This is a genomic window from Acidiphilium sp. C61 (assembly GCF_905116885.1).
In the GTDB taxonomy this organism is placed as follows: domain Bacteria; phylum Pseudomonadota; class Alphaproteobacteria; order Acetobacterales; family Acetobacteraceae; genus Acidiphilium.
In genome coordinates, this window is sequence record NZ_CAJHNI010000005.1 from 1,450,001 (window position 1) to 1,680,686 (window position 230,686).

The 230,686-nt window shown below is 68.1% G+C and carries 205 protein-coding genes, 5 pseudogenes and 1 riboswitch (2 of these 211 cut by a window edge); of the genes and pseudogenes, 111 read left to right on the plus strand and 99 right to left on the minus strand.

Annotated features, from left to right (window positions below):
- The 6 genes from HUW10_RS09650 to HUW10_RS09675 all read right to left on the minus strand — a co-directional run.
- Positions 1-621: the 5' portion of an NAD-dependent epimerase/dehydratase family protein gene (locus HUW10_RS09650; RefSeq protein ID WP_174503296.1), read on the minus strand. 348 nt of this gene lie to the left of the window's left edge; the window shows 621 of its 969 coding nt (coding positions 1-621); its start codon is at positions 619-621; its stop codon lies off the left edge, out of view.
- Entirely contained in the window at positions 618-1,217 is a 600-nt protein-coding gene (locus HUW10_RS09655) for an SIS domain-containing protein (protein ID WP_174503297.1), read from the minus strand. The genes HUW10_RS09650 and HUW10_RS09655 overlap by 4 nt, the downstream gene beginning before the upstream one ends.
- A complete protein-coding gene (locus HUW10_RS09660) occupies positions 1,207-1,992 on the minus strand; it encodes a 3-hydroxybutyrate dehydrogenase (RefSeq protein ID WP_174503298.1) in 786 nt (261 codons plus the stop codon). The genes HUW10_RS09655 and HUW10_RS09660 overlap by 11 nt, the downstream gene beginning before the upstream one ends.
- 183 nt (positions 1,993-2,175) lie before the next feature.
- Entirely contained in the window at positions 2,176-2,739 is a 564-nt protein-coding gene (locus tag HUW10_RS09665) for a fasciclin domain-containing protein (protein ID WP_174503299.1), read from the minus strand.
- 250 nt (positions 2,740-2,989) lie between these two features.
- Positions 2,990-4,219 carry a bifunctional glutamate N-acetyltransferase/amino-acid acetyltransferase ArgJ gene (argJ, locus tag HUW10_RS09670; RefSeq protein ID WP_174503300.1) on the minus strand — a complete coding sequence of 410 codons (1,230 nt, stop codon included), beginning with the start codon at positions 4,217-4,219 and terminating at the stop codon, positions 2,990-2,992.
- A gap of 10 nt (positions 4,220-4,229) precedes the next feature.
- On the minus strand, positions 4,230-5,147 hold the full coding sequence (locus tag HUW10_RS09675; RefSeq protein WP_174503301.1) for a peptidylprolyl isomerase: 918 nt from the start codon (positions 5,145-5,147) through the stop codon (positions 4,230-4,232).
- Positions 5,148-5,437: 290 nt separating this feature from the next.
- Here HUW10_RS09675 and secA point away from each other — a divergent pair, with 290 nt between their 5' ends.
- A complete protein-coding gene (secA, locus tag HUW10_RS09680) occupies positions 5,438-8,170 on the plus strand; it encodes a preprotein translocase subunit SecA (protein ID WP_174503302.1) in 2,733 nt (910 codons plus the stop codon).
- A 4-nt stretch (positions 8,171-8,174) separates the two neighbouring features.
- Positions 8,175-8,702, plus strand: coding sequence for a DUF2380 domain-containing protein (locus HUW10_RS09685; protein WP_236656326.1), 528 nt, complete (start codon positions 8,175-8,177; stop codon positions 8,700-8,702).
- A 20-nt stretch (positions 8,703-8,722) separates the two neighbouring features.
- Here the strand turns inward: HUW10_RS09685 and HUW10_RS09690 are convergent, their stop codons facing one another.
- The 6 genes from HUW10_RS09690 to HUW10_RS09715 form a co-directional block, all read right to left on the minus strand.
- Positions 8,723-9,187: a MarR family winged helix-turn-helix transcriptional regulator gene (locus HUW10_RS09690; protein ID WP_174503303.1), complete on the minus strand. Its 465-nt coding sequence runs from the start codon at positions 9,185-9,187 to the stop codon at positions 8,723-8,725.
- A gap of 139 nt (positions 9,188-9,326) precedes the next feature.
- The gene (gene rpsI / locus HUW10_RS09695) at positions 9,327-9,818 is read right to left on the minus strand and encodes a 30S ribosomal protein S9 (RefSeq protein ID WP_174503304.1); all 492 of its coding nucleotides are present in this window, start codon (positions 9,816-9,818) and stop codon (positions 9,327-9,329) included.
- A 2-nt stretch (positions 9,819-9,820) separates the two neighbouring features.
- Complete coding sequence (gene rplM / locus HUW10_RS09700) at positions 9,821-10,297, minus strand: 50S ribosomal protein L13 (protein WP_174503305.1); 477 nt, start codon at positions 10,295-10,297, stop codon at positions 9,821-9,823.
- Between the two features lie 90 nt (positions 10,298-10,387).
- Positions 10,388-11,320: an NAD-dependent epimerase/dehydratase family protein gene (locus HUW10_RS09705; protein WP_174503306.1), complete on the minus strand. Its 933-nt coding sequence runs from the start codon at positions 11,318-11,320 to the stop codon at positions 10,388-10,390.
- A 25-nt stretch (positions 11,321-11,345) separates the two neighbouring features.
- Positions 11,346-11,939: a polyhydroxyalkanoate synthesis repressor PhaR gene (gene phaR / locus HUW10_RS09710; RefSeq protein ID WP_174503307.1), complete on the minus strand. Its 594-nt coding sequence runs from the start codon at positions 11,937-11,939 to the stop codon at positions 11,346-11,348.
- Positions 11,940-12,048: 109 nt separating this feature from the next.
- A complete protein-coding gene (locus HUW10_RS09715) occupies positions 12,049-12,816 on the minus strand; it encodes a sulfite exporter TauE/SafE family protein (RefSeq protein ID WP_174503308.1) in 768 nt (255 codons plus the stop codon).
- 87 nt (positions 12,817-12,903) lie between these two features.
- Between HUW10_RS09715 and HUW10_RS18320 the strand changes: the two genes are divergently transcribed.
- Genes HUW10_RS18320 through gabT form a run of 6 tightly spaced genes read left to right on the plus strand, consistent with a single transcriptional unit; the run spans position 12,904 to position 18,221 of the window.
- Positions 12,904-13,287, plus strand: coding sequence for a hypothetical protein (locus HUW10_RS18320; protein ID WP_236656327.1), 384 nt, complete (start codon positions 12,904-12,906; stop codon positions 13,285-13,287).
- Positions 13,288-13,300: 13 nt separating this feature from the next.
- Entirely contained in the window at positions 13,301-14,296 is a 996-nt protein-coding gene (locus tag HUW10_RS09720; RefSeq protein ID WP_236656513.1) for an alpha/beta fold hydrolase, read from the plus strand.
- Between the two features lie 58 nt (positions 14,297-14,354).
- A complete protein-coding gene (locus HUW10_RS09725; protein WP_174503310.1) occupies positions 14,355-15,527 on the plus strand; it encodes an acetyl-CoA C-acetyltransferase in 1,173 nt (390 codons plus the stop codon).
- A 24-nt stretch (positions 15,528-15,551) separates the two neighbouring features.
- A complete protein-coding gene (locus HUW10_RS09730) occupies positions 15,552-16,253 on the plus strand; it encodes a CoA transferase subunit A (protein WP_174503311.1) in 702 nt (233 codons plus the stop codon).
- A gap of 10 nt (positions 16,254-16,263) precedes the next feature.
- A complete protein-coding gene (locus HUW10_RS09735; protein ID WP_174503312.1) occupies positions 16,264-16,944 on the plus strand; it encodes a CoA transferase subunit B in 681 nt (226 codons plus the stop codon).
- The gene (gene gabT, locus HUW10_RS09740) at positions 16,941-18,221 is read left to right on the plus strand and encodes a 4-aminobutyrate--2-oxoglutarate transaminase (RefSeq protein WP_174503313.1); all 1,281 of its coding nucleotides are present in this window, start codon (positions 16,941-16,943) and stop codon (positions 18,219-18,221) included. Before HUW10_RS09735 ends, gabT begins: the two co-directional genes overlap by 4 nt.
- Before the next feature lie 65 nt (positions 18,222-18,286).
- Here gabT and HUW10_RS09745 read toward each other — a convergent pair whose 3' ends face one another.
- Complete coding sequence (locus HUW10_RS09745) at positions 18,287-20,326, minus strand: hypothetical protein (protein WP_174503314.1); 2,040 nt, start codon at positions 20,324-20,326, stop codon at positions 18,287-18,289.
- Between the two features lie 41 nt (positions 20,327-20,367).
- Positions 20,368-20,772: a YraN family protein gene (locus HUW10_RS09750; protein ID WP_174503315.1), complete on the minus strand. Its 405-nt coding sequence runs from the start codon at positions 20,770-20,772 to the stop codon at positions 20,368-20,370.
- Between the two features lie 204 nt (positions 20,773-20,976).
- Here HUW10_RS09750 and HUW10_RS09755 point away from each other — a divergent pair, with 204 nt between their 5' ends.
- The 4 genes from HUW10_RS09755 to hisI are packed head-to-tail and all read left to right on the plus strand — an operon-like array spanning position 20,977 to position 24,362.
- Entirely contained in the window at positions 20,977-21,855 is an 879-nt protein-coding gene (locus HUW10_RS09755; RefSeq protein WP_174503316.1) for a helix-turn-helix domain-containing protein, read from the plus strand.
- A 52-nt stretch (positions 21,856-21,907) separates the two neighbouring features.
- Positions 21,908-22,762, plus strand: a complete 855-nt coding sequence (locus HUW10_RS09760) for a sulfurtransferase (RefSeq protein ID WP_174503317.1) — start codon at positions 21,908-21,910, stop codon at positions 22,760-22,762.
- Positions 22,759-24,015: a cystathionine beta-lyase gene (gene metC, locus HUW10_RS09765; RefSeq protein WP_174503318.1), complete on the plus strand. Its 1,257-nt coding sequence runs from the start codon at positions 22,759-22,761 to the stop codon at positions 24,013-24,015. The genes HUW10_RS09760 and metC overlap by 4 nt, the downstream gene beginning before the upstream one ends.
- Positions 24,012-24,362, plus strand: coding sequence for a phosphoribosyl-AMP cyclohydrolase (gene hisI / locus HUW10_RS09770; protein ID WP_174503319.1), 351 nt, complete (start codon positions 24,012-24,014; stop codon positions 24,360-24,362). Before metC ends, hisI begins: the two co-directional genes overlap by 4 nt.
- A gap of 40 nt (positions 24,363-24,402) precedes the next feature.
- Here the strand turns inward: hisI and HUW10_RS09775 are convergent, their stop codons facing one another.
- From HUW10_RS09775 to gph, 9 genes are all read right to left on the minus strand, one after another.
- On the minus strand, positions 24,403-24,774 hold the full coding sequence (locus HUW10_RS09775; RefSeq protein WP_174503320.1) for an iron-sulfur cluster assembly accessory protein: 372 nt from the start codon (positions 24,772-24,774) through the stop codon (positions 24,403-24,405).
- 10 nt (positions 24,775-24,784) lie between these two features.
- Positions 24,785-25,150, minus strand: coding sequence for a DUF59 domain-containing protein (locus HUW10_RS09780; RefSeq protein WP_174503321.1), 366 nt, complete (start codon positions 25,148-25,150; stop codon positions 24,785-24,787).
- The gene (sufU, locus tag HUW10_RS09785; protein ID WP_174503322.1) at positions 25,140-25,595 is read right to left on the minus strand and encodes a Fe-S cluster assembly sulfur transfer protein SufU; all 456 of its coding nucleotides are present in this window, start codon (positions 25,593-25,595) and stop codon (positions 25,140-25,142) included. Before sufU ends, HUW10_RS09780 begins: the two co-directional genes overlap by 11 nt.
- On the minus strand, positions 25,592-26,836 hold the full coding sequence (locus HUW10_RS09790) for an aminotransferase class V-fold PLP-dependent enzyme (protein ID WP_174503323.1): 1,245 nt from the start codon (positions 26,834-26,836) through the stop codon (positions 25,592-25,594). The genes sufU and HUW10_RS09790 overlap by 4 nt, the downstream gene beginning before the upstream one ends.
- The gene (gene sufD, locus HUW10_RS09795; RefSeq protein ID WP_174503324.1) at positions 26,833-28,050 is read right to left on the minus strand and encodes a Fe-S cluster assembly protein SufD; all 1,218 of its coding nucleotides are present in this window, start codon (positions 28,048-28,050) and stop codon (positions 26,833-26,835) included. Before sufD ends, HUW10_RS09790 begins: the two co-directional genes overlap by 4 nt.
- Complete coding sequence (gene sufC / locus HUW10_RS09800; protein ID WP_174503325.1) at positions 28,047-28,790, minus strand: Fe-S cluster assembly ATPase SufC; 744 nt, start codon at positions 28,788-28,790, stop codon at positions 28,047-28,049. The genes sufD and sufC overlap by 4 nt, the downstream gene beginning before the upstream one ends.
- Positions 28,791-28,799: 9 nt before the next feature.
- Entirely contained in the window at positions 28,800-30,251 is a 1,452-nt protein-coding gene (gene sufB / locus HUW10_RS09805) for a Fe-S cluster assembly protein SufB (RefSeq protein ID WP_174503326.1), read from the minus strand.
- Between the two features lie 8 nt (positions 30,252-30,259).
- Positions 30,260-30,727 (minus strand): SUF system Fe-S cluster assembly regulator, encoded by a 468-nt coding sequence (locus tag HUW10_RS09810; protein WP_174503327.1) that lies wholly within the window; start codon positions 30,725-30,727, stop codon positions 30,260-30,262.
- Positions 30,728-30,839: 112 nt separating this feature from the next.
- Positions 30,840-31,490, minus strand: coding sequence for a phosphoglycolate phosphatase (gene gph, locus HUW10_RS09815; protein WP_174503328.1), 651 nt, complete (start codon positions 31,488-31,490; stop codon positions 30,840-30,842).
- Between the two features lie 72 nt (positions 31,491-31,562).
- Here gph and glmU point away from each other — a divergent pair, with 72 nt between their 5' ends.
- Together glmU and glmS are read left to right on the plus strand one after the other, a co-directional pair.
- Entirely contained in the window at positions 31,563-32,876 is a 1,314-nt protein-coding gene (glmU, locus tag HUW10_RS09820; RefSeq protein WP_174503329.1) for a bifunctional UDP-N-acetylglucosamine diphosphorylase/glucosamine-1-phosphate N-acetyltransferase GlmU, read from the plus strand.
- Complete coding sequence (gene glmS, locus HUW10_RS09825) at positions 32,876-34,699, plus strand: glutamine--fructose-6-phosphate transaminase (isomerizing) (protein ID WP_174503330.1); 1,824 nt, start codon at positions 32,876-32,878, stop codon at positions 34,697-34,699. The genes glmU and glmS overlap by 1 nt, the downstream gene beginning before the upstream one ends.
- 477 nt (positions 34,700-35,176) lie before the next feature.
- On the opposite strand, the pseudogene HUW10_RS09830 reads toward glmS, so the two are convergent.
- Positions 35,177-35,524, minus strand: a pseudogene (locus tag HUW10_RS09830) (integrase core domain-containing protein); the annotation flags it as partial.
- A gap of 165 nt (positions 35,525-35,689) precedes the next feature.
- Complete coding sequence (locus HUW10_RS09835; protein WP_174503331.1) at positions 35,690-36,310, minus strand: hypothetical protein; 621 nt, start codon at positions 36,308-36,310, stop codon at positions 35,690-35,692.
- A gap of 745 nt (positions 36,311-37,055) precedes the next feature.
- Here HUW10_RS09835 and HUW10_RS09840 point away from each other — a divergent pair.
- The 7 genes and pseudogenes from HUW10_RS09840 to HUW10_RS09870 all read left to right on the plus strand — a co-directional run.
- Positions 37,056-37,895, plus strand: coding sequence for a TnsA endonuclease N-terminal domain-containing protein (locus HUW10_RS09840; RefSeq protein WP_174503332.1), 840 nt, complete (start codon positions 37,056-37,058; stop codon positions 37,893-37,895).
- Positions 37,892-40,099: a Mu transposase C-terminal domain-containing protein gene (locus HUW10_RS09845; protein ID WP_174503333.1), complete on the plus strand. Its 2,208-nt coding sequence runs from the start codon at positions 37,892-37,894 to the stop codon at positions 40,097-40,099. Before HUW10_RS09840 ends, HUW10_RS09845 begins: the two co-directional genes overlap by 4 nt.
- Positions 40,083-41,705: an ATP-binding protein gene (locus tag HUW10_RS09850; protein WP_201712606.1), complete on the plus strand. Its 1,623-nt coding sequence runs from the start codon at positions 40,083-40,085 to the stop codon at positions 41,703-41,705. Before HUW10_RS09845 ends, HUW10_RS09850 begins: the two co-directional genes overlap by 17 nt.
- A 2-nt stretch (positions 41,706-41,707) precedes the next feature.
- Entirely contained in the window at positions 41,708-43,447 is a 1,740-nt protein-coding gene (locus tag HUW10_RS09855) for a TnsD family Tn7-like transposition protein (protein ID WP_174503334.1), read from the plus strand.
- Positions 43,444-45,066: a hypothetical protein gene (locus HUW10_RS09860; RefSeq protein ID WP_174503335.1), complete on the plus strand. Its 1,623-nt coding sequence runs from the start codon at positions 43,444-43,446 to the stop codon at positions 45,064-45,066. Before HUW10_RS09855 ends, HUW10_RS09860 begins: the two co-directional genes overlap by 4 nt.
- A 155-nt stretch (positions 45,067-45,221) precedes the next feature.
- Positions 45,222-45,362 (plus strand): annotated as a pseudogene (locus tag HUW10_RS09865) (IS110 family transposase); the annotation flags it as partial.
- Between the two features lie 89 nt (positions 45,363-45,451).
- A pseudogene (locus HUW10_RS09870) lies at positions 45,452-45,577 on the plus strand (transposase); the annotation flags it as partial.
- Between the two features lie 120 nt (positions 45,578-45,697).
- On the opposite strand, the pseudogene HUW10_RS09875 reads toward HUW10_RS09870, so the two are convergent.
- The 3 genes and pseudogenes from HUW10_RS09875 to HUW10_RS09885 form a co-directional block, all read right to left on the minus strand.
- A pseudogene (locus HUW10_RS09875) lies at positions 45,698-46,417 on the minus strand (IS256 family transposase); the annotation flags it as partial.
- Between the two features lie 171 nt (positions 46,418-46,588).
- A complete protein-coding gene (locus tag HUW10_RS09880; protein WP_174503337.1) occupies positions 46,589-46,879 on the minus strand; it encodes a hypothetical protein in 291 nt (96 codons plus the stop codon).
- 304 nt (positions 46,880-47,183) lie between these two features.
- Positions 47,184-47,654 carry a hypothetical protein gene (locus HUW10_RS09885; RefSeq protein WP_217425395.1) on the minus strand — a complete coding sequence of 157 codons (471 nt, stop codon included), beginning with the start codon at positions 47,652-47,654 and terminating at the stop codon, positions 47,184-47,186.
- 463 nt (positions 47,655-48,117) lie between these two features.
- Here HUW10_RS09885 and HUW10_RS09890 point away from each other — a divergent pair, with 463 nt between their 5' ends.
- The 4 genes from HUW10_RS09890 to istB all read left to right on the plus strand — a co-directional run bounded on the left by HUW10_RS09890 (position 48,118) and on the right by istB (position 53,524).
- The gene (locus HUW10_RS09890; protein WP_174503339.1) at positions 48,118-50,415 is read left to right on the plus strand and encodes a hypothetical protein; all 2,298 of its coding nucleotides are present in this window, start codon (positions 48,118-48,120) and stop codon (positions 50,413-50,415) included.
- A complete protein-coding gene (locus HUW10_RS09895) occupies positions 50,412-51,104 on the plus strand; it encodes an AAA domain-containing protein (RefSeq protein WP_174503340.1) in 693 nt (230 codons plus the stop codon). Before HUW10_RS09890 ends, HUW10_RS09895 begins: the two co-directional genes overlap by 4 nt.
- 96 nt (positions 51,105-51,200) lie before the next feature.
- Positions 51,201-52,700: an IS21 family transposase gene (gene istA / locus HUW10_RS09900; protein WP_174503341.1), complete on the plus strand. Its 1,500-nt coding sequence runs from the start codon at positions 51,201-51,203 to the stop codon at positions 52,698-52,700.
- On the plus strand, positions 52,697-53,524 hold the full coding sequence (gene istB, locus HUW10_RS09905; protein ID WP_174503342.1) for an IS21-like element helper ATPase IstB: 828 nt from the start codon (positions 52,697-52,699) through the stop codon (positions 53,522-53,524). Before istA ends, istB begins: the two co-directional genes overlap by 4 nt.
- 89 nt (positions 53,525-53,613) lie before the next feature.
- On the opposite strand, the gene HUW10_RS09910 is transcribed toward istB, so the two are convergent.
- Positions 53,614-54,708 (minus strand): PAS domain-containing methyl-accepting chemotaxis protein, encoded by a 1,095-nt coding sequence (locus tag HUW10_RS09910; RefSeq protein ID WP_174503343.1) that lies wholly within the window; start codon positions 54,706-54,708, stop codon positions 53,614-53,616.
- A gap of 706 nt (positions 54,709-55,414) precedes the next feature.
- Here HUW10_RS09910 and HUW10_RS09915 point away from each other — a divergent pair.
- Genes HUW10_RS09915 through HUW10_RS09925 form a run of 3 tightly spaced genes read left to right on the plus strand, consistent with a single transcriptional unit; the run spans position 55,415 to position 57,774 of the window.
- Entirely contained in the window at positions 55,415-56,239 is an 825-nt protein-coding gene (locus HUW10_RS09915; RefSeq protein ID WP_174503344.1) for an ABC transporter substrate-binding protein, read from the plus strand.
- Positions 56,240-56,254: 15 nt separating this feature from the next.
- A complete protein-coding gene (locus HUW10_RS09920) occupies positions 56,255-57,007 on the plus strand; it encodes an amino acid ABC transporter permease (protein WP_174503345.1) in 753 nt (250 codons plus the stop codon).
- A complete protein-coding gene (locus HUW10_RS09925; protein ID WP_174503346.1) occupies positions 57,007-57,774 on the plus strand; it encodes an amino acid ABC transporter ATP-binding protein in 768 nt (255 codons plus the stop codon). Before HUW10_RS09920 ends, HUW10_RS09925 begins: the two co-directional genes overlap by 1 nt.
- Before the next feature lie 150 nt (positions 57,775-57,924).
- Here HUW10_RS09925 and HUW10_RS09930 read toward each other — a convergent pair whose 3' ends face one another.
- The gene (locus HUW10_RS09930) at positions 57,925-59,148 is read right to left on the minus strand and encodes a DUF2235 domain-containing protein (protein WP_174503347.1); all 1,224 of its coding nucleotides are present in this window, start codon (positions 59,146-59,148) and stop codon (positions 57,925-57,927) included.
- A gap of 324 nt (positions 59,149-59,472) precedes the next feature.
- Here HUW10_RS09930 and HUW10_RS09935 point away from each other — a divergent pair, with 324 nt between their 5' ends.
- Entirely contained in the window at positions 59,473-62,361 is a 2,889-nt protein-coding gene (locus HUW10_RS09935) for a S8 family serine peptidase (RefSeq protein WP_174503348.1), read from the plus strand.
- A 25-nt stretch (positions 62,362-62,386) separates the two neighbouring features.
- On the opposite strand, the gene HUW10_RS09940 is transcribed toward HUW10_RS09935, so the two are convergent.
- Entirely contained in the window at positions 62,387-63,163 is a 777-nt protein-coding gene (locus tag HUW10_RS09940) for a hypothetical protein (RefSeq protein ID WP_174503349.1), read from the minus strand.
- Between the two features lie 492 nt (positions 63,164-63,655).
- Here HUW10_RS09940 and HUW10_RS09945 point away from each other — a divergent pair, with 492 nt between their 5' ends.
- Complete coding sequence (locus HUW10_RS09945; RefSeq protein ID WP_174503350.1) at positions 63,656-66,943, plus strand: EAL domain-containing protein; 3,288 nt, start codon at positions 63,656-63,658, stop codon at positions 66,941-66,943.
- Between the two features lie 126 nt (positions 66,944-67,069).
- Here the strand turns inward: HUW10_RS09945 and HUW10_RS09950 are convergent, their stop codons facing one another.
- From HUW10_RS09950 to HUW10_RS09960, 3 genes are read right to left on the minus strand one after another with little or no spacing between them, the layout of a single operon-like run.
- A complete protein-coding gene (locus tag HUW10_RS09950; protein ID WP_236656329.1) occupies positions 67,070-68,044 on the minus strand; it encodes an HlyD family secretion protein in 975 nt (324 codons plus the stop codon).
- A gap of 14 nt (positions 68,045-68,058) precedes the next feature.
- Entirely contained in the window at positions 68,059-68,271 is a 213-nt protein-coding gene (locus tag HUW10_RS09955) for a DUF1656 domain-containing protein (RefSeq protein WP_174503351.1), read from the minus strand.
- A gap of 1 nt (position 68,272) precedes the next feature.
- Positions 68,273-69,343, minus strand: coding sequence for an FUSC family protein (locus HUW10_RS09960; RefSeq protein ID WP_174503352.1), 1,071 nt, complete (start codon positions 69,341-69,343; stop codon positions 68,273-68,275).
- Positions 69,344-69,567: 224 nt separating this feature from the next.
- Between HUW10_RS09960 and HUW10_RS09965 the strand changes: the two genes are divergently transcribed.
- Positions 69,568-70,725, plus strand: a complete 1,158-nt coding sequence (locus HUW10_RS09965; RefSeq protein ID WP_174503353.1) for a patatin-like phospholipase family protein — start codon at positions 69,568-69,570, stop codon at positions 70,723-70,725.
- A 219-nt stretch (positions 70,726-70,944) separates the two neighbouring features.
- Positions 70,945-71,232 (plus strand): DUF427 domain-containing protein, encoded by a 288-nt coding sequence (locus HUW10_RS09970; protein ID WP_174503354.1) that lies wholly within the window; start codon positions 70,945-70,947, stop codon positions 71,230-71,232.
- Between the two features lie 34 nt (positions 71,233-71,266).
- Here the strand turns inward: HUW10_RS09970 and HUW10_RS09975 are convergent, their stop codons facing one another.
- The 3 genes from HUW10_RS09975 to HUW10_RS09985 form a co-directional block, all read right to left on the minus strand.
- Positions 71,267-72,670, minus strand: coding sequence for an L-serine ammonia-lyase (locus HUW10_RS09975; RefSeq protein WP_174503355.1), 1,404 nt, complete (start codon positions 72,668-72,670; stop codon positions 71,267-71,269).
- A gap of 58 nt (positions 72,671-72,728) precedes the next feature.
- Complete coding sequence (gene gcvP / locus HUW10_RS09980) at positions 72,729-75,578, minus strand: aminomethyl-transferring glycine dehydrogenase (RefSeq protein WP_174503356.1); 2,850 nt, start codon at positions 75,576-75,578, stop codon at positions 72,729-72,731.
- Positions 75,579-75,832: 254 nt separating this feature from the next.
- Positions 75,833-77,125 (minus strand): MFS transporter, encoded by a 1,293-nt coding sequence (locus HUW10_RS09985; RefSeq protein ID WP_174503357.1) that lies wholly within the window; start codon positions 77,123-77,125, stop codon positions 75,833-75,835.
- A gap of 246 nt (positions 77,126-77,371) precedes the next feature.
- On the opposite strand from HUW10_RS09985, the gene HUW10_RS09990 reads away from it, so the two are divergent.
- A complete protein-coding gene (locus HUW10_RS09990; protein WP_174503358.1) occupies positions 77,372-78,529 on the plus strand; it encodes a M20 aminoacylase family protein in 1,158 nt (385 codons plus the stop codon).
- A gap of 117 nt (positions 78,530-78,646) precedes the next feature.
- Positions 78,647-79,150 carry a MarR family winged helix-turn-helix transcriptional regulator gene (locus tag HUW10_RS09995; protein WP_174503359.1) on the plus strand — a complete coding sequence of 168 codons (504 nt, stop codon included), beginning with the start codon at positions 78,647-78,649 and terminating at the stop codon, positions 79,148-79,150.
- A 40-nt stretch (positions 79,151-79,190) separates the two neighbouring features.
- On the opposite strand, the gene catC is transcribed toward HUW10_RS09995, so the two are convergent.
- The 7 genes from catC to benA all read right to left on the minus strand — a co-directional run bounded on the left by catC (position 79,191) and on the right by benA (position 85,386).
- Positions 79,191-79,469, minus strand: a complete 279-nt coding sequence (gene catC, locus HUW10_RS10000) for a muconolactone Delta-isomerase (RefSeq protein WP_174503360.1) — start codon at positions 79,467-79,469, stop codon at positions 79,191-79,193.
- Between the two features lie 15 nt (positions 79,470-79,484).
- Positions 79,485-80,639, minus strand: coding sequence for a muconate/chloromuconate family cycloisomerase (locus HUW10_RS10005; protein WP_174503361.1), 1,155 nt, complete (start codon positions 80,637-80,639; stop codon positions 79,485-79,487).
- A gap of 52 nt (positions 80,640-80,691) precedes the next feature.
- Positions 80,692-81,621 (minus strand): catechol 1,2-dioxygenase, encoded by a 930-nt coding sequence (gene catA / locus HUW10_RS10010; protein WP_174503362.1) that lies wholly within the window; start codon positions 81,619-81,621, stop codon positions 80,692-80,694.
- Positions 81,622-81,687: 66 nt separating this feature from the next.
- A complete protein-coding gene (locus tag HUW10_RS10015; RefSeq protein WP_174503363.1) occupies positions 81,688-82,488 on the minus strand; it encodes a 1,6-dihydroxycyclohexa-2,4-diene-1-carboxylate dehydrogenase in 801 nt (266 codons plus the stop codon).
- 1 nt (position 82,489) lies between these two features.
- Positions 82,490-83,506 (minus strand): benzoate 1,2-dioxygenase electron transfer component BenC, encoded by a 1,017-nt coding sequence (benC, locus tag HUW10_RS10020; protein ID WP_174503364.1) that lies wholly within the window; start codon positions 83,504-83,506, stop codon positions 82,490-82,492.
- 15 nt (positions 83,507-83,521) lie between these two features.
- Positions 83,522-84,034, minus strand: coding sequence for a benzoate 1,2-dioxygenase small subunit (gene benB / locus HUW10_RS10025; RefSeq protein ID WP_174503365.1), 513 nt, complete (start codon positions 84,032-84,034; stop codon positions 83,522-83,524).
- Complete coding sequence (gene benA, locus HUW10_RS10030) at positions 84,031-85,386, minus strand: benzoate 1,2-dioxygenase large subunit (protein WP_174503366.1); 1,356 nt, start codon at positions 85,384-85,386, stop codon at positions 84,031-84,033. Before benA ends, benB begins: the two co-directional genes overlap by 4 nt.
- A 141-nt stretch (positions 85,387-85,527) precedes the next feature.
- On the opposite strand from benA, the gene HUW10_RS10035 reads away from it, so the two are divergent.
- The 5 genes from HUW10_RS10035 (at position 85,528) to HUW10_RS10055 (ending at position 91,072) form a co-directional block, all read left to right on the plus strand.
- Positions 85,528-86,436 (plus strand): LysR family transcriptional regulator, encoded by a 909-nt coding sequence (locus tag HUW10_RS10035; RefSeq protein ID WP_174503367.1) that lies wholly within the window; start codon positions 85,528-85,530, stop codon positions 86,434-86,436.
- Positions 86,437-86,485: 49 nt separating this feature from the next.
- Positions 86,486-87,469 (plus strand): AraC family transcriptional regulator, encoded by a 984-nt coding sequence (locus tag HUW10_RS10040; RefSeq protein ID WP_174503368.1) that lies wholly within the window; start codon positions 86,486-86,488, stop codon positions 87,467-87,469.
- Between the two features lie 122 nt (positions 87,470-87,591).
- Entirely contained in the window at positions 87,592-88,170 is a 579-nt protein-coding gene (locus HUW10_RS10045) for a flavodoxin family protein (RefSeq protein ID WP_174503369.1), read from the plus strand.
- Positions 88,167-88,994, plus strand: coding sequence for an MBL fold metallo-hydrolase (locus tag HUW10_RS10050; RefSeq protein WP_174503370.1), 828 nt, complete (start codon positions 88,167-88,169; stop codon positions 88,992-88,994). The genes HUW10_RS10045 and HUW10_RS10050 overlap by 4 nt, the downstream gene beginning before the upstream one ends.
- 326 nt (positions 88,995-89,320) lie before the next feature.
- The gene (locus tag HUW10_RS10055; RefSeq protein WP_174503371.1) at positions 89,321-91,072 is read left to right on the plus strand and encodes a methyl-accepting chemotaxis protein; all 1,752 of its coding nucleotides are present in this window, start codon (positions 89,321-89,323) and stop codon (positions 91,070-91,072) included.
- On the opposite strand, the gene atzF is transcribed toward HUW10_RS10055, so the two are convergent.
- From atzF to HUW10_RS10090, 7 genes are read right to left on the minus strand one after another with little or no spacing between them, the layout of a single operon-like run.
- Positions 91,054-92,820, minus strand: coding sequence for an allophanate hydrolase (gene atzF, locus HUW10_RS10060; protein ID WP_174503372.1), 1,767 nt, complete (start codon positions 92,818-92,820; stop codon positions 91,054-91,056). The two genes, HUW10_RS10055 and atzF, sit on opposite strands and share 19 nt — an antisense overlap.
- Entirely contained in the window at positions 92,817-96,305 is a 3,489-nt protein-coding gene (locus HUW10_RS10065) for a 5-oxoprolinase/urea amidolyase family protein (RefSeq protein ID WP_174503373.1), read from the minus strand. The genes atzF and HUW10_RS10065 overlap by 4 nt, the downstream gene beginning before the upstream one ends.
- Positions 96,302-96,934: an urea amidolyase associated protein UAAP2 gene (locus HUW10_RS10070; protein ID WP_174504830.1), complete on the minus strand. Its 633-nt coding sequence runs from the start codon at positions 96,932-96,934 to the stop codon at positions 96,302-96,304. The genes HUW10_RS10065 and HUW10_RS10070 overlap by 4 nt, the downstream gene beginning before the upstream one ends.
- Before the next feature lie 7 nt (positions 96,935-96,941).
- Positions 96,942-97,724, minus strand: coding sequence for a DUF1989 domain-containing protein (locus HUW10_RS10075; protein WP_174504831.1), 783 nt, complete (start codon positions 97,722-97,724; stop codon positions 96,942-96,944).
- A gap of 7 nt (positions 97,725-97,731) precedes the next feature.
- Positions 97,732-98,529, minus strand: a complete 798-nt coding sequence (locus tag HUW10_RS10080; protein WP_174503374.1) for an ABC transporter ATP-binding protein — start codon at positions 98,527-98,529, stop codon at positions 97,732-97,734.
- Positions 98,526-99,344, minus strand: a complete 819-nt coding sequence (locus HUW10_RS10085; protein WP_174503375.1) for an ABC transporter permease — start codon at positions 99,342-99,344, stop codon at positions 98,526-98,528. Before HUW10_RS10085 ends, HUW10_RS10080 begins: the two co-directional genes overlap by 4 nt.
- Before the next feature lie 8 nt (positions 99,345-99,352).
- Positions 99,353-100,441 (minus strand): putative urea ABC transporter substrate-binding protein, encoded by a 1,089-nt coding sequence (locus HUW10_RS10090; RefSeq protein ID WP_174503376.1) that lies wholly within the window; start codon positions 100,439-100,441, stop codon positions 99,353-99,355.
- Positions 100,442-100,522: 81 nt separating this feature from the next.
- Positions 100,523-100,633, minus strand: a riboswitch (guanidine-I (ykkC/yxkD leader).
- A gap of 259 nt (positions 100,634-100,892) precedes the next feature.
- Here HUW10_RS10090 and HUW10_RS10095 point away from each other — a divergent pair.
- The 19 genes from HUW10_RS10095 to phnN all read left to right on the plus strand — a co-directional run bounded on the left by HUW10_RS10095 (position 100,893) and on the right by phnN (position 117,030).
- Positions 100,893-101,897, plus strand: coding sequence for a fatty acid desaturase (locus tag HUW10_RS10095; protein WP_174503377.1), 1,005 nt, complete (start codon positions 100,893-100,895; stop codon positions 101,895-101,897).
- Positions 101,894-102,535, plus strand: a complete 642-nt coding sequence (locus tag HUW10_RS10100; protein WP_174503378.1) for a cysteine hydrolase family protein — start codon at positions 101,894-101,896, stop codon at positions 102,533-102,535. Before HUW10_RS10095 ends, HUW10_RS10100 begins: the two co-directional genes overlap by 4 nt.
- The gene (locus HUW10_RS10105) at positions 102,532-103,308 is read left to right on the plus strand and encodes an N-acyl homoserine lactonase family protein (protein WP_174503379.1); all 777 of its coding nucleotides are present in this window, start codon (positions 102,532-102,534) and stop codon (positions 103,306-103,308) included. The genes HUW10_RS10100 and HUW10_RS10105 overlap by 4 nt, the downstream gene beginning before the upstream one ends.
- On the plus strand, positions 103,305-104,150 hold the full coding sequence (locus HUW10_RS10110; protein ID WP_201712607.1) for an ABC transporter permease: 846 nt from the start codon (positions 103,305-103,307) through the stop codon (positions 104,148-104,150). The genes HUW10_RS10105 and HUW10_RS10110 overlap by 4 nt, the downstream gene beginning before the upstream one ends.
- Positions 104,147-104,968 carry an ABC transporter ATP-binding protein gene (locus tag HUW10_RS10115; RefSeq protein ID WP_174503380.1) on the plus strand — a complete coding sequence of 274 codons (822 nt, stop codon included), beginning with the start codon at positions 104,147-104,149 and terminating at the stop codon, positions 104,966-104,968. Before HUW10_RS10110 ends, HUW10_RS10115 begins: the two co-directional genes overlap by 4 nt.
- 32 nt (positions 104,969-105,000) lie before the next feature.
- Positions 105,001-105,987, plus strand: a complete 987-nt coding sequence (locus HUW10_RS10120; protein WP_174503381.1) for an ABC transporter substrate-binding protein — start codon at positions 105,001-105,003, stop codon at positions 105,985-105,987.
- 352 nt (positions 105,988-106,339) lie between these two features.
- A complete protein-coding gene (locus tag HUW10_RS10125; RefSeq protein ID WP_174503382.1) occupies positions 106,340-107,080 on the plus strand; it encodes a hypothetical protein in 741 nt (246 codons plus the stop codon).
- 64 nt (positions 107,081-107,144) lie between these two features.
- Positions 107,145-107,462 carry a hypothetical protein gene (locus HUW10_RS10130; protein WP_174503383.1) on the plus strand — a complete coding sequence of 106 codons (318 nt, stop codon included), beginning with the start codon at positions 107,145-107,147 and terminating at the stop codon, positions 107,460-107,462.
- A gap of 436 nt (positions 107,463-107,898) precedes the next feature.
- On the plus strand, positions 107,899-108,711 hold the full coding sequence (locus tag HUW10_RS10135; RefSeq protein ID WP_174503384.1) for a winged helix-turn-helix domain-containing protein: 813 nt from the start codon (positions 107,899-107,901) through the stop codon (positions 108,709-108,711).
- Positions 108,712-108,834: 123 nt separating this feature from the next.
- A complete protein-coding gene (locus HUW10_RS10140; RefSeq protein WP_236656331.1) occupies positions 108,835-110,211 on the plus strand; it encodes an MFS transporter in 1,377 nt (458 codons plus the stop codon).
- A 72-nt stretch (positions 110,212-110,283) separates the two neighbouring features.
- The gene (gene phnG, locus HUW10_RS10145) at positions 110,284-110,730 is read left to right on the plus strand and encodes a phosphonate C-P lyase system protein PhnG (RefSeq protein ID WP_174503385.1); all 447 of its coding nucleotides are present in this window, start codon (positions 110,284-110,286) and stop codon (positions 110,728-110,730) included.
- Between the two features lie 7 nt (positions 110,731-110,737).
- Positions 110,738-111,301 (plus strand): phosphonate C-P lyase system protein PhnH, encoded by a 564-nt coding sequence (phnH, locus tag HUW10_RS10150; RefSeq protein WP_174503386.1) that lies wholly within the window; start codon positions 110,738-110,740, stop codon positions 111,299-111,301.
- Between the two features lies 1 nt (position 111,302).
- Entirely contained in the window at positions 111,303-112,433 is a 1,131-nt protein-coding gene (locus HUW10_RS10155; RefSeq protein WP_174503387.1) for a carbon-phosphorus lyase complex subunit PhnI, read from the plus strand.
- Positions 112,420-113,256, plus strand: a complete 837-nt coding sequence (locus HUW10_RS10160; RefSeq protein WP_174503388.1) for an alpha-D-ribose 1-methylphosphonate 5-phosphate C-P-lyase PhnJ — start codon at positions 112,420-112,422, stop codon at positions 113,254-113,256. Before HUW10_RS10155 ends, HUW10_RS10160 begins: the two co-directional genes overlap by 14 nt.
- Entirely contained in the window at positions 113,253-114,017 is a 765-nt protein-coding gene (locus HUW10_RS10165) for an ATP-binding cassette domain-containing protein (protein ID WP_174503389.1), read from the plus strand. The genes HUW10_RS10160 and HUW10_RS10165 overlap by 4 nt, the downstream gene beginning before the upstream one ends.
- Positions 114,014-114,709: a phosphonate C-P lyase system protein PhnL gene (phnL, locus tag HUW10_RS10170; RefSeq protein WP_174503390.1), complete on the plus strand. Its 696-nt coding sequence runs from the start codon at positions 114,014-114,016 to the stop codon at positions 114,707-114,709. The genes HUW10_RS10165 and phnL overlap by 4 nt, the downstream gene beginning before the upstream one ends.
- Entirely contained in the window at positions 114,706-115,836 is a 1,131-nt protein-coding gene (locus tag HUW10_RS10175; RefSeq protein WP_174503391.1) for an alpha-D-ribose 1-methylphosphonate 5-triphosphate diphosphatase, read from the plus strand. The genes phnL and HUW10_RS10175 overlap by 4 nt, the downstream gene beginning before the upstream one ends.
- Positions 115,829-116,494, plus strand: coding sequence for a DUF1045 domain-containing protein (locus tag HUW10_RS10180; protein WP_174503392.1), 666 nt, complete (start codon positions 115,829-115,831; stop codon positions 116,492-116,494). The genes HUW10_RS10175 and HUW10_RS10180 overlap by 8 nt, the downstream gene beginning before the upstream one ends.
- Entirely contained in the window at positions 116,491-117,030 is a 540-nt protein-coding gene (phnN, locus tag HUW10_RS10185; protein ID WP_174503393.1) for a phosphonate metabolism protein/1,5-bisphosphokinase (PRPP-forming) PhnN, read from the plus strand. Before HUW10_RS10180 ends, phnN begins: the two co-directional genes overlap by 4 nt.
- A 22-nt stretch (positions 117,031-117,052) precedes the next feature.
- Here the strand turns inward: phnN and phnF are convergent, their stop codons facing one another.
- Positions 117,053-117,790 carry a phosphonate metabolism transcriptional regulator PhnF gene (gene phnF / locus HUW10_RS10190; RefSeq protein WP_174503394.1) on the minus strand — a complete coding sequence of 246 codons (738 nt, stop codon included), beginning with the start codon at positions 117,788-117,790 and terminating at the stop codon, positions 117,053-117,055.
- A gap of 155 nt (positions 117,791-117,945) precedes the next feature.
- Here phnF and HUW10_RS10195 point away from each other — a divergent pair, with 155 nt between their 5' ends.
- A complete protein-coding gene (locus HUW10_RS10195) occupies positions 117,946-118,599 on the plus strand; it encodes a DapH/DapD/GlmU-related protein (RefSeq protein WP_174503395.1) in 654 nt (217 codons plus the stop codon).
- Here the strand turns inward: HUW10_RS10195 and HUW10_RS10200 are convergent.
- Positions 118,583-119,521 (minus strand): AEC family transporter, encoded by a 939-nt coding sequence (locus HUW10_RS10200; RefSeq protein ID WP_174503396.1) that lies wholly within the window; start codon positions 119,519-119,521, stop codon positions 118,583-118,585. The two genes, HUW10_RS10195 and HUW10_RS10200, sit on opposite strands and share 17 nt — an antisense overlap.
- Before the next feature lie 74 nt (positions 119,522-119,595).
- On the opposite strand from HUW10_RS10200, the gene HUW10_RS10205 reads away from it, so the two are divergent.
- The gene (locus HUW10_RS10205; protein ID WP_174503397.1) at positions 119,596-120,480 is read left to right on the plus strand and encodes a LysR family transcriptional regulator; all 885 of its coding nucleotides are present in this window, start codon (positions 119,596-119,598) and stop codon (positions 120,478-120,480) included.
- 115 nt (positions 120,481-120,595) lie between these two features.
- On the opposite strand, the gene HUW10_RS10210 is transcribed toward HUW10_RS10205, so the two are convergent.
- Genes HUW10_RS10210 through HUW10_RS10220 form a run of 3 tightly spaced genes read right to left on the minus strand, consistent with a single transcriptional unit; the run spans position 120,596 to position 123,749 of the window.
- Positions 120,596-121,726 (minus strand): acetoin dehydrogenase dihydrolipoyllysine-residue acetyltransferase subunit, encoded by a 1,131-nt coding sequence (locus HUW10_RS10210; RefSeq protein ID WP_174503398.1) that lies wholly within the window; start codon positions 121,724-121,726, stop codon positions 120,596-120,598.
- Positions 121,727-121,751: 25 nt separating this feature from the next.
- On the minus strand, positions 121,752-122,759 hold the full coding sequence (locus HUW10_RS10215) for an alpha-ketoacid dehydrogenase subunit beta (RefSeq protein WP_174503399.1): 1,008 nt from the start codon (positions 122,757-122,759) through the stop codon (positions 121,752-121,754).
- Positions 122,760-122,783: 24 nt separating this feature from the next.
- Positions 122,784-123,749: a thiamine pyrophosphate-dependent dehydrogenase E1 component subunit alpha gene (locus HUW10_RS10220; protein ID WP_291342348.1), complete on the minus strand. Its 966-nt coding sequence runs from the start codon at positions 123,747-123,749 to the stop codon at positions 122,784-122,786.
- 448 nt (positions 123,750-124,197) lie between these two features.
- On the opposite strand from HUW10_RS10220, the gene HUW10_RS10225 reads away from it, so the two are divergent.
- Entirely contained in the window at positions 124,198-126,573 is a 2,376-nt protein-coding gene (locus HUW10_RS10225; RefSeq protein ID WP_174503400.1) for a TonB-dependent receptor, read from the plus strand.
- A gap of 233 nt (positions 126,574-126,806) precedes the next feature.
- Here the strand turns inward: HUW10_RS10225 and HUW10_RS10230 are convergent, their stop codons facing one another.
- Positions 126,807-129,647 (minus strand): beta-propeller fold lactonase family protein, encoded by a 2,841-nt coding sequence (locus tag HUW10_RS10230; RefSeq protein ID WP_236656333.1) that lies wholly within the window; start codon positions 129,645-129,647, stop codon positions 126,807-126,809.
- A gap of 129 nt (positions 129,648-129,776) precedes the next feature.
- Entirely contained in the window at positions 129,777-130,544 is a 768-nt protein-coding gene (locus HUW10_RS10235) for an A24 family peptidase (RefSeq protein WP_174503401.1), read from the minus strand.
- A 70-nt stretch (positions 130,545-130,614) separates the two neighbouring features.
- Here HUW10_RS10235 and HUW10_RS10240 point away from each other — a divergent pair, with 70 nt between their 5' ends.
- From HUW10_RS10240 to HUW10_RS10285, 10 genes are all read left to right on the plus strand, one after another.
- Complete coding sequence (locus tag HUW10_RS10240) at positions 130,615-132,288, plus strand: GspE/PulE family protein (RefSeq protein ID WP_174503402.1); 1,674 nt, start codon at positions 130,615-130,617, stop codon at positions 132,286-132,288.
- Between the two features lie 12 nt (positions 132,289-132,300).
- On the plus strand, positions 132,301-133,521 hold the full coding sequence (locus HUW10_RS10245) for a type II secretion system F family protein (RefSeq protein WP_174503403.1): 1,221 nt from the start codon (positions 132,301-132,303) through the stop codon (positions 133,519-133,521).
- On the plus strand, positions 133,505-133,972 hold the full coding sequence (locus HUW10_RS10250; protein WP_174503404.1) for a GspH/FimT family pseudopilin: 468 nt from the start codon (positions 133,505-133,507) through the stop codon (positions 133,970-133,972). The genes HUW10_RS10245 and HUW10_RS10250 overlap by 17 nt, the downstream gene beginning before the upstream one ends.
- Positions 133,956-134,324, plus strand: coding sequence for a type II secretion system protein (locus HUW10_RS10255; RefSeq protein WP_174503405.1), 369 nt, complete (start codon positions 133,956-133,958; stop codon positions 134,322-134,324). The genes HUW10_RS10250 and HUW10_RS10255 overlap by 17 nt, the downstream gene beginning before the upstream one ends.
- Complete coding sequence (locus HUW10_RS10260; RefSeq protein WP_174503406.1) at positions 134,321-134,917, plus strand: prepilin-type N-terminal cleavage/methylation domain-containing protein; 597 nt, start codon at positions 134,321-134,323, stop codon at positions 134,915-134,917. The genes HUW10_RS10255 and HUW10_RS10260 overlap by 4 nt, the downstream gene beginning before the upstream one ends.
- Before the next feature lie 69 nt (positions 134,918-134,986).
- Positions 134,987-135,985, plus strand: a complete 999-nt coding sequence (locus tag HUW10_RS10265) for a PilN domain-containing protein (protein ID WP_174503407.1) — start codon at positions 134,987-134,989, stop codon at positions 135,983-135,985.
- Positions 135,972-136,571 carry a type II secretion system protein GspM gene (gene gspM, locus HUW10_RS10270; protein ID WP_174503408.1) on the plus strand — a complete coding sequence of 200 codons (600 nt, stop codon included), beginning with the start codon at positions 135,972-135,974 and terminating at the stop codon, positions 136,569-136,571. The genes HUW10_RS10265 and gspM overlap by 14 nt, the downstream gene beginning before the upstream one ends.
- Positions 136,568-137,083: a hypothetical protein gene (locus tag HUW10_RS10275; protein WP_174503409.1), complete on the plus strand. Its 516-nt coding sequence runs from the start codon at positions 136,568-136,570 to the stop codon at positions 137,081-137,083. The genes gspM and HUW10_RS10275 overlap by 4 nt, the downstream gene beginning before the upstream one ends.
- Positions 137,084-137,106: 23 nt before the next feature.
- Positions 137,107-139,380, plus strand: coding sequence for a type II secretion system secretin GspD (gene gspD / locus HUW10_RS10280; RefSeq protein ID WP_174503410.1), 2,274 nt, complete (start codon positions 137,107-137,109; stop codon positions 139,378-139,380).
- Positions 139,381-139,382: 2 nt separating this feature from the next.
- Positions 139,383-140,180: a type II secretion system protein GspK gene (locus HUW10_RS10285; protein ID WP_174503411.1), complete on the plus strand. Its 798-nt coding sequence runs from the start codon at positions 139,383-139,385 to the stop codon at positions 140,178-140,180.
- A 7-nt stretch (positions 140,181-140,187) separates the two neighbouring features.
- Here the strand turns inward: HUW10_RS10285 and gspG are convergent, their stop codons facing one another.
- A complete protein-coding gene (gene gspG, locus HUW10_RS10290; RefSeq protein ID WP_174503412.1) occupies positions 140,188-140,625 on the minus strand; it encodes a type II secretion system major pseudopilin GspG in 438 nt (145 codons plus the stop codon).
- Between the two features lie 80 nt (positions 140,626-140,705).
- On the opposite strand from gspG, the gene HUW10_RS10295 reads away from it, so the two are divergent.
- Together HUW10_RS10295 and HUW10_RS10300 are read left to right on the plus strand one after the other, a co-directional pair.
- Positions 140,706-141,104 (plus strand): lytic transglycosylase domain-containing protein, encoded by a 399-nt coding sequence (locus HUW10_RS10295; RefSeq protein ID WP_174503413.1) that lies wholly within the window; start codon positions 140,706-140,708, stop codon positions 141,102-141,104.
- Positions 141,105-141,213: 109 nt separating this feature from the next.
- Positions 141,214-143,265: a phospholipase C gene (locus tag HUW10_RS10300; RefSeq protein ID WP_236656334.1), complete on the plus strand. Its 2,052-nt coding sequence runs from the start codon at positions 141,214-141,216 to the stop codon at positions 143,263-143,265.
- Between the two features lie 169 nt (positions 143,266-143,434).
- Here HUW10_RS10300 and HUW10_RS10305 read toward each other — a convergent pair whose 3' ends face one another.
- Genes HUW10_RS10305 through HUW10_RS10320 form a run of 4 tightly spaced genes read right to left on the minus strand, consistent with a single transcriptional unit; the run spans position 143,435 to position 149,844 of the window.
- Complete coding sequence (locus HUW10_RS10305; RefSeq protein ID WP_174503415.1) at positions 143,435-146,536, minus strand: efflux RND transporter permease subunit; 3,102 nt, start codon at positions 146,534-146,536, stop codon at positions 143,435-143,437.
- A gap of 10 nt (positions 146,537-146,546) precedes the next feature.
- A complete protein-coding gene (locus HUW10_RS10310; RefSeq protein ID WP_236656336.1) occupies positions 146,547-147,524 on the minus strand; it encodes a hypothetical protein in 978 nt (325 codons plus the stop codon).
- Positions 147,521-148,918 (minus strand): TolC family protein, encoded by a 1,398-nt coding sequence (locus tag HUW10_RS10315; protein WP_174504837.1) that lies wholly within the window; start codon positions 148,916-148,918, stop codon positions 147,521-147,523. Before HUW10_RS10315 ends, HUW10_RS10310 begins: the two co-directional genes overlap by 4 nt.
- Positions 148,915-149,844, minus strand: coding sequence for a dihydrodipicolinate synthase family protein (locus HUW10_RS10320; RefSeq protein WP_174503416.1), 930 nt, complete (start codon positions 149,842-149,844; stop codon positions 148,915-148,917). Before HUW10_RS10320 ends, HUW10_RS10315 begins: the two co-directional genes overlap by 4 nt.
- 171 nt (positions 149,845-150,015) lie before the next feature.
- Between HUW10_RS10320 and uppS the strand changes: the two genes are divergently transcribed.
- Positions 150,016-150,867 (plus strand): polyprenyl diphosphate synthase, encoded by an 852-nt coding sequence (gene uppS / locus HUW10_RS10325; protein WP_174503417.1) that lies wholly within the window; start codon positions 150,016-150,018, stop codon positions 150,865-150,867.
- A 112-nt stretch (positions 150,868-150,979) separates the two neighbouring features.
- On the opposite strand, the gene HUW10_RS10330 is transcribed toward uppS, so the two are convergent.
- Both HUW10_RS10330 and HUW10_RS10335 read right to left on the minus strand, forming a co-directional pair.
- Positions 150,980-152,155, minus strand: coding sequence for a fumarylacetoacetate hydrolase family protein (locus tag HUW10_RS10330; protein ID WP_174503418.1), 1,176 nt, complete (start codon positions 152,153-152,155; stop codon positions 150,980-150,982).
- A 38-nt stretch (positions 152,156-152,193) separates the two neighbouring features.
- Positions 152,194-153,576 (minus strand): amidase, encoded by a 1,383-nt coding sequence (locus HUW10_RS10335; protein WP_174503419.1) that lies wholly within the window; start codon positions 153,574-153,576, stop codon positions 152,194-152,196.
- A gap of 270 nt (positions 153,577-153,846) precedes the next feature.
- Here HUW10_RS10335 and HUW10_RS10340 point away from each other — a divergent pair, with 270 nt between their 5' ends.
- The gene (locus tag HUW10_RS10340) at positions 153,847-154,698 is read left to right on the plus strand and encodes a tetratricopeptide repeat protein (RefSeq protein WP_174503420.1); all 852 of its coding nucleotides are present in this window, start codon (positions 153,847-153,849) and stop codon (positions 154,696-154,698) included.
- A 150-nt stretch (positions 154,699-154,848) separates the two neighbouring features.
- On the opposite strand, the gene speB is transcribed toward HUW10_RS10340, so the two are convergent.
- The gene (gene speB / locus HUW10_RS10345) at positions 154,849-155,763 is read right to left on the minus strand and encodes an agmatinase (protein ID WP_174503421.1); all 915 of its coding nucleotides are present in this window, start codon (positions 155,761-155,763) and stop codon (positions 154,849-154,851) included.
- A 76-nt stretch (positions 155,764-155,839) separates the two neighbouring features.
- Positions 155,840-156,274, minus strand: a complete 435-nt coding sequence (locus HUW10_RS10350; RefSeq protein ID WP_174503422.1) for a hypothetical protein — start codon at positions 156,272-156,274, stop codon at positions 155,840-155,842.
- A 117-nt stretch (positions 156,275-156,391) separates the two neighbouring features.
- On the opposite strand from HUW10_RS10350, the gene HUW10_RS10355 reads away from it, so the two are divergent.
- Positions 156,392-158,065: a formate--tetrahydrofolate ligase gene (locus HUW10_RS10355; RefSeq protein WP_174503423.1), complete on the plus strand. Its 1,674-nt coding sequence runs from the start codon at positions 156,392-156,394 to the stop codon at positions 158,063-158,065.
- A gap of 69 nt (positions 158,066-158,134) precedes the next feature.
- Positions 158,135-160,249, plus strand: a complete 2,115-nt coding sequence (locus tag HUW10_RS10360) for a S9 family peptidase (protein ID WP_174503424.1) — start codon at positions 158,135-158,137, stop codon at positions 160,247-160,249.
- A 97-nt stretch (positions 160,250-160,346) separates the two neighbouring features.
- Here the strand turns inward: HUW10_RS10360 and dnaQ are convergent, their stop codons facing one another.
- Together dnaQ and purU are read right to left on the minus strand one after the other, a co-directional pair.
- On the minus strand, positions 160,347-161,024 hold the full coding sequence (dnaQ, locus tag HUW10_RS10365) for a DNA polymerase III subunit epsilon (protein ID WP_174503425.1): 678 nt from the start codon (positions 161,022-161,024) through the stop codon (positions 160,347-160,349).
- 123 nt (positions 161,025-161,147) lie between these two features.
- Entirely contained in the window at positions 161,148-161,999 is an 852-nt protein-coding gene (purU, locus tag HUW10_RS10370; RefSeq protein ID WP_174503426.1) for a formyltetrahydrofolate deformylase, read from the minus strand.
- Positions 162,000-162,112: 113 nt separating this feature from the next.
- Here purU and HUW10_RS10375 point away from each other — a divergent pair, with 113 nt between their 5' ends.
- Positions 162,113-162,727 (plus strand): 2-hydroxychromene-2-carboxylate isomerase, encoded by a 615-nt coding sequence (locus tag HUW10_RS10375; RefSeq protein WP_174503427.1) that lies wholly within the window; start codon positions 162,113-162,115, stop codon positions 162,725-162,727.
- Between the two features lie 53 nt (positions 162,728-162,780).
- Here the strand turns inward: HUW10_RS10375 and HUW10_RS10380 are convergent, their stop codons facing one another.
- On the minus strand, positions 162,781-163,482 hold the full coding sequence (locus tag HUW10_RS10380; protein WP_174503428.1) for an SDR family NAD(P)-dependent oxidoreductase: 702 nt from the start codon (positions 163,480-163,482) through the stop codon (positions 162,781-162,783).
- Positions 163,483-163,574: 92 nt separating this feature from the next.
- Between HUW10_RS10380 and HUW10_RS10385 the strand changes: the two genes are divergently transcribed.
- Both HUW10_RS10385 and coaE read left to right on the plus strand, forming a co-directional pair.
- The gene (locus HUW10_RS10385; protein ID WP_174503429.1) at positions 163,575-164,405 is read left to right on the plus strand and encodes a shikimate dehydrogenase; all 831 of its coding nucleotides are present in this window, start codon (positions 163,575-163,577) and stop codon (positions 164,403-164,405) included.
- Entirely contained in the window at positions 164,402-165,061 is a 660-nt protein-coding gene (coaE, locus tag HUW10_RS10390; protein ID WP_174503430.1) for a dephospho-CoA kinase, read from the plus strand. Before HUW10_RS10385 ends, coaE begins: the two co-directional genes overlap by 4 nt.
- Here the strand turns inward: coaE and HUW10_RS10395 are convergent.
- On the minus strand, positions 165,042-166,259 hold the full coding sequence (locus HUW10_RS10395; protein ID WP_174503431.1) for a polyhydroxyalkanoate depolymerase: 1,218 nt from the start codon (positions 166,257-166,259) through the stop codon (positions 165,042-165,044). The genes coaE and HUW10_RS10395 overlap by 20 nt on opposite strands.
- A gap of 222 nt (positions 166,260-166,481) precedes the next feature.
- Positions 166,482-167,363, minus strand: coding sequence for a hypothetical protein (locus HUW10_RS10400; RefSeq protein WP_236656337.1), 882 nt, complete (start codon positions 167,361-167,363; stop codon positions 166,482-166,484).
- A gap of 128 nt (positions 167,364-167,491) precedes the next feature.
- Here HUW10_RS10400 and queE point away from each other — a divergent pair, with 128 nt between their 5' ends.
- The 4 genes from queE (at position 167,492) to phbB (ending at position 170,054) form a co-directional block, all read left to right on the plus strand.
- On the plus strand, positions 167,492-168,127 hold the full coding sequence (queE, locus tag HUW10_RS10405) for a 7-carboxy-7-deazaguanine synthase (protein ID WP_174503433.1): 636 nt from the start codon (positions 167,492-167,494) through the stop codon (positions 168,125-168,127).
- Positions 168,128-168,129: 2 nt separating this feature from the next.
- Positions 168,130-168,486 (plus strand): 6-carboxytetrahydropterin synthase, encoded by a 357-nt coding sequence (locus tag HUW10_RS10410; RefSeq protein ID WP_174503434.1) that lies wholly within the window; start codon positions 168,130-168,132, stop codon positions 168,484-168,486.
- 33 nt (positions 168,487-168,519) lie between these two features.
- On the plus strand, positions 168,520-169,224 hold the full coding sequence (locus HUW10_RS10415; protein ID WP_174503435.1) for a GNAT family N-acetyltransferase: 705 nt from the start codon (positions 168,520-168,522) through the stop codon (positions 169,222-169,224).
- Positions 169,225-169,331: 107 nt separating this feature from the next.
- A complete protein-coding gene (gene phbB / locus HUW10_RS10420) occupies positions 169,332-170,054 on the plus strand; it encodes an acetoacetyl-CoA reductase (protein ID WP_174503436.1) in 723 nt (240 codons plus the stop codon).
- Positions 170,055-170,355: 301 nt separating this feature from the next.
- Here the strand turns inward: phbB and HUW10_RS10425 are convergent, their stop codons facing one another.
- From HUW10_RS10425 to HUW10_RS10435, 3 genes are all read right to left on the minus strand, one after another.
- The gene (locus tag HUW10_RS10425; protein WP_174503437.1) at positions 170,356-171,147 is read right to left on the minus strand and encodes an enoyl-CoA hydratase; all 792 of its coding nucleotides are present in this window, start codon (positions 171,145-171,147) and stop codon (positions 170,356-170,358) included.
- Positions 171,148-171,272: 125 nt separating this feature from the next.
- Positions 171,273-173,252, minus strand: coding sequence for an elongation factor G (locus HUW10_RS10430; protein ID WP_174503438.1), 1,980 nt, complete (start codon positions 173,250-173,252; stop codon positions 171,273-171,275).
- A 188-nt stretch (positions 173,253-173,440) separates the two neighbouring features.
- Positions 173,441-175,051 carry a gamma-glutamyltransferase family protein gene (locus tag HUW10_RS10435; protein ID WP_174503439.1) on the minus strand — a complete coding sequence of 537 codons (1,611 nt, stop codon included), beginning with the start codon at positions 175,049-175,051 and terminating at the stop codon, positions 173,441-173,443.
- Between the two features lie 87 nt (positions 175,052-175,138).
- On the opposite strand from HUW10_RS10435, the gene HUW10_RS10440 reads away from it, so the two are divergent.
- A complete protein-coding gene (locus tag HUW10_RS10440; RefSeq protein ID WP_174503440.1) occupies positions 175,139-175,492 on the plus strand; it encodes a tRNA-binding protein in 354 nt (117 codons plus the stop codon).
- Positions 175,492-175,980 carry a xanthine phosphoribosyltransferase gene (gene gpt / locus HUW10_RS10445; RefSeq protein ID WP_174503441.1) on the plus strand — a complete coding sequence of 163 codons (489 nt, stop codon included), beginning with the start codon at positions 175,492-175,494 and terminating at the stop codon, positions 175,978-175,980. Before HUW10_RS10440 ends, gpt begins: the two co-directional genes overlap by 1 nt.
- Positions 175,981-176,081: 101 nt before the next feature.
- On the opposite strand, the gene HUW10_RS10450 is transcribed toward gpt, so the two are convergent.
- Positions 176,082-176,552 carry a Fur family transcriptional regulator gene (locus HUW10_RS10450; RefSeq protein ID WP_174503442.1) on the minus strand — a complete coding sequence of 157 codons (471 nt, stop codon included), beginning with the start codon at positions 176,550-176,552 and terminating at the stop codon, positions 176,082-176,084.
- 121 nt (positions 176,553-176,673) lie between these two features.
- On the opposite strand from HUW10_RS10450, the gene HUW10_RS10455 reads away from it, so the two are divergent.
- Together HUW10_RS10455 and HUW10_RS10460 are read left to right on the plus strand one after the other, a co-directional pair.
- Positions 176,674-178,371 (plus strand): AMP-binding protein, encoded by a 1,698-nt coding sequence (locus tag HUW10_RS10455; RefSeq protein ID WP_174503443.1) that lies wholly within the window; start codon positions 176,674-176,676, stop codon positions 178,369-178,371.
- 116 nt (positions 178,372-178,487) lie between these two features.
- Positions 178,488-179,657, plus strand: a complete 1,170-nt coding sequence (locus HUW10_RS10460; protein ID WP_174503444.1) for an MFS transporter — start codon at positions 178,488-178,490, stop codon at positions 179,655-179,657.
- A gap of 67 nt (positions 179,658-179,724) precedes the next feature.
- Here HUW10_RS10460 and HUW10_RS10465 read toward each other — a convergent pair whose 3' ends face one another.
- Both HUW10_RS10465 and aspS read right to left on the minus strand, forming a co-directional pair.
- A complete protein-coding gene (locus tag HUW10_RS10465) occupies positions 179,725-180,714 on the minus strand; it encodes an MDR family oxidoreductase (RefSeq protein WP_174503445.1) in 990 nt (329 codons plus the stop codon).
- Between the two features lie 240 nt (positions 180,715-180,954).
- Positions 180,955-182,742 (minus strand): aspartate--tRNA ligase, encoded by a 1,788-nt coding sequence (gene aspS / locus HUW10_RS10470; protein WP_174503446.1) that lies wholly within the window; start codon positions 182,740-182,742, stop codon positions 180,955-180,957.
- An 84-nt stretch (positions 182,743-182,826) separates the two neighbouring features.
- On the opposite strand from aspS, the gene rnd reads away from it, so the two are divergent.
- Positions 182,827-184,005, plus strand: coding sequence for a ribonuclease D (gene rnd / locus HUW10_RS10475; protein WP_174503447.1), 1,179 nt, complete (start codon positions 182,827-182,829; stop codon positions 184,003-184,005).
- A gap of 2 nt (positions 184,006-184,007) precedes the next feature.
- Positions 184,008-184,208: a hypothetical protein gene (locus HUW10_RS10480; protein WP_174503448.1), complete on the plus strand. Its 201-nt coding sequence runs from the start codon at positions 184,008-184,010 to the stop codon at positions 184,206-184,208.
- A 113-nt stretch (positions 184,209-184,321) separates the two neighbouring features.
- Here the strand turns inward: HUW10_RS10480 and HUW10_RS10485 are convergent, their stop codons facing one another.
- From HUW10_RS10485 to HUW10_RS10500, 4 genes are read right to left on the minus strand one after another with little or no spacing between them, the layout of a single operon-like run.
- A complete protein-coding gene (locus tag HUW10_RS10485; RefSeq protein ID WP_174503449.1) occupies positions 184,322-185,095 on the minus strand; it encodes a metal ABC transporter permease in 774 nt (257 codons plus the stop codon).
- A gap of 1 nt (position 185,096) precedes the next feature.
- Complete coding sequence (locus HUW10_RS10490; protein WP_174503450.1) at positions 185,097-185,951, minus strand: metal ABC transporter permease; 855 nt, start codon at positions 185,949-185,951, stop codon at positions 185,097-185,099.
- Between the two features lie 9 nt (positions 185,952-185,960).
- On the minus strand, positions 185,961-186,776 hold the full coding sequence (locus HUW10_RS10495) for a metal ABC transporter ATP-binding protein (RefSeq protein ID WP_174503451.1): 816 nt from the start codon (positions 186,774-186,776) through the stop codon (positions 185,961-185,963).
- Complete coding sequence (locus HUW10_RS10500; protein ID WP_174503452.1) at positions 186,773-187,696, minus strand: metal ABC transporter solute-binding protein, Zn/Mn family; 924 nt, start codon at positions 187,694-187,696, stop codon at positions 186,773-186,775. Before HUW10_RS10500 ends, HUW10_RS10495 begins: the two co-directional genes overlap by 4 nt.
- A gap of 140 nt (positions 187,697-187,836) precedes the next feature.
- Between HUW10_RS10500 and HUW10_RS10505 the strand changes: the two genes are divergently transcribed.
- Together HUW10_RS10505 and HUW10_RS10510 are read left to right on the plus strand one after the other, a co-directional pair.
- Complete coding sequence (locus HUW10_RS10505) at positions 187,837-188,067, plus strand: tautomerase family protein (RefSeq protein WP_174503453.1); 231 nt, start codon at positions 187,837-187,839, stop codon at positions 188,065-188,067.
- Positions 188,064-188,606, plus strand: coding sequence for a DUF4232 domain-containing protein (locus tag HUW10_RS10510; RefSeq protein ID WP_174503454.1), 543 nt, complete (start codon positions 188,064-188,066; stop codon positions 188,604-188,606). The genes HUW10_RS10505 and HUW10_RS10510 overlap by 4 nt, the downstream gene beginning before the upstream one ends.
- On the opposite strand, the gene HUW10_RS10515 is transcribed toward HUW10_RS10510, so the two are convergent.
- The 4 genes from HUW10_RS10515 to epmA all read right to left on the minus strand — a co-directional run bounded on the left by HUW10_RS10515 (position 188,575) and on the right by epmA (position 192,383).
- Complete coding sequence (locus HUW10_RS10515; protein ID WP_174503455.1) at positions 188,575-189,849, minus strand: glycerate kinase; 1,275 nt, start codon at positions 189,847-189,849, stop codon at positions 188,575-188,577. The two genes, HUW10_RS10510 and HUW10_RS10515, sit on opposite strands and share 32 nt — an antisense overlap.
- A 147-nt stretch (positions 189,850-189,996) precedes the next feature.
- Positions 189,997-190,908 carry a DUF3445 domain-containing protein gene (locus HUW10_RS10520; RefSeq protein WP_174503456.1) on the minus strand — a complete coding sequence of 304 codons (912 nt, stop codon included), beginning with the start codon at positions 190,906-190,908 and terminating at the stop codon, positions 189,997-189,999.
- A complete protein-coding gene (locus HUW10_RS10525) occupies positions 190,902-191,270 on the minus strand; it encodes a hypothetical protein (protein WP_174503457.1) in 369 nt (122 codons plus the stop codon). Before HUW10_RS10525 ends, HUW10_RS10520 begins: the two co-directional genes overlap by 7 nt.
- A 123-nt stretch (positions 191,271-191,393) precedes the next feature.
- Entirely contained in the window at positions 191,394-192,383 is a 990-nt protein-coding gene (epmA, locus tag HUW10_RS10530; protein ID WP_174503458.1) for an EF-P lysine aminoacylase EpmA, read from the minus strand.
- 23 nt (positions 192,384-192,406) lie between these two features.
- On the opposite strand from epmA, the gene HUW10_RS10535 reads away from it, so the two are divergent.
- The 6 genes from HUW10_RS10535 (at position 192,407) to HUW10_RS18325 (ending at position 198,341) form a co-directional block, all read left to right on the plus strand.
- A complete protein-coding gene (locus tag HUW10_RS10535; RefSeq protein WP_174503459.1) occupies positions 192,407-193,384 on the plus strand; it encodes a lysine-2,3-aminomutase-like protein in 978 nt (325 codons plus the stop codon).
- Positions 193,385-193,396: 12 nt separating this feature from the next.
- A complete protein-coding gene (aroQ, locus tag HUW10_RS10540) occupies positions 193,397-193,846 on the plus strand; it encodes a type II 3-dehydroquinate dehydratase (protein WP_174503460.1) in 450 nt (149 codons plus the stop codon).
- Entirely contained in the window at positions 193,843-194,346 is a 504-nt protein-coding gene (accB, locus tag HUW10_RS10545) for an acetyl-CoA carboxylase biotin carboxyl carrier protein (RefSeq protein ID WP_174503461.1), read from the plus strand. Before aroQ ends, accB begins: the two co-directional genes overlap by 4 nt.
- A gap of 13 nt (positions 194,347-194,359) precedes the next feature.
- On the plus strand, positions 194,360-195,700 hold the full coding sequence (gene accC, locus HUW10_RS10550) for an acetyl-CoA carboxylase biotin carboxylase subunit (protein WP_174503462.1): 1,341 nt from the start codon (positions 194,360-194,362) through the stop codon (positions 195,698-195,700).
- Positions 195,701-196,029: 329 nt separating this feature from the next.
- Complete coding sequence (locus HUW10_RS18470; RefSeq protein ID WP_254592122.1) at positions 196,030-197,346, plus strand: sensor domain-containing diguanylate cyclase; 1,317 nt, start codon at positions 196,030-196,032, stop codon at positions 197,344-197,346.
- Entirely contained in the window at positions 197,343-198,341 is a 999-nt protein-coding gene (locus HUW10_RS18325) for a bifunctional diguanylate cyclase/phosphodiesterase (RefSeq protein ID WP_254592123.1), read from the plus strand. The genes HUW10_RS18470 and HUW10_RS18325 overlap by 4 nt, the downstream gene beginning before the upstream one ends.
- A 79-nt stretch (positions 198,342-198,420) precedes the next feature.
- On the opposite strand, the gene yghU is transcribed toward HUW10_RS18325, so the two are convergent.
- Both yghU and HUW10_RS10565 read right to left on the minus strand, forming a co-directional pair.
- Positions 198,421-199,296 (minus strand): glutathione-dependent disulfide-bond oxidoreductase, encoded by an 876-nt coding sequence (gene yghU, locus HUW10_RS10560; RefSeq protein WP_174503463.1) that lies wholly within the window; start codon positions 199,294-199,296, stop codon positions 198,421-198,423.
- A 777-nt stretch (positions 199,297-200,073) separates the two neighbouring features.
- Positions 200,074-201,618: a globin-coupled sensor protein gene (locus tag HUW10_RS10565; RefSeq protein ID WP_174503464.1), complete on the minus strand. Its 1,545-nt coding sequence runs from the start codon at positions 201,616-201,618 to the stop codon at positions 200,074-200,076.
- A gap of 245 nt (positions 201,619-201,863) precedes the next feature.
- Between HUW10_RS10565 and HUW10_RS10570 the strand changes: the two genes are divergently transcribed.
- The 8 genes from HUW10_RS10570 to HUW10_RS10605 all read left to right on the plus strand — a co-directional run bounded on the left by HUW10_RS10570 (position 201,864) and on the right by HUW10_RS10605 (position 213,545).
- The gene (locus tag HUW10_RS10570) at positions 201,864-202,673 is read left to right on the plus strand and encodes a DeoR/GlpR family DNA-binding transcription regulator (protein WP_174504838.1); all 810 of its coding nucleotides are present in this window, start codon (positions 201,864-201,866) and stop codon (positions 202,671-202,673) included.
- Positions 202,674-202,831: 158 nt separating this feature from the next.
- Positions 202,832-204,373, plus strand: a complete 1,542-nt coding sequence (gene glpD, locus HUW10_RS10575; RefSeq protein WP_174503465.1) for a glycerol-3-phosphate dehydrogenase — start codon at positions 202,832-202,834, stop codon at positions 204,371-204,373.
- Between the two features lie 235 nt (positions 204,374-204,608).
- Positions 204,609-206,108, plus strand: coding sequence for a glycerol kinase GlpK (gene glpK / locus HUW10_RS10580; protein WP_174503466.1), 1,500 nt, complete (start codon positions 204,609-204,611; stop codon positions 206,106-206,108).
- 34 nt (positions 206,109-206,142) lie between these two features.
- A complete protein-coding gene (locus HUW10_RS10585; protein WP_174503467.1) occupies positions 206,143-206,868 on the plus strand; it encodes an MIP/aquaporin family protein in 726 nt (241 codons plus the stop codon).
- Between the two features lie 279 nt (positions 206,869-207,147).
- Positions 207,148-208,233 (plus strand): diguanylate cyclase, encoded by a 1,086-nt coding sequence (locus tag HUW10_RS10590; RefSeq protein WP_174503468.1) that lies wholly within the window; start codon positions 207,148-207,150, stop codon positions 208,231-208,233.
- Between the two features lie 32 nt (positions 208,234-208,265).
- Positions 208,266-211,685 carry a DNA polymerase III subunit alpha gene (dnaE, locus tag HUW10_RS10595; protein ID WP_174503469.1) on the plus strand — a complete coding sequence of 1,140 codons (3,420 nt, stop codon included), beginning with the start codon at positions 208,266-208,268 and terminating at the stop codon, positions 211,683-211,685.
- 116 nt (positions 211,686-211,801) lie between these two features.
- Positions 211,802-212,971: an acetyl-CoA acetyltransferase gene (locus HUW10_RS10600; protein ID WP_174503470.1), complete on the plus strand. Its 1,170-nt coding sequence runs from the start codon at positions 211,802-211,804 to the stop codon at positions 212,969-212,971.
- A gap of 169 nt (positions 212,972-213,140) precedes the next feature.
- Positions 213,141-213,545 (plus strand): VOC family protein, encoded by a 405-nt coding sequence (locus HUW10_RS10605; RefSeq protein ID WP_174503471.1) that lies wholly within the window; start codon positions 213,141-213,143, stop codon positions 213,543-213,545.
- Between the two features lie 62 nt (positions 213,546-213,607).
- Here HUW10_RS10605 and HUW10_RS10610 read toward each other — a convergent pair whose 3' ends face one another.
- From HUW10_RS10610 to HUW10_RS10620, 3 genes are all read right to left on the minus strand, one after another.
- Positions 213,608-214,375, minus strand: a complete 768-nt coding sequence (locus tag HUW10_RS10610; RefSeq protein WP_174503472.1) for an SDR family oxidoreductase — start codon at positions 214,373-214,375, stop codon at positions 213,608-213,610.
- 171 nt (positions 214,376-214,546) lie between these two features.
- Positions 214,547-215,536, minus strand: a complete 990-nt coding sequence (gene denD / locus HUW10_RS10615; RefSeq protein ID WP_174503473.1) for a D-erythronate dehydrogenase — start codon at positions 215,534-215,536, stop codon at positions 214,547-214,549.
- 230 nt (positions 215,537-215,766) lie between these two features.
- Positions 215,767-216,162: a cupin domain-containing protein gene (locus HUW10_RS10620; RefSeq protein WP_174503474.1), complete on the minus strand. Its 396-nt coding sequence runs from the start codon at positions 216,160-216,162 to the stop codon at positions 215,767-215,769.
- A gap of 158 nt (positions 216,163-216,320) precedes the next feature.
- Here HUW10_RS10620 and HUW10_RS10625 point away from each other — a divergent pair, with 158 nt between their 5' ends.
- Positions 216,321-217,799: an amidase gene (locus HUW10_RS10625; protein ID WP_174503475.1), complete on the plus strand. Its 1,479-nt coding sequence runs from the start codon at positions 216,321-216,323 to the stop codon at positions 217,797-217,799.
- Between the two features lie 107 nt (positions 217,800-217,906).
- Here the strand turns inward: HUW10_RS10625 and HUW10_RS10630 are convergent.
- From HUW10_RS10630 to HUW10_RS10660, 7 genes and pseudogenes are all read right to left on the minus strand, one after another.
- Positions 217,907-218,661: pseudogene (locus tag HUW10_RS10630) on the minus strand (IS5 family transposase).
- A 167-nt stretch (positions 218,662-218,828) separates the two neighbouring features.
- Entirely contained in the window at positions 218,829-219,710 is an 882-nt protein-coding gene (locus HUW10_RS10635) for a ParB/RepB/Spo0J family partition protein (protein ID WP_174503477.1), read from the minus strand.
- Positions 219,707-220,498 carry a ParA family protein gene (locus tag HUW10_RS10640; RefSeq protein WP_174503478.1) on the minus strand — a complete coding sequence of 264 codons (792 nt, stop codon included), beginning with the start codon at positions 220,496-220,498 and terminating at the stop codon, positions 219,707-219,709. Before HUW10_RS10640 ends, HUW10_RS10635 begins: the two co-directional genes overlap by 4 nt.
- Complete coding sequence (rsmG, locus tag HUW10_RS10645) at positions 220,488-221,057, minus strand: 16S rRNA (guanine(527)-N(7))-methyltransferase RsmG (protein ID WP_371808625.1); 570 nt, start codon at positions 221,055-221,057, stop codon at positions 220,488-220,490. Before rsmG ends, HUW10_RS10640 begins: the two co-directional genes overlap by 11 nt.
- A gap of 83 nt (positions 221,058-221,140) precedes the next feature.
- Complete coding sequence (gene mnmG / locus HUW10_RS10650) at positions 221,141-222,871, minus strand: tRNA uridine-5-carboxymethylaminomethyl(34) synthesis enzyme MnmG (RefSeq protein WP_174503480.1); 1,731 nt, start codon at positions 222,869-222,871, stop codon at positions 221,141-221,143.
- Positions 222,872-222,906: 35 nt separating this feature from the next.
- Positions 222,907-224,208 (minus strand): tRNA uridine-5-carboxymethylaminomethyl(34) synthesis GTPase MnmE, encoded by a 1,302-nt coding sequence (mnmE, locus tag HUW10_RS10655; RefSeq protein ID WP_174503481.1) that lies wholly within the window; start codon positions 224,206-224,208, stop codon positions 222,907-222,909.
- Positions 224,205-224,555: a ferredoxin gene (locus tag HUW10_RS10660; RefSeq protein ID WP_174503482.1), complete on the minus strand. Its 351-nt coding sequence runs from the start codon at positions 224,553-224,555 to the stop codon at positions 224,205-224,207. The genes mnmE and HUW10_RS10660 overlap by 4 nt, the downstream gene beginning before the upstream one ends.
- A gap of 99 nt (positions 224,556-224,654) precedes the next feature.
- On the opposite strand from HUW10_RS10660, the gene HUW10_RS10665 reads away from it, so the two are divergent.
- From HUW10_RS10665 to HUW10_RS10680, 4 genes are all read left to right on the plus strand, one after another.
- Positions 224,655-226,709, plus strand: coding sequence for a thioredoxin domain-containing protein (locus tag HUW10_RS10665; protein WP_174503483.1), 2,055 nt, complete (start codon positions 224,655-224,657; stop codon positions 226,707-226,709).
- 71 nt (positions 226,710-226,780) lie between these two features.
- Positions 226,781-227,887, plus strand: coding sequence for an Mrp/NBP35 family ATP-binding protein (locus HUW10_RS10670; RefSeq protein WP_174503484.1), 1,107 nt, complete (start codon positions 226,781-226,783; stop codon positions 227,885-227,887).
- A 4-nt stretch (positions 227,888-227,891) separates the two neighbouring features.
- Positions 227,892-228,359 (plus strand): DNA polymerase III subunit chi, encoded by a 468-nt coding sequence (locus HUW10_RS10675; RefSeq protein WP_174503485.1) that lies wholly within the window; start codon positions 227,892-227,894, stop codon positions 228,357-228,359.
- A 49-nt stretch (positions 228,360-228,408) separates the two neighbouring features.
- Entirely contained in the window at positions 228,409-230,067 is a 1,659-nt protein-coding gene (locus tag HUW10_RS10680; RefSeq protein WP_174503486.1) for a tetratricopeptide repeat protein, read from the plus strand.
- 66 nt (positions 230,068-230,133) lie between these two features.
- On the opposite strand, the gene HUW10_RS10685 is transcribed toward HUW10_RS10680, so the two are convergent.
- A protein-coding gene (locus tag HUW10_RS10685; protein ID WP_174503487.1) for an aminoacetone oxidase family FAD-binding enzyme crosses the window boundary here: on the minus strand, positions 230,134-230,686 show its end. Its footprint extends 620 nt past the window's final position; the window shows 553 of its 1,173 coding nt (coding positions 621-1,173); its start codon lies off the right edge, out of view; it ends in the stop codon at positions 230,134-230,136.

Below are 230,686 nucleotides of genomic sequence, written 5' to 3' on the forward strand. Positions count from 1 at the left end.
AAGCGTGATGGGCCGGCCGCCCATGATCGCCTCGGCGAACCCGAAATAGGCCATGTCCGGGCGCCCCCACGGTCCGTAAACCGTAAAGAACCGTAGTCCGGTCTGGCGCAGGCCATAGAGATGGGCATAGGCGGCGCTCATCATTTCGTCGGCCCGCTTGGTTGCCGCATAGAGCGATTGCGGGCGGTCCGCCCTCGCCGTCTCGGCGTAGGGCAGCGGAGTTCCGGCGCCATAGACCGACGAAGAGCTCGCGTAGACGAGATGCCGCAGGCCAGGGCTGTGCCGGGCAAGTTCGAGCACCGACAGATGCCCCGTCATGTTTGCCACGGCATAGGCGAACGGATTGTCGATCGAGTAGCGAACCCCCGCCTGTGCCGCAAGGTGGACGATCACGTCCCACCACTCCCCGGCCGCCCGCAATGCGGCGTGATCCGCGATATCCGCCCGGTGAAACCGGAACCTCTCATGCGCGGCGAGCCGCGCCAGACGGGCGTGTTTCAGCCGGATGTCGTAATACGGGTTGACATCATCCACCCCAACCACCTGCGCACCGCGCGCGAGCAGGGCCTCGGCGACATGATAACCGATGAACCCGGCCGCGCCGGTGAGAAGGATCTTCACCCGTGGCGCTCCGTCAGCCGGTCTTCCAGCAATTCGAGGATGATGTGACCGAGGGTAATGTGACACTCCTGGATCCGCGCGGTGGTGCTATCCGGCACGACGAGCGCGTGGTCGCAGAGCGCCAGTGCCTGCCCGCCATCGCCCCCGAGCAGCCCGATCGTGACAATCCCCATGCCGCGCGCCACTTCCAGCGCCCGAAGCACAGAGGGCGACCGCCCGGATGTGGTGATCCCGAACAGCACATCGCCGGTGCGACCGAGGCCGGAAAGCGGCCGCGCGAACACCTCGTCGAACCCGAAATCGTTTCCTGCTGCGGTGAGCGCGGCAGGATCGAGCGTCAGCGCCAGGGCCGGCCAGGACTCGCGGGCGACGCTGCCCCGCAAGCGGATCAGCAGTTCCGTCGCGAGATGCTGGGAATCCGCCGCCGACCCGCCATTGCCGCAGAACATCAGCTTGTTGCCGGCACGAATTGCAGCCTCACAAACCCCGACGACATCGATAACCGGCTGGGGTGACGCCGCCAGCGCCAGCTTCAGCTCCGCGCCGCGCCGCAGCAATGCGGCGATATGCGATGCCTCGTCGTGCTTACTGGGCAACCCAGCCCCCGTCGATGGACAGCGCTGCGCCGGTGATCGTCGATGCGCCATCGGAGCAGAGGAACACGACGAATGCGCCGATCTTCGCCGGGGTGGTGAATTCCAGCATCGGCTGCTTCTCGGCCAGCAGGGTTTTGGACTCGTCCTGCACGGTGGTGTGGTTCGAAGCGGCGCGGGCCTCGATCTGCGCCTCGACCAGCGGCGTCAGCACCCAGCCCGGACAGATGGCGTTCACGGTGATCCCGTCATTCGCGCACTCGATCGCGACCGTCTTGGTGGCGCCGACGACGCCGTGCTTCGCGGCGACATAGGCAATCTTCTGCCCGCTTGCCACCAGCCCGTGCGCGGAGGCGATGTTCACGATGCGCCCCCAGCCCCGGCGGCGCATCGGCGGCACGGCGGCTTTCATCCCGTGGAACACGGCGGAGAGATTGAGCGCGATCACCGCGTCCCATTTCTCGTCGGGGAAATCCTCCACCGGTGCGACGTGCTGGATCCCGGCATTGTTCACCAGAATGTCGATCGAACCAAGATCAGCCTCGGTCCGCTCGACCAGCCGGCGGATCTCCGCAGCCTTTGTCAGGTCGGCACCATCGAATGCCACCCGCACGCCGAACTCGTCGGCGAGGGCGGCACGCAGCGCCTCGATCTTCACCGTATCGCCAAACCCGTTGAGCATGATATCGGCACCCTGCGCCGCCAGCGCGCGGGCAATCCCGAGACCGATGCCGCTGGTCGAACCGGTTACCAGCGCAACCTTGCCCCTGAGACTCACGGTCACCCCCTATTTTCAGTGCGATATCGTTCTGCGCCATGGCAGGCGACGCATCAAGAGGACGTCGGAGCAGGGCCCCGATCACGGCAAAGCCAGCGGCCGAGGCCGCTGGCTTCCCGATTCGGTCGCGAGAGCATCCTTATCCGATCGGATGACTCCATCTGATCGGATGGTGCGCCAGGATCAGGGCATCAGCACCCGGTCGATCACCTGGATGACACCGTTCGACTGGTTCACGTCATAGGTCTCGATCTGGGCGACGTTACCCTTCTCGTCGACAACCTCGATATTGTGCGGCCCGTTCATCCGCAGCGTCAGGTCGTGCCCCTTGTCGAGGGTCGGCAGCTTGACCATTCCGCCATGCCCCTGGATATCGGCGCGCAGCGTCGCGAAGGTGAAATCGCCGGGCACGACGTGATAGAGCAGGATCGAGGTGAGCATCGCCTTGTTTTTCGGCTCGAGAAGGGTCGGCACCGTTCCCTTGGGCAGCATGTCGAACGCCTCGTTGGTCGGCGCGAACACGGTGAACGGCCCCTTGCCCTCCAGCGCCTTGACCAGACCGGCGGCCTTCACCGCGGCCACCAGGGTCGTGTTGTCCTTGGAATTCACCGCGTTCTGCACGATGTTCCGGCTCGGATACATCGGCGCGCCCCCGACCATCACGGAATGGTCCATCATGGCGGCCATGGCGGTTCCGCAGGCGGCGACGGCAAGAGCGGCGCCGAGGGCGATATGGCTGAGTTTCATGGTCCGTAGTCTCCTCTGCTCGGTCGCCGGCGGCGACCTCATGCCCCAACTACGCGGCAGAGCGGGAAACGGATGACCCCGTAGGGTTTTCTCATGATCACGAGACCGTGATATCAGGCGGCGACATACCGCGCGGTGCCTCCAGCGCCGCCTTGCGCCGCGACCATCAGCCGATCGGAATGTGCTTTTTCTTGTTGATAATTTGAGCATCTTAATCCGATCAGATGGAGCCATCTGATCGGATGATGCTCTAGCTGCGATAGCTGCCGTTGATGTCGATATAGCCGTGAGTCAGATCGCAGGTCCAAACCCGCGCGCGGCCGCGCCCCATGCCGAGATCGACATCGATGCGGATCTCCGCGCCGCGCATGTGCGCGACGACCGGCGCCTCGTCATATCCCTCGACAACCCTGCCCTCGCGCGCCATCCACACGCCGCCGACGGCCACGGCCAGCCGGTCCCGCTCGGCCGGCTCGCCGGCCTTGCCCACCGCCATGACGATCCGCCCCCAATTCGCGTCCTCGCCGGCGATCGCGGTCTTGACCAGCGGCGAATTCGCGATGGCAAGCCCGACCCGCCGTGCCGACAGGGCGGAAACCGCGCCGGCGACATTGATCTCGATCAGCTTCCGCGCGCCCTCGCCGTCGCGCACCACCATCAGGGCGAGGTCGTGCAGAACCTCATTCAGCGCCTGGCGGAAGGCTGCAAGACCCCGCGCGTCGCTCAGCGGCGCATTGCCGGCGGCGCCGGTTGCGAACAGCAGCACCGTGTCGGAGGTCGAGGTATCCGAATCCACGGTGATCGAATTGAAGCTGGGCCCGACGCCGCGGCCGAGCATCGCCTGCAGCGTCGCCGCCGGCAGGGCGGCGTCGGTGACGATGAAGGCCAGCATCGTCGCCATGTCGGGCGCGATCATGCCGCTGCCCTTGGCGATGCCGGAAATCCGCACCTCAACACCGCCGAGACGCGCCTTCCGCGTTGCTGCCTTCGGAAACGTATCGGTGGTCATGATCGCGCGGGCCGATTCCGCCCAGCGATCCGGCGCAAGACCGGCCGCGAGCGCATCCATGACCGCAACGATCCGCTCGGCCGGCATCGGCTCGCCGATCACCCCGGTCGAGGCCAGGAATACCTCCTCGGCTGGGCAACCGAGCGCGCGCGCCGCCGATTCGGCACTCAGCCGCGCCGCCGCCGCCCCGGCCGCCCCGTTGAACACGTTGGCATTGCCGGCATTGACCACGAGGCCGCGCGCCATCCCACCGGGCAGGATCTCGCGACACCAGCTCACCGGCGCGCCGGGACACTTGTTGCGGGTAAACACACCCGCAACGGTCGTGCCGGGGTCGAAGGAGGCGAGCAGGACATCGTCCCGCCCGCGATAGCGGATGCCGGCGGCGGCAGTGGCAAACCGCACCCCGGCCACTGCCGGAAGGTCCGGCAGGCTCACCGCCAGCGGCGATACCGGCAGATCCTTCGCCACGGCGTCGCGCTCAGTTCTTCGCGGGCGCGGCGCCGCCGTCCTGCGCCGGGGTGCCGTCGGGGTTGAAGAGCTTGATGTTCAGCCCCTTGCGCGCGTCCTGCAGCACCTTGGTCACCGCCGCGTTGGTGATCCGCTGCCGGATCTGGTCCTTCACGTCGTCAAGCGCGGGTACCGGCTTTTCCCGCTGCCCCTCGCTCTCGATCACATGCCAGCCGAACTGCGACTGCACCGGCGTCTTGGTATAGGTACCGGGCTTGAGCGCGAAGGCGGCATCGGCGAAGGGCTTGACCATTTCCTGCTTGGTGAACCAGCCAAGCTCGCCGCCATTCTTGGCACCGGGATCGATGCTGTATTTCTTGGCGAGATCGGCGAACTTCGCCCCCTTGCCCAGTTCGGCGATCACCTTTTCCGCCTCAGCCTGGGTCTTGACGAGGATCTGCCGTGCCTTGACCTCCTCGGGCTGCTTCGCCTTGACGTAATGGGCCTCGTAATAGGCCTTCACCGCGGCGTCGGTCAGTTTCGGCTCGACCAGCGTGCGCAGATAGCCGCGCTCCAGCGCCTGGTCCGCCGCCGCCTTCATCTCCGCCGCCACTTTCGGATCCTTCGCCGTCCCGGCCTTGCGGGCCCGGATCAGCAGGGCGCGCTCATCGACCAGCCGGTTGAGCAGGACCGGGAAAAGCTCCTGCGGCGGCGCGTTCTGCAGTTGCGGCGGCAGGCTCTGCGCCGCCTTGGCGACGTCGGAGAGGTGGATATCGTGGCCGTTGACGATCGCGACGACCGTATCCTTCTGCGTCTTGGCGGCAGGCTTGGCCGCGGCGGGCGCGGCCGCGCCGCTGCCCGTGGCGGCGAAAGCCGGGCCGCAAAGCCCGAGCGCCATCACCGCCGTGAGAGCGAAGCCGGCCGAAAACCCTGAAAGAGAACGCTTCATGCTGCTGGTCCCTGATGCAAAACGGCCGCACCATGGCCGAAGCGTCCGGCGCCTGCAAGCGGGCCGGGCCGGGCGGCGCGCAAAATTCCCGATATTGCAACGCGCTTTGGCGCGCGTACTACACCGCGCTTGGCGCGCGTGATTTGACCAGACCGGCGCGCACTCTTATGTCAATGATCCGATCGCAGTCGGGCGCCCGCGCGGATGCGCGCCGCCGGGCTGCCACGCAACCCAGACCAGTCGGGACGGACAGGTTCAGACTCGCGGATAGACCGGAAGCTCGCGTCATCATGTTCTCAAGCATCGCCCGCGCCATCATCGGCACCAGCAACGACCGTGCGCTGAAGGCCTATCGCCGGCGCGTCGCCGAAATCAACGCCCACGAACCCGCCCTCGAAGCCCTCGATGACGCGGCGCTGCAGGGCAAGACGGCGGAATTCCGCTCCCGCCTCGCGGGCGGCGAGCCGCTCGACCGCCTGCTCCCCGAGGCTTTCGCGGTCTGCCGCGAGGCATCGAAGCGCGTGCTCGGCATGCGCCATTTCGATGTCCAGATGATCGGCGGCATGGTGCTGCATGACGGCAAGATCGCCGAAATGAAGACCGGCGAGGGCAAGACGCTGGTGGGCACGCTGCCAGTCTATCTCAACGCCCTCACCGGCAAGGGCGTGCATGTCGTCACCGTCAACGACTATCTCGCCCGGCGCGACGCCGGCTGGATGGGCCGGCTCTACAATTTCCTCGGCCTGTCCGTCGGCGTGATCGTGCCGGGGCTGGAGGACGATGCGCGGCGCGAGGCCTACGCGGCCGACATCACCTACGGGACCAACAACGAGTTCGGCTTCGACTATCTGCGCGACAACATGAAATACGCGCTTGCCGACATGGTCCAGCGCGATTTCAACTACGCGATCGTCGACGAGGTCGACTCGATCCTGATCGACGAGGCCCGCACCCCGCTGATCATCTCCGGCCCTTCCGACGAGCCGACCGAACTCTACAACGAGGTCGACGGCATCGTGAAACGCCTGGTGGAAGACCCGGCGACCTATGACAAGGACGAGAAATTCAAGACGGTGAACCTCACCGAGCTGGGTTCCGAGCGGGTGGAGCAGATGCTCGCCGAGGCCGGGCTGCTCACCGAGGGCAATCTCTACGACGTGTTCAACATCTCGCTGGTGCATCACACCAACCAGTCGCTGCGCGCCCACACACTGTTCACCCGCGACGTCGATTACATCGTCAAGGACGGCCAGGTCATCATTATCGACGAGTTCACCGGCCGCATGATGGAAGGAAGGCGCTATTCCGACGGGCTGCACCAGGCGCTGGAAGCGAAGGAACACGTCACCGTCGAGCGCGAGAACCAGACCCTGGCCTCGATCACCTTCCAGAACTATTTCCGCCTCTATCCGAAGCTGTCCGGCATGACCGGCACCGCCATGACCGAGGCCGACGAGTTCGACGAGATCTACAAGCTCGCGGTCGTCGAGATCCCGACCAACGTGCCGGTCGCCCGCAAGGACAGCGACGACGAGGTCTACCGCTCGGCCGACGAGAAATACGAGGCCGTCGCAGCACTGATCGAGGAATGCCGCCAGCGCCAGCAGCCGGTGCTGGTGGGCACCACCTCGATCGAGAAATCCGAGATCATCTCCGGCCTGCTCAACAGCCGGAAAATCCCCCATGCCGTGCTCAATGCCCGGTTCCATGAGCAGGAAGCGGCGATCGTCGCCGATGCCGGCGCGCCGGGAGCGGTCACGATCGCGACCAACATGGCCGGCCGCGGCACCGACATCAAGCTCGGCGGCAATCTCGAAATGCGCCTGAAGACCGAGCTCGAGACGCTGCCCGAAGCCGACCGCCCCGCGCGCGAGGCCGCGATCCGCGCCGAGATCGAGGCCGCGCACGACATCGTTCATGCCGCAGGCGGCCTGTTCGTGATCGGCACCGAGCGGCATGAGAGCCGCCGGGTCGACAACCAGCTGCGCGGCCGCTCCGGCCGCCAGGGCGACCCCGGCGCCTCGCGCTTCTTCCTCTCGCTCGAAGACGACCTGATGCGGATCTTCGGCTCCGACCGGATGGGCCCGATGCTGGAGAAGCTCGGCCTGAAGGAAGGCGAGGCGATCATCCATCCCTGGATCAACAAGGCGTTGGAAAAGGCCCAGAAAAAGGTCGAGGCGCGGAACTTCGACACCCGCAAGAATCTGCTCAAATACGACGACGTGATGAACAACCAGCGCAAGGAGGTCTATGCCCAGCGCCGCGAGTTCATGCGCGCCGAAAGCGTCGCCGATGTGATCGGCGAGATGCGCGCCGACACGATCGCGCAGATGGTCGAGCGCCGCATCCCCGAGAAGGCCTATGCCGAGCAGTGGGAAAGTGCCGAACTCGCCGAGGATGTGCAGCGCGTGTTCGGGCTCGACCTGCCGGTCGCCGACTGGGCGGCCGAAGAAGGGATCGACGAGAGCCATCTGCGCGAGCGCATCAGCGACGCCATCGAGGCGCACATGGCCGCCAAGGCCGCGAATTTCGGCCCCGACTTCATGCGCTTCCTCGAGAAATCGATCCTGCTGCAAACGCTCGATCATCTCTGGAAGGAGCATCTCCTCGCCCTCGACCATCTCCGCCAGGGCATCGGCCTGCGCGCCTACGGCCAGCGCGACCCGCTCAACGAATACAAGGCCGAGGCCTTCGCCCTGTTCACCGCGATGCTCGAGGATCTGAAGGAACAGGTCTCCTCCGTGCTTGCCCATGTCGAACTCGGGACCGACCCGGCAACCGCGGCTGCCCCCGCCTTCGATCCGGCGTCGATGCTCACCAGCCATCCGGCGAGCCAGCCTTATGACGGCGTCGCCCTCGCCGAGCCGCAGCCCGCCCTGGCGCCGGAAATGGCGGTCAGCACCTATCGCGCCGAATCGGTCGATCCCGACCGGCCGGAAACCTGGGCCGCGACGCCGCGCAACGCGGCCTGCCCCTGCGGTTCGGGCAAGAAATACAAATACTGCCACGGCAAGGTAAGCTGAGGCCATGCGCGGCGGGCTTGCTCTCGCCGCCTGTGCTCTCGCGCTGATCGCCTCCGGCGCCGGCAGCGCCCACGCCGCCACGCAGCGCCCGACCGTGTTCGTCGCCCCGTTCGACCTGTTCGACACCGCGGCCGACCAGCGCCCCGCCATCGTCGCCGACCAGCATCACTGGCTCCGCCACGCCGCTGCGCGCATCCGGGCGGATCTCGATCGCGCGGGCCGGGCGAAAGCCGTCGGCACCGGCGAAACCCTCGCCCGCATGAAGCGGATCGACGCCGACTACGACCATCCCTCGACCTGCACCTCCTGCCTCGTTTCCGCCGCCAGGCAGGCCGGAGCCGGCTTCCTGTTCGTCGGCACGCTGCACTGGGTCAGCGATCTGATCGTCTACATGAAGGCCTATCTGCTGGATGTGCGGTCAGGCCGGGAGCTGATGGCCAGAACCTTCGAGGTCAAATCGGACGACCAACTGATGCTCGACCGCGCGGCTGACCGCATGGCGGCAGCCCTCGAAACCCGTCTCAAACACTGATCGCCCCGCCAGGCAATCCGTCAGGACGATGCCTCGCCATCGCGGCACAGCCGATCGGTCAGCGCGACAAGCTCTGCGCGCAGGGCCTCGAATTGCCCGGCATCGAGACCGGTGCGGCAACGCACGGTGTTCTGGATCGCCGCAAGCCGTGGCGCGACGGCCTCGGCCTTCGGGGTCAGCCGCACGATGACGACGCGTTCGTCGTCCCGGCTGCGCTCGCGGGAGACGAAACCGGCCTCGGCAAGGCGCTTGAGCAGCGGCGTCACGGTGGCCGCATCGAGCTTCAGCGCCTCGGCAACGCCGTTCACCGTCGATTCATGCCGCTCGAAGAGCACCAGCAGCACGATATATTGCGGATAGGTCAGGCCCAGCTCGACCAGCAACGGCCGATACACCCGGGTGATCGCGTGCGTGGCGGCATAGAGCGCGAAGCAGAGCTGCTCATCGAGGCGCAAATTGCCAAACTCGTCGCGCGCTGCGGTCATGCTCTCTTGTTCCGATATACCGCCATCCGCCGTCAAGGCCGGAGATGGCCGCGCGGCGAGGTGACAAGAAAAGCCGGCTGCCACAAACGCCAACCGCCCCGGACGGAACCGGGGCGGCGCGCAATGTGGAAAAGGCGGATCAGCGCTTCGAGAACTGGAAGCTCCGGCGGGCCTTCGCCTTGCCGTATTTCTTGCGCTCGACGGTGCGCGGGTCGCGGGTGAGGAACCCGGCGGCCTTGAGAATGCCGCGCAGATCCGGCTCGTAATAGGTGAGCGCGCGGGAGATGCCGTGCCGCACGGCGCCGGCCTGGCCCGAAAGCCCGCCGCCGGTGACGGTCGCCATCACGTCGAACTGGTTGTAGCGGTCAGCGACGAGGAAGGGCTGGGTAATCAGCATCCGCAGCACCGGGCGCGCGAAATACTGCGCCGCCTTGCGGCCATTGATCACGATCTCGCCCTTGCCCGGCTTGATCCACACGCGGGCAACCGCATCCTTGCGGCGGCCGGTGGCGTAGGAACGGCCGAGCGCGTCGCGCTTGGGCTCGCGCTTCGGCGCATCGGCCTCGGCGGCAACCCCGGTTGTCGGGGTGATGATGGTCTTCAGATCGGCGAGCGTACCGGTTCCGGACATGTTCACGCCCTCGCGTTACGGTTGAGGTTCTTGCGGTTCAGCGCCGCGACGTCGAGCACCTTGGGCTGCTGGCCATGATGCGGGTGCGACGGACCGACATAGACATGCAGGTTCTTCATCTGCTGGCGCTGCAGCGGACCGCGGGTAATCATCCGCTCAACCGCCTTCTCGATGACGCTCTCCGGGTTCTTCCCGTCGAGGCGCTGGCGGATCGTCCGCCCCTTGATCCCGCCGGGGTAGCCGGTGTGGTAGTAGAAGGTGGAATCGTCCATCTTCTTGCCCGTCACCGTCACCTTGTCGGCGTTGACGACGATGATGTGGTCGCCGCAATCGACATGCGGGGTGAATTGCGGCTTGTGCTTGCCGCGCAGGCGGTTGGCGATCAGGGCGGCGAGCCGGCCGAGCACCAGCCCGTCGGCGTCGATCAGCACCCAATCCTTCTGCACGTCCGCCGGTTTCAGCGAAACGGTGGTCTTCATGACGGGAGTCCTCGTGACATCATCCTTGCGATGACGGGCCTATGCGCGAATTCCGCCGCGTCGTCAAGCAGATAGGCCTGCGGTAACCGGTTACCGTAACGCCGCCGCGGTCGCTTGGAGCGCCGCGCGCACCGGCGTCGGCGCCGAAAACCCGAGGGAATCCCGGGCCAGCGAGACATCGGCACGGAACGACCCGGCGAAGCTGCGCCACAATTCCCCGTGCCCGGCCATGCGCGTCGCAGCCCCCAGCCATGAGGGTGGCACCGGCAGCAGCACGAGCTTGCGGCCCAGCCCGCCGGCCAGCGCGCGGATCAGCGCCGGCGTCGAAACCGGCTCGGGATGCGCGCCGATCACGCAATCCGGCGGATCATCGGCCGCCACCGCCCGCGCGATCAGCGCCGCCAGATCATCAACCGCGATGAAGCTGCGGGCATTGGCGATGGCGCCGAAGGGCAACGGCATGCCGCGGCGGATCAGCCGGACCAGCCGCGGAATGTTGCCGGCGCAGCCCGGCCCGACCACCGCGCAGGGCCTGACGATCACCAGCCGGGTTGCGCTGCCGGCAACCGTCGCGCGCACCGCCGCCTCGCCCTCGAGCTTGCTCGCGGCATAGGCATCGTCGGGGCGGGGCGGGCTCGCCTCGCTGAACGTCCCGTCACGCTGCTTGCCGAATACTGCCGCCGAGGAGACGAGAACCAGCCGCCGCACCCCGCGCGCCACAGCCTCCTCGGCCACCCGCCGCGCCGCCGTCACGTTCGCCGCCGCCAGCGCCGCCGGATCGACCCCGTTGCGATGAGCGAGCCCGGCGGCATGCACCACGGCATCCACGCCGCGCAACGCCGCCGCGAGGGCGGGCGCCGGCGCGGCCAGATCGCCCGCATCCACCGCCCGCGCAGCGCCGGGCACCTCGCGCGCACGCCGCAGCGCAACGACGACCTCCGCCCCGGAGGCGGCGAGCCGCGCGGTCACCGCCCGGCCGACAAACCCCGCAGCGCCGCTGACCAGAACCGTCCGTCCGCTCACCCGAACCCTGCCAGCCAGGCCGCCATCAGCCGCGCTTCGGCGCCTTGGCCCGGAGTGCGGCGACCTCGCCCTGCAACCGCTCGACCTCGGCGCGCAACGCGTCGATCTCCTCGCCGCCCGCGGGCTCGTCGGCAGCCGGCGGCGCCGCCTCGCCGGGCGGCGCGAAGGGCGAGAACAGGCTCATCGCCCGCTCCATCATCGCCATGTTCTGGCGGCCGATCTCTTCCATGCCCGGCGGCATGAAATTGCCCATGGTCTGCTGCACCGCCGCGCGCATCTGCGATTGCTGGCGGCTGAACTGGCTCATCGCCTGTTCGAGGAAACGCGGCACCACGCCCTGCATGTTGTTGCCGTAAAGCCCGATGAGCTGGCGGAGAAAATTGGTCGGCAGCATGGCCTGCCCGACCTTGCTCTCTTCCTCGACGATGATCTGGGTCAGCACCGCGCGGGTGATGTCCTCGCCGGATTTCGCGTCGAACACCTCGAAGTCTCGCCCCTCGCGGACCATCTCCGACAGGGTCTCGAGCGTGATGTAGGTCGAGCTTTCTGTATTGTACAAGCGCCGGTTGGCGTATTTCTTGATGACGATCGGCTTGGTGCCGTCCGGCGTTTGAGCCATTGTCTTCGCCCTTTCCCCTCGTCGCAAAGCGTGGAACGCGGTCGCCGTTGGTTCGGCTGTTTGCACCGCACCACCATGACAGAGACGCCCCGCGAAAGCCAGCGCCGCCTCAGGCCAGGTCGAGCAGCACCCGCAGGCCGACCATGCCGAGCATCGCGGCGATGGCGTAGCGCAGCAGGCGCTCGGGCGCGCGCCTGACCAGCAGGCTGCCGATGGCAACGCCGGGCAGCGAGCCGGCGAGCAGGGCGCCGAGCATCGGCACGTCGATCCCGTGCAGCCAGAGCCGGCCGAATCCGGCCACCATCGTCAGCAGCACCGCATGCGCGATGTCCGAGCCGACCACTTCGGCCAGCGACAGTTCCGGATAAAGGTATATCAGCACCACCGTGCCGAGCGCGCCCGCCCCCACGGAGGACAGCGTGACCGTGACGCCGAGCCCGAAGCCGAGCGCGATCGTGATCCAGGCGGGCGGCGCCCGCCGCACCCCGCCGCCGCGCCGCGCGATCCACGGCTTCGCCGCCAGCGAGGCGGCCGCGAGCAGCAGCATCGCGCCAAGCAGCCCGAGGCTCAGCCGGTTGGCCGCAGCACCGTGAACGCCGATTTGCCCGAGCAGCAGGATCGCCGCGATTGCCCCCGGCACGCTGCCGGCGCCCAGCCGCCAGACGAGGCGCCACGCTACCGTCCGGTTCGCGCCATGCACCGCGGTGCCGAACGCCTTGGTACAGGCGGCAAAGAGCAGGTCGGTGCCGATCGCGGTGGTGGCTTGGATGCCGAACACCAGCACCAGGATCGGCGTCATCACCGAGCCGCCGCCCACCCCGGTGAGCCCGATCAGCAGGCCGACGCAAAACCCGGTTGCGATGAAAGCCGGCGGCATGATCATCTCCCATCCGGGGGCTACTGGCGGAAAGCCCGCCTTTCGCGCTAGGACAGCACTAACGCAGCGTGGTTGCCAGGATGCCTCATGACAGACGCCAGACCGGGCGACAAGCACAAAGCCGAACCGCCGGACGCGGAGACGCGCCTCGCCGATCTTGCGCGCGACTGGATCACGCTCTGGCAGAGCGAACTCGCCGCCATGGCGCAGGACCGGGAGTGGCGCGAGGCATGGACAGGGCTGATGACAATCTGGGCCGGTGCCGCGACCGCGGCGATCGGCGCCGCCGAGGCGATGTCCCGTCATGAGCCGCCCCGACGCCCCCGGCCCGATGGAACGGCGCGGCCCGCGCCCCCTGCTGCTGCACCTGATGCTGGCGGCGATGCGGTCGAACGCCTCCATCGCCGCATTGCCGAACTTGAGGCGCGTCTGGCCGCACTGGAACGCGACGGAGGGCCTGGCGGACCCTGACTTCGCCGCCGCGGTGGTGCGCGAGGCACTCGAACAGGATGCCGCCCTGCTCGCCGGGATCGCCGCCTATCGCCGCCACCCCTGGCGCCGCACCCTGGCCGACCCGCCAGTTGTCTGGAGCGAAGGCGAGACCCGCCTGCTCGATTACGGCGGCACCGGCCCGACGCTGTTCTTCGTCCCCAGCCTCGTCAACCGCGCGTATATCCTCGATCTCGCCGAAGACGCCTCGTTCCTCCGCTTCCTCGCCGCCCGCGGCACCCATCCGCTGCTGCTCGACTGGGGCTGGCCCGGCACCATCGAGCGGCAGTTCACCCTCACCGACTACATCGCCGGCCGGCTCGACCGTGCCCTCGCCGCGCTGGATCGCCCGGTCATCCTGGTCGGCTACTGCATGGGCGGGCTGCTCGCCCTCGCCGCCGCCCTGCGCGCGCCCGCCCGCGTCCGCGCCCTCGCCCTGCTGGCGACACCGTGGGACTTCCACGCCGAGGACGCGGCCACGGCGCGCAGCCTCGCCACCAGCCTGCCCATCCTCGAACCGCTGATGGCCGCCACCGGCACGCTGCCGATCGATGCGCTGCAAACCCTGTTCGCCACGCTCGACCCGTTCGGCGTCACCGCGAAATACCGCGCCTTCGCCGCCCTCGATCCCGCGAGCCCGCGCGCCATCCGCTTCGTCGCCCTCGAGGACTGGCTGAACGACGGCGTGCCGCTCGCTGCCCCGGTCGCCCGCGAAACCCTCGGCGGCTGGTATGGCGAGAACACCACGGCAAACGGCGCCTGGCGCATCGCCGGCCTGCCGGTGAACCCCGCCGCCCTCGCCTGCCCGACCCTGGTCGCCACCCCGGCGCGGGACCGGCTGGTCCCGCCGTCATCCGCCGCCGCCCTCGCCGCAGCGATCCCCGGCGCTGCCCTGATCGCGCCGAATGCCGGGCATATCGGCATGATCGCCGGGATGAGTGCGCCGAAAGCCCTATGGCAACCATTCGGCGAATGGGTGGCCGGGCTGTAGCCCTTGCGGCGGCAAGCGGCTATGCTGTGGCGCAGGAACAAGACGGAGGAACAGCTCAATGGACGACATCGTCATCGCAGCCGCGGCGCGTACGCCGGTCGGCAGCTTCAACGGCGCCTTTGCAGCCACCCCGGCGCATGTGCTGGGCGAGATCGCGATCCGGGCCGCGCTGCAGCGCGCCGGGCTTTCCCCCGAAGAGGTCGACGAAGTGATCCTCGGCCAGGTGCTCGCAGCCGGCGCCGGGCAGAATCCCGCCCGCCAGGCCGCGCGCAATGCCGGCATCCCCGATTCCAAGACCGCCTTCGGCATCAACCAGGTCTGCGGCTCCGGCCTGCGCGCCGTGGCGCTTGCCGCCCAGCAGGTGATGTCCGGCCAGTCCGACATCGTCATCGCCGGCGGCCAGGAAAGCATGTCGCTCAGCACCCATGTCGCCCATCTGCGGGCCGGCACCAAGATGGGCGACGTCAAGTTCATCGACTCCATGATCAAGGACGGGCTGTGGGACGCCTTCAACGGCTACCACATGGGCACCACCGCCGAGAACGTCGCCCGCGCCTACCAGATCACCCGCGAGGAGCAGGACGCCCTCGCCCTCGCCTCGCAGCACAAGGCCGCCGCGGCACAGAAATCCGGCCGCTTCCGCGACGAGATCGCGCCGGTGACGATCACCACCCGCAAGGGCGAGATCGTGGTCGCCGACGATGAATACATCCGCCACGACGCCTCGGCCGAGAGCATGGCGAAGCTCAAGCCCGCCTTCTCGAAGGACGGCACCGTGACCGCCGGCAACGCCTCCGGCATCAATGACGGCGCCGCCGCCCTCGTAGTCATGTCGGCGAAGGAAGCGGCGAAGCGCGGCCTCACCCCGCTCGCCCGCATCGCCAGCTTCGCCACCGCCGGCGTCGATCCCGCGGTGATGGGCACCGGGCCGATCCCTTCCTCGCAGAAGGCGCTCTCCCGGGCCGGCTGGTCAGTCACCGATCTCGACCTGGTCGAGGCGAACGAAGCCTTCGCCGCCCAGGCCTGCGCGGTGAACAAGGGCCTCAATCTCGACCCGGCGAAGGTGAACGTGAACGGCGGCGCCATCGCCATCGGCCACCCGATCGGCGCCTCGGGCGCGCGCGTCCTGACCACCCTGCTCTTCGAGATGCAGAAGCGCGACGCCCGCAAGGGTCTCGCCACGCTGTGCATCGGCGGCGGCATGGGCGTCGCCATGTGCGTCGAACGCTGAAACACCAAGGAGGAAACCAACCGGATGCGTAAGGTCTATTCCGGCGCCGTCGAGGCGCTCGCCGGTCTGCTGCGCGACGACATGACCATCCTCGCCGGCGGCTTTGGCCTGTGTGGCGTGCCGATGGCGCTGATCGAGGCGATCCGCGAAAGCGGCGTGCGCAACCTGACCATCGTCTCCAACAATGCCGGGATCGACGGGGTCGGTCTCGGCATCCTGCTGGATACGCGGCAGGTGCGGAAGATGATCTCGTCCTATGTCGGCGAGAACGCCACCTTCGCCCGGCAATATCTCGCCGGCGAGCTTGAGATCGAGTTCAACCCGCAGGGCACCCTGGCCGAACGCATCCGCGCCGGCGGCGCCGGCATCCCCGCCTTCTTCACCGCGACGGGCTATGGCACGCAGGTTGCCGACGGCAAGGAAACCCGCGAGTTCGACGGCCGGCATTACGTGATGGAGCGCGGCATCTTCGGCGATCTCGCCGTGGTCCATGCCTGGAAGGGCGATACCGAGGGCAATCTCGTCTATCGGAAGACGGCGCGGAACTTCAACCCGATCTGCGCCGCCGCCGCCAAGGTGACGGTCGCCGAGGTCGAGGAGCTGGTCGAACCCGGCACGCTCGACCCGGACCATATCGTCACCCCCGGAATCTACGTGAAACGCATCGTCAAGCTTGCGCAGGTCGAGAAGCACATCGAAAAGCGCACCGTGCGCGAGCGGGCCTGAGGAGGAAAACATGCCCTGGACACGCGACCAGATGGCGGCCCGCGCCGCCCGTGAACTGCAGGACGGATTCTACGTCAATCTCGGCATCGGCATCCCGACGCTGGTGGCCAACCACATCCCCGAGGGCGTCTCGGTCCACCTGCACTCCGAGAACGGCATGCTCGGGATCGGCCCTTTCCCCTATGAGGGCGAGGAAGACGCCGACCTGATCAACGCCGGCAAGCAGACCGTCACCGAGCTGCCGACCACGAGCTATTTCGACTCTGCCGAATCCTTCGCCATGGTGCGCGGCGGGCATATCGACATCTCCATCCTCGGCGCGCTGCAAGTGGCCGAGAACGGCGATCTCGCGAACTGGATGATCCCCGGCAAGATGGTGAAGGGCATGGGCGGCGCGATGGACCTCGTCGCCGGCGTGCCGCGCGTCGTCGTGCTCATGGAGCACACCGCCAAGGGCGAAGCCAAGATCCTGCGCAAATGCTCCCTGCCGCTCACCGGCAAGAACGTGGTCAGCATGATCGTCACCGACATGGCGGTCTTTGAGGTCGATCACACCCGCTCACCCTCGCTCGTTCTGGTCGACAAGCCGGACGATGTGACGATCGAGCAGATCCGCGACGCGACGGAAGCCGATTTCGTGGTGCACAGCACGATGCACCGCAGCCCGGTCGCTGCGGACATCGGAAAATGAGCGCGAATTCCGAGCTGCACGGCCGCCGCGAGGCGGCCATCGCCCGCGGTGTAGGCATCAGCCATCCGATGGCCTACACCGCCCACGCCGAGAACGCCGAACTGTGGGACGCGGAGGGGAAGCGGTATATCGACTTCGCCGCCGGCATCGCGGTGCTCAATACCGGGCACCGCCACCCGAAGGTGATAGCGGCCGTCCGCAAGCAGCTCGACCGCTTCACCCATACCTGCTTCCAGGTCACGCCGTATGAGCCCTATGTCGCCCTGGCCGAGCGGCTCAACGCGATCGCCCCGATCGAGGGACCGGCGAAAACCGTGTTCCTCACCACTGGCGCCGAGGCGCTGGAAAACGCCGTCAAGATCGCCCGCGCCGCCACCGGCCGCCCCGGCATCATCACCTTCGCCGGCGGCTATCACGGCCGCACCCTGCTGACCATGGCGATGACCGGCAAGGTCGTGCCCTACAAGAAGCGCTTCGCGCCGATGCCGGCCGAAATCTATCACGCGCCCTTTCCCTTCGAGCCCTTCGGCGTCAGCGTCGCCGACAGTCTTCGCGGCATCGAGATGCTGTTTCGCGCCGATATCGAGCCCGAGCGCGTTGCCGCCATCGTGATCGAGCCGGTCCAGGGCGAGGGCGGGTTCATCCCGGCGCCGGCCGAGTTGCTGGTCGCACTGCGCGCGCTGTGCGACCGCCACGGCATCCTGCTGATCGCCGACGAGGTGCAGACCGGCTTCGGCCGCACCGGGAAGATGTTCGGCATCGAGCATTCCGGCGTGAAGCCGGACCTCATGACGGTCGCGAAATCGCTGGCCGGCGGTTTCCCGCTTTCCGGCGTGATCGGCCGCACCGCGGTGATGGACGCGCCGGAGCCCGGCGGCCTCGGCGGCACCTATGCCGGCAACCCGCTCGCCTGCGCCGCCGCCCTCGCGGTGCTCGACGTGATCCAGGAGGAAAACCTGGTGGACCGCGCCAATGCGATCGGTGCCACGATGAAGGGCAGGCTCGAGCGCATCGCCGCCCGCAACGACGTTGCCCCGATCGCCGCGATCCGCGGGCCGGGTGCCATGATCGCCTTCGACATCGTCCGCCAGCGCGGCGGTCACGAACCGGACGCCGAGACCACGAAACAGGTCATCGCCCGCGCCCGCGAGCACGGCCTCATCGTGATTTCCTGCGGCGTCCACGGCAACACGATCCGCCTGCTGGTGCCGCTGACGGTCAGCGATGCCGTGCTCGGCGAAGGGCTCGACGCCCTGCAAGCGGCACTTTCCGGCTGAGACAGCGCGCGCTCCGGCGCTCCGGCGCTCCGTCCTTCCGGTCTGGAGCGCCGGGCTATAAATGATCAGCGATAGCGCGGCCGTGGGTCGAACTGGGCCAGCCGGTCCCAATGAGAGCGTAGCAGCGCGATCTTGTCGAAGACGAGCGCGAGGTCGCCCATCTCCCGGGCCAGCCGGCGGTCCGTTGCGAGCCCGCGATGCGACGGCTCGCCCGAAATCAGCCGCGCCCCGGCCGAAACCCTGAGCCAGCCGATCTGCCCGCCCTCGCCATCGGGCAGGGCAACCGGCTGACCGATATGGCAAATGCGAGCGGCAATACTGCGATCGCGGCCGGTGTCGAAGAGTGCGGCGCAATCCGCGTTCAGCCAATGATAGAGCTGACGAGCCGCGGCAGGGTCCAGCAGCCGGTCCATCGAGCCCGGCGCACGCACGGCGAAAGCGAAAACGCTGCGCAGCGCGTCCCAGCCGCCACCCTCGCGGGCGGGATCGGCGACGGTCTGCAACACAAAGATGTCATGCCGCGCCACCGCCGCCTCGACCGCGGCGCGAAACCGCAGGAGAACGTCGGACTTGCGCGCCTCCGGCACTGCGGCGAACACCCGCAACTCCGCCAGCGCCGCGCGCCAGCGCAGCAACAGGCCATAATTCGCGCCTTCGGGCAGACCGCGCGCCGCCATTGCCGAAGGCGGCCACTCGCCCCGGCTGAAATAGGCATCGAGCCCGGAGGGCAGCCGTCCGCGCCCGAGCCGTCGCGCGATGCGCGGGGGAATGAGGGCGGCGCCGGCAAAAGGCGGGCCGGTGAGAAATTTCGACCCGGTGATCTGCACCACGGCATCAAGGTCGAGATAGGCGCGGATGCGCGAAGGTCCGATCCGCATCTGGCAGGCATCGACCACAATATCCAGCGCATCGCCAAAGCGCGCGCGCAAATTGCGCAGCAGCGCCATCGACGGTGCGAGAAGACCGGTCTTGGACAGGTCGAGCGCATGCAGGATCACCCGGCGCCCGGCCGCCGCCGCAGCCGCGACCGCGCGGCCGATCTCGTCCTCGATGTCTGCTGCCGGGCGCGGAATGCCGTATTTGTCGCGCAACGGAACCGAGACCAGCTCGGTATCCGGCCTGAACCCGCCGATCGGGGCGGCGCGCGAGACATCGTGCCCGTTCGCGGTATCGATCGCGAAATGCCTTCCCACCGCGGCCATCGGCACGCCGCTGCCGGTTTCCTCGGGCGCCAGCAGAATGGTTGTGATCGGCTGCCCGGCATCGGGCAAGTGGCTGAGGGCGAGGGCGAGCAATTCGCTGTCGGTGCCCGAGGCGGCGAGCACGACCGCCCCGCCCGCCGGCAGGCCGGAATCGTGCCCGATGCGCCGGCGCACGGCGACGGCCTCCTGCCCGATCGCGCGGCGGTCGCCATCGCGCAGCATCGCCGCGGTCAGCCGCAGCCGCACCCGGTCCGCCGCCTCATAGCCGCGCTCGGAGACCGAAGATGCGGTGGACGAAGCGAAGGTTACCGCCCACGGTCGCGGCCGGTGGCTGCATCCATAGCCGTTGAGGTCGCTCTGCGGGTCGCGCATGAGCCGGATGTCGCCGCCGGTTTCCATGATGGATTCGACGATGCCGATCACCGGCCACAGCGCCCGGCACCGGGCGATATCCGCCGCCCCTGCCGCACCGGCGCCATTGGCCAGCGCAGCCAGGTCGCGCGAAACCCGTTCGAGCTGGTCTGCCGCCGGCGGCGGTTCCGCCGCCATCGTCACCGCCCACGGAAAGCGCGGCAGCGGCGGCATCCGCTCGGCCTCGGCGAATTGCGCGGCGGCGCGGGCGGCAGCAAGCCCGGCGAGCGGCACCGGCACGCCGGCGCGCACCAGCGCGAGCCATTCCCCGGCGAGGCGAAGCGCGAAGCGACGGGCCAGCCGGTCGATACCATCGTCAAACACGACCCGCCCCGCGGCGAAATCGATCCCGATGCCCGAAGGCGCTGCACCGGATCGGCATTCGGCGCCGCGGAGCATCCAGAACGCCACATTGCGCCGCAATTCCGCATCCATCGCGGCATCGGCGCGGGCACCCTTCAGACGAGGAGGCTCGGGAGATCGGTTGCTCATGCTGTCCTTATACGCGCCTCTGCGCCGCAGAGCCAAACGCTTCAGCCATCATCGGCGCGAAATGCCGCAAAGATCGGATGAACCGCCTCGCCGGTCACCAGGATGACGTCGAAGCGTGTCTCCGGACGCGCCCAGCCGGGCTGCTGGCCGAGAGCGATTTCGGCCGCCGCGACGAGTCGCCGCCGCTGCCGCGGGGTGAGCGCATCGGCGGCAGCGCGCAGGGCGGCGCGGGCCTTCACCTCGACGAAGGCGAGCACCTCCCGATCGGCCACGACGAGGTCGATTTCCCCCGCCGGGGTACGCAACCTTCGCGCGAGTATCTCAAATCCTCTGGCGCCGTACAAGTTAGCGACGAGGGTCTCAGCGCCCCTGCCGCGCAACTCGGCCCGGCGGCGGGCGGAAAGCCCGGTTTTCTGGGATTCTTCCACCTCGGATTGTCTCGACATGTAAACAGGGATACGTCATATGATGTAAATAGGATACACCGCCTATCTAGAATTGGCTCGATGGCGGAAAAACGATTTTTCTGGTCTTAATAATCTTTCATTGGAGAAAAAAAGAAATTACACTTTGCCTGTCATCTCTGTTAATGAATTGTTGAGATGAGCCGTATTGTAGAGCCAAAAGTGTTTAAAAAGTGAGAAACGACAATGCATTTTAATGATATTGGGCAGCAACTCAGAGCCTATCGCATGGAGTCCGGCCTCAAGGCCGAAGAGATCGCTGCCCGTCTCGGCGTGTCGCGCGCCGCCCTTTATCGCTACGAAAAAGGCGAGGTCATTAAGCTCGACACCGTCAAGCGTCTGGCCGAACTGCTCAAGATTTCGCCGCTGACCTTGCTCGGTATCGGCATCGAATATTACAGCCGGCCCATCGGGTATCTCGAGCGGCTCCGCCAGATCGAGGAAACATCCGATCAGATCCTGCAATTCTTCGGCCCGATCTGCTATCTGACCACCTCCGAGGAATATGACGCCACCCTCGCGCAGGTGTTCGAGGAAAACGCCGAGATCAGCGGCCAGGACCGCGCCATGGCCCGCACCGCTGCGGAACAGGTGCTCAGCGTTCTCGCGGTCCGCAAGCGGATGTTCATCGCCCGCCGCCCCTCGGTCATCGCGATCCTCACCACCGCGTCGCTGCAGCGCTTCATCGAGCACGGCATCGCCGGCACCCTGCCGCTGTCCGAAAAGCTTCGCCGGAAATGCCGCGACACCGCGCACCGCGAGGTCGAGCGCATGATCGAACTGATGGAGAGCGAGCCGATCGGCCTGCAGCTCGGCCTGATGCCCGGCGGCGATCCGAACGGTCCCTTCTCGATCCTGCGTTCGCGCGAGCGCGCCTGCCTCGCGGTGAACCCCTTCCCGACCGACGCGCCGCCCGACGCGCAAACCGGTGTGGCCATGATCACCAGCGCCGACGACGCGGTGATGACCCATCAGCGCGTCGCCGAGGGCGCCTGGCGCGACGCCATCAAGGGCCGCGCCGCGGCGGCCGAGGTGCGGCGGATGCTGGAACCGGCCATGGCCTGATTTCCCGCGCCGGCAGGGAGACAAACCCCTGCCGGCGCGTTACACTTCGCGCATGTCGACACCGCTGATCTCAACAGAGTCTCTCGCCGCGACACTCGATGATCCGGCGCTGATCGTTTTCGACGCGTCCTTCTACCTCCCGAACGAACCGCAGGACGCCTCCGCCCTGTTCGAGGACGCCCACTTGCCCGGTGCCGCCTTCTTCGACATCGAGCGGATCGCCGACACCACCTCGCCACTGCCGCACATGCTGCCGGACGAAGCCGGCTTTGCCGCCGCGGTCGAGGCGCTCGGCGTCGGCAACGACTCCCGCATCGTCGTCTACGACCAGCGCGGCCTGTTCTCGGCGGCGCGCGGCTGGTGGATGTTCCGCGTCTTCGGCCATGACAATGTCGCCGTCCTCGATGGCGGGCTGCCGAAATGGCGCAAGGAAGGACGGGCGATCGAGGCCGGCGCCGCACGGCCGCGTCCGCGCGGCCGCTTCACGCCACGTCTCGACCCCGCCCGCATCCGCGACCGCGCCGCGATCGAGGCCAACATCGCCAGCCGACGGGAAATCCTGCTCGATGCCCGCACCGCTGGCCGCTACACCGCCGCGGTGCCCGAGCCGCGCCCCGGCATGCGCGGCGGCCATGTTCCCGGCGCCCGTTCGCTGCCCTATTCCGAACTGCTCGGCGACGACGCGACCATGCTGCCGCCGGAGGCGTTGCGCGCCCGCTTCGCCGCCGCCGGGATCGACGGCGCGACACCGCCCGTCACCATGTGCGGCTCCGGCGTGACGGCGGCCATCGTCACTCTTGGCCTCATTCGCGCAGGCCTGCCGATGGGCGCGCTCTATGACGGCTCATGGGCCGAATGGGGTGCGCTGCCCGACACCCCGGTTGCCACCGGAGAGGATCCCGCATGACCGACGATCGTTTCGAAACCCGCCTCTCCCTGGCCTCGCGCCGGCCGGTCAAGTCGCATGGCTATGTCAATCCCAAGCTCGTCCGCGGCTCGACCGTGCTCTACCCGTCATGCGCGGCGCGCCGCGAAATCGGCAAGCGCCGCCTGGAGCAGGAAGAGATCTACGGGCTTTACGGCACCGAGACCCATTTCGCGCTGGAAAACGTGGTCGCCGAAATCGAGGGCGGCACGCATTGCCAGATCGTCTCCTCGGGCCTTGCCGCCATCACCGTGCCGCTGCTCGCCTGGCTGAAGGCCGGCGACCACATGCTGGTGCCCGACTCCGTCTATGGCCCGACGCGCCGCTTCTGCGACAGCGTGCTCGCGCGCTATGGCGTCGCCACCACCTATTACGATCCGCTGATCGCCGAAGAGCGCTTGGTCGCGCTGCTGCGCCCGCAAACCACCGCGATCTTTTCCGAAAGCCCCGGCAGCCACACCTTCGAGGTGCAGGACGTGCCGATGCTCGCCCGCGTCGCCCACGCGCATGGCGCCAAGCTGTTCATGGACAACACCTGGGGCATCCGCACCTTCCAGCCGTTCCACCACGGGGTCGACGTGTCGATCCAGGCGCTGACCAAATATGTCGGCGGCCATTCCGACATCGTGCTCGGCGCCATCACCGTGGCAACGGATGAAGACTGGGCCTGGCTGCGCGCCGGCGCGCTCGATCTCGGCCAATACGCCTCGCCGGACGATTGCTGGCTGGCCCTGCGCGGCGCCCGCACCCTCGCGGTCCGCCTCGCCGAGCAGGAACGCGCCGCTCTCGCCGTCGCCACCTGGCTCAGCAGCCGGCCGGAAGTGCTGCGCGTGCTGCATCCCGCCCTGCCCTCCTGCCCCGGCCACGAATTCTGGAAGCGGGACTTCACCGGCGGCTGCGGCCTGTTCGGCGTGGTGTTCCAGCCCGAACACGATTACGACGCCGTCTGCGCGATGGCCGACGCGCTACGCCTGTTCGGCATCGGCGCCTCCTGGGGCGGCTATGAGAGCCTCGCCTTGCCGACCACCAACACGATCACCCGCACCGAAGGCACCGGCCGCTTCGGCGGCGAGATGCTGCGCCTGCAAATCGGCCTCGAACACACCGACGACCTGATCGCCGATCTCGAACAGGGTCTCGCCGTGCTGCGCGGTCAGGCCCGCACCACCTGCGCCTCGCCACCCTGCATGGCCGGGGAATTGCAGGACGGCTTCAGCCCGGACGGCACGGCATGACCCACCACGTCATCACCGCCGCGCGCTTCAACGAAGCCGGACTCATTCCCGCCATCGCCCAGCAGCACGATACCGGCGAGGTGCTGATGATGGCCTGGATGAACGCGGAATCGATCGCCGAAAGCCTCGCGACCGGACAAGTCTGCTATTTCAGCCGCAGCCGGGGCAAGCTCTGGCGCAAGGGTGAAAGCTCGGGCCATGTCCAGCGCCTGGTCGAGATGCGGCTCGACTGCGATGGCGACACGCTGCTGCTCCTTGTCGAGCAGACCGGCCCGGCCTGCCACACCGGCGCGCATAACTGTTTCTTCCGCCGTGTCACCGCAGACGGGCTGGAAGACATCGCCTGAACCGGTCTGGGCCGTCAGGCCGCGACATCACCGCAGGGCGTCAGACGTGGAAACTCTCGCCACAGCCGCAACGGCCCTTCTCGTTCGGATTCTCGAAGGTGAAGCCTGAGGTGAATGTCTCAACCTTGTAGTCCATCACCGTGCCGATCAGGAACAGGGTGGCCTTGCGATCGATCAGGACGGTAACGCCCTTGTCGCTCACCTGTTCATCGGTCGGCGCCGGCTCGTCCACCCAGTTCATCTCGTAGGACAGGCCGGAGCACCCCTTGGTGCCGACACTGATGCGCAGCAGGCGCCCCTGCTGGCCGCTTTCATACAGCGCACGCAGGCGATCGGCCGCGGCGTCGGTCAGTTGCATCAGCGGCGGCAGGCTGCGGCGGGGCGGGGCGGATTCGGTGCGGATCGTGGTCATCGCGGACTCCTCAGAACATGTTGAGCGCGAGGCGCGCCTCGTCGCTCATCCGCGAGGGATCCCAGGGCGGATCCCACACGGTCTCGACCTCGACCTCGCTCACCCCCGGCACCGTCCCCACCGCGAGGCGCACCGCCTCGGGCAGTTCCTGCGCGCTGGGGCAGGCTGGCGCGGTGAGCGTCATTTCCACCTTTACCGCCCCACCCTCGATCTCGATGGCGTAGATCAGGCCGAGCTCGAAGATGTTCACCGGAATCTCCGGATCGTAGACCGTGGCGATCGCCGCGATCACGTTCTCCTCGCTCACCAGCGGCGGGGTTTCGCCCTCCGGCGTCCAGGTGGTCACGGGTTCGGTCCTGGCCATGTCATCCGCCATGTCCGGTCTCCATCGTCTTGGTCAGGGCGGCGCGTAGCGCCTGCCAGGGAAGTGTCGCGCAGCGGTGGCGCGAGCGGTATTCATGAACGCCCGAGAGCGCCCGCAAGTCGCTGAAATCCTCGCGGTCGGGCACGGCTCCGCTCGCCACCATCGTCTCGAAGGCGCTGGCAAGCTCATCGGCCGCCGCGCGCGTGCGCCCGGCCACCGCATCCGCCATCAGATCGGCCGAGGCGATGCAGATCGCGCAGCCGCGGGTCTCGTGCCACACCTCGCCGATCGCCCCGCCCGAGCAGCTCAGGCGCAGCTGCACCCGGTCGCCGCACATCGGATTGTCGCCCTCGGCCTCGGCGTCGAACGCGGCGGGCCGGCCGGCATGCAGCGGCGCGCGGGCGCGCTCCATGATCAGCCGCTGGTACAGATCGCCGACATCCGCAGCGCCGCTCATCCGCCGAACACCTGCTGCACGCGCCGCAGCCCCTTCGCCAACGCGTCGATCTCTTCCATCGTCGTATAGACGCCAAAGGTCGCGCGGGCGGTGCTGTCGAGCCCGAGCCGGCGGGTCAACGGTTCGGCGCAATGATGCCCGGCGCGCACCGCGATCCCCTGCTTGTCGAGCAGGGTGGCGACGTCGTGCGCATGCACCCCGTCCATGGTAAAGGCGACCACCCCGCCGCGATCCTGCGCGCGCCCGACCACATGGATGCCGTCGATCGCATCGAGCGTCGCCAGCGCGTGGTCGGTCAGCGCCCGCTCATGCGCGGCGATTGCCGGAAAGCCGATCGCGTTCACGTAGTCGATCGCCGCGGCAAGGCCCACCGCCTCGACGATCGCCGGCGTGCCCGCCTCGAACCGGTAGGGCGGCTCCGCCCAGGTCGATTTTTCGTAACTCACGCTGCGGATCATGTCGCCGCCGCCCAGGAAAGGCGGCATCGCGTCGAGCAGCTCGCGCTTGCCGAACAGCACCCCGATGCCGGACGGACCGTAGAGCTTGTGACCGGAGAACACGTAGAAATCCGCATCGATCGCGCGGACATCGACAGCACGGTGCACCACCGCCTGCGCGCCATCGAGCAGCAGCCGCGCCCCGCGCTCATGCGCAAAGGCGGCAAGCCGCTCGACCGGCGTGTAGGTGCCGAGCACGTTCGACATATGGGTGATCGCCAGCAGCCGCACCCGCCCATCGGCGAATTGCCGCTCCAGGTCGGCGAAATCCAGCTCGCCGGTATCGGTGATCCTGACGATGCGCAGATCGATCCCGTGGGAATCCCGCAGCATCTGCCAGGGCACGAGATTGGCGTGGTGCTCCATCTCGCTTACGACCACCGCATCGCCCGGCTGCAGCGCCGACCGCCCGAACGTCGCGGCGACGAGATTGATCCCCTCGGTCGCGTTGCGCACAAAGACGATCTCCTCGCGCGCCGCGTTGAGGAAGGCCGCCACCTTGTCGCGCGCGGCCTCGTAATCGTCCGAGGCGCGCTCGCTCAGCCAGTGCAGCCCGCGATGGACATTGGCGTAGCGCGTCTCCATCGAGCGGACCATCGCGTCGATCACCGCGCGCGGCTTCTGCGCCGAGGCGCCGCTGTCGAGAAACACCAGCTTCTTGCCATGCACCGTCTGCGACAGGATGGGGAAATCGGCGCGGATGCGCGCGATGTCGAAGCCGGTCTGCTCGAGGGAAGCGCTCATGCGCCCTCCCGCCACCAGGCGCCGATCGCCGCCTCGAAGACGGCCCGCGCCGCCTCGTCGGTCACCGGCTCAAGCGCCTCGTCGAGAAAGGCGCGGATCAGGATCGATTTCGCCTCCGCCTCCGGCACGCCGCGGCTGCGCAGGTAGAAGAGCTGCTCGGGGTCGAGCGCGCCGATCGTCGCACCATGGCTGCACTTCACGTCGTCGGCGAAGATTTCCAGCTCCGGCTTGCTGTCGATCTCCGCTTCGTCGGAGAGCAGCAGCGCCTGGTTCATCTGGTAGCCGTCGGTCTTCTGCGCGATGCGATCGACCTCGATCCGCCCCTGGAACACGCCGCGCGCCGCCCCGGCGAGGACCGATTTCACCGTCTGCCGCGAGGCGCAGTTCGGCGCGTCGTGCCGCACCACCGTGGTCACGTCGCCATGCTGGGTTCCATTGAGCAGCTGCGCGGCGTTGAGATGCACATCCGCCGCCTTGCCGCCGAGCCGCGCATGGGTCTCGTTGCGGCTGAGCCGGGCGCCGCGGTTGAGGGTGAAGCTCTCATAGCCGGCCCCACCCGCGATTTCCGCGAAAATGGTGGCGACATGCACCGCCTCGGCGGATTCATCCTGGAGCCGGTAATGGTTGAGCCGCGCCCCCTCGCCGAGGTCCACCTCGAAGACCGGCGCGTGCAGGTAGCTGCCCTCGCCGCGCGCGGTCTCGATCAGCGTCAGCGTCGCACCGGCGCCGAGCGCGATCCGGTGGCGCGGCGCGATGGCCGGCATCGCCTCGCCCCGGCCCGCCGCCAGCGCCACCAGGAACAGCGTGCCGCCCTGCTGGCCCGGCGCGAGGGTGATGGCGACGCCATCCTCCGCCAGCGCGGTGTTCAGTGCGACGACAACGCCGCCGCGCGCCGCATCGCCCAGCGCAGCATCACCCAGGGCCGCATCGCTGAGCCGGCCCACCCATTCGGGCGCCGCCGAGCGCGCCGCATCGAACCGGCCATTGACGAACACGACGCGCTGCCCTTCCGGCAACTCTGCTTCAACATCCACCACCGGGGCGGGGCCGAGCGCAAAACCACGCAGCCCGGCCGCGAGATCGGTATAGTGCCAGGCCTCGTCGCGCTTCGTCGGCCAACCGTCGGCGCGCACCCGCGCCGCCGCCGCCTCCCGCGTGGACGCGCCCGGCAGTGCGGCGAGGTCGAAACCGTCGAGCAGGTCAGTCCCGCTCATGCCGCCTCCAGCCCCGCATAACCGTTCGCCTCAAGCTCGAGCGCAAGCTCCGGCCCGCCGGAGCGGACGATCCTGCCGGCCGCCAGCACATGCACCCGGTCCGGCACGATATGGTCGAGCAGCCGCTGATAATGCGTGATCACCAGCGCCGAGAAGGTGGGCCCGCGCAGCGCGTTCACCCCTTCGGCGACGATCCTGAGCGCATCGATATCGAGCCCGGAATCGGTCTCGTCGAGCAGCGCCAGGGTCGGCTTCAGCAGCGCCATCTGCAACACCTCGTTGCGCTTCTTCTCGCCGCCCGAGAACCCGACATTGACGTTCCGCTTCAGCATGTCGTCCGGCATCTTCAGCGCCTTCACCGCCGCCCGCGCCTCCTTGAGGAACTGCACGGCGTCGAGTTCCGCCTCGCCGCGCGCCCGGCGGATCGCGTTCAGCGCGGTGCGGATGAAATTGGCATTGCCCACCCCCGGCAATTCGACCGGATACTGGAAGGCCAGGAACACACCCGCCGCCGCCCGCTCCTCCGGCTCCATCGCCAGCAGGTCGACCCCGTTATACGTCACGCTGCCGCCGGTCACCTCGTAGCCGTCGCGGCCGGAGAGCACGTAGGACAGGGTGGATTTCCCCGCCCCGTTCGGCCCCATGATCGCGTGCACCTCGCCCTCCGGCACGGTGAGGTCGATCCCGCGAAGGATCTCCTTGCCATCGATGGTCGCGGTCAGTCCCTTGATTTCAAGCATGTTGCGTCCTCAGCCCACGGAGCCTTCGAGAGACACGGCGAGCAGCTTCTGCGCCTCGACCGCGAACTCCATCGGCAATTCCTTCAAAACATCCCGGCAGAAGCCGTTCACCAGAAGCCCCACCGCGTCCTCTTCGGAAAGCCCGCGCGCCCGGCAGTAGAACAGCTGGTCGTCGGCGATCTTCGAGGTCGTCGCCTCGTGCTCCACCTTCGCGGTGCGGTTGCGGCTCTCGATATACGGCACCGTATGCGCGCCACACTGATCGCCGATCAGCAGGCTGTCGCACTGGGTGAAGTTCCGCGCATTCATCGCCCGCGGCATGATCCGCACCAGGCCGCGATAGGTGTTGTTCGACCGTCCGGCCGAAATCCCCTTGGAGACGATCGTGCTCGTCGTGTTCGGCGCCAGATGGATCATCTTGGTGCCGGTATCGGCCTGCTGGAAATTGTTCGTCACCGCCACCGAGTAGAACTCGCCGGTCGACCCCTCGCCCTGCAGGATGCAGGACGGATATTTCCAGGTGATCGCCGAGCCGGTCTCCACCTGGGTCCAGGAAATCTTCGAGTTCCGCCCCCGGCAGGCGCCGCGCTTGGTCACGAAATTGTAGATGCCGCCGCGCCCCTGGGCGTCGCCCGGATACCAGTTCTGCACGGTCGAATACTTGATCGTCGCCTCGTCGAGCGCCACGAGTTCGACGACCGCGGCGTGAAGCTGGTTCTCGTCGCGCATCGGCGCGGTGCAGCCTTCGAGATACGACACGCTGGCCCCCGCCTCGGCGATGATCAGTGTGCGCTCGAACTGCCCGGTATTGCGCGCATTGATGCGGAAATAGGTCGAAAGCTCCATCGGGCAGCGCACGCCCTTCGGCACGAAGACGAAGCTGCCATCGGAAAACACCGCCGAGTTCAGCGCGGCGTAATAATTGTCGCCCGCCGGCACAACGCTGCCGAGATATTGCCGCACGAGATCGGGATGCTCGCGCACCGCCTCGGAAATCGAGCAGAAGATCACCCCGGCCTTGGCCAGCGTGTCGCGGAACGTGGTCGCGACCGAAACGCTGTCGAACACGGCATCGACGGCGATGCCCGCCAGCGCCGCGCGCTCGTTCAGCGGAATGCCCAGCTTCTCGTACATCGCGAGCAGCTCGGGATCGACCTCGTCGAGTGATTTCGGCGCCGGCTTCTTCGGCGCCGCGTAATAATGCAGGTCCTGATAGTCGATCCTGGGATGATGGACGCGCGCCCAGGCCGGATCTTCCATCGTCAGCCAGGCGCGATACGCCTTGAGGCGCCATTCGAGCAGCCATTCCGGCTCGCCCTTCTTCGCCGAGATGAGCCGGACGATGTCCTCGTTCAGCCCCTTGGGCGCGAACTCCATCTCGATATTGGTCTCGAAGCCGAACTTGTAGCCGCCGCCGGATATCCGGTCGACAGTCTCGATCGTCTCATTCACGGCAGGCATTGAAACCCCTATTCGACAGTTGACGGCGCGCGCGCCGCAAGATCCGTTTCATCGACCCGCAGCGCCCTGGGCAGGGCCGCCACCTGCATGTCATCCAGCGTGATCGCGCCCAGCGCATCACTGATCGCGTCGTTCACCACGCCCCAGCGTCCCGCCATCGGGCAAAGCGACGCGCTGTCGCACGCCCCGCCCGTGCCCTCGACGCAGGCGGTGAGAGCAATTGGCCCGTCGATCGCGACGATCACATCCGCGATCGGGATCGCGGCAAGCGGCCGCCCAAGCCGGTAGCCGCCATGCGCGCCGCGCTGCGACAGCACGAGGCCGGACTGCGCCAGCCCCTTCAGGACCTTGGCTACGGTCGGCTCCGGAATCCCGGTGCCCGCCGCGATCGCGGGGGCGGTTTCAACCGTGGCGGCCTGGGCAAGACGCACCAGAACCACCACCGCATAGTCGGTCAAACGCGACAATCTCAGCATGGCACACCCGATTGTGGACAACACAGGTCCTGTTTACGCAAATGGTCCATCGCGCCGCCCCCGTCAAGGCCGGGCGCGTCATGCCGAACGCAGGAAATCGGAGCCGGCGGGTTCAGGCGGCGCCGAGCAGCCGCTCCACCGCGGGGACCAGGGCCTCGGTCTCGCCGATGGCGATCGTGCCCTCTGCCCTTCCATAGCCCCAGCGGACGAAAATCGAGGCGACGCCGAGCCCTTCCGCCGTGGCGATGTCGTTGTGATGATCGCCGACCATCACCGCCCCCCGCGGCGCGATCGTCATCGCCTCCAGCACGGCGCCGAGATGGCGCGGGTCAGGCTTGCGGAAATTCGTTGCATCCCCGCCGATCAGCACCGGAAAGAACCGGTCGAGATCGAGCGCGGCCAGCACCTTGCGCGCCGAGGCCTCGGGCTTGTTGGTGCACATGCCGAGCCGGTAGCCCCGCGCGGCCAGCGTCTCCAGCGCGGTCACGATGCCCGGATAGGGTTCGGTGAGATCGGTCACATGCGCCTCGTAATCGGCGAGGAAGATCGCCTCGTCCGCGGCCTCCGGCGTCATGCCGCGCGCTGCATAGCCCCGCTTCAGCAGCATTTTCGCGCCATCGCCGACCATCGGCGCGACATCCTCCCGCGCCACCGGCGCCGCGCCGTGGCGGGCCAGCGAGCGGTTCAGCGCCGCCGCAAGGTCGGGCAGGCTGTCGATCACCGTGCCGTCCAGGTCGAAAACAACACCGCGTGAAGCGTTCATGACACACTCCGAAATCCTATTTGATGGCGCGGCACTTTACATGAGCGGCAGGCCAGGGCTACCGCTTCGCGCATGCACAATACCGCCGTGATCCTTGCCGCCGGCCTCGGCACCCGGATGAAGTCGAGCCGCCCCAAGGTGCTGCACCGCATCGCCGGCCAGCCGATGCTCGCCCATCTGCTCGCCGCCTGCAAGACGGCCTTCGCCGAAACAATCGTCGTCACCGGCCCGGATATGGACGACGTCGCCCGCGCCGCCGCCCCGCACCCGACCGTGATCCAGCGCGAGCGCCTCGGCACCGCCCATGCCGCCCTCGCCGCGGCGGATCATTTCGGCACCGGCGCCGTCACCCTCGTCTATGGCGACAATCCGCTGGTCACCGGCGCGACGCTCCAGCGCCTCGGCGCGCGGCTCGGCGCGGGGGATGCGGCGCTGGTGCTGCTCGGCACCCGCCCGCCGGAGCCCGGCGCCTTCGGCCGCATCATCGGCCCCGATGGCTTCGCCGAACGCATCGTCGAATTCGCCGACGCGACCGAGGCCGAGCGCGCGATCGGCCTGTGCAATGTCGGCGGCTTCTCCGCCACCGCCGCCGACATGCGCCGCTGGCTCGGGAAAATCGGCAACGACAACGCGAAGGGCGAATACTACCTTACCGACCTCGTCGCCGTCGCCCGCGCCGAGGGAGCTGCCGTCGCCGTGGTCGAGGCGCCGTGGGACGAATGCCGGGGGGTGAATTCCCGCGCCGAGCTTGCCGCCGCCGAGGCCGCGATGCAGTCCCGCCTGCGCGCCGCCGCCCTCGCCGCCGGGGTGACGATGACAGCCCCCGAAACCGTCTTCCTCGCCGCCGACACAGCGCTCGCCGCCGATGTCACGATCGAGCCGCATGTCGTCTTCGGCCCCGGCGTGACGGTCGGGCCGGATGTCACGATCCGCGCCTTCTCCCATCTCGAGGGCTGCACGATCGCGTCCGGCGCCGTCATCGGCCCCTATGCGCGGCTGCGCCCGGGCAGCGAGATCGGGGCGGGCGCCCATGTCGGCAATTTTGTCGAGCTCAAGGCCGCCCGCCTCGGCGCCGGCGCCAAGGCCAACCACCTGACCTATCTCGGCGATGCCGAAATCGGCCCGCGCGCCAATATCGGCGCCGGCACCATCACCTGCAATTACGACGGCTTCGCCAAGCACCGCACCACGATCGGCGCCGACGCCTTCATCGGTTCGGATGTCGCCCTCGTGGCACCTGTTACCGTGGGGGAGCGTGCGATCATCGCCGCCGGCAGCGTCATCACCGACCCGGTGGCGGCGGATTCGCTGGCGCTCGCGCGCAGCCGGCAGGTCGAAAAGCCCGGCCGCGCGGCCGAACTGCGCATGACGAAGGGAAAACGCTGATGTGCGGCATTGTCGGACTGATCGGGCGGAACGACGCCGCCCCCCTGCTGCTCGACGGTCTCTCCCGCCTCGCCTATCGCGGCTATGACAGCGCCGGCATCGCCACCCTGGTCGAGGGCGCGATCACCCGCCGCCGGGCCGAGGGCAAGCTCGCCAACCTGGCCGCCAGCCTCGCCGCCGAGCCGCTCGCCGGCACCACCGGCATCGGCCATACCCGCTGGGCGACGCATGGCGCCCCCACCGAAGGCAACGCCCATCCGCACGGCACCGCCCGCGTCGCCGTCGTGCATAACGGCATCATCGAGAACCATGCCGAACTGCGCGCCGAGCTCGAAGCCGCCGGCCAGGTCTTCTCCACCGAGACCGACACCGAAACCGTTGCCCAGCTCGTCGACCTGCACCTCGCCCAAGGCCTCGCCCCAATCGAGGCTGCCGCCGCCGCCTTCGCCCGGCTCGAAGGCGCCTATGCGCTGGCGCTGATCTTCGCCGGCCATCCCGAGCTGATGATCGGCGCGCAGCGCGGCGCCCCGCTCGCGGTCGGCTTCGGCGAGGAGGAGATGTATCTCGGTTCCGACGCCCTGGCCCTCGCGCCGCTGACCCGCCGCATCGCCTATCTCGACGATGGCGACTGGGTGATCGTCTCGCGCAGCGGTGCCGAATTCCGTGACGCCGCGAACAACCCGGTCACCCGCGAGGTCAAGCTGACCCGCCTGACCGGCGCGTCCATCGGCAAGGGCAATTTCCGCCATTTCATGGAAAAGGAGCTGCACGAGAACCCCGCGATCATCGGCGACACGCTGAACCGCATGATTGATCCGGCAACCCGCCTGCCGGTCCTGCCGGACCTCGCGATCGACCTCGCCGCCATTCCGCGCATCACCCTCTCGGCCTGCGGCTCGGCCTATTATGCCGGTCTGACGGCGCGTTACTGGCTGGAGGAGATCGCGCGGATCGCGGTCGATGCCGATGTGGCCAGCGAGTTTCGCTACCGCGAACCACCGCTCGACCCCGCAGGGCTCGGACTCGTCGTCAGCCAGTCCGGCGAAACCGCCGATACCATGGCCGCGCTGCGCTACATGAAGCGCCAGGGCTGCAAGGTGATGTCGGTGGTCAACGTGCCGGAAAGCACGATGGCGCGCGAGAGCGACCTGATGCTGGAAACCATCGCCGGCCCGGAAATCAGCGTCGCCAGCACCAAGGCCTTCACCGCACAGCTCGCCGTGCTCGCCGGCTTCACCCTCGCCCTCGCCCGCGCCCGCGGCGCGCGGAGCGATGCCGAGCTCGCGCCGCTCGTCGCCGCCCTGATGGAGCTTCCCGGCAAGATGGCCCAGCTCCTCGCCGATGACGCCGAGATCCGCGCCCTCGCCGAAGACATCCGCGATGCGCGCGACGTGCTGTTCTTCGGCCGCGGCTCGATGATGCCGATCGCCCTCGAAGGCGCGCTGAAGCTGAAGGAGCTGAGCTACATCCACGCCGAAGGCTACCCCGCCGGCGAAATGAAACACGGGCCGATCGCGCTGATCGACCCCTCGGTGCCGGTCATCGCGGTGCTGCCCTCCGGCCCGCTGTTCGAGAAAACCGCCTCCAACCTGCAGGAGGCCGCGGCCCGCGGCGGGCGGATCATCCTGTTCAGCGACCGCGCCGGCGCAGCGCGCCTCTCCGGCATCGCCGAGCGCACCGTCATCCTGCCGGACTGCGCCCCGTTCGTCGCCCCGCTACTCTATGCCATCCCGGTGCAGCTTCTGGCCTACCACGTCGCCATCCTGAAAGGCACGGACGTCGACCAGCCGCGCAACCTCGCCAAATCGGTAACGGTTGAATAAGGCAACGCCGCCAGGATCGCCCGTTGTAGACGGAAAATAAAGTTGTATCCTAGATAATAAAGTCATATTCCAGATATTAAAATTATATCCTAGACAATAAAGATTTATACAACGCAACATAATTGCGGTCCAATCTGGCCCGGGGGTCGGGGCCAACGGCTGTGGATCGGTCTGGGGTCCCGTCGCCGATCCGCATTCCAAGTGGCTGATGCAACTCGCTTTCGCGGGGTCAACATCCGGCGTCGATCCACAGGGGATTTCTGCCGGGCAGCTTACGGCTGACGGAAGCGGGTTCGTTCACCCACCCTTTGCTGCTACTCCAGAATGCCAGAGGTGGCGCTGTCGTGTGAGATCAAACTGCTCGAGGTCAGGTCGCGCGATCAGGCGAGCGTGCACTCTGAACTGTCCGTCGTCAGAACATATGGCTCAATTCGCGGCGTAGCTTAGCGGAGAACGGGCCTCGTCTGGGGGTTGATGTTAGGCGGCAAACTTGCGGTGTTGCAAGCGCCGATGCTCGGTGGTCTTCCGTTTAATCCTTTCGCGCTGCTTGATGATGGCCGGGGCCCTGCCGAAGTAGGTGTCTGCGGGCGTCACGTTGTTCAGGCTTTCGTGATAGCGCCGGTGGTTGTAGTTTTCGACGAAGGCCTTGATCTGGGCCCCGAGGTCACCGGGCAGGAAGTAGTTTTCCAAGAGGATGCGGTTTTTCAGGGTCTGGTGCCAGCGCTCGATCTTGCCCTGGGTCTGGGGGTGCATCGGGGCGCCTCGGACGTGTCTCATCTTGTTGGCCTCGATGTATTCGGCCAGTTCGCCCGCGATGTAGCTTGGGTGTCTGAAAGGTCGTAGCGGCAATTTCTTCCTACTGTTTGATGCTTCGATCTGCTTCGCCCTGACGGGCCACTGAACTGAAGACCACGCTCTTTGAAAGGATGCGCGACCAGTCGGCAAGCTTAGCGGCGACCAGCTGTTTCCGGAGTTTGGGCAGTACGTGTTTCACGCGTAGTCAAAGGCTACTGCCGCCGCGCTGACCACGTTCTTCACGTCGCCCGCGCGTAGCGCGTCGATCGGCGCCTTGCCACCGGTCATTCGATTGGGGACAACCAGCCACTCCCATGCTTCCTCGGCGGAGGTGAAGTGCTCGGCCACTAGATCGAGACCGTCCACGGGCCGGCGACGATCGAACTGCCGCAGCGGATAGACAAAGTTCCGCACCCCCTTACGCAGCGCCACGACCTTGCCGGCCTTACGCCAGTTGTCGAGGGTGCCCCGCGCAATGGCGAGCCGTTTGACCACCACGCCCGCACCGACGAGTTCGCTCTCAACCCAATCGGCCGCCTCGTCGTCAACGGTGATCGCATCCAGAAGCCGACGGCCCTTTGCCATCGAGACGAGCGGGCCGACGCCGGCACCCCGCAGCACGCGCCCCCCGGGCGCGGCCGGCGGCGCAACCAACTTCGGCTCACGCCGACGGATCGTCTTGGCAGCCATGGGAACCGCGATCTTGAGCACCGAGGCCAGATCGACGAGGTCACGCAGGGGCATGCTCTCGACTTTGCTTTTGATCGCTTTTGTCAAAATGTCCCGCGTAAGCTGAGATGGCTTTGCAGTGCTCATGACACGTCCTTTTTAGGCAAGATAGGCAATATGGCAAAATATGGAGGACCATCACATTAGCGTGATGATTTGCCGAATTTTTCATCGCATTTGGATCACGCATTTCATCACGTTGTCGAAACTGCTTGCCCACACTCGATTTGCCCGCACTAACTCAATCTTCAGGCCGCAGCTATGCCGGCCCCGATTCCTCAACCCACATCTCGTTCGCGCGGCCTTGCGACCACGTTCAGACTATTCGACAAATCAAGGTAGACACCCGCTTGCCGCGCGTCATAATCTCTATTGACGTCGACCACGCCATTGATCGATCATACTTCAAACGATCCAAATGGACGACGTGGCGGTGAAACAATTTGTTCACATCGTCTGGATTTAGTCTTTTGCGCCGTTTCGAATAATTTCTTTTAGGTGCAACATAACTAATTGCTCGAAGGAACTTTGCTTGTCTTGTAGTCAAATGGATTGCAACAATCAGGCGACGCAGAACGACCGTTCGCGCGATTGGGATGATGGACGTGGCGCCTGTCGCAGCTCCAACTTTTCCGACACCTCCTGCAACCCGAACGGCGACGTCGCAATCGGGCGAGGCTTTTCGCCGAAGCGCCCCTGCACGCAGAACTCGAACCGGTAGGCCGACGTTGCCTACTCGCCTCTGTCACACCTGTCCCCAATGTCCGACTGCTTCGAACCTCATTCCGAGGTTGTCCGACGCTGGCCGGCCCCGATCCGATTGAATTAGCGAATGGCCTCACGCCGATACGGTTTCGACGAGAAAAAAATCCAGCGGTTCTATAAGGAAGGACGTGGGACGGGGAATGGCCAAGATTACAAGCCATGGTTGACGATCCAGGACGTCCCAACACTTGGTCGCGCAACACGCATCCCCGGCCACACGACTGGACGTCTGCACCATTTCCTATCCGACATCGAGACTCGTTTCTTCGTGTTACTGGATTGGGACGACGCGGTGACCGACATTCGTGAGCAATTCCCGCTCGACCGGGAGGTGACCCGCATGCTCGCCAAAGACATGGGCATAATCCACCCAATCGATCCCGCGTCGAGGACAGATATCATAATGACAACGGACTTTTTGATTGACATCAGAAGCGGGCGAACGACTCGGACTATAGCGAGATCCGCCAAGCCGGCCCAAAAGCTGGAAGAACCGCGAACACTAGAGAAACTGGAACTCGAGCGCAGGTATTGGAAACGCGAAGGCATCGAGTGGCATCTGATCACGGAGAAGGATCTTCCGCGTGTTCGTGTCGCTAATCTTCAGTGGCTGCATAAGATGCGGTCGCTGCACGAGCTCGAGGCACCACACCCCGACTATTGGCCCGATCGCTGCGAGCAGTTCCTGACCGAATTCACCCGGACCAGAAGCGGATCAATCCAGGTCTTTCTTACCCAGTTGGAAGAGAAGTGCGGGTTCTCCCCGGGCGAGCCGTTGACCGCCCTTCGTCACCTCGTAGCGACGAGACGGCTGCGGATGAACCTCGACCGCGAGTTTAGCACTAAAGATCCGCTAGACCTTTTCAAAGTTACTACCCGTTTCGAGGAAGATCGGAGGCTGGGGTGATCCTTGCTCGCAACGATCTGCTCCAGACAACGGGAGAGCCCATACGACGCATTCGGATCCTGTGGATCTCCCCCCCACAAAACAACGTTGTGACGATCGATGTCGACGCCGCTACTGCCCTACCCGAACTCGGTGACCTGCAGTCGCTGGTGAAGGCAGTGGAAGTCGCCGAATGGCAAATCATGGAGGCCGACCCGTATCTCCTGATCGTACGTGACGCGGCTTTGAAAGCGTCTCACAAAGCCCTTCGAGACCGTGCTTGGGGTCTCATTTGTGAGCTGGCCACCAAGGAACCGGACATCTTCAGGAGCCAGTTTCGTGGAAAGGAAGTTCGACGTATCGTCGAGCAAGCACGAGCCAGCGGCGACCCCGCCATAAATCGGACGACCCGGAGGCAGATCTATTGTTACCTCCGCCGTTACTGGCAGCGGGGCATGGTACCGAACGCCTTGCTTCCCGACTATCACAATTCAGGCGCCCCGGGAAAGTCGAGAAACTCATCAGACCGAAAGCGTGGACGACCCAGGCAGTTCGGATCCACCCCGGGTGCCAATATCACCCCGGAGATCCGCCAGGTATTCCGGGTCGGGTTTGATCGGCTTTATGCGACGGCCCGCAAGCGAACATGGACGTTGCGCGACGCGTACGACAAGATCATCGCCGATTTTTTCTGCGTGAAGCATATCGATCCCGAAACCGGCCGGGTTCGACACGAACCCAAGGACGAAGTTCATGAGTCCGGCGGCTTACCCAGTTTCAAGCAGTTTCAATATTGGGCAGACAAGGATCACGTACGTCTCGACGTGAAGCGCAAGCGCGTTGGCGAACGCATTTACGATAAGGACATGCGCGGCCTGACAGGAACCGCAACTGCCGAGGTATTCGGGCCTGGGGACCGATACCTGATAGATGCCACGATCGCGGATGTCTATTTGCTTTCACGCATCGATCGAGAACGGATAGTCGGGCGGCCTGTCATCTACGTGATAATCGACGTCTTCAGCCGCATGATAACCGGCATCTACGTCGGGCTGGAGGGCCCGTCATGGGTGGGTGCCATGATGGCTCTTGCGAACTCCAACGCCGACAAGGTCAAATTCTGCAAGGATTTTGACATTTCAATCGAACCACATGACTGGCCCTGTCATTGCCTCCCGGAGATCTTTCTCGGTGACAGGGGGGAGATGGCAAGCAGCATGATTGACACCCTCAGCAATACCTTAAAGATTAGCGTAGAAACTGCCGCACCCTATCGGTGCGAGTGGAAGGGAATCGTCGAGCAACGCTTCAAAATCCTGCCCGCGAAATTCAAGCCGTTTCTTCCGGGCTATGTCCAGGGGGACTTCCGGGCTAGGGGCGGGTCTGATTACCGGCTCGATGCCCTTCTCGATCTCGACGAATTTACGCAGGTCATCATCAACTGCGTTCTTTTTTATAACAATCAGCACGAGATCTCCCGCTACGATAGGGACAGGAACGTCCTGGCTGATAGCGTGCCCGCCATTCCTGTGGAGTTGTGGGAGTGGGGCAGGCAAAATCGTTCTGGTGCCATGCGCTCCTTCCCGCAAGACAGGGTGCTCTACTGCCTCCTGCCACGGGACACGGCAATGGTGACCGAACTCGGTATCCGCTTCAAGTCTGCCTATTACACGTGTGCCCTGGCGATGGAGCAGCGATGGTTCGACAAGGCACGCCAGGAAAAGCGATGGCAGATCGAGGTCGCCTACGATCCGCGATGCCTCGATTACATCTATCTTGCCGCCGATGATGGCGAGCAGTCCTTCCACGAGTGCACCATGACACCTCGGAGCCGCGCCCTGCGCCAGGTGTCCCTGCCCGAGATCGAGCAGCAATATTTCTTCGATCAGGATCAAAAGGCCAACCGCGAGCAGCGAAGCCAGATGGCGAGGGCCGACGTGATGACGGAAATCGAGGCCGTGGTCGAGAAGGCAAAACAAAAGCAGCCCAAATTACGCCGGGGCAGCAATGCCAGCCGCACAAAGGATATCCGGGCAAACCGCGCGGCCGAGCGGGAAATCCGCCGTGACGAGGAGGCCTTCCGGCCCGGACAGCCTTCCACCGATCCCGGGCAGCACAGCGGAGAGGTTGTGCCGTTCCCGCGTAGCGTCACCGCTGAAGACGAGCCTGACTACAGCATGCCTTCGATTGACGAAATTCTTGGAGACGATGATGACGACTCCTGATTTGCCGACTCTGCCCGAATATGAAGGTAACTTGTGGATCTCGAGGCTTCCGCCAATAAAGTCGCAACTCGAGATCTACCAGGAGCTGCGCGACGCACCTTACTTCAATGAAAAAGAGCCCGGCTATCCACGGCATTATCGCAAGCACTGCATAGCTCGCCTAGCCAACTGCTTCCTTCCCCAGGCCCGACAGGTGATCCTGGCCGAGCGCTTTTCGATGTTATTGCGCCAGGGTTACGTCGGCCGAAATCCCCTTACCCACGACTATCTCAAGCACATCTACGCGGGCATCGAGAGAATCGAAAGAAGATCGCTGGATGTAGCGCCAAAGACACCGGTGAAAGTCACCGCAAGCAGTTTTGGGCTCCTTGGCTGTCCAGGTGTCGGCAAGACGGTGTCAGTACGGCGAGTCCTGGCTCAATATCCACAGACGATTCAGCATGACAATCCGTTCAGCATTACCCAGATCGTCTGGCTTAGACTCGAGGCGCCCGTTCTCGGGTCTCTGAGACAATTATGTATCGACTTCTTTCACGCCGTCGACGAATTGATAGGTACAGACTATGTCAAGCGATACGGAAAAAGCAAAACGACGGAACAGCTGACGCCGTATATGGCGCAGGTTGCGAATTTACACGGGCTCGGCGTGTTGGTGATCGACGAAATCCAGCACTTACGCGGCGCGAAGGTCGGCGCGAACACGTTGATGAACTTCCTTGTAAAGCTGGTGAATACGATCGGCGTGCCAGTGATTCCGATTGGAACGTTTGGCGCTTTGCCCACCCTGCAGGGCAATTTCAGCACGGCACGTCGCTCCACCGGTCTGGGCTCACAATTCTGGGATCGGATAGCGCCGGGACCGGAGTGGGATCGTTTCCTCACTGATCTATGGAAATACCAGTGGACCACACCACCTACCGCCCTCAACGGGGAACTGAACGCGGTGATGTACGATCAGAGCCAGGGCGTCGTCGATCTGGCGGTCAAGCTATTCATGCTGGCCCAGATGCGGGTTGTCGACGCAAACCAGAGTCGCAAGAGACAGTCAGAGGAATTAACACCACGCCTGATCCGGACAGTCGCGAGAGACGAGTTCCAGCTCGTAGCGCCGATGATCAAGGCTTTGCGTGAGAACGACAACTTCGAACTGAACATGTACGACGACTTGCGGGGACTGGACGCACACATCCAGTCGATCCTCGGCGGTGCGTCTGACCCCAGACCGAGGCTCGAAATCGACCCCGAGGCGTCCCCAAGGTCAGGACAGGCGCCGAAGTCCCAGTCCGTCACCGATGCGGTGCTCAGTGCATTGAAGAAAATTTGCGTGGCAGAGGATATCGCACAGGCGCTGGTCAATGACGCCGTAGCCAAGGATCCGTCCGGCGACCCGCTCTTGTTACTCGAGAACGTTCTCACGACCTTGAGAAGCAGCCCGCCGAAAGTCAGTCGTCCCAAGGTCAAGGCAGGGTCTCGGAAGGTGGCGGATCCTGATGATGACGACCTCCGGACAATTGTGAAAGGCGGTGCAGAGCGGGGTAAATGCGCGTACGATGCGCTTAAGGAAGCCGGAGTGGTAAGGCCGCCTCTTCTGGATTTCGCCGGTTAACCATGCTCGCGTATTTCCCGCAGGTTTATCCGGGAGAACTGCTGTACAGCGTACTGGCCCGCTACCATCGACACATGGGCGCCCCCTCCTCGATTCAATCCATGGAGAGCCTGTACGGCCACCGCCTTGTCGTTGCGAGTGTAGATCTTCCAGGCCATTTGCAGTCCCTGGTGGATCGGCTCCCGCCGGGCTCCGGATGGACGGTTGACCGCGTCATCGAGGAACTCACCTTGTTCCCGTACTATACCGCGTTCCAGCCACCAGGGGTGGTCAATCGCGTCCGAGCGGCAATGCGGAATGGTGTTACGAATGGGATGCTGCTTCGCCTGGGCATAGCCGCATTTCGGGCCGGTCACGTAACTCAGCTGCGGTTCTGCCCAGCCTGTCTGACAGAGATGGAAAAATGCCCAGGCGAACCCTATTGGCGCCGCGACCACCAGTTGCCTGGCGTTCTTGTCTGCCCAACGCACGGCTGTCCGCTGAAGGCCAGTGCGGTATCGCTGACCGGCTTCGGACGCCACATCTATGTCGCGGCCACCAAGCGCAGCTGCCCGAACGATTCGCCGGATCTTGTCGCCGGAAATGATTACCTCCTGTTGACGAAACTTGAGCGCCTGGCCGGCGCGAGCCGCGCGCTTCTCGAGAAGCCCGGCCCAATCAGAACTACGCAAGAGTGGAGCAAACACTACCGTGGCGCCTTGCTGCGATCTGGGCTGACCCTGTCTTCCGGACGGCTGGACCAGCGACGGCTCGAACAGGCATTTTTCGAAAATTATGCGGGTGTCCTTCGGCTACTTCCGGAACTGACCGTCGGGGCATTTCGCCCCGGTCCCTGGCTTACAGCGATGTCACGCAAACACCGACACGCGTTTCATCCGTTCCAGCACGTGCTCCTCCAGGATTTTCTCGACCGTCAGCTGCGAATTGACGTGCCATTCGGCGACGGGCCTTGGGAGTGTCCGAATCCCCTGGCGCCACATCGGAGCAGGCTGACAATTTCCGAAGTGAGAATCCACCGAAACCATGGTCATCTGGTCGGCGTGTTCGCCTGCAAATGCGGGTATATCTACACCCGCAGTCTCTTCCTGGAACGGCAAGTTCTCGGACCACCGCGCTTTCAGGCCTACGGCCCATTGTTGGCGCCTGCACTGAGAGAGGCGGTGGATTCCGGCATATCGCTGCGAAGCGTGGCGCGTAGGCTTGAGCTGGACCCGAAGACGGTAGTCAAGCTGGCCGTCGAACTGGGCATAGGCACGCGGTGGAAGACGCCGCCAGGTTACTGCTCGGCTGCGTCATGCGTCGGTCGAACCACGGCATCCCATCGACGAGTACCGCCAGTCAGCAGACGCTCAGCTTCCCCGCATTTTCGTCGAGACTGGGATGTTGTTGATCGCGAAGCTGGAATAAAGATTTTGCTGGCGACCCTGCACCTTTTGACGCAGGAGCCACCCGTGCGGATCACGCGATCGCAGATCGAACGCACGACCTGGAATCGGGGGTGGCTCGCCAAGCGAGCCGGGAAGTTGCCACACGCAATGGGATGTCTACGTGATGTTGTCGAGTCGGTCGATCAGTTCCAGGAGCGCCGCACCCGGCACATCATCCGGGAGATGGATCGCGCCGGTGAACCCCTGGCGGCCTGGCGAGTTCTGCGCCGGGCTGGTCTGACATCCGCGCGCGAACACCTGGTCCAGACGCTTTTGGCCGAGCATTTTGAGACGCCCTGGGTGGCGACCGCATGAGGCGGATCGTCTTTCGGTCGATCGCGGATCTCTCGAAGGATCCCGTTGAAGTCTTTTGGCTGAGGGGGTTGGTTCGTAACGAGAGAAACGAGTGGAACGTTAGGGTCGTTTACCGGGTCAAGGGCACGAATGATTTAATCCCGGTAGAGGAGCCCATCGGGATGTTCCCCTTGTTAAGCCCCGGCATCTGGTTCGAGCATGGTCAAATGCGAACGGACGAACTGCCGGGGAGCGATTTCGAAACGATCGTGCCGGACACGGGCCGACCGGAAATCCTCACGTCCGCGGATCTCCCGCATGAACTCCTGCCCCTGCCCAAGGGGACAAACCGCGCCCAGCGTTTGTTCCACTATCGGACAGCGAAAGGCGACGTGCTGGTTCCGGTGATCGAGCTGGTCCGGGCAATGTTCATCCACAACCGCGCCTTGGCCTTGGCATTGATGCGCCCGGCGGGCCTTGAGCAGCTGTATGCACCATTGATGCCCGGGTGGAGCGAAACTGCGACGATCCGTTTCACGCGGGAAATCGATCCCCGCGCGATAAGCCGTAGCTTCGCACTGGAATTCGCCTGGATTGCCTTGGATCCGGATGCCAGGCGTGCATGGGACAGCATTCAACGTCTCTCGATGGGTCAAGAGTATGTCCTGTTTGAGCCGCCCTCGATCCAGAATTCCCTGTGGACGTTCCGCGGTACCCAACGCGGCAGGCAGTGGCTGGTACTGGAGTTGACCTGTATCGGTGGCCGTCGGCTCCCGTTTCGGAAGCTGGAATACAGTCATCCCGGCTTCGTCAAGGCGATGAGAGCTGGGGGTGACACTAAAGACGTGCCCGGCTCCAATGACCGGCACGGAACTCGGACATCGTCGGCGGAGCGCGACATCGACGTCGACGACAAAGACGGAAGCGGCAGCTATCACACCACCAAAATTGTATCCCTTCCGAGCCGTCGCAGCGTGTTCGAGAACGATTTTGAAGTCGCGAAGATCCAACGGGCAGGGTCGGAAAAGTCCCGGCCGCGCAAGAAAAAGGCCGAAGAGACAAGGAAGGCACCGGATACATCCACGCTCCAAGCGTTCCACGTCACAACTGGCGAACGCAGCGAAACCGCAAGGCGCGTTCCTTTGGAATTCAAGACGCTTGCGCTTGCACCCCTACATGATATGGGCGATCTCGTGGCACTGGATGAGACCGTTCGTCACATGCGAGCCATGAGGCCCGGAGCGGCTTTCTCCGTAACGCTGGTTCAACTTGAGCAGGGTCGCGCAGCCGCGAGTACGGGATCGCGGCCGCGTGTCGCGATGCTCGTCACAATAGAACCGCCGGGCAAACCTCCGATAGTCCTGATCGACTTCGAGAGGACCGGGATTTCAGCACTCTCCGTGATGACCATGCACTTTACGCCAGATACCACCGAGGAGCAGATCGAGAACTCGGTCCGTACGATGATCGATGGCTGGATCAACAGTGGCGGACATTGGTCTGGCGAGAAGGAAAAAGACCTTGAGACGATCTGTCGCTGCGAACGGCTACCCAAGGCGTTGATACCGAGAAATACCCACAGCGAAAGAAGCAAGGACTGGGCGAAACGATTGCTCAGAAAATTGGGACTGTCAGCATGAAATGTCGACCAGTGGCAAGCCCATCTTCTCATAATCCAGAATGGGCTAGACCAGATGTTCGCCTGAGATTGGGGTAACCCGTCTCGCATTATGCAGGTTTCCGAGGGTTGCGCCGGGAGGTCCGGTGCCGAGCCTTGATGCATAGGAGACGGGTCATGGGAGAGCATATCACCTTTATCGGGCTGGACGTGCACAAGGAGACGATCACGGTCGCGCTGGCAGAAACCGGCGGCCGGGGTGACGTGCGCGAGTATGGCCGGATCGCGAACACCCCGGAGGCGCTGACGAGGCGTATCCATCCGGTCTGAACCGCCTGCCGGTACGGCAAGGAGCCGTGCATAAGAGCGCTGCTACGAGCTGATTCATGGTAAGGGGCGGCGTGCGGATGGAGATCATCACGGGGGTAGAGCGCCGGCGCCGCTGGCGGGATGAGGACAAGCTACGGATTGTTGCGGAAGCGGAAGCGCTTGGTGCGGTGTTTGCGGAAGTTGCGCGGCGGCATGACATATCGCGTGGTCAGCTATGGAACTGGCGCCATCTGGTGCGTGCTGGCGAATTGAGTTTGGTTTCGGCACCTGTGACCTGGCAGCCCGCCTGCAAACGCTGCTGCCGTCCCACGCGCAGCCATCAGCATGACGCGGCGGATTGCGGACTTGAGGCCCTCGTGCGCGTCGGAGATGACCAGCTTTACCTGACGCAGACCGCGGCGCACCAGGCTCTTGAGGAAGGCAGCCCAGAAGGTCTCGGCCTCGCTGGGGCCGATGTGCAGCCCGACGATCTCGCGCTTGCCTTCGGTATTAGCGGCCACGGCGATTATCGCAGCCACCGAGACGATGCGCCCTCCCTCGCGCTGCTTGAGGTAGGTGGCGTCGAGCCAAAGATACGGCCAGTCACCGGTCAGCGGGCGCTCGAGGAAGGCGTTCACCCGCTCGTCGATATCCTTGCACAGCTTGCTCACCGTGCTCTTGCCAATGCCACTCAGCCCCATGGCCTGCACCAGGTCGTCGACGCGTCGGGTGGAGACGCCGCCAACCCAGGCTTCCTGGATCACCGCGACCAGGGCCTTCTCGGACGTCTTCCTGGGCTCGAGGAAAGGCGGGAAGTAAGAGCCCTGCCGCAGCTTGGGAATGCGCAGTTGTAGATTGCCGAGCCGGGTGTCGAGCGAGCGATCGCGGTAACCGTTGCGGTAGGTCGTCCGCTCACCAGTGCGCTCATGGCGCCCGGCGCCGATCGGGCCTTCCACGTCGGCTTCCATAAGCAGTTGCACTACGGCCTCCGCCACACTGCGCAGGAAATCTCCATCGCCGGCTTTCGCCAGCAATTCAGCCAAGGGTAGTCTGTCTTCGGTCATCGGGTCCTCTCGGGTTCGCGTGAAGCTTCGCAACTCCACCGTAGCCGCTCGATCCGATGGCCACCTAAACCCAGGCTCATGCGTTGGATCGGCCCCTCCGGCCGGCTACGCCGACCTCCGGCGCCAATCCAACGCACGGCAGTCAGACAATTTCCACCACAAGCGCGGACATTAGCATCGACGGCGTCCTTCGGGCGTGTCGCCGTCGACAATTGGGGTCAGGATCGCGACGCCTTCCAGGTTTTCATCGAGCAGCGCGGCGATTCTGGCCGAGACTGCTGCGATGTCCGCCGGCTCCAGCTTCGCCCCCACGCTTTCGGCAAGCGTATGCATCACCGCGACCTTTCTAAGGTAAGGCGCGGCGCGCTCATCGGGCAGCAATGCCTTGTAGGCCTTTGTCACGTCGCCCGCGAACCGCAGGAATTCGCGCCGGCGCTCATCCGGAACGACCAACGTCCCCACGGCCTGTGGGATCAGCTTGAGGCGTTACACCATATTGGCTCACTACACGACCTGGAACGCAATAGGAATTCCAAAATTTCGGACACGCAGGGCATCGTGCCAAGGCCAATGCGGGGATAACCTGGCATTCTGCAGGGATCCGACGCCTCGGTCCGTGGGCGGCCCTCTGAGTCGTATCCGGCAAGCGCTATTATCGGATCTCATCGAATTAGTCGGCTTGCGTTTTCGCCCGGGCCTCCTCACGATGGCGACATGCTGGACCTCTCGACCGATTCCCCGTCGACCACTTTCGCCACGGGAGACGTCACGGGAGCCCGATGGAAATTCGAAGAACGCGGGCATACAGTGTCGGCATTGGGGGGCTCTGATTTCGAGAAAAGCCGTTGTTGCGCCGAGAATTTCTTAGAAATTTAAGCCTGAATGCGCCGAACTCAGTGATAAATGCGGGGTAACGATCCGTCCGAGGGATGAGCAAATGACCAGATTCACGCGCGGCTTCAAAGATCACATGGAACGGCAGCGCGACTTCGAGAACGAGTTTGATGACAGGTGCGTTGACCTCAATGAGGAAGAAAAAGAAAGAGCTGCATTTACAAATAAATATAAAGCCCGAAAGCGCCACTTCAAACGCAACAGAAACCTTCCAGTTACAGAGAATAAGTGGGATACCTTTATTGACCTTCCTGTAGAAGAAGCCCGAAGTAGGCTTCTCATAGCCGGCTATGTCGACAAGCCAATGAGAGGCCTTAAAGACGGGGACGTGCATATGCACCACCCGGAGCACTCCTATTCGGTTCACATTTGGCCCGCACGGGAGGATGCTGATCTGCGTCCGGTTGTAGGCAAGTCTAGGTACAGTCTACATGGTATACACTGATTTCCGACAATCAAGGTTTGCGCGCGTGTGCGATGCCGCCAGACGTGACTGCCAGCGCCGCGTCGGGTTGACTCGAGCAGGCCGAAGCACGTCGGCATCAACCGCAGGCCACGGCCGCGACGCCGCTCCCATAGATGTCGATCATCCTGACGCGCACGCCGCGGAATTTCGCGCCGTTGGGCTCAACGCAGATGATCGCGTACGATGGCCTTGTTATCTCTGGGGCACAGCGAGCTTCACGAACGGGGTTATGGGTGTGGTGAGTGCCCGGCTTGTGATCTTAGAATGAAGGGCTGGTCGACATACCAAAACGCCAACTTGACGCAACACTCACCGGGTGGCCGGTGGGTAAGGGGGGGCCATGGCTGCTGGGCTGAGTGGTTCGACGATCAAATCCTGGTTCCAGTATCGCTGCGAGCGGAAGACTCGCTACGAAATAATGGACCCTACCGAACTGGCGGCTATCCCGGTCGCCAAGGATCAGCGCGAGCAACCTTGGACGACCCTGGGCGTCGATTACGAAGATCGGGTTGTCACGCGACTAGCTCGAGCGACCGGCGTGCTTCGTCCGACTCACGGCGAAGAGGGGCTGCTCGAGCGTCAAGCTATTGCGTTTCTGAAGGGGCAGGGCACGGCGACCTACGCGGCGCAGGTGAATCTACGTCCCCGAGGCAAACCGACATTCCTCGGCGGGGCCGATATCAAGCTCCGGAGAAGCTTTGCCGATCTGATCCGGCGTGAGGTTCGGCCAACCGGCCTCCACTTCACCGTGATCGACATCAAGGCGACCCGAGCAGCGCGCGCCTTTCACAAGACGCAGGTGGCCTTCTATGTCATGTTGTTGCGTGCGACGCTGGCAGAACTCGGCGTCGGCGCAACAGTCGAACCGATGGGCGAAATCTGGCGGATTCCCGATGACGGCGATGCCGAGGGCGATCGATGGACCTCGGAAGAATTCGCGCTCAAGCCGTATCTGCGGCTGGTCGAGGACTTTTGCCGAACGACTCTGCCGACGATCGCGGACAAGGTCGTCGCCCAAGGCCGTGATGAGACGTTCTTCCATGTCTACTTCAAATGCGAGCAATGCGCTTATTTGCCGCATTGCATTGAGGCCGTAGGGCCGCATAGGTCGGCGCGGACGCGGGACGTTTCTGCCGTTGCTGGACTTACCCACGAAGCGAAGCGAACGCTCCTATCGATCGGTATAGGCACGGTGGCTGGACTCGCCGAACTCGGTGCCGGCGTTGGCCGCGTCGACGGCGCGGGTTGGTCCCTTTCGAGACGGGCCGATCAACTCGTCAGTCGCGCAAAGGCGCTCCGCGACGACAATGTCCGGCCCGGCACCGAGCCGCACACCTTTCTCATGCCGCCCCGAACCGATGCAGCGATCTATCTCGTTGCCGACAACGACCCTGTTGACGACACGCTGGTGACCCTTGGCTATCGATACGTAGACTCATCTGGTGTGCGCGAGCGAATCGAAGTCATGCCGACAGCGGACCGCGCCGGAGAGGCAAACGCATTGGTCTCCGTCTTCGGGCACCTTGTCGCCGACCTTGAAGCGATCGATGCCCACAACGAGGCCATTGGTGATCCAACGGATCCTACGGGCCTGTACGCCCATATCTTCCTGTATGAGACGACCGAAGCTCTCGCGATCCAGAATGCCGTGAGGCGTCACCTGGAAGACCCTCGCGTCCGGACGGGTCTGCTGCACATGGTCCGCCTCTTCCCACCCGACGAGGTGGTTCCCGAGCCGGAATTTCGCGGGATGCAGCATCTTCCGGCGACCGCGCTTCGAAGCGTCGTCGAGCAACTTCTCTCGCTGCCCGTGACGGTCTCCTACGACCTCCGTCAAGTGTCGGCCGCTCTTCAGCGGGCTGGTCTGATCTCCGAGGCATATTCACCGTCCCAGGCTTTTGAGCGCCCGTTCTCCTCATTGCTGGCGCTCGATGTCAGCCGCCATCTGCGCGAAGGGCGGGGGCGCGGTCCAGATGTGGACGCCATACGGGAGGACGTGAGGGCTCGACTAACGGCGAGCCAGGCAATCGCCGATTGGTTGAAGGCCGAGCACCAGCGTCGCATGGCCGCGTCCAAGTCGCCCATGCTGCGACTCAAAAAGCAGCCATTCCGCTTGCAGGCAACCTTTAATCCGCTCGCTGCGGGCGACCTTGACGTGCTGCGAGCCTTCGAACTCCTCGAAAATCGCGCGGGTCTCCTGGAGACAATGATCCAACTTGCTCGGCCGACCCGTGTCCGCAGGGACACAGGTCGTGCGATCGGTCCAATGCGCCTTATCAATGTCAGCGAAAAGGGCCGCTCGGCTTTCCTTCTTTTCGCTATACCTCGTGAGGCCGAGGATGCGGATCTCTCGTCCGGCGCCTTCGGGCTGATCCTCAGTAATGGCGAACCCGATTTGGTCCTCGAGCCTCGCCTATGGTCCAGCATGCGATGCGATCTCATGAATCCCTGGGCAAACGACCCACCGAATTTTCTAAGGGTCCGGATGTTTCGGCCGACGTTCAACGGCCCCTTCTTTCAGGAGGTCAAGCGCCGCGCCGGCCAAGATGGCTGGTGGTTGGATCAGAGCTTTGTCGATTTCAATTCGGCGAAAGTCGACAATTTCCTGACCTTCTTGGGCGCGCAGGTTCAGCCATGACGACACGCGATGACATCCTGAGCTTCCTCAGAAGCCCTACCAGATTCGCAGCGACGGCAACCGATCGTGACTTATGGGTCGAGGGCCTTGATGGCTTCGCAATTCCCTCCATCGCAGCAACCGGCGATCATTCGCTGCGGCCTGCTCAGGACGCCGCTTGGCGTGGCCTTGCGGACCACCGAGTGGGCCTCGTTCTTGGGCCACCAGGCACCGGAAAGACCCATCTCCTTTCGTGGCTGATTGCCAGTTTTGGCGCCGTGCGATCGGCGAATGGGCGCCCGGCGCGCACGCTCGTCACGGCCTTCACTAAGAATGCGGTCGGCAACGTTCTCGACGCGGCATCGAAACGACAAGCCGTCCATGACGCTGCCGCGCCAGATCCCATATATTTTGGTTCGCCGCCGAGCAGCGGTCTGGCGTCCGGCGTGCAGGTGCTCGGGCGCGGCGACGAAGCCGACCTCGCGCAGGAGATTGCGAGCGGCAGGGCCGTCATCGGCGCGACCATCTGGTCGCTCCACCGTCTCATCAACTCCGGAGTTCTACCGACGGTCGACGGCCCGACCGCTCCATTGTTCGATCTGGTCTGTATCGATGAAGCCTCCCAGATGGTGCTCGGTCACGGGCTCATGGCCCTCGCCGGGATGGCCCCCGATTGCCGCATCGTCGTGTACGCGGCGGTGGAAAAGTAGGCCATGTAGCGGCGGCATAATGCTGCTGCGTGGCGGGGCAAAAGCCGGCCACTTGTAGAGTTGCCTCTTTCGGAATGGAGGGAGAGGCGACGGGGGATGTATTCGGTGGAGGTTTATGCGGCGGTTCGGCAATTTGTATTTGTCGAGGGGCGGAGCCGTCGGGAGGCTGCGCGTGTTTTTGGTCTGAACCGTGAGACGGTAGCGAAGATCTGCCGGTTCTCTGTGCCTCCAGGATATCGGCGCGAGCGGCCTGCTGCGAAGCCGAAGCTTGGGCCTTTCATTCCGGTGATCGACGCGATCCTGGAGGCTGATCGGGGGGCGCCGGTGAAGCAGCGTCACACGGCGCAGCGGATATTTGAGCGTCTGCGCGACGAGCACGGCTATACGGGCGGCTACACGGTGGTGAAGGATTACGTCCGTCCGGCCCGGCTGCGGCTGCGCGAGGCATTCGTGCCGCTGTCTCATCCGCCGGGGCATGCGCAGGTGGATTTTGGCCAGTGCATTGGCTTCATCGGCGGTGTGCGGACGGTGATGCACGTCTTCTGCATGGACCTGCCGCACTCGGATGCCCCGTTCGTGAAGGCATATCCGGCGGAGACGACGGAGGCGTTTCTGGACGGCCACGTGTCGGCCTTTGCCTTCTTTGGCGGGGTGCCGCTGTCGATCCTCTACGACAACACGAAGCTGGCGGTGGCGCGGATTCTTGGCGATGGCCAACGGACGCGGACGCGCGCCTTCACGGAGTTGATCAGCCACTACCTGTTCAGGGACCGGTTTGGCCGCCCTGGCAAAGGTAACGACAAGGGTAAAGTCGAGGGTCTGGTGAAGTATACGCAGCGGCGCTTCATGACGCCGCTGCCGCATGCGGTGAGCTTCGATGCCCTGAACGCGGCGCTGGAAGCGCGCTGTCTGGCGCGGCAGGATGAGCATGCCGGACGCCATGAAGAGACGATTGGCGAGCGGTTGCTGCGCGACCTCGCGGCATTGAGGGTGTTGCCGGCGGGACCGTTCGAGCCCTGCGAGAAGAAGCCGGCGCGGGTCTCGTCGACGGCGCTGGTCCGCTACCGGATGAACGACTACTCGGTGCCGGCGAGCTATGCCTTCCGGGACGTATTGGTCAAAGGTTTCGTCGATCGGGTGCTGGTCGTGGCCGGAGCTGAGGTCATCGCTCGCCACGAGCGGGTGTATGGCCGCGGCGAGTTCATCTTCGATCCGCTGCATTATCTGGCGCTGATCGAGCAGAAGCCTGGGGCGCTGGATCAGGCGGCCCCCTTGCAGAACTGGGCTCTGCCGGAAGGGTTTCAGAGGATCCGGCGACTCCTGGAGGCGCGGATGGGGAAGCGCGGGAAGCGGGAGTTCATCCAGATCCTGCGGCTGATGGAGGTGTTTCCGCAGACGGTTGTCTCGGCCGCGGTGAATGATGCGATGCGGCTTGGCGCGATCGGTTTTGACGCGGTCAAGCAGCTGGTTCTGGCACGGGTCGAGCAACGGCCGGCACAGCTGGACCTGACGCGCTATCCCTATTTGCCGGCGGCGCATGTGCGGATGACCTCTGCCGCGGACTATGGCGTCCTGCTGAGCCGAGACGCGGCATGAGCGGCGCGATCGAGACGCCGCAGGTGCTGCTGGCGCATCATCTGAAGGCGTTGAAGCTGCCGACCTTCCTGCGCGAATATGCCAAGGTCGCTGCCGAGTGCGCGAAGGATCGCGCGGATCATCCGAAATTCCTGCTGCGGCTGGCGGAGCTGGAACTGCTCGATCGCGAACGCCGGCTGGTGGAGCGGCGGATCCGTGCGGCGCACTTCCCGGCGGTCAAAAGCCTCGATACCTTCGACTTCACCGCGATCCCGTCGCTGAACAAGATGCTGGTGCTCGATCTGGCGCGCTGCGACTACATCAATGCCCACGACAACATCATCGCTCTCGGGAATTCCGGCACCGGCAAGACGCATGTCGCTCTGGCTCTTGGTCTGGCGGCCTGCCAGCGCGGACTGTCCGTGGGGTTCATGACGGCGGCTGGCCTGGTGCACCAGCTGATGGAGGCACGGGACGAGCGCCGTTTGCTGAGACTGCAGGCGCAGCTTGCCAGTCTCAAACTCCTGATCATCGATGAACTGGGTTACGTGCCGTTGTCGCAGACCGGTGCAGAATTGCTGTTCGAGGTGTTCAGCCAGCGGCACGAGCGCGGCTCGACCATCGTCACCTCAAACCTGCCCTTCGAGGATTGGACGAGCGTCTTTGGCGCCGAACGGCTGACCGGCGCGCTGCTCGATCGTCTCACGCACCACGTCCAGATCCTGGAGATGAACGGCGAAAGCTACCGCCTGAAGCAATCCCGCGCCCGGCGCCGGAAAGATATCGAAAAGACCGGTGACGACCTGCCTCATGATCCTGAGACCGGCGAAATCAACGACAGCTGATACCCACCGCCAAGCAGGCTGCGGATATGAGAACGGCCCCTGCAGGGGCCGTTCTCATATCCGTCACGTCACAATCCAGTGGCTGGTTTTTACGCCGCCACGCCGGCCTGGTTTTGATCCGCCGTTGACACGGAGGCCACGACGGCGAACCCGCGTCCTGCGTCGCCGGCTCGCGCAGCCTCAACGCCGGCGTTGAGGGCGAGCAAATTTGTCTGGAATGCAATTTCGTCCATAACGACGATGATTTGATTGATGGTCTGTGCGGAGGATGCGATATTCTGCATCGTGCCGACGGCTTGGTTCACGATGGTCGCACTGTTCCTGGCGTCTTTATCAGCATTTGAGACGACCTGACGTGCGTGCGCTGCGCCGTCCGCAGATTTCTTGATCGTCGAGGTGATCTCACTAAGTGTCGCGGCAGTTTCTTCCAGGCTCGCAGCCTGCTGTCCAGTTCTGCTTGCGAGATTATCCGATGCAGCCGACATCGTGAGAATTCCAGAATAGATCGACGCGGCAGTGGAATTTACAGCGGAAACTACTTCTTCCAAATTTCCAATTGCCGAATTGAAGTCCAGACGCAATAATTCATAATCTTCAGGAAATTCCTCGTTCAGTCGGAACGTCAGATTTTGGTTCGCAAGCTGCTTCAGCGCAGTCGCGAGTTGCGCGACGGTTTTTGCCTGAGCTTGGCTCGCCAACGCTTGAGCCTCTTCAGCAACCTTTTGGGCATGAATATCGACGACAGACCCGCAGGATCGCAGCGGTTCACCGTTGGGCCCGCGCAAGGTTCCGCACGTCCCGCGGAACCACCTGTATGATCCGTCATTCGTTTTCAGCCGGTAGGAAAAATCAAAAGGCGTTCTCCCGCTATGATCGGCGAGATGTGCGATATAATGGCTGATTGTAGGTTCGGCGTCGTCCGGATGTAACCTGTCAGACCATGAAGTCATAATGTCAGGGAAGTCCGTCTCATTGTTAAATCCGAGCAAGCGGCGCATTTCCGGCGAAAATGTCCAGCGAATATTTTGATGAGTGGGATCACCTTGATAAATTACAATCTGCCAAAGACCAACACCTGCAAAATTATCGAGCACCCTCAACCGCTCTTTAACATCGTGTAATTCATTTTTTAATTCGGCATAGACGTCTTGATTTTTAAAAAAATGAAAATAATGCCATTGCAAATGAACTCCGGTGTGGGTGATATATGGCTTCTCATGGTTCCGCTACGGGACTTCCATGTAAATTCAGCTTCTCGGTAGAGGCGTATCTTGCCACCCAAGATGCATCAAAAATCAGACCTCGTGCGTTTATCGATTTTGTTAAGTATTAATTTACTATGTGTCATCATTTATAACATAAAATCGTCTTCTTGCCAACGGTTAAAACTTTGTATTGAAGAGGGGATGGGCCGGACTGGCCTGTAGCGACTGTATAAAGACAAGCTGATCGAGTTGGTCCTGCGACTGCACCGATCCGACAAAACCTCGCGAACTGGTCGAAGTCGTCTTCGACGGACAAGAAAGCGACCCGCGAGACGACCATCGGTCGACTCCCGATCGTTCCCCTCGGACAACGCAAAGACGCGCCGCCGGATACGCCCCGCCTGATGGCTGGTGCGATTCCCCCGCTCTCCGATCCGGTATCGTCCTGCCGAAGACCCGCCCTGCCGACATATCGCCCTGAAACAAATCCAATCGCTTTTCTTTTAATCACTCGTCTATAAACACATCCATAATTGATGATTTAATAGTCATATTGCTCTAGTACCGCATAATTTTTGTCATTTTCATGTTGGCGACCAGGATCGAATAGCCTAATTTTTCTCCATTCGGACTGATCCTGACAATTTCGTCACCAGGTCCGCCCCTTTGTGAATGGAGACTGCACATGATCCGAATGAGACCGCTGCTCCGGGCCATCGGCGCGCTGGCCGGCGCCGGACTTGCCGGGCTGGCCAGCGCGCATGCGGCATCGCCCGCCTTGCCGCCGGGCATCGCGAAATCCGGCACGCTGCGGATTTGCAGCGCCGTCAACCTGCCGCCCATGGAGTTCATGAACGAAGCGACGAAGCCATCCGGGCTCGACATCGACCTCGGCGATGCCGTCGCCAAGCGTCTCGGCGTGAAGACCGAATGGATCAACATGCCCTTCGCCGGCCTCATTCCCGCCCTGCTCGCCTCGCATTGCGACATCATCATGTCGCAGCTGTTCATCAAGCCGGGCCGGCTGAAGGTGATCGACGAAATCCCCTACATGGTCTCGCACGAAGCCGTTCTCGTGAAACCGGGCGCGAAGCCCGTCCCCTCGCTCGAGACCCTGTCCGGCAAGAAAGTCGCCACCGTGACGGGCACCACGGCAACGGTGCTGCTCGACGCCGCGAACAAGAAACTGCACGCCGCCGGGAAAACGCCGATCGACATCGTGATGTTCCCCGAAAACACCCAGGCCCTGCAGCAGCTCCAGTTCGGCCAGGTGGCGGCCTATGGCGTCGCCTATGAAACCGCGCGCTACTACATCCACAAGGCGCCGGGACAGTTCGCGATGGGCGGGCCGCCCTATTTCACGATCGCGACCGGCATCGGCATCCGCAAGGACGAGACCGTGCTCAACAAGGCGATCAGCTTCACGCTCGCCGGCATGATGAAGGACGGCACCTACGCCGCGATCTTCCGGAAATGGGATCTCGGGATCGACATGCTGAAGCATGGCTGAGCGCGGAGCATCATTGTGCATTTCGATTGGATCTATTTCTGGCACCAATTGCTGGAACCGAGCGGCGCCTTCCTGCAGGGTCTCTGGCTGACGATCATGATCAGCATCGGCGGGCAGGCGATCGGCCTCGCGATCGGCCTGCCCGCCGCCCTCGCCCGGCGATCCCGGATGCGCGCCCTGCAATGGCTGGCGCGCACCTATATCTTCCTGATGCGCGGCACGCCGCTGCTGGTGCAGATCGTCTTCATCTACACCGGCCTCGCCGCCGCCGGCATAATCCGCTTCCATGACATCCATCTCGGCGGCATCACCCTCGCCGGCAATGTGCAGGCCGGCATTCTCGCACTCGGGTTGAACGAAGGGGCCTACATGGCCGAGATATTCCGGGCCGGCATCGACGCGATCGATCGCGGCCAGACCGAGGCCGCCAAATCCCTCGGCATGGTGCCCTGGCAGATCCTTCGCCATGTGGTGCTGCCCCAGGCCCTGCGGGTGGTGCTGCTGCCGATCGGCAACCAGTTCAACATCATGCTCAAGAACTCGACGCTCGTCAGCGTCATCGGTGTCTCTGAAATGCTTCTCGTGACCGAGACGATCAATTCCGCGACCTTCCGCACCTTCGAGCTCTATTCCGTGCTCGCCATCTACTTCCTCGCGCTGACGACGATCTGGGGCGTGGTGATGGCAAGGATCGAACGCCGGATGGACCGCCCGTCCGACCATGGCGCGGTACATATCGTCCCCACCCCACTGCCGGAGTCCGCCTGATGCAGCCGCTCCTGATCGAGGCAGAGGACGTCGAAAAGCGGTTCGGCAACACGAAAGTGCTCGACCGCGTCAGCTTCGGCGTCCGCCGTGGCGAAACCGTGGTGCTGATCGGCTCTTCCGGCTCGGGCAAGACCACGCTGCTCCGCTGCATCAACCATCTGGAGACGATCAATGGCGGGCGCATCGTGGTGAATGGCGGCCTGATCGGCTTTCGCGAGCAGAACGGTAAGCTGGTCGAAGACCGGGAGGTCAACATCGCCCGCCAGCGCCGCGATGTCGGCATGGTGTTCCAGCGCTTCAACCTGTTCGCCAATCTCGACGTGCTGGACAACATCATCCTCGCGCCGATGAAGGTGCGCGGCCGGCCCCGGGCCGAAGCCGTGGCGCAGGCCGAGGCGCTGCTGGCCCGCGTCGGCCTCGCCCACAAGGCAAGGGCGATGCCCTCGTCACTCTCGGGCGGGCAGCAACAGCGGGTTGCCATCGCCCGCGCCCTCGCGATGCAGCCGGCGGTCATGCTCTTCGACGAACCCACCTCGGCGCTCGATCCCGAAATGGTGGGCGAGGTTCTGGCGGTGATGCGCGATCTCGCGCAGGACGGCATGACGATGATGATCGTCACGCACGAAATGGGCTTCGCCCGCAACGTGGCCGACCGGATCATCGTGATGGATCACGGCCGCATCGTCGAGGACGGCCCGCCTGCCGCCCTGTTCGAACAGCCCGCGCACCCGAAGACGCGCGCGCTGCTCGGACACCGTCATGCCTGACCTGCCGCCGCCGCGACCCCGGGCCTGCACCCGCCGGGCCGCGGCATCAGAGCATCATCCGATCAGATGGAATCATCTGATCGGATAAAGATGCTCGACTTATCAATATGCTAGAGCACTACATCCGATCAAATCGGATCGGAAAGTGCTCTAGTCCGTCCAGTCGGGCGTCTTCGGCATGTTCACCGGGCGATAGGCCGGCACGCATGCCATCCGCGCGGCCACGGAGCGGTGGATCAGCGCATCGTCCGGGATGAGCCGAGGCTCGCCCAGGGGCAGATAGACGCCGAGAAACCCGGCCCGTCCGGGCCACTCGCGCCATTTCAGGCGTTTCGGAATGATTTCGAACAGCCACCAGAAACCCTTGAGCGAGTCGTGCAGCTTCGCCTCCGGCGACGGGGCGGCATAGACCCGCCTGGCGCCGGCGCGCGCCTCGCCACGCGCAACCTCGTCCAACATCGCATCGTTGATCTGCAACCCGGCATGCCTCGCCTGCTCGATCATCCACAACAGCGGATATTTCGATGCTCCGCTCTCTGCCTCCGGATAACCGCCCCCGACATCCGCATGCACCCCGGCGAACCACACCTGCCTGGTGTCCTGCGCCGTGCGGCCACTGTCGCTGAAGGGGTCGGGCTTGAAGGTCTGGGGCTCGCGCCAGGGCAGCAGCCGGAACATGCGCCGCCGCTCATCGATCGAGATCGCCTGGCGAAAGATTGCGACACCCGGGTCCGTCCGGGTGAAGCGAAGGGTCTGGAAATCGGGCAGCAGCCGGTCGCGGCGCGGCACGATGACCGCGGACACGGTGTCCCAGACCCCGACGAACCTGATCGTCACCGGTCGCCCGCCGGCGACGCGCCGGAACTCCCATGCCGCCGGCAGGCCGGCCGCAACCTCCGCCTCCGGCGCCGCGGCGCGCAGCGCAGCCTGGTCCTCGACCCGCCGGGTCCTGTGGCTGTCCCGGCTCGCCTTCTTGAAGGCCGTGAACGCATAACCCGCGAGGTTGAGCTGGGCCGGCGGCAACAGGCCGATCACGTAGATGAACGCGGCCAGCACCCGGACCTCATAGGCGCCCCGGCTGAACCCGAACAGCCAGATCGCATCGCCCGGCTCGTACTGGCTGCACAGGAACCGGTAGGCATCGAGCACGGCATCGTCGAGGCCATAGCCGGCGACCACGCCAAGAAACTCCTTCACGTCCGACTTCAGTTGCTGCCAGGTATCGAAAGCGCCGACCGTGCCGACACCGGGGCTGTAATAGACCACCTGGTTGTCGGTCTTCTCGAGGATCCGGAAGAGCTTCAACACATTCGTCTGCGTCGCCTCGATCTGATCGCCAGTCCCGTCACAGCAAATGACGATGTTTTTCGACATGACGTTTCCCCGCGTGTCACGCGCTGCAACCCGGACGGGCAGCGACCGCCATCGGCGTGACGAATTCCAGATGTCTTTTTAAATCCCGCTCCCGCCCCTGCAAGAACCGGCCTTGCTCTATCTTTTTAATAATTTGAGCATCTTTATTCGATCAGGTGGTTCCATCCGATCGGATGATGCTAAGGGCCGCAATGAAGCTGGCCCCGCCCCGTCGCGACGGGGTGGGCGCGACGGGGTGGGACTGATTTCCCGTCCCTGTTTTTAGGCCCGATATCAGCGCCCGGACTCAGAAATCATTAAGATTCTGGCCGTAAACTTTGGATCATGATCCTCTCCAGGCGCTCCCTGCTGCTCGCCGCGACCGCTCTCAGCCTGACCGCCTGCTCCGGCGGAGGCGGCGGTTCCTCGTCGATATCCGGCCAGCCGACCCCCCCGCCGCCAAGCAACAATGCCGCCGGGGCAGGCGCCGGCGCATCGGCCACGGCGACGAATATCGGCGGGATCTCGGTCTATCTCGGCCCGCAAAGCACCAATGTCTATCCAACCTTCAACCAGTACACGCCGACCAACGTTCTCCCCGTCCTGCAGGCGGGGATCACCGGCGCCGGCGTCGCGATCGGCGTGCTGGACAGCGGGGTGAACACCTCCGTCTCGTCGCTGAGCGGCCGCATCGCCTGGTTCAATTCATACACCGCGCTGGGGAACGCCACCGTCTCGGCCAACAATCTCGCCTCGGCGAACGATCCCTTCGGCCATGGCACCGTCGTCACAGCACTGCTCGCCGGCTACCAGCAGGGCACCTACGGCAACAATTCCGGCCCGACGAATTTCTTCCCCGGCGGCGTCGCCCCCGGCGCGACCGTCTATGCAGCCCAGATCTGCGACTCCACCGGCGCCTGCCAGCTCTATACGAAGCCGTATCAGGACCTGCAGGCCCAGGGCGTCCACCTGTTCAACAATTCCGTCGGCGAGAACGCCAGCGACTACAGCAGTGCCGCGGCCGCGCAGTCCGCATCCCAGGCGGTGGGCACGCTGTTCTCCGCCCTTCCCGCCAACAACCTGTATGTCTGGGCGGCGGGGAACAACCCGGCCAACCCCGGCGATATCAGCGTCGAGGCCGAGGTTCCGGTCTATACACCCTCGCTGCAGCCGCAATGGCTTGTTGCCGTGAATGTCGATATTGGCACCGATGGCAAGGTCTCGGGCCTCGATCCCTCGTCTGACGCCTGCGGCGTCACGGCACAATGGTGCGTGTCCGCACCCGGCTACGTGCAGATCCCGATCGTCGCCGGCACCTCGTTCGTCACCGGCTACGGGGTCGGCACCTCCTTCGCGACCCCGATCGTGACCGGCACGGCGGCGCTGGTCTGGCAGAAATTCCCGTGGTTCACGCCCGCCAACGTCACCGACACCATCCTGACGACGGCAACCCATCTCGGCGCCGGCACCGGACCGAACAGCACCTATGGCTGGGGGCTGATCAACGCCGCGGCCGCGGTCAACGGGCCGGCGGCCTTCGCCTTCGGCACCTTCGCCGCCGATATCGGCGCCGCGCAGTCGACCTTCGCCAACCCGATTGCGGGATCGGGCGGCCTTGCGCTCTCGGGCACGACCGGCACCCTCACGCTCGCCGCGGCCAACACCTATACCGGCGGCACCACGGTCAGCAGCGGCAACCTGAACCTCACCGGCAGCCTCGCATCGGGCGTCACCGTCACGGGCGGCACCTTCGGCGGCTCCGGCACCGTCACCGGCAACGTCTCCGTGGGCAACGGCACGATCATCAGCCAGGGCTCTGTCGGCGGCGCCCCCGGCCTGACCATCAACGGCAATTACACGGCGCAATCCGGCGCCAATACCGCGATCGCCATCGGCACGCCGCTCACCGTCACCGGCACAGCAAAGCTCGCCGGCAACGCGCAGGTGCTGGCGCCACCTGCCTCCTACACGCCGCAGGCAACCGAAATCTTCATCCGGGCCGGCACCATCGCGGGAACATTCACTGCCCAGACCTATGGGGCCGGGGTGTTCTACACCGTCGGCCAGTTCGCCTATGGGCCGACGACCGTCACCGCAACCGTCGCTGCCTCCAATGTCGCCCAGGTCGCCAGCGTGATGCCCGGCGCGACGACGGCCTCGGTCGCCGGCGGCGCCGCGATCCAGAGCGGCCTCGAATACGCAACCTCGACATCCACCGCCGGCTCGGCGCGTTCGGCCGAATTCATCAGGACCGCCGGCGAGATCCTCGCCGCGACCACGACCCAGCAGGCCCAGGCCTCCCTCACCAGCGTCTCCGGCGAAGCCTACCCGACGATGCGGACGGTGGGGGCCTCGGCCGAACTGTCGCTGCTGGACACGACCGCGCAGCACATCGCCCTGTCCGGCACGCCCGGCAAGACGACCACCTGGCTGCAATATGTCGGCGATTTCGGCCGCTTCGGCACGAAAGGCTCCGACGCCGTCCAGTTCAGCAGCAATGGCTTCACCGCCGGGTTCGACACCCTAGTCGAAGGCGCCCTCTCGCTGGGCGGCGCGATCAGCCACATCTCCTATTCCGGTTCCCTCTCCGGCGTCGGCGGCCGGGGCAACGACGATGTGAACACCGCCGATCTCTACGCCCGGTATGGTGGCGATACCGGCCCCTACGCCGCCGCACAGCTCGCCTATTCCTGGATCGACGGCCGGGTTCACCGCTCGATCTACACCGCCAGCTCAACCCTCGGCGTGGCCGGCACGATCAGCGACAACATGATCGCCGCTGCCGGCGAGGTCGGCTACAATGTGGACGGGCTCGACCCGTTCCTCTCGATCACCGACATCCGCTATGACAGCGGCGCCACCAGCGAAACCGGCGGCAACGGCTTCGGCCTGCTCATCCGCGGCCAGTCGGCGAATTATGCCTTCGCCACCGCCGGGCTGCGGGCCAATGACGATATCATCGCCATGGGGCGGGTCATCGCGCTGCACGCAACGCTCGCCTGGCGCCACACCATCGACAATGCCCGGTTCATGACCGCCAGCTTCACCGGCACACCGGGCGCGGCCTTCCGCAGCTACGGCCAGGACATGCCCGCGAACGAGGGGATCGTCGGCCTTTCCCTCGCGGGCGACCTCGCCGGCGCCTGGCGCTGGCAGGCCGGCTGGACCGCGACGATCGACGGTCTTGGCCTGGCCTCGAACGCGCTCGACGCCGGCGTCAAGGTCCGGTTCTGACGCCGCCCGCCCGGACGCGTCCCCATCACGGCGCAGATGTGGCGATGGCCTCGCGCTGCCGGCGATAGCGCAGGCAGATATACAAAATCGCGACCCCGACCCCGCCGGTGAGCACGAGTGCCACATCCGGCGTGCCATAACCAAGCCCGCTGGTCTGCACCGGCTTGTCGAACCAGTCGGCGAAGGAGGCCCCCATCGGCCGGGTCATGATATAGGCGGTCCAGAACGCGGCGACCTCGTTCAGGCCGAAGGCGACATACGCAATCCCCGGCAGCGCGAACAGGATGGAAAACAGGATGGCCGAATTCAGGTAGCCCATGCCGAATGTCGCGGCGGTCAGGTCGCCGGCCGCGGTGCCGAGCGCGAAAGTCGCGCTCACGGTCGCCCAGTAGAACGCCTCGCGCCGCGGCGTCACCACGGTATCGATCGAAAGGCTCCGCTCGCTCGCCTTCCACCCCCACAGGATCAGGAGCAGGCTCACCGCGAACAGGCCGGTCGATATCGCATAGGGAACGCCGAGCACGACGTGGATCACATCCGCCACCATGGTCCCGAAAATCGCGACCATGACCACCAGCAGCCAATACACCGCCGGCACATGAAGCCGCGTGGCGAACTGCAGCGCGAGCGCGAGCAGGAAGCCGATCCCGCCGGCAGCGACCGCGAGATACGGATTGGTGTGGAAGACGAGAAAATCCGACGTTGCCTCGCCCATCGCGGTGGAAATGATCTTCGCCACCCAGAACGAAACGGTGATTTCGGGAACCTTGGTCCCGTAATAGCGGTCTTCGTCCAGACGCATGAAGGTTAGTGCAAGTCCCAAGGCACCCAGATCCCTGCTGATTTCGGATCACGCTGGAATGGGCAAGCCGGCTCAGGATCGCAAGGCCCACCACGAAAGCCGGCAATAAACGTCTCGTGAGCGCCGCCGCACCCGGCATGCAAAGCCTTGCCCGGCCGAACTTGTGCGCTCGACCGAAATTTCAGCCGCCTCGATGTCGATGCAACGAATGCTGCAAAATTGATTCATGCCAGATATGCATATTTAAATATAATTTTCATATTCATGTCGTGTAATGGAAATAAATCGACCGGGTGAGCGCCGTTATCGCACGCACCGACGAGTCAAATTGAAAATCCCAGAGCGAAGCCCGGCGCGATCAAACGATGATCGCGTCAGACTGTCTTAATTTTTGCACTTCATAATGACCATGCGCATCATGGACGTCGCCCAGCCTCATCGACTGATCAACCGGTCAGTGTGACTCGCTCCAGCCACCGAAAGGGTGTCCACGTGTCATTGTCCGAGACTGAAACCAGACGTCAGGACGCGCTGGCACGCTACGAGGTCGTGGATACGCCGGCCGAGGAAGGCTTCAACCGCTTCGTCCATATCGCCGCCCAGGCGCTGGGCATGCCGATCGCCCTCGTCTCGTTCATCGCGTCCGACCGGCAATGGGCGAAGGCGCGTCACGGCATCGATCTCGAATGGTCCCTCCGCGAGCATGCCTTCTGCGACCACACGATCCGGTCCGACAGCGTTTTCATCATAAGCGATGCCCGGCAGGACGAGCGCTTCCGCGACAATCCGCTGGTGGTCGGGCCGCCGCATGTCCGCTTCTATGCCGGCGCGCCGATCATCACGGCGGATGGCTACCGCATCGGCGCCATGTGCGTTCTCTCGACCGAGCCGTGCAAGGGCTTCGATGCCGGGAAGCAGCGGCTGCTCTCCGATCTCGCGCAATCTGTGATGACCGAACTCGAATTGCGGCGGGCCCATCGCGAGCAGTCGAAAATCGTGGCCGATCTCGCTTTCTGGAACCGCGTCTCCGACGCCATCGCCTCCTCGCCGGATTTCGACACGGCACTCGATCACACGCTGTCCTACTGCGCCGAGCGGACCGGCGCCGCGCTGTGCTTCCTCACCGCCTACCATCCAACCCAGGGCATGATCGAATACGTCAAGGGGCATCTCGATCCGTTCGGCGGCTTGCGGGGGCTCGACGTTTCAAAATGGTCCGGCGCCTATCCCGTCGGCTATCTCAGCTTCGGCGCCAGCCTCGCCGGGGGTCTCGTCTCCGACAGCGATCCCCTGCGCGAAACCGACCCGGTCCATGATTTCCCGCTGCTGCACGATCTCGTCCGCGCCGGCATCCGGCGGCAGATGGTCTATCCGTTCGATCTCGCCAAACGCCGGTTCGGTCTCGTGCTCGATTTCGAAACGCCCGTCATCGATGACGCGATGGGATGCCTAGTCAGGGAGTTCATCGGCCGGCTGATCCCCTTGCTGATGGGGCGCCTGCGCGAGGATGCGCTGGAAAACGCCAACCGCACCCTGCGCATGATCCATGCCTCGTCCGATGCCTTCGCGCAGGCCGACACGCCCGACGCCCTGTTCACCCTGGCCTGCAAGCTGGCCGTCGATGTCGGCCTCTACGACACGTGCTGGATCGGCCTTGCACAGGACGATGCCGCGCGCTCCATCCGCATCGTCGCCAGCGCCGGACAGGACAGGGATTACGTCAGGCAGCTGCGCCTCTCCTGGGCCGACACGCCGGCAGGCAGGGGACCATCGGGCACATCCATCCGCGAAGGGCGGATCGCCGGCTGGTCCGACATCAGGATCGACCCGCGATACGAACCGTGGCGCGACAAGGCCGCCGCCGCCGGCTTCCGCGCCAGCGTCTCCATCCCCTTTCGCACCGCGGGCAAGCCTGGCATCGGCACGTTCACGCTCTATTCGGCCAACCCGATCGCCTTCGGCGAGGAGGAAAGGCGCCTGCTGGAAGAACTCACCACCAACCTGACCAAGGCGCTGCAGGACATCGCGACGCGGCAGGAGCGCGACGCCGCGCTGATGGCCCGCTCGATGAGCGAACAGCGGATCGAACGGCTCCTCACCGCGAGCGCGACGGTGCTCTACGCGCTCGCCTTCGAGCCCGCGCCGGGGCACGCCACACCCACCGAGATCAGCCGCAACATCCTCGACATGCTGGGCTATGCGCCGGAGGAGATCCACGGGCCGGAATGGTGGCAAAGCCACGTCCATCCCGACGACCTGCCGCAGGCGAGCCTCGGCATCGCCCGCGTTCGCGACGCCGGGCATTACACGCATCGCTACCGGATCAGGCATCGCAACGGCAATTATCGCTGGATCCGCGATGAAATGACGCTGCAACGCGATGCGCAGGGCCAGCCTGCGGGCGTCGCCGGCGTCTGGATCGACATCACCGCGCATCGCACCGCGGAGGAGGAAATCTACCGTCTCGCCCATCTCGATCCGTTGACCGGCCTGCCCAACCGCCGCCTGCTGAACGAGCGCCTCGGCGTCATGCTGAGCGAGGCGCGGCGCACCGGCGCGCGCGGCGCCGTCCTGTTCATCGATCTCGACCGCTTCAAGAAGATCAACGACATGCTCGGCCATACCGCCGGCGATGCGGCGCTGACCGAAGCCGCCCGCCGCCTGCGCCTCGCCATCCGCGCAACCGACACCATCGCCCGCATCGGCGGCGATGAATTCGTCGTGCTGCTCGGCAGCGCCGGCGCCACGATCGAGGACGCGGCGTCGCATGCGACGATGGTCGGCCGCAAGATGATCGACGCGATGACCGGCCAGCCGATCAGCATCGGCGAGCGGGACTATCATCTCGGCGCCAGCATCGGCTTCACCCTGTTTCCAAAGCCGGCGGACACGATCGACACGCTGATCCGCGAGGCCGACACCGCCATGTATCAGGCGAAGGCGGGGAATGGCGATGTCGTGATGTTCCAGCCCGCGATGCACCAGTCGATCATGGTGCGCCACACGATCGAGGACGAGATCCGCGCGGCGCTGAAGACCGGGCAATTCGAGCTCTGGCTCCAGGACCAGGTGGATGACGATGGCATGCCCGTGGCCGCCGAGTCCCTGGCCCGGCTGCGCAAGAGCGATGGCCGGATCGCCAGCCCGGCCGAATTCATCGGCATCGCCGAATCCTCCGGCCTTATCATCCCCCTCGGCCGCTGGCTGCTGCGCGAGGCATGCTCGATCCTCTCCCGGATCGCCCCCGGCAGGCCCGGCTTCGGGCTGTCGGTCAACATCAGCCCGCGGCAATTCCGCGATCCCGCCTTTGTCGGCGACGTCCTCGCCGCGATCGACGATTTCGGCATTCCGCCGGATCGGCTGACGCTCGAAATCACCGAAAACCTGCTCATCAACGACACGCTGGCGATCGGGCAGGTCATGGAAACCCTCGCCGGGCGCGGCATCCGCTTCTCGGTCGACGATTTCGGCACCGGATATTCCAGCCTGCACTATCTGCGCCACCTCCCGATCCATGAAATCAAGATCGATCGCGGCTTCGTCACCCATGTCCCGCACGACATCTCCTCCATCGCGATCGTCGAGGCGATCCTCGCGATGGCGCACCGGCTCGATCTCGATGTCGTCGCCGAAGGCGTGGAGACGGAAGACCACGTCGCCTTCCTCAGGTCGCGCGGGCGCATGCGGATGCAGGGATATTTCTTCGCCGAGCCGATGAACTTCACAAGCTGGCAGGACCGGCACGCCATCACGCGGCGCAGCCTGGTCAGCGAAAGCTGATCCTCCGCCACGCCTGGAGCAACTTCCGATCAGATGATTCCATCCGGATCGGATGACGTGCTCTATCTTGTTGATAATTAGAGCATCTTTATCCGATCAGATGATTCCATCTGGTCGGATGATGCTCTAGCGCCCGCCGGAAGCCGGGGTGACGATGCGCACCGTCGCGGTCATGCCAGCGGCGAGGAACAGGCCCGGCGGCACATGGTCGAGCGTCACATGAACCGGGATCCGCTGCGACAGCCGCACCCATGAATACACCGGATCGACGCGCGGCAGACCGCTGCGCGCGTCCTGCATGTTGGCATCGGCAATCCCGCGCCCGATCCCCTGCACATGGCCATCCAGCACCCGGCCGGGGTCGGACATCAGCTCGATCCGGGCCGGCGCGCCCGGCCTGATCCGGTCGAGCTCGGTCTCCTCGAAATACGCGGTCACCCAGAGTTCGCCGGTATCGACCATCGTGATCACGCCGCTGCCGGCATGGGCATAATCGCCTTCATGGGCGGTGAGATTGGTGATCGTGCCGCTCACCGGCGCGCGGACCACCGTGCGCGCGAGATCGAGCGCGGCCTGCGCAACGCCCGCCTCGTCCGCCTGCACGCGTGCGGCGGCGGCCCGTGCGGCGGCGGCGGCATTGCCCCGCGTCTCCGCCGAAACCGCGATCGAGGGCAGCCGCGCGCGCCGCGCCGCATCTGCCGCCTTCATCCCCGCGATCGCCCGATCGGCGGCGAGTGTTGCCTTCGCCACCGCGAGACGATTGGCGAAATCCGCCGGATCGATCCTGAACAGGACCTGCCCCTTGCGCACGCGTTCATTGTCATGAACCGCAACCGCGACGATCCGGCCCGAAATCTCCGGCGCCACCGTCACGGCGAAGGCGCGGACCCGCGCATCCCGCGTCCAGGGCGTGGCGTCGTAGCGATGCCAGGCGGCGAAGCCGAGCCAGAGCGCAGCGGCAACGACGATGAGCGTCGCGAGGCCGGAAAAGATCGGCCGATAGCGCCGCCCCGGCGCCGCCCCGGGCGAGGTGGGGTGTGGCGAGGTCGGGTGTGGCGAGGTGGGGCGCGGCAGGGCCCGCCCCTGGATGGTGTCGAGCATGTCGTCTCCGGAAATCACAGCTGCCGCATCCCGAGGATGAGTGAAGCGACCGTGCAGACATAGATGGAAAGCATGAACAGCGGCCAGTTCCACACCGCCCGGTCGATCCGCAGGCGGGTCAGCCCGCGGCGGAGGATGTCGGTCAGCAACACCGCGAGCAGCAGCATCGGCACCGCCGGCTCGATCCCGATCCCGAACATCGACATTTCGGCAAGCGCGGGCATCATCTCAGGCGCCATCCCGATGCAGCAGGTCACGGATCGGCACGAGGCCGAGAAAGGCCCCGATCGAGACGAGCACGCCGAAAATCATCGCCATCGCCTCGTTGAGCGCGCCGCCGAGATCGAATGAAAGCGTATTGGCCGGGTCGGCCGCGAGCATGAACGCGAGATTGTAGCCGGTCGCCGGGCCCTGGGTCCGGGAATCGGCAAGGCCGATCCCGCCGAGCATCAGGAAGGGCAGCAGTACGAGCGTCTCCTCGCCGAAGCTCGCGCTGCGCGTGAACAGCGCGAACCGGACGAACAGGCCCAGCAGCGTCCCCAGCAGGAACCCGCGCAACATGCCGAGCGTCGCGGCGACCTTCGATGGATGCGCCGCGAACAGCAGCGCCGCGGCGCCGGACATCAGCACGAAGAACGGCCCGTCCTGCCATTGCGACACATACCAGAACGCGCTGGCCAGCATCACGGCCAGGCCCGCCCGCACGCCGTTGCGCCTGGCCTGGCCCGGCACCGGCGAGGCGGCATGAACCAGCGTCGCCACCCGGTGCCCGTCGAACAAGATCGCCGCGCCGCCCGCGCAGAGAATGCCGAGTGCGACCTCGGCCGTGCGGCTCGCCGCGACGATGAACGCGCCGTTCGGGTCCGCCACACTGCCATAGGACACGATCCCCGAGGTCAGCCAGGTCAGCGCGAGCGCGTAAGACTGATACTGGCGGACCCTGGTGCCGACGAAGGCGCACGCCCCCGCCCACAGCGCCATCGCGAGATCGAACACCAGCGGCCGCTGCGCGAACAACGCGACGATGACGATGCCGGCCGCAGCCCCCACGATCGTGCCGATCATCCGGTAAAACGATTTGACGAAGGCATGGTCGAGCGAGGGAACGCTCACGGTCAGCACCGTCCACGCCGCCCATCGCGGCGTGTCGAGATGCAGCGACATGGCGAGATAGAGTGCCAGCAACGCCGCCGCCGAGGTGCGCAGCGCGAACGCCGCGTCCGATGGCAGGTCGCGCAGCAGATCCGCCGTGGCACCGCGCAGGCTCTGCCCGGCGGATGAGGATTGAAGGGCGCTCATGGTCCATGAGAGGTATTCGCGTCCGCAACCGGGAGTTAGTCCCCGCACCGACTTAGACTTATGCGAAATCAATGCTGAATGGCGCGGCATCCCTCCGGCGAAACCACGGTCCCTCCCGCGTGCGTGGAATCTTTCGCCGCGAACGCACGAACGGGTTTGCTGTCGGTTCGGCCGGCCGGGCCTGCTATCATGCGGTCACCAGATCATCAGGCAAGGAATCAAGGATGACGAACTCCCGGGCACCGGCGCGGCCAGCCTCCTACGACAAGACCATCGGGCTCGTGTTGCAGGGCGGCGGCGCGCTCGGCAGCTACCAGGCCGGCGTGTACGAGGCGCTCGCATCGTCCGACTACCTGCCCGACTGGGTCGCCGGCATTTCCATCGGCGCGATCAACGCGGCGATCATCGCCGGCAACGAACCCGCCAGCCGCACGCGGCGGCTGCGGGAATTCTGGGACGAGATCACCGCCCCCACTTCGTGGTGGCCAATCGGCCTCGCCGGCCCGCTGGAGCAGTGGCAGCAGCGGCTTGGCGCGCTTGCCGCCATCGCCTTCGGCCAGCCGGGTTTCTTCGCCCCGCGCGACGCGCTCGACTGGCTGTCGACCAGGCCGCCCCTCAGCTATTACGAAACCCGCAATCTCAGGCGCACGCTGGAACGGCTGGTCGATTTCGACCGCATCAACACCGCGGGCGAAACGCGGCTCAGCGTCGGCGCGGTCAATATCCGCACCGGCCGGCTGGTCTATTTCGACAGTGCCGAGATCGCCATCCTCCCCGAGCACGTGATGGCGAGCGGCGCGCTGCCGCCGGGCTTCCCGCCCGTGGAGATCGACGGCGAATACTATTGGGATGGCGGCCTCGTCTCCAACACGCCGCTGCAATACGTGCTCGACTATTATCCGCGCCGCAGCCGCCTGACCTTCCAGGTCGACGTGTTCCACGGCTCCGGGATGTTGCCGGACAATCTCGAAGCCGTCGCCGAGCGGCAGAACGACATCCGCTATTCGAGCCGCACGCGGGTGGCGACCGAGATGTTCCAGCTCCGCCACGAGGTCCGCCACGCGATCAACGAGCTGGAAAAGCTGCTGCCGCCCGAAATCCTGAACACCGACCAGGGCCGGCGGCTGCACGCCTTCGGCTGCGTCACCGAGATGGACATCGCCCAGCTCATCTACCGTCCCGCCGCACCGCAGGGTGCGGCGAAGGACTACGAATTCAGCCGCCCCACGATGAACGCCCGCTGGGAGCAGGGGCTGCGGGACGCCACCACCACCCTCGAAGCGGCACCCTGGCTCGCCCCCAAGGCCAGCGAGGTCGGGGTCCGGGTCTTCGATGTCATGCACGACATCCTGGGCGTCCGCCCCGATCGCGGCAAAGGATGATAGAGCATCATCCGATCAGATAGAATCATCTGATCGGATAAAGATGCCCTAATTATCAATATAATAGAGCACGACATCCGATCCATCAGGATCGGAACGTGCTCTAATACAAGAGATGGTGATACAAGAGATGCCGACACAGGGCGGGGGTTGGCGGCGATCCGTCGCATGCGCGGGCATCTCGTCCCGCCCCGCCGCGCAAACGCAGGAGACCACCACATGATGAAAGCCGTCTGGAACGGAACTGTCCTCGCCGAATCCGCGACGACCGAGATCGTCGAAGGCAATCACTATTTCCCGCCCGAGGCGCTGCGGCAGGAATTCTTCCGCCCGAGCGACACCCGCACGACCTGCCCGTGGAAAGGCACCGCGCATTATTATTCGATCGCCGTCGGCGAGCAGACCAACCCCGACGCCGCCTGGTTCTATCCCGAGCCGAAAAGTGCCGCCAGCCGCATCGCCGGCAGGGTGGCGTTCTGGAAGGGCGTGCGGATCGAGGCCGGATAGCCAGCCGCGCGCCCCCTCCAGGCGGGCGGCAGGCTCAGCACTCCGGCAGGTTGACCGCGAGGCCGCCGGTCGAGGTTTCCTTGTATTTCGTGTTCATGTCGATGCCGGTCTGCCGCATCGTCTCGATGCAGTTGTCGAGCGGCATGAAGTGCCGGCCATCGCCGCGCAGCGCCATGCTCGCGGCCGCCACCGCCTTGATCGCGCCCACCCCGTTGCGCTCGATGCAGGGCACCTGCACCAGCCCCTTGGCCGGATCGCAGGTGATCCCGAGATGATGCTCCAGCGCGATCTCGGCCGCGTTCTCGATCTGCGCGTTGGTTCCGCCGAGGGCCGCGCAAAGCCCCGCCGCCGCCATCGCCGCCGCCGAGCCGACCTCGCCCTGGCAGCCCACCTCCGCCCCCGAGATCGAGGCATTGTGCTTGATCAGGCCGCCGATCGCCGCCGCCGTCAGCAGGAAAGTCCTGATGCCCTCCGGCGTCGCGCCGTGGCAATGATCGCGATAATAGCGGATCACCGCCGGCACGACGCCGGCCGCCCCGTTGGTCGGCGAGGTGACGACGCGCCCGCCCGCCGCGTTCTCCTCGTTGACCGCCATGGCGTAGACCGAGATCCAGTCATTCACGACATGCGGCTGCACAGCGTTCAATCCCCTCTCGGCGAGGAGCTGCTGATGGATCGCGCGCGCGCGGCGCCGCACCGACAGGCCACCCGGCAACACACCCTCCTGCCGCAGCCCGCGCGAGATGCAGTCATCCATCGCCGACCAGATCGCATCGAGCCGCGCATCCAGCGCCTCGCCCACCAGGACGCGCTCATTGGCCCGTTTCATCTCCGCGATGCTCAGGCCCGCTTCCGCCCCCATCGCCAGCATGTCGGCAGCGCGGCCGAACGGATAGGGATAGCCCATCGCCGCCGTCTCGTCCGCGAGCCGGGCGTCGCGCCCGCGCGCGGCGGCAAGCTCCTCGGCGGTCTGCACGAAGCCGCCGCCGATGGAATAATACGTGCGCGACAGCAGCAGCGTTCCATCCGGCGCGCGCGCCTCCAGCACCAGCCCGTTGGCGTGGCCGGGCAGCGGCGGCCCATAGTCGAAGATCAGATCCTCCGCCGGCGCGAAGATCAACGGCGGCAGCCCCGCCGCGCGGATCACTCCCGTGCGCCGCAGCTGCACCTCCTCGCGCTCCGCGCTGTCGGGGTCGATCGTGGCCGGCTGGAAACCGAGCAGCCCGAGGCAGACCGCGCGGTCGGTCGCGTGCCCGCGGCCGGTAAAGGCCAGCGATCCGTGCAGCCGCGCCGTCAGGTGCAGGCTCTCGCGGCGCTCCCGCCCACACGCGCAGCACAACTCCTCCAGAAACCGCGCGGCGGCGACCATCGGCCCGATCGTGTGCGACGATGAAGGGCCAATGCCGATCTTGAAGATATCGAATACCGACAGGAACATTCCGGCTCCGGTTCGCAAGGCGCAAGGGGGCGGTCAGCCGCCCGAAAGGACGCGTCGTCTACTCGGCCGCGCTGGCGTAACTCTCCGGCGGCGGGCACGAGCAGATCAGGTTTCTGTCGCCATACACATTGTCGACCCGGTTGACCGGCGACCAGTATTTGTCGACCCGGAACGCCCCCGGCGGGAAACAGGCCGCCTCGCGGCTATATGGCCGATCCCAGTCACCGACCAGATCCTCGACCGTGTGCGGCGCCCGCTTCAGCGGGTTGTTCTCCCGGTCGAGCGTGCCCGCGGCGACCGCCTCCGCCTCGGCGGCGATGCCGAGCATCGCGGCGATGAACCGGTCCAGCTCCGCCTTCGGCTCGCTCTCGGTCGGCTCCACCATCAGCGTGCCGGCAACCGGCCAGCTCATCGTCGGCGCATGGAACCCGCTATCGATCAGCCGCTTGGCGACGTCATCCACCGTCACCCCGGCCCGCTCCTTCATCGGCCGCGTATCGAGGATGCACTCATGCGCCACCCACCCCCGCGCTGAGGCGTAGAGAATCGGATAGGCCGATGACAGCCGGCGCGCGATGTAATTGGCGTTGAGGATGGCGACCTTGGTCGCCTGCGTCAGCCCCTCGCCGCCCATCAGCAGGCAATAGGCCCAGGAGATCAGCAGGACCGAGGCCGATCCATACGGTGCGGACGAGACCGCGCCGGCATCCGCCACCAGCGGATCCCCCGGCAGGAACGGCGCCAGATGCGCCTTCACCCCGATCGGCCCCATGCCGGGTCCGCCGCCGCCATGCGGAATGGCGAAGGTCTTGTGCAGGTTCAAATGGCTCACATCGGCGCCGATATCGCCGGGGCGGGACAGCCCGACCATCGCATTCATGTTCGCGCCGTCGAGATAGACCTGCCCGCCATGCTCATGGGTGATCGCGCAGATCTCGCGCACGGTCTCCTCGAACACGCCATGCGTCGAGGGATAGGTGATCATGCAGGCGGCCAGCCGCTCCGCGTGCAGCGCGGCCTTGGCGCGGAAATCGGCGATGTCGATGTCGCCATTCGGCGCGACGCCGACAACCACCACCCGCATTCCCGCCATCTGCGCCGAGGCCGGGTTGGTGCCGTGCGCCGAGGTCGGGATCAGGCAGACATCCCGCCGCTCGTCACCCCGGGCGCGATGATAGGCCTTGATCGTCAGCAGCCCGGCATATTCGCCCTGCGCGCCAGAATTCGGCTGCATCGAGAAGGCGTCATAGCCGGTGATCAGGCACAGCTTCGCCTCCAGATCCGCGATCATCTCCGCATATCCCGCGGTCTGCGCGGCCGGTGCGAAGGGATGGACATCGGCGAAGGCCGGCCAGCTCAGCGCCATCATCTCGGCCGCACCGTTCAGCTTCATGGTGCACGAGCCGAGCGGGATCATCGCGCGGTCGAGTGCGAGGTCGCGATCGGCGAGGCGGCGCATGTAGCGCGTCATCTCCGCCTCGGCGCGGTTCATGTGAAAGATCTGGTGCGTCAGATAGGCCGAGGTCCGCAACAGCCCGTCCGGGAAACGATAGTCATGTGCCAGGTCGTCGTCGCGCCGCTCGATGCCGAAGGCGCGCCAGATCGCCTCGATATGCCCGCTCGTGGTGCGCTCGTCGAAGGCGATGCCGATCGTCCCACTCCCGACCCGGCGCAGGTTGATCCCCTCGGCCTCGGCCGATTTCAGGATCGCGCCCTGCACGGCGCCGACCTCGATGGTGATCGTGTCGAAGAACCGCGCCGGCGCCACCCGGTAGCCGTGCGCCTCCAGCCCCTTCACCAGCCGCACCAGCTTGCGATGGATGCGCTCGGCGATCGCGCGCAGCCCCTCCGGCCCGTGAAACACCGCATACATCGACGCCATGACCGCGAGCAGCGCCTGCGCGGTGCAGACATTCGAGGTCGCGTTCTCGCGGCGGATATGCTGCTCGCGCGTCTGCAACGACAGCCGATACGCCCGGTTGCCGCGCGCATCGATGCTGACGCCGACGATGCGGCCGGGCATGCCGCGCTTCAGCGCGTCGCGCACCGCCATGTAGGCGGCGTGCGGCCCGCCAAATCCCATCGGCACGCCGAAGCGCTGCGCCGAGCCGATGGCGATGTCCGCCCCCATCTCGCCCGGCGGCTTCAGCACGGTGAGCGCGAGCAGATCGGCCGCGACGCAGGCCAGCGCCCCCGCGCCGTGCAGCGCCGTGATCGCCGGCGTGAAGTCGTGAACATCGCCATAGGTGCCGGGATACTGGAACAGCGCGCCGAACACCTGCCCCGGATCGAGATCCGCGAACGGATCGCCGACGATCACCAGCCACCCGAGTGCCGCCGCCCGCGTCTCGATCACGGCGATGGTCTGCGGATGGCAATGATGATCGACGAAGAACGTGGACCCCTTCGCCTTGGCAGCGCGCTGGCACACCGCCATCGCCTCGGCCGCCGCCGTCCCCTCGTCGAGCAGCGAGGCATTGGCGATGTCGAGCGCCGTCAGGTCGCAGATCATCGTCTGGAAGTTCAGCAGCGCCTCCAGCCGGCCTTGCGAAATCTCCGGCTGGTAGGGGGTATAGGCCGTATACCAGGCCGGGTTCTCGAAAATGTTGCGCTGGATCGCCGGCGGCGTGACCGTTCCGTGATAGCCCTGGCCGATCAGCGAGGTCATCACCCGGTTCTTCGCCGCCACCTCGCGAAGCCGGTTGAGCACGCCCTGCTCCGAAAGCGGCTTGCCCCAGTCGAGCGTCGTGCGCAGCCGGATCGCCTCGGGCACGATGTCGTCGATCAGCGCATCGAGACTCTCCGCCCCCACCGCCTCCAGCATCGCCTCCATCTCGCCCGGCGAGGGCCCGATATGGCGGCGATTGGCGAAATCGTAGGGTTCGTAGGGCGTTTCCTGATAGGTCATGGCAGGTTCATCCACCGATAGGGGTGCAGGCAGCCGCGTTGCGCCGGCGCGCGGCATCCGCCCACACCCGGCCAGCCCGATCGTAGAGCACGTTCCGATCCATCAGGATCGGATGTCGTGCTCTCTCTTGTTGATAACGAGAACATCTTAATCCGATCAGATGATTCCATCCGATCAGGTGATACTCTAGCAACGCCACAGCCAATGTGAAGCGATTCCTCACGCCGGGCATCGTGTCAGGCAACACCGCCCGGTCAGATAGCACGACGCGCCATCTCCGGGATCGCCCGCAGCCCCGCCAGCGTCGCCGCGCTGCACGCGATGACATACCAGGCCGGCGACGCGGCATCATGCGTCACGGCGATCAGCCACGTCACGATGAACTGCGCGAACCCGCCGAAAATCGCGACCCCGAGCGCATAGACGAGCGACATCCCGGTCGCCCGCACCTCGATGGGGAAAATCTCCGCCGTGGTGATGATGATGGTCGCCCCGCCGATGGCGTTCAGCGCCCCGAGACCGAGAACCGCCGAGAGCAGCACGCCCGGTGTGGGCACCGCGTTCAGCAACAGGAAGGCAGGATAGATCGCCAGCGCGATCAACACATAAGCACTTCCGGCGACAGGCTTGCGCCCGTAGCGATCCGACAGCCAGCCGCCGATGGGCGCGCCAATCAGCGTCACCACGCCCGCCGTTATCCCGGCGAGCAGGCCGGTCGCCGGCGGCATGCCGAGCTGCCGCACCGCATAGGTCGACATGTAGAGCACCACGATCGCATTGGTCGCGGTGCCGCCGATGATCAGCGCGACACCGGCGACGATCTTGCCGAAATGCCGGCTGAACACGAGCGAGAGCGAGCTCACCTCGCGGGTCTTCGGGTCGCTGTCATTCGCGTGCGTCTCCCGCAGGGCGCGCAGCAGCCACAGCCCGATCGGCACGATCAGGATGCCGAGCAGGAAGGGAATCCGCCAGCCCCAGCTCAGCACCGCGGCCGCCGGCAGCGCCGCATGCACCGCGAAGGCGAGCCCCGCGGCGAACAGCACGGCAACGCCCTGGCTCGCGAGCTGCCAGCTGCCGAAGAACCCTCTCTCGTCCGCCGGCGCGTATTCGGCGAGCAGCGTCGTCGATGCGCCAACCTCCCCGCCCGCCGAAAATCCCTGCAGCAGCCGCGCCATCAGGATGACGAACGGCCCCGCGAGCCCGACCTGCCCGTAGGTCGGCGCAAGCCCGATCGCCGCCGTTCCCAGCGCCATCGAGAACAGGGCGACGATCGTCGCGATCTTGCGCCCCCTGCGATCGGCAAAGGCGCCGAACACCACGCCGCCGAGCGGGCGGAGAAAAAACCCGACACCATAGGTCGCGAACGACAGCAGCAGCTGCACCGTCCGGTCATGCGCGGGAAAGAACAGCGCGCCGATCGTGCCGGCGAAGAAACTGTAGACAACGAAATCGTAGAATTCGAGCGCGTTGCCGATCGTGCAGGCCGCGATCAGCCGCGTCCTGCCGGGTTGCTCCAGCGCCATCTCGCCTGCCGTGATTGCGGACATGGATTCCTCCTCGCAAGGCCCCGGAGGCATCCCGGAGACCAGGATTATCGTTGGCCGCAGCCTATCACATATATGGTTGCAAACTGCAATAACATTTTTGCGCCTCGTTGAATTTCTGCCCCGAACAAACAACCTTCATAATTAGTTGCATCAAGCAATGATATTTTCTATCCACTGAAGCGCATCGGGCCACCGGGAAGGAACCCCACGGCTTGCCCGGCGCCCACATGCTGCCGGAGGCGAGCCATGCCCACCCTTCTCGACGACCTGACAACAACATCCGCCGACATCCGCGCCTGGCGCCATCACATCCACCGCCATCCCGAACTCGCCTTCCAGGAGGCCGGCACCGCCGCCTTCATCGCCGGCCTGCTGCGCGACTGGGGATACGACGTCGCCGAAGGCGTGGGCGGAACCGGCATCGTCGCCTCGCTCTCCAGCGGCAGCTCCGGCCGGGCGATCGGCCTGCGCGCCGACATGGACGCACTCCCGATGGATGAGGATACCGACGCCGCTCATCGCAGCCTCGTCCCCGGCGTGTCGCATATGTGCGGACATGACGGGCATTCCGCGATGCTGCTCGGTGCGGCGCGCCACCTCGCCCGCACGCGGCGGTTCGACGGCACGGTGCGCCTCATCTTCCAGCCGGCCGAGGAAGTCATGGGCGGCGCGCGGGCGATGATGCGCGACGGGCTGTTCGACCGCTTTCCGATGCAGGCGATGTTCGGCCTGCACAACATGCCCGGCCTGCCGCAGGGAAAGCTGTTCTTCACCTCTGGCCCGGTGATGGCCGCGGTGGACAACTGGGAGATCGTCATCACCGGCAAGGGCGGCCACGGCTCGATGCCCGAGGCCACGCGCGACGCCGTGGTGGCCGGTGCGGCGCTGGTGATGGCGCTGCAGACCATTGTCTCGCGCAACATCGCGGCAAAGGAACAGGCCGTCGTCACGGTCGGCGCCTTCCTCGCCGGCGATGCGGGCAACGTCATCGCGCATTCGGCGACACTGCGCCTCAGCATCCGGACCACGACGCCCGAAGCCCGCGTCTTCGTGCTCGACCGCATCCGCGCGATCGCCCGCGCGCAATGCGAAAGCTACGAGGTTTCCTGCGCGATCAGCGAGGGCGAGCCCGGCGCCGTGCTGGTCAACGATCCCGCCGAAACCGCATCCTGCGCCGAGATCGCCCGGCGCGTGGTGGGCGAGGACAACGTCATCACCCCCGGCCCGACCTTCATGGGCAGCGAGGATTTCGCCTTCTTCGCCGAAGCCGTGCCGTGCAGTTACGGCTTCATCGGCAATGGCGACACGCCGATGGTCCACCACCCGAGATACGCGTTCGACGACCGCAACCTCCCCATCGGCGCCGCCTACTGGGCCGCGCTGGCGGAGGCGCATCTCGGCTAGAGCACTTTCCGATCCTTTGGGATCGGATATGGTGCGCCATCATGTCGATGACCCGAGCATCCTTGTCCGATCGGATGATTCGGTATGGATCACGAACGGAGGGGGGGGAGCAAAAACGTGGCGCGCCAGAGTTTGACCTACCAGCTTGCGTCGATCTCCGAAGACGCCGTCGGCCTGGCGGACCGGATGTTCAAGCAGCGCTTCGGCATGCATGTCCACGACATCCGCGTCTTGCGCCTGATCGACGACCAGCCGGGCGTGACCTTTACCCAGCTCGCGACGCAAACCAAGATCGAGCGCACCGCGACCTCGCGGATCGTCACCCGCCTGATCAAGGCCGGCTATGTCCGGCGGAAGACCGACGCGCGGGATGCGCGCCAGTTCCAGCTCACCGCAACGGCAAAGGCGCGCGCCCTGCGCGAGCGCGCCGACCCGCTGACCGCCGATATCGAAGCGCTGGTCCTCTCGGTGCTTCCCGCCGCCAAACGCCGGCAGTTCCTCGAAATGCTGGATGCGCTGGCGGGCTGGCTGCAAGCCGATTTCGCCCGCATCCTGGCCGAACGCTACCCCGAGCTCGCATCCCCCGCGCGCAGGGCGCGCCGCGCCAGCAAGAGCGACTGACGCGGCGCCGCGATCGACTGATCGCCAAAGGATGCCGCCCTCAGCCGATCGCCGAAGGATGCCGCGCCAGCGGCGTCACTTCGATCGTCATGAACGGAAACAGCGGCAGGGTGCTGAGAATGTCGTGCAACGTGTCGTGATCCGGCACGTCGAAGACCGAAAAATTGGCATACGCCCCGGCGATGCGCCAGAGATGCCGCCACACGCCATCGCGCTGAAGCTCGATGGCGCGCGCCTTCTCGGCGGCCTTCAGGCGGTCGAACTCGGCCTGCGGCAGGTCGCGCGGCGGGTGGACGTCCATGCGGACATGATAGAGCATCGGTCTGTCTCCTGATCAGGTGCGGGCAAAGCGGGCGAACGCCGCCTCGTCGAGCCGGACGCCGAGGCCGGGTCCGGGCGGCAGCAGAACGTTGAAATCCTCGTAGCGCAGCGGGGTTTCGGCAAGATCGGTGGTGAGGATGCGGGGGCCGAAATGCTCGCAGCCCCATTCCAGCACGGGAAGTGCGGCGAAGGCGTGCAGATGCGCCGCCGCCCCCACCGAGCTTTCGAGCAGGCAACCGCCGTAAAGCCCGATCCCCGCAGCGTCGGCCACGGCGGCGACGCGCTGCAACCCGAGCAGCCCGCCATGCTTGACCAGCTTGAGCGAGACCGCATCCGCCGCCCCGGCCTGGGCCACCGCCAGCATGTCGTGCGGGTCGAACACGCTCTCATCGGCGAGCAGCGGCGGCATGCCGGCCTGCCCGCGCAGCCGCGCCATGCCGGCGAGGTTCCAGGCCGGCAGCGGCTGTTCGGCAAGCCGCAGGCCGAGCGCGTGCAGCGCCGGCAGCCAGCGCCGCGCCATCGTCTCGTCCCAGGCCTGGTTGATGTCGGCGATCAGCTCGGCCCGCCCGTCGAGCGCTGCGGCGATCCGCTGCATCCGCGCGAGATCCGCCTCCGGCGCCTGCGCGCCCAGCTTCACCTTGAAAACACGATGCTCGCGGGCTTCGAGCTTCTGCTCCGCCTCCTCGATCTCCTGACCCGCATCGCCGGAGGCGAGCGTCCACAACACCGGGAAACGGTCGCGCACGATGCCGCCGAGCAGCACGGCCACGGGAACGCCAAGCGTCTGTCCCAGCGCATCGAACAGCGCGGCTTCGATGGCAGCCTTGGCGGCGTTGTTGCGCTTCGCCGCCGCGTCGAGCCGGCCGCGCGCCTGCGCGATCCGGTCGGCCGGATGGCCGAGCAGCGCGGGGGCGAGATAGGCGTCGATATTCGCCTTCATCGCCTCCACGCTCTCCTCGCTCCAGCGCGGCCCGCCGAGGGTCGCGGCCTCGCCGATCCCCTCCACGCCATTGGCCAGCCGGACGCGGACGATCACATAGCTCTGCGCCGAAACCGAGGTCTGCGCCAGCTTGTGCCGGCGGACGGTCGGCACGTCGACGATGGTGGCGCCGATGGCGCGGATCGTCACATCCCGCGCGGCGACGTCGAAGGGAATTGAATCGGGCATGGAAACTCCGGGCTGGGCGGGCGCCGCCGCGAGCGTGCGGCGCCCTGGTGGGTCAGGCCGCTTCGGCGTGGGCGCGCGCAACCTCGACGCCGGGCAGGTCCGCCGCCTCGCGGTTCAGCACGAAGTCGAAGGCGATGGTCGCGAAGGGCTCGTTGAGGCCGCGCGCGTTGATCTCGGCCGGATCGTCGTGATGCACGACCGGCGGGATCAGCCCGTCGCGGGTGGCGAAGGCGAAATCGTCATGCAGGTATTCGTCGCCCTCGATGTTGATCTGCGTGGTCAGCTTGCGGAAGCCCGGCGCGGTGACGAAGAAATGGATATGCGCCGGCCGGCGGCCGTGGCGGCCCATCCGGTCGAGCAGCTGCTGCGTCGGCCCTTCCGGCGGGCAGCCATAGCCGGCCGGCAGGATCGAGCGGAAGCGATAGCGGCCCTCGGCATCGGTCTCGATCCGCCGGCGCAGGTTGTAGCGGCTCTGCGACGGGTCGAACTGCGAGTAGCCGCCCTTGGTGTTGGCATGCCAGACATCGACGATGGCGCCGGCAACCGGCCGCCCCTCGATGTCGCGCACCTGGCCTTCCATGAACAGCACCTCGCCCGCTTCCGGGTCCTGGTCGAGCCGCGCCTCGCCCTTGCAGAGCGGCGCGCCGGGAACCCAGAGCGGCCCCTCGATCGTGCGCGGCGTCCCGCCGGCAAGCCCCGCCGCCTGCTCGCGCGCATCCAGCATCAGGTCGAGAAAATGCTCGATCCCAAGCCCTGCGACCAGAAGCCCGCCCTCGTTCGCCTGGCCGAGCCGGGTGAGATACCCCACCGCCGTCCAGAACTCGCTCGGCGTCACGTCGAATTCCTCGACCGTGCGGCAGATGTCGGCGACGATCCGGCCGACGATGCGCTTCAACCGCGCATCGCCGCCCGGCTGGTCGAGGCCGGAAGCTCGCGCCAGCAGGTCGGTCACTTGGGGTGTCTGCATGAGAGAGATGGTCATCGTTTCCTCCTGTGCCGGATCGTTCCGGCGTTGCGGCGGTCCCGGCGCGTGCCGGCCGCCCTCGGTTCAGCCTGGATCGCCGCCGGCGACGGGAAGCGTGACGCCGGTGATGTAGGACGCCTCGTCGGAGGCGAGGAACAGGATCGCCGCCGCCTGCTCATCGGCCGTGCCGTAGCGGTGCATCAGGCTCGTCGCCCGCGTCTGCTCGACCACTTGGTCCCACCAGAACCGGCTCTCGGCGCTGGAGGGCGAGGGCTCCGCCGGGTTGCGCGGCACGAGGCGCGGCGGCGCATCGGTTCCGCCCGGCGCGACGGCATTGACCCGCACGCCGCGCTCGGCGCATTCGAAGGCGAGTGACGTGGTGATCGCGTTCACCCCGCCTTTCGCCGCGGCATAGGGCACGCGGTTGATGCCACGCGTCGCCACCGACGAGACATTGACGATCGCCCCCTGCCGTGCGGCGAGCATCGCCGGCAGCGCTGCGCGGCAGCACCAGAGGGTGGGGAACAGCGAGCGGCGGATTTCCGCCTCGATGCGCGGCGCGTCGTAGCGCTCGTAGGGCATCGCCCAGATCGTGCCGCCGACATTGTTGACCAGCACGTCGATCCGGCCGAATTGCGCGAGCGCGCCCGCCATCGCCGCCTCGGCCCCTTCCCAGGTTTCGAGATCCTCGTGCAGCGCGATGGCGCCGGCGGCACCGGCCGCCTCGTCGCGCACCGAATCGACCAGCGCGGCGCGGTCGACAAGCGCGAGCGCCGCCCCCTCCGCCGCCAGCCGCAGCGCGACCGCGCGGCCAATCCCCTGCGCCGCCCCGGTCACCACCGCGACCTTGCCGGCAAAGCGGCCCGGATGCACCTGGCGGTCCATCTCAGGCCGCCGCCCGCGGCGCCGTTGCGGGCGCAAATTTCTCGTAATGGAAGGCGGCGGGCGCCACCCCGGCGCCGCCGAGCCAGCCGCGCACGGCATCGACCATCGGCGGCGGCCCGCAGAGATAGACATCGACATCGCCGCCATTGAGCCAGTCGGGCTCGACATGTCCGGTGACATAGCCGCGCCGCGGATGCGCGCTCTCCCCGGCGGCGACCACGGTGCGGTAGTGAAAGCCCGGCAGGCGGGCGGCAAACTCATCGAGCCGGTCGCAGCCGACCAGATCCTCGTCGCGGGTCACGCCATAGACGAGGCGGACCGGCTGCGCGCATCCCTCGCCGGCAAGCTGCTCCAGCATGGCGAGAAACGGCGCAAGGCCGGTGCCGCCGGCGAGGAACAGCAGCGGCCGGGCGACATCGCGCAGGTAGAAACTGCCGGACGGCCCGGTGAGCGGCAGAACCACCCCCGGCGTCGCCCCGCGCAGGAACGAGCTCATCCGCCCTTCCTCGATGTTGCGGACCAGAAACGTCGCCCGCGTGCGCCCTGGCGCCGAGGCAAAGGAATAGGCGCGGGTTTCCGCGGTGCCGGGAATCCCGACATTGACATATTGCCCCGGCAGGAAGCCCAGCGGCGCCGCGGTCTCGACGCTGAAGCCGATCGCCGTCGGCGACAGCAGCTCGACGGATGAAAGCGTCGCCTCGATCGTCTGCGGCGCCGTGCGGCAGGCCGCACTGGTGGCGCGAATGTCGATCGCGAGATCCGAGCGCGGCCGCATCTGGCAGGCGAGCGCGAAACCCGCCGCCGCCTCGTCCGCATCGAGCGCCTCCTCGATATACGATCCGGCGTCGAACGCGCCGGACTGCACGCGGCACTTGCAGGTGCCGCAGGCGCCGTCGCGGCAGTCGAGCGGAATGTTGATCCCCTCGCGATAGGCGGCATCGGCCACGGTCTCGCCGGCCCGGCAATCGACGAACCGGGTGACGCCGTCCTCGAAATTCAGCGCGATCCTCGCGGTCATGGCATGGGCTCCGGGTCAGATGTGATAGATGTCGACGACCTGGTGGATGCAGTCGTTCTTGAGCACGACGCGCTTGCGCCGGATCAGCGGCGCCGTGCCGGCGAGGTCGAGCGTGTAGAACGAGGTGCCGAAATAAAGGTCGGTCGTCCGGTAGCGATAACTCAGCGTCAGCCAGTTGAACCGGATCTCGGCGATGTCGCCCTGGCGCGCGATCAGCTCGACATTGCTGATATTGTGCGAGGTGCGCGGCTCGGGCAGGCTGGTCGCGCTGGAGCGGTCGGTGCGGATGCGGAACACCCGGTCCTCCAGCCCGGCGCGGTCGCCGTACCAGATCAGCGAGATCTCGGTCTGCGGATCCTCGGTCAGCCGGTCGTCATCGTCCCAGGCGGGCATCCAGAACTCCGCATCCGGCGCGTAGCAGGCGAGCCAGGCGTCCCACTCCCGGTCATCGAGGCAGCGCGCCTCGTGATGCAGGAAACCGGCGATCCGCTGATGCAGCGCAGCGTCGCTGTCGAGGCAGAGGCTCATGACGCGTCTCCGGTTGCGGCGTCCCGCACGAGGGCGCGGCGCATCGCATCCCGCCAGAAGGCGTGCTGGATCACGAACAGGCCCTCATCCTCGGTGCGCCGCCCGCTCAGACGCGGCGCGATGCCGATCGCCCGCGCCGCCTCGTCCGGCCCCTCGATCCAGTGCGTCGCCCCGCGCGACATGTCGTTCCAGCGCGCGGCGCGGCCCTGATAAGCCATCTGGCAGGAGCGGAACTCCTCAAGATCGTCGGGTGTCGCCATCCCGCTCGCGTTGAAGAAATCCTCGTATTGACGAATCCGCCGCGCCCGCGCCTCCGGCGCCTCGCCCACCGGGGCGATGCAGTAGATCGTCACCTCGGTGCGATCGACCGAGAGCGGGCGGAACTGGCGGATCTGCGAGCCGAACTGGTCCATCAGATAGACGTTCGGATACAGGCAGAGATTGCGTGAACGCTGCACCATCCACTCGGCCCGCGCCGCACCGACGCTTTCGCTCAGCGCCTCGTGCCGGTCCCAGTTCGGCCGGTCCTCGGGGTTTTCCCATTGCGACCACAGCAGCAGATGGCCGTTCTCGAACGAGTAGAACCCGCCGCCCTGGCGCGCCCAGCCGCCGGCGCTCATCGCCCGCACATTGTCGACCCGCGCCTCGGTCTTCCGCCGGCTGGTGGTGGCGGCGTAGTTCCAGTGCACCGCGCTGACATGATAGCCATCCGCGCCGTTCTCGGTCTGGAGCTTCCAGTTGCCGTCATAGACATAGGTCGAGCTGCCGCGCAGCACCTCCAGCCCCTGCGGCGACTGGTCGACGATCAGGTCGATCATCCGCGCCGCATCGCCGAGATGGGCTGCCAGCGGCTGCACGTCCGGGTTCAGGCTGCCGAACAGGAAGCCGCGATAGGACTCGAACCGCGCCACCGGGGTGAGATCGTGCGAGCCCCCGGCGTTGAAGCCCTCGGGATAGCCGGCGTTCTCGGGGTCCTTCACCTTGAGCAGCCGGCCGGTATTGCTGAAGGTCCAGCCATGGAACGGGCAGGTGAAGGTCGATTTGCTGGCCCGCTTGTGCCGGCAGAGCATCGCGCCGCGATGGCTGCACGCGTTGATGAAGGCGCGCAGCTCGCCCTTGCGGTCCCGCGTGATGACAACCGGGGTGCGGCCCATATGCAGCGTCAGATAGTCGTTCGGCTGCGGGATCTGGCTTTCATGGGCAAGATAGATCCAGTTGCCCTCGAAGATGTGCTTCATCTCCAGCTCGAAGATCTCGGGGTCGGTGAAGATGTCGCGGCTGACCCGGAACACTCCGTCCGCCGGCCGGTCATCGAGCGCTGTCTCGATCGCGCGCATCACTCTGTCGTGCATTTCCAGTCCCTCGCTACAGCCGGCGCCCGGATCGTTGTGGCGATACCCGGCAGGTCAGTTTTCTGTTGAGCAAAGGCGTAGACCCGCCTTAACTACGGCGTCCAAGACTGAATTGGTCGCTTCAATACCCTGGAGGTATCGATGGAGATGCGGCAGCTGCGCTATTTCGTGGCAGTCGCGCGCGAGCGGAACTTCACCCGCGCCGCAGCACGGCTGAACATCGCCCAGCCGCCGCTGAGCCGGCAGATCCAGCAATTCGAGGACGAGCTCGGCATCGCGCTGATCGAGCGCGGCAGCCGGCCGATCCGCCTCACCGAGGCCGGCAAGCTGGTGTTCGACCAGGCGGTCGACGTGCTCGAACGGATCGACGGCATCCGCAGCATGGCGCAGCGCCTCGCCGAGACCGAGCGGCGCCACCTGCGCGTCGGCTTCGTCGCCTCGACGCTCTATGGCTATTTGCCGGAAGTCATCCGCCGCTTCCGCGAGGCGCGGCCCGGCGTGGTGCTGACGCTGCAGGAACTCACCTCGCTCGAACAGATGGAAGCGCTGCGCGAAGGCCGGATCGATGTCGGCTTCGGCCGCATCCCGTTCGAGGATCCCGCCCTCGAACGCCGGTTGCTGCGCAACGAAAACCTCATCGTCGCGGTGCCGCGCTCGGGTCCGCTCAGCCACGGCTCCACCGCCCTCACCCTCGCGCAGCTGCAGGCCGAGCCGCTGATCGTCTATCCCAAGGCGCCGCGGCCGAGCTATGCCGACCAGGTCCTTGCCCTGTTCCGCGATGCCGGGCTGCGCCCCGCCGCCCTGCACGAGGTTCGCGAATTGCAGACAGCGCTCGGCCTCGTCGCGGCGGAGAGCGGGATCTGCATCGTGCCCGCCTGCGTGCAGCACCTGCGGCGCGACAACGTGGCCTATCGCCCGCTGGACGCCCCGGCCGCCGTCTCGCCGATCATCATGAGCACCCGCCGGCACGACCCTTCGTCGGAGGTCGATCTCATCCTCCGCCTGCTCCGCCAGCTCTACCAGGCCAAGGGCATCACCTTCGGCGCCTGAACCACCGCCCGGTCCGAAAGGATCGGAAACTGCCCAAGGAGAGGCAAGCATGGATTTTCCGATCTTTCCCTTCGCCCCCCGATCGCCGCTCGCCATTCCGGTCGAGGTGCAGCGACTGACGGCGGACAACCCGATCCGCCGGATCCCGCCGCACGGCCACCTGTTCTTCGAACTCATCATGATCACCGACGGCGCCGGGCTGATCATGGTGGACGGCAGCGTCCACACCGCCCTGCCCGGTTGCGTCTTCATGATCGCCCCCGGCATGCCGCACGACGCGAGGGGCCTCGCCTCCGCCGCGGGCTGGACCGTGATGTTCACCGCCGCCGGCGCCACCCCCTCGCCGCTGCCCGGCCTCGCGCTGTTCGAGGATGCGCCTGCCGGCCTCGTCTTCGATCCGTTCCGCCGCACTGCCCGCCGGGCCGGCGCGCCGCTGCTCCTCGCGGCGGCCGACATGGCGGCGCTGGTCGCGCTGATCGAGCGGATCGAGGCCGAGCTTACCGCCCGTCCCGCGGGATACGACATCGCGGTGCGCGCGGCGCTCAACCTCGCGATGGTGCAGCTCGGCCGCGCCGCCACCGCCCCGCCCGACACACAGTCCACCACACCGGCCACCACACCGGCCGGCGCACCGCCCGATGCAGCCCCCCAGGGCCGCGACCTGCTCGCCCGGGTCTTCGAGGATATCGACCTTCATTTCGCCGCCGACGCATCGCTCGCCGCCGGCGCCCGCCGGCTCGGCATCGCCCCCGCCCACCTGACCACCCGGATCCGCCGCCTTACCGGCAAGACCTATGGCGGCTGGGTGATCGAGCGCCGGATGATCGAGGCGCGGCACCTTCTCGCAACGACGCCGCGCAGCCTCGCCGCGATCGCCACGACGGTCGGCTATCGCGATACCGAAAGCTTCATCCGCCGCTTCCGCGCCCGCCACGGCCTCCCCCCGGCGCAATGGCGGAGCCAGGCGCGCGGCGCGGCGCCCGAGCCAGAGCAGCGGGGGCCGGAGCGGGAATCCGCGCCGTCCGAATCCTGATCCGGCCACGCGAAAACGAAATCCCGGCCAGCAGAAACCGAAATCCTGTCCTGTCGCGCCTCCGCTTCACCCCTCTAGGCTTGCCGTGCCGGAACAAGCCGGCCGAACAGGGAGCAGAACGCATGACGAGCGTGATAATCGTGTCTCACAGCGGCTACGGCCACACCGCCCGGCTGGCCGGGGCGGTCGCGACGGGGATCGGGGAGGTCGAGGGCGTCGCCCTGTCGCGCATCACCATCGATGCGGACGGCGAGGTTGAGGAGTCCGCCTGGGAAACGCTGGCAACGGCCGATGCCATCCTGTTCGGATCGCCGACCTACATGGGCGGACCGTCCTGGCAGTTCAAGAAATTCGCCGATGCGTCGAGCAAGGTCTGGGCGCGGCAGGGCTGGAAGGACAAGCTGGCCTCGGGCTTTACCAATTCCGCCTCGATGAACGGCGACAAGGCGTCCACCCTCGCCTGGTTCGTCACCTTCGCGATGCAGCACGGCATGGTCTGGGCCGGCACCGGCATGATGCCGGCGAACACGCGGGCGGCGAAGCGCGACGATGCCAACTATCTCGGCGCCTTCACCGGCCTGATGGCCCAGTCCCCGGCCGATGCCGGCCCGGACGAAGCGCCGCCACAAGGCGACCTGCATACCGCCGCCCTGTTCGGCCGGCGCATCGCCGGTCTCGCGCGCCGGAGCGGCCGGTCATGACGGCCCCATCCGGCCGGATCACCATTCACGTCCGCGGCCCCGTGCGGGTGCACGATTATCAGGCGCCGCCGGACGGGCTGCTGGTGCATTCGGTGATCGTCGAGGGCCCGACCCGGCTGGTGCTGTTCGACGCCCAGTTCCTGCTCGCCCCGGCGGCCGAACTCGCCGACTATATCGCCAGCCTCGGCAAGCCGCTCGAGCGGATCATCATCTCCCACGGCCACCCCGACCACTGGTCGGGTCTCGAGGTGATCGCGCAGCGCTTCCCCGGCGTTCCCATCGCGGCGCTGCCGGCGGTGCGCGACGAGATCGCCGCCAACGGCCAGGCGATCATGACGGCGCGGCGGGAAATTTTCGGCCCGCGCGTCGCCGCCGGCCCGGTCGTGCCGACCCTGTCGCTCGCCCCCGGCGCGCTGGAGATCGACGGCGTCCGCTATTTGCTGGAAGCGCATGAGGAAGCGGAATCCCGCCACCAGCTCGTCGCCACCCTGCCCGACCAGGGGATGCTGCTGGCGTTCGACCTCGTCTTTCCCGCCGATGTGCACGCCTTCACCGTCGCCGGCCATTTCGATCACTGGATCGCGGTGCTGGACGACCTCGCGACCCGCCCCTTCGAGACGCTGCTGGTCGGGCATGGCGGCCCGGCCCGCCGCGCCGATATCGCCGCGACGATCGCCTATCTGCGCGCCGCGCGAGACATCCACGCAACCTCGACCACCCCGGATGACTATGCCGCGCAGCTGAAAGCCGCATTCCCGCATCTGTCGGAAAGCGGATGGGTCGATTTCGCCAGCCTGATGCTCTACGGCGTCATCAATCCCTGAACGGCCGCCTGCCCCTGGGATCCACCCGCGCATTTCAGGGGCAGATGCCACGGATCGGCAAGCGCCCTGGTTATCACTACGATCGGGACCGCGGCGCAGATCCCACACCCCCGCTCGCCGGCAGCAAACGCCCGCCAAGGCGCCCAAACGGCACCGCGAAACAAAAACGAGCTACAATATTTTGGCGCATTTAATATAATTTCGAGCATCTCCGGATATTTTTACATATTGAAACATATTTCTATTGTTAAATAATTGTTTACCGAACTTGCCGTAATAAAACGTCGAATTTTAAAGCGATAACCATCAGGCCAGGGTGAACATCTGTGACGTTCGATCTCCTTCGCATCCTCGAAAAAAATTATATTTTAAATGCAATTTCGGATGCCTTCTGCTTCATCAGCTTCGCCCCTGACGGCACGATCATCGATGCCAATGAACGCTTTCTCGAACACACCGGCTACAGCCTTGGCGAGCTTGTCGGCAGTCATCACCGTCTCCTCGTCCCCCCGGCCGAGCGTGACAGCGCCGCCTATGGCGAATTCTGGCAAGACATGCGCGCCGGCACCTTCCGCTCCGGCGAATTCCGCCGCATCGGCAAGGGCGGGGCCGATGTCTGGCTCCGCGCCTCCTATGTTCCCGTGCGCAACCGAAAGGGTGCGGTAGTCAAGATCGTCAAGCTCGCGCTCGATGTCACCGCAGAGAAGCAGGCGGCCGCCGCCAATGAAAGCCTGCTCGCCGCCATCGGCCGCGCCCAGTCGGTCATCGCTTTCGCGCCGGACAGCACGATTCTCGACGCCAACGAGAATTTCCTCCGCGTGATGGGCTATGCGCGCGAGGAGATCATCGGCCGCAAGCACGCCATGTTCGCGCCCCAAGGCGTTGCCGCGACCCCCGCCTACGCGAGCTTCTGGGAGAAGCTGCGCGCCGGCGAGTTCTACACCGGCGATATCGAACGCATCGGCAAGGGCGGCCGACCCGTCTGGTTCCAGGCCACGTACAACCCGGTCCTCGATGCCGCGGGTCGGGTGGTGAAAGTGGTCAAGGTCGCGGTCGACCTGACCGACAGAATGGCGGATGTGGGCCGGGTCGGCGCGGCGCTCGCGCGCATCGCCCAGGGCGATCTCACTGCCGCGGTCGATCGCAGGCTGATCCCCTCGCTCGACCAGTTGCGCGTCGATTTCAACGTCACCGCCGGACACCTGTCCGAAAGCATCGCCGGCGTCCGCCAGAGCACCGACGAAATCAATCTCGGCGTCTCCGAAATCGCGACCGCCGCCGAATATCTCGCCCGCCGCACCGAGCAGCAGGCCGCGACGCTGGAAGAAACCGCCGCCGTGCTCGACAGCCTGACCACCGGCCTCGGCAAGACCGCCGCAACCGCCGCCCGCGCCGCCAGCGCGGTCGATGCGACGACCGACGCCGCCCGAAAATCCCACGCCGTGGTCAGCGAGGCAGTGTCAGCGATGAACCGGATCGAGGCCTCCTCGCGCGAGATCGACCAGATCATCGGCCTGATCGACGAGGTCGCGTTCCAGACCAACCTGCTCGCGCTGAATGCCGGGGTCGAGGCCGCTCGCGCCGGCGATGCCGGGCGCGGCTTCGCCGTCGTCGCCACCGAGGTCCGCGCTCTTGCCCAGCGCTCGGCGGAGGCGGCGAAATCGATCAAGCAACTCATCGCCCGCTCGTCCGAACAGGTCGGGGCCGGCGTGCGCCTCGTCGGCGAAACCGGCGCCGCACTCGGCACCATTCTCGGCCATGTCACCGACCTGCACGGCCTCGTGGGCGAAATGGCCGCCGCCGCCGCCGAGCAATCCGGCAGCCTTGCCGAAATCAACACCGCGACCAACCAGATGAACGTGGCGGTGCAGCAGAACGCCGCGATGGTCGAGCAGACTTCCGCTGCCACCCACTCCCTGCACGAGGAAATCGGCCGCCTCGCCGGCCGCGTCGCCGGTTTCCGAACCGCAGGGCCCGCGGCGCACACCCCGCCAGCCGCCGATCCCCCGCCGCGATCCCCCGCGCGCCGGCCGGGTCCTGCTCACGCTCCCGCCCCCGCTTACGCCGTGGCGAGATAGGCCCGCCAGCCACCGAACCCGGTAATCTCCCGCGCCCCGTCCAGCGCCGCTGGCTCGCAGAGAAAGCCGGGGGCTTGCCGCCCATCCGCCAGCCTCACCTGGCCGATGACCATCGGCCCCGGCACCCCCGCCACGAACCGCCCGAACCCCTCCGGCGTGAGCGACCACCGTTCCACCACGATGCCCTCCCCCGCGAAGCCCGGCGCCCGCACCAACCCCGGCTTCGCCGGTGCGGTTGCCAGCGCATAAAGCCGGTAGTCCGGCGCCGTGCGCGTGGTCTCCTCCAGCCGCGCGCCCAGCGCGGTCAGCTCATGGTTCAACGCCATGCCCGAGAGATGCGCGCCGGCAACGACGATCGGAATGCGCTCCTCCGCCGGCATCTCCAGCCTCTCCGGCGCTCCCTGCCGCGACACCCCGCATCCGGGCGAGCCTTCGCGGTGCAGCGCATCGCCCAGCGCCAGCAAGGCAGCGTCACTGAAGGCCGGGCCGATGAGCGACACACCGAACGGCAACCCGTCCGCCCGGAACCCGGCCGGCACCGCAACCGCGGCCATGTCCAGCAGGTTGACGAAATTGGTATAGCGCCCGAGCGCCGCGTTCCGCGCGATCGGCGCCTCCAGCATCGCCGCCACGGTGAAAATCTCCGGCGCGGTCGGCAGCAGCAGCGCGTCCACCTTCGCGAGTTCCGCCCCGGCCTGCCGCCGCAGCGCCATCAGCCGCGCCTGCGCGTCGAACAGATCGGCCGCGTCGAACCCGCGCGCCCGCTCCAGGATCGCCCGCACCGCCGGATCGAACGCCTCCGGCGATCGCGCGAAGAAGCCCCGCAGCGCCGCCAGCCGCTCGGCCACGAACGCATCCTCGTAAAGCAGCGAGGCCGCGGCGCGGAACGGTGCGTCGTCGATCTCCACCAGCGTCCAGCCGAGCCCCTCGGCCACGGCGCAGCTTCGCTCATAGAGCGCCGCATACCCCGCTTCGTTGCCGCCGATCCGTTCCTCCGCCTTCAGGATGCCGACGCGCGGCCGCGCCGGCAGCGCCACCATCGCCGGCGCCCGCGAAAACGGGTCCGCCGCATCCATCCCCTGCGCCGCCGCCAGCACTGTCGCCGCATCCGAGGCCGCATTCGCGAAAATCGACACGCAGTCGAGGCTGCGGCACGCCGGCACCACACCGCTCGCCGGCAGCAATCCCCGCGTCGGCTTCAGCCCCACCAGGTTGTTGAACGAAGCCGGCACCCGCCCCGATCCCGCCGTATCGGTCCCGAGCGCAAACACCGCGAGCCCCGCAGCCACCGCGACCGCCGAACCAGAGGACGACCCACCTGAAATATACCGCTCATCGAACACGCAGCGCGGCGCGCCATGGGGGGAGCGCGTGCCGTTCAGCCCGGTGGCGAACTGGTCGAGATTGGTCTTGCCGATCGGCACCGCCCCCGCCGCCCGCAGCCGCGCGACCACCGTCGCGTCCCGCCCCGGCGCATAGGCGAAATCCGGGCATCCCGCCGTGGTCGGCAGCCCGGCGACGTCGATATTGTCCTTCACCGCGAAGGGCAGCCCGGCAAGCGGCAGCGACGGGTCCGCCGCCATCGCCTCCCCCCGCACGGCCGCGCGCGGCCGCAGCGCGATGAACACCGCCGGATCGTGATACGCCTCGATCCGGTCATAGATCGCATCGACCACATCCCCCGGCGTGAACGCCCCGGCGGCGAAGCCCGCGCGCAGCGTCGCGATATCGAGCAATCCGAGCTTCATGCCACATCCTCCAGCGCGATCACGGCGAGCCGTTGCCCGGCCCGCACCACCTGTCCGGGCGCGGTCTCGATCGCGGCGAGAACCCCCGCCGCCGGCGCCGTCACCCGCACCTCCATCTTCATCGATTCGACGATGATCACCGCCTCCCCGGCGGCGACACGCTCGCCCGGCCCACGCAGCACCTGCCACACGCTGCCCGGCACCGGGGCGGGCAGGGCGCGCATCCCCGCCGCCAGCACCGTCTCCGCCACCGGCGGCGGCAGCTCCTCGGCCGGCACCGCGTCCAGCCCCTTCGCCCGCCAGGCCTCGCGCTCGGCGGCGAAGGCCGTCCCCTGCCGCGCCCGGAAGGCGGCGATGCTGTCCGCCTCCGCCGCCATCAGCGCCTGCTGGGCCGCGAGCGAGAATGTCGTCTCCTCGATCCGCAGCGGATAGCGCCCGTGCGGAAACGCCGCGCGCGCCTCGGCCAGGTCCTGCGCATCCACCTGGTAGAACCGCAGCACGTCGAAATGCCGCAGCAGCCAGGGTGTGTCGCCGAACGGCACCCGCCCGCCGGCATGGCTGTTCCACATCTGCACAGTGCGGCCGAACAGCTGGTAGCCACCCGGCCCCTCCATGCCATAGACGCAGAGATAAGCCCCGCCGATCCCCACCGCGTTCTCCGGCGTCCAGGTCCGCGCCGGGTTGTATTTGGTCGTCACCAGCCGGTGCCGCGGGTCGATCGGGGTGGCCACCGGCGCGCCGAGATACACATCGCCCAGCCCCATCACCAGATAATCGGCGTCGAACACGATCCGCCGCACCTCGTCCTCGGATTCGAGGCCGTTGATCCGCCGGATGAACTCCACATTGTCCGGGCACCAGGGCGCGTCCGGCCGCACCGTCTCCTGATATTTCCGCATCGCCAGCATCACCTGCCCGTCCTTCCAGGACAGCGGCAGATGCACGATGCGCGAGGGCACCGTCATCGTCGCAGGATCCGGCAGGTCCGGCTCGATCGCGCGGATCGCCTCCAGCAGCACCGAGGCCCGCACCGCATCCGGGTCGAAATGCACCTGCAACGAGCGAATTCCCGGCGTGAGATCGACGATCCCCTTCAGCCCCGCCTGAAGCAGCGCTGCCTGCAACGCATGCGCCCGCAGCCGCAGCGCGAAATCCAGCGTCATCGCGCCGAACTCGACCAGCAGGTTCGCATCCCCCTGCCGCCGCACGACCATCGTCTCCGAGCGGTGCAGCACCGCAGGGTCGGCGTCGGCGCGGGTGAAATGCACCACATCCCCCGGCCGCAACTGCCCGAGCTTCCACAAATCCTCCGCTGCCACCACGCCGGGGCAGACGAACCCGCCGAGCGAGGGGCCATCCGGCCCGAGCAGGATCGGCATGTCTCCGGTGAAGTCCACCGCCCCCACCGCATAGGGCACGTCATGGATGTTGGAAGGATGCAGCCCCGCCTCGCCGCCATCCGCCCGCGCCCATTCCGGCTTCGGCCCGACCAGCCGCACCCCGGTCCGTGCCGAGTTGTGATGCACCTCGTAGGAGGCCGAGAACAGGGCCGCGATATCCGCCTCGGTGAAGAAATCCGGCGCGCCGTGCGGCCCGTAGCGCAGCGCGATTTCCCAGCGATCGGTCAGTTCCGCCGCCGCCGGCGCCGCCGCAGCACCGCGCGCCAGCCCCTCGAAATGCAGGACATCCCCCGTATTCAGGCAGCCGGTGCCATGCCCGCCGAAGCCGCCCAGCGCGAAGGTCGCGGTCGAGCCCAGGAATTCCGCCGCCATGAACCCGCCGCCCACGGCGAGATAGCAGCGCTGCCCCGGCCCCTCGATCGCCCCCAGCGCCAGGACCTGCCCCGCCCGCACCGCGACCACCGCGTCATGCGGCACCCTCGCGCCATCGAGCGTCGCCACCATCCGCGCCCCGGCAAGCGCGATCTCGGCATCGCTGCGGAAGCGCAGCACCGGCCCGGTCAGCGTGCATTCCAGCACCGCCGCCCCCGGCGGATTGCCGAGCAGCGCATTCGCCCGCGCCGCACTCCGCGCATCCATCGGCCCGCTCGGCGGAATCCCCACCTCCCAGGCGCCAAGCCTCCCCGGCAGGCTCTGCAACGAGGATTGCGCCCCCGGCTCGATCACCGCGATCCCCTCGCCCGGCCACTCCAGCAATCCCAGCGTCCCCGTTGTCATGGTCCCGGCGCGGAAATCCGCATTGTCGAGCGCCGCCAGCAGATAGGCACGATTGGTCTCGATCCCGGTCACCGCCGTCGCCGCCAGTGCCTCCCGCAGCGCCGCGATCGCCGCCTCCCGCGTCTCCCCGCGCCCGATCAGCTTCGCCAGCATCGGATCGTAGAACGGCGTCACCTCGCTCCCCGGCGCGATCCACCCGTCCACCCGCACGCCGGCGCCATAGCGCAGCGCGGTGATCCGCCCGGTCGAGGGCCGAAACCCTTCCGCCGGGTCCTCCGCATAGAGCCGCGCCTGCACCGCCGCCCCGCGCGGGCGCAGCCCCGCCGGCAGCACGAACCCGCCGGCGGCGGCGCGGACCATCCATTCCACGAGGTCGATGCCGAACACCTCCTCGGTCACCCCGTGCTCGACCTGCAACCGCGTGTTCACCTCCAGAAAGTAGAATCTTTCCGCCACCGCATCGTAGATGAACTCCACCGTTCCGGCCGAGAGATACCGCACCGACCGCGCCAGCCCGCACGCCGCCGCCTCCATCGCCGCCAGCACCGGCGCGGGAATTCCCGGTGGCGGCGTCTCCTCGACGACTTTCTGGTTGCGTCGCTGCAACGAGCAATCGCGCGCCCCGAGCGCCACCACCCCGCCCGCGCCATCGCCGAAAATCTGTACCTCGACATGCCGCGCCGCGGTGACGAATTTTTCCAGATACAGCGCCGCCTCGCCGAAATTCGCCTGCGCCAGCCGGCTGATCCCGGCGAAGCGCGCCCGCAGCTCCGCCTCGTCGGCGCAGGGCGCCATGCCGATCCCGCCGCCGCCCGCAGTGCTCTTCAGCATCACCGGATAGCCGATTTCTGCCGCCGCTGCCGCCGCCGCCTCCACCGAGCCGAGCAGCCCCGAACCCGGCAGCAGCGGAACCCCGGCGGCCAGCGCCAGCTCCCGCGCCGTGTGCTTCAGCCCGAAGGCGCGCATCTGCTCCGGGCGCGGCCCGATGAACACGATCCCCGCATCCGCCAGCGCCTCGGCGAAATCCGCCCGCTCGGCGAGAAACCCGTAGCCAGGATGCACCGCTTCCGCCCCGCTGGCGCGGCACGCGGCGACGATCGCCCCGACATCGAGATAGCTCTCCGCCGCCGCATCCCCCGCCAGCGCCACCGCGTGATCCGCTGCCAGCACAGGCGGCGTGAACCGGTCCGCGGGCGAATGCACCGCGACCGTTTCAATCCCCAACCGCGTCAGCGTCCGGCCGATCCGCGCCAGAATCGCGCCCCGGTTGGCGATCAGGATTTTCGAAAACAGGGCCTCCCGCCTCATGGTTCCCACACCACGCAGCGGATCGGCGTTGGCCGGAACCCGTTGCACGGGTTGTTCACCTGCGGGCAGTTCGAAATCAGCACCAACAGATCCATCTCCGCCCGCAGCTCGACATACCCGCCCGGCGCCGACACCCCGTCATCCACGGTCAGCTCCCCATCCGGCCGGATCGGCACGTTCATGAAGAAATTCACGTTTGACACGAGATCGCGCTTGTCCATCCCGTATTTCGCAAGCTCGGTCAGGAAGTTCTCCCGGCACGCATGCATGAACCGCGTCGCCTGGCCGAACCGCACGGTGTTGCTCTCGCACGAGCACGCCCCCGCACTGGTATCGTGAAACCCGCAGGTATCGGCAACGATCGTCGCCATCGCCCGCCCCTCGTTCGAGCGCAGCACCGACCCGGTCGAAAGGTCATACCGCCCGCCCGCCCGCGCCTGTGCGGCCAGCGTGTCCTGCGCCGAATAGCGCTCGCCCGGATCGGCGGCGTTGTAGAACAGCGCATCCACCGCCTGCTGGCTTTCCAGGTCGATGATCCGCAGCACCTGCCCTGCCTTCAGCGTGGCCGAGAACGGCGCGCGCGCCGGCACCACGACATCGAGGATCGCCGCGTCGAAATGGTGTTCCATCATGCCCTCACGCGAAATAGCGGTCATTGTTCTCGAAGCCGCGCGCGGCTTCCTCCGTCGCGCACCGGCAGGGATCATCCGCACCCGGCGGTGCTGCGCGATACCGGACGATCCCGATCTCCCCGGTTGCCTCCTGCAATGTCGCCAATGGATGCGGCGTGTTTGACAGCGCGACCAGCAGATTCATCTCCGCCCGCAACGTCACGAACGCCCCCGGTGGCGGCGCGCCGACCAGCGCCGGAAGCCCCGCCGCATCCACCCGCATCTTCGCAAACAGCGTCAGGCACGGCCCGACATCCCGCCGCCCGAGACCGAACTTCGCCGCAGCACTGCGCAGGTTGTCGCGGCCGTTCCGCGCCCCGCCCGCCGTCTGCGGCGTCGATGGCCCGAGGATCGGGTCATGCCCCGCCCCGCTATCCGCGATCACCGCGGCCATCACCCGCCCCATGTCGGAAAACAGCACCCGTCCGCCGCCGATCAGCGTCGTCCATTGCAGCTTCGCCGTGTCCCCGGCATTGAACCGTTCCGAAACATCGTCGGCATTCCACAGGAAAACCGAAGCCCCCGGCGTGCCGTGCGGGTTCTCGACATGCAGCGCCTCGCCCCGGCGCAGCCGGAGTGCCACGTACCACCCCGGCGGGATCACCTCCCGCGCGATCACGTCGCCAGCGCCGATCGCCGGCTTCACGCCGAAATCCGGCATCGCGCCCGCCTTCGCCCGGGCCCCCGCCTGCAACGCCTCGTAGCGCGCGCGATACTGCGCGGGCGTCATCGTATCGAGATGATCCATCATTCCCTCACATGATGTTAGCGAGGCCGTCCTCGCGGGCGATCGTTCCGGCCGTGGGGTCGTCCCCCGGTCCGTTGCGCGGCGTCCGACGCCGCACGGGAATGTCATGGGTGATCCGCGCGCCCCGCGCCGGATCGTCCGGCTCCGGCCGCTCGAACACCAGCACCCGCGTGCCCAGCCGGAACGCCTCGCTGATATCATGCGTCACCATCACCACCGTCATCCGCGTCTCCTCCCAGAGGCGGCGCATCAGCCCGTGAATATCCGCCCGCGTGCCGGGATCGAGCGCGCTGAACGGCTCATCCAGCAGCAGCACGCGCGGCTTCAGGATCAGCGCCTGCGCCAGCGCCAGCCGCTGCTGCATCCCGCCCGACAGCTGCGCCGGATAGAGCGATGCCGCGTGCGCAAGCCCGACCTCCTCCAGCAGCGCGCGCGCCTGCACCTCCGCCCGCCGCCGTGCCGCGCCGAACAGCCGCCCGAGCAGCGGCGCCGCCGCGATCTCCAGCGGCAGCACCACGTTGCCGAGCACGCTCAGATGCGGAAACACCGAATAGCGCTGGAACACCACGCCCCGGTCCGCCATCGGCTCGCCCGGCAGTGGTGCCCCCGCCAGCCGGATCGAACCGTGGCTCGGCGTCTCCTCGCTCATCAGCATGCGCAGGAACGTCGTCTTGCCGCACCCGGTCGGCCCGACGATCGTCACGAAGCTTCCCTCTGCGATCCGCAGGTTGATCCGCTCCAGCACGATCCGCCCGCCATAGACCTGGCCGACATCGCGCACCTCGATCAGGCTTGCCCCGCTCACGAGCGCGCCGCCCCGGCGAACCACGGGAACGCCCTGGCCTGCAAAAGCCGCAGCGCCGCATCCGAGATCACCGCCAGCAGCGTGATCCACACGACATAGGGAATGATGATGTCCATCGCGAAATAGCGCCGCACCAGGAAGATGCGGTAGCCGAGCCCGTCCTGTGCCGCGATCGCCTCGGCCGAGATCAGATACAGCCAGGCCGGCCCGAGCGAGAGCCGCAGGCTGTCGATGAGTCGCGGCAGCATCTGCGGCACCACCACCCGGAGCGCGATCTGCCAGGACGACGCCCCCAGCGTCTGCGCCTTGATCATCTGCGCGCGCGGCAGTTCCTCCACCCGCAGCACGAGGTCGCGCACGATATAGGGCGCCGTGCCGATCACGATCAGCGCCACCTTCGCCGTCTCGCCGATCCCGGCGATGATGAACAGGATCGGCAGCACCGCGAGCGGCGGCACCATCGAGAAGGCGGTGATGAAAGGCAGCAGCAGCTTGCGAAGATACGGCACCATGCCGACGAGAATGCCTGATGCGAAGCTGATCGCGGTGGCGATCGCGAGCCCGGACAAGATCCGCCGCAGGCTCGCCAGCGTATCGGCGAGCAGCGGATACTGCCCGGTCGCCATGTCGCGGGTGAGCGCCATCTCCCGCATCCCGGAAGCCATCTGCGCCAGCGTCGGCAGCACCTTGTCGGATGGATTGACCTCGTGCTGCATCGTCGAGGCGACGACATAGCCGAGCCCGACCAGCACGAACGGCAGCAGCATCAGCACGCGCCCGCTGCCGGGCCTGGGATGACGGTTGATGACGCGCATCGCCCGGCTCAGAGCGTCTTCGCCGCCGCCATCCGCATGAAATCCGACGTGTAGCGAAACTTGACGTTCTTCTTGTCGCCAAGGATCTTTCCATCCGGAAGCGCGATCCCCACCACGTTGGGCGAGGTCGCACCCTGGCCCATCAGCCCGTGGCTGAACAGGAAGGTGCGCACATATTCCATCGTCTTCACCAGCTCCGCCGAGCCGGTGAACGATGCCGCCCCGGCCGGATCGGCGAAGAGATGCGTGGTCTTGAGCTGCGCCTCGAACCCCTTGAGATCGGTGCCCGAAAGCTTCGCCATCGCCATCCGCGCTGCCTTGCCCTCGGCAGTGTCCGACAGCATGATCCCCAGCGTTTCATACCACGCCCCGGTCAGCGCCTTGGCGAATTCCGGATGCGCCTTCAGCACGTCGGTCCGCACGATGCACAGGTCGAGAATCTCGCCCGGAATCTGCGCCGAGGTGAACACCTCGTGCGCATCGGCGTTCTTCATGATCTCCTGCACGATCGGATTCCACGTCACCACCGCGGTCACCGCCTTCGTCATCCAGGCTGCCGCCATGTCAGCGTCGGAGGTGTTGACGATGCGCACGTCCCGCTCGCTCATGTGGTGCTTTTCCAGCCCCCGGTCGAACAGGTATTGCGACACCGAATACTGAACGAGGTTCACCTTCTGCCCCTTCAGGTCGGTGAACTTCATCTTGTCCTTGAGAATCACGGCATCGTTGCCGTTGGAGTAATCCCCGGTGATAATCGAGGTCGAATCCACCCCGCCCACCGCCGGCACCGCCAGCGTGTCCATGTTGGTGATCGTCAGCGCGTCGAACGCGCCGGCGGTATACTGGTTGATCGAGGTCGGATAATCCGCGACCTCGATCACCTCGATCTCGATCCCGTACTTGTCCGCCCATTTCTTCACGATCCCCTTGTCCGCCGCCCAGGGCCAGGGCATCCAGCCGACATAGATCGTCCAGGCCAGCTTGAATTTTTTCGGCCCTCCGGCTCGCGCCACCGGCAGGCCCGGCAGCACCGCCGCCGTGGCTGCCGCCGTCGCCGCCCCGGCGCCCGCCTTGATGAATTGCTTGCGTGTCAGCATCGGTTTTCTCCTCACCGTCGATCGCATCGATCGGCGCGAGGGGGCGAACGGAGAAACCGATGCGCACCCACGCACCAAAGTCTCTCCCGGGCTTTTGTCCCGCCGTGGACCGCGCGGATGTCTCCCGCGCGGCTGAAGCTCTCGGACCAGCGCCGGATTTTCGATCCGGCCGGAACCCTAGCTCGGTTTCTGCTCCTGCAACTGGCGTGCCAACGTAGGGGCCATCGCGGCAATGCCGTCGGCAGACGCAACTCCCGACGCACCCTCGGCGCCCATACGCCTCATTTGAGTATAAAATAGACTATTATAGACTATCTTATAATCATATAGATTATATTTTATTCTTTATCGTTTTACAAAGCTGAAAATACGTGCATTTTTCGGGCAAAAAGTGCAGGCCGCGTGATGGCACAAAGCTTGCGATGCTCACGGCGCATGTCGGGAGTACGTCATGAAGTCGCGCATTTTTCGCTATCCGGACGGCATCCTGCCGAATCTCTTCGCCCTGGCCTATGCCGTGCTGGGCTGGCTGGCCGGGATCGTCCTGATTGCCGCCGCCCCGCCGCAAGGCAAGATCTGCGGGATCCTGCTGATCGCCCATGCGCTGGCGATCGGCGCCTATCTCATTCACGAATGCCAGCACGGCACGATCTTCGCGACCGCGCGCGCCAATGACCGCCTCGGCGCCGCACTTGCCTGGATGTCGGGGGCGTGCATCGCGCCCTATGCCGGGCTGAAGGAAAAGCACCTCCGCCACCATGCCGACCGGATGGACGTCGTCAGTTTCGACTATCGGGCGGAACTGGCTGCCGGCCCGGCCTGGTTGCGCCGCGCCGTGCTCGCACTGGAATGGGCCTACGTGCCCGCCGTCGAGCTTCTCATGCGCGCCTTCATGGTCCGCAGCCGGTGGCGCGCCGGCCCGGCGGCACGCCGCGCGCTGGCGGGCGTGCTCGCGCTGCGCCTCGCCGCCTTCGCCGGCCTCGCCGCGATCTCGCCCTGGGCGGTGCCCTGCTACGCGATCGGCTACTGCATCTTCCTCCATATCCTGCGGTTCCAGGATGCGTTCCAGCACACGTTCGATCTCTACCACACGGCCGATTACGCGCCCGCGCCGCACGATCCGGTGCGCGACCGCGCCTATGAACAGGCCAACACCTATTCCGATGTCGTCAGCGCCGATCATCCGCTGCTGAACCTGCTTGTTCTCAACTTCGCCTATCACAACGCGCATCATGCCCGCCCGGCCGAACCCTGGTACCGGCTGGCGCGGCTGCACCTCAACCTCTTCGCCGATGACAGGGCCCAGGTCCTGCCGGTGCGCGCACTCCTCGCCAGCTATCATCGCCATCGCGTCACCCGTGTCCTCGCGCCGGATTGCGGCTTGGTGGCGCCGGAGGGCGACCGGGCCGGATCCTTCATCGGCGCCGTCGGCGTCTCCTTCCTCACCGCCGCATGAGCGCGCGCGCCGCCCTGCTGATCATCGACATGCAGCGCGATTTCTGCATGGCCGGCGGCTATGCCGATCGCGCCGGGCTCGACATCGCGCGCCTTGCCGGGCCAATCGCCCCCATCGCGCGCCTCGCCACGGCGTTTCGCGCGGCCGGCCTGCCGGTCATCTACACCCGCGAGGGCCATCGCCCCGATCTTGCCGATTGCGCGCCGGCCAAGCAGGCGCGCGCCCGCGCGGCGGGAGCGCCGATCGGCTCGCGCGGTCCGCTCGGCCGCGCCCTGATCCGCGGCGAATACGGGCATGACATCGTCGACGATCTCGCCCCGCACCTTGATGACATCATCGTCGACAAGCCGGGCTATTCCGCCTTTCACGCGACCGATCTCGATCACACGCTGCGTGCGCTCGGCATCGGGCGCCTCGTGCTGAGCGGTGTGACGACGGAGGTCTGCGTCCACTCCACGCTGCGTTCCGCGATCGATCGCGGCTATGACTGCGTGACCGTCGCCGATGCCACCGCCTGCGACGATCCCGCCCTGCACGCCGCCGTTCTCGGCCTGATCGCCAACGAATGCGGCATATTCGGAAGTGTCGCCGATACCGACACGGTCTGCGCCACGGTCTGCGCGAAGGTGCCCGCATGACATCCGTCCGCACCTTCCGCCCGCTGCTCACCGGCACCTACAGCTACGACAAGTCGATCTCGACGCGCGGCCGCGGCGCCGGCACGCTGATCGAAGCGCCGATCCTCGCCTACCTGATCGAGACCACGCAGGGCCGCATCCTCTACGATGTCGGCTGCGACTACCGCAAGATCGACGATCCGGCACTGCGCGCGCGCTTCTACGGCGACCTGCCGTTCCCACCCCCCGCCATGCCGGACGATCACCGCCTGCCCGCCCGCCTCGGCGCCCTCGGCCTCGACCCGCGCGACATCGACCTCGTCTTTCTCGGCCACCTGCATTTCGATCATGCCGGCGGGCTGCACGATTTTCCCCACGCCGAGATCCATGTCCATGAGGACGAACTCGCCGGCGCCGCCGAGCCCGGCGCGCGCGGCTATTTCCCCGACGATTTCGCCGGCGCCTGGCGCTGGCGCCCCCGCCGCGGCGAATACGATCTCGCCCCCGGCGTCACCGCGATCGAGACGCCGGGTCACACGGCGGGGCATATGTCGATGCTGGTCGAACTGCCGAAGGGCGCGCCGATCCTGCTCTGCGGCGACGCCGCCGATCTCGTCGAAAATCTCGACGAGGAAATCGCCCCCGGCCTGTGCTGGCAGGAGAACGAGGCGATGGCGGTGGCTTCGATCCGCGCGCTGAAATCCCGCGCCTGCGGCTGCGGTGCGACCCTCTGGCCGAATCACGACCTCGCCTTCTTCCGCGACCATGACTGCTTTCCGGGATTTTTCGAATGAGCGAGCGCATGGAAGCCGGCACCAAGGTGCGGCCCGCCCGCCTCGCGACCGGATCGCCGCACCCCAGCATCTGGCAGATCCGCACCAGGCTCGACCGGGGGCGCTATCTCACCCTCGCCACATCGAGCTTCGCCGCCCTGCTCATGGCCTGGTGGGCCATCACCGCCAGCGGCGCGGTCAACCCGATGTTCCTGCCCTCGCCCGCCGGCGTGATCGACGCGCTGGTGGCATGGTATCGCGACGGCACGCTGCTCGACGATATCGGCATCTCGCTCTGGCGCGTGTCCGCCGGCTTCGCGCTCTCGGCGGTGATGGCGGTGCCGCTCGGCCTCTATGTCGGCGCCTACCAGCCGGTGCGCGCGCTGTTCGAGCCGATCATGGAATTCGCGCGCTATCTGCCCGCCGTCGCCTTCGTGCCCCTGGTGCTGCTCTGGTTCGGCCTCGGCGAGACCGCGAAGATCATGCTGATCTGGATCGGCACCTTCTTCCAGATGGTGCTGATGATCGCCGAGGATGCGAGCCGCGTGCCGATGGCGCAGATCGAGGCGGCGCGCACGCTCGGCGCCAGCAACCACGAAATCCTCAACCTCGTCCTGCTGCGCTCGGCGCTGCCGGCGATGTTCGACACGCTGCGGATGACGCTCGGCTTCGCCTGGACCTATCTCGTCGTCGCCGAGCTCATCGCCGCGAATTCCGGCCTCGGCTTCGCGATCCTGCGCGCCCAGCGCTTCATGCAGACCGACCGGATTTTCGTCGGCATCATCCTGATCGGGCTGATCGGCCTGGTCACCGACCAGGCGGTGCGGCGTTTGCAAAAGCGCCTGTTCCCGTGGCGCGCATGACCGCGTCCGTCGTTCTCCAGGGTGTCACCAAGGTCTTCCCCGGCGGGTTCGCCGCCCTCTCGCCGATCGACCTCGCGATCGACCCGGGCAGCTTCGTCGCCATCGTCGGCGCCTCCGGTTGCGGCAAGTCGACGCTGCTGCGCATCATCGCCGGGCTCGAGTCCCGCAGTGCCGGGCGCGTCCTCGTCGATGGCGCGCCGGTCGAAGGTCCGGGCCGCGACCGGACGATGGTGTTCCAGGATTACAGCCTCTACCCCTGGCTCACGGTGATGCAGAACATCCGCTTCTGCCGCGCGCTCCGGGCGCACCGCAGCGAGGATGGCCGCCACGCGGAGGCCGAGGCCGAGCGCCGCAGCGTGGCACTCCTCAACCTGATGGGCCTCGCCCGCGTCGAACACGCCTGGCCGAGCCAGCTCTCGGGCGGCATGCGCCAGCGCGTCGCCATCGCCCGCGCGCTGATGGCGAAACCCCAGGTCCTGCTGATGGACGAACCCTTCGGCGCGCTCGACGCGCAAACCCGCGAGGTCATGCACGATCTCATCCTGCACGTGAAATCCGCCGAGAAGCGCACCATCATCTTCGTCACCCACGATGTCGAGGAGGCGGTCTACCTCGCCGACCGCGTCATCGTCCTCGCACCGCATCCCGGCCGGATCGACACGATCGAGACCATCCCCTTCGCCGCCCGCACGCGCGACCTGCGGCTCGACCCGCACTTCCTCGCCCTGCGCCAGCGCATCACCGAACGCATCCGCGCCACCGCCGGCATGGGCGGCGACCCCGACGGGCTCAGCGCCCTCGCCGCACCGGTCGCATGAAGCGGGATATCCCACAACAAAAGGAGGCTCTCTTGAAACGGATCTTCAGCCGTCTGCTCCTCGCATCCGCGATCGGCGTTGCAAGTGCCGCACCGCTCACCCCCGCCCGCGCCGCCGGCACCACGGTCAGCTTCGGCCTCAGCTCGTGGATCGGCTTCGCCCCGCTCTTCGTCGCCTCGGCGAAGCACTTCTTCGGCGACTACCCGATCCGCTTCGTCCACATGGACAGCGGGATCAACGCCGCCCTGATCTCCGGTGCGATCGATACCGCCGACATCTCGATGAACGAGGCGATCAACGACCGGGTGAAGGGCTTCCCGGTCAAGATCGTCATGCCGATCGACTATTCCGCCGGCGCTGACGCGATCGTGGCGAAGGATACGGTCAGGACCGTGGCCGACCTGCGCGGCAAGACCGTTCCGCTCGACACCGCCTCCTATTCCGAACTCCTGCTCTCCCATGCGCTGCACGGCGCGAAGCTCTCGCTCGCCGACGTGAAGCAGACCGACATGCCGGCCTCCGACATCCCCGCCGCCCTGCTCGGCGGCCATGCCGAAGCCGGGGTGACCTGGGCGCCGAACATCTCGATGATCACGGCGCACAAAGGCTTCCACGTGCTCTACACCTCGGCCGACGCACCCGGCCTGATCACCGACAATTTCGCGGCCAGGACCAGCTTCCTCAAGGCGCATCCCGGCGCGATGCCGGCGATCATCAAGGGATTCCTCGAAGGCTCGGCCTATATCCGGACCCACCCCGCCGCCTCCTACCGCATCATCGGCAAGGCGCTCGGCATCTCCCCGGCGGAGGCGAAGTCGCAATATGCAGGGGTGGTCAACCCCTCGCTGCGGCAGATGAAAGCCATGATGACCGGCGCGGGAGGCGAGACGATCATCCCCTACAAGCAGAACATCGCGATGGTGCGCGCGCTGATGATATCGCAGAAGCAGCTCGCCCCGTCGCAGACCATCGCCTGGGCCAGCCTGCTCGATCCGGCCTATGTCAGCGCCATGAAATAACCCGCGGCGCAGCTTCACCTCGAACGACCTCGCGCACGCGGTCGGCCCCAGGCCGGCCGCGTTTGTGCACCGCCGCCGGCATCCTGCCGCCGGGACAGTCATCCGGTATCGGCGCCCCAGGCGCCGCATGTTATTCGATCTGTCGAGCCATACCACGAAACCCCGGTTCTTAACTGCGAGGCGCTTCACTGCCAGATGCTTCACCGTATGGCTTTCTGCATGCGACGAAGCTACTGTCCCGACAGCTCGGGTTTTTCGCTGTTAGAGCACGACATCCGCCCGGATGATGCCCTCATCAGAGACTCCCTGAAACCTTGGGCCAATTTTCAACAACGATTCCGTGCGGTGCATTGTGGAACAAAATCGATCGCGTCGTGCAGCGGTATACGCTGCCTGGGGCCAGAAATTTGTCGAGGAAGCGGTGGTCAGTGCCAGGACGGCGCGTCGGTTCGGATTGGACCGAATCCTGATTACCAGCCCAGATTCTTCAAGGTTTCTCGATTGCGAAGATTTTACCGAAATCATCTATCACGATTTCAAATTGCAAGGACAATTGGCAAAAACCGAAATTTTTGCACGTCTCCCGGATTGCTACTCGAGTTTTGTATTCCTCGACACCGATACGCAAATCTTATTGGATATCAGCCAGGCATTCGAACGAGCCGAGCAGCATGGCATCGCTGCCGCGCAGGCCGCACATTATTCACTTGAGCATTTTTGGGGATTTGGATCGCATCTGGACAAAATCGGCTTCAGATCCAACGAATTATTACAGTATAATACCGGCGTGATATTCTTTTCCAGGCAACCAAAAGCGTGGCAGGTTCTGGAAAAATGGCACGAATTTTGTACCGAGGTGAAGGATGACGTCTCAGCCTGGGGCGATCAGCCATATCTGACGCTCGCAATGGAGTTGCTTCAGTTCAACCCGTACACGCTGTCGATCGCCTACAATTACAGGAATTTTGGCGAAATTGTCAGCGGGAAGATACGCATCTGGCATAGCCGGATCGCTCCTCCGGCGGATGTGAATACATTTGCCGATCCGTGGCCACCGCGACGGTTCAGAGATAGCCAGCGCCTGGGTGTATAGAGCATCGCCCGATCGGATAGAGTCATCTGACCGGGCAACGATGCCTCGGCCTCAACCCGGCGCGATGCCGGCGATCATCAAGGGATTCCTCGAAGGCTCGGCCTATATCCGGACCCACCCCGCCGCCTCCTGCCGCATCATCGGCAAGGCGCTCGGCATCTCCCCGGCGGACGCGAAGGCGCGATATGCCGGGGTGGGCAACCCCTCGCTGCGGCAGATGAACGCCATGATGACCGGCGCGGGAGGCGAAACGATCATCCCCTACAAGCAGAACATCGCGATGGTGCGCGCGCTGATGATATCGCAGAAGCAGCTCGCCCCGTCGCTGCGCATCGCCTGGGCCAGCCTGGTCGGTCCGGCCTATGTCAACCCGCTGAGATAACGCGGGGCGCCGCCGCGCCACTGATGACTCCCCCCACGCGGTCGGCCCCATACCGGCCGCGTTTTTGCGTCGCCGGATTGCGGTCGCACAGACGTCCGCCGACCGCGACTCTCGCTCCCACTGCGGCTCGGGGCCGATGGCAGAAGTATAAATTTTAAGAATGATGCCGGATGTATCCACATAAACAGAATGAATATTAATCCAAAACATATTCTTCGATATCGAAATAAAAACTTTTTTGATTTTAACAATCACAAAATTGTATATTTTATAAAATATTAATAAAATAATCAGCAAAACATTTTTGAGTTGAAGAATAATTAAATTCACGATTTATTCTTGAAAATAAAAAATTTATATTGATTTAGAACGAACATACCGATACGAAATCATCCAAAGAAACGAACTCTGATAAACCTCAAGGAAAGAAACGACTATGTCTGTCCATATCGGTCAAAACGACAAAATTCATACCCGAAATGAGTTATCTTTTACAATTATCTACACACACAATACAAATAATGATCAGATAATTCAACAATTAAATGGTCTCAACATAAATTTTTTACCGTACGAAGATGATTATTTTGACGACCATATTTTCATGAGCGACCCTTCAGAAATGTATATATTTTACATGAAGGATCTTGATATCGGCCTCCTGTCGCGAATTATCGAAGTCAAGAGAATGACCGCCAAGCCGATTGTCGTCATATCCGACGAACATGACAGTACGTTGGAGGTTTCAGTTCTTAGACTCGGCGCCGATGATTACTGGAGTGCCATCAATTCAAAAGAAATATTCCGGATCAGGACCGAGAAATTTCTACAGCAATTCAGGAGAAAATATTACCAAGCATTTTCCCGGAGCGGAGCAATAATTCGAAAAGGCCAAACACTAAATGCAGACAAAAAGTGGCATGATTTCTTTACACCCTACGAATTTCTTGCACTCACAACGCTTATCGAAAACCAGGGTGAAATCATTCCTCGAGATGAGCTGTCTCTCCTTGTGAGAGGGCGAACCTCGACCAACAACGAAGCCTCGCGCGACCGCTCTGCCGACAACCTGCTGTCGCGGATCCGCAGCAAGCTGAAGCGGCTCGGCGTCTACAAGAACGACATCAAATGCTTCAACGGCGTCGGCTATGCGTTCATCGGCGACAGGGACGAACTCGTGACCGCGCTTGACGCCCGGTTCGCGGACAGCACCTCCCCGACGCCGGACAGCGGCGCCGCCCGCCCCTGAGGAGATGCCCCGCAAGGCCGGGTCCACGCCCGGCCTGCGGCACCCTTTCATCAATCTTTCCCGCGAAGTCCACAAAGCTGTCATGCGATTCGTCTAGACGACTCCCAAACTCAACGGGAGAACATGACCATGGCGACCAGTTTTTCCTCGCTCGACGAGGAGCGCTTCAAGTCGTTCCACTGGCGGGCGATCGTGACAACCGGCCTCGGCGTCTTCTGCGACGGGTACGATCTCTCCTCGATCGGCATCGTCCTGCCGCTGGTGCTCGGCTCGTTCGGAATCGCGAAAATGGGCGGGCTCGAAGCCGCCATGCTCGCCGCCTCCGCCCTGGTGGGAGCGGCGGTCGGCGCGCTGATCTTCGGCCTGCTCGGCCAGAACGGCCGCAAGCGCTTCTATGGTCTCGACGTGCTGCTGATGGGCGTCATGGCCGTGGCCCAGGCCTTCGCCCCCGACCTCACCTGGCTGATCGCGATCCGCTTCGTGCTCGGCATCGGCATCGGCGCCGACTACGTTCTCTCGCCGACCATCATGGCCGAACACGCCAACCGCGCCGATCGCGGCCGCTCCATCGGCGTCGGCTTCGCGGTGATGTGGCCGCTTGGCGCCTTCGTCGCCGGCCTGCTCAACCTGCTGCTCGCCGGGCTCGGCGTGTCGCACGACCTGCAATGGCGCCTCGTTCTCGCCGCCGGCGCGATCCCGGCCTTCTCGGTGCTCTATCTGCGCCGCGCGATGCCGGAAACCGCCCGCTACCTCGCCCGCCTCGCCGCCGACCCGGGCGCTGCGGTCGATGTCATCCGCCAGATCAGCGGGCAGACCGTCCGCGCCCCCAAGGCGGACAGCCGCCCCTTCGGCCAGGTCTTCGCCGCCCATGCGCAGGTGATCCTCTCGGCCGCCCTGCTCTGGCTGGTGTTCGACATCGTGATCTATTCCGGCATCCTGTTCGGCCCCTCGCTGATCGCCAAGAGCCTGGGCATGGGACCGATCGAGTTCAGCCTGGTGATGCAGGCGGTGTTCGGCATCCCGAGCGCGCTGTTCTACGCCTTCCGCGTTCTCGACCGGGTCGGCCGCAAGCCGCTGCAAGTCTGGGGCTTCGTCGGCGCCGCGGCCATGCTGGTGCTGTTCGCCGTGCTGAAGCAGAACCTCGCCACGCTGCCGCTGCTCGGCCTGATCGTCTACGGGCTCTACACGGTCGCGATCAACGGTCCGGCAACGGTAAGCGGCGCCGGCATTCTCGGCGTCGAACTCAGCCCGACCCGGGTGCGCACCTTCGGCCAAGCGATCACCGTCATCGGCGGGCGCACCGGCGCGTCGATCAGCGCCTTCCTGTTCCCGCTGCTGTTCACCCGCCTCGGCGAGGTCGGCGTGATCGCCCTGCTCGCGATCGTCTCCCTCCTCGGCGCGGTCCTCACCCGGATTCTGGTGCCGGAGACCGCCGGCATCTCCCTCGAAGAGATCAACAACGACGATCTCGACGCGGTGGCGACCCCGCAAACCGCCTGAACCATCGGGGCGCGCCGGAATTCCACCGGCGCGCCTTTTCCAAAGCCTGAAACTCATATAGACATCTATACCATGAATGCACCACAACCCGCGCGCGCCGCCTGGCTCGGCCTCCTCGCCCGCTCCCCGCGCGGCGCGATCGAGGCCCGCCTCGCCGATGCCCCCGCCTTGCCCGGCTTCGTCCGGCTGCGCGGGCCGGAGATCGGCATGTCGATGGTGCGCGGCCGCGCCGGCGGCGGTGGCGCCGCCTTCAATCTCGGCGAAATGACGATCGCCCGCTGCTCGATCCGCGACGAGGACGGGTTCGTCGGCCATGGCTACGTCGCCGGGCGGGACGGCGATCTGGCGGAGCTGATCGCCCGGCTCGACGCCGCATTGCAAAATGCGGCGCGTCACCCGGCACTGCACGCGGCGCTGCTCGCCCCTCTCGCCGCGGACGAGGCAACCCGCCGCGCGGCGGACGAGGCCAGGGCCGCCGGCACCGAAGTCCGCTTCTTCACCCTGGCGACGATGCGATGAGGCCGCGATGAACACCCTCACCCCCGGCTTCGCCTCGCCGCTCGACGCCCAGGCCTGTTTCCGCGCCCTGCTCACCGCGTTCGGCGATCCCGGCCGGGCCATCACCCTCGCCGATGGCCTCGCCCCACCGGCCGGCCTGTCCATCGCGGCGGCTGCGGTGCTGCTGACACTGGCCGACGCCACGACGACACTCGCCGCCGACCTGCCGGCGCCCGTATTGCACTGGCTCGGCTTTCACACCGGCGCCCCCTTCACCACCCCGGAAGCGGCCGAATTCTGCCTCGCCGGCAGCGCGCCGCCGCTCGCCAGCCTCCGCCAGGGCAGCGAAACCGCGCCGGAACACGGAGCAACCCTCATTCTCGACCTGCCGGATCTCGACACCGGGCGGCGCTGCCGCCTCAGCGGCCCCGGCCTCGCCGCCCCGCGCGAGACGACCCTGCCACTGCCCGCCGCCTTTCTCGCCGACTGGGCCGAACAGCGCCTTCAGGCGCCGCGCGGCGTCGATGTGCTGCTCTGCGCCGGCCGCCGGCTGCTCGCCCTGCCGCGCAGCCTCGCCATCGAGGCCGCCTAGCATGTATGTCGCGGTCAAGGGCGGCGAGCGGGCGATCGACGCCGCCCATCGCTGGATGGCGGAAGAGCGGCGCGGCGATCCGGCGCTGCCCCAGATCACCACAGCGCAGATCGCCGCCCAGCTCGGCCGCGCGGTTGACCGGGTGATGGCGGAGGGCGCGCTTTACGACCGCGAACTTGCCGCACGGGCGATCCGCCAGGCCCAGGGCGACCTGATCGAGGCCGCGTTCCTGCTGCGGGCCAGCCGCGCGACCCTGCCGCGCCTCGTCGACTCCGAGCCGGTCGATACCGGGGCGATGCGCGCGAAACGGCGGATTTCGGCGGTGTTCAAGGATCTTCCCGGCGGCCAGCGCCTCGGCCCGACCATGGACTACACCCATCGCCTGCTCGACCCGGACGCCGCCGACCCCGCCGCCGGCCAATTCGCCCCGCCAGAGGCCACGCCCGAGGCCACACCCGAGGCGCAAGCAACGCCCACGTCCCTGCCGCGGGTGATGGCGATGCTCGGCGCCGATGCGTTGATCGAGCCGGATGGCGACACGTTGATCCAGCCGGACGGCAATCCGGCGGCGCCGCTGCCGCCGGACCTGACGATGGCGCCGCTCGGCTTCCCCGCCCCGCGCGCGCTGCGGCTGCAAGCCCTCGCGCGCGGCGACGAGGGCTTCCTGCTCGCGCTCGGCTATTCCACCCAGCGCGGCTATGGCAACAACCATCCCTTCGTCGGCGAGTTGCGGATGGGCGAGGTGGCGGTCAACCTCGTCCCGCCCGAACTCGGCTTCGCGATCGAGATCGGCGAGATCACGCTGACCGAATGCGAAATGGTCAACCAGTTCGCCGGCAGCCGCAGCGTGCCGGCGCAATTCACCCGCGGCTACGGTCTCTGCTTCGGCCATGCCGACCGCAAGGCGATCTCGATGGCGCTGGTCGACCGGGCGATGCGCGCCGCCGAACTGGGCGAAGACGTCTCCGCCCCGGCGCAGCAGGTCGAGTTCGTGCTCTCGCATTGCGACAATATCGAGGCGACCGGCTTCGTCGAGCATCTCAAGCTGCCGCACCATGTCGACTTCCAGAGCGAGCTGGAAACCATCCGCGCCCTGCGCGCCATCGCGGGAGACGACGATGCAGCTGTATAACTTCGCCTATCTCGACGAGCACACCAAGCGGATGATCCGCCGCGCCATCCTCAAGGCGGTGGCGATCCCGGGCCACCAGATCCCCTTCGCCAGCCGCGAGATGCCGCTGCCCTATGGCTGGGGCACCGGCGGCATCCAGGTCACCGCCGCCATCCTCGGCCCCGACGACGTGCTGAAAGTGATCGACCAGGGTGCGGACGACACCACCAACGCCGTCTCGATCCGCCGCTTCTTCGCCCGCACCAGCGCCGTCCGCACCACCACCCGCACGCAAGAGGCGACGGTGATCCAGACCCGGCACCGGATTCCCGAAGCCGCCCTGCGCGCCGGGCAGATTATCGTGTATCAGGTGCCGATCCCCGAGCCGCTCTACCGCCTCACCCCCTCGCGCGCCGATGCGGCCCGGATGCACGCCCTGGCCGATTACGGCGCCATGCATGTGCGGCTCTACGAGGATATCGCGCGGCACGGCCGGGTCGCCCTCGCCTACGACTATCCGGTGATGGTCAATGGCCGCTACCTGATGTCGCCCTCGCCAATCCCCGCCTACGACAATCCGAAACTGCACATGAACCCCGCCCTGCAACTCTTCGGCGCCGGGCGCGAGAAGCGCATCTACGCCCTGCCGCCCTATACCGACGTGCGCCCGCTCGATTTCGAGGACCACAAGTTCGACCCGCACCGCGCCGATGCCGCCTGCGATCTCTGCGGCGCCGCGGACACCTATCTCGACGAGCTGATCGCCGATGACAGCGGACGCCGCCGCTTCATCTGCTCGGATACCGACAGCTGCGAAACCCGCCGCGAGGGGGGCGGCGCATGACGCTGATGGCCGCCGAGCGGATCACCAGGCGCTTCGGCGCGGTGGCGGCGCTGGAGGATGTCTCGCTCGCGATCGCGCGGCGCGAGATCGTCGCCATCGTCGGCGAGAGCGGCTCGGGCAAGTCCACCCTGCTCAACGTCATGAGCGGGCGGCTCGCGCCGGATTCCGGCAGCGTCAGCTACGACAGCGGCGCCGGCCTCGCGCCGATCGGCGCCGGCGGCGAGGCCGCGCTGCTCGACCTGCAACGCCGGCGCTGGGGCTTCGTCGCCCAGGAGCCGCGCCTTGCCCTGCGCATGAACGTCTCGGCCGGCGGCAATATCGGCGAGCGGCTGATGGTCGCCGGAGCGCGCAACTATGGCGCCATCCGCGCCGCCGCCAGCCGCTGGCTCGAAACCGTCGAGATCGATCCCGCCCGGATCGACGAACTGCCGCGCGGCTTCTCCGGCGGCATGCTCCAGCGCCTGCAGATCGCCGCCACCCTCGTCACCGAGCCCGAGCTGGTGTTCATGGACGAGCCGACCGGCGGGCTCGACGTCTCGGTGCAGGCCCGCATCCTCGATCTCGTGCGCGGGCTGGTGCGCCGGCTCGGCGTCGCCGTGCTGATCGTCACCCACGATATCGGCGTCGCGCGGCTGCTGGCCGACCGCATCGTGGTGATGCGCCGGGGCCGCATCGTCGAAACCGGCCTCGCCGACCAGGTGCTGGACGATCCGCAGCACGAATACACCCAGCTCCTCGTCGCCTCGGTGCTGCCGGCATGATCGCGCTCGAAGCCAGCGGCATCGCCAAGAGCTTCGTGCTGCACCTGCAGCGCGGCGTCCGCCTCGGCGTGCTGCGCGATGCGGCCCTCACCCTGCGCGCCGGCGAATGCGTCGCCCTCACCGGCCCCTCCGGCGCGGGAAAATCGACGCTGCTGCGCGCCCTCTACGGCAATTACCGGACCGATGCCGGCTCGATCCGGGTGCGCCATCGCGGCGCCATGGTCGAGCTGGCCGGCGCTCCCGCCGCGCACGTGATCGAGATCCGCCGCGAGACGATCGGCCATGTCTCGCAGTTCCTCCGCGCCATGCCCCGGGTTCCCGCGCGCGACATCGTCGCCGCCCCCCTGCTCGAACGCGGGATGGACGAGGCGGCGGCGCGGGCGCGGGCCGAGGCGATGCTCGACGCTCTCGGCATTCCCCCGGCGCTGCACAATCTGCCGCCGGTCACGTTTTCCGGCGGCGAGCAGCAGCGGGTCAATCTCGCCCGCGGCTTCGCCGGCGACTGGCCGATCCTGCTGCTCGACGAGCCGACCGCCTCGCTCGATGCCGCCAATCGTGACCGCGTGATCGCGCTGATGCGCGCCGCACGGTCTCGCGGCGCGGCGCTGCTCGGGATATTCCATGACAAGCTCGTGCGCGACGCGATCGCCGATGCCGAGCTTCGTCTCGAACCGCTGAAGGAACAAGCATGACCCGCCTCGGCAATGCCCGCCTCGTCCTCGACAACGAGATCCGCCCCGGCGGCGTCGTCTTCGCCGGCGGCCTGATCGGCGAGATCGGCGAGATCGGCCCGGGCGGCGATGGCCTCGATCTCGAGGGCGATTATCTCATCCCCGGCATCATCGACCTGCACACCGACAATCTCGAACGCCAGACCCAGCCGCGCGCCAATGCCCGCTGGCCCTCGCGCTCGGCCCTCGTCGCGCACGACGCGCAATGCATCGCCGCCGGCATCACCACCGTGTTCGACGCGCTCTGCCTCGGCGATATCGGCTTCGGCAAGGCGCGCAACCAGACCTTCGAGGACGCGGTGATCGACATCGCGGCGCTGCGCCGGCAGGGCGCGCTGCGCGCCGAGCATTTCCTGCACCTGCGCTGCGAGCTGCCGGCCGAGGAAATGCCCGAGATGCTCGCCCGCGCGATCGAGGACACCCATGTCCGCCTGGTCTCGCTGATGGACCACACGCCCGGCCTCAGCGGCCAGTATGGCGATCTCGTCCGCTACCGCGAGATGCGCCGCGCCGAGGGTCTGGCCCCGGCCGAGGTCGAAACCGTGATCGCCGAGTTGCAGGGCAATCACCACGCCTTCCACGCCACCAACCGCGCGCTGGTGATCGCCGAGGCCCGGGCCCGTGGCATTCCCCTCGCCTCGCATGACGACGCGACCGAGACGGAAATCGCCCGCAACGCCGCCGAGGGCATCGGCATCACCGAGTTTCCGGTCTCGCTGCAGGCGGCGCGGGCGGCGCGGGCGCGGGGCATGCGCAGCATCGCCGGGGCGCCGAACCTCGTGCGCGGCGGTTCGCATTCGGGCAATGTCGCGGTGATCGACCTGGTGCGCGAGGACCTGCTCGACGCGCTGGCCTCGGACTATGTGCCGGGCGCGATGCTGGAAGCCGCCTTCATCGCCGCCGCCGCTCGTGCCGCCTCGCTGCCGGCGGCGATCGGCCTGATCACCTCCGGCCCCGCGGCGATCGCGGGTCTGGCCGATCGCGGCCGCATCGCCCCCGGCCTGCGGGCCGATCTCGTGCAGGTCCGGCTGCATGAGGGCCTGCCGGTGGTGCGCGCGGTCTGGCGCGGCGGGGTGCGCGTTGGCTGAGCCGCACCGCGCCGCGATCTACTACGTCCCGGCGGCGGACGATCCGCTCTGGCCCCTCGGCTGCGCCTGGCTCGGCCGCGACCCCGAACGCGAGACCGCGCTGGAACAGCCCGCGGTGCAGCACCTCGCCGCCTTCACCGAATCCCCCCGGCGCTACGGCTTGCACGCGACGCTGAAACCGCCGATGGCGCTCGCCGCCGGGCTCGATGCCTTCCTCGCCGATGCCGCGTCCCTCGCCGCATCCCTGCGCGGCTTCGACCTGCCGCCGCTCGCCATCGCCGATCTCGACGGGTTTCTCGCCCTCACCCTCGCAGCCCCCTGCCCGCCGATGCACGACCTCGCCGATCGCTGCGTCGCGGACCTCGACCATCACCGTCGCCCCGAGAGTGCCGAGGCGCAGGCGCGCCGCGCCGCCGGGCGCAGCGCCGAAGAGCGCGAGAACATCGCCCGCTGGGGCTATCCGCTGGTCTTCGGCGCGTTCCGCTTCCACATGACGCTGAGCGAACGGCCGCACGCCGCCTCGCTCGCCGCGGCGGCCCACGCGCATTTCGCCGGCAGCCTGGACCGCAAGCGGCGCGTGAATGCCATCGCGGTCTTCACCGAGGCCGGGCCGGGCGCGCCGATGCGCCTGCTCCGCCGCCTGCCCTTCGGCGGATGACGGCGCAGCCCGGCTGCCTCGTGCTGATCGTCGGCCCCTCCGGCGCCGGCAAGGACACGGTGATGCGCGCCGCGCGCGAGGCCCTTTCCGGCACATCCGGCTTCCTGTTTCCCCGCCGGATCATCACCCGCCCGGCGGATGACGCCGAGGATCACCTGCCCGTCACACCGGCGGAATTCGCGACCCACGCCTTCGCGCTCAGCTGGCAGGCGCACGGGCTGAGCTACGGCATCCCCGCGACGATCCTGGCCGCACTCGCCGCAGGAGACGTGGTGGTGGCGAACGTCTCCCGCGCCGTGGTGGCCGAGGCGCGGCGGCGTTTCCGCTGCCATGTCGTCGAGATCACCGCATCGGCCCCGGTGCTGGCGTCCCGCCTCGCCCGGCGCGGCCGCGAAACCGAAGCCGACATCGCAGCCCGGCTCGCCCGCGCCGCCGCCGCATCCGGCGCCGATGAAACCATCGTCAACGAAACCACCCCCGCCGCCGCCGGCGCGCGTCTCGCCGCGATCCTGCGCCGCTGCGCCGGGGGTAGCTAAAGCACGACCAGCCGCCGCGCCCTCAGCTGTCGAACACGAGCTGCACGCGCGGCGCCGGATAGCACGCGATCCCGTATTCCACCGGCCGCCCCGCCGCGACGTTGAGCGATTCCGTGGCCAGCAGCGGCGCGGTCCGCGCCATCCGCAGCAGCCGCGCCTCCCGTGCATCGGGCAGGCGGGCGCTCACCCGCGTCCAGGTCCGCGTGTAATCCGCGATGCCGATGGCGGCGAGCGAGGCGGTCACCGAGCCATGCGCCCGCAGCGCCGCCAGCAGCCCGGCGACGCGATCCGCCGGGAAAACATGGCGCGAGAGCGAAACCGCCAGCGCATCCGCGGTGCCGACGCGCTCCAGCACGATCACCCGCCCGCCTTCCTCGATCTCCAGCGCCGCGGCCACGGCGGCGGCCTCGCCCTCCAATGCGGCGAGCGGGATCTCCTCCAGCCGCAGGACGCGCCGGAGCGGCGTGCGGTGATGGCCGCGCACCCATTCGGAAAACCGCGGCCGCTGGCCGATCCGGTAGTCCAGCACCGCATCGGCGGCGAACGAGCCGCGGCCATGCTCGGTGCGGATCAGCCCGGCATTGGCGAGTTCGACCAGAGCGCGGCGGATCGTGTGGCGGTTCACCCCGAAGCGCGCGGCCAGCAGGGTTTCGGTGGGCAGGCGCGGGTCGTCCCGATAGGCCCCGGCCGCGATCTCGCCGGCCAGCGCCTCGGCGATCTGGCTCCACAGCGCCTCGCCGGGCTTGCGTTCGATTGTCATTCCCCGTCAATGCCGCAAAACCCCGCGCCTGTCCTCACCCCCGCCGCCGCCCGCGCGAACGCCGCGAATTTCATCGGCCTGACACACAGCGGGGTTTGCGCGGCGGCGCCATCCCGGCGCATCCTGCTTGCCGCATCGCGGAGACCCTCATCGCCATGGACCCATCGCGCCCCAAGCTCGCCGAAACCGCGATCGACCCCGATGCGCGCCTGCGCGAGGCAACGCTGGGCCGGCGCTGCGAGGTGCTGCGCGGGGCCCGCATCGAATACGCGACGATCGGCGACTATTCCTATCTCGGCGAATATTGCGAGGTGGCGGATGCCACGATCGGCCGCTTCGCCGCCATCGCCAACGCGGTGCGGATCGGCGCGCCGAACCACCCGATGGGCCGGCCGAGCCAGCATCGCTTCACCTATGTCCCCGAATATTACGAGCCGGGGCAGCAGCGGGATGCCGCCTTCTTCGCCGCCCGGCGCGGCGCGCGCGTGACGATCGGCCACGATGTCTGGATCGGCCATGGCGCCACCGTGCTGCCGGGGGTGAGTGTGGGCGATGGCGCGGTGATCGCCGCCGGTGCCGTGGTCAGCCGCGATGTCGAACCCTATGTCGTGGTCGGCGGCGTCCCGGCGCGGCCGATCCGCGAGCGCTTCCCGCGCGAGATCGCCGCCCGGCTGCGCGCCATCGCCTGGTGGAACTGGCCGGACGAGGTGCTGTTCGCCCGCATCGACGCGTTCCGCGACGAGGACATCGCCGCCTTCTGCGACCGCTTCGGCGAGAGCGATGATCCGGGCGTCATGCAGCGCCCGTGACATACAGATAGGCCGAGATGCTGAGCAGCGAGAGCACGGTCGAGGCGAGGATCACGCTCGAGGTCATCGTCGCCTCCCGCCGGTAATACTCGGCCAGCATGAACGGCCCGGTGCCCGTCGGCAGCGCCGCCAGCAAGGTCGCGGTATGCGCGAGCGGCAGCGGCAGCTCGAACACGAAACTCGCCAGCACCCAGGTCAGCGCCGGCTGCACCACCAGCTTGCAGCCGACCAGCGCGCTGGCCGCGCCAAGGTCCAGCATCCCCTCCCGGGTTTCGGCGAGGAACAGGCCGAGCGCGACCAGCGCGCAGGGCGAGGCCGCCGCCCCCAGCAGCTTCAGGAACGATTCCATCGCCGCCGGAATCCCGACCCCGCTCAGCGGCACCAGCGCGCCGAGCAGCGGGGCGACCAGCAGCGGATTGCGCCCGAGCGACCGCGCGATCGTCCGGATCACCCGGAAGGCGCCGCGCTCGGTCTGCAACCCGATCTCGATCAGCACGATCGCCGCGCCGAACAGCACGCACACGGTCACGATCGTCGCGACCAGCGTTGGCCCCAGCGCCCCGCGCCCGATCGCGACGACCACGAGCGGAAACCCGATGAAACCGACATTCGCATAGCCGGCGTTCAGCCCGTCGATCGCCGCATCCGCCAGATGCTGCGCGCGGCGCAGCCGCAGCAGCACGGTCAGCCCGAACACCGCGATGCAGCCGAGGGCGAACACGGCGATGAAGCCGGGCTGCCAGATCTGCGACCATTTTGCATGGGCGATGATGTCGAACAGCAGCGCCGGCAGCGCGAGATAGACCACGAAACGGTTCAGCTCCGAGGTCGCCCCCGGGCCCAGCACGCCGAGGCGCCGCGCCAGCCAGCCGGCGAGGATCAGCGCGAAAACCGGGGTCACGATGGTGAGGATCGAGAACATGGCCGCGCGTGTAGACAGGCGGATCGATGCTGTCTAATGCCAATTCACGTCGCGATCGATGCAAAAAAGGTATCATGCCGGATCTCCGCCAGCTCCGCGCCTTCGTCACCCTCGCCGAAACGCTGCATTTCGGCCGCGCCGCGTCTCGGCTGCACCTCTCGCAGCCGCCGCTGAGCCGGCAGATCATGGCGCTGGAAAAGGCGCTCGGCGTGCGCCTGGTGGAGCGGCATTCCCGCCAGGTCAGCCTCACCCATGCCGGCCAGCGCTTCCTCGCCGATGCGCGCGACGTGCTCGACCGGCTCGAGCGCGCCTGCCGCGACGCCCGCCGCGCCGGCGCCGGCGAGATCGGCGAGCTGGCGCTCGGCTTCATGATGCACGCGGCGCAAACCATCGTCCCCAGCCTCGCCCGTCGGTTCATGGATGCGTTTCCCGCCGCCGCCCTGCGCCTGCGCGAGGTGATGCCGAACGCGCTGGTCGATGAATTGTCGGACGGGCGGCTCGATCTCGGCATCATGTTCCCGCCGCCGCCAGTGCCCGGCCTCGTCTTCCGCCAGGCCTACCGCGAGCGCCTCTGCGTTGTGCTCGACAGCGCGCATCCGCTCGCCGGCGGCGCCACGGTGCGCCGGCCCGACCTCGCCGGCCAGCCGCTGATCCTCGCCCCGGCGGAAACCGCGCCGGCGCTGCGCGGCGCGATCGAGACCTATTGCCGCGAGGGCGGCTTCGCCCCCACGATCCGCGTCGAGACGCAGTTGCAGATGACCATCGTCAGCCTCGCCGCCGAGGGAATCGGCATCGGGATCGTCCCCGTCTCGATGCGCCGGCTCAACCCCGCCGGCGTCTGCTTCCGCGAGCTGGAGGACGCGCCGGCGGTCGATCACGTCCTCGCCTGGCGGCAGGACAACGACAACCCGGTGCTGCACCGCTTCCTCGGCATGATCGAGGCCGAGGAAGCGCCATAGAGCATCATCCGATCAGATGGACTCATCTGATCGGATAAAGATGCTCGGTCTATCAACAGGATAGAGCACTTTCCGATCCGAAAGGATCGGAAAGTGCTCTAAGCCGGTCAGCCGGTCAGCCGGCGGCGAAATGCGCGGCGAGCTGCTCGTTGACCAGCGCCGCCGCCTCCATGTGCGGCATGTGGCCCACCGCGGGAACCCGCACCAGCCGCACCGCGTCGGGCAGGCCCTCGCCCTGCTCCGGCGGCAGGATCGCATCGCGCTCGCCCCACAGCACCAGGGTGCGGATCGATGTCGCGCCGAGCATCGCGCGATAATTCCGCGCCTGGCTGCCGCCCGGCAGCGTCGCGGCGGCGATGGCGGACAGCGCCTCGCGCGCGCCGTCGAGCCGCAGCGCCCGCTGCACCCCCTCGATCATCGCGGCGGACACGAGATCGGGGTCGGCGAACAGCATCTGCAACGCCGCCTTCACGTCCTTGCGCCGCTCGGCGGCGAGGAAGCCGCTGATATAGGCGTCGTTCACCGTGGGGCCGAGGCCGGCCGGCGCCACGCCGGCAAGGCTCGCCACCCGCTCGGGCGCCTGGCTCGCCACCTCGAAACAGGCGGCGGCGCCAAGCGAATGGCCGACGAGATGGGCACGCGGCGCATCCACCGCGTCCATCAGCGCGAGAATGGCGCCGGCCAGCTCCGCCATGTCGCCGCTGCCGATCGCCTTCGCCGAGCGGCCATGCCCCGGCAGGTCGATCGCATAGACCGGCCGGTCCGCCGCCAGCGCCTCGATGTTGAACATGAAATTGTCGGAATCGCCGCCGAACCCATGGACCAGGATCGCCGGCACCGCCTCCGCCCGCGGGTTCGCCGCCTTGTAGGCGATCGGCCCGCGCGCCCCCGCCGCCTCGCCCTCGGCGAGGCCGGCCTCGGCGCCCTCCTCATCCGGCGGATCGACGACGAACCCGGCGACGAAGGCATCGATGTCGGCGTCAGGCACGCCGGCGGGCGCGATCACGCCCAGCAGCGCGCCCACCGGCAACACCTGCCCCGGCTGCGCCACCTGCCGGCGCAGCACGCCCGCGGCCGGGCTCTCCAGCACATTGGCGATCTTGGTGCTTTCGATCTCGGCCAGCTCCTGGCCCTTGGCGATCGTCGCACCCTCGCCGGCCAGCCAGGCGGTGAGCGTTCCCTCCTCCATGGCCAGCCCCCATTTGGGGACGGTGACAGCCCTGATCTCGCCACTGGTTTCGCTCATCGCCCGGTCTCCTTCGCCTCTTGCCTCAGTGCTGCATCACCGCTCTGGCCGCATCCAGAATCCGCGGCACGCCCGGCACGTAGAGATCCTCGAGCTGCGGCGAGAACGGCACCGGCGTGTGCGGCGGCGTGATCGTGCGGATCGGCGCCTTGAGGTGGGAGAACGCCTCCTCGGCGACGAGGCGGCAGATATCCGCCGCCATCGAGCAGCGCGGGCTGGCCTCGTCCACCACCACCAGCCGGCCGGTCTCGGCAACACAGTCGAGAATCGTCTCGGAATCGAGCGGCGAGGTGGTGCGCGGGTCGACCACGGTGGCTGAAATACCCTCGCGACGGAGCTGGTCGGCCGCCTGGTTGGCGAAATTCACCATCCGCCCGAAGGCGACAATGGTCAGGTCCTTGCCCTCGCGGGTCAGGTTCGCCTCGCCGAACGGGATCGTGTAGGCCTCGTCCGGCACCTCGCCGGTCTCGTCGTACAGCACCTTGTGCTCGCAGAAGATCACCGGATCGTCGTCGCGGATCGCCTGGATCAGCAGCCCCTTCGCGTCATAGGGCGAGGAGGGCAGCACGACCTTGAGCCCCGGGATATGGGTAAAGATCGGGTAGAGCGACTGGCTGTGCTGCGAGGCGGCGCGGAACCCGGCGCCATACATGGTGCGGATCACCAGCGGGGTGACCGCGCGGCCGCCGAACATGTAGCGGAACTTGGCGGCCTGGTTGAATATCTGGTCGAAGCAGACGCCCATGAAATCGATGAACATCAGTTCGGCCACCGGCCGCAGCCCAGTCGCCGCGGCTCCGGCGGCGGCACCGATGAACGCGCTCTCGGTGATCGGCGTGTCGAGCACGCGCTCGGCGCCGAACTCGCCGATCAGCCCCTTGGTGACGCCGAGCACGCCGCCCCAGGCATCCTGCTCGCCCGGCGCGCCGGCGCCGCCGGCATTGTCCTCACCCATCACGATCACGCGCGGATCGCGCCGCATCTCGCTTGCAATCGCCTCGTTGATCGCCTGGCGATAGGTTTTCTTGGCCATGGTCTGTTTCCCCGGTCGAGATGGTCAGTAGCTGACATAAACGTCGGTGAGCAGGTCCGCCTCGGTCGGCGGCGCGTCGGTCTCGGCGGCGACCACCGCCTGATCGATCGCGGCCTCCACCTCGGCCTCGACGGTGTCGAAATCCCCCGGCGAGGCAATGCCGCCCGGGCCGACCTTGGCGCGGAAAATCTTGAGGCTGTCCTTCTCCGCACGCAGCCGGGCGATCTCGTCCGGTGCGCGATAGGTCATCGCATCGCCCTCGAAATGGCCGTAGAAGCGGGTCAGCGTCGCGTGCAGCATCCCCGGCCCGCCGCCATTGCGGGCGCGGGCGATCAGGTCGCGCGCCGCCTCGTAGACGGCGAAGAAATCGAACCCGTCGACCTCGACGCACGGGATCCCGAACCCGGCGGCGCGGCCGGCCTGGGTGCCGCCGACCGACCAGCCGCTGGCCGTCGATTCCGCGTAACCGTTGTCCTCGACCACGAACAGCACCGGCAGGTTCCACACCTTGGCGAGGTTGTAGGATTCGAGCGTGGTGCCCTGGTTCGAGCCGCCATCGCCGACGAAGGCGACGGCGACGCCGCCGGTCTTGAGCGTCTTCGCGGTCAGCGCCGCGCCGCAGACCAGCGGCGGCCCGCCGCCGACGATGCCGTTCGCGCCCAGCATGCCCTTGGAGAGGTCGGCGATGTGCATCGACCCGCCCTTGCCCGCGCACAGCCCGCCCCGGCGGCCATAGATCTCCTTCATCATGCCGGTCACATCGCACCCCTTGGCGATGCAGTGGCCATGCCCGCGATGGGTGGAGGCGATCACGTCGCGCTCGTCGAGATGCGAGCAGACGCCGACGGCGGAGGCTTCCTCGCCGGCATAGAGATGCACGAAGCCGGGGATTTTTCCGGTTGAAAATTCCTCGTGAACACGATCCTCGAAGCGCCGGATGGTCGCCATCGTCCGGTAGCTGTCGAGCAGAAACTCGCGGCTGTACTGCACTGTTTTCCTCCTTTGTCGCCCGTATTCCGGCAGGGCGTGACTTGCGGCTTCCCGAACGCGCACCGCTGGTAAAAGGCTAGATCGAAAAGCCGGTCAGCGTCCACGCCACATTCGGCCGCCCCGGCCGGTTCGGCCAGATTGTTGCTTTTTGGAACTGCTGCGCCGCCCTGGCGCCGGCCGTGTCTCACAACAAGAACCGATGTCCCATTTTCTTGAAAATGATATCGAATATGCACCAAGTGAAGAATTGATTATATCCGCCACGAAAGGCAGCGGCGGTGCTGGCGGGGTTGCCGGGCGATAACTAAAAATTGACTATTGTGTCGCCGCCGCACGGAACCCCGGACGGCGCGCGGCGCATCGCTTCATCGTTCCATCGCCATCCTGACTGACCGGCGCCACGACCTCCGGACCGACGGGATTGCCGCAGACCCCGGAGTGCCACCGCATGGTCCGTCGCCTGACAGCCTGTCTCCTCTCGCTGGGCGCCCTCGCGCCGACCGCCCTTGCCCAGGCCGTCCCGCAAGGCCTTCCTCAGGTTATTCCGAACGACCCTGCACAACTCGCGTCCGCCGCCGCCATCGTTCAGGTGCCGCAGGTCGACGTCATCGCCGCAACCCCCCTGCCCGGCTCGGCGATAAGCCGCGACAAGCTGCCCCAGTCCAGCCACGTCCTCGGCCCGGCCGAGATCGACCGCACCGGGATCCCGAGCCTGACCGACGCCATCCTCGGCGCCATCCCGAGCGCCTCGATCAACGATGTCGACGGCAATTCGTTCCAGCCGGACATCAACTTCCACGGCTTCACCGCCTCGCCGGTCACCGGCACGGCGGAAGGCGTCGCCGTCTATCTCGATGGCATGCGCTTCAACGATCCGTTCGGCGACACGGTGAACTGGGACCTGATCCCGCCCGAGGCGATCCGCAGCGCCAGCCTCCAGCCGGCCAACCCCGCCTTCGGGCTGAACGCGCTCGGCGGCGCGCTCGACGTCACGCTCAAGAACGGCTTCACCGCGCCGGGCGGCGTGGTCACGCTCTCCGGCGGCTCCTACGGACGGGCGGCGGGCAGCCTCGAATATGGCGTGCATCACGCCGGCACCGCCGCCTATCTCGCCGCCGACGTCATCCACGATTCCGGCTTCCGCCAGACCCAGACCTCCCGCCTCGCCCGGGTCTATGCCGATCTCGGCTGGCGCAACGCGCGCACCGAGCTGCATCTCGGCGTCATCGCCGCCGACAACGCGCTCGGCAATCCCGGCGCCACCCCGGTGCAGGCGCTGAACTACGACATCGCCAGCATCTTCTCCGGCCCCAACACGGTCTACAACAAATACATCGCCACCCGCGCCACCGCGCGCTACGCGCTCGACGGCGACACCGCGCTCGACGCGCTGGCCTATTTCGCCGATCTCTCGCAGCGCCTGCCAAACGGCGTGACCCAGGAACTCGCCGCCTGCCCCGGCCAGCCCGGCATCCTCTGCAACGCCGGCACGAGCGACGTGGTGACGACGCGCGGCGGCGCCGCGGTGCCCGATTTCCTCAATGGCGGGATCTATTCCGGCCTGGTCAACGAAGGGGTCGACCAGCAGGCCTATGGCGCCTCGGTGCAGCTCATCAACGACAGCCGGCTGCTGCGCCACGCCAACCACCTGACCATCGGCGCCAGCTTCGACGGCTCGAACACGATATTCAACGCCTTCACCCAGATCGGCGGCATCACGCCGGTCACACATCTCTTCATCGGCCCAGGCGTGACGGTCGATCAGCCGGCCGATGGCGTCAACCCGGTGCAGGTCGCCACGACGACGCGCTATTTCGGCCTCTTCTTCAACGACGTGTTCACCCTCGCGCCCCGGCTCGACCTCACCCTCGCCGGGCGTTTCAACAATGCCGAGATCGACCTTGCCGACAAGCTCGGCGGCCCGGTCTCCGGCCATCACGCCTATGACCGCTTCAACCCGCAGCTCGGCCTGACCTGGCACGCGCTCAAGACGCTCGATCTCTATGGCAGCGTCGACGAGACCAACCGCAACCCGACGCCGACCGAACTCTCCTGCGCCAGCGCCGCCAACCCGTGCTCGCTGCTGAACTTCTTCGTCGGCGATCCGAACCTCAAACAGGTCGTCGCCCGCACTTTCGAACTCGGCGCCCGATTCCACCTCGCCCGCTTCGCCGGCGGCACGCTGCGCGGCAATGTCGACCTGTTCCGCACCGACGTGCATGACGACATCATCTACCAGTCCACCCTCTACAACCCGAACCTGCAATATTACACCAACAGCGGCACCACCCGCCGCCAGGGCGTCGAGGCCAATCTCGTCTACGCCACGCCACGGCTGAATCTGCGCCTCGGCTTCGCGCATATCGACGCGACGTTCCAGAACGCGCTGACGCTCAACAGCCCCTCCAACCCCGCCGCCGATGCCAACGGCCAGATCCATGTCGTCCCCGGCGACCGCATCCCCGGCATCCCGGCCAATCGCGGCACGATCGACCTGTCCTACAAGCTCACCGAGCGGCTGCTGCTCGGCACCACCGCGATCCTGCAATCGAGCCAGTACCGCTTCGGCGACGAGGCGAACCTGACCAAGCCCGTCGGCGGCTACGCGGTGTTCAATATCTATGGCTCCTACAAGCTCACCCCGCGCGTCACCGTCTTCGCGATGGTCGATAACGTGACCAACCGGTCCTATCAGACCTATGGCGGCTTCGGCCCGGTCGCCGACGTGCCGTGGGCTTTCGTCCCCGGCGGCGTCACCGATCCGCGCACCGCCAATCCCGGCCGCCCGATCGCCGGCTATGGCGGCGTCAGGATGACATTCTGATCCGCCGCGCAGCCTCGTAATTCCCCCCGCGACTGCCATGAAAAAACCGGCCGGAGCACGCCGCTCCGGCCGGTTTCCCTTGTGGCGGGGCCGGGGCGGCAGTGCCGCCGCCCCGGTATCTAGAGCACGTTCCGATCCTGATGGATCGGATGTCGTGCTCTATTATATTGATAATTAGAGCATCTTTATCCGATCAGATGTTTCCATCTGATCGGATGATGCTCTAACAGGCGTTACCGCGAATAGTTGCGGCCGTTGCGCTCGGTCGGATAGGGCTTGCCCGGCATCATGCCCTCCCAGAGGATATGGTCGTAGGCGACCGCGGGAATGGCGTCTTCCTTGCGCCAGTCATACCCCTTGGTCTTCTCGGCCCACCAGGCGACGTTGTGGATCGGCTGCCACTCCGGCTCGTCCTGCGGCTGCGCCTTGAGCGGCAGCGTCGTCGCGGTCAGCGGCTGCGGCACGGCGGCGTTGAAGGTCCACTCCCGGTCGTCGCGGCTGAAGACCGCCGTCATTGGCCGCTCATAGGCGTCGTTCAGCGTCATCGGCCCGATGCCGAGAATGTCCTCCATCGTGCGGATCATGTTCACCGTGCTGTAGCGCGCGGAAACCACGGCGTGATGGCGCACATACGGCCCGACGACGAAGGCGATGCTGCGATGCCCATCGACGTGATCCGGCCCGTCCTGCGCGTCGTCCTCGACGATGAAGATCAGGGTCGAGGAGGCATAGGGCGAATGCGCGACGGTCTGGATCAGCTTGCCCACGGCATAGTCGTTGTCGGCAATCTGCAGGCCCGGCGTGTTCACGCCGTTCTGCGCGGTGGTGAAGTTGCCGGTGTGGTCATGCATCAGCCGCACCAGTTCGAGCGAAGGCAGGTCGTGGTGCCGCACATACTTGCTGAACTCGCGGCTCCATTCCTGCTCGCGATAGTAATCGGCGATCGTATTGTCGAACCCGCGGAAATACGGATCGGTATAGGGCGCGAGATCGGGGTTGGTCGCATAGGCAACCTTCACCTTCTGGGCGTAGGCGTCATTGATCTCGGGAATGCCGTATTGCGCCAGCGTGCCCGAGAGATTGTAGCGGCCGAGATCGATGAAGAAGCCGTAATTGCGGATGCTCAGCCCGGCGCGCAGCGCCGCATCCCACAGATAGCCCCGCTGCACCTGGCCATGCGGCCCGTCGGGTGCTGCGACGTTGCCGTTGCCGGGAAGCAGGTTGGCATCGTCCGGATAAAGCGGGTTGGCGGCCTTGCGGCCGGCGAGCGATGCGATGCCGACATTGACGTTCCGGTTGGTGCCTTCCCAGTCATATGACAGGCCGCGCCCGGCATAGTTCACCGGCAGCGCCTTGGTGCCATAGTCGGACTCGCGGGCCGAGGTGCTCCAGGGCCAGCCATTGCCGCTCACCTCGGCGGTATCATAGAAATTGTCGAGATCGACGAAGTTCCGCGCGACGCGATGGACGTTCGGCGTATAGGTCTTGCCGAACTCCGCCAGCGCCGGATCGCCATTGCCCTCGCCGAGATCGCCGAGGATCTGGTCATAGGTGCGGTTCTCGCGGATGATGTAGATGATGTGCTTGATGTGGTGGTGCAGGAACTCCATCATCGAGCGGTCGCGCGCGCTCTCGTGGAACGAGAAATGGTTGTTGTGCGCAACGACATGGGTCAGCTCGTCCATCTCCTCGGTCGCCGGCACCGGCATCGTCAGGAAGCCGGCCTTGGACAGCTGGAGAATGTACTGGTTGTTGTGCTGAAGCGGCGTGCAGCTCGCCGGCACGTCGGCCGCCAGCTTCTCGTTGCACGGGTTCGGGCCCGGCATGCTCTTGCCGTTCACCACATACAGCATCTTGCCATCGGGGCTGACGCTGACGCTGTTCGGATAATACCCGGTCGGCAGCAGGCCGATCACCTCCGGCTTCGCCGTGTTCAGCGCGATCACCGCGACCGAGTTGGTGCCGCCATTGGTCACGTAGAGCCGCGTGCCGTCCTGCGACAGGGCCAGCGAATTGGGCGCGGTGCCGTGGAAATATTTCGGCATGCCGACAAAGGACGACGGCGCGGTGGTGTGGATCGTGTCCACCACCGTGTTGGATGCGGTGGAAATCACCTCGACATCCGCCTCGTTGTCGCACGCGACATAGAGATACTTGCCATCGGCGCTCAGCACCATCCGGTTCGGATTGCCTGCAACCTTGATGCGCGTGGTCACCTGCGGCGTGCCGGTCAGCGAGACGACATCGATCTCGCGGTCCCGCTCGCTGGAGACATAGGCGGTCGAATTGCCGTGGGCGACGACCCAGAACGGATACTCGCCGCCCGCAACGCCATCCTGCGCGGCGTTGATCACGCCGGGGCGCAGGTGCACCTCGGTCGCCGCACCGCCGGGAACGCCGCCCGACAATGGCACGATCGACAGGCTGTCATTATAAAAATTGGCGACCAGCAGCGACGAGCCATCCGCCGTGGTGGTAAGCCCCGCCGCCTGCGGTTTCACCAGTAAGCCGACGCCGCCCTTGCTCAGCGGATTGCCCGCGACCGCCGTATGGCCGAGCGCGAACGGCGTGCCGATTTCGGCCCAGCCGCTGGCGCCGTTCGCATAGGTGTGAATGTCGTCGTCAACACCGCCCGAGACATAGAAATGCTGCCCGTCCGGGCTGAACGAGATGCCGGCCCAGGTGTTCGGCACCTTGATGACCTGCTTCTGCACCGGCGTATCGTTGGAGATGTCATAGACAAAGACATACTCTTCCGAATCCGCCGGAATGACCTTGCCGCTCGCGTCATTGACGAGGTTGTAGCCGCTCGTCAGCACCAGCAGCGTCTTGCCATCGGGGCTGACGGCGGTGCTGATCGCCTGTCCGGCGACATAGGAGGGATTGTCGGCAAGGCCGGGATTGAGGGCGGTGAACACCGCACCCGGTGCCGCGGAGGGCGTCAGATACTGGCCGCTGGCGGTGATGGTCGCCGGGGCTGCTTGCCCTGAACCGGTGGTCGCCGCGACGGCGATGATCGCCGATCCCGCAAGCAAAACAGTACGCAAAGCCGTGGCCGCCCTTCTGGCGTGCATCGGTCGTCTCCGTTTTTGAGAATGAACGTCAGCGCGGACGGCGGTTACTGTGGTTACCGTCCGACACATTCAACTTTACGTGTAATAAAATCTTTGTGTGTTATTAATTAATGTTGTTTTGATGACACTTCATGTCGCAAGTCTCATCATCAGCAGTCCAAACGCGAGCGCCGGGCCGAAGGGCAGTCTTTGCTGCATCAGCCCCACACTGCCGGCCTCCGCGCGCAGCACGGACCAGACGGCGAACCCGGCGAGCCCGGCGAGCCCGGCGAGCCCGGCGATCACCACCGCCCAGGGCAAGGCGGCGGGCGGCAGCCAGGCGGCGCCGGCCGCCAGCAGCTTCGCATCCCCCGCCCCCAGCGCGTCGATCCCGCGCAGCCGCCGCCAGAGCAGGCGCAACCCGGTAAAGCCGAGATAACCCAGCGCCGCCCCCGCCGCATGCGCGCCGAGCGCCTCCGGCTGCCGCAGCGCGGTCGCGGCCAGCCCGGCCAGCAGCAGCGGCAGGGTCAGCGCGTCGGGCAGCCGCAGACAGTCGAGATCGATCAGCGCCAGGGCCAGCAGCGTCGCCGCGAAGGCGAAATCGAGCGGCACCAGCGGCCCCGCCGGGTCCAGCACGGCGATGACCACCGCCAGCAGCAGCACCGCCAGCTCGATCAGCAGCAGCTTGCGCGGGATCGCGGCACCGCAATGCGCGCAGCGCCCGCGGCGCAGCAGGAAGCTCGCCAGCGGCACCAGGTCGGCCGGGCCGAGCGGCGTCGCACAGGCATCGCAGCGCGAGCGCCGCCGCGCGAGCAGGCGGCCGCGCGGCAGGTCCTCGACCAGCGTGCCGATGAACGAGCCGATGAACGGCGCCACGAGAAGCGTGCCCGCGACCAGAATATTTCCCTGAACTGTCATATGTTTTCGGCTCCGGCGGCGGCGTCCTCGGGGCATAAGGTAAAAAATATCTTTCCGCGAGACACAAGCGATGCTCGATCACGCCGCCACGCGCCCTGATGAGGAGAGTTCAGCCATCGGCCCGGCGCTGCTGCGGGCCGGGCTGGTCGATCCCATCGGCATCGCGCGGGCGCGCGCGCTCGCGGCGGAAACCGGGCTCGGCCTCGCCGCCGCCCTGGTCCGCCTCGGGCTGATCGGCGAGCGCAGCCTCGCCGAGGCCGCCGCCGCCGCCGCCGGCCTCGCCCTGCTGGCGCCGGACGCCTATCCCGCCGCCCCGGTCCTGCCCGAGCGGCTGCGCCCGCGCTTCCTGCGCGATGCGCGGGTGCTGCCGCTGGCACTGGACGCGGGCGTGCTCGACCTCGCGATGGTCGATCCTTTCGATGGCTTCGCCGCCGGCGCGGTGGCGGCGGCCACCGGCTGCGCGGTGCGCCGCGCCGTCGCCGTGCCGATCGACCTCGATGCAGCGCTCGACCGGCTCTATCCCGAATCCGGCGCGACTGACGCCGCGACTGACGCCGCCGAAGAGGCCGCGCCGAGCGAGGCGGATGCCGAGCGCCTGCGCGATCTCGCCAGCGAGGCGCCGGTGATCCGCCTGGTCAACCAGCTCATCGCCCGCGCGGTCGAAACCCGCACGTCGGACATCCATATCGAACCCGAGGAAGACCGCCTGCGCATCCGCTACCGTCACGACGGCGCGCTGATCGAGGCGGAAACCCACCCCGCGGCGATGGCGCCGGCCATCGTCTCGCGGGTCAAGATCATGGCGCGGCTCGACATCGGCGAGCGCCGCCTGCCGCAGGATGGCCGCATCCGCCTGCCGGTGCGCGGCCACGAGGTCGATTTCCGCGTCTCCTCGATCCCGACGATGCACGGCGAGACCATCGCCATCCGCGTGCTCGACCGCAGTGCGATGACCTTCGAGTTCGGCGCCCTGGGCCTCGACCCTGCCATCGTCGCCGCCTTCCGCGCCGCACTCGCGGCACCGAACGGCATCGTCCTCGTCACCGGCCCGACCGGCAGCGGCAAGACGACGACGCTCTACACCGCCCTGCTCGGCCTCGACCGCGCGAGCCGCAAGATCGTCACCATCGAGGACCCGATCGAATACCGCCTCGCCGGCATCAGCCAGAGCCAGGTCAAGCCGCAGATCGGGCTGGATTTCGCCCAGCTCCTCCGCGCCATTCTCCGGCAGGACCCGAACGTGATCATGGTCGGCGAAATCCGCGACCTCGAAACCGCGCAGATCGCGACCCGCGCCGCGCTGACCGGCCATCTCGTGCTCTCGACCCTGCACACCAACTCGGCGGTCGCGACCATGACCCGCCTGCGCGACATGGGGCTCGAACCCTATCTCATCGCCTCGGTGCTGCGCGGCGTGCTCGCCCAGCGGCTGATCCGCCGTCTCTGCCCCGCCTGCCGCCGGAGCGCACCGGCGAGCCCGGCCGAGGCGGCGCAGCTCGGCATCGCCGCCGGCACGCCGCTCAACCACCCCACCGGCTGCCCCGAATGCCGCGACACCGGCTATCGCGGCCGCATGGCGATCGCCGAATTCCTCACCCCCACCGCCGAGCTTGCCGCCCATCTCGCCGCCGGCGCCGGCGAGGCGGAGCTGGCCCGCGTCGCCGGCCTGCGCAGCCTGGCGGACGCCGCGCGCGATGCGGTGCTGGCCGGCGAAACCTCGCTCGCCGAAAGCCTGCTCGCATGATGAAGCGCGATCATGCCTGATTTCGTCTTCCGCGTGATCGACCGCGCCGGCGCCCCCGCCCGCCTCGCCATCGACGCGGCGAGCGAGGCCGAGGCGATCGAGACACTCAAGCGCCGCGGCCTGATCCTGCTCGGCACCGCCCCGCGCCGCGGCGCCTCCCTGCTCGCCCTGCTCAACCGCGACATCGGCGGCGCCCCCCGCCTCGGCGCCGACGCGCTGGCCGATTTCACCCGCGAACTCGCCTCGATGCTCGGCGCCGGGCTCGACCTCGAACGCGCCTTGCGGTTTGCCGCCAGCACCGCCGCCACCCCGCGCGGCCGCGCCATCATTCTCGCGATCTGCGACAAGGTGCGCGACGGCGCCGCCCTCTGGCGCGCGCTCGGCGAGGCCCCGCGCAGCTTCCCGCCCTTTTATGTCGGGCTGGTCCGCGCCGGCGAGGAATCCGGCGCTCTCGCCGCGACGCTCGAAGACCTCGCCGAATTGCTGGAGCGCAACCGCTCGCTGCGCGCCGCGATGATCGCCGGCCTCACCTACCCCGCCCTGCTCGCCCTCGCCGCGACCGGCGCGATCGTCTTCCTGCTGACCAACGTGCTGCCCGAATTCGTGCCGATCTTCGCCGAAAACGGCGTCCCCCTGCCCGCCACCACGCGCCTGCTGCTGGCGGCCGGGCAGGCTTGCGCCGCGTTCTGGCCCTATGCGCTGGCGCTGCTCGCCCTCGCCATTCCCGGGATCCGCCTGCTGCTCGCCCGCCCCGCCCCGCGCCTGCGGTTCGACCGTCTGGTGCTGCGCCTGCCGCTGCTCGGCACCCTGCTGCGCGAGGCACTGGCGGCGCGCTTCACCCGCACCCTCGGCACGCTGCTCGGCAACGGCGTCGCCCTCGTCCCGGCGATGGCGATCGTGCAGAACGTGATCGGCAACCGCGCCGCCGCCCTCGCCATCGCCACGGCGGCGGATGCGGCGCGGCACGGCAAGAGCCTCGCCGCCGGTCTCGCCGCCGCACGGCTGATGCCGGAGCGGACGGTGCATCTGCTCCGCCTCGGCGAGGAAACCGGCCAGCTCGGCCGCATGGCGCTGCGGGCCGCCGCGATCCACGAGGAACGCGCCCGGCTCGGCGTGCAGAAGCTGGTCTCGCTGCTGGTGCCCGCCATCACCATCGTGATGGGCGGCGCGATCGGCTTCATCGTCGCCTCGCTGCTGCTGGCCATGCTCGGTCTCGATGCCCTCGCTCACTGAGCCGGGGCACACTGAGCCCGCACCTGACGATCGCGGCTACACGCTGCTCGAACTGCTGATCGTCGTCGTCATTCTCGGCCTGGCCCTCACGCTCGCCGCCAATGCCGCACCCTGGCGGCGTATCGGCCGCGACCCCGCGACCGCCGCCGCCACCCTCGCCGGGGCGCTGCGCACCGCCCGCGCCGTCGCGATCGCAACCGGACGGCCCGCCACCTTCGCGATCGAGCCGGCGGACGGGCGCTGGCTCGGCCCCACCGCTGCGGGGCGGCTGCCGCGCGGCATCGCCATCGCCTTTCACGGCCCGGTCGCGCGCGGCTGGGGGCGGATCGTCTTCTCCCCCGATGGCAGCGCGACCGGCGGGCAAATACTGCTCGCGCGCGGCGCCGCCCGGGCGGGGGTGGCGGTGGACTGGCTGACCGGACGGATCAGCACCGATGCCGCGGCGCGATAGCGGCTTCATCCTGCTCGAAACCCTGGTCGCCTTCGTCATTGCGGCGCTGGCGGTCGCGGTGCTCTACCGCGCCGCCTTCGATGGCGCGGCGGGAATTGCGATCGGCGGACGCGAGGCGGCGGCGGTGGAACGCGCGCAGTCCCGCCTCGCCGCCCTCGCCGCCTTCGCGCCGCGCGGCCACTACGTCCGCACCGGGCAGGATGGCGGCGGCTTCCGCTACCGCGAGGAGGCGGCGCCGCTGCCGATGGCGAAGGGCGCGCCGCTGCGGGCGCTGCGCCTGTCGGTCAGCGAGCGCTGGGGCCGCGCCGGAAGGGCGGTGACGCTGGTGACCATCCGCGCAGCCCCGCCATGAGGCGGGAGGCTGGCTTCACCCTGCTGGAAATGCTGGTCGCGCTGGTCGTGCTCGGCCTGCTGCTCGCGGGGCTCGCCCAGGCCAGCCATTTCGGCATCGCGACCTATCGCCGCACCACCGGGACGATCGCCGCCACCGCCGACCGGCAGGCCAGCTTCCGCGCCCTGCGCCGGCTGATCGCCCAAGCCCGCCCCGGTCAGCCGGCCGGGTCGGCGCACAACCTCGCCCTCGTCACCACCCTGCCGCGCGCCGCCGCCCTGTCGAGCCGCCTCGTCTTCGCCGAAATCGGCGTCACCCGCGCGGGCGATCTCGTCCTGGCGTGGCGGGCGGCGCCGACCGGCCCGCCGCTCGGCCCGCAGGCATCGCCCGCCGGCACGGCCCATGTCGAAACCCTCGCCCGCCACATCGCCGCGATCGAGCTGCGCTACTGGTGGGCCACACGGCCGGGCGCGCCGCCAGCCTGGCACGACGCCGGGCCGGCAGGCGCGCTGCCGCGCCTGATCCGGCTGCGCATCATCCCCACAGCCGGGCAGCGCCCCTGGCCGGACCTGATCGCCGCCCCCTGGCGCGCCCCCTTCGCCGCCGGCGGATAGGCGCGCAGCGGTCGAGTGACACAAAACCTTAATTTTCAATTTTTCTTTAGTCGCGTAACCAGAATATTAATGGATTTCATTCATTGGTACATCGCGACCCTGCGGTCGCTGGTGCCCGGCGCCTCGCGGCGGCCGGGCGGGCAGGATGCGGCGGTGACAATCACCGCCGCCGCCGGCGCGCCCCCCGAATCCGCCGAGGTCACGCAGGACGGGCGCGGCGGCCCCCGCGCACTCGGCCGGCTGGGGCAGATGCGGCGGAGCGCGGTGATCCGGCCGGTGGTGCTGCGGCTGCGTGGCGCCGGCGCGCTGATCCGCCGCGTCACCCTCCCCGCCGCCGCGCGGCGCGACCTCGCGGCCGCACTCGCCTTCGAGATCGACCGCCTGACCCCCTTCACCGCCGACGAGGTACTGGTCGCCCACGAGATCGTCGCGCGCGACACCGCGCAGGGCCTGCTCCATGTCCGGCTCGCGGTGCTGCCCCGCGCCTGGATCGCCGGCCTCCTCGCCGCACTGGCCGAGGCCGGGTTCGCCGCCGTGCGGATCGAGACCGCCGGCGCCGAGGGCGAGGCCGTATTCACACTTCCCGGCGCGCGGCGGCAAAGCCGCGTCCCCCCGGCGCTCGCGCTGCTCGCCGCCGGCCTCGCCGCGCTGTGCCTCGCCATCCCGCCGGCGCGCCAGGCGCTCGCCCTGCACCGGCTCGGCGCGGCGCAGGCAGCGCTCGCCCCGCAGCTCCGCCTTGCCGAAGCCCTGCGCGCCCGCCTCGCCGCCGAAGACCGCTTCCGCGCCGCGCTCGGCGCCGAGGCAGCGCGCGAGGGCGACACGCTGCTGATGCTCGCCGCCCTCACACGCGCCCTGCCGGACCGCAGCTACCTCACCGATCTCTCCCTGCGCGACCGGGTGGCGACGCTCGATGGCGAATCGCCCAACGCCGCCGGGCTGGTGGCCCGGCTCGCCGCCGATCCGCATTTCGCCGATCCGGCCTTCGCCGCCCCCGTCACCCGGTCGCTGAACGGCGGCGGGGATGTGTTCTCGATCCGGGTGCGGCTGCGCAACGATGAAGCGGGCTGACGCGATGGCACAGCTCCCGCGCGACCTGCCGGACGGCCGCGCCGGCCAGGCGCTCGCGCTCGCGATCTCGGCGGCGCTGCTCGCCCTTGTCGGCTTCGGCGTCGTCCGCCCCGGCCTCGCCTGGTATCGCGGCCTCAGCGCCCGCGTCGCCACCACGAACACGCTGCTCGCGCATGAGCGGCGTCTCGTCGCCGACCTGCCGGCGCTGCGCCGCAGGGCCGCGCAGGGCCGCCCCGGCGCCGGGCGCGACGCCTATCTCCCCGGCGGCTCCGCCGCCATCGCCGGCGCGCGGTTGCAGGGCGCGGTGCAATCCCTCGCCGCGACGCACCGGATCGGGCTGGACAGCGCCGAACTGCTCCCACCGGTCAGCCTCGGCAGCGTCCAGCGCATCCGCCTGCGGATCGCGATGACGGCCTCCTACCCCGCGCTGATCGGCTTTCTCGACGCGCTCGGCGCCGCCACGCCGCGCATGCTGGTCAACCGGCTCGACCTGCACGCGACCGGCGTGCCCGCCGCCGGCACCGCGCTGCCCCTGCATGCGAGCTTCACCGTCTCCGGCTTCCGCATCGCGAAGGCGGCACGATGATCGGCGCGCGGCTCGGCCTCTTCGGTCTCGTGCTGGCGCTGGCCGCCACCGCCGCGGCGCTGGCGCTCGCCCCGATGCCGGCACCGCCGCCCGGCCCCGTGGCCGCGCGCCCGACCCGGACGACCTCGCCCCCGCCCGCCGCACCCGGGACCGCCGCCACGGCGCAGATCCTCGCCCGTCCCCTGTTCCGCCCCGACCGCCGGCCCGTCGCCGTCGCGGCCGACACCGCCGCGACCGGGATGCCCCGGCTCTCCGGCATCCTGCGCGGCGATGCGGTACGGCTCGCGATCTTCGCAACACCGTCCGGCAAGCCGGTCCTGCTCGGCGAGGGGGCTCATCTCGGCGGCTACCGCATCGCGCGGATCGGCCGGCGCGCCGTGCTGCTGGAGGGTCCGCGCGGCCAGCTCCGCCTCGTGCCGCGCTTCGCCCACGAGACCGGCGCCGCACCGCAAGCCAACCCGCCGAAGCCGGCCGCCGATGCCGGCATCCTTGTCCATCCCGGCCCTCGATAATTTCCAGGAGATCCAGCGAAACCATGCGCGTCCGTGTCCATGCCGGCGTCATCGCGGCAGCCTCTCTGCTCGCCGGGTGCACCCCGCGGCCGGCGCCGCCCGACGCCACCCGCCTGCTCGCCCCCGCACCCGCCGCCCCCGCGGCGACCACCGCGCCGGGCCGCGCCGATGCGGTGATCGCCACCCCGGCCGTCACCGGCGCGATCACCGCGAGCCCCGGCCACGCGCCACCCGCGAGCCTCCCCGGCGCCCCGCTGCCCGCCGGCAGCGGCGATGTCTCGCTCGACTTCGCCGATACCGACATCCGCGCCGTCGTCGCCCAGATCCTCGGCAACATGCTGCACGTCACCTACACGATCGACCCGGCGGTGCAGGGCAAGGCGACGCTGCGCACCGCGCACGACATTCCCGCCTCCGCCCTGATCCCGACGCTGCAAACCCTGCTCGCGCAGAACCACGCCGCCCTCATCCGCAGCAACGGGCTCTACCAGGTCGTCCCGGCGGACAAGGCGGCGGCCGCCCTCGCCACCGCGCCGGGGCTCGACGGATCGAGCGTCGTCACCCTCACCCATGTCAGCGCGGCGCATCTCGCCGCCGTGCTGCAACCCTATGTCGGCAAGGGCGGCAAGGTGGTCGCCGCGCCGGACCGCAACGCCCTCATCGTCGGCGGCAACCCGCAGGTCCGCGCCACCCTGCTCGCGCTGATCCGCGCCTTCGACGTCGATGCCCTCGCCGGCCAGTCCTACGCGCTCTACCCCGCCAGCGGCGCCAACGCGCGCGATTTCGCCACCGCCCTGACCCAGGCGCTGCACGCCGGCAAGGCGGGCGGGCTGGCGAAGGTGGTCCCGCTGGTGCGCATCGGCGCGGTGCTGGTGATCGCCCCCTCCGGCGCCGCCATCCGCGCGGCGGACCGGGTCTATCGCACCCTCGCCCGGCAGGAAGCGGCGACGCACCGGGCCTGGCACGTCTATTACCTGCGCAACAGCCGCGCCGGAGACGTCGCCGAGGTGCTGCAGGAAGCCTTCACCCCCGACGACGTCACGGCCCAACCCTCGGCGCCCGACACCACGGGCGGCACCGCCCCCGGCGTCTCGGCGCAGACGCTGATGGGATCGGGCGGGCTGGTGGGCAACGCGGCCGGCGCCGGCACCTCGGGCACCGGCACCACCGCCGGGCTCGGCGCGACCCCCGGCTCCGGCAGCGGCACCGCCTCCGGTCTCGGCGCCGCCTCCCCCGCCGCATCGCCGGCCCCATCGCCAGCATCATCCCGCGCGGCGGCGAGCAACCCGCTGCTCGGCCCGCTCGGCGGCAGCGCCGGTGGTGGTGGCGGCGGCGCGACCAGCGGCCTCAGGATCATCGCCGACCCCCGCCAGAACGCGATCCTGGTGCGGGCGGACGCCTCGGAAAACGCCTCGGTCGAGGCGATGCTCCGCAAGCTCGACATCGAGCCGCTGGAAGTCGAGATCGACGCGACGATCGCCGAGGTCGATCTCAACGGCGCGCTGAAATACGGCACCCAGTTCTTCTTCAAGTCCGGCGGCATCAACGCGGTGCTCAGCACCGGCGCGACCGCCGCCCTGAACCAGAGCTTCCCCGGCTTCGTCCTCGCCGGCCATGGCGCCGACGGCGCCCCGCTCGCGATCTCCGCGCTGCAATCGGTCACCCAGGTGCAGGTGCTCTCCTCGCCGCAGCTCCTCGTGCAGAATGGCCGCACGGCCAACCTGCTGGTCGGCAATCTCGTGCCCTATCTCTCGCAGACCTCGCAGAGCACGCTGACCACCGGCGCGCCCGTCATCAACTCGGTGAACTACCAGGAAACCGGCGTGATCCTGCAAATCACCCCGCATATCTCCAGCGACGGCCTGGTGGCGCTCACGGTTTCGCAGCAGGTGAGCAACGTCGCCCCCTCGGTCACCACCCAGGGGCTGAACTCGCCCACCTTCTCCGAACGCGCCGTCTCCTCCAGCGTCGTCGTGCATGACGGGCAGACGATCGGCCTCGCCGGGCTGATCACCGACAATGTCCAGCGCGGCAATTCCGGCCTGCCCTTCCTCAAGGATGTGCCGCTGCTCGGCCCGCTCTTCGGCACGCAGGACAACAACCGCGCGCGGCAGGAGCTGCTGGTGCTGATCACCCCGCATGTCGTCCACGACGCGACGGACGCGGCGGCGCTGACAAGCGACCTCGAACAGGCGCTGCCCAACGCCGCCAATGTGCCCGCCGAACTCAACGGCCTGCCGATGGACGGGTCGGCCGATCCGCAAGCGGCGCTGCGCCGGCATCTCGGGCTGCACTGAGCATGGCGCGGCCCCGCCGGCACGACGATCGCGGCTTCGCGCTGCTGATCGTGCTGGCGGTGCTGGTGCTGTTCGGCTTCCTCGTCACCCGGCTGCTGGTCGCCGCCCGCCAGCAGATGGCGATCGCCGGCAACCTGCGCGACGCCGCGGTGGCGGCGGCGGCGGCCGAGGGCGGCGTGTGGCTCGCCGTCGCCCGGCTCGATGCCGGCGGCGCAGCACCGGGTGAGGTGCGGATCGGCGCATCGCAGGTGCGGCTCGCGACCAGTGGCGTCGCCGGCCGGATCAACCCGGATACCGCCCCCGCCCCGCTGCTGGCGGCGCTGTTCCGCGTCGGCGGCATGGCGGCCGCACCGGCCGGCAGCCTCGCCGAAACCCTGACCGAAGCGCGCGACCCTGCCCTTGCGCCCGCCAGCCTCGCGACCCTCATCGCCCGCTACCGCGCCGCCGGCAGCGCCGAAGGCCCGCCGCAAGCGCCGTTCCGCAGCCTCGCCGAGCTTGCCAGCCTGCCCGGAATGACGCCGGGCCTGCTCGCCCGGCTGCGCCCGCATCTCTCGCTCTACGCCCCCGCCTTGCCCGACCTCGCGAGCGCGGATGCGGCGGTGCGCGCGGCGGTGGGGCTGGCAGGGCGGATCGATGTGCCGGGCGGGCATGTGAGCGGCCCGCCGGTGATGCGGATCGAGGCGGTGGCGACCGGGCCGGGTCTCGCCCACGCGGCGCGCTGTGCGACCGTCCGCCTCACACCCGCGAATGTCGATGCGCCCTATATCGTGCTCGACTGGTCGGATGCGCGCTGTGGCTGAGCCCGGCTCAGCGGTTGCAGATCGTCCCCGGCGCGCCCGGCGCCGCGGTCACGTCCTTCGGCCCTTTCGAGCACAAATCATACGCCAGCCCCGGCCGCGCCGAGGGCGCCTGGTACACGAACCCATGCCCCCACGGGTCGCGCGGCAGCGTGGTCTGCTTGAGATAGGGTCCGTGCCAGCCGCTCACCCCTGCCGGCCTGGTGATCAGCGCCTGCAACCCCTCATCCGTGGTCGGGTAGCTGCCGACATCGAGCTTGAACAGGTCGAGCACCGAGCCGATCCGCTCGATCGACTGTTCGGCGATGCTCGCCTTCGCCCGCCCGAGCTGGCTGAGCAGCGCCGGCCCGACCAGGGCGATCAGCAGGCCGAGAATGACGATGACGACCAGCAATTCGAGCAGCGTATAGCCTGCCTCGTCCCGCGCCGGAGTTCTTTTCCCAAACATGTGACACTGGATATCCGACATCCCGGCCCGCGCGCCAGCGCGGCGTTTTCCCGCCGGCGCGATGTCACGGAGACTTCACGATGACGGGCTTGCTGCGCTGCATGCTCCTCGCCGCCACGGTCTATCACCTGCCGCCGCGGGTCCTGCCGGTGATCGCAAGGCTGGAGGGGGGACATCCCGGGCTGGTTCGCCCTGATTCCAACGGCACCGCCGATTACGGGCTGATGCAGGTCAACAGCATCTGGCTCGACACCATCGCCCGCCGCGCCCGGCTCGGCCGGCGGGAGACGCGGCGCCGGCTGATCGAGGATCCGTGTTTCAACATCGCCGCCGCCGCCTTCATCCTGCGCACCGACATCGACCGTGCCGGCACGCTGATGCGCGGCATCGGAGACTATCACTCGGCCACCCCGTCGCTCAACGCCGCCTACCGCGCGCGCGCCCTCGCGATGGCACGGCGAATGTTTCAGCTGAAATAATTTCACGGTTCTGCAACTGAATCGTCACAGCACAAGGAAATTTGATCTGTATATTTTTAACGTAGGTTAATAAATTATTTTGGAGACAATCATGAAACGAGCCTTGGCAATGGCTTGTTCAGCGCTCTGCGCGCTGAGCATGACCATTCGGCCGGCACTTGCCGAGCAGGATGGACGCCTCGCCTTCAACCGTCCGGACGATGCCCACGCCTTCGTCGCCGGGCTGATGGACCGCGAGGCCTGGCACAATGGCGGCCAGGAACGCGGTCAGGAACAGGGTGAACGCGGCGAGCATCGCCATCACCGCTTCCACCTCACCCACGCGCAGCTCGTCCAGCTCGTGCGCAAGAAGATCAAGTATGTCTTCGTCCTGTATCAGGAGAACCGTTCGTTCGACTCCTATTTCGGCACCTTCCCCGGCGCAGATGGGCTCTATTCGCAGCCGGCCGCGAAAACCCCCGGCTTCGTGCAGACGCTGGTCAACACCGATGGCAGTGCGACCACCATTTCGCCCTTCCGCATCGGACCCAAGCAATATGCGTGGGACACCGACGACATCGACCATTCGCACGCCCGCATCGCCGCCAAGATGGACGTCGTCGCCGGCAAGCCGCTGATGGACAAGTTCGCCGTCACCGAGGAGCTGAAATACTCGCCGACCGGCAATCCCTCGGTGAAGGCCAAGCAGTTCGGCGAACTCGCGATGGCCTACGAGGATTGCGACACGGTGCCCTTCCTCTGGCGCTACGCCGCGCGCTTCGTGCTGTTCGACCATGTGTTCCAGAACATCACCGGCCCCTCGACGCCCGGCAACCTGTCGATCTTCGCAGCCCAGACCGGCCTGACCCAGTGGGCGCTGCACCCGAACCAGTCCTTCGCCTCCTTCGACCCGACGACCGGGCCGACCGCGACCAACCCGCACGGCCTCAAGGTGACGGAATCCGGCGCCGGCGAGCCGGTGATGGATGACAACGATCCGTTCTGGGGCTCCCCGCTCGACCCGAACCAGAACGCCAACGTGCCGGTCAATCCGGGCGATTTCGGCGGCTCCGCCTTCACCTACGGCGTGCAGCTCAACCAGACCTACGCCTCGATCGCGATCAACACGATGGGCCGCAACGCCGCCGCGATCACCAGGCACGATACCGATGCCGCCGGCGACCTCGCCGACATCAACGACGACATCTCCTACCTCACCCAGTCCGGCCACAAGCAGGTCAACTGGGGCTGGTACGAGGAAGGCTACGACCACGAGCCGACCGACCCGGCCAACCCGGTCGATGCCAACGGCACCCACGCCTCCTACATCACCCACCACAACGGCCCGCAATATTTCGGCTACGTCGCCAACAACCCTGACGAGCGCGCCAACCTGCACGGGCTGGGCGACCTGTTCACGGCGCTCAAGGGCGGCACCCTGCCGGCCTCGGGCGGCGTGTTCTACGTCAAGGGCGGCTTCCAGAACATCTTCGGCCTGACCCCGGTCAACCCGGTCGCCAAGGTGCAGGCCAACTTCCTCGGCGATGACGACCACCCCGCCTACTCGGATGCGCAGATCAGCGAGGCGATGGTGGCCAAGGCGGTGAACGCGATCGCCAGCAGCAAATACTGGAAGCACGCGGCGATCATCATCACCTGGGACGATTCCGAAGGCGATTACGACCATGTGCCGCCGCCGGTCATCGTCAACGGCCCGGACAAGCAGGTCTTCAAGTTCGGCCCCCGCGTGCCGATGATCCTGATCTCGCCCTATGCGAAGACGCACCAGGTCGATCACCAGGATGGCAGCCAGTCCTCGGTGGTGAAATTCGTCGACGAGGTGTTCGGCCTCACGCCGCTCGCCTTGCTGCCGGATGAGCTGAAAGGCCGCGCCGATGGCGAGAGCGAGTTCGGCGAGGCGAATATCGGCCCGTCCGACGCGCTGACCCCCTATGTCGGCGACCTGATGGGCGCCTTCGACCCGGCCCGCCTGACCGGCCGCGCGGAGCCGCTGCCGGCGGACTACGCGATGATCCCGAACAAGGTCATCATGTCGCTGCCGCATTACGGCGGCAATGGCTGCCAGGCCGACCACATCGTGCCGACCGACGTCGCCAAGGGCATCACCACCACGATCCCGGCCGACTTCAACCCGCTGCCGAGCACCAACCCGACTCCCTGATCTTTTCGGCGATCACCCGTCCCGGCGCATGCGAATGCGCCGGGATTTTTCATGCCCCCGCGCCCAGGCCTTTTGCCCCGACCAGATGATTCCATCTGATCGGATAAAGATGCTCTAATTATCAACAAGATAGAGCACGACATCCGATCCGGATGGATCGGAAAATGCTCTAATCCAGCCCGTCATCCCGGCGCGGGCGGAACCGCGCGAGGCGCGGCGCCAGCACCGGCAGCACGAACAGCGACAGCAGCGTCGCCGTCAGCAACCCGCCCAGGATCACGATCGCCATCGGCCCCTCGATCGCATCGCCCGGCGAGCCGGAGGCGATGGCCAGCGGCAGCAGCCCGAGCGCGGTGACTATGGCGGTGATCACGATCGCCGGCAGCCGGTCCGCCGCCGCCAGCCGCGCCGTCGCCGCCGACCACGGCAGCCCCTCCTCGGTCGCCAGCCGGCGCATGTGGATCAGCAGCAGCAGCCCGTTGCGCAAGGTCAGGCCGAACAGCGTCGCCAGCCCGACCATCGCGCCGAGGCCGAGATGCCCGCGCAGGAAAATCCACACCGTCGCCACCCCGCCGGCAAACGCCACCGGCAGGATGCCCACCACCAGCGCCACCGCCCGCGCATCGCGCAGCGCCAGCGCGATCAGCGCGAGAATGACCGCGAGCGCGATCCCCGCATCGGCGACCAGCGCCCGCCGCGCCGCCCCCCCGGCCACCGCCGTCCCGCCATAGTCCACATAAACGCCGGCGCCGAGCTTCACCTGTGCGAGATCCCGGCGCAGCGCCGCGATCACCGCGGCGGCGCTGCCATGCCGCGTCTGCACCGCAACCACCTGCACCCGCCGCCCCTCCTGGTGCAGGATCTGCGCCGGCGAGCGCGTCTGGCGGATCGTCGCGATCAACCGCAACGGCACCAGCGTTCCGCCCGCCGCCGCCACCGGCAGGTTCCCCACCGAGGCCGGCAGCCGGCGCAGCGCGCGCGGCAGCGTCACCACCACCGGCTGGACCAGCGTGCCGCGATAGACATGGCCGACGATCTGCCCGGCATAAGCCAGCCGCAGCGCCTCCAGCGCCGCCCGCGCGCTGACGCCGAAGCGCAGCATCGCCGCGCGGTCGAGCGTGACGGCAAGGGTCGGCTCGGCCGCGCTCGCCGCCGGCGCCGCGGCGATGACGCCGGGCAGCTTCCGCGCCAGCGTGGCGATCCGCCGCGCCGCCGCGTCGATCCGGGCGAGATCAGGCCCGAACACCGCCACCGTCACCGGCGCGGTATCGCCGGACACGCTCTCCTCGATCCGCTCGGAAAGGAACGTCCGGCTCCACCACGACAGGCCGTCGATCCCGCGCACCGCATCGAGAATCCGCCCCGCCGAGCGCGCCGCGTGGCGGTTGCCTCGCCGGCTCAGCGTGATGTCGATCTCGGCCTTGTTCACCCCGGCATGGCCGTTGCTCATCGAGGCGCGGCCGATATGCATCACCGCGTTGGCCACCTCGGGCAGGCGGTCGATCGTGCCGACCACCTGCCTGCCGATCGCCAGCATCGCATCGACCGACATGCCGGGGGCGGCGAGGTAATGCACGATCACGTCGTTCTCGCGAAACCGCGGCAGGAACCGCGCCTGGAGCAGCGGCACGCTCGCCGCCGCGGCGATCACCGCCGCCAGCGCCAGCGCCGCCGCCAGCCCGCCGGCACGCTCCAGCCTGGCCAGCGCCCGCTGGTAGGCGGGTTGCAGCAGCACGATCGGCGGGGTCCGCACCGCCCGGCCGTCACCGCCGCCAAGCAGCAGCGCCGCCAGCGCCGGTGTCACCACCAGCGCCACCGCGAGCGAGGCGGCGATCGCCGCGATATAGGCGATGCCGAGCGGCGCGAAGAGCCGGCCGGCGACGCCGCCGAGCATGATCACCGGGGTGAAGGCGGCGATCACCGCCGCACTGGCAAAGACGATCGCACTGCGCACCTCCAGCGAGGCGCGCAGGATCACCCGCAACCGTGGCTCCGGCGCCGTCCGCGCCCGGTTCTCCCGCAGCCGCCGGGTGATGTTCTCGACATCGACCACCGCATCGTCCACCAGTTCGCCGAGCGCGATCGCCAGCCCCGCCAGCGCCATGGTGTTGAGCGTGATGCCGAGCGCCGTGATCACCCCCACCGCCGCCAGCAGCGAGACCGGAATGGCGATGAACGAGATCAGCGCCGCCCGCCAGTCGCGCAGGGCGGCGAGCAGCACCAGCAGGATCAGCCCCGCGCCGATCAGCAGCACATGGCCGAGATCGAGCAGGGCAATGCGGATGAATGCCGCCGGGGTGAAGGCGCGCGGATCGACGCCGACCCCCTGCGCCACCAGCCCCGGCGTGAGCCGTGCCACCACCTGCCCCGCCTCGTTGGCGACCTTGAGCGTGTTGGCGCCATAGAGCGAGGAGACCAGCAGCAGCAGCCCCGGCCGGTCATGGATCAGCGCCGCCCCGAAGCGCGGCGGCGCGCCCACCCGCACCCGGGCGACATCGCCGATGCTCACCGGCAGGCCGCCCCGCGTCCCGAGCCAGCTCTGCGCCAGCGCCGCCGCGTCGCGCGCCTGCCCCTCCGGCGCCAGCACGAGGCGCTGCGCCCCGGTATCGATGAACCCGGCGCCGATCACCGCACTCGCCGCATGCGCCGCCCGCGCCACGTCGGCGGCGGTGAAGCCGGTCGCCAGCAGCCGCCCCGGCCGCAGTGCGATGTCGAATTGCGGCGGCCGGGCGCCAAAAATCACGATCGTCGCCACCCCCGGCACCGCCAGCAGCGCCGGGCGCAGCTCGGTCTCGGCGATCGCCGTCAGCCGTTCGAGCGACATGCCGGCCCGCGGATACAGCCCGATCTCCAGCGCCGTCCCGGTCGAGGACTGCATCGGCGCGAGCCGCGGCACGATCCCGGCCGGCAGGGTTCCGCCCAGCTCGGCGAGCCGCCCGGCAACGCGCTGGCGGTCGGCATAGGGATCGGTGCCGCCGTGAAACACCAGATGCACCACCGAGAGCCCGGCCTCCGAGGTCGAGCGCATCCGCGCCAGCCCCGGCAGGCCGGTCAGCCGCCGCTCCAGCCGGTCGGTCACCAGCTGCTCGGTCTGCAACGCGCTGAACCCCGGCGTCGCCGATTCGATCAGCACGGTCGGCGCGGTGAATTCGGGAAACACGTCATACCGCGCCCCCGGCAGCCGGGCGATCTGGATCGCGGCAAGCCCCGCGACGACAAGGACGACGACGAGGCGATAACGCAGCGCGATGCGGACAATGGCGGGAAGCATGGGCGCGGCCTCAGTCCCCGTCGCCGTCGCCGCCGCCGGCCAGCATCGAATTCAGCAGCCCGGCGCCGCGAACGACGATCGCCGGCGCGCGCGGCAGCGCCGCCGCCGGCACGAATTGCGTTTGACCCGCGCCGGATGGCGCAGAGGAACCCGCGCCAACTGGCGCAGACGGATCAACGCCGGATGGCGCCAGCAGCCCTCCGCCGCCCAGCGCGACCGCGGCGAAGCGCCCCGGCGCCGTCCGCACGAACACGAAGGCCCGGCCCCGATGCCAGACCAGCGCGGCCACCGGCACGTCATATCCCGCGATCCGCCGCCCCGCCGGCAGCGACACATCGAGCGGCGCGCCCACCGGCAGCGGCGGGCCGGTGAACAGCAGCGCCTGGCCGAGCAGCCCCGGCGGCTGAACCCCGGCCGGGCCGATGTCCCGCAGCGCCGCCGCCGTCCCGTCGGGGAGCCGCGCCGTGGCCCGGGCAGGCGCCGGCTTCAGCGCGGCGCCCGCCTGCACCACCAGCACCAGCGCGCCGCCGCCGGCAAGGGCGCGGAACGCCGGCCCATCCTGCGCGATCGCCCGGCCGAGCGGCGCGCCGAACCGCGCGATCGCCTCCGCCCGCAAGGCGGCGAGCCTGGCGGCGCTGCTGGCCGCCGCCGCTTCGGCCTGTTCGAGACTGGCCTGCGACACATTGCCCGCCGCGCGATAGAGCTGGCGGGTCCGATCGAGGGTGGCGGCGTCCAGCTTCGCCGCCGCGGCGGCGGCCACGATCCGGCCGCGCAGCGCGAGCGCCGGGGCCGGGTCGAGCACCCGCCCCTCGGCGTGGCGCTGCGGCGCCTCGGTGCGCAGGGTCGGCGTCACCGTGGCGATCAGCCCGCTCGCCAGCGTCGCCTTGTCGAGCGTCAGATCCGCCGCCCGCGCGCGAACGCCTGCCAGCGGCAACAGCAGCAGCGCCGCCACTGCCGCCACCGCCGCGCGATATCGTCCCTGCCTCATGCGGGCGTCTCCCTGAAAACCGGTATCTCCAGCGCATCGGCGAGGCCCGAGAGCGCCCGCAGCATTTCGGCCTCGGCGGCAAGGCGCCGGGAGCGCGCGAGCAGCGCGCCGCGCCGCGCCTCCAGCAGCCGCAGCCGCCCGGTGGCGCCGAGCCGATAGGCCGCCGCCGCCTGCGCGTCCTGCCGCCCGGCCACCACCTCCAGCCGCCGCGCCGCGCGCAGCACCCCGCGGCTGCCCCGCCACGCCGCGGCGGCGACATCGATCCGCGCCAGCGCCCGCGCCTGCACCCGCTCGAAGCCGGCGGCGGCCACGCGGCGCCGCGCCCGCGCCACCGCGATCTGCCCCTGGTGCTGGTTGAGCACCGGCAGCGGCAGCGACAGCGAGAGCACGAACTTGTTGTCCCCCTGGTCGTATTCATAGCCGGGCCCGATCCGCAACCCGGGGAACTGGCTGTCCACCGCCTGGCGCAGCGCCGCATCGGCGGCGCGATAGCGGGCGAGGGCGGCCTCGATATCGGGCCGCGCGACCAGCGCGCGACGCACCAGCGCCGGCAGGTCGCGCGGGGGTATCGGATGGGCGAAGGCGGCGAACGACAGAGGCGCATGGCGCAGCGCCGCCACCGGCATGCCGATCGCCGCGGCAAGGCGGGCGCGGTCGTCATCGCGCCGCCGCCGGGCCTCGGCCACGGCCAGCCGCGCCCGGTCCGCCGCCTGCTCGGCGCTCGCCAGCGCGCTCGCCGCCAGCATCCCCGCCGCCGCCCGCCCGGCGATCGTCGTCTCGATTTCCGCAGCCGTACCCGCCAGACGCCGGCTGAGCCGCAGGGCGCGGCGGTCGATGAACAGGGCGAGCAGTGCCGCGCGCACCGCGCCGCGCTCCTGCCAGGCGGCTTGGGCGACCATGTCCCGCGCGGCGGCGACGCGCGCATCGGCGGCGGCGATCCCGGCCTGCCGGGCGCCGAAATTCGCCAGCAAGAAGCTGATCTCCGGCCCGATCCGGATCGGCGAGGGATTGGCCTGCGTCGCGTTGAAGGTCGGCGACAGCGACAGGGTGGGGTTCGGCACCTGCCGCGCCAGCACCGCACCCGCCGCGGCCGCGCCGGCCTCGGCGGTGGCGAGCTTCAGCCCCGGCCGCTCATAGACCGCGACCAGCGTCAGCGCCCGCAGCCCGAACCCGCGATCCGGCGCCACGCCCATGGCGCGGAGAAAGCGCGCCAGCCCCGGCTGGTCCAGCCGCCGCGCGGTCAGCGCCGCCGCCGTCGCCGCCGGGTCGATCGGCGCCGGGCGATACCGCGCGCAACCGGCCAGCGCGAGCAGCAGCGCCGCACCGGCAAGCCCGCGCCACCGCCCGCCACCCGCACAACCGCCAGCCGGGCGCGAAACCGCCCCGGCCCTCACCCCCAACGCAACACCAGCGGATCGAGCCGGCGGGCGATCTCCAGCAGCCCCGCATGCGTCGCCGGGTGCAGCGGTGCGAGCGGATGGCGCACCGCCTCGCTGCGGATCACCCCGCCCTCGCGCATCAGCGCCTTCGCGGCGATCAGCCCGCACTGGCGGTTTTCATAGTTGATCAGCGGCAGGATGCGCTCGTAGCCGGCCACCGCCTCGTCGCGCCGTCCGGCGAGATGGGCGTGGACGATCGGGCCGATCAGGTCGGGATAGCCGCCGCCGGTCATCGCCCCGGTGGCCCCCGCGTCGAGATCGGCGAGCAGGGTGATCGCCTCCTCGCCATCCCACGGCCCCTCGATCGCGCCACCGCCCAGCTCGATCAGCCGGCGCAGCTTCGCCGCCGCCTGCGGCGTCTCGATCTTGAAATAGGCGACCTGCGCGATCTCGCGCGCCATCTCGGCGAGCAGCTCGGCCGGCAGTGGCGTGCCCGCCACCGGCGCGTCCTGGATCATCACCGGAATCCGGATCGCATCCGACAGGCGCTGGAAGAAATCCCACAGCCCGGCGGCGCCGACGCGGATCGTCGCGCCGTGATAGGGCGGCATCACCATCACCATCGCCGCCCCCATCGCCTCGGCGCGGCGGCTGCGCTCGATGCAGAGATCGGTGCTGAAATGGCTCGTCGTCACGATCACCGGCACCCGCCCGGCGACATGTTCGAGCATCCGCCGCATCAGGATCTCGCGCTCCTCGTCGGCCAGCACGAACTGCTCGGAGAAATTGGCGAGCAGGCACAGCCCGTCCGACCCGGCATCGATCATGAAATCGACCGCGCGGCACTGGCCCTCGAGGTCGAGCCGGCCGGCGGCGTCGAAAATCGTCGGCACCACGGGAAAGACGCCCCGGTGGCGCGTCCTGGTCTGCAACTCGGTCATGGTCATTCCTGCGGCAGTCGTGCGGGTGAAGATTTGGCGCGTGAAGGTTGGGGCGAAAAGATTGCCGCAGCTTCCCCCTGCGTGCGGAAATGTCAATCGGCGGCGGCCTTTCCCGTTGCGATACCGTGCCGAACGCTTGCATTCCGCCCCCGCCCGGCCCACAACCCCGGCATGTCACACGATCGGGCCGGAGCGCCGGGGCCGTCCGCCTCCCGCCGCGCCAGGCTGGCCGGAGCGATGCGGCGGCTCGCCTGGGGACTTGTCTACCGGCTTTACGAGGCGCGCCTGTCCCGCGATGTCGCCGCCGGCGCGCTGCCGCACCATGTCGGCATCATCCTCGACGGCAACCGCCGCCACGCCCGCCTGGCCGGGCTCAGCGATCCGGGCGAGATCTATCGCCGCGGCGCCGCCAAGCTCGACGAGATCCTGGCCTGGAGTGCGGAGCTCGGCATCCCGATGATCACGCTCTGGGTGTTCTCCCCGGCCAATCTCGGCCGGCCGGAGGCGGAGGTGGGCGGCATTCTCGGCGCCGTCGAGGCGAAGATGCGCGCCCTCGTCGCCGATCCGCACATCAGCCGCCGCGGCGTCCGCCTCGCCGCGATCGGCCGGCGCGACATCCTGCCGCCCGCCCTGCTCGACGCGATCGACGCCGCAGAGGACGCGACCAGCGGCAACGAGGGCATGACGGTGACGCTCGCCATCGGCTATGGCGGGCGCGAGGAGATCGCCGATGCCGTCCGCGCCCTGCTGCGCGACTGCGCCGCCGCCGGGATGGACTGCGCTTCCGCCGCCGAAGCCGTAACCCCCGAGGCGATCCGCCGGCATCTCTACCTCGGCGACATGCCCGACCCCGACCTGATCATCCGCACCAGCGGCGAGATCCGGCTCTCCGGCTTCATGCTCTGGCAGAGCGTGCACAGCGAGCTGCATTTCTGCGACGCCACCTGGCCCGCCTTCCGCCGGATCGACTATCTGCGGGCGATCCGCGCCTTCCAGCGCCGCGACCGCCGCTTCGGCCGCTGACCCGGCCGCCCCGTGCCGGCCACAGGATCATCCGATCCATCCGATCGGATGATCCTCTACCTTATTGATAAATAGGGCATCTTCATCCGATCGTCATGGATCGGATGATGCTCTAGATCAGCCCACGGGCGGCGAGGCTGCGCATCAGCTCCAGCGTGCCGAAGCGCCAGGGCGCGCACTCCGGGCAGGGCCGCACCCGGTTGCGCAGCCGCCCGAGCCGGGCGGAGGCGATGGTGACGAGATCGCCATCCTTGTGGGTGAAGCCCTCGCCCGGCCGGTCGCGGTCCTGGATCGGCGCGAACATCGTCCCCAGCATCAGCACGAACCCGTCCGGATACTGATGATGCGCCCCGGCGGCGGCCTCGACCAGCTCGACCGGATCGCGGCTGATCTCGGTCATCGAGCTCATCCCTTCGAGCCGGAACCCGTCCGCCCCCTCCACCGTCAGGTCGAGCCGGGCGCGGCGCACATCGTCGAGCGTGAACCCCTCGTCGAACAGCCGCACGAACGGGCCGAGGCCGCAGCTCGCATTATTGTCCTTCGCCTTGCCGAGCAGCAGCGCCGAGCGGCCCTCGAAATCGCGCAGATTGACGTCGTTGCCGAGCGTCGCCCCCACGATCCGCCCCGCCGGCGACACCGCGACGACGACCTCCGGCTCTGGATTGTTCCACGTGGAACACGGATGGATGCCGACATGCGCGCCGAACCCCACCGCGCTCATCGGCTGGCCCTTGGTAAAGATCTCGGCATCCGCGCCGATCCCCACTTCAAGATATTGCGACCACAGGCCCCGCCCGATCAGCGCCGCCTTCACCGCCATCGCCTGCTCCGAGCCGGGGCGCAACGCGCGCAGATCGGCGCCGATCAGCCGGTCGAGATCGGCGCGGATCTGCGTCGCCTTCTCCGGCGCGCCGCGCGCCTGCTCCTCGATCACCCGCTCCAGCAGGCTGACCACGAACGTCACCCCCGCGGCCTTGACCGCCTGCAGATCGACCGGCGCGAGCAGCCACGGGCGCGAGGGATCGCGCGTCGCCTCGTCGCTGTTGGCGAGGATCTCGTCCACCCGCCCGATCGTCCGCCCCGCCGCCGCGCGTGCATGGCCGGCCGGATCGTCGAGCGCGAACAGCGCCGAGGCGGTTGGCACCGCGCGGCTGGTGATGTCGACCAGCTCGGCGCCGCGCACCGCCACCACCACCGGCCCCGCGCCGGGCAGGAAGGCGCGGCCGGCCAGGGTCGCGCCCCCGGCATCCTCGGGCAGTGCGTCATCCACACGGATCGCATCGGTCATCTTCGTCGTCTCCCCCCCTCTGGTCCCGTCTTCCGGTCTTATCGATTGTTCAGCCCGAGCGCCTCGATCGCGGCGGCGATGGCGAAAATCCGCCGGTCGGTCTCCGCCGCGCCGCAAACCATCAGCCCCACCGGGGCCGCGCCGGGCGCATTCAGCGGCAGCGAGATCGCGCAGCCATCGATCATGTTGATCAGCGTCGGGTTGCGCAGCACGCGCAGATTGGCGGCGGTGAAGGCCGCGTCGTCGTCCATCTCCGCGATCGTCGGCGGCAGGATGGCGACGGTCGGCATCAGCAGCGCGTCATGCGGGGCGAGCCGCGCCCACGCCCGCGCCACCAGCTCGGCGCGCCCGGCCAGCAGGTCGATGTAATCCGCCGCCGACAGCTCCGCCCCCCGCCGCAGCCGCACCAGCACGCGCGGATCATAGGCCGCAGCGCCGCGCTCCAGCAGCGCGCGGTGCCAGGCATGGCTCTCCGCCGCGGTCAGCCCGCCGCGCGCGTTCAGCGTCGCGACCTCGGCGAATTCCGGCATGGCGATGGTCTCGATCCGCGCCCCCGCAGCGGCCAGGCGGCGCAGCGCCGCGTCGAACCCGGCGGCGACCGAATCGTCCAGCGCATCGAGTGCGACATCGCGCGGCACGGCGAGCCGCAGCCCGGCCAGTTCCGCCGGCGCCGGCGGGGCTTCCGGCGCGCCGGCCATGATCGAATCGAGCAGCGCGCAGCACCCCACCGAGCGCGCCAGCGGCCCGACCGAGTCGAGCGAGGACGACAGCGGCACCACCCCCGCGCGCGGAATCCGCCGCGCCGTCGGCTTGAACCCGACGAGATCGTTGAACACCGCCGGAATCCGGCACGAGCCGCCGGTGTCGGTGCCGATGCCGGCATGCGCCATCCCCGCCGCCACCGCGGCCGCCGAACCCGAGGACGAGCCGCCCGGAATCCGCAGCCCCGCCTGCCGCCAGCGCGCCGGCGGCGTGCCGTAATGCGGGTTGGTGCCGATGCCGGAATAGGCGAACTCGGTCATGTTGGTGCGGCCGATCGGCACGAAGCCCATCCGCCGCAGCCGGGCGATGGCCGGCGCGTCCTGCGCCGCCGGCCCGGATCCGGCCAGCACCCTGGAGCCGGCGCGGGTCTCCTGCCCCGCCATGTCGAACAGGTCCTTCACCGCGATCGGGATGCCGGCGAAGGGCGAGGGCGCCATGCCGGCGCGGCGCATCGCGTCGAACCCCGCGGCCGCCGCCCGCGCCCCGGCCGCATCGACCGAAATGAACGTCACCGCCCCGTCCCCATCCGGGTCGGCGATCGCGGCGAGGCAGTCCTCCACCAGCGCAGCGGCGGTGGTGCGCCCGGCCGCGAGGTCGCGGGCAAGGGCGTCGAGCGTGGGCAGGGCTGGCGTGGGCAGGGCTGGCACGGGGTCGGTCATCGGGGTCGGCTCTCCTCTGCGGGTCGGAGCCAGTCTCGCCGGGCGGCGCAATGCTGTCGAGAGCCCGCTTCGCGGGACACTGTCGAGAGCCGGCTACGCGGGACATTGTCGAGAGCAAGCCGCCGTCTCGGCCGCATCCCGCGCGGCTTGCTCTCGCCAGCACCGCGCCGCGCGCGGGCACACGGATCTGTGATTCGCCACCTGCCTCGCCTATATCGGCGCTACGGGCTGGCGCCTTTTCCCCATCACCACCGGCCCGCGGAGGTCCCTATGACGGGGTTGAAGTTCGTTCGCACCATCCTGCTCGCCGCGCTCCTGTTCACCGGCGCCGGCCTGTCCCTCGCCCCGGCGCACGCGGCATCGCCGACGCCGCAGCAAATCCAGGCGCTGATCGCCAGCGGCCATCCCGGTGCTGCGCTGTCCGACCTGCGCGATGCGCTGCGCGCCCATCCGCAGAGCGGCGTCGCCTGGTATCTGAAGGCCGAGGCGGAGGACGCCACCGGCCACGTCGCCGCCGCGCGCAGCTCGCTCGCCCGCGCCGAGACCTATGCGCCCGGCCTGCCCTTCGCCGATCCCGGCCGCGTCGCCGCCCTCAAGGCGCATCTCGCCGCCGCCCCCGCCGCCGCGCGCGGCGGTGCCCACATCCATCCGGCAGTGCTGATCATCGGCGGGCTCGTGGTGCTGTTCCTGCTGGTGCGCTGGCTCGGCAACAGCCGCCGCCGCGCGATGCAGGCGCCCTGGCCCGGCACGCAAGGCTACGGCCCTGGATACGGACCTGGATACGGCCCTGGCGGCGTGCCGCCCAACGGCGCCCCGCCCTATGGCGCACCCGGTGGCGGCATGGCTGGCGGCATGGGCGGCGGCGGGCTCGGCAGTTCGCTGATGACCGGCCTTGCCGCCGGCGCCGGCTTCGCCGCCGGCGAACGCATCATCGACGGTCTGACCGGCGGCCATGGCGGCGCGCCGATGGTCGATCCCAATGGCGGCAACATGGGCGGCAACATGGGCGGCGATACGGGCGGCACGCCGCCCGACCGTGACGACGGCCTGCTCGGCAATCCCGGCTGGGACAATGGCGATGCCGGCGGCGGCAACGATTTCGACCCCGACAACAACTGGTAACCCCGCGCGCCCGATCGCGCGACGCCAAGCGCCCGGCATCCCCCCGATGCCGGGCGTTTCGTTTCTGAACAATTTCCGATCCTGTTTCGGAACAATTTCCGATCCTGACGGATCAGGACAGTTTCCGGTCCTGCTGGACCGGATGACGCTCTACCGCCCCTGCGCGGCGAGCAGGGCGAGATATTCCCACACCATCGTCGCCCCGGCGAGCGCGGTGATCTCGCTGACATCATAGGCCGGCGCGACCTCGACGAGATCCATCCCCACGAAATCGATCCCGCCGAGCCGGCGCAGCAGCGCCTGCGCCTGCCACGAGGCCAGCCCGCCGATCTCCGGCGTGCCGGTGCCCGGCGCGAAGGCGGGATCGAGACAGTCGATATCGAAGCTGAGATAGGTCGCCCCCGTCCCCGCCACCGCGCGGATCCGCGCGGCGACGCGCTCCACCCCCTGCTCGTGGACGTCCTGCGCCGAGAGGATCGTCACTCCCTGCGCCAGCGTCCAGTCATGCGCCTCGTTGAGCAGCGGCGAGCGGATGCCGATCTGGATCATCCGGCGCGGATCGACCAGCCCCTCCCTCAGCGCGTGGTAGAACACCGAGCCGTGGCTGTAGGCCTGGCCGAAATTCTCCGCCCAGGTATCGGCATGGGCGTCGAAATGCACGAGGCCGACCGGCCCGCCCCGCGCCTTCGCCAGCGCGCGCAGCAGCGGCAGGGTGATGCCGTGCTCGCCGCCAAGCGCGACCAGATGCCCGATTGAGCCCGCCTGCGCCTCGATCAGCGCGAGACTGCCCGGCAGATCGCCGAGGGCGATGGCGAAATCCCCGGCATCGGCGAGGTCCATGTCATCGACCATGACGCGGAAATGCGGATGATGATTCCCCGCCAGCATCCGCGAGGCGACGCGGATCGCCGCCGGGCCGGACCGCGTGCCCGCCCGGTTGGTCACGCCGAGATCGAGCGGAATGCCCGCCACCACAAGGGCCGCATCGCGCCCCCGGCGATCGAGCCCGAGAAAGGTCGGAAATGTCGCGAAGGTCGGCGCGTCGCTGCCCTGAACCTGTGTCATGGGCAGAGGCTAACAGCTGGCCTTCCGGTCCGCTACCTGGAGCCCATTCCGATCCATCAGGATCGGATGTCGTGCTCTAGTCGAGCCGCGGTTCGATCCGCCGGGGCGACACGCCGCGCGGCGCGGCCGGGCGGGGCTGCGGCATCTCGCGGCCGATCGGCGCGCGCGGCGCCGGCCGCATGGTCTCGGCCGGCGGCGGCGGTGGCGGCGGTGCGGCGGCGGCCGGGCGGCGAACCGTGCGCTCATAGCCCCCCGCCGCGCGCGGCAGCGGATCGTAGACCCCCTCATCCACCGTGACGCCGCGCAGCGGCTCGGGCAGGCGCATGGTCAGGATGCGCAGCTCCTCCTGCACCTGTTCGAGCTGCTCCTCGATCGCCTCCAGCCGGGATTTCACGCCGAACACCGAGAATGGCATCGCCAGCATCGCCAGCGCATAGAGCAGGCCGACCAGCAGCAGCACGAGCCCGAGCCAGGACGGCATCCAGGCCGGCAGGGAGAACGGCAATGTCATGGACGCTATTTACCGGCGCTTCCCCCCGCCTCGCAAGCCTTGCCGCGCGGCGCGGTGGGAGCCTTGCCTGCCACCCGCCGCGCGGACATAACAGGCATCGAGAAAACGGGAGGGCTCATGGCTTCGGATCTGGACATCGCGCGCGCATCACGCCTGCGCCCGATCGGCGACATCGCGGCCTCCGCCGGCATACCGGCGGAGGCGCTCATCCCTTACGGCCACCACAAGGGCAAGGTGGATGGCGGCTTCATCCGCTCCCTCGAAGACCGGCCTGACGGCGCGCTGGTCCTCGTCGCCGGCATCAGCCCGACACCGGCGGGCGAGGGCAAGACGACGACCTCGATCGGCCTCGGCGATGCGCTGCGCGCCGCCGGCGCCAAAACGATGATCGCCCTGCGCGAGCCCTCGCTCGGCCCCTGCTTCGGCCAGAAGGGCGGGGCCACCGGCGGCGGCCGTGCCCAGATCGCGCCGATGGAGGAGATCAACCTTCATTTCACCGGCGATTTCCACGCCATCACCAGCGCCAACAACCTGCTCGCCGCACTGCTCGACAACCACGTCTACTGGGGCAACGAGCTTGGCATCGATCCCCGCCGGATCGCCTTCCGCCGCGCCATCGACATGAACGACCGCGCCCTCCGCCAGACGGTTCTCGGCCTGGGCGACGGCGCGAACGGCGCTGCCCGCGAGCAGAAATTCGACATCACCGTCGCCTCCGAGGTGATGGCGATCTTCTGCCTCGCCCGCGATCTCGACGACCTGCAACGCCGCCTCGCCCGCATCGTCGTCGCCGAGCGGCGGGACGGCTCGCCCGTCACCCCGGCCGATCTCAAGGCGGTCGGCGCCATGGCCGCCCTGCTGCGCGACGCGCTGCAACCCAACCTGGTCCAAACGCTGGAAGGCACGCCGGCGCTGGTCCATGGCGGACCCTTCGCCAACATCGCCCATGGCTGCAACTCGGTCATCGCCACCCGCACCGCGCTCAAGCTGGCGGACATCGTGGTGACCGAGGCCGGATTCGGCGCCGATCTCGGCGGCGAGAAATTCCTCGACATCAAGTGCCGGCAGGCCGGGCTCGCCCCCTCCTGCGCCGTCGTCGTCGCGACGATCCGGGCGCTGAAAATGCACGCCGGCGTGGCCAAGGCCGATCTCGGCGCCGAGAATCCCGGCGCGGTCGCGCGCGGTGCGGCCAATCTGCGCCGCCACGTCGCCGCCATGCGCGCCTTCGGCCTGCCGGTGATCGTCGCGATCAACGGCTTCGTCACCGATACCGAGGCCGAGCGCGACGCCCTGCGCGCCGCCCTCGACGAGGATGGCGGCGCGCGGGTCTGCTTCTGCACCCATTGGGCCGATGGCAGCGCCGGCGCGGCCGATCTCGCCCAGGCGGTGATGGAAGCGATCGCGGCGAAATCCGCCCGCTTCGCCCCGCTCTACCCGGACGACATGAAACTGCCGCACAAGCTGCGCACCATCGCCCAGCGCATCTACGGCGCCGACGACATCGAACTGTCGCCGCTGGCGGCCAAGCGCCTCGCCCGGTTCGAGGCGCAGGGTCATGGCCACCTGCCGGTCTGCATCGCCAAGACGCAATACAGCTTCACCGCCGACCCCGACCGTCGCGGCGCGCCCACCGGCTTCACCGTGCCGATCCGCGATGCCCGCCTCTCCGCCGGCGCCGGCTTCGTGGTCGCCCTGGCCGGCGATGTCATGACCATGCCCGGCCTGCCGCGCATCCCCGCCGCCGAGGCGATCGGGCTCGACCCCGATGGCGCGATCCATGGGCTTTTCTAGAGCACGTTCCGATCCATCAGGATCGGATGTCGTGCCCTATCTTGTTGATAACCAGAGCATACAGCCCCCATGAACACGCCGAACCCGCCCCACCCCACCCCGCCGGCCGCCGCGCGCAAGCCGGTCCGCATCGAGCAGCTCGGCCGGGTGCGGACCGATGACTACGCCTGGCTGCGCGATGCCAACTGGCAGGCGGTGCTGCGCGACCCCGCCGCCCTCGATCCCGAGATCCGCGCCCATCTCCTCGCCGAGAACGCCTATACCGACGCCGTGCTCGCCGGCACCAGGGACCTGCAGGCGACGCTGCTCGCCGAAATGAAGGGCCGGATCAAGGACGATGACTCGACCGTGCCCGCGCCGCACGGCGCGTACGCCTATTACCGCCGCTACGATCCCGGCGCCGAGCACCCGGTCATCGCCCGCACGCCGCGCGCCGGCGGCGCCGAACAAATCCTGCTCGACCTGCCGGCGCGCGCGAAGGGCCACGCCTTCTTCTCCGCCCCGGCGGTCGCGCACAGCGAAGATCACCGCCTGCTTGCATGGGCGGAAGACACGCAAGGCTCGGAAGTCTACCGCATCCATGTCCGCGTGATCGAAACCGGCGCCGAGCCCGCCCCGCCGATCGAATCCTGCAGCGGCGATTTCACCTTTTCCCCCTGCGCGCGCTTCATCTTCTGGGTGTTCCGCGACGATCACGGCCGGCCGACCAAAATCTTCCGCCGCGCCCTGGCCGATGGCAGCGACACGCTGGTCTACGCCGAGCCCGATCCCGGCTTCTTCCTCGGCGTCGAGACCAGCCTGTCCGGCGGCTCCATCCTCGTCTCCGCCGGCAACCAGGACACCAGCGAGGTCTGGCGCATCCCCGGCAACGACCCGACCGCGCCGCCCGCGCTCATCGCCCCCCGCGAGCCGGGCCTGCGCTACGATGTCGAGGATGCGGGCGACCGTCTGATCATCCGCACCAATGCCGACGGCGCGGTGGATTTCAAGCTGGTCGAGGCGCCGCTCGATACCCCGCTCGACGCCCCGCTCGACTCCCTGGGCCGTGCGCACTGGCGCGACCTCGTGCCGCACCGGCCGGGCCGCTACCTCGTCGGCGCCTTCGCGCTGAAACACCACATCGTCCGGCTCGAACGGATCGAGGCGAACACCCGCATCATCGTCGCCCCGCGCGATGGCGGCGCCGAATGGGAGATCGCGCAGGACGAGCCGGCCTATGTGCTGCGCGCCGAATCCGGCCTCGAATACGACACCGGGACGATCCGCTACGTCTATTCCTCGCCCACCACGCCGCGCCAGACCTTCGACTACGATCTGGCCACCCGCACGCCGATCCTGCGCAAGACCCAGGACATCCCCTCCGGCCACGACCCCGCGCGCTACGAAACACGACGCATCGACGCCATGGCGGCCGATGGCGCGTCGATCCCGGTGACGGTGCTGATGCGCCGCGGCCAGGCGCTGGACGGCGCGGCTCCGCTGCTGCTCTACGGCTATGGCGCCTATGGCATCCCGATGGAGCCGTGGTTCCGCACCTCGATCCTCTCGCTGGTCGATCGCGGCTGGATCTTCGCCATCGCCCATGTCCGCGGCGGCACCGAGAAGGGCTGGAACTGGTTCCTCGGCGGCCGCGCCGCGCACAAGATGAACAGCTTCACCGATTTCACCGCCGCCGCCGAGGCGCTGATCGGGGGCGGCTATGCGCGGGCGGGGAACATCGTCGCCCAGGGCGGCTCGGCCGGCGGGCTGCTGGTCGGCGCCGCCTTCACCATGCGGCCGGATCTCTGGGCCGGGGTGATCGCCGAGGTACCTTTCGTCGACGTGCTGAACACGATCTCCGACGACACGCTCCCCCTCACCCCGCCGGAATGGCCGGAATGGGGCAACCCGATCACCGATCCCGCCGCCTATGACACGATCGCCGCCTATTCGCCCTACGACAATCTCGCCCCCCGCGCCTATCCGCCGATCCTGTGCACCGGCGGCCTGTCCGACCCGCGGGTGACCTATTGGGAGCCGGCGAAATTCATCGCCCGCCTGCGCGCGCTCGCCACCGGCCCCGCGCCGGCGCTGCTCAGGATCGACATGGAGGCCGGCCATGCCGGCGCCGCCGGCCGGTTCGACGCGCTGAAACAGACCGCTCTGAACTACGCCTTCGCGCTCTGGTCGGTCGGCGCCGCCTGATTCAGAGCATCATCTGATCAGATGGAGCCATCTGATCAGATAAAGATGCTCTGTTTATCAATGTGGTGGAGCACTACATCCGATCCGAAAGGATCGGCTACCGCTCCAGCCGCCAGACCGGCTCCTTCAGCGTCTCGATGAACGCCTCGTGCGCGGCCAGTTCCGCCGCACTCGCGACGATCGGGCGCGGCGTGCGCGGCCCCTCGCTGCGATATTCGACGAGGCGGATCGTGCTCTCGGCGGCAAGGTCGAGCCCGCGCTGCCGCCCGCCGGTCAGCTCGACATAAACCTCCGCGAGCAGCTTGCAGTCGAGCAGCGCGTTATGGGTGGTGCGGGCGGAGAGATCGATGCCGAAGCGCCGGCACAGCGCGTCGAGCGAGTTCGGCATCCCCGGAAAGCGCTGCTTGGCCAGCGCCAGCGTGTCGATCATCCGCGCCCTGTCGAGGGCGGCGCGGCCGATGCGGGCGAATTCGGCGTCGAGAAAGCCGAAATCGAACGGCGCGTTATGCGCGACCAGGCTGTCCTCGCCAAAGAACGCCAGCAATTCGGCGGCGATCTCGGCGAATTTCGGCTTGCCGGAGACATCCGCGCTGGTCATGCCATGCACCCGGCTCGCCTCGGCGGGAATGTCGCGCTCGGGGTCGATCAGCGTGTGGAACACCTTGCCGGTCGGCAGGTCGTTCCAAAGCTCGATCGCCGCGACCTCGATCACCCGGTCGCCGCCGAGCGGCTCCAGCCCCGTCGTTTCGGTATCGAACAGCACCGCGCGCGCCATCGCCGTTCCCTCCCTCGCTCTAGAGCATCATCCGATCAGATGGAATCATCTGATCGGATAAAGATGCTCGACTTATCAATATGATAGAGCACTACATCCGATCCAATCGGATCGGATGATGCTCTAGCCGGCGAACACCACCGTCTTGCTGCCGCTGATGAACACCCGCCGCTCCAGATGGCCGAGCACCGCGCGCGCCAGCACCCGGCGCTCGATGTCGCGCCCCTTGCGCACCAGCGCCTCCGGCGTGTCGCCATGCGAGATGCGCTCGACATCCTGCTCGATGATCGGCCCCTCGTCGAGCGCGGTGGTGACGTAATGCGCCGTCGCCCCGATCAGCTTCACCCCGCGCGCATAGGCCTGGTGATAGGGCTTGGCCCCCTTGAAGCCGGGCAGGAAGGAATGGTGGATGTTGATGCAGCGCCCGGCCAGCTTCGCCACCAGCCCGTCCGACAGAACCTGCATGTAGCGCGCGAGGATGGCGAGTTCGGTGCCGCTCTCGCGCATCAGCCGCCACACCTCGGCCTCCTGCTCCATCTTGGTATCCGGCGCGATCGGCAGATGATGGAAGGGAATCCCGTCGAGATCGAGATGGGCGTAGCTCTCGCGCGGATGGTTGGCGATCACGCCGACAATGTCCATCGGCAGCTCGCCGATCCGCTGCCGATAGACCAGGTCCACCAGGCAATGATCGAACCGCGAGACGAGGATCATCGTCCGCATCCGGTGCCCGCTGGGAATAATTTCCCATTCCATCCCGAACTCGCGCCCCACCGCGGCGAATTCCGCCTCCAGCCCCGACGCAGGAGCGTCGCCCACTGGGGCAAACACCACGCGCATGAAGAAGCGCCCGCTCGCCCGGTCGTCGAATTGCTGCGCCTCGCGGATGTCCTGCCCGTGCGCGTGCAGGAAATGGCCGACGGCGCCGACAATGCCGGGCCGGTTGCGGCAGGAAAGGGTCAGGATGGAGCTCATGCGGTTCGGTCTCTCCGGAGTGCGATGGTCGCCGCCGGGCCGCCCTTGGCGCCGGCACGCTCCTTCCCTATCAACATGGGCGCAGCACGCAAGCAGCGCGGAGGAAAACACCCATGGCCGCCACCATAACCTATGTCTTCACCAGCCATTCCCCCTGGACCTATCTCGGCCATGCCGCCTTTCTCGACATCGCCCGCCGCCACGGCGCGACGGTGGAGTATCGCCCGGTGCCGCTCGGCGCGATCTTCGCCGAAACCGGCGGCCAGCCGCTGGCCAAACGCCACCCGGTCCGCCAGCACTACCGTCTGCTCGAACTGCAACGCTGGCGCGCCCGCCGCGGCCTCGCGCTCAACTTGCATCCGCAATTCTTCCCGGTGGACCCGGCGCTGGCGGATCGTCTGGCCATCGCCATCGTGGACGCCGGCGGCGACCCCGACCCGTTCCTCCGCCGCGTCTTCGCCGCGGTCTGGACCGAGGACCGCAACCTTGCCGATCCCGCGACCATCGCCGACCTCGCCGCCGCATCCGGCATCGCGCCCGAACTCCAGGCCCGCGCCGGCACCCCGGAAATCGCCGCCGCCTATCAGCGCAACCGCGAGATGGCCGAGGCCGCCGGCGTGTTCGGCGCGCCCTCCTACATCCTGAACGGCGAGCTGTTCTGGGGCCAGGACCGGCTCGACCTGCTGGACGACGCGCTGGCCACCGGCCGCCCGCCCTATACGGCCTGAACTGCCGGTGCCGTCAGCTACCACGGCACCGCCTGAACTGCGGGTGCCGTCAGCTACCACGGCACCGCCTCGCCGCGATGGTCGAAAAACCCGCCGCTCTCGGCTGGGGTAAGCCGGTCGATCACCGCCAGCAGCCGCGCCGCCGCCACCTCCGGCGTCTGCACGTCGAGCCCGCTAGCGGCGAAGGGGGACGAAAGCCCCGTCGCCACCGTGCCCGGATGCAGCGCGACGCAGATCGCCGCCTGCGACCGCCGCGCCAGCTCCACCGCGGCCGTCCGCACGAACTGGTTCAGCGCCGCCTTCGACGCGCGATAGCCATACCACCCGCCGAGCCGGTTATCGCCGATGCTGCCGACCCGCGCCGACAGCGTGGCGAACACCGCCCGCCCCTCGCGCGGCAAGGCCGGCAACAGATGCTTCATCAGCAGCGCCGGGCCGATCGCGTTCAGCGCGAAACTGCGGGCAAGGCGGGCCGCGTCCAGCTCGCGCAGGCTCTTCTCCGGCATATGTGCCGCATCGTGCAGGAAGCCGGTCGCATCGATCGCCAGGCGAATGGCGCCCCGCGCCGCCACCGCCCGCACCGCGTCGGCAATGCTGGCCTCATCGAGCAGGTCGAATCGCGGCGCGCTGCCCCGCCCGAGCCCGATCACCGCGGCGAAGCGCGGATCGCCCGCAAGGGCCGCCACCAGCGCGCCGCCGATGCCGCCGCCCGCGCCGAACACCACCGCCACATCGTCCCGTCCCGTTCCGTCCATGATATCCCTCCGCTCTGTCGTGGATATGGCGCGGAACCGCCGGCGCGAAACCGCCCCTTGCCGCCGGCGCCGCTTCATGATCGAAACAGTCCATGATCCTTTCCGGCCACGCACGCCTCGCCGGGGTGATCGGCTATCCGGTCGCCCATTCCCGCTCGCCCCGCCTGCACGGCACCTGGCTCGAACGCCACGGGATCGACGGCGCCTATCTCCCGCTCGCCATCGCCCCGGACGATTTCGCCGCCTGCGTCGCCGCCCTGGCGAAAATGGGTTTCGCCGGGGCCAACGTGACGATCCCGCACAAGGAAGCCGCCTTCGCCGTGTGCGACCGCGTGGCCGATAGCGCGCGGCGCGCCGGCGCGGTGAACACGCTCGTCTTCACGCCGACGGGGATCGAGGGCGCGAATACCGACGGATCGGGCTTTCTCGCCAATCTGCGCGCCCATGGCGTCGATCCCGCCGCAGGCCCGGCGCTGGTGCTCGGCGCCGGCGGGGCCGCGCGGGCCATCGCCACCGCATTGCAGGATGCGGGGGCGGCGGTCACGCTGTGCAACCGCTCGCCCGCGCGCGCGGCGGCGCTGGCGCGGGAATTCGGCCTCGCCCATCTCCCGTGGGAGGCGCGGGCAGAGGCGCTGGCGGACCACGCGCTGGTGGTCAACACGACCTCGCTCGGCATGGCCGGGCATCCGGCGCTCGAACTCGATCTCGCCCGCGCCGCCCCCGGCATGGCGGTGGCGGACATCGTCTATGTCCCGCTGGAAACCAGTCTGCTGGCCGAGGCCCGGGCGCGCGGCCTCGTCGCGGTCGAGGGGCTGGGGATGCTGCTGCACCAGGCGGTGCCGGGCTTCGCCGCGTGGTTCGGCGTCACCCCGGTGGTGGACGATGCGCTCTACCGCGCCGTCGCTTCCGACCTGATGGGATGAAGATCATCGGCCTCACCGGCGGGATCGGGATGGGGAAATCGACCGTCGCCGGGATCTTCCGCCGCCGTCGCGTGCCGGTGTTCGATGCCGATGCCACGGTGCGCGCGCTCCAGGCGCCGGGCGGGGCGGCGCTTGCGCCCATCGCCGCCTCGTTTCCCGGCGTGGTGCGCGCCGGCGTGCTCGACCGCGCCGCCCTGCGCGCGCATGTGCTGGCCGATCCCGCCGCGCGGCGCCGCCTTGAGGCGATCATGCACCGCATGGTGCGGGAAGCTGAGAAAAAATTCCTGGCCGCCGCCCGCAGGCGCGGCGCCCGCGCGGTGCTGCTCGACATTCCGCTGCTGTTCGAAACCGGCGGCGAGGCGCGGGTCGATCTGGCGCTCACCGTCTCCGCCCCGCGCGCGGTGCAGATCGCGCGGGTGCTGCGCCGCGGCCTGCCCCGCACGGAAATCGAGCGGATCATCGCCCTGCAAATGCCGGATGCCGAAAAACGCCGCCGCGCCGATGCGGTGATCGCCACCGGCCTGTCCCGCCATCACACGGTGCGGCGCGTCCGCCAGCTGATGGCGACGCTTGTATTCCCGCCCCCAACCGGCCAGCCAGCCGGCCGGCCGTTCCGCCAGAAATTCAGCCGGCCATTCAGCCGGCGGCGGCGATGATCCCGCAGAGCTGCGGATAGATTTCGTTCGCCCAGCGCGAGCCGGAGAACACGCCGTAATGGCCGACGCCGAGCTGGAGGTGGTTGCGCTTCTGCGCCGGTTTCAGCCCGGTGCAGAGATCGAGTGCCGCGACCGACTGGCCGGGCGGGCAGATATCGTCCCGCTCGCCCTCGACGGTGAAGACCGATGTCTGGTCGATCGCCGCCGGCCGCACCATCTGGCCGCGCCAGCTCAGCTGGCCGCGCGGCAGGTCGTGCCGCTGGAACACGCGCTCGACGGTTTCGAGATAGAATTCTGCCGTCAGGTCCATCACCGACTGGTATTCGTCGTAGAATTTGCGATGCGCCGCCTCGCTCGCGTCATCCTCGGTGACGATGGCGCGGAACTGGCGCAGATGCGCGCCGATATGCCGGTCGAGATTCATCGACACGAAGGAGGCGAGCTGCACGAACCCGGGATAGACCGCCCGCCCCGCGCCGGCGAAGCGGCTCGGCACGGTGGTGATCAGGTTCTTGCGGAACCAGGCGATATCGCGGGTCTTGGCGAGTTCGTTGACCTTCGAGGGGTTGCGCCTGGTATCGATCGGCCCGCCCATCAGCGTCATGCTGCGCGGCGTCGCCGGATCGCCGGCCTCGGCCATCAGCGCGGTCGCGGCGAACACCGCCACCGCCGGCTGGCAAACGGCAACCACATGCGCGCCCGGCCCCAGCTCGCGCAGGAAATCCATGATATGCGCCACGTATTCGTCGAAGCCGAAGCGCCCGGCCCCCAGCGGAACGTCGCGCGCGTTCTTCCAGTCGGTGATGAACACGTCGTGATCCTGCAACATGACCTCGACGGTATTGCGCAGCAGGGTCGCGAAATGGCCCGAGAGCGGGGCGGCGATCAGCACGCGCGGCCCCGGTGCTGCCATGTCCTTGCGGAAATGCAGCAGGTCGCCGAAGGGCGTGCCGGTCACCACCGTCTCGGTGACGGCGACATCCCGCCCGCCGGCGCGCACGCGGACGATGCCGAATTCCGGCCGCTTGTGGGAGATGCCGCTATTGCCGAAAATCTCCAGCGCCGCCCGCGCGGCCACCGGCAGGCTGGGAATGCCGAAGGGTGGCTCCATCAGATCGAACAGCGGCAGCATCGTGCGCGCCGCCATGCGCAAGGGGGCCAGGAGATCGTCCTGAGTCTGGTAGATGTCATACATCATGGGCGCAAACCGCCTTTCTCGTCACGCCACTCTGGCGCCGAAAATATCAATGTTCCGTAAATGAATTCAGAAAGACGGGCGCGGGCCTCCCGTTCGTCCGGCACAAGCCAGCACCGCATCAGCGCGAAACCCCTGTTCTGCCCCTGCCGTGCCATGCGTCAGGTGCGTTGTGTAACATTCTCTTTACAATATGGGCGAGTTCTCAGGAAAAAGAAAGCGCTATCATCGCCCACCGCCCCGCAGCCCGTGCAGCGCCCGCCGCAGCGGCCCGAGCGCGCGCCACATCCGGCTGCGCTCGATCGTTTCGGCGTGACGCCGCGCCGCCGCTGCCGCCGCGCCCGCCGTCGCCGCCCGCTCCTCCAGCGCCGCCATCTCGCGCCGCAGCCGGCCGATCTCGCGGTTCAGCGCCGCGCGGTCGAGCCGTTCGAGCGTTGCGTCATGTCCGCCAGCACCCACCCGCACCTTCGCCGGATCGGCGATGCGCGCATGCGCCGCCTGCGCCGCCGCCAGATCCACCTGCGGCGGCAGCAGCGGCGCGAGGGTGCGGTAGAGATAGGCCGAATCCTCGATCAGCCGGGGGAAGGACACCATCACCACCTTCACCTCCGCCGCCACCAGCCGCTCCAGCAAATGATGAAAGCCGAGGGCCAGCACCCGCGCCTGGTCGAGCGGATGCAGCGAATACACCACCCCGCCCGGCGTCACCCCCCGATGCGCCCAGGGCTTGTCCATCACCAGCGGCCAGTCGGGCTCGGCCGCCATGTTCTGCAATTCGAGGATGGTCCGGCTCGCCGCCGCATCGGCGAGATCGCGCATCGGCACGATCACGCCATCGAGCACGATCCCCGGATCGGCCAGCACCTGGTCGATGAATTCCGTCACCCAGGGCGATTTGACGACATAGGGCATGTCCGCGTCCAGCGCCGGCAGCGGCAGGTTCTCGGCCCCGGCATTGGCCTCCTCGTTCCACGCGGCATGTTCGCCGAAACGGGAGAAATGCGTCTCCATCCCCAGCTCGGCGAGCCAGCGCACGAGGAACGAGGTGCCGCTCCGCCCGGTGCCGGCGATCAACAGATGGTGCTTCGGCGGGTTCGTTGCGTTCATGCACATGATCGTGCCGGGACTGCGCCGCGCGATCAAGCCGCGCCCGTCAAGCTGCGATCGGGCGTGATGGCGGCAATGCCGCCGCCCCCCGTCGCCAGCGCCGCCGATTTGCGGTAGGTCACGCCATCATGGCCTATACTGTAAAGGAAATCTTTCCCACCCTGCAGGGCGAGGGGCGCAATGCCGGCCGCGCCGCGGTGTTCTGCCGCTTCGCCGGGTGCAATCTGTGGTCCGGCCGGGAACAGGACCGCGCGGGCGCGGTCTGCCGCTTCTGCGACACCGATTTCGTCGGCACCGACGGTCCGGGCGGCGGCCGCTTCGCCGATGCCGCCGGCCTCGCCCGCGCCATCGCAGCCGCCTGGCCCGCCGCCTCCACCCGCGACGCGCTCGTCGTCTTCACCGGCGGCGAACCCCTGCTCCAGCTCGACGCGCCGCTGATCGAAGCGGTGCACGATTCCGGCTTCGAAATCGCGGTCGAGACCAACGGCACGATCGAACCGCCACCGGGCATCGACTGGCTCTGTGTCAGCCCCAAGGCCGGGGCTGACCTCGTGGTCCGCCAGGGATCGGAGCTGAAACTGGTCTATCCACAGCCCGAAGCCGCCCCGGAGCGCTTCGCCGGGCTCGATTTCGCGCATTTCCTGCTCCAGCCGATGGACGGGCCGGACCGCGCGGCCAACACGCGCGCCGCGATCGATTACTGCCTCGCCCATCCGCAATGGCGCCTGTCGATGCAGACCCACAAATATCTCGGCATCCCCTGACCATGTACGAAATCACCAAGGAATTCCGCTTCGAGGCGGCCCACACGCTGAACCGGCAGATCGCCACCGAGGCGAGCCGCCGCATCCACGGCCATTCCTACCGCGCCACGGTCACCCTGCGCGGCGCGCCGGATGCGAGCGGCATGCTGATGGATTTCGGCAGGCTCGGCCAGCACCTCGCCGCGATCCGCGACGCGCTCGACCACCGCTTCCTCGACGACGTGGACGGCCTCGGCCCGGCGACGCTGGAAAACCTCGCCCGCTTCATCTGGGCGCATCTCGCCCCTGCCTGCCCCGGCCTTGCCCGCGTCGCCGTGTTCCGCGATTCCGAAGGCGAATCCTGCGCCTACAGCGAATAGGATAAAATTCCGCGAACCGGAGATGCGCACCGCATGAGCGAAACCAACGCCTATGGCCAGATCGTCGGCGCGCCCGTCCCCGGCTGGACGCCGCGCCCGCTCCCCGACGCCGCCGGCTTCGAGGGGCGCTATTGCCGGCTGGAACGGCTGGACCCCGCCCGCCACGGCGCCGGCCTGATCGCCGGGTTCCGCGCCGCACCGGACGAGCGGGACTGGACCTGGTGGCGCACCGCCCGGCCGGCGGACGAGGCCGCCTACCGCGACTATGTCGAGTCCATGGCCGCAACCCCCGGCCGCATCGCCTATGCCATCATCGAGGCGGCAAGCGGCCAACCCGCCGGCCACGCCGCTTTCATGAACATCGCCGCGGCGAACGGCACGCTCGAACTCGGCTCGATCAACTTCACGCCGCTGCTCCGGCGCCACCGTGCCGGCACCGAGGCGCTGTTCCTGATGCTCAGCCACGCCTTCGACAACCTGGGCTACCGGCGGGTGGAATGGCAGTGCAACAGCCTGAACCAGCCCTCCCGCGCCGCCGCCCTGCGCCTCGGCTTCACCTTCGAGGGCGTCTTCCGCGAGAACGCCGTCACCCAGGGCCGCAACCGCGACACCGCCTGGTTCTCGATCATCGCCCCCGAATGGCCCGACCGCCGCGCGGCGCTCGCATCCTGGCTGGCACCCGGCAATTTCGACGAGGCCGGACGCCAGCGCCGCAGCCTCGCCTCGTTCCGTACATGAAACATCGATAACTGGTTGATTTCCATCATGGACAGTCTCGCCAAACCGGTCCAGAGTGGTGAGGAACCCGATCGGCGAAACGCCAGATCCAGAGGGAGGAAAACAGAATGTCTCGAATCGCACTCGTTACCGGCGGCACGCGTGGCATCGGCGCGGCCATCAGCGTCGCGCTGAAGGCAGCCGGCCGTACCGTCGTTGCCACCTATGCCGGCAACCAGGCGGCGGCCGAGAATTTCACCGCCGTTCACGGCATCGAGACGGTGAAGTTCGATGTCGGCGATTTCGAGCAGACCATCGAGGCCATCGGCCGCCTGACCAGCCGCCTCGGCCCGATCGAGGTTCTCGTCAACAATGCCGGCATCACCCGCGACGCCACCCTCGCGCGCATGACCCGCGACATGTGGGACGCGGTGATCGACACCAATCTCGGCTCCTGCTTCAATCTCTGCAAGGCGACGTTCGACGGGATGAAGGAGCGCAAGTTCGGCCGCATCGTGAATATCGGCTCGATCAACGGCCAGGCCGGCCAGTACGGCCAGGTCAACTACGCCGCCGCGAAATCGGGCATTCACGGCTTTACCAAGGCGCTCGCCCAGGAAGGTGCGCGCTTCGGCATCACCGTCAACGCCATCGCCCCCGGCTATGTCGATACCGACATGGTGCGCGCGGTGCCGCCGGAAGTGCTTGAGAAGATCATCGCGAAAATCCCGGTCGGCCGCCTCGGCCATGCCGAGGACATCGCCCGCGGCGTCGTGTTCCTCACCGCCGACGAGGCCGATTTCATCACCGGCTCGACCCTGTCGATCAACGGCGGCCAGCACATGTACTAGTGTCCTGCCCCTGAAATTCGTGGGTGAATTTCAGGGACAAGCAGGCCACTAAACTATTGTTTTTTCTAGTGTCCACTGTGAACCTGAAATCCGATGGATTTCAGATCCGGGACAGTGGAGCATCATCCGATCAGATGGAATCATCTGATCGGATAAAGATGCTCTAATTATCAACAAGATAGAGCACGACATCCGATCCGAAAGGATCGGAAAATGCTCTGACACCCCGCTCCGGCCCCGGTTTTTATTCCAGGGCCGGATGGGAATTCCGTCCTACTGAATTGTTTCCTGCCGTTTGGAATTATTTCCTACGGTCGAGGAAGCGAGCGATCCCTTCCCGTGCCGAAACATCCTGCATGTTGCAGGCCATCGCCTCGCCCGCCACGTCATAGGCGTCGGCGATGCCAAGCTCGATCTGCCGGTAGAACTGCGCCTTGCCGATGGCGAGGGCGGCGCGCGGCTTGGCGAGAATCTGCTCCACACGCCGCGCCACCGCGTCGTCCAGCCCGTCATCCGGTGCGACCTCGTTGATCAGGAAGCGCCGCGCCGCCTCGGCGGCATCGATCATCTCGCCGGTGAACAGCATCTCCAGCGCCGCCTTGCGCGGCACCGCGCGGGCAAGGGCGACACTCGGCGTCGAGCAGAACAGGCCGAGATTGATACCCGAAACCGCGAAACGCGCGCTCGCCGCCGCCACCGCAAGGTCGCAACTCGCCACCAGCTGGCAGCCCGCCGCCGTCGCCACCCCCTGAACCCGCGCGATCACCGGAACCGGCAGGCGCTGCAAGCCGAGCATCACCCGGGTGCAACGCGCGAACAGATCACGATGCGCGTCCGCCGCCTCGCGCGCGATCATCTCCCGCAAATCGTGCCCGGCGCAAAAGGCGCGGCCCGCCGCCGCCAGCACCACCACCCGCGCATCCGCATCCGCATCCGCCGCGATCGCGCCGATCGCCGCATCGAGGGCAGCGAGCAATTCGTCCGACAGCGCATTGAAACTCGCCGGCCGGTTGAGCGTGAGCGTGACCACGCCCCGCGAATCCCGCCCGATCAGCAACGGCGCGTCCAGCGTGCCGGAAACCTGCGTGTCCATCTCGTCTCCTTGCTTTTAGAGCACTTTCCGATCCGATTGGATCGGATGTAGTGCTCTATCTTGTTGATAAATAGAGCATCTTTATCCGATCAAATGATTCCATCTGATCGGATGATGCTCTAGAATCAGCCGCTCGCCGCCTGCGCCACCTTCTCCGCCAGCCGCGCCGGCGCTTCGGACAGGCGGTCGAATTCATGCACGAAACTCCCGAGCCCCACGGTCTGCGACCGCAATTCGACCGCGAGCCCATGCAGCTCCGCCGCCGGCAGCAACGCCTCGGTGTCGTCCCAACCCGTCCAGCCCGGCCGCTCGGCATAGCCGAGAATCTGCCCGCGCCGCCCGGTCAGCAGCCGCTGCACCCCGGCGGTGAAGGCGTTCGGCGCGCTGACCCTGATCCGGTGGATCGGCTCCAGCAGCACCGGCTCGGCCTTCGCCAGCGCCTCCGCCATGCCCGCCCGCGTCGCCGCGCGGAACGCCATGTCCGAACTGTCTACCGCGTGGAACCCGCCATCGACCAGCGTCACCGCGACATCCACCACCGGATGGCCGAACGGCCCGCGCCGCATCGCCTCCTCCGCCGCATCGGCCACCGCGGCGATATACTGCTTCGGCACCGCGCCGCCGACGATGCGGTCGGCAAAGGCGAAACCCTCGCCCCGCGCGCGCGGCGCGATCTCCAGCGTGACATCGGCGAACTGGCCATGCCCGCCGGTCTGCCGCTTCAGCCGCGCATGCTCGCGCACCGCCCGGCGGATCGTCTCGCGGAACGCGACGCGCGGCCGCGCCGTCCGCACCGCAACCCCCGCGAGCTGCTCCAGCCGCTCCACCGCACTGCCGAGATGAAGCTCGCCCAGCCCGGCCAGCCGCGTCTCGCCGCTTTCGGGATCGCGCGCGAGGCGGAGCGCCGTGTCCTCCTCCAGCAGTTTTTCGAGCCCGCCGGCGAGCTTGACGTCATCGCGCCGGTCCGCGGCCGCGATCGCAACCTCGTGCAGCGGCGGCGGGGCGGCGGGAAAGCCGAGATGCGGCGCCGCCTCGCCCAGCCCGAAGCCGGTCCCGATCCCTTCGAGCCGGCCAAGGGCGACGACATCGCCCGCCCCGGCCTCGGCGATGCGCTGCAACTCGCCCGCGGCAAAGCGCATCATCCCGCCGATCCGCACGCCGCTATGGCTGGTCCCGTCGCGCAGCGCCCCGCGCCAGACCCGGACGAAGGAAAGCTTGCCCGCCGCGCCGCGCCAGCTGGTGCGAAACACCTGCACCAGCGCCGGCCCGTCGGGCGCGATGCCGTGCCGCGCCGCCGTGGTCGTCACCTCCGGCGCGTCGTGCCGCAGCGCCTTCCACAGCCGCAACACCCCATGCGCGTGCTCGGCCGCGCCGAACATCACCCCCGCCAGGCTGCCCGCCTCCATGTCCCGGCGGAAATGGCCGTAGAGCGATGCCGGGCTCGGCGCCGCGCCCTCGATCACCTGTTCGAGCAGCTCGTCGTCGCGGTCGGCAAGACTGTCGACCAGCGCGTCATGCGCCGCCTGCTCGGTCGCTTCCGCCGCCGCCGGCAGGCCGATCCGCTCCGAGGCGGCATCCGGCCGGTAGCGGAACGCCCGCTCGGACAGCAGGTCGACATAGCCGCTCACCCGCTCGCCCTCGCGCAGCGGCATCTGCCGGGCCACCAGCGGCACCGAAGTCTCCGCCTGCATCGCCGCCAGCAGCGCCTCGGCCGGCGCGCCCATCGCATCCACCTTGTTGACGAACACGAGGAACGGCACGCCCTGTTCCTCCAGCATCCGAAACACCGGCCGCAGCGCCAGCGCCCGCTCCGGGTCCGGCTCGGCGACGACGACCGCGAGATCCGCCACCGCCAGCGCCGCCGCCGCCTCCTGCGCGAATTCCAGCGATCCGGGGCAATCCAGCAGCACCCAGCGCTCGCCGAGGAAGTCGCAATGCAAGGGTACGATCTCGCGGGTGGCGGGCGGCGCGCGCCCCGCGCGGCGAAGATTGCCCGCGACGGCGGACAGGGCGATGCTCAGCGTGCTCTTTCCGCTTCCCTGCGGCCCCAGCAGGGCGACGGCGCGCGGCCCGTGCGGGGCCGCTGCGTGGGCGGGGTCTTCCATGACACTGCTCTCCCGACGGGAGACAGTATTCGCCTTTTTCGTCCGGATTTGAACCGGAAAGTTGCACCAGAGCATTATCCGATCAGAGGGAGGCCTCCGATCGGATGAGGATACTCTGTCTTGTCAAGACGATAGGGAACATTCCGGCGCCCGCCCCGCTGGCGCGAGGGCGGGCGCGCGGCGCGGCATCAATACCCCAGCGCGCAGCCATCCTTGCGCGGGTCGGACCCGCCGATCAGCACGCCGCGCCCGCGATCGATCCAGATCGCCTGGCCGCCGCCATGCGGCCGCGCATCCGGCCGGTCCTCGCGCACCACCTTGTGCCCGCGCGCGACCAGCCCTTCGAGGCTCGCCATCGGCACCGAGCGCTCCAGCTCCACCTGCCCGGCGAAGGGGAACACCCGCGGCAGGTCGAGCGCCTCCTGCACGTCGAGCCCGTACTGGCGCATGTTGGTCACCAGCCAGGACTGGCCCATCGGCTGGTAATGCCCGCCCATCACGCCGAATGGCATCACCGCCTCGCCGCCCTGGGTCGCCATGCCGGGGATGATCGTGTGCATCGGCCGCTTGCCCGGGGCGATGCAGTTCGGATGGCCGCGCTGGATGCGGAACCCCATGCCGCGATTGTGCAGCACCACGCCGGTATCCCCGGCGAGAATGCCCGAGCCGAAGCTCTCATAGGTCGAGTTGATGAACGAGCAGGCATTGCCGTCCTCGTCCACCACGCAGAGATAGACGGTGTCGCGATGCAGCGGCAGCGCCGTCTCGCCGGCGCGCGGCAGGTCCACCATCGCCCGGTCGTCGCGGATCAGCGCCCGCAGTCCGCCGAGATACGCGTCGCTGAGCAGATGCGAAACCGGCACCTCCGCCTGGTCCGGGTCGGCCAGCAGCGCGTCGCGATCGCGGTAGACGAGGCGCGCCGCCTCGATATGCCGGTGCAGCCGGATCGGCCCCATCGGCCCGTCCGGCGCCGGGCCGAACCCTTCGAGAATGCCGAGCAGCATCAGCGCCAGCAGGCCCGAGCCGTTCGGCGGGCATTCCCAGATCGTCAGCCCGTCGAAATCGCGCTTGATGGGGGTGACGAATTTCGCCGCGGTCCGCCCGGCGGCGAAATCCGCCTCGGTATGCACCCCGCCGCGCGCCCGCAGCTCGGCCACGATCCCGGCGGCGACCGGCCCCTCGTAGAACGCCTTCGCCCCGTCCCTGGCGATCGCCCGCAGCGTGCGGGCAAGCTCGGGCTGGCGGAACATCGTGCCCGCGACCGGCGCGGCGCCGCCCGGCAGCAGGGCGGCGGCACCGCTGCGGCGCAGCTTGCCCTCGACCAGCTTCCAGTCGAACGCGACGCGCGGATGCACCGGATGCCCTTCCTCGGCATAGTGGATCGCCGGCGCCAGCGCGGCATCGAGCCCGCGCCGCCCATGCGCCGCCAGCAGCGTCTCCCATGCCGAGACCGCCCCCGGCACGGTGACGGCGTGCGGCGAGATATTGTCGAACTGCGTGATGCCCTGCTGCTCGAAATAATCGACCGTCGCCCCGGCCGGCGCGCGGCCCGAGCCGTTCAGCGCGATCACCTCGGGGCTGCCGGCCTTCTTGTAGAGGCAGAAACAATCGCCGCCGATGCCGGTCGAATGCGGCTCGATCACGCCGAGCACCGCCGCCGCCGTCACCGCCGCATCGAGGGCGTTGCCGCCCGCCCGCAGCGCATCGAGCGCGGCGAGGGTCGCCGCCGGCATCGAGGTCGCGGCCATCGCCCGCCCGGCATAAACGGCGCTGCGGCCCGGAAAGTCGAAATCGCGCATTCTCTGGACACTCCTGTAACGGTTTGCCGATTCAATCGCATTCCGCCGCCGGATTGACAATGCGTCCGCGCTGGCCAATGCAGCCTCATGGCCGAGAACACGTCCCCGCCGATCACCTATGACGATTTCGCCCGCGTCGACATCCGCGCCGGCACCATCGTCGATGCCAAGCCCTTCCCCGAGGCGCGCAAGCCCGCCATCCGCCTGTGGATCGATTTCGGCGGCGAGATCGGCGTGAAGCGCTCCTCGGCGCAGATCACCGTGCATTACGCGCCGGACCGGCTGATCGGCCGGCAGGTCTGCGCCGTGGTCAATTTCCCGCCCCGCCAGATCGGCCCCTTCATGTCCGAGGTGCTCACCCTCGGCATGCCGGACGAGAACGGCGAGGTCGTGCTGATCCGCCCCGATTTCACCGTGCCCGACGGAGGACGCCTGTTCTGATGGCCGCGCATTACTACACCGTCTCGTGGGACCAGCTTCACCGCGACTCCAAGGCGCTGGCCTGGCGGCTCAACGCGCTGGCGCCCTTCGATGGCATCGTCGCGATCACCCGCGGCGGGCTGATCCCGGCCGCCATCATCGCCCGCGAGCTGGAATGCCGCCTGATCGAGACCGTCAGCATCGTCACCTATGACGAGGAGCGGATCGGCAAACCCACCATCACCAAGCCGCCCACCGCCGCCGGCGACGGTGCGGGCTTCCTGATCATCGACGACCTGGTCGATACCGGCACCACCGCGCGGGAGGTGCGCCAGCTTCTCCCCCGCGCCCATTTCGCCACCGTCTATGCCAAGCCGGCCGGCAAGGCGCTGGTCGATACCTTCATCACCGAGGTCTCGCAGGACACCTGGATCCTGTTCCCCTGGGACACCGAGCCGCAATTCGTCGCCCCCATCGCCCGCGCCGGCACCCCGCCGCGAAGCACCTAGAGCATCTTTACCCGATCCATCCGGATCGGATAATGCCCTATCATACTGATAAACCGAGCATCTTTATCCGATCAGATGATCCCATCTGATCGGATGATGCTCTAACCGCCAGCGCAGGCGGCGCACAGCCCGCCGACCTCGACGATCGCGCTGCCAGCGGCAAAGCCGATCCGCGCCGCGGCAGCTTCCAGCGCCGCGGCCACCGCCTCATCCTCCAGCTCGGCCACCGCGCCGCACTGGCGGCAGATGAAGAACTGCGCCGCATGGGTATGGCCCTGCGCCTCGCCCGCCGGATCGGCGCAGGAAACATACGCGCTCAGGCTCTCAACCTTGTGCACGAGATCCGCCGCGATGAGGAATTCGAGCGCGCGATAGATCGTCGCCGGGGTGGCGCCGCGATGGCTCTCGCGCAGCCGGTCGAGCAATTCGTAGGCGGTCAGCGGCCCCTCGGCGGCGAGGATCAGGCCGAGCACGGCACGGCGCTGCCGCGTGAGCTGCCGGCCGGCGGCGGCACAGGCGGCGGCGGCCTCATCCAGCCGGCGCTCGATCGTGGCGCTGGGGCGGGACGGCATCAGGCGCGGTCGGGCGGCGGGATCATCGCCCCGTTATAGAGCGGCTCCAGCGGCGCGGCCACCCGCCCCCTTGCGCCGTCCGGCGGCTGCATTACGCTCGGCCGCAGGGAGACAACGAACCATGACGAGCACCAGCTACGTCCAGGGACCGGGCGACACGCCACGCCTCGGGATCACCATCGGCGAGGCCCTGGCCGAAACCGCCCGCCGCCACCCCGACCGCGAGGCGCTGGTGGTGCGCGAGAGCGGCGAGCGCTTCACCTACGCCGCGTTCGACCGCGCGGTGGACGATGTCGCCGCCGGCCTGCTCGCCCTCGGCCTGCGCCGCGGCGACCGCATCGGCATCTGGTCGCCCAACAACGCGGAATGGGCGATCCTGCAATTCGCCTCGGCGCGGGCGGGGATCATCCTCGTCACCATCAACCCGGCCTATCGCACCGCCGAGCTGGAATACGTGCTGAACGACGTGCAGTGCCGCGCCCTCGTCCTCGCCCGGACCTTCAAGTCGAGCGACTACGTGGCGATGCTGGGCAGCATTCCGCCGGACCGCCTGCCGCATCTCGAACGCCGCTTCGTCATCGGCGTCCCTGAGGCGCGCGCCGCGGATCTGCCCGCCGGCATGGCGCCCTTCGCCACCATCGCCGCCGCCGCGACCCCGGCGAGCCGCGCCACCCTCGCGACCCTGCGCGCCGACCTGCAATTCGACGACCCGATCAACATCCAGTTCACCTCGGGGACGACCGGCGCGCCCAAGGGCGCCACCCTCTCGCACCACAACATCCTCAACAACGGCTATTTCGTGGGAAGGGGGATCGGCCTGCGGGATGGCGAGAAAATCTGCATCCCGGTGCCGCTCTATCACTGCTTCGGCATGGTGATGGGCAATCTCGCCGCCATCACCCACGGCGCGACGATGGTCTATCCCGCCGCCGGGTTCGATGCGCTGGCAACGCTGAGCGCGGTGGCCGAGGAGCGCTGCGCCCATCTCTACGGCGTGCCGACCATGTTCATCGCCATGCTCGAACATCCCGGGTTCGAGGGGTTCGACCTCTCCTCGCTGCGCGGCGGGATCATGGCCGGCACCTCCTGCCCGATCGAGGTGATGCGCCGGGTGATGAACCGCATGCACATGCCCGAAATCACCATCTGCTACGGCATGACCGAGACCTCCCCGGTCAGCTTCCAGTCCGCGACCGACGACACGCCCGAGCGCCGGGTGGCGACGGTCGGCCGCATCCACCCGCATCTCGAGGTCAAGGTGATCGACGCCGAGGGCAGGATCGTCAAACGCGGCGAGCGGGGCGAGCTGTGCACGCGCGGCTATTCGGTGATGCTCGGCTACTGGGGCAACGCCGCGAAAACCGCTGAGGCGATCGACGCCGCCGGCTGGATGCATACCGGCGATCTCGGCGTGATCGACGAGGAGGGTTATTGCACCATCGTCGGCCGCAGCAAGGACGTGGTGATCCGCGGCGGCGAGAACATCTACCCGCGCGAGGTGGAGGAATTCCTGTTCACCCACCCCAGGATCGCCAGCGTCTCGGTGTTCGGCATCGCGGATGCGAAATGGGGCGAGGTGCCCTGCGCATGGGTGAAGCCCAACCCCGGCGAGACCCTCACGCCCGCGGAGGTGATCGGCTTCTGCGAGGGCCGGATCGCGCATTACAAGATCCCCCGCGTCGTGCGCATCGTCGAGGAGTTCCCGATGACGGTAACGGGCAAGATCCAGAAATTCCTCATGCGCGAGATGATGGAGCGCGAGACTGGGGAGCGCGAGACTGGGCAGCGCGAGACTGGGCAGCGCGCTGGCGGCGGATAGCGGCGCCGCCCCACACTTGCCGCACGCCGGGTTGCAAATCCAAGCCGGATTGGTCATGCAAACTTCCCTTTTTGTGAAATCCCGGCGCCCGGCGCGGCGGCCGGCGGAGACGAATGATGGCGGTGGTGATGGACCAGGGATTGCGGACGGTCGGCAGCACGGTGCGGTACGGCCGGCTGGCGGCGCTGAGCTGGCTGCATTTCCTCAATGACGGCTCGGCCAACTACCTGCCCGGCGTGCTGCCGGCGGTGCTGGTGGCGATGGGCGAGCCGGTCTCCCTCGCCGGCACGGTGATGGCGGCATTGCTGATCGGCCAGGCGTTGCAGGTCGGCACCGGCCTGCTGGCGGACCGTTTCGGCGGAAGGGGCTTCATCGCCGCCGGCGTGCTCGGCACCGCGCTGGCGGCGGCGCTGATCGGCCGCTCCGGCAGTCTTGCGCTGCTGCTCCCGGCGCTGGTGCTGATCGGGATCAGCAACGCGATGTTCCACCCGCAGGCGCTGGCCGGGGCGCGCCAGCTCAGCGGGCCGCGCGTCGGGCTCGGCATGTCGCTGTTCCTGGTCGGCGGCGAGGTCGGGCGCGGGCTGTGGCCGCTGATCGCGAGCTTCATCGTCGTCACCTTCGGGCTGAAGGCGCTCTCGCTGCTGGCGATTCCGGCGATGGCGAGCATCCTGCTGCTCTGGGCGGTGCTGCCGGTGCAGCCGCCGCGCCATGTCGCGGCCCAGCCGATCGCCTGGCGGCGCCATCTCGGGCCGATGAGCGCGCTCGTCGCCTTCCAGTCGTTGCGCGCACTGGCGATCTTCGGCACCACCACCTTCCTGCCGGTGCTCTGGCACCTGCGCGGCCACAGCCTGACCGCGGGGGCGGCGCTGATCACGGTGATGCTCGTGGTGGGCATCATCGGCAATGTCGGCGGCGGGCACCTGGCCGACCGGATCGGCCGCCGCCCGATCCTCGCCGGCTCCAGCCTCGCCGGCGCGGCGCTGCTCGCGGCCTTCCTGCTCACCAGCGGCGCCGCGCAATGGATCGCCCTCGGCCTGCTCGGCATCGCCCTGTTCGCCACCCTGCCGGTCGGCATCCTCGTGGGGCAGGACATCTTCCCCGAGAACCGCTCGCTCGGCTCCGGCATCGCGCTCGGCCTGTCGAACGGGCTGGCGGCGGTCGGGCTGATGGGGCTCGGGCTGATCTCCGCCGCCGTCCCGCCGCTGCACATTCTCTGGCTGCTGGTCGCGATCCTGTTCGCCGCCTCCCTTCTCGCGCTGCGGCTAGAGCATCATCCGATCAGATGAGTCCGTCAGATCGGATGTCGTGCTCCAGGCCCGCGCACGCACCCGAAGCGGGCGTGATGGCCGCGCCTCAGATCTCGACGACGATGCGCCCGCGCACCTTGCCGGCGACGATCTCCGCCGCCGCCGCCGCGATCCCCTCGAAACCGATCGTCGTGGTCAGCCGGGCCAGCGTCGCGCGGTCGAGTTCGGCGGCAAGGCGCGTCCAGGCCGCCTCGCGCTTCGCCCGCGGCGCCATCACCGAGTCGATCCCGGCAAGGATGATCCCGCGCAGGATGAACGGCAGCACGGTCGCCGGCAGGTCGCTCCCCTGGGCGAGGCCGCAGGCGGCGACCACCCCGCCATAGCGCGTCTGTGCCAGCGCGTTCGCCAGCGTATGGCTGCCGACGGAATCGATCGCCCCGACCCAACGCTCCTTGCCGAAGGGCCGGCCGGGCGCCGACAGCGTCGCCGCATCGATGATCTCCGCCGCCCCGAGCGAGGTCAGGTAAGCCGCCTCGGCCGCCGCCCGGCGCGAGGAGGCGATCACCCGATACCCGGCATGGGCGAGCAGGGAAATCGCGATCGACCCCACGCCACCCGCAGCTCCGGTGACGAGAATATCCCCGCTCTCCTTGCTGATCCCCTGCGCCTCCAGCGCCATGATGGCGAGCATCGCGGTGTAGCCGGCGGTGCCGATCGCCATGGTCTCGGCGGCGCTGAGCCCGGCGGGGATGTGGATCAGCCAGTCGCCGGGAACGCGGGCCCGCCCGGCATAGCCGCCGTGATGCGTCTCGCCGACGCCGAAACCGTTGAGCAGCACGGCATCGCCCGGCGCAAAACGCGGATCGGCGCTGGCGGTGACGGTGCCGGCGAAATCGATCCCCGGGATCAGCGGAAACCGCCGGGCGATCGGCGCGCTGCCGGTGATCGCCAGCCCGTCCTTGTAATTCACCGTGGAATGGCTGACCGCGACGGTGACGCTGCCCTCCATCAGATCGTGATCGCGCAGGGTCTCGGCGCGGCAGCTCTGGCCGGCCTCGTCCTTGCGGATGACCAGGGCGCGGAATTCGTCGGACATGTTGGCTCCTCCTCGCCTGTGATCGGCGTTCTGCTCCCGGTCTAGAGCATCATCTGATCGGATGGAATCATCCGGTCAGATAAAGATGCTCTGCTTTTCAAAATGCCAGAGCATCATCTGGCCAGATGAAATCATCCGGTCAGATAAAGATGCTCTGCTTTTCAAAATGCCAGAGCATCATCCGGTCAGATGAACCTGCTCTCGCGGGCGGCGCGGCCGATGCACGGGGGCGGCGGCGTCTCAGCCCTTCTTCGGCGCGGGCGGGAGCGCGATGGCGAGCGAGAGTTCCTTGAGCCGTGCTGTGGGAACCGGCGCCGGCGCGCCCATCATCAGGTCCTGGCCCTGCTGGTTGAGCGGGAAGGCGATGACCTCGCGCAGATTGGGCTCGTCGGCCAGCAGCATCACCATGCGGTCCACCCCCGGCGCCGAGCCGCCATGCGGCGGCGCGCCGTAGCGGAAGGCGTTGAGCATGCCGCCGAACCGCGCCTCGACCTCCTCGGCGCCATAGCCGGCAATCTCGAAGGCGCGCAGCATGATGTCCGGCCGGTGGTTGCGGATCGCCCCCGACGACAGCTCGACGCCGTTGCACACGATGTCGTACTGGAACGCCTTGATCGTCAGCGGGTCCTGCCCGTTCAGCGCCTCCAGCCCGCCCTGCGGCATCGAGAACGGGTTGTGGCTGAACACGATCTGCCCGGTCTCCTCGTCGCGCTCGTACATCGGGAAATCGACGATCCAGCAGAACTCGAATTTTGCCCCGTCGATCAGGCCGAGATCGGTGCCGAGCTTCGTCCGCACCGTGCCGGCGAACTTGGCGGCGTCGAGCGGCTTGCCGGCGGCGAAGAACACGGCATCGCCCGGTTTCGCGCCCGTCGCCTCGCGGATCGCCTCGGCCCGCGCCGGTTCGAGGTTCTTCGCGATCGGCCCCTTGGCGCCGTCTTCCTCGAAAATGATGTAGCCGAGCCCGCCCGCCCCTTCCGACCGCGCCCATTCGTTGAGCTTGTCGAAGAAGGAGCGCGGATTGCCCCCCGTGCCCGGCGCGGGAATGGCGCGGACCACGCCGCCGCCGGCGACGATCTTGGCGAACAGGCCGAAGCCCGAATCGCGGAACGCCTCGGTGACATCGGTGATCAGCAGCGGGTTGCGCAGGTCCGGCTTGTCCGAGCCGTATTTCAGCAGCGCCTCGTCATAGGCGATGCGCGGGAACGGCCATTGCGTGACGCTGCGCCCGCCGCCGAATTCGCGGAACAGCCCGCCGAGCACCGGCTCGATGGTGGCGAACACGTCCTCCTGCGTCACGAAGCTCATCTCGAAATCGAGCTGGTAGAACTCGCCGGGCGCGCGGTCGGCGCGGCTCGCCTCGTCGCGGAAGCAGGGCGCGATCTGGAAATAGCGGTCGAAGCCGGCGACCATGAGCAGCTGCTTGAACTGCTGCGGCGCCTGCGGCAGCGCGTAGAACTGGCCCGGATGCACGCGCGAGGGCACGAGGAAGTCGCGCGCGCCCTCGGGGCTGGAGGCGGTCAGGATCGGCGTGGTGAACTCGGTGAAGCCGCGCGCCGTCATCTCCCGCCGCAGCCAGGCGATGACATTGGCGCGGAGCATGATGTTGCGGTGCAGCTTCTCGCGGCGCAGGTCGAGGAAGCGGTAGCGCAGCCGCAGCTCCTCGGGGAACTGGGCCTCGCCGGCAACCTGGATCGGCAGCACATCGGCGGTCGACTGCACCTCGACCGTCTCGGCCACCAGCTCGATCTCGCCGGTCGGCAGGCGGGGGTTCACCGTATCGGCGTCGCGCCTCACCACCCGCCCGGTCACGGTGATGACGCTCTCCACCCGCAGCGCCTCGGCCGCTTCAAACACCGGCGAGCCGGCGGGAAACACGCATTGGGTGATCCCGTAATGGTCGCGCAGGTCGATGAAGAGCAGCCCGCCATGGTCGCGCTTCACGTTCACCCAGCCCGAAAGGCGCGCGGTGATGCCGGCATCGGCAGCGCGCAGGGCGCCGCAATCATGGGTGCGATATTCGTGCATGGGGAGCCAGTCCTGACAGAAAACAGCGGCAAATGAGCGGCGCGGGTCTTTCCTGTCAAGACGTTGCGTGCCAGTTGATCGCACATGAAACCGAGTCCGAGCTTTCCCGAACCCGTGCTGATCGCGACCACCGAGGCCCTCGCCGCCCTTTGCGACCGTCTGGCGGCCGAGCCCTTCGTCACCGTCGATACCGAGTTCATGCGGGAAAAGACCTATTTTCCCGAGCTTTGCGTGGTCCAGCTCGGCGGTGCGAACGATGTCGCGGTGATCGACGCGCAGGCCGAGGGGCTCGACCTCGCCCCGCTCGGCGCGCTGTTCGCCAATCCGGCGGTGACCAAGGTATTCCACGCCTGCCGGCAGGACATCGAGATTTTCCTGCTGAAATTCGGCGCCGTGCCCACTCCGCTGTTCGACACCCAGGTCGCGGCGATGGTCGCCGGCTTCGGCGACCAGGTCGGGTATGACACGCTGGTCTCCTCGCTCGCCGGCGGCCGGATCGACAAGGCGCACCGCTTCTCCGACTGGTCGGCCCGGCCGCTCTCCCGCGCCCAGGTCGCCTATGCCGCGGCGGACGTCACCTGGCTGCGCCCGGTCTATGAAGGCCTGCTCGACCGGCTGACGCGGGAAGGCCGGATCGACTGGGTGGCCGAGGAAGCGGCGGTGCTGACCGATCCCGCGACCTACCGCACCGAGCCCGAGGATGCCTGGCGCCGGCTCAAGCTGCGCGGCGGCAACCGCCGGCAGCTCGCCCTCATCAAGGCGATCGCCGCCTGGCGCGAGCGCGAGGCGATGCGGGTGAACGTGCCGCGCCAGCGCATCGTGCGCGACGAGCAGATCCCCGAGCTTGCCGCCCTCGCCCCGGAAGATGCCGAGGGGCTGACGCGGGTGCGCGGCATTTCCAGCGGCTTCGCCGGCGGCAAGTCCGGCCGGGCGCTGCTGGAGGTCATCGCGACGACGAAATCGATCCCCGATTCCGCGCTGCCCGAGGCCCCGCGCGCCGCCGAAACCGCCCGCCCGCCCGCCGGCCTCGTGGCGCTGCTCAAGGTGCTGCTCGCCGAGCGGGCCGGGGCGAACAACGTCGCCGCCCGGCTGATCGCCTCCGGCGAGGATATCGACCGCCTCGCCAGCGAGGACGCGCCGAACCTGCCCTGCCTGCAAGGCTGGCGCGCCGAGCTGTTCGGCAACGACGCGCTCCGCCTCAAGGGCGGGCGCATCGCGCTGGCCGCGCGCGGCCGCCGCGTCGAGGTCGTCGACCTGCCCTGACCATGGCGACGGCACCGGAACAGCCGCAGCCAACCGGGGCTGAACCGGACGACGAGGTCGCCCCGCTCCGTGAGGAATTGCTGCGCAAGTCGCGCAAAATCGCCGCCAGCCTCGAAGGGCACAAAATCCTGACCGACGACGATCTCTACGACGAGAACGGGTTGCCCTTCGGCAACGACGATGTCTCGCAAACCGGGATCTAGGGCACTACATCCGATCAGATGATGTTCTGGCCCGCCACCACGCCTGAGCGATGAGCACCGGGGCGCCGCGCCGGGAACACCGACCGGCAAGTCGCCCGGCCGGCCCGCTGGCCTTACAGCAGCGCCCGGCCCAGCGCGTAGCAGCCCGCACCACCCAACCCGGCGAAACAGCCGACCGGCCAGTTCGTGAGATATGACAGCGCGATGGCGCCGGCCATCAGCGCCAGCGCGATCGCCACCGAAGCCGCGAGCGCCACCGCCGGCCGCGCCGAGACCGCCCGCCCGCACGAGGCCGGGCCGACCATAAGCGCAAAGGTCAGCAGCGCGCCGACCACCGGCACGGCGACCGCCGCCGCCAGCGCGATGGCGGCGAGAAAGCCGAACTCCCACAGCGCCGGCCGCGCGCCCCGCGCCGCCGCGAGATCCGCCCCGATCGCGCCGAGCAGCAGCGGGCGGAACCCCGCCAACACCGCCGCCACCGCACCCGCCCCGGCCAGCGCCATCCCGCCGAGTGCCGCGCGCGAAACCCCGAGCACCTGGCCGAACAGCAGCGCATAGACCTGGGCGGCATAGCGGTCGGTCCAGGAGAGCAGCAGCGCGCCGGTGGCGAGCAGCATCACCAATGTCAGCGCCGTCGCCACCTCGGGCCGGCCGCGCCGGCCAAGCGCCCAGATCGCGACCACGCCGGCGAGCCCGAACCCCGCGATCCCGGCGGAGGGCGCGATGCCGAGCAGCACCGCCGCCGCCGCCCCCGGAAACGTGCCGAGCGGCAGCGCATGGGCGGCGAAGGAGGCGCCGCGCAGCACCACGAACCAGCCCACCACCCCCGCCGTGACCGCGACGATGAGGCCCGCCGCCCAGGTATCGAGCATGAAGGCGGAAAACATCTCAGCGCCGCATCCGCGCCGCGAGCCCGGCGGCGACATAGGCGCCGACGACCAGCGCCACCACGAAGAAACTCACCGGCCAGCCATGCCGCCCGCCCCAGCCGTAGCTCTCGTAAGCCAGCGCGATGCCGCCCCAGCTCGCGCCGACGCCGATCCCCGCCGCCAGCGCCACCGCCCCCGGCAGGGTGCGCGCCGCCCGCAGCCCCGCCGAAGCCGGGCCGATCAGCAGCGCGGTGGCCAGCACCGCCCCCACACTCATCGCCGCCAGCCCGACCGCCAGCGCCAGCACGGCGAGATGCGCGAACCCGACCAGCTTCACCGGAACCCCCCGGCTTGCCGCGAGATCGGGGCCGATCGCGACCAGCAGCAGCGGCCGCGCCAGGGCGGCCATCGCCGCCAGCGCCGCCGCCGCGCACAAGGCGGCCGGCAGCACCATCCCCGGCGGGATCGCGAACATCGAGCCGAACATCACCGTGCTCGCCGCACCGCCGACGCCGCTCATCGTCGCGTCGAGATAGAGAAACAGCGCCGCAAGCCCGAGCCCGGCGCCGAGCACCACGCCGCTCGCCAGATCCCGCTCGGCGATCCGCCGCCCGCCGGCCAGCGCCATCGCCGCCGCCCCGCCCAGCGCCATCGCCACGAACCCGGCGAGCGGGCGAATCCCGAACAGCAGCGCCGCCGCCCCGCCGGCGCCGGAAATATCGCCCAGCGCATGCCCGGCGAAAGCCTGCCCCCGCAGCACGGTGAACACGCCGACCACGGCGGACACCAGGGCTGCGGCAAAACTCACCGCCAGCGCCACGCCGACCGGCCCCAACGCGGAAAATCCCAGCGCGGACAACCCCAGCGCGGTCATGACCCGCAATCAGGGAATGCGAACGACATGCATCGCATCCTCGCCATGCGCGTGGTCGTGATCATGTTCGTGCGGCCCGCCGCCGGCGGCAACCACCAGCACCCTGCCATGCACGCGCAGCACGTCGATATGCGCGCCATACAGCGCGCTCAGCACCGCGCCGCGCACCACCTCCTCCACCGTGCCGGCCACCGCGCGCCCCTCGGCGACATAAACGATACGATCCATCGCCGGCAGCAGCGGGTTCATGTCATGCGCCGACATCAGCACCGCCACCCTCGCCTCGCGGGCGAGCCGGGCAAGGAGTGCGACCACCTCGGCGGTGCTGCGCAGGTCGAGACTGGCGAGCGGCTCGTCGAGCAGCAGCACGTCGGGGCGGCGGATCAGCGCATGGGCGATCATCACCCGCTGCTGCTGCCCGCCCGAGAGGTCGCCCACCCTGCGATCGGCAAAGCCGGCGGCGCCCACCGCGTCGATCATCTCATCCACCTGCGCGCGGCGGCGGCGCGAGGGCAGCGGAATGCCGAGCCGGTGCCCATCCAGCCCGAGCGCGATCACGTCGCGCGCGCGCACCGGCATGAACCGGTCGAGCGCGATGCTCTGCGGCACATAGCCCACCTGCCCGCGCCCGCCGATCGTCACGCGCCCGTCCAGCGGCTTCACGAGGCCGAGGATCGAGCGCAGCAGCGTCGTCTTGCCCGATCCGTTCGGCCCGATCAGCCCGGCGAAACTCCCCGGCGCGAGGCTGAACCCCACCCCCGACAGCACCGCCCGCCCGCCATGACCGACCGCGACACCCTCCAGCGCGAGCGCGTCCCCGTTCATCCAGCCGCCCTCGCGAGGGAGACCGTGGAGGTGCGCTGCGCAACCGCCCTTGTCACCGCAGCGGTCTCGGCCAGCATCCAGCCGCCGAAATGAAATCCCGCCGGCATCGTCTCGTACAGCGCGACCACCGGCACAAGCGCCGCCCGCGCGGCATCGAGCATCGCCCGTGTCAGCGGGCCGATCACCTGCCGGTTATAGCCGAGAAACGACACCTCCCGCCGGCGCAGCAGCGCCTCCTGGGCGGCGATGTCCTGCGGCGCCGGATCGGTGCCGTTCATCACCGCCGCCTGCAAGCTCCACGGTGTGGCGATCCCGATCCCCATTGCCTGGAACAGATCGTTGCCCACCGGCTCGGTCACCGCCGCGCGGATGCCGGGATGCTGCGCCCGGAACGCGCCGATCGCCGCCCGCCACGGCGCGAGCGAGGCCTCGAACGCGGCGAGGTTGCGCCGATAGACGCTCGCCCCCGCCGGGTCGATCGCCGCCAGCGCCCGCGCGATCGCCGCCGCCACCGCCGGCATCGCCGCCGGGCCGTACCAGACATGCGGATTGCGCGTCGCATCCGGCAGGCCGAGCACCGCCTGCGCCGCGATCACATGCCGCCCCCCCGCGCCGCCCGCCGTCGCGCCCCCCGCCGTCGCGCCGATAATCCGCCGCGCCCAGGAATCGTAGCCAAGCCCGTTGAGCACCACGAGCCGCGCTGTGGCGATACGCCGCGCCACCGCCGGGCTCGCCTCGAATCCGTGCGGATCGGCATTGGGATTGGTCTCGATCGCGGCAACCTCGACCCGGTCGCCGCCGATCGCCGCGATCACGTCGGCATACTGGCTCTCGATGCCCACCGCCGGGATGCGGCCGCCGGCGCGGGCGATCCACGGCGCCGCCACCAGCCCGGCCAGAATTCCCCGCCGTTTCGCCATCGCCCCGGTCCTCCTGCGACCCTTCGGAAGAAATGATATGTTATATCATTCCATCGGTCCAGCACCCGCTCCCCTACCCCTGCCCGCCCCCGATCGGCTGGTGTAGGCTTACCCTCCCGCCAGAGAGGAGACCGCCCGCCATGCCCCATGTCATCGTCAAGCTCTATGCCGGCCGCAGCGCGGCGCAGAAGCACCAGATCGCCGAGGCCGTCACCCAGGCCATCATGGCTTCGGCCGGCAGCAGCGAGGCGGCCGTGTCGGTCAGCATCGAGGATGTCGATCCCGAACACTGGAACGAGACGGTCTTCGAGCCCGACATCCGCGCCAAGCCCGACACGCTCTACAAGAAACCCGGCTACGAGCCGAAGTGAAACCCGCCGCCGCCGCCCTCGCCGTCCTCCTGCCCCTGCTGGCGTCGGGCTGCGCGCATCCGGCGGTGACGTCCTGCTCCGGCGCGCGGATCGCGGCGCATGCCGGGTCCGACGCCGGCGCGTTCGACGGCATGTCCCATTCCGGCACGCTGCTCACCCTGCGCAATCGCGGCCCTTCGCCCTGCATCCTGCCTGGCCTGCCACGCCTCGCCTTCCTCGATGCCGCGCATCGCCGCCTGCCGATCGCCCGCCGCCCGCCGTTCGGGATGCATCCCGGCCCGGTCGTGCTGCCGGTCCGCCTCGCCGCCGGAGTGGTGGCGACAACGAAGCTGCGCTGGGTGGACGGCCCGGTCTACACCCGCAATGCCTGCATGAAGGTCGCCGCCCTGCGCATCGCCTGGCCGGGCGGGGCGACCACGATCCCCCTCGCCGCGACGATCTGCGGCCCGCGAGGCGCGGCGGCGGGCATTTCCCAGCCCCCACTCGCCCTCGCTGGAGAAACGACAATCAGCGGATCAGGATCGCCCGGAAATCGTTGACATTGGTGCGGGTCGGCCCGGTCACCACGAGGTCGCCGAGCGGGGCGAACAGCCCGTAACCGTCATTGTCGGCGAGGCGTGACGCGGGATCGAGGCCGATCGCCCGGGCGCGGGCCAGCGTGTCCGGCGCCAGCACGGCGCCGGCATTGTCCTCGGTGCCGTCGATCCCGTCGGTATCCCCGGCAATGGCGTGAATCCCCGGCGCCCCGCCGAGGGCGACCGCGAGCCCGGCGAGGAATTCGAGATTCCGCCCGCCGCGCCCGCCGCCGCGCACCGTCACCGTCGTCTCCCCGCCCGAAATCAGCACGCAGGGCCGGGCCAGCGGCGCGCCATGCGCGGCACAGCTCCGCGCCATGCCCGCCATCACCGCCGCCACCTCGCGCGCCTCGCCCTCGATCGCATCGCCGAGGATCAGCGGCGTCACCCCCGCCGCCCGCGCGACCGCGGCCGCCGCCTCCAGCGAGGCGAAGGGGGTGGCGATCATGATCTCGCGGGCGCGGGCAAAGGCCGGATCGCCGGGCTTCGGCGTCTCCGCCTCCGGCCGCGCCAGCCAGGCGGCGACCGGCTCCGGCACCGCGATCCCGGCGCGGCGCAAAATCTCCCGCGCTTCCGCCGCCGTGGTCGCGTCCGGCACGGTCGGCCCCGAGCCGATCACCGAGGGATCGTCGCCCGGCACGTCGGAAATCATCAGCGTCACGATCGCCGCCGGCGCCGCCGCCGCGGCGAGCCGCCCGCCCTTGATCGCCGAGAGATGCTTGCGCACGCAGTTCATCGCCTGGATGTTCGCCCCGCTCTTGAGCAGCGCGCGGTTCACCGCCTGCTTGTCGGCGAGCGAAATCCCCGGCGCCGGCAGCGCCAGCAGCGCCGAGGCACCGCCGGACATCAGCACCAGAACCAGATCGTCCGCGCTCAACCCCCGCACCATCGCGAGGATGCGCGCCGCCGCCGCCTGCCCGGCCGCATCCGGCACCGGGTGCGACGCCTCGACCACCTCGATCCGCCGGAGCGGCTGTTTGCTGCCATGCCCGTAGCGGGTGACCACGAGGCCGGACATCGGCGCCTCTGCCGGCCAGTGCGCCTCGACCGCCTCGGCCATCGCCGCCGCCGCCTTGCCGGCGCCGATCACCACGGTCCGCCCCTTCGGCGGGGAGGGCAGATGCGGCGCGAGGCAGCGCGCGGGCGCTGCCGCATCCACCGCCGCCGCGAACATGCGCCGCAACAGGTCGAGATCGCCCTCACTCATGCCGATTTTCCTTTCCACTCCGCCCGCAGCCGCGCCGCCCGGCCCGGGCAGCAGACTCTATCCGTCTGATAACGCCGGCATTCCGGCCCCGCCAGCCGGGCCTTGCTCCAAAGCACGACATCCGATCCTGATGGACCGGAAAGTGCTCTAGCCCTGCGGGGCAACCCGGTCCAGCGCGGCGAGCAGCGCGGCGCGGAACGGGGCGATGCCGCGATAGGCCGCCACGGATTCGGGCAGCCCCCGCACCGCCGCGGCCAGCGCCGCCGCCGCCCCCGCCACCGTCACCACCTCGGCCAGCGCCACCTGCCGGGTGCGGATGGTGAACAGCACGGCGCCGGTCTCGGGCAACCGGCTCAGCGTCTGGCGTTCGACCCGCAGATGCAGCCGCGCCGGCGCGGTCTCCGCGGTCACCGCCGGGCCGTGGGCGCCATCCGCCTCCGGCTGGAACAGCGCCGATCCGTCATGGATCGTCCAGTTGAACCGCTCGACCAGCCGCCCCGGCGCCAGCGCGGCGATGAACCGCGCGACCGGCCGCTCCAGCCGCTCGGCATAAAGCGGCACCCTGGCATGGATGGCGGCCAACTCCCGCCCCAGCTTGTCCGCAAGCCGCCAGCGCGAGGGAAAGCACAGCACCGCCGCCGTCAGCGCCGCGCTGTCCGGGTCGAGCAGGCAGAGATCCTCCTGCACCAGACGTCCGGCGCATTCGAGCGGGTCGCCCTCCGGCGCCGCGAGGTTCCACCGCTCGCCGGTCAGCCGGTTTTCCAGCATCCCGCCAGGCTCTGCGAACCAGGCGGCGCGATCGGCGCGCAAATGACCGGCGATCACCCGCAGCGCCTCGCGCCGCGCCGCTTCACTGCCCGGCAGCACCGCGAACACCTCGCCCCGGCGCAAATCCAGCAGCGCCCGGCGTTCGGCCATCTGTGCCGGATAATCGGCGCCGAACGCGGTCAGCTCGGCAAGCGGCCGGGCGATCAGCCCCATCGCCGGCCGGTAGGGGCCGGGCGCGAAGGGCAGCCAGAGCGGCGATGCGGGCAGCGCCGGCGGTGCTGCGTTCAGCAATCGTTGCCGCGCAGGGTGAAGGTCTTCACCGTCCCGCCCTGGAGCGAGAAGGTGACGGTGCATTGCCGCGTATACGTCTCGGGCGGGAAGATCGGGCCGTAATAGGGACCGTAATACGGACCATAGAAACCGGGGAACGGCGCGCCCACGCCCGGCTGGGCGGCATACGACCGCTCGACATAGGCGAAATACGTCGTGCCATCGACGGTGATCTTGCGGTCCGGCACGCCGAGTGCAGCGACCAGCGCCGATTCCGGCCGGCCGACATAGCCCGACATCCGCTCGGCAAGGCTCGGCCCCACCGCGCAGCCCGCGAGCATCAATGCCGCGACCGGCGCGGCCAGAACAAGCTTCCTTCGCATCGCACGCTCCTCGTTTCCGGGCCGTCGCCCGTTGGTGTCTACGGGCCGTCGCCCGTTGATGTCTCCGGGCCGTCGCCCGTTGGTGATGTGTAATGTCTACAATGGGTGCGTTTCGGTTTTATATCAGAGCCATAACACATCGGTGATGCGCGGCGCCCCGGCGGCGATCATCGCCAGCCGGTCGAACCCGAGGGCAATCCCCGCGCAGTCCGGCATCCGTCCCACCGCCGCCACGAAATCTTCATCGAGCGCCCAGTCCTCGCGGCCATACAGCGCGTGCCGCCGCGCCCGGTCGGCCTCGAACCGCGCACGCTGTTCCGCCGGATCGGTCAGCTCGGCGAAGGCGTTGGCGAGTTCCATCCCGCACACGTAAAGCTCGAACCGCTCGGCGACGCGCGGATCATCCGCCCGCCGCCGCGCGAGGGCGGCGAGCGGCGCCGGCCAGTCGGTCAGGAAGGTCGGATGACGCCGGCCGAGCTGCGGCTCGATCCGCCCGAGCATGAGGCGGAAGAACAGATCCTCCCAGTCCTCGCCCTCGCGGCGCGCCACCCCGGCATCGGCCGCGAGCCGGTCGGCATCGCCCATGCTCGCCAGCACATCGAGCCCGCAATGGCGGTCGAAAGCCTCGGCCACGCTCAGCACCTCGATCTCGGCAAGCTCGGTCGTCACCCCCCGGCACGTCACCACCGGCGGCAGCACCGCGCGCAGGAATTGCGCCGTCTCCTCGATCAGTGCTTCGATATCGGCGCCCGGGCGATACCATTCGAGCATGGTGAATTCGGGAGAATGCGTGTCCGACCCCTCATGGTCGCGCCAGACCCGGGCGAGCTGGAAAATCGGCCCGGCATCGCCTGCGAGCAGCTTCTTCATCGCGAATTCCGGGCTGGTATGCAGCCATCGCCGCGCCGCCGCGCCATCCGGCGCATGCACGATCGTCGCCAGCGCCGCGAGATGCACCTCCTCGCCCGGCGCCGGCACGAGATACGGCGTCTCCACCTCCATGTAGCCGCGCGCGGCGAAAAAGGCGCGCGTCGCCTGCGCGAGCCGCCCGCGCCGCCGCAGGAAAGGCAGCCGGGCGGCAAGGCGTTCGGGGTCCCATGCTTGTCTGGCCATGCGCCGCAGGATAGCACCGCCGCATGGCCACTCCCACGCTCCGCACCGCAGACCAGCTGATCGAGGCCGGGCTTGCCCCGCCCGCCGCCCGGGCGGGGCTGGAGGCGGTCGCCGCGCGCTACGCCACCGCGATCCCGGCACCGCTCGCCGCCCTGATCGGCGATCCGGCGGACCCGATCGGGCTTCAGTTCATCCCCGACCCCGCCGAGCTCGACACCGCCGCCCACGAGCAGGCCGACCCGATCGGCGATGACGCGCTCTCCCCGGTCCCCGGCATCGTCCACCGCTACCCCGACCGCGCGCTGCTCAAGCCCACCCTCGCCTGCCCGGTCTATTGCCGGTTCTGCTTCCGCCGCGAGCATGTCGGCCCGGAGGGCGGGGTGCTGTCCGAAGCGGAGCTGGAGGCGGCGTTCGCCTGGCTGGAAGCGCATGATGGCGTGCGCGAGGTGATCCTGACCGGCGGCGACCCGCTGATCCTCTCGCCCCGCCGGCTGGCCGCGATCTTCGCCCGCCTGCGCGCGATCCCGCATATCAGCCGGCTGCGGCTGCACACCCGCGTCCCGGTGGCCGACCCGGCGCGGATCACGCCCGCACTGCTCGCCGCCCTCGATCACGACCCGCCGCTCTTCCTCGTGCTGCACGCCAACCACGCGCGCGAATTCGGCGCCGAGGCCCGCGCCGCGCTGCGGGCGCTGCGCCGCGCCGGCATCCCGCTGCTCGGCCAGTCGGTGCTGCTGCGCGGCGTCAACGACGCGGCGGCGGCGCTGCGCGCCCTGTTCGAGACCATGCTCGAATGCGGCGTCAAACCCTATTACCTCCACCAGCTCGACCCCGCCCCCGGCACCGCCCGCTTCCACGTGCCGATCGCCGAGGGGCGGGCGCTGATCGCCGCCCTGCGCGGCACGATTTCCGGCCACGCGCTGCCGACCTACATCCTCGATGCGCCCACCGGGAAGACCACGCTCGAACCCTCGCCGGTTTCCCTTTCCGCCGGGCTGTGATAGGCGCGCAGGATGCCTGTACCGCTGATCGCCGTGCTGAACGGTCCGAACCTCAACATGCTGGGCCTGCGCGAGCCCGAAATCTACGGCATCCAGACCCTCGACGATCTGGAGGCGCTCTGCGCCGAGGCCGCCGAAGAGCTGGGCCTCGCCATCGATTTCCGCCAGACCAACGGCGAGGGCGAGCTGATCACCTGGGTGCAGGAATGCCGCGGCCGCGCCGCCGGCATCGTCATCAACCCGGCGGGCTACTCGCACACCTCGATCGCCCTGATGGACGCGCTGCACGCGGTCGACCTTCCGGTCGTCGAGGTGCATCTGTCCAACATTCACCAGCGCGAGGCGTTCCGCCACCATTCCTTCGTATCGCAGGCCGCACGCGGCGTGATCTGCGGCCTTGGTTTCACCGGCTACCGGCTGGCGCTTCAGGCGATCGCCGAGATTGTGGAGCAGGAAGCATGAGTCTCTCCTTCGACCCCGAGGTGCTGCGCGCCCTCGCCGCCCTTCTCAAGGATGGCGACCTGGCCGAGATCGAGCTTGAGGAAGGCGACCGCCGGCTGCGCCTCGCCCGCGCCAGCGCGCAGCCGACACAATTCGTCACCGCGCCCCCCTATCCCGCGCCGCCCTATGCGATGCCGCAAGGAATGGCCCCGGGAATGACACCGGGCGTGGCTCCGGGTGCTCCAGCGCCTGCCGCCGCGGCGCCTGAAGCCGCCGCCGCGAACCATCCCGGCACGGTGAAATCGCCGATGGTCGGCGTCGCCTATCTCTCGGCCGAGCCGGGGGCCGCGCCCTTCATCAGCGTGGGGAGCACGGTCGAGGCCGGGCAGACGCTGCTGCTGATCGAGGCAATGAAAACCTTCAACCAGATCAAGGCGCCGCGCGCCGGCACGGTAAAATCCATCCTCGTCGCCTCCGGCCAGCCGGTGGAATACGACGAGCCTCTGGTCATCGTCGAATAACCGGCCGTTGCCCGTGTTCTCGAAAATCCTGATCGCCAATCGCGGCGAAATCGCGCTCCGGGTCCAGCGCGCCTGCCGCGAGATGGGCATCGCCACCGTCGCGGTGCATTCCACCGCCGATGCCGATGCGATGCATGTGCGCCTCGCCGATGAGAGTGTCTGCATCGGCCCCGCCGCCGCGCGCGATTCCTATCTCAACATGCCCGCCCTCATCAGTGCGGCCCTGATCACCGGCGCCGAGGCGGTGCATCCCGGCTACGGCTTCCTCTCCGAGAACGCCGATTTCGCCGAGATGGTGGAAGCCCACGGCCTCGCCTTCATCGGCCCCTCGCCCACCCATATCCGCATGATGGGCGACAAGATCACCGCCAAGACAACGATGGCCGATCTCGGCGTGCCGCTCGTCCCCGGCTCGGACGGCGAGGTGCCGGATGTCGAGGCGGCGAAGCGCGTCGCCGCGGAAATCGGCTGCCCGGTGCTGATCAAGGCCGCGGCCGGCGGCGGCGGGCGCGGCATGAAGGTCGCCCGCTCGCTCGACGAGGTCGAGGAAGCCTTCCGCACCGCCCGCGCCGAGGCCGGCGCCGCCTTCGGCAACAACGCCGTCTATATCGAGAAATATCTCGACCGCCCGCGCCATATCGAGCTTCAGGTGATGGGCGACAATCACGGCAACGTGGTCCATTTCGGCGAGCGCGACTGCTCGCTGCAGCGCCGCCACCAGAAGCTGCTCGAAGAAGCCGGCTCGCCCGGCATCACCCGCGAGGAGCGCGACCGCCTGGGCGAGATCGCCACCGCGGCGCTGGCGAAATTCGGCTACCGCAACGCCGGCACGCTCGAGTTTCTGTATCAGGACGGCCAGTTCGCCTTCATCGAGATGAACACGCGCCTGCAGGTCGAGCATCCGGTCACCGAAATGGTCACCGGGGTCGATCTCGTGCGCGAGCAGATCCGCATCGCCGCCGGCGAGACGCTGGGCTACGGCCAGTCCGACATCCGCTTCAACGGCCACGCCATCGAATGCCGCATCACCGCCGAAGACCCCGAGACCTTCACCCCCTCGCCGGGCAAGGTCGAGGTGTTCCACGCCCCCGGCGGGCTCGGCGTGCGGCTCGATTCCGCCCTCTATGCCGGCTATCGCATCCCCCCGCATTATGACAGCCTGGTCGCCAAGCTGATCGTCCATGGCCGCGACCGCGCCGAGGCGATCGCCCGGATGCGCCGCGCGCTGGGCGAATTCGCCCTCTCGGGCATCCGCACCACGATCCCGCTGCACCTGCGCATTCTCGACGATCCCGGCTTCCGCGCCGGCGACTATACGATCCACTGGCTGGAACAGTTCGTCGCCCGCACCTGACTTTTGCCCCGGGACTTCATCGTGACTTTCCGGGGCAGAGCCCCAGGCCACGCGGTTTCCCGGCATCCCCGTCGGATCGGCGCAAACGCCAGCGCGAGGCCGTCCGGCCGTTGCGCCGCCGGCCCGGCAAGGCTGCACCATTACGTTACAAAGCTGGCCTTCCGCGCGCGAACCGTGCACATAATGCAATATCGTAATTTGCATTCGCCGCGACGTGCTTTAATCTATATTTTAAATTTTTGATCCATAATCGTTATGAACGTCGGGAAAATGGAACTTGAATTTGATGTTTCCGCATTTCAGCTAGACCTGCCGGAACCGTGAAAGCCTTGGGTCACAGCCTGAGCGATCTCCCGGCCCAGACCAGGCGCCAGATCGAAATCTCCCTGCTCGACATGAGGGCGGCGCTGGTGCCTCGCATGGTCGTCACCGGCGGCACCGTGGCCGGCATCCTGGCCTGGGAATTCCACGACCTGCTGCACAGCGCCCCGCTCATCGCCACCGGCCTCGCCGGCCTCGCCACCTGCTACGTCCTGCTCATGATCGTCGCCACCCTCTGGTCTCGGCGCGCGGCCGAGGCGCAGCCCGCCCTGTTCAAGGCGCTGTTCTGCGGCCTCGCACTGCTGATCGGCGTGTTCTGGGCCTGTATCGAGATCGGCGGGCTGCGCCATGCCACCGGGCAACAGGCCAGCCTCGTCTATGCCGTCATCGTCGGCCTGATCTCCACCGCCGCCTTCTCCGGCCCGGCGCTCTACGCCCTGGTCTACTGGGCGCCGGTCACCGCCGGCGCCGCCATCGCGCTGGTGACGAACACGGCGCATCCCCCGGTGACATCCCTGATCGGCCTCGGCAGCTACGCCCTGCTGACCTTCACCACCATCCTCTACGTCAACGCCAACACGATGGAGCGCGAATTCCGCCGGCTGGAGGCGGAACGCCAGAGCGAGGTGATCAATCTCCTGCTGCGCGATTTCGAGGAAGGGGCGAGCGATTTCCTCTGGGAAACCGATGCGTCGCTCACCCTGCTCCGCCCCTCCCCGCGCTTCGCCGAGGCGGCGCGCACCACGCAGGAGGCGCTCGCCGGCCAGTCGCTGGTGCGCTTCCTGGTCGAGCATGGCCAGCCCAGCCCCGAGCAATCCTGCGCCCCTTCCATCGGCAACCTGCTCTACCACATCGGCCGGCGGGAAACCTTCAACGAGAAGAGCGCGCCGCTCTTCTTCGCCGGCGAGGAACGCTGCTGGTCCTTCGCCGGCAAGCCGGTCTTCGACCGCGATGGCCAGTTCGTCGGCTATCGCGGCGTCGGCTCCGACGTCACCGCCCACCGCCACGCCGAGCGGCGCATCGCCCATATCGCCCGGCATGACAGCCTGACCGGCCTCGGCAACCGGATGGGCTTCGACGAGGTGCTGCATGGCGCCTGCGCCAGCCCGGTGGGTGCCGGCACCGGGCTGATCTGCCTCGATCTCGACCATTTCAAATCGGTGAACGACCGCTTCGGCCACAAGGCGGGCGACGAGCTGCTCCAGGCCGCCGCCGGCCGGCTGCTCGCCTGCGTGCGCAGCCACGACCGCTGCTTCCGCCTCGGCGGCGACGAATTCGCGATCCTGCTGCCCGACGCCACCATCGCCGATGTCGAGAGGCGGTGACCCGCCGCATCATCGACCGCCTGGCCGATCCGTTCCGCCTCGCCGACATCACCGTGGCGATCGGCTGTTGCGCCGGCATCGCGATGATCGCCCGCGCCGGCATCCAGCCCGAGGATGTCCTGCACGCGGCAGATCTGGCACTCTACCGCGCCAAGGAAAGCGGACGCGGCGCCGTGCGGATGTTCGATCCCGAAAACGACCGCCAGACCACCCGCCTGCGCCAGCTCGACGCCTCGCTGGTCAACGAGTTCGAGCGTCAGAGCTTCTTCCTTCAGTTCCAGCCGATCGTCCGGCTCGAAAGCGGCGCGGTCACCACGATCGAGGCGCTGGTCCGCTGGCAGCATCCGCAATACGGCATCCTGCCGCCGGACCAGTTCATCCCCGCCTCCGAACATAACGGCACCATCATCCGCATCGGCGCCTACGTGATCGATGCCGCCTGCGCCTTCGCCGCCACCCTGCCCGAGCAGATCGCGGTGGCGATCAACCTCTCCCCGGTCCAGCTCTACGACCCGCTGCTGCTGGAGCGGATCGGCAATGCCCTGGCCCGCCACAAGCTCGGCCGCGGGCGCATCGAGTTCGAGCTGACCGAAACCGCGATCCTCGACGTCTCGCCCACAACCCGCGACATTCTGGACGCCATCAGGGCGCTGGGCTGCCGCCTCGCGCTCGACGATTTCGGCGCCGGCTATTCCTCGATCTCGACGCTCTACTACTTCCCGTTCGACCGCCTGAAGATCGACCGCGCGCTGATCCGCGACTCGCTCGACGACGCCCGCCGCCGCAGCATCCTGCTGCATGTCGGGCGCATGGCGCATGATATCGATCTCACCCTCACCGCCGAGGGGCTGGAGACCGAGGCCCACCGCACCCGCCTCATCGAACTCGGGTTCGACGAAGGACAGGGCGCGCTGTTCTCGATGCCGATGGATGGCGAGGCGCTGCACGCCTGGCTGCGCCCGCACATCGTCCGCACCGCCTCCGGCGCCGCCTGAGCGCCATCCGATCTTTTCGAACCGGATGGCGCTCCATCATATTGCTAACCAGAGCATCTTTATCTGATCGGATGATGCTCTAGCCCTGCGGCGCCAGCTTGTCCTGCGTCTTGGTGTCGAAATCGCTGGCGTCGTGGCGCTCGTGCAGCTGCTCGCTCGGCTCGCCGAACACGCGGTTGACCATGCGCCCGCGGCGCACGGCCGGGCGCGCGTAGATCTGGTCGGCCCAGCGCAGCACGTTGCGGTATTCCTGCACCTGGAGGAACTCGGCGGCGTTGTAGAGCCAGCCCTTCACCAACCCGCCATACCACGGAAACACGGCGATATCCGCGATCGTGTAGTCCTTGCCGCCGAGATACTCGGTCTCGGCCAGCCGGCGGTCGAGCACGTCGAGCTGCCGCTTGGTTTCCATTGCGAAACGGTTGATCGGATATTCGAACTTCTCCGGCGCATAGGCGTAGAAATGACCGAACCCGCCGCCGAGATAGGGCGCGCTGCCCATCTGCCAGAACAGCCAGGAAAAGCACTCCGCCCGCGCATCGGCGTCGAGCGGCAGGAACTCGCCGAACTTCTCCGCGAGATAGACGAGGATGGAGCCGGATTCGAACACCCGGCGCGGCTGCGGTCCGCTGTGATCGACCAGGGCGGGGATCTTCGAATTCGGGTTGGCGGCGACGAAGCCGCTGCTGAACTGGTTGCCCTCGTTGATGCGAATCAGCCAGGCGTCATATTCCGCGCCGGCATGGCCGCGCGCCAGCAGCTCTTCCAGCATCACGGTGACCTTCACCCCGTTGGGCGTCGCCAGCGAATAGAGCTGGAGCGGATGACGGCCGACCGGCAGCTCCTTCTCATGGGTGGGTCCGGCGATCGGGCGGTTGATGCTGGCGAAGTGGCCGCCGCTGGGCTGCTCCCACGTCCAGATTTTCGGGGGCGTATAGCCGGAGTCACTCGTCATCGCGTTCATCTCTCCACTGTTTCAGCATCTGGCACCGGGGCGAAGCCGAAGCCCCGCATCGATGGCGCACCAGCGCAAGATAGGGTGCGGGACAGGGTTTTTCAGGCCCTTGTCTTTCCGGCACCGCAATTATCGATCGATTGTTATATATAGAACGTTCCGATCCTGCGAGATCAGATGCAGCGATCTATCATATTGATACTTCATGCATTTTCTCCGATCAGATGACCCAATCTGACCGAATGATGCTCAAGCGCACGTCCCGATCCATCCGGATCGGACACCGTGCTCTTTCTTGTTGATTGTCAAAGCATCTTTATCCGATCAGATGTTTCCATCTGACCGGATGATGCTCAAGCGCACGTCCCGATCCATCCGGATCGGACACCGTGCTCTTTCTTGGCGATTGTCAGAGCATCTTTATCCGATCAGATGTTTCCATCTGACCGGATGATGCTCAAGAGCACGCTCCGATCCATCCGGATCGGACACCGTGCTCTTTCTTGTTGATTGTCAGAGCATCTTTATCCGATCAGATGTTTCCATCTGACCGGATGATGCTCAAGAGCACGTTCCGATCCATCCGGATCGGACACCGTGCTCTTTCTTGTTGATTGTCAGAGCATCTTTATCCGATCAGATGTTTCCATCTGACCGGATGATGCTCAAGCGCGCGTTCCGATCCATCCGGATCGGACACCGTGCTCTTTCTTGTTGATTGTCAGAGCATCTTTATCCGATCAGATGTTTCCATCTGATCGGATGATGCTCTGGCATTCAGGCGGGGATGGGAACGCGCCGCGCACCGCGCTTGCCGGCGAGGGCCGCCGGCGCCGCCGAGCCCGGCATCGCCATGCCGTCCTCCCGCGTGTGGAAACCCGCCGCGCGGTCGGCGAGCCGGGCGGTTTCATCCTTGAGCGACACGGTGGCCGCCGCCGTCTGTTCGACCATGGCGGCATTCTGCTGCACCGCCTGGTTCATCTGCCCGGCAGCGGCATTCACCTCAGAAAGGCTGCTGGCCTGCCGCGCCGCGGAATCGGAGATCTCGGTGATGAGACGATCGAGCGCGATCACGTTTTCGCTGATCATGTCCAGCGCCGTGCCTGTCTCGCCGACAAGGCGCACCCCCTCGCCCACCTGTTTCGACGAGCGCGCGAGGAGCGTCTTGATCGATTTCGCGGCATCGGCTGAGCGATGCGCCAGCGCCCGCACCTCGGATGCGACGACGGCGAAGCCGCGCCCGGCATCGCCGGCGCGCGCGGCCTCGACCCCCGCATTCAGCGCGAGCAGGTTGGTCTGGAACGCCACCTCGTCGATCATGCCGATGATCTGGTCGATCTCGCGCGAGGAGGCCTCGATCTGCCGCATCGCCGCCACCGCCTCGCCGACGATGACGCGGGACTTGTCGGCCGCGCCATTGGCCGATTGCGCGGCCTCGTTGGCGCGGGCGGCATTTTCCGCGGTCTGCTGCACCCCGCTGGTGATCTCGTTGAGTGCGGCGGTGGTCTGCTCAAGAGTCGCGGCCTGCTGCTCGGTGCGCCGCGCAAGGTCCTCGGCGGCGCGGGCAATCTCGTCCACCCCGCCATTGATCTCGCCGGTGCTGCGCTTCACCCCGCCGAAACTCTCGTCGAGCTTGCCCACCGCATCGTTGAAATCGTCGGCGAGGCGCGCGTATTCCTCGGGCAGCTCCTCGATCATCCGATACGAGAGATCGCCTGCCGCCAGCGCGGCCAGCGCCCGGCCGAGCGCCGCGGTCACCGCCGCATTGGTCGCCGCCGCCCTGTCCTCGACCGCCTGGCGCTTCGTGTCGAGCTCGTCGAGATAGACCGCGATGGCGAGGTCCATGTCGAGGAAGGTGGCCTTGATCAGCGCGCCGAGATCGGTCGCCGCGTCGCCCCCCTGCCCGCTGCGGCGGCGGAACAGCCCCGCCGGCTTCGCCTTCCGCGCCTCCAGCACGCCGGCGGCGATGCGTTCGAGGATCAGCGCATAGCCCGCGATATACCAGCGCGGCTCCAGGCCGATGCGCGCATGAACCTCGCCCACCCGCGTCACCGCGGCGACATAATCGTCATCGAACAGCGCGTCTGCAATGCGCGTCCAGTGGCCGTTCTGCCGGGTCTGCGCGGTATCGATCGAGGCTCTGCTGGAAAAGAACGCGCTCGCCTCCGGATTCCGCGCCAGCCGGTCGTAGAATTCCGCAAGCGCGCTGGACACGGCGCCGGCCAGAACCGGCTTCAGCGTCCGCAGCCGGTCCCGCACCCGTTCGTCGAGCCCGATGAATTCAAGTCTCTGCGCGATGGTCCGGCGGCTATGGCTGGTCATGAACGGCGCGTCCTCAAATTTATTTCACAAATTCAAGAATTATCATGTAACCCTTAAATTCCCGCTAATCCGGTATTGAAATTATCATAAACACGCTATGCGCAGGTCCCATGCGGTGGCATGGCGCAGACGCAGCGCGGCGAACTTGCTATCCAGTGGGCGCGATACGGAGCGACGAGGGAACTGGGCATGGCACGACCGATGGAACCGATGGCAGGGCAGGCGCGCGGAGGACAGGGCTGATGATGGACGGCTCGTCCCACCCCCGCACGGCCAATCGCCGGCAGGCCGAGATCATGAACCTGCTGCAGGATGCCGGGCGCGTCTCGGTCGAGGATCTCGCCGCCCGCTTCGGCGTCACCCCGCAGACGATCCGGCGCGATCTGAACGAATTGTGCGAGGTCCACCGCCTCACCCGCGTGCATGGCGGCGCGATGATCGCCTCCAGCGTCGCCAACCTCGCCTATGACGCGCGCAAGCTCGTCGCCCAGCCGGTCAAGCAGCTGATCGGCGAGGCGGCGGCGCGCCTGATCCCCGACAATTCCTCCCTGCTCATCAATATCGGCACCACCACCGAAGAGGTCGCCCGCGCCCTCGCCCAGCACAGCGGCCTGCTGGTGATCACCAACAACCTGCACGTCGCCGCCGAGCTTCACCGCTCGCCCGGCGTCGAGCTGATCATGGCCGGCGGCACCATGCGCCGCGCCGATGGCGGCATCGTCGGCGCCACCACGGTCGAGCAGATCCGCCAGTTCCGCGCCGATTTCGCGGTGATCGGCACCTCCGCGATCGACCGCGACGGCACCCTGCTGGATTTCGACAGCCGCGAGGTGCAGGTCTCGCGCGCGATCATCGAATGCGCCCGGCGGGTGATGCTGGTGGCCGACAGCAGCAAGTTCAACCGCTCCGCCCCGGTCCGCATCGCCCATCTGAAGGATGTCGACGTTCTCGTCACCGACCGGCTGCGCACGCCCGAAAGCCGCGAGCTTTGCGAACGGCTCGGCACCGAGGTGGTGGAAACCGCCGGCGAGGAGGAGGGCGACATCGCCGACTGACCGGAGCCGCAACGCCGCACCCGCGCGGGTTCGCATTCGCGCACGCACAGTTTTCGTTTTCTCATTCGTTTTGAGTATTGACCCCCGGTTTTTGTTCGTATTAATGTTCGCTTCAACAAGCGAACAGCGACGAAACGCAAACGCGGGAGGTTTGGCTGATGGCGTCCGCACCGGACAGTTCGGGGATCCATGACATTGCGATCATCGGCGGCGGCATCAACGGATGCGGCATCGCCCGTGACGCGGCGGGGCGGGGCTGGTCGGTCTTTCTCTGCGAGGCGGGCGATCTCGGCGGCGCCACCTCGGCGGCTTCCACCAAGCTGATCCACGGCGGCCTGCGCTATCTCGAATATTACGAATTTCGCCTGGTGCGCGAGGCGCTGATGGAGCGCGAGGTGCTGTGGAGCATCGCGCCGCACATCATCTGGCCGCTGCGCTTCGTGCTGCCGCACCACAAGGGGCTGCGCCCGGCCTGGATGCTGCGCCTCGGCCTGTTCATCTACGATCATCTCGGCGGCCGGAAAAAACTGCCGCCCACCCGCACCCTGCGGCTCCGGCGCGATCCGGCGGGCCAGCCGCTCGATGTTCGTTTTGTGCGCGGATACGAATATTCCGATTGCTGGGTCGAAGATTCGCGCCTCGTCGTGCTCAACGCCCGCGATGCGGCGGATCGCGGCGCCGAGATCGCCCCGCGCACCCGCTGCGTTAGCGGCGCGCGCGAGGACGGGCTCTGGACGCTGACCGTCCGCGACGAGCAGAGCGGCGAAACCCGCATCGTCCGCGCCCGCACCCTGGTCAACGCCGCCGGCCCCTGGGTGGCCGAGGTGCTGCAACAGGTGCTGCGCGCCAACAGCCCCGCCTCGGTCCGCGCCGTGCAGGGCAGCCACATCGTCGTGCGGCGGCTCTACGAGGGCGAGCATTGCTACATCTTCCAGAACGAGGACGGGCGGATCTTCTTCGTCATCCCCTATGAGCGCGACTTCACCCTGATCGGCACCACCGACCGCGACTATCACGGCGACCCCGCCGCGGTGCGCGCCTCGGAGGAGGAAATCGCCTATCTCTGCCAGTCCGCCAGCGCCTATTTCACCCGGCCGATCGCGCCGTCCGATGTCGTCTGGGCCTATTCCGGCGTCCGCCCGCTCTATGACGACGGCGCCTCGAAGGCCCAGGCCGCGACGCGCGACTACGTGCTGGAAATGGACGCCCCGGCCGACGGCCCCGCCTTGCTCTCGGTCTTCGGCGGCAAGATCACCACCTATCGCCGCCTCGCCGAATCGGTGCTCGACCGTCTCGCCCCGCATCTGCCCGCCGCCGCCGGCAAGGCGAAGGGCTGGACCGGCCACGCCGCGCTGCCCGGCGGCGATTTCCCGCCCGAGGGCTATGCCGCCGAGGTCGCATCGCTCCGGCGCGACTATCCCTTCCTCGCCGTGCGCCTTGCCGAGCGGCTGATCCGCGCCTATGGCACCCGCGCCCGCGCCCTGCTCGGCGCCGCCGCACGGATGGAAGATCTCGGCCGCAGCTTCGGCGCCGACCTCACCGAGGCCGAGCTGCGCTACCTGCACGACCACGAATTCGCCCGCACCGCGGACGACGTCGTCTGGCACCGCAGCAAGCTCGGCCTGCATCTCACCCGCGAGGAGATCGCGGCGATCGATAGCTTCATGCCGACACTCGCCACGGCGGACGCGCGGGGATGAGGCGCGCCGCACCCCACGATTGCCGGAGACGGGGCCGCCCGGCCCACCGCCCGCACCGCGCGGGCCGGGCCAGCTTCCCCCCCGATCCGGGCGTTAGAGCATCATCCGATCAGATGAACTCATCTGATCGGGTAAAGATGCTCTGGTGATCAACAAGATAGAGCACGGCATCCGATCCTGATGGATCGTAACGCGCTCTAGCCCGGACCATCAACAGCCACAGGGAGGAACAACAATGTCACGTTACGTAGGAGCCATAGACCAGGGCACGACAAGCTCGCGCTTCATCGTGTTCGACAAGGGCGGAAACATCGTCTCCGTCGCCCAGAAGGAGCACCGGCAGATCTATCCGAAGCCGGGCTGGGTCGAGCACGACCCGATGGAGATCCTCTCCAACACTAACGAGGTCGTCGGCGCCGCCCTCGCCCGCGCCAACCTCACCGCCTCCGACCTCGCCGCCGTCGGCATCACCAACCAGCGCGAGACCACCCTGCTGTGGGACCGCAAGACCGGCCAGCCGCTCTGCAACGCGCTGGTCTGGATGGACACCCGCACCGACCAGCTGGTCCAGCAATTCACCCGCGATGGCGGGCAGGACCGCTTCCGCGCGAAAACCGGCCTGCCGCTCGCGACCTATTTCGCCGGGCTCAAGCTGCGCTGGATTCTCGACAATGTCGAAGGTGCGCGGGCCAAGGCCGAAGCCGGCGACGCGCTGTTCGGCACCGTCGATTCCTGGCTCACCTGGAATCTCACCGGCGGGGCGAATGGCGGCCATCACGTCACCGACGTCACCAATGCCAGCCGCACCATGCTGATCGACCTCGCGACCTGCGCCTGGGACGATGACATGCTGAACGCCTTCGGCATCCCCCGCGCCTGCCTGCCGCGGATCGTCCCCTCTTCCGCGGTCTATGGCGAAATCCGCACCGCCCCGCTGCAAGGCACCAAACTCGCCGGCATGCTGGGCGACCAGCAGGCCGCCCTGGTCGGGCAGACCTGCTTCGCCCCCGGCGAGGCCAAGAACACCTACGGCACCGGCTCGTTCCTGCTGATGAACACCGGCACCGAGCCGGTGCAGTCAAAGGCCGGGCTGCTCACCACCCTCGCCTACCAGTTCGGCACCGAAAAGCCGCGCTACGCGCTGGAAGGGGCGATCGCCATCACCGGCGCGCTGGTGCAATGGCTGCGCGACAATCTCAAGCTGTTCGACGTCGCCCCCCAGATCGAGCCGCTCGCCCGCAGCGTCGAGGATAATGGCGATGTCTACATCGTCCCCGCCTTCTCCGGGCTCTACGCGCCCTATTGGAAGGACGACGCCCGCGGCGTCATCGCCGGGCTGACCCGCTACGCGACCCGCGCCCATCTCGCCCGCGCCGCCCTCGAATCCACCGCCTACCAGGTGCGCGACGTGGTCGAGGCGATGCAGGAGGATTCCGGGATCCGCCTCGCCACATTGAAGACCGATGGCGGCATGGTCGCCAACGAATTGCTGATGCAGTTCCAGGCCGACATCCTGAACGCCCCTGTCGTCCGCCCGAAAATGACCGAAACCACCGCCCTCGGCGCCGCCTACGCCGCGGGTCTTGCCGTCGGCTACTGGGCCAATCTCGAGGATCTGCGCGCCAACTGGGGTGTGGACAAGACATGGGAGCCGGCAATGGCCGCCGAAACCCGCGACAAATACTACCGTTCCTGGAAGAAGGCGGTCCAGCGCTCCTTCGCCTGGGTTGACTGATCAAACAGCCAATCAAACGACAAGAGAAACAGAAATGTCCATTTTCACGGGTGAATTCCTTGGCACCGCGACCCTGATCCTGTTCGGTGACGGCGTTGTGGCAGGTGTCCTGCTCAACCACTCGAAGGCCCAGAATTCGGGCTGGATGGTGATCACGACGGGGTGGGCCTTCGCGGTGCTCGCCGGCGTGTTCGTCGCCAAGGCCTGCGGCAGTCCGGCGGCCTATATCAACCCCGCCTTCGCGATCGGCATCGCCGTCGACCACGGCAACTGGACCGGCATCCCCCAGGCCATCGCCGGCGATTTCCTCGGCGCCTTCGCGGGCGGCGTGCTGGTCTTCCTGCAATACCTGCCGCACTGGAAGGAAACGCCGGACCAGGGGCTGAAACTCGCGGTGTTCTGCACCGCACCGGCGATCCGCAACGTCATGACCAACATGATCAGCGAAATCATCGGCACCTTCGCGCTCACCTTCATCATCGGCGCGATCTTCTCCAAGGCCGCTTCGCCGCACGGCATTTCCGACGGCATGGGCCCCTATCTGGTGGCGGCGCTGGTCTGGGGCATCGGCCTGTCGCTGGGCGGGACCACCGGCTATGCGATCAACCCGGCGCGCGATCTCGGGCCGCGCATCGCCCACGCGCTGCTGCCCATCCCGGGCAAGGGCGGGTCTGACTGGGGCTATGCCGCCATCCCGGTGGTCGGCCCGGTGATCGGTGCCTCCCTCGCCGGTCTCGCGATGGCCGCCTTCCACATGTGACACCCCGCCGCCGGGGTGCGCGGGCGCAGCCGACGGCGCCCGCGCCGCACCAGCGAAAGCCCCTGTTCGCCGCACCGGCGGCGGCACCTCCCGCCCGGACCATTCGTCCGGGCGTTTTTTTGCGACCGGGCAAGGATTGCCGGCCGAAGGGCGGCTCCCTTGGCCAGCATGCCACACCTATTCGCTGAACCTGATATGATAATAAAAAAAGCGAACGTTGTTTTCATATCGTCAACGAAATTTACTTTTAATTTACGCGCATGAGCTATGGTGGCGGTCATGCAGCAAGCGGCGACCCCATCGGCTTACCAGGGCAATCCCCGGGATGAGGAGGAGGACGACACCGAGGTCCTCATCGCCCTCGCACAGGACGTCTGGGCGGATATGGCAAGGCGCCACATCGTGCCGACGCCGCGCGCCTACGAAATCTGCTTCGCCTATCGCCGGGGCAGCAATCTCGAACTCAACGCCTTTCTCGACCGTCACCACCCCGATCTCGACAATCTGACGCCCGCCGCCGCCGACGCCATCCACGCGCGCTTCCTCGCGGACGAAGCGGCGCGGGACGCCGTCTCCGAAGGGGCGAAAGGCATCCAGGAAGCGGCGGAGGCGCTGGTCAACCACGTCTCCGGCAACCAGAAGGCACTGAAGGAATACGGCGACGTGCTGGAAGGCTGGGCCAGCCGGCTCGATCACGAGCCGACCATCGCCAGCCTCGTCGCCGCCGTCGCCGCCCTCACCGCCGAAACCACCCGCGCCGCCGCCCGCAACCGCGCGCTCGAGGAAAAACTCGCGGCCTCCGTCCAGCGCATCGCCCGGCTCCGCCAGTCCCTCACCGCCGCCCGCGCCGAAGCGACGACCGATGCGCTGACCGCCATCACCAACCGCCGCGCCTTCGATGCCAAGGCGAAGCGCTTCATCGCCCAGCGCCGGTCGGACGAGCCGCTGGTCGCCTCCGTCGTCCTGTTCGACATCGACAATTTCAAATGGTTCAACGACGTCCACGGCCACCAGACCGGCGACCTGATCCTCCGCCTCGTCGCCCGCCTGCTGTCGGACAGCGTCAAGGGCCGCGACACCGTGGCCCGCTATGGCGGCGAGGAATTCATCGTCCTGCTCGCCGGCGCCGACCTGCCCTCCGCCCTCTCGGTGGCGCGGCAGATCTGCCAGTCGATGGCCGATCGCAAGCTGGTCAAGCGCTCCTCGCGGCAGGAACTGACCCAGGTCACCCTCTCCGCCGGCGTCGCGGAATACATCCCCGGCGAAACCCTCGCCGCCTGGACCAGCCGGGCCGACGCGGCGCTCTACCGCGCCAAGGAACTCGGCCGCAACCGCGTCTGCAGCGAGCGCGACCTGCCCGGCTGACCCACCCCGCCCGGCCGTGCTACAGTTCGGCCATGCCACACGCCGATTTCGTCCATCTCCGCGTCCACTCCGCCTATTCGCTCTCCGAAGGCGCGATCAAGCCGGACAAGATCGCGACCCTCGCGCGCGACAACGCGATGCCCGCCGTCGCCATCACCGACACCTCGAACCTGTTCGGCTCGATCGAGTTCTCCCAGGCCTGCATGGGCAAGGGCGTGCAGCCCATCGTCGGCTGCCAGATCGGCCTTGCCCGCGCCGAGCAGAAACTCCTCCCGCCCGACCCGCTGGTGCTGCTCGCGAAGGACGCCACGGGCTTCGCCAATCTCTCGAAACTCTCCTCCCGCAGCTTTCTCGACACCGAACCCGGCCTCCGCCCGCAAATCAGCCTCGACACGCTGCGCGACCATCACGAAGGCCTGTTCCTCCTCACCGGCGGCCGCTTCGGCCCGATCGGCCGCCTGCTCGGCGATGGCCAGCGCCCCGAGGCCGCGCGCCTGCTCGCCGCCCTCGCCGAAACCTTCCCCGACCGTCTCGCCGTCGAGCTGGAGCGCCACGAACTGCCGGCCGAGCGCGCGGTCGAGCCCGGTCTGATCGCCCTGGCCGATGAAGCCGGCCTGCCGCTCGTCGCCACCAATGAATGCTTCTTCGCCACCGAGACGATGCATGAGGCGCATGACGCGCTGCTCTGCATCGCCGAGGGCCGCCTGCTGTCCGAGGCCGAGCGCCGCCGCGTCACGCCGCATCACTGGTTCAAGCCGGCGGCGAGGATGCGCGCCCTCTTCGCCGACCTGCCCGATGCCTGCGACAACACGCTGGCCATCGCCCGGCGCTGCGCCATCGCCGCCCCCACCCGCAAGCCGCTGCTGCCGATCTGCCCCAAGGTGCGCGAAGGCGCGACCGAGGCGGAAACCCTCCGCGCCATGGCCGAGGAGGGCCTGGCACTCCGCCTCGCCGCGATGGGCGCCGACGCGGCGACGGCGGCGACATACCGCGAGCGCCTCGCCCTCGAACTTGGCATCATCGAGCAGATGGGCTTCCCCGGCTACTTCCTGATCGTGGCCGACTTCATTCAGTGGGCGAAATCCCAGGGCATCCCGGTCGGCCCCGGCCGCGGCTCCGGCGCCGGCTCGCTCGCCGCCTGGGCGCTGCTGATCACCGATATCGACCCGATCCCCTTCAACCTGCTGTTCGAGCGCTTCCTCAACCCCGAGCGCGTCTCGATGCCGGATTTCGACATCGATTTCTGCCAGGAGCGGCGCGACGAGGTGATCGCCTATGTCCGCCGCGAATACGGCGCCGACCGCGTCGCCCAGATCATCACCTTCGGCAAGCTCCAGGCCCGTGCCGCGGTGCGCGACGTCGGCCGCGTGCTCGGCCTGCCCTATGGCCAGGTCAACAAGGTCGCCGAAATCGTGCCCAACAACCCGGCCAAGCCGATCCCGCTGGCCGAGGCGGTCGAAACCGAACCCCGCCTGCGCGAGATGCGCGAAACCGACGAGGCGGTGAACCGCCTGATCGAGATCGCCACCCAGGTCGAGGGCCTCTACCGCCACGCCTCCACCCATGCCGCCGGCGTCGTCATCGGCGACCGCCCGCTCGCCGAGCTGGTCCCGCTGTACAAGGACCCCCGCGCCGACATGCTCATCACCCAGTATTCGATGAAGCATGTCGAACAGGCCGGCCTCGTGAAGTTCGACTTCCTCGGCCTGACCACGCTGACCATCATCAGCCGGGCGCTGAACTTCCTCGACGGCCTCGGCACCCCGGTCGACATCGCGAAAATCCCGCTCGACGATACGAAAACCTACGAAATGCTCTCCCGCGCCGAAGCCGGCGGCGTGTTCCAGCTCGAAACCCAGGGCTTCCGCGACGTGCTGCGCCAGATGCGCCCCGATCGCTTCGAGGACCTGATCGCCGCCGTCGCCCTCAACCGCCCGGGCCCGATGGCCAACATCCCCGCCTATTGCGCCCGCAAGCACGGCGAATCCTGGGAAAGCCCCGACCCGTCGATCCACGAGATCCTCTCCGAGACCTACGGCATCATGGTCTACCAGGAGCAGGTCATGCAGATCGCCCAGAAAATGGCCGGCTACAGCCTCGGCGCCGCCGACCTGCTGCGCCGCGCGATGGGCAAGAAGATCCGCGCCGAGATGGAGGCGCAGCGGAAAATCTTTGTCGAGGGCGCGGTCGCGCGCGGCACCGCCGAGGCCAAGGCCATCGAGGTGTTCGAGCTGATGGCGAAATTCGCCGATTACGGCTTCAACAAATCCCACGCCGCCGCCTACGCGCTGGTCTCCTACCAGACCGCCTGGCTGCGCGCGAACCACCCCGCCGCCTTCATCGCCGCCTCGATGAGCCTGTCCCAGGCCAACCACGAGAAGCTCGCCGCCCTCAAGCAGGACGCGGTGCGGATCGGCATTCCGGTCCTGCCGCCGGACATCAACGCCTCGGCGGCCGATTTCACCGTCGAACGCCAGGCGGACGGCACGCTCGCCATCCGCTACGCCCTCGCCGCGATCAAGCGCGTCGGCGCCGGCGCGATGCAGGACGTGGTCCGCGCCCGCGACGGCCGCCCCTTCGCCGACCTCGCCGATTTCGCCACCCGCGTCGATCCCCGCGCGCTGAACAAGGCGCAGATCGAACAGCTCGCCCGCGCCGGCGCCTTCGACCGGATCGACCCCAACCGCGCCCGCGTCGCCGCCGGCGCCGAGCTGCTGGTCCGCCGCGCCCAGGCCGAGGCCGAATCCCGCGTCTCCGGCCAGATCAACCTGTTCGGCGACGCCGCCGCCCCCGAACCCCTGCCCTTGCCGGACGTGCCGGACTGGCCGGCCTTCGAGCGGCTCAGCTTCGAGGCCGAGGCGGTGGGCTATCACCTCACCGCCCACCCGCTCGATGCATATGATACCGTGCTGCGCCGCCTCGGCGCGACGCCCTCGAACCTGATCGAGGCGCGGGCGCGCGCCGGCATCGGCCGGGTCAAGCTCGCCGGCGCCGTGGTCGGCCGCAAGGAGCGCACCACCCGCACCGGCAGCCGCATGGCCTGGGTCATGCTGTCCGACCAGGCCGGCGGCTTCGAGGTCACGCTGTTCTCCGAACTCCTCGCCACCGCGCGCGAGCAGCTTGTCGAGGGCGCGATGCTGCTCGTCACCGCCGATCTGCGGCTCGATGGCGAAAGCCTGCGCGTCACCGCGGTCGATGTCGAACCGCTCGACAAGGCGGCGGCGAATGCCGGGGCGGGGTTGCGCATCATCGTCGAGGGGCGCGAGGCGCTCGGCTCGATCCGCGCGCTGCTGGAGCGCGAGGGCCGCGGCAAGGGCCGCGTGCTGCTCGCCCCGCGGATAGAGACCGGCGCCCGGCTCGACATCGCACTCCCCGGCGGCTTCAACGTCTCGCCCCGCCTCGCCCAGGCGATGAAAATGATCCGCGGCGTCGCCGAGGTGGCCGAGCTCTGATCCGCCATCTTGCCCTCGCCCGCCCGCGCGCCCCATAATCGGGAAACCGTCGCGCGCGGGCGCGGCCCATAATCGGAAACCTGCCGCGCGCGGGCGCGGCATGCGAGGAGACCACCATGACCAGCACCGCCATCGCCGGCTGGGCGCATACGCGTTTCGGCAAATCCGACAGCCCCGATCTCGAGGATCTCCTGGCCGAGGCCGCCACCGGCGCCATCGCCCATGCCGGGATCGACCCGAACGAGATCGACGCCGTGTTCGTCGGCAATTTCAACAATGGCTTCACGAAGCAGGATTTCCCCTCCTCGCTGCCGATGCAGGCGATCCCCGAACTCCGCTTCAAGCCGGCGACGCGCTATGAAAACGCCTGCGCCTCCGGCTCCGCCGCGATCCATGCGGCGCGCGATTTCATCGCCGCCGGCCGCGGCCGCATCGCGCTCGTTCTCGGCGGCGAGAAAATGACCGCCTGCCCCAAGGAACAGGTCGGCGAAAACCTGCTCGGCGCCTGCTACCGGCGCGAGGAAGGCGAGATCCAGGCCGGGTTCGCCGGCGTGTTCGGCCGCATCGCCGAGAGCTATTTCCAGCGTTTCGGCGACCAGTCCGACGCGCTCGCCGCCATCGCCGCCAAGAACCACCGCAACGGCGTCGACAATCCCTACGCGCAGATGCGCCGCGATCTCGGCTTCGAGTTCTGCCGCCGTGAATCGGAAAAAAATCCTATCGTCGCCGGCCCGCTCAAGCGCACCGACTGCTCGCTGGTCAGCGACGGCGCCGCCGCCCTCATCCTGACCGACGAGGACACGGCCCGCGCCTTGCCGCAGGCCGTGCGCTTCCGCGCCGCCGCCCATGTGAATGATTTCCTACCGCTCTCCCGTCGCGACCCGACAAGGTTCGAAGCCGGCGAGCGCGCCTGGGCGCAGGCGCTCGCCGCCGCCGGCCTCACGCTCGACGATCTGTCCTTCGTCGAGACGCATGACTGCTTCACCATCGCCGAGCTGATCGAATACGAGGCGATGGGCCTCGCCCCGCGCGGCCAGGGCGCGCGCGCCGTGCTGGAGGGCATCACTGCCCCTGATGGCCGCCTGCCGGTCAACCGCTCCGGCGGACTGAAATCCAAGGGCCACCCGGTCGGCGCCACCGGCGTCTCGATGCATGTGATGGCAGCGATGCAGCTCACGGGGACGGCGGGCGACATGCAGCTCCCCCGCGCCGACCTCGCCGGGATCTACAACATGGGCGGCGCCGGGGTCGCCAACTACGTCTCGATCCTCGACCGCCTGAACTGACGTCTTTCGCTCACAAGAGCATCATCCGATCAGACGGGATCATCTGATCGGATAAAGATGCTCTATTTATCAACAAGATAGAGCACTACATCCGATCCGGAAGGATCGGAAAGTGCTCTAGGCGCGGGGCACAACCGGCACGCCCTCGCCGCTTTCAGGGATGCCCGCCATGCTCCGCGTCAACGCCTTCGACCATGTCGTTCTCAACGTGCGGGATGTCGAGATCGCCGCGGACTGGTATTCCCGCGTCCTCGGCATGGAACGGCGCGACGCCCCGCCGGCCGAGGGCGGGGCGGCGCGGACGAGCATGATGTTCGGCCGCAACAAGATCAATCTCCGCCCGATCTCGGCCACGCAGGAGGAATGGTTCACCGGCCTCTCGCCGCAGGCGGGCAGCGACGATCTCTGCTTCCTGACCGACCTGCCGCCGGCCCAGGTTGCCGATCATTTCCGCGCAAACGGGATCGAGATCGCCCTCGGCCCGGTGATCAAGCAGGGGGCGCGCGGCGATATCGTCTCGGTTTATGTCCGCGACCCCGATGGCAACCTGATCGAGGTCGCCTCCTACCCCTAGAGCATGTTCCGGTCCTGATGGATCAGATGATGCTCTGACCCGCCCTGCGGGCGGCGCAGGGATCAGCCACGGCCGACAAAGGGCATGTTGGTCGCCATCACGGTGACGAACAGCGCGTTCGCATCCGCCGGCAGCCCGGCCATGTAGACCAGCGTCCGCCCGACCGACTCCACATCCATCGTCGGCTCGGCCTTCATCGAGCCGTCCGCCTGCGGCACGCCGGTGGTCATCCGCCGCGTCATCGGGGTTGCCGCATTGCCGATGTCGATCTGGCCACAGGCGATGTCATGCGCCCGCCCGTCCAGCGCGATGGTGCGCGTCAGCCCGGTGATCGCGTGCTTGCTCGCGGTATAGGCCGCCGAGCCCGGTCGTGGCACATGCGCCGAGATCGAGCCGTTGTTGATGATCCGCCCGCCGCGCGGCGACTGGTCGCGCATCATCCGGAAGGCGGCATTGGCGCAGAGAAACGCGCCGTCGAGATTGACCGCGATGACGTGCCGCCACTGCGCCCAGGTCATGTCGCCGAAATTGGTGGTGGGAACGTTGTTGCCGGCATTGTTGAAGAGCAGGTCGAGCCGCCCGAACCGCGCGCCCACCGCGGCGAACAGCGACTCCACCGCCGCGGGGTCGGTGATGTCGGCCGGAAACGCCTCGGCCCTCGCACCCGCACCCGTCCCGGCTTCGGCGCCCGCTTCAGCAATCGTCTCCTCCAGCGCCTCGCGCTGCCGCCCGACCAGCGCCACCGTCCAGCCATCGGCCAGCAGCGCGAGCGTCGCCGCCCGCCCCACGCCGCTGCCAGCCCCTGTCACCATCGCGATCCTGCTCATCATCCCGCTCCCGTCCCGTTGCGCCGTCAGAGCAGGACATCCGATCCTCGTGACCGGATGTCTCGCTCCATCTCGTTCATACCTGGAGCACGTTCCGATCCTCCTGATCGGATGTCGTGCTCTATCTTGTTCATACCTAGAGCACGTTCCGATCCTTTTGGATCGGATGACGCCCTAGCCCGGCAGAGTGCCGCCAAGCTCATCCTCGATATGCACGCGGATGATCTCGTCGAATGTCGTCTCCGCCGCGAAGCCGAGCGTCTTTGCCCGTGTCGCGGTGAAATTCTCCGGCCAGCCGGCGACGATCCGCGCGATGGTCGGATCAGGCTCGCGGCGGATCAGCTTCACCGCCCGCTCGCCCGCCACCCGCCGCAGCGCCTCGATCTGCTCGCCCACCGTGGCCGACAGACCGGGCAGGTTCAGCGTTCGCCGGTTGCCGAGCGGGGCGAGGTCCATCGACGCCGCGCGGACCAGGAAGCCCACCGCCGCGCGCGGGCTCGCATGCCAGTGCCGCACGCTCTCCTCCACCGGCAGCACCGCCTCCTGCCCCACCAGCGGCTCGCGCAGGATGTTGGAGAAGAAGCCCGAGGCCGCCGCATTCGGCTTGCCGGGCCGGATGCAGATCGTCGGCAGCCGGATCGCGATGCCATCCATGAAGCCGCGTCGCGTATAATCGTTGAGCAGCAGCTCGCCCATCGCCTTCTGCGCGCCATAGCTGGTCAGCGGCGCACAGAAGAACTCGTCGTCGATCACCTCCGGGAAGGGCGCGCCAAACACCGCGATCGACGAGGTGAACACCACGCGCGGCCGATAGGGCGCCTTCGCCGCCTCCGCCCGGATCGCCTCGAACAGCAGGCGGGTGCCGTCGAGATTGATGCGATATCCCTTGTCGAAATCCGCCTCCGCCTCACCCGAGACGATGGCGGCGAGATGCACGATCACCTCCGGCCGCGAGGCGACCAGCGCGGCGGCCACCCCCGGCGCCGAGAGATCGGCCGCCTGGCAGGATGCCTTTCCGGCAAACCCCGCCGGCGCCTCCGGTGCGAACACGTCGACCAGGCTCAGCGCCTCGACCGCCTTGCCCTCCAGCGCCCCGTCCGCCGCGATCCGCGCCGCCAGCTTGCGGCCAAGCATGCCCCCGGCCCCGATGATCATCACCTGCATTTTCGCTCCGTTCCTCCCTCGCTGGCGGCACCTGAGGGCCGCGCCGTTCGCCTCACCGCCTGTCCCGCACCCGACATCCGACCGATTTCGGCTTCAGGGGGAACACGCGCACACAAGCTATCCAATTGCCCCGACCGCGCAGCCCAAGCCGGCCGGCGCGATCGGCTTGTTTTTTTAAATATATTCCCCGATCTCATCCAGCCGCAACCGGGCAGATCGAGCAACGGGCCTCACCGGCGATATTCGGCGTCCGTCACCTGCTCGAGCCAGGTGACCGGCGAGCCCTCGTGCCGCTCCTGGATCGCGTAATGGCTCATCCCGGTGCCCGGCGTGGCGCCGTGCCAGTGGCGCTCGCCCGGTGCGAACCACACCACGTCACCCGGCCTGATATCCTCGATCGGGCCGCCCTCGCGCTGCACCCAGCCGCGCCCGGCGGTGACGATCAGCGTCTGCCCCAGCGGGTGGGTGTGCCAGGCTGTCCGCGCCCCCGGCTCGAACGTCACATGCGCGATCGACACCCGCGCCGGCTCTGGCGCATTGTTGACCGGATCGATCCGCACCGCCCCGGTGAAATACGCCGCCGGCCCCGCCGCCGAATCCCGCTCGCCGCTGCGCCAGATCTCCATCGCCCTGCTCCCTCGTTGCGGTGTCCTGCCGCCGCACAGCAGAGCAGGCAAGCGCCGCGCCGGCAAGCCCGCCATCACCCCGGCGGCGGCGGCTTGACCGTTTTCGCCGGCTGGCGCGTTATCGTAACAGAACCCCAGAACGAGGATGTCCGCCCCCGATGACCGACCCCTGCGACCTGCCTGCCACCGAAGCCCGCCGCCTGATCGGCAGCCGGAAACTCTCCCCCGTCGACCTCACCGAGAGCTGCATCGCCCGCATCGAGCGGGTCGATCACGCGGTGAACGCGATGGTCGCGCGCGACTTCACCCGCGCCCGCGCCGCCGCCCGCACTGCCGAGGCTGCGGTGATGGCGGGCAACCGCCTGCCGCCCCTGCACGGCCTGCCGCTCGGGGTCAAGGATCTGGAGGATACCGAGGGCCTGCGGACGACCTATGGCAGCCTGATGTTCAAGGACAATATTCCCAAGGCCGACCAGGGCTTCATCGCCACGATCCGCGCCGCCGGCGGCATCGTCCTCGGCAAGACCAACACGCCGGAATTCGGCGCCGGCGGCAACACCCGCAACCTCGTCTATGGCGCCACCGGCAACCCGTTCGACCCCACGAAATCCGCCGCCGGCTCCTCCGGCGGCTCGGCGGTGGCACTGGCAACCGGCATGGTCCCGCTCGCCACCGGCTCGGACATGGGCGGCAGCCTGCGCAACCCGGCCTCCTTTTGCGGCATCGTCGGCATGCGCCCCTCGCCCGGCCTGTTCCCCTCGGAAAAGCGACTGCTCGGCCCGTCCGGCCTCAGCGTGCTTGGCCCGATGGCGCGCTCGGTGGCCGATCTCGCCCTGATGTTCGACGCAACCGCGAGCTATGACACCCGGGACATGCTCTCCGCGCCGGCGAACGCCGACGAAGCGGCGAGCCGCGCCGCCGCCGATCTCGGCACGCTGCGCGCCGCCTTCACCCCGGATTTCGGCTTCGCGCCGACCTCGCGCCAGACCCGCGCGCTGTTCGCCGACCGCGCCGCCCGCCTCGCCCCGCTCTTCGCCAGCGCCGAGAATGCCTCGCCGGACTGCCGCCATGCGGATGAAACCTTCGCCATCCTCCGCGCGGTGAACTTCCTCGCCTCCTTCGGCGCCACCTACCGCACCGCACCCGAGCGCCTCGGCCCCAATGTCCGCGCCAATGTCGAGGAAGGGATGGGCTACACGGCCGCCGATGTCGCCCGCGCCCTGCATGCGCAAACCGCGCTCTACTGGGCCTGGCAGCATTTTTTCCTATCGCATGACGTGCTGATCGCCCCGGCCGTGACCATCCAGCCCCGGAAGTGGACGGAACTATTTCCTAGCGAAATCGACGGCACAGGAACGAAATCCTATTTCCATTGGCTGGCGCTGGCCTATGCCGTCACCCTCGCTGGCCATCCGTCGCTCTGCCTGCCGCTTGGCACGGATGAGGACGGCATGCCGTTCGGCGTGCAGATCATCGGCCGCCGGCATGGCGACCGCGCGGTGATCGAAGTGGCGAAGGCGATCGAGGCGATCGGTGCTGCGACCGGCCCGGAACTGACCCGCCCGGTGCCCGACATCGCGAAGCTGGCCGCCGCCGCCCCGATCAGCGGGATGGACAGCTTCCTCGCCATGGGCTGAACCGGCAAGTCTTGCGCGCGTTCCGATCCATCAGGGTCGGAACGCGCGCAAACATATTGAACGCAAGAGGATCTTTATCTGATCGGGTGATGCTCTAGGTTCTGGACTCAACTGATCCATGATGTGACGGCGAGGACGAGGCAAATACCAGCGAGGAAATTTCGTGCGGTTTTGTCATATCGTGTGGCGATGGCGCGCCAGTCCTTGAGCCTACAGAAGGCGCGTTCGATGAGATTGCGCTTTCTGTAGGCGACGGGGTCGAAGTGCGGAATGGCGCGGCGGTTGGGCATGGGCGAGATCACCGGCCTGGTGCCTTGGCGGGTGAGGAAGGCGCGAAGATCATCAGCGTCGTAGGCTTTGTCGGCGATCAGCTCTTCTGGTGGCGGTATTGTGGGCAGAAGCGCCCTCGCGCCGCTGATGTCGGAGGCCTGTCCTGGCGTCAGGAGGAGTGCGGCGATGCGTCCCTGCTCATCTGCGACGGCGTGGATCTTGGTCGTCCGTCCACCCCTCGACCGGCCGATGGCCTGGCTTTGCGCCCCCCTTTACCGCCCGCGGCCGCGCGATGTGCCCGAACCGAGGTGCTGTCCACCATGGCGATGCGCGGCGGATCCGCGCAGGCGACAAGCGCCGCGAAGATCTCCTGCCAGAGGCCACGCTGGCTCCAGCGGTTGAACCGGTTGAACACAGTGGTTCGTGGCCCATAGGCCTCAGGAAGCGCTCGCCATCGCAAGCCCTCGCGAAAGCGATGCAGGATGCCGCTCAGCACCCGGCGGTCATCAACCCGAGGCTTGCCGCCAAGCTTCGGCAGCAATGGTTCGATCGCAGCCCATTGCGTGTCGTTCAGCCAGAAAAGTTCCGCCATGTTCCAAGTCCTCCAAACAGACTTGAATCAGACGCCCCGTAGTCATGGCAATAGGTACAGAACCTAGAGCACGTTCCGATCCTTTTGGATCGGATGTAGTGCTCTATCATACTGACAAACCGAGCATCTTTACCCGATCAGATGAGTCCATCTGATCGGGTAATGCTCTAGTCGCTCCCGCCGCGCAGCAGCCGCAGAATGCCGTCCAGCTGGTCGAGATCGCGGTAGAACAGCGACACTGCGCCGCTTTTTCCGTCATACGTGACCTTGACCCGCAGGCCGAGCGCCCCGGCCAACTCGACTTCGAGGTTGCGCGTCACGCTGTCGTCCTGGAGCTCGCGCGGCGCGCGCTCGGGCTTCGGCGCCAGTGCCGACTGAACCAGCGCCTCGGTCTGCCGCACCGAGAGCCGCTTCGCCGCGATCATCCGTGCCGCTGCCTCGGGGTCGGGGTGCTGGAGCAGGGCGCGGGCATGGCCGGCGCTCAGCTCGCCGTTGCGCAGCGCGGTCTGCACCGGCACCGGCAGGTTCAGCAGCCGCATCATGTTGGCGACATGCGGGCGCGACTTGGCGACCGCCCGCGCCAGATCCTCCTGGATCAGCCCGAATTCCTCGACCAGGCGGCGATAGCCCTCCGCCTCCTCGATCGGGTCGAGATCCAGCCGCTGGAGGTTCTCCACCAGCCCCGCCGCCATCGCCTCGCTGTCGGTCAGGGCGCGGACCAGCACCGGCACCTCGTGCAGGCCGGCACGCTGCGCCGCGCGCCAGCGCCGCTCGCCGCCGATGATCTCATATTGCCCGGCCTTCCCCGGCATCGCCCGCACCAGCAACGGCTGCAGCACGCCCTGCGTCCTGAGCGATTCCGCCAGTTCCTCGAGCGCCGCTTCGTCCATCGCCCGGCGGGGCTGGAACGGGCCCGGATGCAGCGATGCGACCGGCAGATGCCGCACGCCCTCGCCGCTGACGGCCTGTCCGGCCGCCGCCACGGTGCCGGGCCCGAGCAGCTCCGCCAGCCCCTTGCCGAGCCGGCGCGGCATATCCCGCCCGCTCACAGGCTTGCCTCCGCCACGGCCTGACGCTGCAGGAATTCCGCCGCGAGCGACACATAGGCCTGTGCGCCGATCGAGCGGAAATCATAGAGCAGCACCGGCTTGCCGTGGCTCGGCGATTCGGTGATGCGGATGTTGCGCGGAATCGCGGTGCCGAATACCCGGGCGCCGAAATAGGCCCGCACATCGTCCGACACGGCCTGGGCGAGATTGTTCCGTCGGTCGAACATGGTCAGCACCACCCCTTCAAGCGCCAGGCCCGGATTGAGCGAATGACGCACCAGATCGATTGTCCGCATCAGCTGACTGATCCCCTCCAGCGCGAAAAACTCGCATTGCAGCGGGATCAGCACCGAAGAGGCCGCCACCAGCGCGTTCAGCGTCAGCAGGCCGAGGCCGGGCGGGCAGTCGATGAACACATAGCCGAACTGCCCGGCCAGCCCTGGCTCGGCCAGCGCCCGCTGCACCAGCCGCTCGCGCGCCTCGGCGCCGGAAAACTCGATATCGGCGCCGATCAGATCCTCGGTCGCGGGAATGATCAGCAGGCCCGGCACCTCGGTCGGCAGCACCAGGGTCGCGGCCGGGGCCTCGCCGGTCATCAGCGCGTAGCTGCCGATGCCCCGCTCGCCGGTGGCGATGCCGAAGCCGGTGCTCGCATTGCCCTGCGGATCGAGGTCGATCAGCAACACACGCTCGCCGGTCGCGGCCAGCGCCGTCGCGAGGTTGATGGCGGTGGTGGTCTTGCCCACGCCGCCTTTCTGGTTCGCGATTGCGATGATCTTAGGTTGCACGGCGTAACTCGCTGATGCGGAAAATCATGGCCCCGGGATCGGTCAGACTCGGGACGTGTTCAGCGTTCATGTGCCAGTTCTCGCACGCCGCGGTCAATTCGGCCATCGCCGAACGCCCCTTGAGAAGCACGCATTTCCCGCCCGGCGCGAGTAACGGCGCGGCATAGCCGAGCAACTCGGGAAGCGGGGCCAGGGCGCGGGCGGTCACCAGCTCAACCGGATCGAGCCGCACCTGCTCGATCCGCACCGGCAAAACCGTGGCCGCGAGCTTGAGTTCGGCAATCGCCGTTTGCAGAAACGCCGCCTTGCGCCGGTCGGATTCGATCAGGGTGAAGCTGATATCCGGCCGGGCGATCGCCAGCACCAGCCCCGGCAACCCGCCGCCGGAGCCGAGATCCGCCGCACGGAACGCCCCCTGCGGGATCAGCGGCAGCAGCTGGAGCGAATCGAGAATATGCCGGTTCCAGATATCCGCGGCGCCGGCATCCTTGCGGGAGACGAGGTTGATCCGCGCCGTCCAGCGCAGGATCAGCGCGGAATAGGCCTCAAGTCGGACCAATGTTTCACGTGAAACAATAGCCTCGATCCGCGCCAATGTTTCACGTGAAACATTTTCCCCCGCGCGATCCGCCGCCGCGACGCTCATGCCGCGACCGCGCGCGGCCGGCGCAGGGCGGCGAACAACGCCCCCAGCGCCGCCGGGGTCATACCCTCGAGCCGGCCGGCCACCCCGAGCGTTTCCGGGCGCACCCGCTCGAGCCGGGCAAGGATTTCGGCGGACAGGCCGCCAACAACGCCATAGTCGAAATCCGGCGGGATCAGCACCGCATCATCCTTCGCCCGCGCGCGAATCTCGCTCTCCTGCCGCGCCAGATACCCTTCATAAAGCCGGTCCGCCGCAACGATCGCCGCCGCCCGCGCGCCGCCCGCGCTGCCCGCGCGCACCGCCGCAACCTCGACCTCAAGTGCCGCGAACGCCGCCCGCCGCGCCGGGCCGATGCAGCCCCAGTCCAGCCCGCGCGGGGTCAGCCGCAAATCGGCATTGTCCGCCCGCAAGCTCAGCCGATGCTCCGCCCGCGAGGTGAACATCCGGTAGGGCTCGCTGACCCCCCGCGTCACCAGATCATCCACCAGCACACCGATATACCCCTCATGCCGGCGCACCGAGACCACGGCTCGCCCCGCCGCGACCAGCGCCGCGTTCACGCCGGCCAGCAGCCCCTGCGCGCCCGCCTCCTCATACCCGGTGGTGCCATTGATCTGCCCGGCCAGGAACAGCCCCGGCACCTTCTTCAGCGCCAGCGCGTGGCTCAACTCGCGCGGATCGACATAATCATACTCAACCGCATAGCCCGGCCGCAGCAACACGGCGCCGGAAAGCCCCGGCATGGTGCGGATGAACGCTTCCTGCACCTCTTCCGGCAGGCTGGTCGAAATTCCGTTCGGATAAACCGTCTCGTCCTCCAGCCCCTCCGGCTCCAGAAACACCTGATGCCGGGGCCGCTCGGCGAAGCGCACCACCTTGTCCTCGATCGAGGGGCAATAGCGCGGTCCCGCACCGTCGATCCGCCCGCCATAAACCGCCGAGCGGTGCAAATTGGCGTTGATGATCGCATGGGTCTGCGGCGTCGTCTCGCTGATCCGGCAGGAGATTTGCGGGTTGGTAATCCGCCCGGTGAGCAGGCTGAACGGCGCCGGCTCCGCCTCCCCCCGATCCTCCGGCAGCGCCTCCCATTCGATCGAGCGCCGGTCCAGCCGCGCCGGCGTGCCGGTCTTGAGCCGGCCGAGCGCCAGGCCCAGCCCGCGCAGCCGCGCCGACAGCGCGTTCGACGCCGCATCGCCAACCCGCCCGCCTTCCTCCGTGCGCTCGCCAAAATGCAACACACCACGCAGGAAGGTGCCCGTGGTCAGCACCGCCGCCCGGCAGGCGATGCGCCCGCCCGCGCCGGTAATCACCGCCGCCAGCGCTCCATCCGCCGTCAATTCAAGATCGGCCGCCTCGCCTTCGAGGATCGTCAATCCATCCTGCGCGGCCAGCAGCGCCTGCACCGCCGCGCGATACAGCCCCCGATCGGCCTGTGCGCGCGGGCCCCACACGGCCGGCCCCTTGCTGCGGTTGAGCATCTTGAAATGGATGCAGGCAGCATCCGCGGCCCGGCCCATGATGCCATCCAGCGCGTCGATCTCGCGCACCAGATGCCCCTTGCCGATCCCGCCGATCGCCGGATTGCACGACATCTCGCCGATCCGGTCTCGCCGGTGGGTCAGCAGCAGCGTCCGCGCCCCCATCCGCGCCGCCGCCGCCGCCGCCTCGGTGCCGGCATGGCCACCGCCGATCACCACAACATCGAACATCTCGCGCAAGCTCGTCATGCGCGGGCCTATAGCACCATTTGCCGAGGGGAAGGCTATTTGCCGATGCAGAAGCTGGAAAATACCTGGTCGAGCACGTCCTCGACGCCGATCGTCCCGGTCAGCCGGGCCAGCGCCGCCGCCGCCGCCTGCATCTCCTCGGCCCGCAATTCCGGCACGTCGATGGCAAGCGCCCGGTCCAGCGCCGCCGCGACATCGCGCAGGCAGGCGATCTGCCGCGGCCGCGGCAGCGCCGGCCCGGCGCCGCGCTCGACCAGCGCCTCCACCCGCGCGCGCAACGCGACCAGCAATTCCGCCAGCCCCGCGCCCGTCCGGGCACTCACCGCCAGCATCCCCTCCGGCACCGCGCCGGCCAGATCCGCCTTCGTCGCAATCCGTAGCGCCGGCACACCTGCGGGCGCGTCGGGGAGTGCGAAATCGGGCGCGGCACCGCAGAGCAGCAAAAGATCCGCCCGGCGCGCATGAGCCTCGGCCCGGCGCACGCCCTCCGCCTCGATCGCATCGTCCGACCGTCGCAGCCCCGCCGTGTCCACCAGCCGGACCGGAACCCCGGCAAGGTCGAGCCGCACGCCGATCGCATCGCGCGTCGTCCCCGGAATGTCGGAGACGATCGCGACCTCCTCGCCGGCCAGCGCGTTGACCAGGGTGGATTTGCCGGCATTCGGCGCGCCGAGCACGACGATCTCCACCCCCTCGCGCAGCCGTTCCGCCGCAAGCCCGGCGCCGATGGCCACCGCGATCTCGTCGCGCAGCCGCGCCATCGCGGCCAGCATCCCGGCTTCCACCGCCGGGGGCAGGTCTTCATCGGCGAAGTCGATCAGGGCGGCGAGCTGCGCCATCAGCCCGATCAGCGCCTCCCGCCAGGCGGCAACCGCGCGGCTCATCGCCCCGCCGGCAAGGTCGAGCGCGAGTTGCCGCTGCGCCTCGGTCTCGGCGTCGATCAGGTCGGCAATGCCCTCGGCCTCCAGCAGGTCGAGCCGGCCGTTGAGGAAGGCGCGGCGGGAGAACTCGCCCGGTTCCGCCGGCCGCGCGCCGAGGTCGAGCAGGGCGGCGGTGATCGCCGCGCGCACCGCCCGCCCGCCATGCAGGTGGAATTCGGCATAATCCTCGCCGGTCACGCTGGCCGGGCCGGGAAACCACAGCAGCAGCCCCCGGTCGATGATCCCGCGCCGCGCATCGCGGAAACTCCGCAGGCTCGCGTGGCGCGGCGCCGGCAGGCTGCCGGCCAGCGCCCCGATCACCCGCGCCACCCCCGCCCCGCTGAGGCGGAGGAGCGAGATGGCGCCGCCGACGCCGCTCGCCGGCGCGAAGATCACGTCGGGCGGAGCGAGACTCATTTTGCCGGCGCGACCTCGGCCGGCAGCATCAGCTCGGCGACCGGTCGGCCACCCTGCACATCCTCGATCAGGATGCGGTCCACCGCATCGCGGTCCGGCACGCGATACCAGCGTCCCGCCGGGTAGATCACCATTGTCGGCCCGTGCTCGCAGCGGTCGAGACAGCCGGCGGCGTTGATGCGCACGCCTTGCAGCCCGAGTTCCTTCGCCCGCGCCTTCATGTAATCGCGCAGTTTCTCCGATCCCTTGCCGCCGCAGGAGCCGCGCGGATGTCCCTCCGGCCGGTGATTGCCGCAGACAAAGACGTGATGGGCGAAATAGGGAGGCTGTGCCGGAACATCATTCATGTCGTTCAGCTTTCATATCAATCTCGGGAAGAGCCCTCGCGTTCGGGCGCCGGACTGCTATCTACCGGAGCAGAACCGCTTCAGAAAGTCCGCAGCTCCATGTCCAGCACGCTCGACCGCAACACCCTCGCCGACGCCACCTCGCCCTATCTGCTCCAGCACGCCGACAATCCGGTGCACTGGCAGATGTGGTCGGACGCGACGCTTACGGCAGCACGGGCGGCGAACCGGCTGATCCTGCTCTCGATCGGCTATGCCGCCTGCCACTGGTGCCACGTGATGGCGCATGAGAGCTTCGAGGATCCGGCGACGGCGGCGCTGATGAACCGGCTTTACGTCAACATCAAGGTCGATCGCGAGGAACGGCCGGATATCGATGTCATCTACATGGCGGCGGTGCAGGCGATGGGCGAGCAGGGCGGCTGGCCACTCACCGTGATCATGACGCCGGATGGCGCGCCGGTCTTCGGCGGCACCTATTTCCCGCCCGAGCCGCGCTGGGGCCGGCCCTCCTTCCGCCAGGTGCTGGAAATGGTCGCGGATGCCTGGACCAAGGATGGGGAGAAATTCGCCCGCAGCGGCGCATCCCTGCTCAAGCGCATCGCCGCCCACGCCGAGCTGAAGCCCGGCGCGCCGATCGCCCCCGGCGACCTCACGGCGGTGACCGAGCGGTTCCTCGGCATGATGGACTGGGAGGAAGGCGGGCTGCGCGGCGCGCCGAAATTCCCCAACGCGCCAATCTTCCGCTTCCTCTGGAGCGAATATGCCCGCACCGGCCGGCACGAGGCGGGCGCGGTCGTCGCCCTGATGCTCGCGCGGATGGCGCAGGGCGGCATCTGCGACCATCTCGGCGGCGGCTTCGCCCGTTACGCCACCGATGCGAGCTGGCTGGTGCCGCATTTCGAGAAGATGCTCTACGACAACGCGCAGCTGCTCGACCTGCTCGCCCTCGCCCATGCCGCCGAGCCGGACCTGCTGCTGGCCGCCCGCGCCGATGAGCTGGTCGAGTGGCTGCGGCGGGACATGCGGGCGCGGCACGACCCCGCGCCGGATGGCACGCTCGCCTTCGCAGCCTCGGAAGACGCGGATTCCGAGGGCGAGGAAGGCAAGTTCTATGTCTGGACGCGCGACGAGATCGCCGCCGTGCTGGGGCCGGACATGGCGCTGTTCGAGGATCATTACCCCTGCCCCGCCGCCGGCAACTGGGAGGGCAAGCTGATCCTCACCCGCGCGACCCACCCCGAACACCCCGAGACCGAGGCGCGCCTCGCCGCCCTGCGCGCCCGCCTCTTCGCCGCCCGCGAAGGCAGGGTGCGGCCCGGCTGGGACGACAAGATCCTGGCCGACTGGAATGGGCTGGCCATCACGGCACTGGCGCGGGCGAGCGCGGTCTTCGCCCGGCACGACTGGCTCGATCTCGCCGTCGCGGCGCACGGCGCCGTCACCGCCCTGCTCGGCCGCGAGGACGGCCGGTTCGACCATGCGCTCCGCCGGGGCAAGATCGCGGCCGCCGGCCTGCTCGACGACCAGGCGGCGATGCTGCGCGCCACAATCGCCCTCTACCAGGCAACCGGGCGCGCCACCTATCTCGACCAGGCGGAACGGATCGCCACGGTGACACTGGCCGCCTACGGCGACGGCCAGGGCGGGCTCTACCTCACGGCTGCGGACGCGGCCGACCTGCCCGGCGGCCTTCGTCCGCGCGCCTCGTTCGACAATGCGACCCCCTCCGGCGCCGGCCTGTTCGCCGAGGGGCTGGCGATCCTGCATCATCTGACCGGCAGCGCCGCGCATCGCGATGCGGCGGCGGCGCTGATCGGCGCGCATACCGGCGAGCGGCGGGCCCTGTCCGCCTTCCCCACCCTGCTCGGTGCCGCGGCGCTGCTGGAGGAGGGGGCGAGCGTCGTCATCGTCGGCGATGCCGCCGATCCGCGTTTCGCCGCACTCCACCGCGCCGCCCTCGCCCATTTCGACCCGGCGGTGGTGGTGCTGCCGGTGGGCAATGCCGCATCGTTGCCGGACGGCCACCCGGCGCATGGCAAGATTGCCGCCGAACCCGCCGCCTTCGTCTGCCGCGCCCAGGCCTGCTCGCTGCCGGTGAGCGATCCGGCGCTGCTGCGCGGCCAGATTTCCCAACGCGCCGGCGTGGCGTAAACCAGCGTGGCGTAAACCGGCGTGGCGTAAACCCGACCACAGGCTGACCCAGAGGCAGACAAGGACAGATCATGGCTGCGATAGACGAAACTGCGGTGCGCGCGCGCATCGGCGCCTTCCGGACCGCGGAGGGCGCGGGCATTCCCGCCGGCATGGTGGACAGCGTCGCCACCCGCGAGGGGCTGGTGCAGGTGGCACTGATGGTGGCGAAGGCGGATGCCGCGCGGCAGGAGCCGATGCGCCGGGCGCTGGAGGCCGATCTCGCCGCGATGCCGGGGGTGCGCAACGCGACGGTGATGTTCACCGCCCCACGCGCCGCCGCCCCGCAGCCACAGGCCCAGGCCCAGGCCCAGGCCCAAGCCCAGGCGCAGGAGCCGGGCACACTGCTCGGCCAGGTGGGCTCGATCGTCGCGGTCGCCTCCGGCAAGGGCGGGGTCGGGAAATCGACCGTCGCGGTCAATCTCGCTGTCGCCCTGGCGCGGCAGGGCAAGCGCGTCGGCCTGCTCGATGCCGACATCTACGGCCCCTCGCTGCCGCGCATGCTCGGCACGAAGGGCAAACCCGAGATGGCGGGCAACAAGCTCGTGCCCATCGAGGCCTGGGGGCTGAAGGCGATCTCGATCGGCCATGTCGTCGAGGAGGAAACCGCGATGGTCTGGCGCGGGCCGATGGTGCTCAACGCGCTGACCCAGCTGATGACGCAGGTCGCCTGGCCCGAGCTGGATGTGATGGTGCTCGACCTGCCGCCCGGCACTGGCGACGTGCAGCTCACCCTCGCCCAGCGGCTGAAGCTCGCCGGCGCGGTGATCGTCTCCACCCCGCAGGACATTTCGCTGCTCGATGCGCGGCGCGGCATCTCGATGTTCCGCCAGGTGCGCGTGCCGATCCTCGGCGTGGTCGAGAACATGAGCTTCTTCTGCTGCCCGAATTGCGGCACGCGGACCGATATTTTCGGCCATGGCGGCGCCGAGGCCGAAGCGGGGCGGCTCGGCGTGCCGTTCCTCGGCGCGGTGCCGCTTCTGGCGCCGATCCGCGAGACCTCGGATGCTGGCACGCCGATCGTCGCCAGCGCGCCGGAGAGCGAGGCCGGGCGCGCCTTCGCCGCGGTAGCCACGGCAGTGGCGGCCGGGCTCGACGGCGCCGGGCCGGCGCGCGGGCCGCGCATCGTCATCGAATGAGACGATGGCGCAGCTCGGCTTCTACCACCTGACGCGCACCGGGCTGGAAGCCGCCCTGCCCGCCCTGCTCGCCCGCACCCTCGCCGCCGGCGCGCGGGCGGTGGTGCGCGGCACCGACCCCGCCCGGATCGAGGCGCTGGACGCCGCCCTCTGGCGTGCCCCGGGGGTGGACTGGCTGCCCCACGGCACCGCCGCGATGGGTCATGGCGCCCACCAGCCGATCTGGCTCACCACCGGGGAGGATGTGCCGAACGGCGCGCGGTTCCTGTTCCTGGTGGACGGGGCCACGGCGGCGCTGGACCGGTTCGAGCGGGTATTCGACCTGTTCGACGGCAACGATCCGGACGCGGTTGCGGCGGCGCGGGCGCGCTGGAAGGCGGCGCGCGCCGAAGGCCACGCGCTGACCTACTGGCAGCAGGGCGAATCCGGCTGGATCAAGCAGGCGGAGGTCGCGCCGGAAACGCCGCGTTAAGCTTTTCATGCGAGGTTCGGGGCTCGACGACCAAGAGGGTCCCCCGCCGATGGATGCACACGCCAGACAATTGTTCGAGGGCGGCAATCAAGCCGTTGCCGCCGGGCGTCACGAGGAGGCTGCCGCCCTCTTCACCGCCTGCCTCGAACACGCGCCGGGCCAACCGGAGGTGTTGCTCAACCGCGCCAATGCGCTGCAAATGTCAGGCCGGCCGAAAGAGGCGATCGAGGCCTATCTCGCCTGCGTGCGGGTGGCACCGCGGCTCGGCCTCGCCTATTGCGGCATGGCCGAGGCGCTGCGGCAGCTTGGCCTGTTCGAGCAGGCCAAGGCGATGGCGCTCGAAGGCGTCGCGCAAATGCCGGACAACATCGATGCGCTGATCTGCCTCGGCGGCAAGCATTTCGATCTCGGCGAATTCAACGAGGCGGCGCGGGTCTATGGCGAGGCGCTGGCGCGCAGCCCGCTGCATGGCGGCGTGCTGAACAATCTCGCCAACGCGCTGCATTGCCTCGGCGAGGTCGGCGCGGCGCTGGTCATGCATGAGCGCTGCTACCGGCTGGAGCCGAGCAACCCGACCTGGCGCTACAATCTCTCCCTCACCCTGCTGGCGGCGGGCGATTTCCGGCGCGGCTGGGCCGAGCATGAATGGCGCGGGCGCCAGCCGGTTGCCGCCGAGGCCGGGCCTGCGTGGCGCGGCGAGGATCTGGCCGGCCGCCGTGTCCTGCTCGTCGCCGAACAGGGGCTGGGCGATACGCTGCAATTCATCCGCTATGCGCCACTGGTGGCCGCGCGCGGCGCCGAGGTGGTGCTCGACGTGCCGCCGGAACTCGCGCGCCTGGCCCGCAGTGTCGAGAGTGTCGCAGAGGTGGTCACGCGCGGCGACGCCCCCCCGCGAGCCGACATGCACGCCCTGCTGATGAGCCTGCCCTGGCTGTTCGGCACCACCATCGAGACGATACCGGCGAGCATCCCATATCTCGCCCCGCCGGACGCGCTGCGGGCGGACTGGGCGGCGCGGGTCGGGGACGAGCCGAAGCTACGCGTCGGCCTCGTCTGGGCCGGCGGCTCGCGGCCCGATGACATCGATTGCGAGGTGATCGACCGGCGCCGCTCGATCGGCGATCCCACGCAGCTCACCCGCCTCGCCGGCATCGGGCCGGTCCGGTTCTACAACCTGCAAAAGGACCGCACCGGGCTGCCGGCGGCGCTGGAGGCGGTCGATCTCATGGGCGAGGTCACGGATTTCGCGGATACCGCGGCGCTGGTCGAGCAGCTCGACCTCGTGATTACGGTGGATACCTCGGTGGCGCACCTTGCCGGCGCGCTGGGAACCCCGGTCTGGATGCTGTCGCGCCGCGACGGGTGCTGGCGCTGGATGCAGGATCGCGCGGACTCGCCCTGGTATCCGAGCATGCGGATCTATCGCCAGACGACCCAGGGAGATTGGGCCTCGGTGCTCGACCGCGTGGCCGCCGATCTGCGCAGCTTCGCCGCCACCCACACCCCCGCCCGCAAACCCGCGCCGCGCCCTGCCGACGTGACGGAGACCAGCGTGGCGGAGACCAGCGTGGCGGGCGCCGGCGTGGCAGCCAGGGCGGCGCCGAAGGCCGATGCCGCCGGCAAGACTTCGCCCGAGTTGGGCCGCGCGGCGATCACCGGCGCGGGCAATGCGCCGATCTTTGGCGGGACAGCGCGGGCAACGGCCTGAGCGACGCCGGCCGGACCGCGCCAGTCAGACCGCCCCAGTCAAGCCGGTCCAGTCAAGCCGGGCCAGTCAGGCCGCGCTGCCGGCGGCCCAGCCGCTGGCCCAGGCCCACTGGAAATTGTAGCCCCCCAGCCAGCCGGTGACATCCACCGCCTCGCCCACCACGAACAGGCCGGGCACGCCGGTCGCCGCCAGGGTGCGCTGCGACAGATCCGCCGTATCCACCCCGCCGGCGGTGACTTCGGCCTTGGCGTAGCCCTCGGTGCCGGCTGGCAGGATGGTCCAGGATTTGAGCCGGGCGGCGAGGTCGAGCAGGGCGCGGTCGGCGATCGCAGCGATCGGGCCGGGTGGCAGCGTCGGGGGCAGGAATGCGTCCGCCATGCGCTGCGGCATCACCCCGCCGAGCAGCGTGCGCAGCCCGGATTTCGGAGCCTCGCGCTTGCGGCGGAGCAGGAAGTCCGGGCTTTCGTCGGGCAGCAGGTCGATGCCGATGGTCAGGCCGGCGCGCCAGGCGGTGGAGACCTGGAGGATGGCGGGGCCGGACAGGCCGCGATGGGTGAACAGCATTGCCTCGCGGAAGCGGGTGCGGCCGCAGGTGGCCACCACCGGCTGCGAGACGCCG

Coding starts and splice junctions, on each gene's coding strand:
- HUW10_RS09665 (WP_174503299.1), bottom strand. CDS start 2,739: ATGAAACTCAGCCATATCGCCCTCGGCGCCGCTCTTGCCGTCGCCGCC.
- HUW10_RS09675 (WP_174503301.1), bottom strand. CDS start 5,147: ATGAAGCGTTCTCTTTCAGGGTTTTCGGCCGGCTTCGCTCTCACGGCG.
- secA (WP_174503302.1), top strand. CDS start 5,438: ATGTTCTCAAGCATCGCCCGCGCCATCATCGGCACCAGCAACGACCGT.
- HUW10_RS09685 (WP_236656326.1), top strand. CDS start 8,175: ATGCGCGGCGGGCTTGCTCTCGCCGCCTGTGCTCTCGCGCTGATCGCC.
- HUW10_RS09690 (WP_174503303.1), bottom strand. CDS start 9,187: ATGACCGCAGCGCGCGACGAGTTTGGCAATTTGCGCCTCGATGAGCAG.
- rpsI (WP_174503304.1), bottom strand. CDS start 9,818: ATGTCCGGAACCGGTACGCTCGCCGATCTGAAGACCATCATCACCCCG.
- rplM (WP_174503305.1), bottom strand. CDS start 10,297: ATGAAGACCACCGTTTCGCTGAAACCGGCGGACGTGCAGAAGGATTGG.
- phaR (WP_174503307.1), bottom strand. CDS start 11,939: ATGGCTCAAACGCCGGACGGCACCAAGCCGATCGTCATCAAGAAATAC.
- HUW10_RS09715 (WP_174503308.1), bottom strand. CDS start 12,816: ATGCCGCCGGCTTTCATCGCAACCGGGTTTTGCGTCGGCCTGCTGATC.
- HUW10_RS18320 (WP_236656327.1), top strand. CDS start 12,904: ATGACAGACGCCAGACCGGGCGACAAGCACAAAGCCGAACCGCCGGAC.
- HUW10_RS09725 (WP_174503310.1), top strand. CDS start 14,355: ATGGACGACATCGTCATCGCAGCCGCGGCGCGTACGCCGGTCGGCAGC.
- HUW10_RS09730 (WP_174503311.1), top strand. CDS start 15,552: ATGCGTAAGGTCTATTCCGGCGCCGTCGAGGCGCTCGCCGGTCTGCTG.
- HUW10_RS09735 (WP_174503312.1), top strand. CDS start 16,264: ATGCCCTGGACACGCGACCAGATGGCGGCCCGCGCCGCCCGTGAACTG.
- gabT (WP_174503313.1), top strand. CDS start 16,941: ATGAGCGCGAATTCCGAGCTGCACGGCCGCCGCGAGGCGGCCATCGCC.
- HUW10_RS09745 (WP_174503314.1), bottom strand. CDS start 20,326: ATGAGCAACCGATCTCCCGAGCCTCCTCGTCTGAAGGGTGCCCGCGCC.
- HUW10_RS09750 (WP_174503315.1), bottom strand. CDS start 20,772: ATGTCGAGACAATCCGAGGTGGAAGAATCCCAGAAAACCGGGCTTTCC.
- HUW10_RS09755 (WP_174503316.1), top strand. CDS start 20,977: ATGCATTTTAATGATATTGGGCAGCAACTCAGAGCCTATCGCATGGAG.
- HUW10_RS09760 (WP_174503317.1), top strand. CDS start 21,908: ATGTCGACACCGCTGATCTCAACAGAGTCTCTCGCCGCGACACTCGAT.
- metC (WP_174503318.1), top strand. CDS start 22,759: ATGACCGACGATCGTTTCGAAACCCGCCTCTCCCTGGCCTCGCGCCGG.
- hisI (WP_174503319.1), top strand. CDS start 24,012: ATGACCCACCACGTCATCACCGCCGCGCGCTTCAACGAAGCCGGACTC.
- HUW10_RS09775 (WP_174503320.1), bottom strand. CDS start 24,774: ATGACCACGATCCGCACCGAATCCGCCCCGCCCCGCCGCAGCCTGCCG.
- HUW10_RS09780 (WP_174503321.1), bottom strand. CDS start 25,150: ATGGCGGATGACATGGCCAGGACCGAACCCGTGACCACCTGGACGCCG.
- sufU (WP_174503322.1), bottom strand. CDS start 25,595: ATGAGCGGCGCTGCGGATGTCGGCGATCTGTACCAGCGGCTGATCATG.
- HUW10_RS09790 (WP_174503323.1), bottom strand. CDS start 26,836: ATGAGCGCTTCCCTCGAGCAGACCGGCTTCGACATCGCGCGCATCCGC.
- sufD (WP_174503324.1), bottom strand. CDS start 28,050: ATGAGCGGGACTGACCTGCTCGACGGTTTCGACCTCGCCGCACTGCCG.
- sufC (WP_174503325.1), bottom strand. CDS start 28,790: ATGCTTGAAATCAAGGGACTGACCGCGACCATCGATGGCAAGGAGATC.
- sufB (WP_174503326.1), bottom strand. CDS start 30,251: ATGCCTGCCGTGAATGAGACGATCGAGACTGTCGACCGGATATCCGGC.
- HUW10_RS09810 (WP_174503327.1), bottom strand. CDS start 30,727: ATGCTGAGATTGTCGCGTTTGACCGACTATGCGGTGGTGGTTCTGGTG.
- gph (WP_174503328.1), bottom strand. CDS start 31,490: ATGAACGCTTCACGCGGTGTTGTTTTCGACCTGGACGGCACGGTGATC.
- glmU (WP_174503329.1), top strand. CDS start 31,563: ATGCACAATACCGCCGTGATCCTTGCCGCCGGCCTCGGCACCCGGATG.
- glmS (WP_174503330.1), top strand. CDS start 32,876: ATGTGCGGCATTGTCGGACTGATCGGGCGGAACGACGCCGCCCCCCTG.
- HUW10_RS09835 (WP_174503331.1), bottom strand. CDS start 36,310: ATGAGCACTGCAAAGCCATCTCAGCTTACGCGGGACATTTTGACAAAA.
- HUW10_RS09840 (WP_174503332.1), top strand. CDS start 37,056: ATGGCCTCACGCCGATACGGTTTCGACGAGAAAAAAATCCAGCGGTTC.
- HUW10_RS09850 (WP_201712606.1), top strand. CDS start 40,083: ATGATGACGACTCCTGATTTGCCGACTCTGCCCGAATATGAAGGTAAC.
- HUW10_RS09855 (WP_174503334.1), top strand. CDS start 41,708: ATGCTCGCGTATTTCCCGCAGGTTTATCCGGGAGAACTGCTGTACAGC.
- HUW10_RS09860 (WP_174503335.1), top strand. CDS start 43,444: ATGAGGCGGATCGTCTTTCGGTCGATCGCGGATCTCTCGAAGGATCCC.
- HUW10_RS09890 (WP_174503339.1), top strand. CDS start 48,118: ATGGCTGCTGGGCTGAGTGGTTCGACGATCAAATCCTGGTTCCAGTAT.
- HUW10_RS09895 (WP_174503340.1), top strand. CDS start 50,412: ATGACGACACGCGATGACATCCTGAGCTTCCTCAGAAGCCCTACCAGA.
- istA (WP_174503341.1), top strand. CDS start 51,201: ATGTATTCGGTGGAGGTTTATGCGGCGGTTCGGCAATTTGTATTTGTC.
- istB (WP_174503342.1), top strand. CDS start 52,697: ATGAGCGGCGCGATCGAGACGCCGCAGGTGCTGCTGGCGCATCATCTG.
- HUW10_RS09915 (WP_174503344.1), top strand. CDS start 55,415: ATGATCCGAATGAGACCGCTGCTCCGGGCCATCGGCGCGCTGGCCGGC.
- HUW10_RS09925 (WP_174503346.1), top strand. CDS start 57,007: ATGCAGCCGCTCCTGATCGAGGCAGAGGACGTCGAAAAGCGGTTCGGC.
- HUW10_RS09930 (WP_174503347.1), bottom strand. CDS start 59,148: ATGTCGAAAAACATCGTCATTTGCTGTGACGGGACTGGCGATCAGATC.
- HUW10_RS09935 (WP_174503348.1), top strand. CDS start 59,473: ATGATCCTCTCCAGGCGCTCCCTGCTGCTCGCCGCGACCGCTCTCAGC.
- HUW10_RS09940 (WP_174503349.1), bottom strand. CDS start 63,163: ATGCGTCTGGACGAAGACCGCTATTACGGGACCAAGGTTCCCGAAATC.
- HUW10_RS09950 (WP_236656329.1), bottom strand. CDS start 68,044: ATGCTCGACACCATCCAGGGGCGGGCCCTGCCGCGCCCCACCTCGCCA.
- HUW10_RS09955 (WP_174503351.1), bottom strand. CDS start 68,271: ATGATGCCCGCGCTTGCCGAAATGTCGATGTTCGGGATCGGGATCGAG.
- HUW10_RS09960 (WP_174503352.1), bottom strand. CDS start 69,343: ATGAGCGCCCTTCAATCCTCATCCGCCGGGCAGAGCCTGCGCGGTGCC.
- HUW10_RS09965 (WP_174503353.1), top strand. CDS start 69,568: ATGACGAACTCCCGGGCACCGGCGCGGCCAGCCTCCTACGACAAGACC.
- HUW10_RS09970 (WP_174503354.1), top strand. CDS start 70,945: ATGATGAAAGCCGTCTGGAACGGAACTGTCCTCGCCGAATCCGCGACG.
- HUW10_RS09975 (WP_174503355.1), bottom strand. CDS start 72,670: ATGTTCCTGTCGGTATTCGATATCTTCAAGATCGGCATTGGCCCTTCA.
- gcvP (WP_174503356.1), bottom strand. CDS start 75,578: ATGACCTATCAGGAAACGCCCTACGAACCCTACGATTTCGCCAATCGC.
- HUW10_RS09985 (WP_174503357.1), bottom strand. CDS start 77,125: ATGTCCGCAATCACGGCAGGCGAGATGGCGCTGGAGCAACCCGGCAGG.
- HUW10_RS09990 (WP_174503358.1), top strand. CDS start 77,372: ATGCCCACCCTTCTCGACGACCTGACAACAACATCCGCCGACATCCGC.
- catC (WP_174503360.1), bottom strand. CDS start 79,469: ATGCTCTATCATGTCCGCATGGACGTCCACCCGCCGCGCGACCTGCCG.
- HUW10_RS10005 (WP_174503361.1), bottom strand. CDS start 80,639: ATGCCCGATTCAATTCCCTTCGACGTCGCCGCGCGGGATGTGACGATC.
- catA (WP_174503362.1), bottom strand. CDS start 81,621: ATGACCATCTCTCTCATGCAGACACCCCAAGTGACCGACCTGCTGGCG.
- HUW10_RS10015 (WP_174503363.1), bottom strand. CDS start 82,488: ATGGACCGCCAGGTGCATCCGGGCCGCTTTGCCGGCAAGGTCGCGGTG.
- benC (WP_174503364.1), bottom strand. CDS start 83,506: ATGACCGCGAGGATCGCGCTGAATTTCGAGGACGGCGTCACCCGGTTC.
- benB (WP_174503365.1), bottom strand. CDS start 84,034: ATGAGCCTCTGCCTCGACAGCGACGCTGCGCTGCATCAGCGGATCGCC.
- benA (WP_174503366.1), bottom strand. CDS start 85,386: ATGCACGACAGAGTGATGCGCGCGATCGAGACAGCGCTCGATGACCGG.
- HUW10_RS10035 (WP_174503367.1), top strand. CDS start 85,528: ATGGAGATGCGGCAGCTGCGCTATTTCGTGGCAGTCGCGCGCGAGCGG.
- HUW10_RS10040 (WP_174503368.1), top strand. CDS start 86,486: ATGGATTTTCCGATCTTTCCCTTCGCCCCCCGATCGCCGCTCGCCATT.
- HUW10_RS10045 (WP_174503369.1), top strand. CDS start 87,592: ATGACGAGCGTGATAATCGTGTCTCACAGCGGCTACGGCCACACCGCC.
- HUW10_RS10050 (WP_174503370.1), top strand. CDS start 88,167: ATGACGGCCCCATCCGGCCGGATCACCATTCACGTCCGCGGCCCCGTG.
- atzF (WP_174503372.1), bottom strand. CDS start 92,820: ATGAAGCTCGGATTGCTCGATATCGCGACGCTGCGCGCGGGCTTCGCC.
- HUW10_RS10065 (WP_174503373.1), bottom strand. CDS start 96,305: ATGAGGCGGGAGGCCCTGTTTTCGAAAATCCTGATCGCCAACCGGGGC.
- HUW10_RS10070 (WP_174504830.1), bottom strand. CDS start 96,934: ATGGAACACCATTTCGACGCGGCGATCCTCGATGTCGTGGTGCCGGCG.
- HUW10_RS10075 (WP_174504831.1), bottom strand. CDS start 97,724: ATGGATCATCTCGATACGATGACGCCCGCGCAGTATCGCGCGCGCTAC.
- HUW10_RS10085 (WP_174503375.1), bottom strand. CDS start 99,344: ATGCGCGTCATCAACCGTCATCCCAGGCCCGGCAGCGGGCGCGTGCTG.
- HUW10_RS10090 (WP_174503376.1), bottom strand. CDS start 100,441: ATGCTGACACGCAAGCAATTCATCAAGGCGGGCGCCGGGGCGGCGACG.
- HUW10_RS10095 (WP_174503377.1), top strand. CDS start 100,893: ATGAAGTCGCGCATTTTTCGCTATCCGGACGGCATCCTGCCGAATCTC.
- HUW10_RS10100 (WP_174503378.1), top strand. CDS start 101,894: ATGAGCGCGCGCGCCGCCCTGCTGATCATCGACATGCAGCGCGATTTC.
- HUW10_RS10105 (WP_174503379.1), top strand. CDS start 102,532: ATGACATCCGTCCGCACCTTCCGCCCGCTGCTCACCGGCACCTACAGC.
- HUW10_RS10110 (WP_201712607.1), top strand. CDS start 103,305: ATGAGCGAGCGCATGGAAGCCGGCACCAAGGTGCGGCCCGCCCGCCTC.
- HUW10_RS10115 (WP_174503380.1), top strand. CDS start 104,147: ATGACCGCGTCCGTCGTTCTCCAGGGTGTCACCAAGGTCTTCCCCGGC.
- HUW10_RS10130 (WP_174503383.1), top strand. CDS start 107,145: ATGCCGGCGATCATCAAGGGATTCCTCGAAGGCTCGGCCTATATCCGG.
- HUW10_RS10135 (WP_174503384.1), top strand. CDS start 107,899: ATGTCTGTCCATATCGGTCAAAACGACAAAATTCATACCCGAAATGAG.
- HUW10_RS10140 (WP_236656331.1), top strand. CDS start 108,835: ATGACCATGGCGACCAGTTTTTCCTCGCTCGACGAGGAGCGCTTCAAG.
- phnG (WP_174503385.1), top strand. CDS start 110,284: ATGAATGCACCACAACCCGCGCGCGCCGCCTGGCTCGGCCTCCTCGCC.
- phnH (WP_174503386.1), top strand. CDS start 110,738: ATGAACACCCTCACCCCCGGCTTCGCCTCGCCGCTCGACGCCCAGGCC.
- HUW10_RS10155 (WP_174503387.1), top strand. CDS start 111,303: ATGTATGTCGCGGTCAAGGGCGGCGAGCGGGCGATCGACGCCGCCCAT.
- HUW10_RS10160 (WP_174503388.1), top strand. CDS start 112,420: ATGCAGCTGTATAACTTCGCCTATCTCGACGAGCACACCAAGCGGATG.
- HUW10_RS10165 (WP_174503389.1), top strand. CDS start 113,253: ATGACGCTGATGGCCGCCGAGCGGATCACCAGGCGCTTCGGCGCGGTG.
- phnL (WP_174503390.1), top strand. CDS start 114,014: ATGATCGCGCTCGAAGCCAGCGGCATCGCCAAGAGCTTCGTGCTGCAC.
- HUW10_RS10175 (WP_174503391.1), top strand. CDS start 114,706: ATGACCCGCCTCGGCAATGCCCGCCTCGTCCTCGACAACGAGATCCGC.
- phnN (WP_174503393.1), top strand. CDS start 116,491: ATGACGGCGCAGCCCGGCTGCCTCGTGCTGATCGTCGGCCCCTCCGGC.
- phnF (WP_174503394.1), bottom strand. CDS start 117,790: ATGACAATCGAACGCAAGCCCGGCGAGGCGCTGTGGAGCCAGATCGCC.
- HUW10_RS10195 (WP_174503395.1), top strand. CDS start 117,946: ATGGACCCATCGCGCCCCAAGCTCGCCGAAACCGCGATCGACCCCGAT.
- HUW10_RS10200 (WP_174503396.1), bottom strand. CDS start 119,521: ATGTTCTCGATCCTCACCATCGTGACCCCGGTTTTCGCGCTGATCCTC.
- HUW10_RS10205 (WP_174503397.1), top strand. CDS start 119,596: ATGCCGGATCTCCGCCAGCTCCGCGCCTTCGTCACCCTCGCCGAAACG.
- HUW10_RS10210 (WP_174503398.1), bottom strand. CDS start 121,726: ATGAGCGAAACCAGTGGCGAGATCAGGGCTGTCACCGTCCCCAAATGG.
- HUW10_RS10215 (WP_174503399.1), bottom strand. CDS start 122,759: ATGGCCAAGAAAACCTATCGCCAGGCGATCAACGAGGCGATTGCAAGC.
- HUW10_RS10225 (WP_174503400.1), top strand. CDS start 124,198: ATGGTCCGTCGCCTGACAGCCTGTCTCCTCTCGCTGGGCGCCCTCGCG.
- HUW10_RS10230 (WP_236656333.1), bottom strand. CDS start 129,647: ATGCACGCCAGAAGGGCGGCCACGGCTTTGCGTACTGTTTTGCTTGCG.
- HUW10_RS10235 (WP_174503401.1), bottom strand. CDS start 130,544: ATGACAGTTCAGGGAAATATTCTGGTCGCGGGCACGCTTCTCGTGGCG.
- HUW10_RS10240 (WP_174503402.1), top strand. CDS start 130,615: ATGCTCGATCACGCCGCCACGCGCCCTGATGAGGAGAGTTCAGCCATC.
- HUW10_RS10245 (WP_174503403.1), top strand. CDS start 132,301: ATGCCTGATTTCGTCTTCCGCGTGATCGACCGCGCCGGCGCCCCCGCC.
- HUW10_RS10250 (WP_174503404.1), top strand. CDS start 133,505: ATGCCCTCGCTCACTGAGCCGGGGCACACTGAGCCCGCACCTGACGAT.
- HUW10_RS10255 (WP_174503405.1), top strand. CDS start 133,956: ATGCCGCGGCGCGATAGCGGCTTCATCCTGCTCGAAACCCTGGTCGCC.
- HUW10_RS10260 (WP_174503406.1), top strand. CDS start 134,321: ATGAGGCGGGAGGCTGGCTTCACCCTGCTGGAAATGCTGGTCGCGCTG.
- HUW10_RS10265 (WP_174503407.1), top strand. CDS start 134,987: ATGGATTTCATTCATTGGTACATCGCGACCCTGCGGTCGCTGGTGCCC.
- gspM (WP_174503408.1), top strand. CDS start 135,972: ATGAAGCGGGCTGACGCGATGGCACAGCTCCCGCGCGACCTGCCGGAC.
- HUW10_RS10275 (WP_174503409.1), top strand. CDS start 136,568: ATGATCGGCGCGCGGCTCGGCCTCTTCGGTCTCGTGCTGGCGCTGGCC.
- gspD (WP_174503410.1), top strand. CDS start 137,107: ATGCGCGTCCGTGTCCATGCCGGCGTCATCGCGGCAGCCTCTCTGCTC.
- HUW10_RS10285 (WP_174503411.1), top strand. CDS start 139,383: ATGGCGCGGCCCCGCCGGCACGACGATCGCGGCTTCGCGCTGCTGATC.
- gspG (WP_174503412.1), bottom strand. CDS start 140,625: ATGTTTGGGAAAAGAACTCCGGCGCGGGACGAGGCAGGCTATACGCTG.
- HUW10_RS10295 (WP_174503413.1), top strand. CDS start 140,706: ATGACGGGCTTGCTGCGCTGCATGCTCCTCGCCGCCACGGTCTATCAC.
- HUW10_RS10300 (WP_236656334.1), top strand. CDS start 141,214: ATGGCTTGTTCAGCGCTCTGCGCGCTGAGCATGACCATTCGGCCGGCA.
- HUW10_RS10305 (WP_174503415.1), bottom strand. CDS start 146,536: ATGCTTCCCGCCATTGTCCGCATCGCGCTGCGTTATCGCCTCGTCGTC.
- HUW10_RS10310 (WP_236656336.1), bottom strand. CDS start 147,524: ATGAGGCAGGGACGATATCGCGCGGCGGTGGCGGCAGTGGCGGCGCTG.
- HUW10_RS10320 (WP_174503416.1), bottom strand. CDS start 149,844: ATGACCGAGTTGCAGACCAGGACGCGCCACCGGGGCGTCTTTCCCGTG.
- uppS (WP_174503417.1), top strand. CDS start 150,016: ATGTCACACGATCGGGCCGGAGCGCCGGGGCCGTCCGCCTCCCGCCGC.
- HUW10_RS10330 (WP_174503418.1), bottom strand. CDS start 152,155: ATGACCGATGCGATCCGTGTGGATGACGCACTGCCCGAGGATGCCGGG.
- HUW10_RS10335 (WP_174503419.1), bottom strand. CDS start 153,576: ATGACCGACCCCGTGCCAGCCCTGCCCACGCCAGCCCTGCCCACGCTC.
- HUW10_RS10340 (WP_174503420.1), top strand. CDS start 153,847: ATGACGGGGTTGAAGTTCGTTCGCACCATCCTGCTCGCCGCGCTCCTG.
- speB (WP_174503421.1), bottom strand. CDS start 155,763: ATGACACAGGTTCAGGGCAGCGACGCGCCGACCTTCGCGACATTTCCG.
- HUW10_RS10350 (WP_174503422.1), bottom strand. CDS start 156,274: ATGACATTGCCGTTCTCCCTGCCGGCCTGGATGCCGTCCTGGCTCGGG.
- HUW10_RS10355 (WP_174503423.1), top strand. CDS start 156,392: ATGGCTTCGGATCTGGACATCGCGCGCGCATCACGCCTGCGCCCGATC.
- HUW10_RS10360 (WP_174503424.1), top strand. CDS start 158,135: ATGAACACGCCGAACCCGCCCCACCCCACCCCGCCGGCCGCCGCGCGC.
- dnaQ (WP_174503425.1), bottom strand. CDS start 161,024: ATGGCGCGCGCGGTGCTGTTCGATACCGAAACGACGGGGCTGGAGCCG.
- purU (WP_174503426.1), bottom strand. CDS start 161,999: ATGAGCTCCATCCTGACCCTTTCCTGCCGCAACCGGCCCGGCATTGTC.
- HUW10_RS10375 (WP_174503427.1), top strand. CDS start 162,113: ATGGCCGCCACCATAACCTATGTCTTCACCAGCCATTCCCCCTGGACC.
- HUW10_RS10380 (WP_174503428.1), bottom strand. CDS start 163,482: ATGGACGGAACGGGACGGGACGATGTGGCGGTGGTGTTCGGCGCGGGC.
- HUW10_RS10385 (WP_174503429.1), top strand. CDS start 163,575: ATGATCCTTTCCGGCCACGCACGCCTCGCCGGGGTGATCGGCTATCCG.
- coaE (WP_174503430.1), top strand. CDS start 164,402: ATGAAGATCATCGGCCTCACCGGCGGGATCGGGATGGGGAAATCGACC.
- HUW10_RS10395 (WP_174503431.1), bottom strand. CDS start 166,259: ATGATGTATGACATCTACCAGACTCAGGACGATCTCCTGGCCCCCTTG.
- HUW10_RS10400 (WP_236656337.1), bottom strand. CDS start 167,363: ATGAACGCAACGAACCCGCCGAAGCACCATCTGTTGATCGCCGGCACC.
- queE (WP_174503433.1), top strand. CDS start 167,492: ATGGCCTATACTGTAAAGGAAATCTTTCCCACCCTGCAGGGCGAGGGG.
- HUW10_RS10410 (WP_174503434.1), top strand. CDS start 168,130: ATGTACGAAATCACCAAGGAATTCCGCTTCGAGGCGGCCCACACGCTG.
- HUW10_RS10415 (WP_174503435.1), top strand. CDS start 168,520: ATGAGCGAAACCAACGCCTATGGCCAGATCGTCGGCGCGCCCGTCCCC.
- phbB (WP_174503436.1), top strand. CDS start 169,332: ATGTCTCGAATCGCACTCGTTACCGGCGGCACGCGTGGCATCGGCGCG.
- HUW10_RS10425 (WP_174503437.1), bottom strand. CDS start 171,147: ATGGACACGCAGGTTTCCGGCACGCTGGACGCGCCGTTGCTGATCGGG.
- HUW10_RS10430 (WP_174503438.1), bottom strand. CDS start 173,252: ATGGAAGACCCCGCCCACGCAGCGGCCCCGCACGGGCCGCGCGCCGTC.
- HUW10_RS10435 (WP_174503439.1), bottom strand. CDS start 175,051: ATGCGCGATTTCGACTTTCCGGGCCGCAGCGCCGTTTATGCCGGGCGG.
- HUW10_RS10440 (WP_174503440.1), top strand. CDS start 175,139: ATGGCCGAGAACACGTCCCCGCCGATCACCTATGACGATTTCGCCCGC.
- gpt (WP_174503441.1), top strand. CDS start 175,492: ATGGCCGCGCATTACTACACCGTCTCGTGGGACCAGCTTCACCGCGAC.
- HUW10_RS10450 (WP_174503442.1), bottom strand. CDS start 176,552: ATGCCGTCCCGCCCCAGCGCCACGATCGAGCGCCGGCTGGATGAGGCC.
- HUW10_RS10455 (WP_174503443.1), top strand. CDS start 176,674: ATGACGAGCACCAGCTACGTCCAGGGACCGGGCGACACGCCACGCCTC.
- HUW10_RS10460 (WP_174503444.1), top strand. CDS start 178,488: ATGGCGGTGGTGATGGACCAGGGATTGCGGACGGTCGGCAGCACGGTG.
- HUW10_RS10465 (WP_174503445.1), bottom strand. CDS start 180,714: ATGTCCGACGAATTCCGCGCCCTGGTCATCCGCAAGGACGAGGCCGGC.
- aspS (WP_174503446.1), bottom strand. CDS start 182,742: ATGCACGAATATCGCACCCATGATTGCGGCGCCCTGCGCGCTGCCGAT.
- rnd (WP_174503447.1), top strand. CDS start 182,827: ATGAAACCGAGTCCGAGCTTTCCCGAACCCGTGCTGATCGCGACCACC.
- HUW10_RS10480 (WP_174503448.1), top strand. CDS start 184,008: ATGGCGACGGCACCGGAACAGCCGCAGCCAACCGGGGCTGAACCGGAC.
- HUW10_RS10485 (WP_174503449.1), bottom strand. CDS start 185,095: ATGTTTTCCGCCTTCATGCTCGATACCTGGGCGGCGGGCCTCATCGTC.
- HUW10_RS10490 (WP_174503450.1), bottom strand. CDS start 185,951: ATGACCGCGCTGGGGTTGTCCGCGCTGGGATTTTCCGCGTTGGGGCCG.
- HUW10_RS10495 (WP_174503451.1), bottom strand. CDS start 186,776: ATGAACGGGGACGCGCTCGCGCTGGAGGGTGTCGCGGTCGGTCATGGC.
- HUW10_RS10500 (WP_174503452.1), bottom strand. CDS start 187,696: ATGGCGAAACGGCGGGGAATTCTGGCCGGGCTGGTGGCGGCGCCGTGG.
- HUW10_RS10505 (WP_174503453.1), top strand. CDS start 187,837: ATGCCCCATGTCATCGTCAAGCTCTATGCCGGCCGCAGCGCGGCGCAG.
- HUW10_RS10515 (WP_174503455.1), bottom strand. CDS start 189,849: ATGAGTGAGGGCGATCTCGACCTGTTGCGGCGCATGTTCGCGGCGGCG.
- HUW10_RS10525 (WP_174503457.1), bottom strand. CDS start 191,270: ATGCGAAGGAAGCTTGTTCTGGCCGCGCCGGTCGCGGCATTGATGCTC.
- epmA (WP_174503458.1), bottom strand. CDS start 192,383: ATGGCCAGACAAGCATGGGACCCCGAACGCCTTGCCGCCCGGCTGCCT.
- HUW10_RS10535 (WP_174503459.1), top strand. CDS start 192,407: ATGGCCACTCCCACGCTCCGCACCGCAGACCAGCTGATCGAGGCCGGG.
- aroQ (WP_174503460.1), top strand. CDS start 193,397: ATGCCTGTACCGCTGATCGCCGTGCTGAACGGTCCGAACCTCAACATG.
- accB (WP_174503461.1), top strand. CDS start 193,843: ATGAGTCTCTCCTTCGACCCCGAGGTGCTGCGCGCCCTCGCCGCCCTT.
- yghU (WP_174503463.1), bottom strand. CDS start 199,296: ATGACGAGTGACTCCGGCTATACGCCCCCGAAAATCTGGACGTGGGAG.
- HUW10_RS10565 (WP_174503464.1), bottom strand. CDS start 201,618: ATGACCAGCCATAGCCGCCGGACCATCGCGCAGAGACTTGAATTCATC.
- HUW10_RS10570 (WP_174504838.1), top strand. CDS start 201,864: ATGGACGGCTCGTCCCACCCCCGCACGGCCAATCGCCGGCAGGCCGAG.
- glpD (WP_174503465.1), top strand. CDS start 202,832: ATGGCGTCCGCACCGGACAGTTCGGGGATCCATGACATTGCGATCATC.
- glpK (WP_174503466.1), top strand. CDS start 204,609: ATGTCACGTTACGTAGGAGCCATAGACCAGGGCACGACAAGCTCGCGC.
- HUW10_RS10585 (WP_174503467.1), top strand. CDS start 206,143: ATGTCCATTTTCACGGGTGAATTCCTTGGCACCGCGACCCTGATCCTG.
- HUW10_RS10590 (WP_174503468.1), top strand. CDS start 207,148: ATGCAGCAAGCGGCGACCCCATCGGCTTACCAGGGCAATCCCCGGGAT.
- dnaE (WP_174503469.1), top strand. CDS start 208,266: ATGCCACACGCCGATTTCGTCCATCTCCGCGTCCACTCCGCCTATTCG.
- HUW10_RS10600 (WP_174503470.1), top strand. CDS start 211,802: ATGACCAGCACCGCCATCGCCGGCTGGGCGCATACGCGTTTCGGCAAA.
- HUW10_RS10605 (WP_174503471.1), top strand. CDS start 213,141: ATGCTCCGCGTCAACGCCTTCGACCATGTCGTTCTCAACGTGCGGGAT.
- HUW10_RS10610 (WP_174503472.1), bottom strand. CDS start 214,375: ATGATGAGCAGGATCGCGATGGTGACAGGGGCTGGCAGCGGCGTGGGG.
- denD (WP_174503473.1), bottom strand. CDS start 215,536: ATGCAGGTGATGATCATCGGGGCCGGGGGCATGCTTGGCCGCAAGCTG.
- HUW10_RS10620 (WP_174503474.1), bottom strand. CDS start 216,162: ATGGAGATCTGGCGCAGCGGCGAGCGGGATTCGGCGGCGGGGCCGGCG.
- HUW10_RS10625 (WP_174503475.1), top strand. CDS start 216,321: ATGACCGACCCCTGCGACCTGCCTGCCACCGAAGCCCGCCGCCTGATC.
- mnmG (WP_174503480.1), bottom strand. CDS start 222,871: ATGACGAGCTTGCGCGAGATGTTCGATGTTGTGGTGATCGGCGGTGGC.
- mnmE (WP_174503481.1), bottom strand. CDS start 224,208: ATGAGTCTCGCTCCGCCCGACGTGATCTTCGCGCCGGCGAGCGGCGTC.
- HUW10_RS10660 (WP_174503482.1), bottom strand. CDS start 224,555: ATGAATGATGTTCCGGCACAGCCTCCCTATTTCGCCCATCACGTCTTT.
- HUW10_RS10665 (WP_174503483.1), top strand. CDS start 224,655: ATGTCCAGCACGCTCGACCGCAACACCCTCGCCGACGCCACCTCGCCC.
- HUW10_RS10670 (WP_174503484.1), top strand. CDS start 226,781: ATGGCTGCGATAGACGAAACTGCGGTGCGCGCGCGCATCGGCGCCTTC.
- HUW10_RS10675 (WP_174503485.1), top strand. CDS start 227,892: ATGGCGCAGCTCGGCTTCTACCACCTGACGCGCACCGGGCTGGAAGCC.
- HUW10_RS10680 (WP_174503486.1), top strand. CDS start 228,409: ATGGATGCACACGCCAGACAATTGTTCGAGGGCGGCAATCAAGCCGTT.